Origin of the sequence: Burkholderia sp. AU19243 (assembly GCF_018148075.1) — a bacterium.
Taxonomy (GTDB): domain Bacteria; phylum Pseudomonadota; class Gammaproteobacteria; order Burkholderiales; family Burkholderiaceae; genus Burkholderia; species Burkholderia latens_A.
Window position 1 is genome coordinate 1 of sequence record NZ_JAGSTV010000002.1, and the last position, 230,686, is coordinate 230,686.

General features: G+C 66.7%; 198 protein-coding genes and 3 pseudogenes (1 of these 201 cut by a window edge). 99 read left to right on the plus strand and 102 right to left on the minus strand.

Annotated elements, in window-relative coordinates; translation table 11 throughout:
- The 9 genes and pseudogenes from KDW55_RS03475 to KDW55_RS03515 all read left to right on the plus strand — a co-directional run.
- On the plus strand, positions 1-878 hold an 878-nt coding region (locus tag KDW55_RS03475), incomplete at its 5' end, for an AAA-associated domain-containing protein (protein ID WP_212161228.1).
- 830 nt (positions 879-1,708) lie between these two features.
- The gene (locus KDW55_RS03480; RefSeq protein ID WP_249174039.1) at positions 1,709-3,376 is read left to right on the plus strand and encodes a ShlB/FhaC/HecB family hemolysin secretion/activation protein; all 1,668 of its coding nucleotides are present in this window, start codon (positions 1,709-1,711) and stop codon (positions 3,374-3,376) included.
- An 81-nt stretch (positions 3,377-3,457) separates the two neighbouring features.
- Entirely contained in the window at positions 3,458-4,363 is a 906-nt protein-coding gene (locus KDW55_RS03485) for a hypothetical protein (RefSeq protein WP_212161227.1), read from the plus strand.
- Positions 4,364-4,437: 74 nt separating this feature from the next.
- On the plus strand, positions 4,438-13,902 hold the full coding sequence (locus KDW55_RS03490; protein WP_212161225.1) for a hemagglutinin repeat-containing protein: 9,465 nt from the start codon (positions 4,438-4,440) through the stop codon (positions 13,900-13,902).
- Positions 13,899-14,162, plus strand: coding sequence for a hypothetical protein (locus tag KDW55_RS03495; RefSeq protein WP_212161233.1), 264 nt, complete (start codon positions 13,899-13,901; stop codon positions 14,160-14,162). The genes KDW55_RS03490 and KDW55_RS03495 overlap by 4 nt, the downstream gene beginning before the upstream one ends.
- 606 nt (positions 14,163-14,768) lie before the next feature.
- Positions 14,769-15,083 (plus strand): annotated as a pseudogene (locus KDW55_RS03500) (cation:dicarboxylase symporter family transporter); the annotation flags it as partial.
- 61 nt (positions 15,084-15,144) lie between these two features.
- Positions 15,145-15,816: pseudogene (locus tag KDW55_RS03505) on the plus strand (SDR family oxidoreductase); the annotation flags it as partial.
- 294 nt (positions 15,817-16,110) lie between these two features.
- Complete coding sequence (locus tag KDW55_RS03510; RefSeq protein WP_212161223.1) at positions 16,111-17,628, plus strand: cytosine permease; 1,518 nt, start codon at positions 16,111-16,113, stop codon at positions 17,626-17,628.
- A 435-nt stretch (positions 17,629-18,063) separates the two neighbouring features.
- The gene (locus KDW55_RS03515; RefSeq protein WP_212161222.1) at positions 18,064-18,672 is read left to right on the plus strand and encodes a cysteine hydrolase family protein; all 609 of its coding nucleotides are present in this window, start codon (positions 18,064-18,066) and stop codon (positions 18,670-18,672) included.
- A 401-nt stretch (positions 18,673-19,073) separates the two neighbouring features.
- Here KDW55_RS03515 and KDW55_RS03520 read toward each other — a convergent pair whose 3' ends face one another.
- The gene (locus KDW55_RS03520; RefSeq protein ID WP_212161220.1) at positions 19,074-19,451 is read right to left on the minus strand and encodes a YXWGXW repeat-containing protein; all 378 of its coding nucleotides are present in this window, start codon (positions 19,449-19,451) and stop codon (positions 19,074-19,076) included.
- A gap of 611 nt (positions 19,452-20,062) precedes the next feature.
- Between KDW55_RS03520 and KDW55_RS03525 the strand changes: the two genes are divergently transcribed.
- Positions 20,063-21,172, plus strand: coding sequence for a porin (locus KDW55_RS03525; RefSeq protein WP_040140277.1), 1,110 nt, complete (start codon positions 20,063-20,065; stop codon positions 21,170-21,172).
- A gap of 167 nt (positions 21,173-21,339) precedes the next feature.
- On the opposite strand, the gene KDW55_RS03530 is transcribed toward KDW55_RS03525, so the two are convergent.
- Positions 21,340-21,738: a GreA/GreB family elongation factor gene (locus KDW55_RS03530; RefSeq protein ID WP_040140274.1), complete on the minus strand. Its 399-nt coding sequence runs from the start codon at positions 21,736-21,738 to the stop codon at positions 21,340-21,342.
- Between the two features lie 512 nt (positions 21,739-22,250).
- Between KDW55_RS03530 and KDW55_RS03535 the strand changes: the two genes are divergently transcribed.
- Positions 22,251-22,580, plus strand: a complete 330-nt coding sequence (locus tag KDW55_RS03535; RefSeq protein ID WP_040140272.1) for a DUF4148 domain-containing protein — start codon at positions 22,251-22,253, stop codon at positions 22,578-22,580.
- Positions 22,581-22,732: 152 nt separating this feature from the next.
- Here the strand turns inward: KDW55_RS03535 and KDW55_RS03540 are convergent, their stop codons facing one another.
- Positions 22,733-23,194, minus strand: coding sequence for a CBS domain-containing protein (locus tag KDW55_RS03540; RefSeq protein WP_040140269.1), 462 nt, complete (start codon positions 23,192-23,194; stop codon positions 22,733-22,735).
- Between the two features lie 177 nt (positions 23,195-23,371).
- Between KDW55_RS03540 and ribA the strand changes: the two genes are divergently transcribed.
- Together ribA and KDW55_RS03550 are read left to right on the plus strand one after the other, a co-directional pair.
- Positions 23,372-24,022 carry a GTP cyclohydrolase II gene (gene ribA, locus KDW55_RS03545; protein WP_040140267.1) on the plus strand — a complete coding sequence of 217 codons (651 nt, stop codon included), beginning with the start codon at positions 23,372-23,374 and terminating at the stop codon, positions 24,020-24,022.
- Positions 24,023-24,289: 267 nt separating this feature from the next.
- Positions 24,290-24,859 (plus strand): GNAT family N-acetyltransferase, encoded by a 570-nt coding sequence (locus KDW55_RS03550; RefSeq protein ID WP_212161219.1) that lies wholly within the window; start codon positions 24,290-24,292, stop codon positions 24,857-24,859.
- A 539-nt stretch (positions 24,860-25,398) separates the two neighbouring features.
- On the opposite strand, the gene KDW55_RS03555 is transcribed toward KDW55_RS03550, so the two are convergent.
- From KDW55_RS03555 to KDW55_RS03565, 3 genes are all read right to left on the minus strand, one after another.
- Positions 25,399-26,157, minus strand: a complete 759-nt coding sequence (locus KDW55_RS03555; protein ID WP_212161218.1) for a hypothetical protein — start codon at positions 26,155-26,157, stop codon at positions 25,399-25,401.
- A 52-nt stretch (positions 26,158-26,209) separates the two neighbouring features.
- Positions 26,210-26,818, minus strand: a complete 609-nt coding sequence (locus tag KDW55_RS03560; protein ID WP_059547352.1) for an acyl-homoserine-lactone synthase — start codon at positions 26,816-26,818, stop codon at positions 26,210-26,212.
- A 210-nt stretch (positions 26,819-27,028) separates the two neighbouring features.
- On the minus strand, positions 27,029-27,472 hold the full coding sequence (locus KDW55_RS03565) for a DUF4902 domain-containing protein (RefSeq protein ID WP_212161216.1): 444 nt from the start codon (positions 27,470-27,472) through the stop codon (positions 27,029-27,031).
- A 73-nt stretch (positions 27,473-27,545) separates the two neighbouring features.
- Between KDW55_RS03565 and KDW55_RS03570 the strand changes: the two genes are divergently transcribed.
- Positions 27,546-28,265 (plus strand): autoinducer binding domain-containing protein, encoded by a 720-nt coding sequence (locus KDW55_RS03570; RefSeq protein ID WP_212161215.1) that lies wholly within the window; start codon positions 27,546-27,548, stop codon positions 28,263-28,265.
- Positions 28,266-28,303: 38 nt separating this feature from the next.
- On the opposite strand, the gene KDW55_RS03575 is transcribed toward KDW55_RS03570, so the two are convergent.
- From KDW55_RS03575 to KDW55_RS03600, 6 genes are all read right to left on the minus strand, one after another.
- Positions 28,304-29,011: an MgtC/SapB family protein gene (locus KDW55_RS03575; RefSeq protein ID WP_040140256.1), complete on the minus strand. Its 708-nt coding sequence runs from the start codon at positions 29,009-29,011 to the stop codon at positions 28,304-28,306.
- 331 nt (positions 29,012-29,342) lie between these two features.
- Entirely contained in the window at positions 29,343-30,890 is a 1,548-nt protein-coding gene (locus tag KDW55_RS03580) for a TolC family protein (RefSeq protein ID WP_212161214.1), read from the minus strand.
- Positions 30,877-32,946 (minus strand): FUSC family protein, encoded by a 2,070-nt coding sequence (locus tag KDW55_RS03585; protein WP_212161212.1) that lies wholly within the window; start codon positions 32,944-32,946, stop codon positions 30,877-30,879. Before KDW55_RS03585 ends, KDW55_RS03580 begins: the two co-directional genes overlap by 14 nt.
- Positions 32,927-33,976, minus strand: coding sequence for a multidrug transporter subunit MdtN (gene mdtN, locus KDW55_RS03590; protein ID WP_040140251.1), 1,050 nt, complete (start codon positions 33,974-33,976; stop codon positions 32,927-32,929). The genes KDW55_RS03585 and mdtN overlap by 20 nt, the downstream gene beginning before the upstream one ends.
- Positions 33,973-34,266, minus strand: a complete 294-nt coding sequence (locus KDW55_RS03595; RefSeq protein WP_212161211.1) for a hypothetical protein — start codon at positions 34,264-34,266, stop codon at positions 33,973-33,975. Before KDW55_RS03595 ends, mdtN begins: the two co-directional genes overlap by 4 nt.
- Positions 34,267-34,354: 88 nt before the next feature.
- Positions 34,355-34,765, minus strand: coding sequence for a hypothetical protein (locus KDW55_RS03600; RefSeq protein ID WP_156789102.1), 411 nt, complete (start codon positions 34,763-34,765; stop codon positions 34,355-34,357).
- Between KDW55_RS03600 and KDW55_RS03605 the strand changes: the two genes are divergently transcribed.
- Entirely contained in the window at positions 34,764-35,912 is a 1,149-nt protein-coding gene (locus tag KDW55_RS03605; protein ID WP_212161210.1) for a metallophosphoesterase, read from the plus strand. The two genes, KDW55_RS03600 and KDW55_RS03605, sit on opposite strands and share 2 nt — an antisense overlap.
- Positions 35,913-35,918: 6 nt before the next feature.
- On the opposite strand, the gene KDW55_RS03610 is transcribed toward KDW55_RS03605, so the two are convergent.
- Positions 35,919-36,503 (minus strand): malonic semialdehyde reductase, encoded by a 585-nt coding sequence (locus tag KDW55_RS03610; protein ID WP_059774236.1) that lies wholly within the window; start codon positions 36,501-36,503, stop codon positions 35,919-35,921.
- A gap of 261 nt (positions 36,504-36,764) precedes the next feature.
- Between KDW55_RS03610 and KDW55_RS03615 the strand changes: the two genes are divergently transcribed.
- From KDW55_RS03615 to KDW55_RS03635, 6 genes are all read left to right on the plus strand, one after another.
- The gene (locus tag KDW55_RS03615; RefSeq protein ID WP_059547338.1) at positions 36,765-37,370 is read left to right on the plus strand and encodes an alpha-ketoglutarate-dependent dioxygenase AlkB; all 606 of its coding nucleotides are present in this window, start codon (positions 36,765-36,767) and stop codon (positions 37,368-37,370) included.
- 318 nt (positions 37,371-37,688) lie between these two features.
- On the plus strand, positions 37,689-37,895 hold the full coding sequence (locus KDW55_RS03620) for a hypothetical protein (RefSeq protein WP_040140242.1): 207 nt from the start codon (positions 37,689-37,691) through the stop codon (positions 37,893-37,895).
- Between the two features lie 203 nt (positions 37,896-38,098).
- Entirely contained in the window at positions 38,099-38,404 is a 306-nt protein-coding gene (locus tag KDW55_RS03625; RefSeq protein WP_249181309.1) for a prepilin-type N-terminal cleavage/methylation domain-containing protein, read from the plus strand.
- Positions 38,296-38,850 carry a DotU family type IV/VI secretion system protein gene (locus KDW55_RS29700; RefSeq protein ID WP_349252588.1) on the plus strand — a complete coding sequence of 185 codons (555 nt, stop codon included), beginning with the start codon at positions 38,296-38,298 and terminating at the stop codon, positions 38,848-38,850. Before KDW55_RS03625 ends, KDW55_RS29700 begins: the two co-directional genes overlap by 109 nt.
- On the plus strand, positions 38,847-39,053 hold the full coding sequence (locus KDW55_RS29705) for an OmpA family protein (RefSeq protein WP_212161232.1): 207 nt from the start codon (positions 38,847-38,849) through the stop codon (positions 39,051-39,053). Before KDW55_RS29700 ends, KDW55_RS29705 begins: the two co-directional genes overlap by 4 nt.
- A 248-nt stretch (positions 39,054-39,301) precedes the next feature.
- Complete coding sequence (locus KDW55_RS03635) at positions 39,302-40,261, plus strand: IclR family transcriptional regulator (protein WP_040140241.1); 960 nt, start codon at positions 39,302-39,304, stop codon at positions 40,259-40,261.
- A 123-nt stretch (positions 40,262-40,384) separates the two neighbouring features.
- Here KDW55_RS03635 and KDW55_RS03640 read toward each other — a convergent pair whose 3' ends face one another.
- Entirely contained in the window at positions 40,385-41,464 is a 1,080-nt protein-coding gene (locus KDW55_RS03640; protein WP_059547336.1) for a porin, read from the minus strand.
- 447 nt (positions 41,465-41,911) lie between these two features.
- Between KDW55_RS03640 and KDW55_RS03645 the strand changes: the two genes are divergently transcribed.
- The 15 genes from KDW55_RS03645 (at position 41,912) to KDW55_RS03715 (ending at position 55,863) form a co-directional block, all read left to right on the plus strand.
- Positions 41,912-42,229, plus strand: coding sequence for a non-heme iron oxygenase ferredoxin subunit (locus tag KDW55_RS03645; RefSeq protein ID WP_011354710.1), 318 nt, complete (start codon positions 41,912-41,914; stop codon positions 42,227-42,229).
- Between the two features lies 1 nt (position 42,230).
- Positions 42,231-42,542, plus strand: coding sequence for a recombinase-like helix-turn-helix domain-containing protein (locus KDW55_RS03650; RefSeq protein ID WP_059547333.1), 312 nt, complete (start codon positions 42,231-42,233; stop codon positions 42,540-42,542).
- 60 nt (positions 42,543-42,602) lie between these two features.
- Complete coding sequence (locus tag KDW55_RS03655) at positions 42,603-43,673, plus strand: aromatic ring-hydroxylating dioxygenase subunit alpha (RefSeq protein WP_212161208.1); 1,071 nt, start codon at positions 42,603-42,605, stop codon at positions 43,671-43,673.
- Complete coding sequence (locus KDW55_RS03660) at positions 43,666-44,436, plus strand: SDR family oxidoreductase (RefSeq protein WP_040140237.1); 771 nt, start codon at positions 43,666-43,668, stop codon at positions 44,434-44,436. The genes KDW55_RS03655 and KDW55_RS03660 overlap by 8 nt, the downstream gene beginning before the upstream one ends.
- Before the next feature lie 34 nt (positions 44,437-44,470).
- Positions 44,471-44,998 carry a cupin domain-containing protein gene (locus KDW55_RS03665; protein WP_040140236.1) on the plus strand — a complete coding sequence of 176 codons (528 nt, stop codon included), beginning with the start codon at positions 44,471-44,473 and terminating at the stop codon, positions 44,996-44,998.
- Positions 44,999-45,016: 18 nt separating this feature from the next.
- A complete protein-coding gene (locus KDW55_RS03670; protein WP_059547325.1) occupies positions 45,017-45,913 on the plus strand; it encodes an alpha/beta fold hydrolase in 897 nt (298 codons plus the stop codon).
- The gene (locus KDW55_RS03675) at positions 45,910-46,767 is read left to right on the plus strand and encodes an IclR family transcriptional regulator (protein WP_059547322.1); all 858 of its coding nucleotides are present in this window, start codon (positions 45,910-45,912) and stop codon (positions 46,765-46,767) included. The genes KDW55_RS03670 and KDW55_RS03675 overlap by 4 nt, the downstream gene beginning before the upstream one ends.
- Positions 46,764-47,561, plus strand: a complete 798-nt coding sequence (locus KDW55_RS03680) for an SDR family oxidoreductase (RefSeq protein WP_069243121.1) — start codon at positions 46,764-46,766, stop codon at positions 47,559-47,561. The genes KDW55_RS03675 and KDW55_RS03680 overlap by 4 nt, the downstream gene beginning before the upstream one ends.
- Positions 47,554-49,224: a thiamine pyrophosphate-binding protein gene (locus KDW55_RS03685; RefSeq protein ID WP_040140232.1), complete on the plus strand. Its 1,671-nt coding sequence runs from the start codon at positions 47,554-47,556 to the stop codon at positions 49,222-49,224. Before KDW55_RS03680 ends, KDW55_RS03685 begins: the two co-directional genes overlap by 8 nt.
- The gene (locus tag KDW55_RS03690; RefSeq protein ID WP_059547316.1) at positions 49,217-50,056 is read left to right on the plus strand and encodes an aspartate dehydrogenase; all 840 of its coding nucleotides are present in this window, start codon (positions 49,217-49,219) and stop codon (positions 50,054-50,056) included. The genes KDW55_RS03685 and KDW55_RS03690 overlap by 8 nt, the downstream gene beginning before the upstream one ends.
- 81 nt (positions 50,057-50,137) lie before the next feature.
- Positions 50,138-51,628 (plus strand): aldehyde dehydrogenase, encoded by a 1,491-nt coding sequence (locus KDW55_RS03695; protein ID WP_212161207.1) that lies wholly within the window; start codon positions 50,138-50,140, stop codon positions 51,626-51,628.
- A gap of 18 nt (positions 51,629-51,646) precedes the next feature.
- Positions 51,647-52,609: a VOC family protein gene (locus KDW55_RS03700; protein ID WP_212161206.1), complete on the plus strand. Its 963-nt coding sequence runs from the start codon at positions 51,647-51,649 to the stop codon at positions 52,607-52,609.
- A complete protein-coding gene (locus tag KDW55_RS03705; RefSeq protein WP_209822736.1) occupies positions 52,606-53,850 on the plus strand; it encodes an FAD-dependent oxidoreductase in 1,245 nt (414 codons plus the stop codon). The genes KDW55_RS03700 and KDW55_RS03705 overlap by 4 nt, the downstream gene beginning before the upstream one ends.
- 38 nt (positions 53,851-53,888) lie before the next feature.
- Entirely contained in the window at positions 53,889-55,289 is a 1,401-nt protein-coding gene (locus tag KDW55_RS03710; RefSeq protein ID WP_212161205.1) for an MFS transporter, read from the plus strand.
- A 172-nt stretch (positions 55,290-55,461) separates the two neighbouring features.
- Positions 55,462-55,863, plus strand: a complete 402-nt coding sequence (locus tag KDW55_RS03715; protein WP_212161203.1) for a PPC domain-containing DNA-binding protein — start codon at positions 55,462-55,464, stop codon at positions 55,861-55,863.
- 86 nt (positions 55,864-55,949) lie between these two features.
- Here the strand turns inward: KDW55_RS03715 and KDW55_RS03720 are convergent, their stop codons facing one another.
- The 4 genes from KDW55_RS03720 to KDW55_RS03735 all read right to left on the minus strand — a co-directional run bounded on the left by KDW55_RS03720 (position 55,950) and on the right by KDW55_RS03735 (position 60,317).
- Positions 55,950-57,185, minus strand: a complete 1,236-nt coding sequence (locus KDW55_RS03720; RefSeq protein WP_212161202.1) for a DUF2252 family protein — start codon at positions 57,183-57,185, stop codon at positions 55,950-55,952.
- 112 nt (positions 57,186-57,297) lie between these two features.
- Complete coding sequence (locus KDW55_RS03725; protein ID WP_040140218.1) at positions 57,298-58,584, minus strand: Nramp family divalent metal transporter; 1,287 nt, start codon at positions 58,582-58,584, stop codon at positions 57,298-57,300.
- Between the two features lie 428 nt (positions 58,585-59,012).
- Complete coding sequence (locus KDW55_RS03730; protein ID WP_212197892.1) at positions 59,013-59,261, minus strand: adhesin; 249 nt, start codon at positions 59,259-59,261, stop codon at positions 59,013-59,015.
- 621 nt (positions 59,262-59,882) lie between these two features.
- Entirely contained in the window at positions 59,883-60,317 is a 435-nt protein-coding gene (locus tag KDW55_RS03735; protein ID WP_069243114.1) for a universal stress protein, read from the minus strand.
- A 352-nt stretch (positions 60,318-60,669) separates the two neighbouring features.
- On the opposite strand from KDW55_RS03735, the gene KDW55_RS03740 reads away from it, so the two are divergent.
- The 6 genes from KDW55_RS03740 to KDW55_RS03765 all read left to right on the plus strand — a co-directional run bounded on the left by KDW55_RS03740 (position 60,670) and on the right by KDW55_RS03765 (position 65,620).
- Positions 60,670-62,154, plus strand: a complete 1,485-nt coding sequence (locus KDW55_RS03740) for an amidase (RefSeq protein ID WP_059547307.1) — start codon at positions 60,670-60,672, stop codon at positions 62,152-62,154.
- A gap of 243 nt (positions 62,155-62,397) precedes the next feature.
- Positions 62,398-63,090, plus strand: a complete 693-nt coding sequence (locus tag KDW55_RS03745; RefSeq protein ID WP_069243112.1) for a hypothetical protein — start codon at positions 62,398-62,400, stop codon at positions 63,088-63,090.
- A gap of 161 nt (positions 63,091-63,251) precedes the next feature.
- Positions 63,252-64,085: an arylamine N-acetyltransferase gene (locus KDW55_RS03750; protein WP_212161201.1), complete on the plus strand. Its 834-nt coding sequence runs from the start codon at positions 63,252-63,254 to the stop codon at positions 64,083-64,085.
- A 117-nt stretch (positions 64,086-64,202) separates the two neighbouring features.
- A complete protein-coding gene (locus tag KDW55_RS03755) occupies positions 64,203-64,379 on the plus strand; it encodes a ribbon-helix-helix protein, CopG family (RefSeq protein ID WP_151063636.1) in 177 nt (58 codons plus the stop codon).
- 1 nt (position 64,380) lies between these two features.
- Positions 64,381-64,731 (plus strand): VOC family protein, encoded by a 351-nt coding sequence (locus KDW55_RS03760; protein ID WP_212161200.1) that lies wholly within the window; start codon positions 64,381-64,383, stop codon positions 64,729-64,731.
- A gap of 10 nt (positions 64,732-64,741) precedes the next feature.
- Entirely contained in the window at positions 64,742-65,620 is an 879-nt protein-coding gene (locus tag KDW55_RS03765) for a class I SAM-dependent methyltransferase (RefSeq protein WP_212161198.1), read from the plus strand.
- A 52-nt stretch (positions 65,621-65,672) separates the two neighbouring features.
- On the opposite strand, the gene KDW55_RS03770 is transcribed toward KDW55_RS03765, so the two are convergent.
- From KDW55_RS03770 to KDW55_RS03790, 5 genes are all read right to left on the minus strand, one after another.
- Complete coding sequence (locus tag KDW55_RS03770) at positions 65,673-70,514, minus strand: NAD-glutamate dehydrogenase (protein ID WP_212161197.1); 4,842 nt, start codon at positions 70,512-70,514, stop codon at positions 65,673-65,675.
- A gap of 149 nt (positions 70,515-70,663) precedes the next feature.
- Positions 70,664-70,885 (minus strand): hypothetical protein, encoded by a 222-nt coding sequence (locus KDW55_RS03775; RefSeq protein ID WP_212148095.1) that lies wholly within the window; start codon positions 70,883-70,885, stop codon positions 70,664-70,666.
- Between the two features lie 244 nt (positions 70,886-71,129).
- The gene (locus KDW55_RS03780; protein WP_014898956.1) at positions 71,130-71,318 is read right to left on the minus strand and encodes a 4-oxalocrotonate tautomerase; all 189 of its coding nucleotides are present in this window, start codon (positions 71,316-71,318) and stop codon (positions 71,130-71,132) included.
- 52 nt (positions 71,319-71,370) lie between these two features.
- Positions 71,371-72,147, minus strand: a complete 777-nt coding sequence (locus tag KDW55_RS03785) for a class II aldolase/adducin family protein (RefSeq protein ID WP_212161196.1) — start codon at positions 72,145-72,147, stop codon at positions 71,371-71,373.
- Positions 72,122-73,015 carry an urea transporter gene (locus KDW55_RS03790; protein ID WP_212197870.1) on the minus strand — a complete coding sequence of 298 codons (894 nt, stop codon included), beginning with the start codon at positions 73,013-73,015 and terminating at the stop codon, positions 72,122-72,124. Before KDW55_RS03790 ends, KDW55_RS03785 begins: the two co-directional genes overlap by 26 nt.
- 444 nt (positions 73,016-73,459) lie before the next feature.
- Between KDW55_RS03790 and KDW55_RS03795 the strand changes: the two genes are divergently transcribed.
- Entirely contained in the window at positions 73,460-74,014 is a 555-nt protein-coding gene (locus KDW55_RS03795) for a putative glycolipid-binding domain-containing protein (protein ID WP_040140191.1), read from the plus strand.
- Here the strand turns inward: KDW55_RS03795 and KDW55_RS03800 are convergent.
- The 10 genes from KDW55_RS03800 to KDW55_RS03845 form a co-directional block, all read right to left on the minus strand.
- Complete coding sequence (locus tag KDW55_RS03800; protein ID WP_212161195.1) at positions 73,975-74,886, minus strand: alpha/beta fold hydrolase; 912 nt, start codon at positions 74,884-74,886, stop codon at positions 73,975-73,977. The genes KDW55_RS03795 and KDW55_RS03800 overlap by 40 nt on opposite strands.
- Positions 74,887-74,890: 4 nt before the next feature.
- A complete protein-coding gene (locus KDW55_RS03805; protein ID WP_040140189.1) occupies positions 74,891-75,796 on the minus strand; it encodes a metal-dependent hydrolase in 906 nt (301 codons plus the stop codon).
- Positions 75,793-76,728 (minus strand): SDR family oxidoreductase, encoded by a 936-nt coding sequence (locus tag KDW55_RS03810; RefSeq protein ID WP_040140187.1) that lies wholly within the window; start codon positions 76,726-76,728, stop codon positions 75,793-75,795. The genes KDW55_RS03805 and KDW55_RS03810 overlap by 4 nt, the downstream gene beginning before the upstream one ends.
- Positions 76,729-76,749: 21 nt before the next feature.
- Positions 76,750-78,333, minus strand: a complete 1,584-nt coding sequence (locus tag KDW55_RS03815) for an NAD(P)/FAD-dependent oxidoreductase (RefSeq protein ID WP_212161193.1) — start codon at positions 78,331-78,333, stop codon at positions 76,750-76,752.
- A gap of 246 nt (positions 78,334-78,579) precedes the next feature.
- On the minus strand, positions 78,580-79,251 hold the full coding sequence (locus KDW55_RS03820; protein WP_212161192.1) for a lysoplasmalogenase: 672 nt from the start codon (positions 79,249-79,251) through the stop codon (positions 78,580-78,582).
- Positions 79,252-79,430: 179 nt separating this feature from the next.
- A complete protein-coding gene (locus tag KDW55_RS03825) occupies positions 79,431-79,844 on the minus strand; it encodes a VOC family protein (protein WP_209825462.1) in 414 nt (137 codons plus the stop codon).
- Between the two features lie 287 nt (positions 79,845-80,131).
- Entirely contained in the window at positions 80,132-81,112 is a 981-nt protein-coding gene (locus KDW55_RS03830) for a sulfonate ABC transporter substrate-binding protein (protein ID WP_212161191.1), read from the minus strand.
- A gap of 123 nt (positions 81,113-81,235) precedes the next feature.
- The gene (locus KDW55_RS03835) at positions 81,236-82,075 is read right to left on the minus strand and encodes a MerR family transcriptional regulator (protein WP_040140180.1); all 840 of its coding nucleotides are present in this window, start codon (positions 82,073-82,075) and stop codon (positions 81,236-81,238) included.
- A gap of 9 nt (positions 82,076-82,084) precedes the next feature.
- Positions 82,085-82,645 carry a GNAT family N-acetyltransferase gene (locus KDW55_RS03840; protein ID WP_069243100.1) on the minus strand — a complete coding sequence of 187 codons (561 nt, stop codon included), beginning with the start codon at positions 82,643-82,645 and terminating at the stop codon, positions 82,085-82,087.
- A gap of 80 nt (positions 82,646-82,725) precedes the next feature.
- Positions 82,726-83,682, minus strand: a complete 957-nt coding sequence (locus KDW55_RS03845) for a LysR family transcriptional regulator (protein WP_059547282.1) — start codon at positions 83,680-83,682, stop codon at positions 82,726-82,728.
- An 83-nt stretch (positions 83,683-83,765) separates the two neighbouring features.
- Between KDW55_RS03845 and KDW55_RS03850 the strand changes: the two genes are divergently transcribed.
- Positions 83,766-84,764: a quinone oxidoreductase gene (locus KDW55_RS03850; protein ID WP_212161190.1), complete on the plus strand. Its 999-nt coding sequence runs from the start codon at positions 83,766-83,768 to the stop codon at positions 84,762-84,764.
- An 84-nt stretch (positions 84,765-84,848) separates the two neighbouring features.
- Here the strand turns inward: KDW55_RS03850 and KDW55_RS03855 are convergent, their stop codons facing one another.
- Complete coding sequence (locus tag KDW55_RS03855) at positions 84,849-86,363, minus strand: MDR family MFS transporter (RefSeq protein ID WP_059547279.1); 1,515 nt, start codon at positions 86,361-86,363, stop codon at positions 84,849-84,851.
- A gap of 229 nt (positions 86,364-86,592) precedes the next feature.
- Here KDW55_RS03855 and KDW55_RS03860 point away from each other — a divergent pair, with 229 nt between their 5' ends.
- The gene (locus tag KDW55_RS03860) at positions 86,593-88,152 is read left to right on the plus strand and encodes a methyl-accepting chemotaxis protein (protein ID WP_069243097.1); all 1,560 of its coding nucleotides are present in this window, start codon (positions 86,593-86,595) and stop codon (positions 88,150-88,152) included.
- Between the two features lie 60 nt (positions 88,153-88,212).
- Here KDW55_RS03860 and KDW55_RS03865 read toward each other — a convergent pair whose 3' ends face one another.
- Together KDW55_RS03865 and KDW55_RS03870 are read right to left on the minus strand one after the other, a co-directional pair.
- Complete coding sequence (locus tag KDW55_RS03865) at positions 88,213-89,880, minus strand: ATP-dependent helicase (RefSeq protein WP_040140163.1); 1,668 nt, start codon at positions 89,878-89,880, stop codon at positions 88,213-88,215.
- A gap of 117 nt (positions 89,881-89,997) precedes the next feature.
- Entirely contained in the window at positions 89,998-90,852 is an 855-nt protein-coding gene (locus KDW55_RS03870; protein ID WP_040140161.1) for a helix-turn-helix domain-containing protein, read from the minus strand.
- Positions 90,853-91,383: 531 nt separating this feature from the next.
- On the opposite strand from KDW55_RS03870, the gene KDW55_RS29710 reads away from it, so the two are divergent.
- Both KDW55_RS29710 and KDW55_RS03880 read left to right on the plus strand, forming a co-directional pair.
- Complete coding sequence (locus KDW55_RS29710; protein ID WP_034195215.1) at positions 91,384-91,593, plus strand: hypothetical protein; 210 nt, start codon at positions 91,384-91,386, stop codon at positions 91,591-91,593.
- Positions 91,594-91,750: 157 nt separating this feature from the next.
- Positions 91,751-91,993, plus strand: coding sequence for a hypothetical protein (locus tag KDW55_RS03880; RefSeq protein ID WP_212197871.1), 243 nt, complete (start codon positions 91,751-91,753; stop codon positions 91,991-91,993).
- Positions 91,994-92,150: 157 nt separating this feature from the next.
- Here the strand turns inward: KDW55_RS03880 and KDW55_RS03885 are convergent, their stop codons facing one another.
- A complete protein-coding gene (locus KDW55_RS03885; RefSeq protein WP_212148100.1) occupies positions 92,151-92,465 on the minus strand; it encodes a hypothetical protein in 315 nt (104 codons plus the stop codon).
- Positions 92,466-93,100: 635 nt separating this feature from the next.
- Between KDW55_RS03885 and KDW55_RS03890 the strand changes: the two genes are divergently transcribed.
- From KDW55_RS03890 to KDW55_RS03900, 3 genes are all read left to right on the plus strand, one after another.
- A complete protein-coding gene (locus tag KDW55_RS03890) occupies positions 93,101-93,418 on the plus strand; it encodes a co-chaperone GroES (protein ID WP_040141180.1) in 318 nt (105 codons plus the stop codon).
- 80 nt (positions 93,419-93,498) lie between these two features.
- On the plus strand, positions 93,499-95,121 hold the full coding sequence (groL, locus tag KDW55_RS03895) for a chaperonin GroEL (RefSeq protein WP_040140155.1): 1,623 nt from the start codon (positions 93,499-93,501) through the stop codon (positions 95,119-95,121).
- 117 nt (positions 95,122-95,238) lie between these two features.
- Positions 95,239-95,517 carry a hypothetical protein gene (locus tag KDW55_RS03900; protein WP_212161188.1) on the plus strand — a complete coding sequence of 93 codons (279 nt, stop codon included), beginning with the start codon at positions 95,239-95,241 and terminating at the stop codon, positions 95,515-95,517.
- 27 nt (positions 95,518-95,544) lie between these two features.
- On the opposite strand, the gene KDW55_RS03905 is transcribed toward KDW55_RS03900, so the two are convergent.
- Together KDW55_RS03905 and KDW55_RS03910 are read right to left on the minus strand one after the other, a co-directional pair.
- Positions 95,545-96,063: a ferritin-like domain-containing protein gene (locus tag KDW55_RS03905; RefSeq protein ID WP_212197872.1), complete on the minus strand. Its 519-nt coding sequence runs from the start codon at positions 96,061-96,063 to the stop codon at positions 95,545-95,547.
- A gap of 63 nt (positions 96,064-96,126) precedes the next feature.
- Positions 96,127-97,032: a manganese catalase family protein gene (locus KDW55_RS03910; protein ID WP_040140154.1), complete on the minus strand. Its 906-nt coding sequence runs from the start codon at positions 97,030-97,032 to the stop codon at positions 96,127-96,129.
- Positions 97,033-97,284: 252 nt separating this feature from the next.
- On the opposite strand from KDW55_RS03910, the gene KDW55_RS03915 reads away from it, so the two are divergent.
- Positions 97,285-97,785 carry a low affinity iron permease family protein gene (locus tag KDW55_RS03915; protein ID WP_156789100.1) on the plus strand — a complete coding sequence of 167 codons (501 nt, stop codon included), beginning with the start codon at positions 97,285-97,287 and terminating at the stop codon, positions 97,783-97,785.
- 92 nt (positions 97,786-97,877) lie between these two features.
- Positions 97,878-99,161: an Nramp family divalent metal transporter gene (locus KDW55_RS03920; protein WP_212161187.1), complete on the plus strand. Its 1,284-nt coding sequence runs from the start codon at positions 97,878-97,880 to the stop codon at positions 99,159-99,161.
- Positions 99,162-99,334: 173 nt separating this feature from the next.
- Here the strand turns inward: KDW55_RS03920 and KDW55_RS03925 are convergent, their stop codons facing one another.
- Both KDW55_RS03925 and KDW55_RS03930 read right to left on the minus strand, forming a co-directional pair.
- The gene (locus tag KDW55_RS03925) at positions 99,335-99,610 is read right to left on the minus strand and encodes a hypothetical protein (protein WP_040140150.1); all 276 of its coding nucleotides are present in this window, start codon (positions 99,608-99,610) and stop codon (positions 99,335-99,337) included.
- Between the two features lie 398 nt (positions 99,611-100,008).
- Complete coding sequence (locus KDW55_RS03930) at positions 100,009-100,656, minus strand: hypothetical protein (protein ID WP_212161186.1); 648 nt, start codon at positions 100,654-100,656, stop codon at positions 100,009-100,011.
- Positions 100,657-100,887: 231 nt separating this feature from the next.
- On the opposite strand from KDW55_RS03930, the gene KDW55_RS03935 reads away from it, so the two are divergent.
- The 8 genes and pseudogenes from KDW55_RS03935 (at position 100,888) to KDW55_RS03970 (ending at position 107,299) form a co-directional block, all read left to right on the plus strand.
- Positions 100,888-102,222, plus strand: coding sequence for an FAD-binding oxidoreductase (locus KDW55_RS03935; RefSeq protein WP_069243095.1), 1,335 nt, complete (start codon positions 100,888-100,890; stop codon positions 102,220-102,222).
- A 60-nt stretch (positions 102,223-102,282) separates the two neighbouring features.
- Entirely contained in the window at positions 102,283-103,377 is a 1,095-nt protein-coding gene (locus KDW55_RS03940; RefSeq protein ID WP_040140144.1) for a potassium channel family protein, read from the plus strand.
- A 242-nt stretch (positions 103,378-103,619) separates the two neighbouring features.
- Positions 103,620-103,883, plus strand: coding sequence for a hypothetical protein (locus KDW55_RS03945; protein ID WP_209822721.1), 264 nt, complete (start codon positions 103,620-103,622; stop codon positions 103,881-103,883).
- A 3-nt stretch (positions 103,884-103,886) separates the two neighbouring features.
- The gene (locus tag KDW55_RS03950; protein WP_212161184.1) at positions 103,887-104,288 is read left to right on the plus strand and encodes a hypothetical protein; all 402 of its coding nucleotides are present in this window, start codon (positions 103,887-103,889) and stop codon (positions 104,286-104,288) included.
- 40 nt (positions 104,289-104,328) lie between these two features.
- Positions 104,329-104,658: a hypothetical protein gene (locus KDW55_RS03955; protein ID WP_212161230.1), complete on the plus strand. Its 330-nt coding sequence runs from the start codon at positions 104,329-104,331 to the stop codon at positions 104,656-104,658.
- Positions 104,613-105,398: pseudogene (locus KDW55_RS03960) on the plus strand (ShlB/FhaC/HecB family hemolysin secretion/activation protein); the annotation flags it as partial. The gene KDW55_RS03955 and the pseudogene KDW55_RS03960, both read left to right, overlap by 46 nt.
- A 210-nt stretch (positions 105,399-105,608) precedes the next feature.
- Positions 105,609-105,833: a hypothetical protein gene (locus KDW55_RS03965; protein ID WP_212161183.1), complete on the plus strand. Its 225-nt coding sequence runs from the start codon at positions 105,609-105,611 to the stop codon at positions 105,831-105,833.
- Between the two features lie 218 nt (positions 105,834-106,051).
- Positions 106,052-107,299, plus strand: coding sequence for an MFS transporter (locus KDW55_RS03970; RefSeq protein WP_212161182.1), 1,248 nt, complete (start codon positions 106,052-106,054; stop codon positions 107,297-107,299).
- 142 nt (positions 107,300-107,441) lie between these two features.
- Here KDW55_RS03970 and KDW55_RS03975 read toward each other — a convergent pair whose 3' ends face one another.
- Complete coding sequence (locus KDW55_RS03975; protein WP_212161180.1) at positions 107,442-109,517, minus strand: EAL domain-containing protein; 2,076 nt, start codon at positions 109,515-109,517, stop codon at positions 107,442-107,444.
- A 379-nt stretch (positions 109,518-109,896) separates the two neighbouring features.
- Between KDW55_RS03975 and KDW55_RS03980 the strand changes: the two genes are divergently transcribed.
- Together KDW55_RS03980 and KDW55_RS03985 are read left to right on the plus strand one after the other, a co-directional pair.
- Complete coding sequence (locus KDW55_RS03980; RefSeq protein ID WP_069243090.1) at positions 109,897-111,375, plus strand: sensor domain-containing diguanylate cyclase; 1,479 nt, start codon at positions 109,897-109,899, stop codon at positions 111,373-111,375.
- A gap of 349 nt (positions 111,376-111,724) precedes the next feature.
- A complete protein-coding gene (locus KDW55_RS03985) occupies positions 111,725-112,069 on the plus strand; it encodes a cupin domain-containing protein (protein WP_040140128.1) in 345 nt (114 codons plus the stop codon).
- A gap of 5 nt (positions 112,070-112,074) precedes the next feature.
- Here KDW55_RS03985 and KDW55_RS03990 read toward each other — a convergent pair whose 3' ends face one another.
- Both KDW55_RS03990 and KDW55_RS03995 read right to left on the minus strand, forming a co-directional pair.
- Positions 112,075-112,833 carry an SDR family oxidoreductase gene (locus tag KDW55_RS03990; RefSeq protein ID WP_212161179.1) on the minus strand — a complete coding sequence of 253 codons (759 nt, stop codon included), beginning with the start codon at positions 112,831-112,833 and terminating at the stop codon, positions 112,075-112,077.
- A 116-nt stretch (positions 112,834-112,949) separates the two neighbouring features.
- Complete coding sequence (locus KDW55_RS03995; RefSeq protein ID WP_212161178.1) at positions 112,950-113,894, minus strand: LysR family transcriptional regulator; 945 nt, start codon at positions 113,892-113,894, stop codon at positions 112,950-112,952.
- Positions 113,895-114,076: 182 nt separating this feature from the next.
- Between KDW55_RS03995 and KDW55_RS04000 the strand changes: the two genes are divergently transcribed.
- The gene (locus KDW55_RS04000) at positions 114,077-115,291 is read left to right on the plus strand and encodes an FAD-dependent monooxygenase (RefSeq protein ID WP_212161176.1); all 1,215 of its coding nucleotides are present in this window, start codon (positions 114,077-114,079) and stop codon (positions 115,289-115,291) included.
- 243 nt (positions 115,292-115,534) lie between these two features.
- Here the strand turns inward: KDW55_RS04000 and KDW55_RS04005 are convergent, their stop codons facing one another.
- Positions 115,535-116,935 (minus strand): LLM class flavin-dependent oxidoreductase, encoded by a 1,401-nt coding sequence (locus KDW55_RS04005; RefSeq protein ID WP_212161175.1) that lies wholly within the window; start codon positions 116,933-116,935, stop codon positions 115,535-115,537.
- Entirely contained in the window at positions 116,932-118,200 is a 1,269-nt protein-coding gene (locus KDW55_RS04010; RefSeq protein WP_212161174.1) for an acyl-CoA dehydrogenase family protein, read from the minus strand. Before KDW55_RS04010 ends, KDW55_RS04005 begins: the two co-directional genes overlap by 4 nt.
- Before the next feature lie 290 nt (positions 118,201-118,490).
- Here KDW55_RS04010 and KDW55_RS04015 point away from each other — a divergent pair, with 290 nt between their 5' ends.
- On the plus strand, positions 118,491-119,729 hold the full coding sequence (locus tag KDW55_RS04015; protein WP_212161173.1) for an SfnB family sulfur acquisition oxidoreductase: 1,239 nt from the start codon (positions 118,491-118,493) through the stop codon (positions 119,727-119,729).
- A 123-nt stretch (positions 119,730-119,852) separates the two neighbouring features.
- Here the strand turns inward: KDW55_RS04015 and KDW55_RS04020 are convergent, their stop codons facing one another.
- Positions 119,853-120,797, minus strand: a complete 945-nt coding sequence (locus KDW55_RS04020) for an alpha/beta hydrolase-fold protein (RefSeq protein ID WP_212161172.1) — start codon at positions 120,795-120,797, stop codon at positions 119,853-119,855.
- 61 nt (positions 120,798-120,858) lie between these two features.
- The gene (locus tag KDW55_RS04025) at positions 120,859-121,962 is read right to left on the minus strand and encodes an OpgC domain-containing protein (protein WP_212161170.1); all 1,104 of its coding nucleotides are present in this window, start codon (positions 121,960-121,962) and stop codon (positions 120,859-120,861) included.
- 377 nt (positions 121,963-122,339) lie between these two features.
- Here KDW55_RS04025 and KDW55_RS04030 point away from each other — a divergent pair, with 377 nt between their 5' ends.
- Positions 122,340-123,494, plus strand: a complete 1,155-nt coding sequence (locus tag KDW55_RS04030) for a porin (protein ID WP_212161169.1) — start codon at positions 122,340-122,342, stop codon at positions 123,492-123,494.
- 50 nt (positions 123,495-123,544) lie between these two features.
- Here KDW55_RS04030 and KDW55_RS04035 read toward each other — a convergent pair whose 3' ends face one another.
- A complete protein-coding gene (locus tag KDW55_RS04035; protein ID WP_059547234.1) occupies positions 123,545-124,456 on the minus strand; it encodes a LysR family transcriptional regulator in 912 nt (303 codons plus the stop codon).
- 144 nt (positions 124,457-124,600) lie between these two features.
- Here KDW55_RS04035 and KDW55_RS04040 point away from each other — a divergent pair, with 144 nt between their 5' ends.
- Positions 124,601-125,617 (plus strand): aldo/keto reductase, encoded by a 1,017-nt coding sequence (locus tag KDW55_RS04040; RefSeq protein ID WP_212161168.1) that lies wholly within the window; start codon positions 124,601-124,603, stop codon positions 125,615-125,617.
- A 272-nt stretch (positions 125,618-125,889) separates the two neighbouring features.
- Here KDW55_RS04040 and KDW55_RS04045 read toward each other — a convergent pair whose 3' ends face one another.
- The 3 genes from KDW55_RS04045 to KDW55_RS04055 form a co-directional block, all read right to left on the minus strand.
- Positions 125,890-128,049 (minus strand): hypothetical protein, encoded by a 2,160-nt coding sequence (locus KDW55_RS04045; RefSeq protein ID WP_212161167.1) that lies wholly within the window; start codon positions 128,047-128,049, stop codon positions 125,890-125,892.
- 473 nt (positions 128,050-128,522) lie between these two features.
- Positions 128,523-128,909, minus strand: coding sequence for an ester cyclase (locus tag KDW55_RS04050; protein WP_040140102.1), 387 nt, complete (start codon positions 128,907-128,909; stop codon positions 128,523-128,525).
- A gap of 53 nt (positions 128,910-128,962) precedes the next feature.
- Positions 128,963-129,859, minus strand: coding sequence for a LysR substrate-binding domain-containing protein (locus KDW55_RS04055; RefSeq protein WP_212161165.1), 897 nt, complete (start codon positions 129,857-129,859; stop codon positions 128,963-128,965).
- 503 nt (positions 129,860-130,362) lie between these two features.
- On the opposite strand from KDW55_RS04055, the gene KDW55_RS04060 reads away from it, so the two are divergent.
- From KDW55_RS04060 to KDW55_RS04070, 3 genes are all read left to right on the plus strand, one after another.
- Entirely contained in the window at positions 130,363-131,214 is an 852-nt protein-coding gene (locus KDW55_RS04060) for a peptidoglycan DD-metalloendopeptidase family protein (RefSeq protein WP_069243082.1), read from the plus strand.
- A 197-nt stretch (positions 131,215-131,411) separates the two neighbouring features.
- Positions 131,412-132,311, plus strand: a complete 900-nt coding sequence (bla, locus tag KDW55_RS04065; protein ID WP_209822707.1) for a class A beta-lactamase — start codon at positions 131,412-131,414, stop codon at positions 132,309-132,311.
- A 97-nt stretch (positions 132,312-132,408) separates the two neighbouring features.
- Complete coding sequence (locus KDW55_RS04070) at positions 132,409-133,281, plus strand: LysR substrate-binding domain-containing protein (RefSeq protein WP_209822706.1); 873 nt, start codon at positions 132,409-132,411, stop codon at positions 133,279-133,281.
- A gap of 26 nt (positions 133,282-133,307) precedes the next feature.
- Here the strand turns inward: KDW55_RS04070 and KDW55_RS04075 are convergent, their stop codons facing one another.
- The 9 genes from KDW55_RS04075 to KDW55_RS04115 form a co-directional block, all read right to left on the minus strand.
- A complete protein-coding gene (locus KDW55_RS04075; RefSeq protein WP_040140092.1) occupies positions 133,308-133,643 on the minus strand; it encodes a hypothetical protein in 336 nt (111 codons plus the stop codon).
- Positions 133,644-134,005: 362 nt separating this feature from the next.
- On the minus strand, positions 134,006-134,260 hold the full coding sequence (locus tag KDW55_RS04080) for a GlsB/YeaQ/YmgE family stress response membrane protein (protein ID WP_040140091.1): 255 nt from the start codon (positions 134,258-134,260) through the stop codon (positions 134,006-134,008).
- A gap of 138 nt (positions 134,261-134,398) precedes the next feature.
- Positions 134,399-135,160 (minus strand): ABC transporter ATP-binding protein, encoded by a 762-nt coding sequence (locus tag KDW55_RS04085; protein ID WP_040140089.1) that lies wholly within the window; start codon positions 135,158-135,160, stop codon positions 134,399-134,401.
- Complete coding sequence (locus KDW55_RS04090; protein ID WP_212161164.1) at positions 135,157-136,071, minus strand: ABC transporter ATP-binding protein; 915 nt, start codon at positions 136,069-136,071, stop codon at positions 135,157-135,159. The genes KDW55_RS04085 and KDW55_RS04090 overlap by 4 nt, the downstream gene beginning before the upstream one ends.
- Before the next feature lies 1 nt (position 136,072).
- On the minus strand, positions 136,073-136,987 hold the full coding sequence (gene nikC, locus KDW55_RS04095; RefSeq protein WP_212161163.1) for a nickel transporter permease: 915 nt from the start codon (positions 136,985-136,987) through the stop codon (positions 136,073-136,075).
- A gap of 66 nt (positions 136,988-137,053) precedes the next feature.
- Positions 137,054-138,124, minus strand: a complete 1,071-nt coding sequence (locus KDW55_RS04100; RefSeq protein WP_040140085.1) for an ABC transporter permease — start codon at positions 138,122-138,124, stop codon at positions 137,054-137,056.
- Between the two features lie 10 nt (positions 138,125-138,134).
- On the minus strand, positions 138,135-139,736 hold the full coding sequence (locus tag KDW55_RS04105) for an ABC transporter substrate-binding protein (protein ID WP_059547218.1): 1,602 nt from the start codon (positions 139,734-139,736) through the stop codon (positions 138,135-138,137).
- Positions 139,737-139,800: 64 nt separating this feature from the next.
- Positions 139,801-140,364 carry a D-alanyl-D-alanine dipeptidase gene (gene ddpX / locus KDW55_RS04110; protein ID WP_209822702.1) on the minus strand — a complete coding sequence of 188 codons (564 nt, stop codon included), beginning with the start codon at positions 140,362-140,364 and terminating at the stop codon, positions 139,801-139,803.
- 17 nt (positions 140,365-140,381) lie between these two features.
- Positions 140,382-141,269, minus strand: coding sequence for a sap1 transcriptional regulator SapR (locus tag KDW55_RS04115; protein ID WP_040140079.1), 888 nt, complete (start codon positions 141,267-141,269; stop codon positions 140,382-140,384).
- Between the two features lie 334 nt (positions 141,270-141,603).
- Between KDW55_RS04115 and KDW55_RS04120 the strand changes: the two genes are divergently transcribed.
- On the plus strand, positions 141,604-142,860 hold the full coding sequence (locus KDW55_RS04120) for an oxalate decarboxylase family bicupin (RefSeq protein WP_040140077.1): 1,257 nt from the start codon (positions 141,604-141,606) through the stop codon (positions 142,858-142,860).
- A gap of 72 nt (positions 142,861-142,932) precedes the next feature.
- Positions 142,933-144,240 (plus strand): Nramp family divalent metal transporter, encoded by a 1,308-nt coding sequence (locus KDW55_RS04125; protein WP_212161162.1) that lies wholly within the window; start codon positions 142,933-142,935, stop codon positions 144,238-144,240.
- Between the two features lie 76 nt (positions 144,241-144,316).
- Here the strand turns inward: KDW55_RS04125 and KDW55_RS04130 are convergent, their stop codons facing one another.
- From KDW55_RS04130 to KDW55_RS04145, 4 genes are all read right to left on the minus strand, one after another.
- Entirely contained in the window at positions 144,317-145,906 is a 1,590-nt protein-coding gene (locus KDW55_RS04130) for an ABC transporter substrate-binding protein (protein ID WP_212197873.1), read from the minus strand.
- A 136-nt stretch (positions 145,907-146,042) separates the two neighbouring features.
- Positions 146,043-146,375 (minus strand): sugar ABC transporter ATPase, encoded by a 333-nt coding sequence (locus KDW55_RS04135; RefSeq protein WP_040140071.1) that lies wholly within the window; start codon positions 146,373-146,375, stop codon positions 146,043-146,045.
- Between the two features lie 243 nt (positions 146,376-146,618).
- Entirely contained in the window at positions 146,619-146,948 is a 330-nt protein-coding gene (locus tag KDW55_RS04140) for a hypothetical protein (RefSeq protein ID WP_069243074.1), read from the minus strand.
- A gap of 190 nt (positions 146,949-147,138) precedes the next feature.
- Positions 147,139-149,463, minus strand: a complete 2,325-nt coding sequence (locus KDW55_RS04145) for an FdhF/YdeP family oxidoreductase (RefSeq protein WP_212161159.1) — start codon at positions 149,461-149,463, stop codon at positions 147,139-147,141.
- Positions 149,464-149,623: 160 nt separating this feature from the next.
- Between KDW55_RS04145 and KDW55_RS04150 the strand changes: the two genes are divergently transcribed.
- Positions 149,624-151,045: a PLP-dependent aminotransferase family protein gene (locus tag KDW55_RS04150; protein ID WP_059547202.1), complete on the plus strand. Its 1,422-nt coding sequence runs from the start codon at positions 149,624-149,626 to the stop codon at positions 151,043-151,045.
- 125 nt (positions 151,046-151,170) lie between these two features.
- Here the strand turns inward: KDW55_RS04150 and KDW55_RS04155 are convergent, their stop codons facing one another.
- The 6 genes from KDW55_RS04155 to KDW55_RS04180 all read right to left on the minus strand — a co-directional run bounded on the left by KDW55_RS04155 (position 151,171) and on the right by KDW55_RS04180 (position 155,636).
- Positions 151,171-152,592: a DHA2 family efflux MFS transporter permease subunit gene (locus tag KDW55_RS04155; RefSeq protein WP_209822696.1), complete on the minus strand. Its 1,422-nt coding sequence runs from the start codon at positions 152,590-152,592 to the stop codon at positions 151,171-151,173.
- Positions 152,589-153,152, minus strand: coding sequence for an isochorismatase family protein (locus tag KDW55_RS04160; protein ID WP_212197874.1), 564 nt, complete (start codon positions 153,150-153,152; stop codon positions 152,589-152,591). Before KDW55_RS04160 ends, KDW55_RS04155 begins: the two co-directional genes overlap by 4 nt.
- Before the next feature lie 67 nt (positions 153,153-153,219).
- The gene (locus KDW55_RS04165; protein WP_212161158.1) at positions 153,220-153,675 is read right to left on the minus strand and encodes a MarR family transcriptional regulator; all 456 of its coding nucleotides are present in this window, start codon (positions 153,673-153,675) and stop codon (positions 153,220-153,222) included.
- 159 nt (positions 153,676-153,834) lie between these two features.
- A complete protein-coding gene (locus KDW55_RS04170) occupies positions 153,835-154,071 on the minus strand; it encodes a hypothetical protein (RefSeq protein ID WP_040140057.1) in 237 nt (78 codons plus the stop codon).
- Positions 154,072-154,127: 56 nt separating this feature from the next.
- Positions 154,128-155,204: a serine hydrolase gene (locus tag KDW55_RS04175; RefSeq protein ID WP_040140055.1), complete on the minus strand. Its 1,077-nt coding sequence runs from the start codon at positions 155,202-155,204 to the stop codon at positions 154,128-154,130.
- A 195-nt stretch (positions 155,205-155,399) separates the two neighbouring features.
- Positions 155,400-155,636: a hypothetical protein gene (locus tag KDW55_RS04180; RefSeq protein WP_052110979.1), complete on the minus strand. Its 237-nt coding sequence runs from the start codon at positions 155,634-155,636 to the stop codon at positions 155,400-155,402.
- A gap of 93 nt (positions 155,637-155,729) precedes the next feature.
- Between KDW55_RS04180 and KDW55_RS04185 the strand changes: the two genes are divergently transcribed.
- Together KDW55_RS04185 and KDW55_RS04190 are read left to right on the plus strand one after the other, a co-directional pair.
- Positions 155,730-156,605 (plus strand): LysR substrate-binding domain-containing protein, encoded by an 876-nt coding sequence (locus tag KDW55_RS04185; RefSeq protein ID WP_209822694.1) that lies wholly within the window; start codon positions 155,730-155,732, stop codon positions 156,603-156,605.
- 70 nt (positions 156,606-156,675) lie between these two features.
- The gene (locus KDW55_RS04190) at positions 156,676-156,960 is read left to right on the plus strand and encodes a transcriptional regulator (RefSeq protein WP_040141169.1); all 285 of its coding nucleotides are present in this window, start codon (positions 156,676-156,678) and stop codon (positions 156,958-156,960) included.
- A gap of 53 nt (positions 156,961-157,013) precedes the next feature.
- Here the strand turns inward: KDW55_RS04190 and KDW55_RS04195 are convergent, their stop codons facing one another.
- The 3 genes from KDW55_RS04195 to KDW55_RS04205 all read right to left on the minus strand — a co-directional run bounded on the left by KDW55_RS04195 (position 157,014) and on the right by KDW55_RS04205 (position 162,465).
- Positions 157,014-157,241 carry a hypothetical protein gene (locus tag KDW55_RS04195; protein ID WP_059547191.1) on the minus strand — a complete coding sequence of 76 codons (228 nt, stop codon included), beginning with the start codon at positions 157,239-157,241 and terminating at the stop codon, positions 157,014-157,016.
- Positions 157,242-157,318: 77 nt separating this feature from the next.
- Positions 157,319-160,099, minus strand: a complete 2,781-nt coding sequence (gene mgtA, locus KDW55_RS04200) for a magnesium-translocating P-type ATPase (RefSeq protein WP_212161156.1) — start codon at positions 160,097-160,099, stop codon at positions 157,319-157,321.
- Positions 160,100-160,812: 713 nt separating this feature from the next.
- Positions 160,813-162,465: a S8 family peptidase gene (locus tag KDW55_RS04205; RefSeq protein ID WP_069243068.1), complete on the minus strand. Its 1,653-nt coding sequence runs from the start codon at positions 162,463-162,465 to the stop codon at positions 160,813-160,815.
- Positions 162,466-163,094: 629 nt separating this feature from the next.
- On the opposite strand from KDW55_RS04205, the gene KDW55_RS04210 reads away from it, so the two are divergent.
- The gene (locus KDW55_RS04210; protein WP_209822692.1) at positions 163,095-163,991 is read left to right on the plus strand and encodes a glutamate/aspartate ABC transporter substrate-binding protein; all 897 of its coding nucleotides are present in this window, start codon (positions 163,095-163,097) and stop codon (positions 163,989-163,991) included.
- Between the two features lie 99 nt (positions 163,992-164,090).
- On the opposite strand, the gene KDW55_RS04215 is transcribed toward KDW55_RS04210, so the two are convergent.
- Complete coding sequence (locus tag KDW55_RS04215) at positions 164,091-164,630, minus strand: hypothetical protein (RefSeq protein WP_040140047.1); 540 nt, start codon at positions 164,628-164,630, stop codon at positions 164,091-164,093.
- Between the two features lie 351 nt (positions 164,631-164,981).
- On the opposite strand from KDW55_RS04215, the gene KDW55_RS04220 reads away from it, so the two are divergent.
- On the plus strand, positions 164,982-166,229 hold the full coding sequence (locus KDW55_RS04220; RefSeq protein WP_209822691.1) for a multidrug effflux MFS transporter: 1,248 nt from the start codon (positions 164,982-164,984) through the stop codon (positions 166,227-166,229).
- Positions 166,230-166,326: 97 nt separating this feature from the next.
- Here KDW55_RS04220 and KDW55_RS04225 read toward each other — a convergent pair whose 3' ends face one another.
- The 3 genes from KDW55_RS04225 to KDW55_RS04235 all read right to left on the minus strand — a co-directional run bounded on the left by KDW55_RS04225 (position 166,327) and on the right by KDW55_RS04235 (position 175,505).
- On the minus strand, positions 166,327-167,019 hold the full coding sequence (locus tag KDW55_RS04225) for a hypothetical protein (RefSeq protein ID WP_069243064.1): 693 nt from the start codon (positions 167,017-167,019) through the stop codon (positions 166,327-166,329).
- A 187-nt stretch (positions 167,020-167,206) separates the two neighbouring features.
- On the minus strand, positions 167,207-169,459 hold the full coding sequence (gene pbpC / locus KDW55_RS04230) for a penicillin-binding protein 1C (protein WP_209822690.1): 2,253 nt from the start codon (positions 169,457-169,459) through the stop codon (positions 167,207-167,209).
- 10 nt (positions 169,460-169,469) lie between these two features.
- Positions 169,470-175,505, minus strand: a complete 6,036-nt coding sequence (locus tag KDW55_RS04235; protein WP_212161155.1) for an MG2 domain-containing protein — start codon at positions 175,503-175,505, stop codon at positions 169,470-169,472.
- 304 nt (positions 175,506-175,809) lie between these two features.
- On the opposite strand from KDW55_RS04235, the gene KDW55_RS04240 reads away from it, so the two are divergent.
- From KDW55_RS04240 to KDW55_RS04260, 5 genes are all read left to right on the plus strand, one after another.
- Positions 175,810-176,316 (plus strand): sugar dehydrogenase complex small subunit, encoded by a 507-nt coding sequence (locus KDW55_RS04240; RefSeq protein WP_040140039.1) that lies wholly within the window; start codon positions 175,810-175,812, stop codon positions 176,314-176,316.
- A complete protein-coding gene (locus KDW55_RS04245; RefSeq protein WP_040140036.1) occupies positions 176,316-177,935 on the plus strand; it encodes a GMC family oxidoreductase in 1,620 nt (539 codons plus the stop codon). Before KDW55_RS04240 ends, KDW55_RS04245 begins: the two co-directional genes overlap by 1 nt.
- 2 nt (positions 177,936-177,937) lie before the next feature.
- Entirely contained in the window at positions 177,938-179,215 is a 1,278-nt protein-coding gene (locus KDW55_RS04250) for a cytochrome c (RefSeq protein WP_040140035.1), read from the plus strand.
- A gap of 167 nt (positions 179,216-179,382) precedes the next feature.
- Positions 179,383-179,802, plus strand: a complete 420-nt coding sequence (locus KDW55_RS04255) for a DoxX family protein (protein ID WP_069243060.1) — start codon at positions 179,383-179,385, stop codon at positions 179,800-179,802.
- A 63-nt stretch (positions 179,803-179,865) separates the two neighbouring features.
- Positions 179,866-180,969 (plus strand): porin, encoded by a 1,104-nt coding sequence (locus KDW55_RS04260; RefSeq protein ID WP_040140031.1) that lies wholly within the window; start codon positions 179,866-179,868, stop codon positions 180,967-180,969.
- Between the two features lie 248 nt (positions 180,970-181,217).
- On the opposite strand, the gene KDW55_RS04265 is transcribed toward KDW55_RS04260, so the two are convergent.
- The 3 genes from KDW55_RS04265 to KDW55_RS04275 all read right to left on the minus strand — a co-directional run bounded on the left by KDW55_RS04265 (position 181,218) and on the right by KDW55_RS04275 (position 184,549).
- Positions 181,218-181,760, minus strand: coding sequence for a cysteine hydrolase family protein (locus tag KDW55_RS04265; protein ID WP_040140029.1), 543 nt, complete (start codon positions 181,758-181,760; stop codon positions 181,218-181,220).
- Positions 181,761-181,995: 235 nt separating this feature from the next.
- Positions 181,996-183,321 (minus strand): MFS transporter, encoded by a 1,326-nt coding sequence (locus tag KDW55_RS04270; RefSeq protein WP_212160117.1) that lies wholly within the window; start codon positions 183,319-183,321, stop codon positions 181,996-181,998.
- Between the two features lie 43 nt (positions 183,322-183,364).
- The gene (locus KDW55_RS04275) at positions 183,365-184,549 is read right to left on the minus strand and encodes a M20 aminoacylase family protein (RefSeq protein WP_040140025.1); all 1,185 of its coding nucleotides are present in this window, start codon (positions 184,547-184,549) and stop codon (positions 183,365-183,367) included.
- A 191-nt stretch (positions 184,550-184,740) separates the two neighbouring features.
- On the opposite strand from KDW55_RS04275, the gene KDW55_RS04280 reads away from it, so the two are divergent.
- Positions 184,741-185,643, plus strand: coding sequence for a LysR substrate-binding domain-containing protein (locus tag KDW55_RS04280; protein ID WP_040140023.1), 903 nt, complete (start codon positions 184,741-184,743; stop codon positions 185,641-185,643).
- A 198-nt stretch (positions 185,644-185,841) separates the two neighbouring features.
- Entirely contained in the window at positions 185,842-186,162 is a 321-nt protein-coding gene (locus KDW55_RS04285; RefSeq protein ID WP_040140021.1) for a pyrimidine/purine nucleoside phosphorylase, read from the plus strand.
- An 81-nt stretch (positions 186,163-186,243) separates the two neighbouring features.
- On the opposite strand, the gene KDW55_RS04290 is transcribed toward KDW55_RS04285, so the two are convergent.
- The 4 genes from KDW55_RS04290 to KDW55_RS04305 all read right to left on the minus strand — a co-directional run bounded on the left by KDW55_RS04290 (position 186,244) and on the right by KDW55_RS04305 (position 190,596).
- Entirely contained in the window at positions 186,244-186,576 is a 333-nt protein-coding gene (locus KDW55_RS04290) for a hypothetical protein (RefSeq protein ID WP_197416280.1), read from the minus strand.
- A 494-nt stretch (positions 186,577-187,070) separates the two neighbouring features.
- Positions 187,071-188,858, minus strand: a complete 1,788-nt coding sequence (locus KDW55_RS04295; protein WP_212160114.1) for a chloride channel protein — start codon at positions 188,856-188,858, stop codon at positions 187,071-187,073.
- A gap of 31 nt (positions 188,859-188,889) precedes the next feature.
- Positions 188,890-189,303 (minus strand): helix-turn-helix domain-containing protein, encoded by a 414-nt coding sequence (locus KDW55_RS04300; protein WP_040140017.1) that lies wholly within the window; start codon positions 189,301-189,303, stop codon positions 188,890-188,892.
- 117 nt (positions 189,304-189,420) lie between these two features.
- Positions 189,421-190,596, minus strand: coding sequence for an HPP family protein (locus KDW55_RS04305; RefSeq protein WP_059547145.1), 1,176 nt, complete (start codon positions 190,594-190,596; stop codon positions 189,421-189,423).
- 358 nt (positions 190,597-190,954) lie between these two features.
- Between KDW55_RS04305 and KDW55_RS04310 the strand changes: the two genes are divergently transcribed.
- Positions 190,955-191,923, plus strand: coding sequence for a LysR family transcriptional regulator (locus KDW55_RS04310; protein WP_040140014.1), 969 nt, complete (start codon positions 190,955-190,957; stop codon positions 191,921-191,923).
- A gap of 40 nt (positions 191,924-191,963) precedes the next feature.
- On the opposite strand, the gene KDW55_RS04315 is transcribed toward KDW55_RS04310, so the two are convergent.
- Positions 191,964-193,349: an MFS transporter gene (locus KDW55_RS04315; protein ID WP_209825482.1), complete on the minus strand. Its 1,386-nt coding sequence runs from the start codon at positions 193,347-193,349 to the stop codon at positions 191,964-191,966.
- A gap of 70 nt (positions 193,350-193,419) precedes the next feature.
- On the minus strand, positions 193,420-194,358 hold the full coding sequence (locus KDW55_RS04320; protein ID WP_212160113.1) for a 2-hydroxyacid dehydrogenase: 939 nt from the start codon (positions 194,356-194,358) through the stop codon (positions 193,420-193,422).
- A 113-nt stretch (positions 194,359-194,471) separates the two neighbouring features.
- Between KDW55_RS04320 and KDW55_RS04325 the strand changes: the two genes are divergently transcribed.
- Positions 194,472-195,380, plus strand: coding sequence for a LysR substrate-binding domain-containing protein (locus KDW55_RS04325; RefSeq protein ID WP_040140008.1), 909 nt, complete (start codon positions 194,472-194,474; stop codon positions 195,378-195,380).
- Positions 195,381-195,515: 135 nt separating this feature from the next.
- On the opposite strand, the gene KDW55_RS04330 is transcribed toward KDW55_RS04325, so the two are convergent.
- Entirely contained in the window at positions 195,516-196,604 is a 1,089-nt protein-coding gene (locus KDW55_RS04330) for an ionic transporter y4hA (protein WP_040140007.1), read from the minus strand.
- 39 nt (positions 196,605-196,643) lie between these two features.
- Positions 196,644-196,982, minus strand: a complete 339-nt coding sequence (locus KDW55_RS04335; protein WP_209822682.1) for a hypothetical protein — start codon at positions 196,980-196,982, stop codon at positions 196,644-196,646.
- 164 nt (positions 196,983-197,146) lie between these two features.
- Here KDW55_RS04335 and KDW55_RS04340 point away from each other — a divergent pair, with 164 nt between their 5' ends.
- The 4 genes from KDW55_RS04340 (at position 197,147) to KDW55_RS04355 (ending at position 201,730) form a co-directional block, all read left to right on the plus strand.
- A complete protein-coding gene (locus KDW55_RS04340; protein ID WP_209822681.1) occupies positions 197,147-198,703 on the plus strand; it encodes a 3-hydroxyacyl-CoA dehydrogenase in 1,557 nt (518 codons plus the stop codon).
- A 58-nt stretch (positions 198,704-198,761) separates the two neighbouring features.
- Positions 198,762-200,084, plus strand: coding sequence for a phenylacetate--CoA ligase PaaK (paaK, locus tag KDW55_RS04345; RefSeq protein ID WP_212197875.1), 1,323 nt, complete (start codon positions 198,762-198,764; stop codon positions 200,082-200,084).
- 41 nt (positions 200,085-200,125) lie between these two features.
- Entirely contained in the window at positions 200,126-200,926 is an 801-nt protein-coding gene (locus KDW55_RS04350) for an enoyl-CoA hydratase-related protein (RefSeq protein WP_040140002.1), read from the plus strand.
- A gap of 129 nt (positions 200,927-201,055) precedes the next feature.
- Positions 201,056-201,730 carry a MarC family protein gene (locus KDW55_RS04355; RefSeq protein ID WP_040140000.1) on the plus strand — a complete coding sequence of 225 codons (675 nt, stop codon included), beginning with the start codon at positions 201,056-201,058 and terminating at the stop codon, positions 201,728-201,730.
- A 12-nt stretch (positions 201,731-201,742) separates the two neighbouring features.
- Here KDW55_RS04355 and KDW55_RS04360 read toward each other — a convergent pair whose 3' ends face one another.
- From KDW55_RS04360 to KDW55_RS04375, 4 genes are all read right to left on the minus strand, one after another.
- A complete protein-coding gene (locus KDW55_RS04360) occupies positions 201,743-202,609 on the minus strand; it encodes a CPBP family intramembrane glutamic endopeptidase (protein WP_059547130.1) in 867 nt (288 codons plus the stop codon).
- Positions 202,610-202,705: 96 nt separating this feature from the next.
- Positions 202,706-203,362 carry a VC0807 family protein gene (locus KDW55_RS04365; protein ID WP_040139996.1) on the minus strand — a complete coding sequence of 219 codons (657 nt, stop codon included), beginning with the start codon at positions 203,360-203,362 and terminating at the stop codon, positions 202,706-202,708.
- A gap of 204 nt (positions 203,363-203,566) precedes the next feature.
- On the minus strand, positions 203,567-204,631 hold the full coding sequence (locus KDW55_RS04370) for a 2,3-butanediol dehydrogenase (RefSeq protein ID WP_209822790.1): 1,065 nt from the start codon (positions 204,629-204,631) through the stop codon (positions 203,567-203,569).
- A gap of 415 nt (positions 204,632-205,046) precedes the next feature.
- On the minus strand, positions 205,047-206,246 hold the full coding sequence (locus tag KDW55_RS04375; protein WP_212197876.1) for a GNAT family N-acetyltransferase: 1,200 nt from the start codon (positions 206,244-206,246) through the stop codon (positions 205,047-205,049).
- Between the two features lie 163 nt (positions 206,247-206,409).
- Between KDW55_RS04375 and KDW55_RS04380 the strand changes: the two genes are divergently transcribed.
- The gene (locus KDW55_RS04380; RefSeq protein WP_040139989.1) at positions 206,410-207,882 is read left to right on the plus strand and encodes a PLP-dependent aminotransferase family protein; all 1,473 of its coding nucleotides are present in this window, start codon (positions 206,410-206,412) and stop codon (positions 207,880-207,882) included.
- 120 nt (positions 207,883-208,002) lie between these two features.
- On the opposite strand, the gene KDW55_RS04385 is transcribed toward KDW55_RS04380, so the two are convergent.
- Positions 208,003-209,256 carry an MFS transporter gene (locus KDW55_RS04385; protein WP_040139987.1) on the minus strand — a complete coding sequence of 418 codons (1,254 nt, stop codon included), beginning with the start codon at positions 209,254-209,256 and terminating at the stop codon, positions 208,003-208,005.
- A 156-nt stretch (positions 209,257-209,412) separates the two neighbouring features.
- Here KDW55_RS04385 and KDW55_RS04390 point away from each other — a divergent pair, with 156 nt between their 5' ends.
- From KDW55_RS04390 to KDW55_RS04400, 3 genes are all read left to right on the plus strand, one after another.
- Positions 209,413-210,285: a LysR family transcriptional regulator gene (locus tag KDW55_RS04390; protein ID WP_212160109.1), complete on the plus strand. Its 873-nt coding sequence runs from the start codon at positions 209,413-209,415 to the stop codon at positions 210,283-210,285.
- A 245-nt stretch (positions 210,286-210,530) separates the two neighbouring features.
- Positions 210,531-210,770 carry a hypothetical protein gene (locus KDW55_RS04395; RefSeq protein ID WP_069243048.1) on the plus strand — a complete coding sequence of 80 codons (240 nt, stop codon included), beginning with the start codon at positions 210,531-210,533 and terminating at the stop codon, positions 210,768-210,770.
- A gap of 268 nt (positions 210,771-211,038) precedes the next feature.
- The gene (locus KDW55_RS04400) at positions 211,039-212,667 is read left to right on the plus strand and encodes a trypsin-like peptidase domain-containing protein (protein WP_209825489.1); all 1,629 of its coding nucleotides are present in this window, start codon (positions 211,039-211,041) and stop codon (positions 212,665-212,667) included.
- Positions 212,668-212,945: 278 nt separating this feature from the next.
- On the opposite strand, the gene KDW55_RS04405 is transcribed toward KDW55_RS04400, so the two are convergent.
- The 8 genes from KDW55_RS04405 to cobA all read right to left on the minus strand — a co-directional run bounded on the left by KDW55_RS04405 (position 212,946) and on the right by cobA (position 219,059).
- Positions 212,946-213,644 (minus strand): fumarylacetoacetate hydrolase family protein, encoded by a 699-nt coding sequence (locus tag KDW55_RS04405; RefSeq protein WP_212197877.1) that lies wholly within the window; start codon positions 213,642-213,644, stop codon positions 212,946-212,948.
- Positions 213,645-213,773: 129 nt separating this feature from the next.
- Positions 213,774-214,715 carry a helix-turn-helix transcriptional regulator gene (locus tag KDW55_RS04410; RefSeq protein WP_040139982.1) on the minus strand — a complete coding sequence of 314 codons (942 nt, stop codon included), beginning with the start codon at positions 214,713-214,715 and terminating at the stop codon, positions 213,774-213,776.
- 146 nt (positions 214,716-214,861) lie between these two features.
- On the minus strand, positions 214,862-215,653 hold the full coding sequence (locus KDW55_RS04415; protein ID WP_212197878.1) for a YkgJ family cysteine cluster protein: 792 nt from the start codon (positions 215,651-215,653) through the stop codon (positions 214,862-214,864).
- A 30-nt stretch (positions 215,654-215,683) separates the two neighbouring features.
- Positions 215,684-216,283: a uracil-DNA glycosylase family protein gene (locus KDW55_RS04420; protein WP_040139978.1), complete on the minus strand. Its 600-nt coding sequence runs from the start codon at positions 216,281-216,283 to the stop codon at positions 215,684-215,686.
- 142 nt (positions 216,284-216,425) lie between these two features.
- The gene (locus tag KDW55_RS04425; RefSeq protein ID WP_212197879.1) at positions 216,426-217,469 is read right to left on the minus strand and encodes a CmpA/NrtA family ABC transporter substrate-binding protein; all 1,044 of its coding nucleotides are present in this window, start codon (positions 217,467-217,469) and stop codon (positions 216,426-216,428) included.
- 5 nt (positions 217,470-217,474) lie between these two features.
- The gene (locus tag KDW55_RS04430; protein WP_040139974.1) at positions 217,475-218,068 is read right to left on the minus strand and encodes an ANTAR domain-containing protein; all 594 of its coding nucleotides are present in this window, start codon (positions 218,066-218,068) and stop codon (positions 217,475-217,477) included.
- Positions 218,065-218,286 carry a hypothetical protein gene (locus KDW55_RS04435; RefSeq protein WP_212197880.1) on the minus strand — a complete coding sequence of 74 codons (222 nt, stop codon included), beginning with the start codon at positions 218,284-218,286 and terminating at the stop codon, positions 218,065-218,067. The genes KDW55_RS04430 and KDW55_RS04435 overlap by 4 nt, the downstream gene beginning before the upstream one ends.
- An 11-nt stretch (positions 218,287-218,297) precedes the next feature.
- Positions 218,298-219,059, minus strand: a complete 762-nt coding sequence (gene cobA, locus KDW55_RS04440; RefSeq protein WP_059547460.1) for a uroporphyrinogen-III C-methyltransferase — start codon at positions 219,057-219,059, stop codon at positions 218,298-218,300.
- A 675-nt stretch (positions 219,060-219,734) separates the two neighbouring features.
- On the opposite strand from cobA, the gene KDW55_RS04445 reads away from it, so the two are divergent.
- From KDW55_RS04445 to mprF, 6 genes are all read left to right on the plus strand, one after another.
- Positions 219,735-221,060: an MFS transporter gene (locus KDW55_RS04445; protein WP_212197881.1), complete on the plus strand. Its 1,326-nt coding sequence runs from the start codon at positions 219,735-219,737 to the stop codon at positions 221,058-221,060.
- Between the two features lie 21 nt (positions 221,061-221,081).
- A complete protein-coding gene (gene nirB / locus KDW55_RS04450) occupies positions 221,082-223,643 on the plus strand; it encodes a nitrite reductase large subunit NirB (RefSeq protein WP_209822669.1) in 2,562 nt (853 codons plus the stop codon).
- 38 nt (positions 223,644-223,681) lie between these two features.
- Complete coding sequence (nirD, locus tag KDW55_RS04455) at positions 223,682-224,026, plus strand: nitrite reductase small subunit NirD (RefSeq protein WP_040141159.1); 345 nt, start codon at positions 223,682-223,684, stop codon at positions 224,024-224,026.
- A 16-nt stretch (positions 224,027-224,042) separates the two neighbouring features.
- Positions 224,043-228,230 (plus strand): bifunctional nitrate reductase/sulfite reductase flavoprotein subunit alpha, encoded by a 4,188-nt coding sequence (locus KDW55_RS04460; protein ID WP_212160100.1) that lies wholly within the window; start codon positions 224,043-224,045, stop codon positions 228,228-228,230.
- 88 nt (positions 228,231-228,318) lie between these two features.
- Positions 228,319-228,753, plus strand: a complete 435-nt coding sequence (locus KDW55_RS04465; protein WP_040141158.1) for a hypothetical protein — start codon at positions 228,319-228,321, stop codon at positions 228,751-228,753.
- Positions 228,754-229,165: 412 nt separating this feature from the next.
- Positions 229,166-230,686, plus strand: partial view of a bifunctional lysylphosphatidylglycerol flippase/synthetase MprF gene (mprF, locus tag KDW55_RS04470; RefSeq protein WP_040139961.1) — the 5' portion only. Its footprint extends 1,074 nt past the window's final position; the window shows 1,521 of its 2,595 coding nt (coding positions 1-1,521); it begins with the start codon at positions 229,166-229,168; its stop codon lies off the right edge, out of view.

Here is a 230,686-nt window from a genome sequence, read left to right on the forward strand (position 1 = left end):
AACTGTCGGGCGGGATGCGGCAGCGCGTGGGCTTCGCACGCGCGCTCGTCGTCGATCCGACGATCCTGCTGATGGACGAGCCGTTCTCCGCGCTCGACGTGCTGACGGCCGAGACGCTGCGTACCGATCTGCTCGACCTGTGGACGCAAGGCCGGATGCCGATCAAGTCGGTGCTGATTGTCACGCACAACATCGAGGAAGCGGTGTTCATGTGCGACCGGATTCTCGTGCTGTCGTCGAACCCGGGCCGCGTGATCGCCGAGATCAAGGTGCCGTTCAAGCATCCGCGCAACCGGCTGGATCCGGATTTCCGCAAGCTCGTCGACGACATCTACGCGAAGATGACCGCGCGCCAGATCGGCGAGACGACGAAGAAGGGGCTGGAGCTCGGCAGCTGGCTGCCGCAAGTGTCGACGAACCTGATGGCCGGCCTGATCGAGACGCTGGCAATGGCGCCGTACCACGGCCGCGCGGACATGCCGGAAATCGCGCGCACGCTGCATCTGGAAGTGGACGACCTGTTCCCGATCGCGGAAGTGCTGCAGTACCTCGGTTTTGCTGACGTGCGCGAAGGCGACGTGTTCCTGACGCCGTCTGCGCGCGTGTTTGCGGAATTCGGCACGCAGGAACGCAAGCTGATGTTCGCGGATCATTTGCTGAAGCACGTGCCGCTCGCCGCGCGGATCAGGAGGGTGCTGAACGAACGGCCGGGCCATCGCGCGCCGCGCGTGCGGTTCGAGCAGGAGCTGGAAGATTTTCTGTCCGATGACGCGGCGGAGGAAACGCTCGACGCGGTGATCGACTGGGGGCGTTACGGCGAAGTGTTTTCATACAACGACAAGACCGAAGTGTTCAGTCTCGAGGACGTCGAGAGTTGAGATCCGTCGATCGGTGAGAGGCTGGCCGCGGGCTTCGATCCGGACACGCGCGAGGTATCCAGGCCCGAAAGGGTTGCTCCGCATGATGCGCCTGAGCGAATCGCTCAGGCGCACGTCCGCGTGTGCGTTGCTGAACGGTTCATTGAGATGCCCGAGCGCGGGCGGCGTCCGAGCACACGCGGTCTCCGAGGCACCTTTCCTGCCCGGTAGCCCGGTCAGCTATCTCCAATCCGCCCGTTCTCCATCCCCAATCCGTTGTGAACGCACAACACGATGAACGCTGCATCATGTGAAGGCCAATTGCGCGATGCAGGCCCGTAAGGGATTTTGGCAATGTCAACGATGGATGCTTGATCTATTTGTTTCGAATCGTCAACGTGGAATGCCGATGCATCGGGACATCGGCATGCGCGTCGCACAGAATCGGTATTTGATAAAAGTCCGCCAGCGGATCTGGTGCTTAATATTTGTCTGAATAATCAATGGGAAAAACGTAGGATCGGCAGCAGATTGGTACCGGATGCAGATCGAGATCGACGTGCACAGTTTGAAAAATGAAAAAGTGAAAAGCGTCAAGATCCGAGTTTATTAACTAAATGTCCCAGAGTGTTACGCAGTGCGCGGTGATAGCGAGAATGAAAAATTGAGAAATCGTTCTCGCAATAAATGCGTGCCCGAGGCCCGGAGGGAAGGTTCCACGCGTAGCGTGGCGATTTGCAGTTACTGACACTGTGGATTGAAATATTTTTGTAAACTGCGCGGCGAGAGACCAATCATTACGCCGCTAATAAGTGAAGAATCGCGAAACTTCGGCAGCGTGGATTTCGGCGTTGGCGAGCGTTTCCGCGCTGGCACAAGGCATTCCGCCGTCCGAAATCACGCCCGGCCCGCAAATCCAGCGTTTGCAGCAGCAGCAACTTGAAGCCGCCAAGGAGCTGAATCCTCGTCCGAATGTGCTGACGCCGACAGGTGAAAAGCCATCGGCGGCCAATATCAAGCATCTGCCGAGCGACACGCCGTGCTTTCCGATCCGGGAAATTGCGCTGGAAGACAATCCATTTGACTGGCTTGCCACCGTGTTGCAGCCGGTCGTCGGGCAGTGCGTCGGCAAGACCGCACTCAAGCATATTCAGGACGTTGCCAACAATGCATTGATCGCGCGCGGTCACGTGACGTCGCGCGTGCTCGTGCCGACGCAATCGCTGCAATCGGGAACGTTGGCGCTACGCGTCGTGCCCGGCCGTATCAGCGATCTCCGAGCTGACAGGCCGACGATCGGATGGATGCGTACTGCACTTCCGACGTCGCGCGGGGCGCTGCTGAATCAGCGTGACATCGATCAGGGGCTCGAAAACCTGCGGCGCTTGCAATCGCAGTCCGACGCGACATTCGACATCGCGCCCGGCCCGACTCCGGGAGACTCGGAACTCGTTCTGCATCCTGGGACCGGCAAGCGCTGGCATGCCGTCATCGGTGCAGACAACGCCGGTATGGACACCACGGGCAAGTATCAATTGTCCGGCTCGTTTACGTTCGATTCGCCGCTGCACCTGTATGACCAGTTGCAGATTGCCGGCACGACGAACGCGAATGTCGGCGCGTCCGACAAGGGCAATCAGTCAGTTTCCGCGAACTACAGCGTACCTGTCGGGTATGCGTTGCTGACGCTTGGCGCGAGCCGTGCGCGCTACAAGCAGACGGTGGCCGGCTTCGACGCGCCGATCGAATACACAGGTGTCCAGTCGCAGCTACAGGCGGGACTGTCGGGCGTGGTCTATCGCAACGCCCATGCGCGTACCGAACTCCACGGCAACCTGTTCCACAAGATCGGCCGCAACGCCATCGACGGCGTCGACATCCCCGTACAGCACCGCGACATCGTCGGCTACGAGCTGGGCGTGTCCCACCGCCAATACATCGGCGATGCAGTCGTGGACGGCTCGTTTGCGTGGCGGGCATCGTTGCCGGGCCTGTCGAGCAATACGGGCACGGTCGTCGGTTCGCCGGATTTCGACGGCAAGACCCGCGTCGAAGTGGCAAGCGTCAATGCCCGGCTTCCTTTCAGGATCGGCGTTCAGACGTTCTCGTACCAGTTCGGCTGGAACATGCAGAACGCGCGCACGCCGCTGACGCCTTCGGACTACTTCACGATCGGCACGCGCTACGCGGTGCGCGGGTTCGATCAGCAGCTCACGCTTGCAGCGGAGAGCGGTTGGGCCGTGTCGAACGAGCTCGACTGGTACGTGCCGACGCCGATCGGTACGCAGGCCCTTTATGCGGGGATCGATGCCGGGCGCGTACGCGGGGCCGCCGCACAGTACCTGCTTGGCGAAACGCTGGTGGGAGCGGTCGTTGGCGTACGAGGCAATCTCGCGCCGAAGAACGTGCTCGGGGCGGCGCTCAGCTACGAAGTGTCGCTCGGTTTCCCGGTGTCGAAGCCGCAGGGATTCAAGACTGGCTCGCCGACGCTGCTGTTTCAGGCCAGCACATTGTTTTAGTGCGCTGTTGGGTTGGCCCGAGCCGGGATGAGAGCCTCGCCTCGGTGCTTTGATGAACGAGAAGGAAAAGACGGAAAGACTATGCAAAACGTGTACGACAAGCAGACGCGCCGAACCCTGAAAGCCGCGACGGCGGCGTTTGCCGCAGTGGCGGCCCTGGGACTGAGCGGATGCGGCGGCGGTGACGACGGTGATAGCGGCGCAGCCGCATCGGGCAACGTGCCTTCCAACGGAGGACCGGGCGCTAGCGCATCTTTGGGTGCGGCGATTCGGGTTGAAGGCCAGTCGCAGTCGGTTTCGAGCCAGCACTCGACGGTTCGCATTCTGATGCCGCCCGCGTCGTGGAATGGCGGTCAGATGCCGAATGGCAACTACGTGCTCAGAGCGCTGTCCCAGCCCGCCGCCGCGCTGAAAGAGCAGGCGCCGGGGGCCTATGTCGCGATTCCGTACGATTCGTCGGGCACGGTCAAAACCTTGACCAAAGGCACCGTGACGGACCTCGCCGGAAATGGCTCGATCGCGATCGGTCGCTGGGCCGACGGCGCGGATTCGTCGGGCGCTTCGTACAACGCCAACCAGGGGCAGGCATGGGCCGTTGGCGTACCGGTTGCGATCGATGCGAGCGCGCCGGTGCAAATGCAATGTTCGCTGGCCTTCGCGACGCGTCCGACGCCGACCGATGGCAACACGGCACCGGGTTCGCTGAATGGCGCCACGGCGACGCTGACGAGCGGAACGGACACCTTTGGCAATCCGGGCATCAACTACACGTTGAATCTCCAGTACTCGATCGGCAGCGACAGGGACCAGACGTTCGTCGGCACCTCCGCGATCGGGTCGACGGTACTGAGCGCGAAAACCCGATCGTCGCTGATGAGCACGGTCATGGGCCCGGACGCGAAGCAGCCGTATCTCGTCGTGTCGTACGGCATCCCGGCTGCGACGACGGGCAACATCAATGGCTTGGTCGCGCTCAGCTGCAAGTAACGTGCGGGCAAGGCCGGCTGCGTGTCGGAATGCACGCGCAGCCGGCCTGAAACACAATCAAGAATAAAACGATCATGAATTCGGGAATCTTTCGCTTGGTGTTCAGTGCCGTGCGCGGCATGCTGGTGGCCGTTGACGAAAACGCGTCGGTGCATGGAGGAGGGGAGCGCGCTCGAGTGCGGCGGGCGGTTCACCTTGCATCGGCGGATTCCGGAATATCGATCTGGTTCGCTGCCCGCGCAACGGCATTCGCCGCGTTGTGCACGTTCGGCATGCAACCGTTGGCGGTTGAAGCGCAAGCAACGCTGCCCATGACGCCCGACCGCAGCGGACCGACCCACCCGGTCATCGGCGTGTCGGCATCGGGTATCCCGCTCGTCAACATCACGGCACCGCGAAACGGCGTGTCGTTGAACAACTTCACGCAGTACAACGTCGGCACGAAGGGCGCGGTGCTGGTCAACAGCGGGAGAGATTCGCAGTCGCAACTGGCCGGTTGGGTGCAGGGCAACCCGTTCATCGGCAACAACCCTGCGCGCGTGATCGTCAACCAGGTCACGTCCGGCAATCCCAGCCAATTACTTGGGCCGACGGAAATAGCGGGCAGCCGGGCGAATCTCGTGATCGCAAACCCCGCCGGTATCACGTGCTCGGGTTGCGGCTTCCTGAATGTTCCGCGCGTCACGCTGACGACCGGCGTGCCGACCTTCAATACCGACGGCACGCTCGCTGGCTTGAACGTAATCCAAGGACAAATCGGCATTGGCGGCGCGGGGCTCGATGCGCACGGTAGTGCGATCGACCTGATTTCGCGCGCGATGACGATCAACGGCCAAGTGTGGGCAGATTCGATCAATGCGGTCGCCGGTGCGAACCGTGTCGACTACGCAAGCAACGCCATGCAGGTGCAGGCGGGCACGGGCGCGACGCCGGGTGTCGCGATCGACGTCCAGGCGCTGGGCAGCATGTTCGCCAACAGCGTCCGGATGGTCGGAACCGAGGCTGGCGTCGGCGTTCGGGATGCAGGTGCCATTACGTCCCTGACCGGAGACATCCAGGTCTCGAATAATGGCGATGTGACGATTGCGCCCGGCGCGCGCGTTCAATCGGCTGCCAACACGCGCATCGAGGGCGCCAACGTGTCTCAGCAGGGCACGGTGGTCAGTGCTCGAACTACGGAGCTGGATGCGTCCCGGGCGTTGTCGAACGCCGGAACGATTTCGTCAGGCGGCAATACGGACCTGACGGCTGCGACGTCGCTCGACAATGGCGGACACGCGTACGCGGGTGCCGACCCGGCCGGCAATCTGGTCGGCGGCGGCTCCGTCACGGCACGCGCGGCCGACATCACCAGCAGCGGAACGTTGGCGGCGGGCGACAACGTGAACGTCTTCGCCGGCGGCGTCACGCTCGACCATGGAACGGTCGCCGCAGAGAACGCGATCAACGTGACGACAGGCGGCACGCTATCGAACGTTGGCGGCACGATGAGCGGTCAGAACGTGACGCTGAATGCCGGACAGTTGATCAACGACTCCGGCGCCATCGGTTCGAGCAGCCAGGCGAACGTGACGGCGCGAGCGGTTTCCAACCGGGCCGGTACATTGTCGGCCGATGTGTTGTCGCTGAACTCGACGGGGGCGCTCGACAATACGCAAGGGCATATTACGGCGCGCACCGCGCAGATTGCCGCAACCGACTTGACGAACGTCGCGGGAGAGATTGGCACGTCGACGGGCGCGTTGTCGGTGGCGGCAACCGGCAACGTGTCCAACGATAGCGGAAAGATAGCGGGCGGTAGCGGACTCGCGCTGGCGGCGAGCGCGGTTTCCAATGCGCAAGGCCAGATCGGGACCGTGGCAGGCGATACATCGCTCAATGTCGCGCGGTCGCTCGACAATGCGAAAGGCAAGATCGCGTCCGCGCGAGAGCTGACCGTCCAGACTGCGGAACTGAACAACGGTACCGGAACGCTCAGCGCCGGCGCAGCCCATATCCACGCTGCCGACATTGCCAACGCGGGCGGTGAGATCGGCACAGCCGACGCATTGACGATCGCAGCGTCCGGATCGGTCTCGAACCGCGCTGGTGCCATCGTCGGTGGGAACGGCCTGACATTGACCGCCGACGGCGTCGACAATACGTCGGGCAAGCTCGGATCGATGACCGGCGACACGACGCTGCGAGCTACGCAGGCCGTGACCAACACAAGCGGCACCGTGAGTTCGGCCGGCCAGCTCAACATGAATGCCGACACGCTCGTCAACGACAACGGTAGCGTTACCGCGGGTACGAACGCCACGATTCGGACCGCCGGTTTCAGCAATGCCGGCGGCGAGATCGGCTCGACGGCGGGCGTGTTGTCGGTGAGCGCGTCGCGCTTGGCGTCGAATGACGGCGGCAAGCTGGTCGGTGCATCCGGTACTGCAGTCACGGCAAACACCCTGAGCAACCATGCAGGGCAGATCGGTACGTCGTCTGGCGACACCGCGTTGAACGTTGTGCAGACGATCGACAACACGCGCGGCAAGATCACCTCGGCGGGCGCGCTGACTGCGCAAGCCGCCGCGTTCGACAATACGGAGGGGATGGTTTCGGCCAATGCTGCGAAATTCGATATTGCCGCCTCGCTGACGAACGCGGGCGGTACGATCGGCGCGACGCACGAGGCGATCATCGCCGCACAATCGGTATCGAACCGGGGCGGCACGATCGGGTCCGTCTCGGGCGGCTTGTCCGTCACGACGGCCGGCACGACCGACAACGCGGGCGGCAAACTGCTCGCGTCTGGCAACACGACGCTGACGAACGCCGGGCTCTTGAATGCTGGCGGCACGATTACGGGCTCGAACGTTGCTCTGGCATCGGGCCAAAGCGCGATCGACAACACGCTCGGCACCGTGGCGGCGAGTCAATCGCTGATCGGTCGATCGAGAGCGTTTGATAACCGTTCGGGCCTCGTGCAGGCAACCGCTGCGGTCGACATCGACTCGCACGGCCAGACGTTCGATAACGGCGTGTTGCCGGGGCAGACCACAGGCGGTCAGGTGCTCGGCAATGGCGTAACGCTCGCGACCGGCGCATTGAATAATGCCGGCGGCGCGGTGTCGTCGAGCGGCGCAGCGGTCATCCGCTCAACCTCGGTGGTCAACGATGGCGGCGCGCTGGTCGCGGACGGCGCCTTGGCTGTACAAAGCGCGGGTACCGTGTCGAACGCGGCCGGCCAGATCGGTGGCAACAGTGATGTGCGCGTGTCCGGTACGGCCGTCGACAATACGCGCGGGGCGATGCACGCAAGTGGCAAGCTGTCGGTGAATGCCGACACGATCCGGAATGCGCAAACAGCCAATGCGACGTTGCCCGCGACGGCCGGTGTACCGGGCATGGTTGCGGGCATGGAAGGCGCAAGCGTCGTCCTGACTGCGAGCCACACGATCGACAATACGGCCGGCTCCGTTCGGGCGGACGAGGATGCGACGCTGACCGCTCCGACGATCGACAATTCGTCGGGGAGCGTCCAGTCGAAGGGTGCCGCAGTGCTGAGTGCCGCCAATACGCTGATCAACAGCCAAGGCGACATCAACGGCGGTCGGAAGCTGACGATCTCGACGGGCACGCTCGCTAACGACGGCAAGCTTCAATCGGCCGGCGACGTCATTGTGACGGCCCAAGGTGACCTCACGAACAGTGGCCAGATCGTGGCGGGGCATGATCTGACGGCGACTGCCGGCGGCACGCTCGACAACACCGGCACGCTGTCGGCAGGCAACGCTGCCAGCGTCGCTGCCAAATCCGTGCGGAACCGTGCGACCGGCGAGATCGTCGGCGGCAATGTCGCCAACGTTCATGCGAACGAGTCGATCACGAACGAAGGTCTGATCGATGGCGGTGCAACGACGGTGACTGCCGGCGATACCGTGAATAATGCGGGCGGCCGGATATATGGCGATAGTGTCGCGGTCGGTGCGAAGACGGTGATCAACGACCGGAGCGTGAAGGGCGTCGGCGGTGTGATCGCGTCGCGGAGCGACCTCGACATCGGCGCGCAGACATTCAGGAATCTGAACAACGCATTGATCTATGCGAGCAACGATATTCGTGTCGGCGGCGGGCTGGATGCGAACCATCGGGCAACCGGCAGCGCGCAGATCGTGACGAACAACGGTGCGCAAATCGACGCCGGCCGTGACATCACGATCGACACCAATCGCTTCGAAAACCTGAACTCGAATTTCCAGACGTCGACCGTTACGACTACCAGCGGCAATCAGCTGTGGTATCAGGTGCCGGGCTCGACCGAGAAGATCGATCCGTCGACCGTCTATCTGTACCAGAAGAACAACCATGAAATTCGTCCGGGTACAGACTACCAGTGGGCGCTCGACGACGATCAGAAGTTCATTCTGCTGCCCTCCACGAAATATCCGTTCGCCGAGTATGCGAAGTACACGATGAACGGGGTGGCGGGCAAGATCGATAGCACTGCGTATCCCGCAAACAATTTCGGTAGTGAAGGTGTTGCTTCGCAAACTGGTGCGTATCGGACGGTGCCGGCCGATATTTGGGCAACGTTCGGCGTGGCGCCGCCGCCCGATGTAAATCCCGCGTGGACCAAGCAGGGGCCGTTTGCCATGACGGGTCTCCCCGGGCTGTTTGCCGGTCGCAAAGGGGTGGGTAGCGACTGGTTCTCCGTCAAGCCGCCGACCGAAGCTGATGTAACGGGCGAAAAGCCGAATCCCTTCGGTCCGCCGAGTCCATCATGCCTGACCTCGACCCACGCGGCTTGTGCGCCATTCCAGCAGTGGTACAAGGACACCGTCGCCGCCTACCAGAACCTGAACCGGGCGCTCGTTGGCTATAACGGAGACGTGGCGAGCCGCCTCGTTCAGACCTACACCGTCTATACGGCCAACGTGACATCGACCAAGGATGTCGTGACGGCTTCGCAACCCGGCACGATCACGTCTGGTCGTAGTATCACAATCAATACCGCCTCGGGCGTCAACGACAAGAGCCAGATCGTGGCCGGTGACGGCAACAATCCGAAAAACGTACAGAACATCGGTGCGCAAGGCGCGGAAACGTTCACGGGCTCAGGGCAGGCGATCTATACGTGGGTTCAGTCTGGCGGAGCGTTCAGCGGCGACGAGCGTGCGACCAGCTCGACGCCGTTCGTGCCGGCCATTCCGCCGCAGACGATCGATCTGCCTGTCGTATTGACCGATCCAGGCAAGCCGTCGAATCCGATCAAGAGCGTGGCGGTTGCCACGTCCGCGGCGCAGGGGGCGAGCGGAACCGGTGTGGCACCGGTGGCCGGTAAGGATATTGGTGCGCAAGGAATCGCCGGCGTATCCGTGCAGGGTGTCGGCACCGAAATGGTAACGGCGGTGAAGGCCAATGTCGGCGTCGTCGTCGTGCGGACGGTAACGCCGAGCACGCGCCTGCCCAACAATGCGCTGTACCAGGTGACTAGCGACCCGGGCAGCCGTTTCCTGATCGAAACGGATCCGCGCTTTACCGATCGGCGGAAATGGCTGTCGAGCGACACAATGCTCGATGCACTCAAGATCGATCCGAACACGGTCCTCAAGCGGATCGGCGACGGCTTCTACGAGCAACAACTGATCCAGCAGCAGATCATCCAGACGACGGGCCAGCGGTTTATTGGCAACTACACGGACAACGAGAGCGAATACAAGGCGCTGATCGCCAATGGAGTGACGGCGGGGCAGCAGTTCGGCCTGAACGTCGGAACGGCGCTGACCGCAGCGCAGATGGCTGCATTGACCAGCGACATCGTGTGGCTTGTCAATCAGACGGTGACGTTGCCGGACGGTAGCCATCAAACCGTGCTGGTGCCACAGGTGTATCTGCACGCGAACGCGGCGGACGTGACCGGCGAAGGCGCGATCATTTCCGGCAAAAACGTCACCGTCGATGCGGACGGCGCATACAAGAACTCGGGCACGATTGCGAGCCGCAACGTGACGATCATCCATGCGGATTCGATCGACAACCGAGGAACGGTCGCAGGCGGCACCGTTGTGGCGAGCGCCGACAAGGATCTGAACAACCTCGGCGGGTTGATCCAGGGCAATACCGTGGCGTTGTCGGCGGGGCGTGACATCAACCTGACCACGACCACGAGTTCAGCTACCACGAAGACCGGCACTGCAACCGGTATCGATCGCATTTCGACGATCAATGCGGGCACGTTGCACGCGGTGGCTGGGCACGATCTGAATGCAAATGCAGCTGCGATTGCGACCACCGGCGACGCGGTGCTCGCAGCCAACAACGACGTGAACCTGAACGCGGTTCGCCAGAGCAGTCAGGATGCGATCAAGTGGGACGACCGAAATCACGCCGAACATTCGGCCTCGCGTGATATCGGAACGCAGATCGCGACGGGCGGCAATCTGGCGGTCGTCGCCGGCCGCGATGTGAATGCGACGGCGGCTTACGCGAATGCACAGGGCGCAATCGGCGTGAGCGCCGGCCATGACGTTAACTTGAAGGCCGGCGAACAGAGCGCCAGTGCAAAGGATGAACACTATCGCAAGGAAGGCGGCTTCTTGTCGTCGACGTCGACGCATACGATCGATTCAAGCAGCTATACCAATTCAATCGGCACGACGTTGTCGGGCAGCACGGTTGCGGTGCAGGCCGGTAGCGACCTGACGGCGACCGCCGCGACGATCGCAGCGACCAACGACGTGAGCCTTTCTGCGGGCCGAGATCTGACGATCACGACGGCGGATACGGCGTCAAGCGAGTATCACTACAAGGACGTGAAGAAGTCCGGTCTCGGCAGCGCGGGTGCGGGCATCTCGTATGGCACAAACCAGACGATCGATACCAGCCGCGATACGGTGAAGGGTGCGCAGGGCAGCCTGATCGGCAGCACGGACGGCAGCGTGTCGATGGTGGCCGGCAACAAGCTCCATGTGACCGGTTCGGACATCGTCGCCGGCAAGGACGTCACGGGCATCGCGAAGGAAGTGACAATCGATGCGTCGCAGACGGATCGTCGTCACGAAGAAACGCACGAGGTGAAGAGCTCGGGTTTCACGCTGGCGGTGAAGTCGCCGGTGATCGATGCGATCCAGAACGTGAACCAGCAGGCGCAAGGCGTCGGCGGCAGCCAGGATGGACGGGCGGCAGCGCTGCATGCGATTGCGGCGGCGGGCGGCATGGCGGATCTGGTCGGCGCAACGGGCAGCATGACGAAGGCGCTGAACGATCCGAAGGGCAAGGTCGACGCGAAGGTGGAGTTGAGCTTCGGCTCGTCGTACAGCAAGACGACGTTTACCGAGGACAGCACGCAGCACACCGGCAGCAGCGTGAAGGCGGGCGGGACAGCCGCGTTCGTCGCGACGGGTGACAAGAACGCCGGGCAGGGCAACGTGACGATCCAGGGATCGGACGTGAGCGCGAAGGACGTGCTGCTGCAGGCGACGAACAAGGTCAATCTGGTCAACAGCACGGACACCGACAGCACGCGCAGCACGAACGAGTCGAAGAGCGCGAGTGTGGGCGTGTCGTATGGCACGGGTGGTTTCGGTGTGTCGGCGTCGATGTCGCGCGCGCATGGCGATGCGAATTCGGATGCGGCCACGCAGAACAATACGCATATCAACGCGGGCAATACGGCGACGATCGTGAGCGGAGGCGACACCAATATCGTCGGTGCGAACGTCAACGCGAACAAGGTGATTGCCAATGTCGGCGGCGATCTGAATCTAGCGTCGGTGCAGGACACGAGCCGCAGCGCGGCGCACCAGAGCAGTTCGGGCGGCGGGTTCAGCGCCAGCATGGGCGGCGGCAGCGCGAGTTTCAGCGCGCAGAGCGGCCATGCGAGCGGCAACTATGCGGGCGTGAACGAGCAGGCGGGTATCCAGGCTGGAGACGGTGGTTTCGACATCACCGTGAAGGGTAATACCGACCTGAAGGGCGCTTACATTGCGGGCACGGCGACGGCTGAGAAGAATCAGCTGACGACCGGGACGTTGTCGTTCTCGGATATTCAGAACCACTCGGAATACGATGCAAGTAGCTTCGGAGTCAGTGCCGGTGGTGGAGTTGGCAATGGCGGTAACAACTACGCGACTCATGGGCCGACGAGCGGCAAGAATACAGGCGGTGCGTTGCCGCTGTACGTGAGCGAGAGTGGCAGCAGTAGTGCGACGACGAAGAGCGCGATCGGCGACGGCAGCATCACGATCACGGATAAGGCGAACCAGAAGCAGGATGTGGCGACGCTGAATCGTGATACGTCGGACCTGAATGGTACGGTACGCAAGATGCCGGATCTGCAGCAGGTGCTGAGCAATCAATCGGATCTCATCAACGCGGCGCAGGCTGCATCGGAAGCGATCGCGAAGCAGATCGGAAACTATGCGGACAGGAAGGAGCACGCCGCCCGGGATGCTGCTGCGGCGACTGACGATCCGACGCTCAAGGCGCAGTATTTGCAGGACGCGAAGAGCTGGGCCGAAGGCGGCGACAATCGTGTTGCGCTACACGTTGCAGGCGGTGCGCTGACGGGCGGATTGACGGCGGGCGGATCGGGTGCGGTGGGTGGCGCTGCGGGAGCGGGTGTGTCGGCGAAGCTAGCGCCGCAACTGAATGAAATCGCGCAGTTGATCAAGGAGGCGGGGCCGACGAGTAACAAGAACGTGGATGAACTGCTGGGTAACGTCGCGTCGAACCTCCTGGCGGGCGGAGCCGGTGCGCTTGTGGGTGGTGGGACCGGTGCGTTGACGGGCGCTGCGGCCGATCGGTTCAATCGGCAGTTGTACGAGGACGGCAAGGCGAAAGAAAAGACGTTAGCGAAGCAACTGGCGGAAAAAAGCAAAGGCCGATATACGCAGGCGCAGATTGAGGATCAAATGCGGATCATGGGAGGATCAATTGGCGGAGATCGTGAGTCTGGGGCACCTGCAACATTGGTCGGGACGATGCCGACCGACTCCGGTGCGAAATGGCACTATGCGGGGCACACCGATGACGGCAAGCCGATTTGGACTCAGATCACGGTGCGGCCGAATGCTGAATTGCAGAGCTACATACTTGCGAATTCTGCTTCGGCGCAGAACGGAGTGCCGAACATCGTGTATGACCAGACCGGGAAGAAGGGCTCTAGCTTTGAGGTAACGGGGCCGTTCACGAAGTTTGATCGGACGGATGTGAATTACGTGAGAAACACGACAGCGGATACGGCGGCGATGGTTTCGACGAATGCGGGGCGGTTTAGCTCGGCAACTGGGGCTGCTGCAGAGATTCCATCGCCATACGCTCCGGGGTTTGCTAGCGCAACATTAGTTGGAACGGTCCTGGGGTTTGGTGCGGGCATTGTCGAGCAGCTTGCTAGGCCCGACCCTATCGGGTTTAGTGTTGACGGTACAGTCGATGTTCTGTTGTATAGGCCCGCTGAAAAATTTCCGCTTTGGGGACCTGCAATCAATGAGCTTGGGAATGCAATTAAAAACTCAACTTGGCTGAATCAACTGAAAGGGCGAGGTGATCAAAAAAAATGAAGAAAATCCGTGTCATTGATGATGGAAATCTAAGTGGCTGGTTGCGTACGGTGCTTTGCGTGACGGGCGCGGGTATTGTCTATTGGAGCGTCCAACATACACATTCGATGCTGATGATGTCGTTTGGATTATTGCTTGCAGCGATAGGAGGCTACGCTAGTCGTGCTCGTATGCTGAAGATCAAACCATTCGATAACAGCTACAAGAAAGCGCGCAAAAGCTATGAGTCGAAAAAGGATGATGAGGGGGCAAGAAAGTGAATGAAGCATGGTCAAACGAAGATGTAAAAAAGGATCATTTCGCTGTCGCTCAGGTTGCGCTATATATTTTTGCGATTCTGCAAATGGTGATTGTGTTGATGACTCTGACTGGAGGGATCCCGCTTGGTCCCGGTCCCCAGGTGTCGACAATGCAGCGGTTGTCGGCAATCACGAGCACGGTCGTTAACCTCCTTTGCTTCGCAGTAGGTTACGTACTGCTGGCACGGTGTCTGACTCGTTGCACAACACTGGTGTGGCGTATCGCAATCAGCGTTTTCCTGGTCAATAGCTGCGTCACTGCGCTCGCGATAGCGGCACAGCCCAACCCGCTTCCGGTCCTGACTTGCAGCCTTTCCATTGCCGGGGCGATCTCGGTGTGGAACGGGCGAGGCGTGGTCGGAAGGCATGCAAATAAATATTCGGTCGACTGATTGGTTCAATCGGCAGTTGCACGAGGACGGTAAGCTGAAGGAGCATATGCTGGTGAAGAAGCTGGCACGAATGGAACCGGTGACGAGCGAAGGAGGGGTGTGGCCGGCGATGTTCGAATAGCGTCGGCAGAAATTCCGCAGGACGGTACAGAATGGACACGGCATGGTGTGAACGGTGTTGATGCTGACGTCGAAGGGAATGGCGGGCGTGCTGCGCGCCTCGCTCGTCGTGATCGCGGCGACGCTGCATCAGTTCGACGTTCCGGAAGCGGGGCTGCTGCTGATCCTCGGCGTCGACACGTTCCTCGACATGGGCCGCTCGGCCACGAACGCGGTCGGCAACTCGATCGCGAGCGCGGTCGTCGCGAAGTGGGAAGGCGAGTTGATGTCCGAGTCCGAAGCGCGTGCGCATGCCGCGCATCTCGACGCGGAACTGGAGCGCCAGAACGGCGATCCGGCGGACGGCGCCGGCCCGGCGACGTCCGTTTAATTCGCTGCCGCGTCGCCGATGCACGCCGCGACGTCGCGCCCGACGCGTGCTATCTCGTCGCGGTCGCGAGTCCCAGCGCGTCGGCCGCGACCGCGAACGGCTGGACGCGGCGGTCGCGCATCTCGGCGATGCAGCGACCGGCGAGGCGGCCGACCTCGGCGTGCGCCGCGATGCGACGGCGGCCATCGGCGCGATCGTCGCACGATGGCCGCGCATCGACGTGCTGGTCAACAACGCGGGTTCGACCCGACGTGTCGCCGCGGACGCCGACGCCGGCGATGCCGAAACGCAATGGGATGCCGTATTCGACGCGAATCTGAAAAGCACGCTCGTCACGACGCTGGCTGTGTTGCCGCACTTGGCCGAGCGCGCCGCGCGGATCGTCAACATCGGCTCGATTGCCGCGCGCGCCGGGAGTCTGCTGCCCGGCGGTCTTGCGTATGCGGCGGCGAAGGCGGCCGTCGAAGGGTTCACCGTCGCGCTCGCACGCGAGCTCGGGCCGCGCGGCGTCACGGTCAATGCGGTTGCGCCCGGCTACATTGCCGACACACGTTTCTTCGGCGACGCAGGCGTCGCACCGGGCATCGCGGCGGCGATCCGCGACCAGACGCCGCTCGGCCGCCCCGGACATCCGGACGATGTTGCCGACGCGGTTGCATGGCTTGCCGGACCGCGCGCCGGGTTCGTCACCGGTGCGATTATCGCGGTGAACGGCGGCTGGCGAGTCGGCTGAAGCGCAGGGTCGACGCGGCCCCGGCTGCGTGGCAAAAGTGAATCGTCGGCGCTCCAGCTTCGCGGGCGCTGCGTCATGACAGTCGCACCGCCCACGATCGATCCGCGTCGCGCGCGAAGCGCACACCCGTCCGCCGGTTTGCCTGCGGCAAACATTGCTCCCCTTCGTCGTAAACGTCTCGAATGCGTGATATTTGCGCCGCCCGATCCGGTTTAGAGTGGCCGCGAATCAATGACGATGTGTCGTATGGCCGCAGTAGCCGCCGTACCGACGCACCAGAGGAGTTGGAGACAAATGGGTGAAGGCAGAATTACGCAAATCGAATCGTTCGGTTTCGAGCGCATTCCCGACGCATCGCGCCATGCGCGTCCGATCGATCTATTCCGGTTGCTGTTCGGCGGCTGCAATACGTTTTCCACGTCGGTGCTCGGCAGCTTTCCCGTGCTGGTCGGGCTGTCGTTCAAGGCGGGCGTCGCCGCGATCGTGCTCGGCGTGCTGGCGGGCACCTGCATTCTTTCGCCGATGAGCCTGTTCGGTCCGCGCAACGGCACGAGCGACCCCGTATCGTCCGGTGCGCATTTCGGCATTCACGGCCGGATCGTCGGCTCGTTCCTTGCACTGCTCACGTCGATCGCATTCTTCTCGCTCGCGGTGTGGAGTTCCGGAGATGCGCTCGTCGGCGGCGCGCACGACCTGGTCGGCGTGCCGGTCAACGGCTTCACGCTCGGCGCTGCATACCTGGCGTTCGCCGTGCTCGTGCTGATCGTCTGCATCTACGGCTTCAGGTTCATGCTGCTGGTCAACAAGGTCGCCGTGTGGGCCGCGAGCCTGTTGTTCGTCGCAGGCCTGTTCGCGTTCGCCGGGACGTTCGACATGAACTACGCGGGTACGCTGAACCCGGGCAGCGCGGGTTTTTGGGCCGCGTTCGTCGGCGCGGTGCTGGTCGCGTTGAGCAATCCGGTGTCGTTCGCGTCGACGCTCGGCGACTGGGCGCGCTACATTCCGCAGCACACGCCGAAGCGGCGCGTAATGGGCGCCGTGTTCGCTGCGCAGATCGCGACGTTCGTGCCGTTCTTCTTCGGCCTCGCGACCGCGACGATCATCGCATCGAAGGCGCCCGCGTTCATTGCATCGAACGATTACGTCGGCGGGCTGCTCGCGGTGTCGCCGCGCTGGTTCTTGTTGCCGATGTGCCTGATCGCGATCATCGGCGGGATGTCGACCGGCACGACGGCGCTATACGGCACAGGCCTCGACGTGTCGAGCATGTTCCCGCGCTGGCTGAACCGCGTGCGGGCGACGCTGCTGATCGGCACGCTCGCGATCGCGTTCATCTTCATCGGCCGTTTCTGGTTCAACCTCGTCGAAAGCGTCGCAACGTTCTCGACGCTGATCGACACGTTCAGCTGCCCGTGGATGGCGATCATGGTGATCGGCTACGTGACGCGCCGCGGCTTCTATCTTGCCGATGACTTGCAGGTGTTCAACCGCGGGTTGCGCGGCGGCCATTACTGGTTCACGCACGGCTGGAACCTGCGCGCGATGGGGGCATGGCTGCCGGCCGCGTTCCTCGGGCTGTCGTTCGTAAACCTGCCCGGCCAGCTCGTCGGGCCGCTCGGCAATCTCGCCGGCGGACTCGACCTCAGCGTGCCGGTGTCGCTGGTGGTCGGCGGCATGCTGTATTTCGTGCTGCTGAGTGCGTATCCGGAAGCGGATGGCGTATACGGCCCGCGTGGACGCTTTGTCGTGCGCGGCGGCAAGCGGGCGGCGCGCGCGGTCGGTGCGCCGGCGATTCAGCCGAAGGGGTACTGAGCACAGGATGCCGTGGAACACGATGCCGCCGAGCGGGAGAGCCGCCGGCGGCACGGTCGTTTCGGAAGCGCGACGGCTTGCGAACGGGCTCGCGTGAACGTGGTTTCGCGATGCGGCCCGTGAAGAAATACGCGAAACGGGCCGCCGGTGGCGGGGGCGAGGCCGTCCGCCCGGTTTCGTGATGATGGGGTGCTACGGCCGCAGGCGCACATGGACGTACTGTCGCACGCGGGCTGCGTACAGGTTGGCCCGATTCTGTCGGACGTTGTCCTGCGGGCGGCTGTCGCACGGAGCTGCACGGCACGACACTGGCGCCTCGCGGTCGCTGCAGGCCCGTTCCCGAACGGCAATCTGCCACGGGGCCGCGTACGGCGGCATTTGTTGCCGAACCGCCGTTCCGTTCGATGTGCCACAACCTGGAGTAGAGAGCGACTCATGCAACATCCGACCATCCGCACCCTGGCCGGCGCGAGCGCGCCGACGTCGATCGACGCCGCGCGCACCGCGCTACTGGTGATCGATTTCCAGAACGAATATTTCAGCGGCCGGCTGCCGATTCCGGAAGGGCCGCGTGCGTTAGCCAATGCGCAGCGCGTGATCGCGTTCGCCGATCGTGCGGGCATTTCCGTGTTCCACATCCAGCATGCCGGTGCGGCCGACGGCCTGCTTTTCGCCGACGGCAGCGACAGCTTCCGCTTTCATCCAGACCTGCAGCCGGCGCCGTATCATGCGGTCGTGAAGAAGACGTCGGTGAGCGTGTTTCCTACGACCGACCTGGACGAGCGCCTGAAAGCCGCCAGCATCGACACGCTGATCGTCACTGGTTTGATGACGCATGCCTGCGTTGCAGGCGCGGCGCGCGATGCGGTGCCGCTGGGGTACGCAGTGATCGTCGTCGACGACGCGTGCGCGACGCGGGACCTCGACGTCGCCGGCGGCACGGTGCCGCACTGCGATCTCCATCGCGCGACGCTGGCCGCGCTGTCGGATACGTTCGGCGACGTGCTGACGACCGAGCAGGTGCTCGCGCTCGGCGTCGCCTGAACCACGCGTGGCCGGCGCTTGAGCGTCGCTCGCGCGCGACGCGCTCAATCAGCCCGTCACGCGGGGCGTGGATCCTTGCCTCGATCCGCCGCGTCGAGGCGCGGGCGCGGCGACAACATCGTGTTCGCGTTCGCGGTTCTTCCATTGCTGCGTGGGTTACGTCCCGGTGTTCGACGATCATGCCGTCCTTCACGCCGAAGAGATCGACGAGCGCATCGCTGCGCTAGCCCGACCAATCGGTTACATGCGCGGGCAGTTAGACGAGATCGCCCTCGGTCGCACTACGGAGAATTCGCGGGGGGTCCGGGGTCTTTTTGAACGCGCGGACGAACGGCGCGACCGGCCAGCATGAACGTTCCGCCCGTGCCATCGGGCCAGCACGCGCGTGGCGGACTGTTCGCCTATCGCCACGCGCCGTCGACGTAAACCCACACTTGTCCCTGGCGACGCCAGTAGCCGGGCACCCACCTATGCCCCGGGCGCCGCGCGAGCCAGCGTCCGGGCACCCATATATAGTGGCCGCGCTGCCAGCGCCAGTAGCCGTCGGCCCAGACATAGCCGTGCGGCCGCGGCGGCGGCGGCCGGCGATCGCGCCGCGGGGCCGGTGGCGCGAAGCGTGGACGATCGGAATAAGGCGGTCTGCCGGGGCCCCGGCCTGTACCGGGCGGCCGATATCCGGGCGGTGGGACGGGCTGGGCCGAGGCGGCGTGTAGCCAGCTGCCCGTACCGACGACAGCGGCGGTCAGTCCGATCGCGCGCAACCACAAGCGTCGATTCATGCAGATCCTTTTATATAAGTGCTGGAGGCGGCCTTACATTAGCCTTCTGGTCCTGGGGCCGGGTTACGGGCCTCGTTAAGCCTGTTACTGCATGTCACGACGGGGACGCGTCAGTGGCACTCCGGGGGCGATTCCCAACCGCGGGAACCACAGAAAGATTGCGGAAAGCGGCAGCGGCCGAGCGATCCCGTGTTTACTGTTCGTGCCACGGCTTTTAGGCGACCGTACCCGTTATTTGAGATTAAACCAAGTAAAAATTACCGTTTCTCGGCGGCTGCCACGATTCCGTTTGTTGTTTCTATGCAACCGTCAAGACGATGACATGAAAGAATGGTGGGATGAAAGCCTACAAAAAGCGGCCGTCAAGAAGTCAAAAAAATACGTCAAAACAAATACTTATAACTCGTCCCCACTTTCATTATTTCTAGTTCTGGAAAAGCTTATTTCTTTATTTGCAGATCGCTCCCCTAGGGTACACCCCTAAACTCACGGTTCCCAAACGGGCAACTATCCGGGCGCAGCCAGCAGGACCGATGGCGTTTCCGGGCGGTTGCAGACCGTTTATGAACAAGGTCGCGAGACCTGCCTCTTTTTAGAAGGGAGCTCCACGAATGAACAAGACTCTGATCGTTGCAGCAGCTGCAGCATCGTTCGCTACCGTCGCTCACGCGCAAAGCAGCGTCACGCTGTACGGCGTGCTGGACGCAGGCATCACCTACCAAAGCAACGTCCAGCCGGCACTCGGCCAAGCTGGCAAGTCGCGTTGGTCGATGGGTTCGGGCATTGATCAAAGCCGCTTCGGCCTGCGTGGTTCGGAAGACCTCGGTGGCGGCCTGAAGGCAATCTTCACGTTGGAAAGCGGCTTCAATATCGGTAACGGCAAGTTCGCGAACAACAACGGCATGTTCAACCGCCAGGCTTTCGTCGGCCTGTCGAGCCAGTACGGCACGGTTACGCTGGGTAAGCAGTACGACTCCGTCCAGGACTACCTGGCACCGCTGACCGCAACGGGCTCGTGGGGCGGCACGTACTTCGCTCACCCGTTCAACAACGACAACCTGAGCACGAACGGCGGCTACTCGGCTAACAACACGATCAAGTTCGCAAGCGCGAACTACGCTGGCCTGCAATTCGGCGGCACGTACTCGTTCTCGAACAGCACGAACTTCGGCAACAACCGCGCGTACAGCGGCGGCGTGTCGTACCAGTTCCAAGGCCTGAAGCTGGGTGCAGCTTACTCGCAAGCGAACAACCCGAACAACAACACGACGGGCGCAGTTGACTCGTCGTCGGCTCTGTTCAATGGCCAAGGCCGCCTGCGCACGTACGGCGCGGCTGCTGCATACGCATTCGGCCCGGCGCAAGTTGGCGCGGCATGGACGCAATCGCGTATCGACAACCAAGCTAACGGCGCGGCAACGTTCCACGCTGACAACTACGAAGTCAACGCAAAGTACAACCTGACGCCGGCTCTCGGCCTGGGTGCAGCGTACACGTACACGAACGCGAAGGTTGACGGCCAAAGCACGCACTGGAACCAGTTCGGCCTGCAAGCTGACTACTCGCTGTCGAAGCGCACCGACGTCTACGCACAAGCTGTGTACCAGCGTGCAGCGAAGAACGGTGTTGGCGCATCGATCTACAACGGCGACGTCAGCACGCTGCCGAGCTCGTCGATCAACCAAACCGCAGCAACGGTTGGTCTGCGTCACCGCTTCTAAGCGTGACGGCTGGGTAACCAGCTTCGCAGCTCAAAAAGGCGCCTTCGGGCGCCTTTTTTTTCGACTGTGAAATGCGTAGCCGACGATCCGGATCGTGGGGGCGCAAAAAAAGCGAGGCACGGACCTCGCTTTTTCGCATTCGGGGCAGGGTGCGGCTGTGCGGTGAATCAGCGCGTATATTCGCCGTTGGCTTCCGGCTGAAACACGATCTCGGCGACCTTCATGAGCTTTTCGGCGCCGCTCGGCTGCATCACCTTGACCATCTGGCCGCGTTGCGTACCCAGCAGCGCCATGCCGACGGGCGAGAAGACGTTCAGTCGGCCGAGCTCGAGGTTGGCGGCATCGGGATAAACGATCGTCCAGGTGGCCTGTTCCTGGGACGCTTCGTCGAGCAGTGTGATCTGCGAATTCATCGTGACGACGTTCGCCTTGATGGCGTCGGGCTGGACGATATCGGCGCGCTCAAGCAGCGTGTCGAGCATCGCCTGAAAGCGCGGGTTGTGCTCGGCGTGCTTCTCGAGACGAGCGACGTCGAGTTCGGTCAACTGGTAAAGGCGTTGTTTCATGGCAGTTCTCCAAATGATCGGCATGGGGCAGGCGTTGCGTGCCTATGGGGATCGCCCGGAGCCTGTCTGACCTGGCTCCGGAAGGAGGCCGTGCCGTCAGTTCAGGCGCCGGGCAGGGGCGAGCGGTGCCTGGGCCGTGCGTCGAAGGCAGGGGTGCGCCGGATGGCCGGCGCGCGCGCCCGCGCCGGCGAGGCCGGACGGCGAAACCGACGAAAGCGTGAGCGCGTGCATGGTGGACAGAGATCGACAGGCGAATAAAACCTTACGATTCTACAACACAACCTTCCGAATGGGTGATCGGGTTGTCGGCCTTTCGTCAGGCATTGTTCTGAAAATGGTTCAAGTAATAGTGATCTTGCGGGATATCGGCGGGCGATTTTTTCCGAAAACGCAACGCAGTATGTTCAAACCAAGGGTTTCCCCTTGGTATCGCGAGCACTACACTTGATCCATCGCTTCAGACAGTCCCGCCCGAAGCGACGCCAAAAGAGAACATATTTCGGAGGTCCATCATGAAGTCGATCATCTACGCAGCGATCGCTGCATCCGTTCTTGCCACCCCGATCGCATCGTTTGCGCAGTCCGAGCAAGGTTTGACCCGCGACCAGGTGCGCGCGGAACTCGCGCAGCTCGAACAGAACGGCTACAAGCCGCTCGCAAGCGATGCGCAATACCCGCAGAACATCCAGGCTGCAGAACAACGGATCCAGCCGAACCAGCCGACGCTTGCCCAGGCCGACACGAGCGGCTATGGTGCGGTCGCGACGAGCGCAGGCCAGTCGGGCCGCCGCATGACGCGGGAAGCGCCGAACCCCGTGAACTCCGTGTACTTCGGCAACTAAACATCTCCGGGTCTGCCCGAGCACAGTATGTGACCGACCGGACGCGCGCCACCCGCGCGCGTCTGCGTCAGCAGAGCAGAACCTCCGTCGCCGCATTCCGGCGGCTTTACCGCCCAGACGCTCACGCGTTTGGGCCTTTTTTGCTGCGACACTCAGGTGGACGTGACGGCCGGCGTGCCGTGGATATAGTGCTCCAGCTGGCTGATCGTGAATTGCTGATCGGCAATCACGCTTTTCACGAGGTCGCCGATCGAGATCAGGCCGATCAGCTTGCCGCCGTCGAGAACGGGCAGGTGGCGCATCCGGTGTTCGGTCATCAACGCCATGCACTCATCGGTGGATTGCGACGGTTCGACGTAGCGCACCTTCGACGTCATGATTTCATCGACGCGCGTTGCCTTCGACGAGCGCTCCTGCAGTACGATCTTGCGCGCGTAATCGCGCTCGGTGACGATGCCCGCGATTTCATCGCCGTCCATGACCAGCAGCGCACCGATTCCCTTTTCCGCCATCAGCTTGATGGCGTCGTAGACGAAATCGGTTTTCTTGACGGTGTAGATGGTGCGGCCGGAGTCCGGCTTGGCCTTGAGAATTTGCGCGACAGTCGTGCTCATGTGCTTTCTCCGTGTGCTGGACGATGCAGGGAAGGCAGGGCGTGATGCGCGGCACCCGACGGGCCCAGTATAGCCGGGCCGGCGGCGGCAGTCGCGTGACGTTTCCAGATTAGCGGTAAACTCCGGTCACGCACTATCCACACAACTCCTACATTCCTGATCGTTTCCACTGAATTCATGATGTCTTCGCGTCCCCAATCGCCCGCGCAGGGCAATGGCCAGGCCGACGAGTGCGTGACGCTCGTCGCCACCGCGTCGCTGCCCACGCGCTACGGTACGTTCACGTCGTACGCTTTTCGCGTATCGGGCAGCGATGCCGAACATCTCGCGCTCGTGATGGGTGACGTTACCGGAGAGCAGTCCGTGTTGACGCGGCTTCATTCCGAATGCCTGACCGGCGACGTGTTCGGCTCGTACCGCTGCGATTGCGGCGAGCAGCTCGATCTCGCGCTGCGTTACATCGCGGCGGAAGACCGCGGCGTGCTGCTGTATCTGCGCGGTCACGAAGGGCGCGGCATCGGCCTGAGCAACAAGATCCGTGCATATGCGTTGCAGGAGCAAGGGCGCGACACCGTCGAGGCGAATCTCGACCTCGGCTTGCCCGATGACGCGCGCGAATACGACTCGGCCGCAGCGATCCTCCGGATCCTCGGCGTGACGTCGGTGCGACTGATGAGCAACAATCCGAAGAAGTTCGACACGCTCGTGAAGCACGGTATTCCCGTGTGCGAACGCGTGGCGCTTGCGGTGCCCGTGCGCGAGGAAAACGAGCGTTATATCCGGACCAAGCAGGTGAAGTTCGGGCATTACTTCGAGGAAAACGAGTAATAGCGTTCGACGGACTGCCGCCCGACGTGTGCGGGCGTCGGGCGCTCCTTCGACGAACTTGCGGCGGGAAACGAAGCGCCGTGCTTCGTTCAATTTCTGTCGCCCGTTGTTGCGACCACCGATGTTCCCGGCCGGCACTGATGGCGATCGCGATTGACGCGTCCTTTCGCTGCGCGTTCCGCCTTGTTCCTTCGCTGCGAGATTGCGCGCGTACGGCTCCGCGCATCGCGTATCTCCTGCATGTCCCGATCACGGTAGAACTCGCCATTGAAGATCGAAACCGCACGCTTGACGTTGCGTCGCTGGCGACCGGACGATGCCGGTGGGCTGGCTTCGATGCATGCGGATCCCGATGTGACCGCGTGGCTCGCGCGCGGGCCGATGTCCGTCGATGAGGCGGAAGCCGCCATCGCGCGCTTCGAAGCGCATTTCGATGCGAACGGTTTCGGTGTATGGGCGATCGAGCGTCGTGCCGATGGTGCACTGATCGGCCTCTGCGGTTTGTCGCGCGAAGTTCGCGACGAGCACCCGATGGCGCCGTGCATTGAGATCATATGGCGTCTGGCGCGCGCATCGTGGGGGCATGGCTACGCGAGCGAAGCGGCCGCCGCTGCACTGGCCGACGGATTCGACCGGCTCGAGCTCGGCGAGATCTTCGCGTGGACGGCCGCAGCGAATTCGAGATCCCTAAAGGTTGCGCAGCGGCTCGGAATGGCGCGGCAGCCGACGCGCGATTTCGATCATCCCGCGCTGCCGCAGGGACATGCGTTGCGACACCATGTCGTGTTCGTCACGCGCACAACGTGCGTTCATCTCGACGGCCGCGTCAGCACGTAACAGCACGGGCGTGCCCGTCCCCTCAGCGCCACTCCGCGTTCTGCAGGACGATCCCGGCAACGGTCCGCGTCCTTGAACGTCCATCCTGTCACGATTTGATCGATGTCTCGCGCGAGAAGCCCTCCGCGGCGGCGCGTGCGTATGTCGCATCGGATGCTGGGCGATCGGGCGGAGAGCCGATAGGTTGAACGCGTCGCAGCGCATGCATTCGGCTCTGTCGAGATGCGCGACGGGTTGGGGTAATGCCGACACCGGCTGCGCGCGAGCCGTTCGTCGATGAGACATCGCGGGAGCGAGGCCGCCCGTGCGAGGAGCGAAAGACAGCAGGGCTTCGATGCAGCCCTAATTAATCACGCAGGCAAGAAAAAGCCCGCTACTGGAGCGGGCTGAATCCATGTTTGGAGACATGGAGGAGACGGATGTAACTTTAAGGGAAAACCCGAGGGCTGGCAAGCCCTAGTTGTAATTGTGCAACGCAACGCAACCCGCGCCGTACCCGACAAAGGCGGGAACCAACATGCCAGCCGCCGCCGTCGCTTTCACATTCCGCTCGCTCGCGCGTGTGCGGCGAGCGCACCGAACCGCTCCTGCGCGACCGGTACCGCGTACTTGTCGCGCATTTCCGTCTCGATCCACGCGCAGGCCTCGCGCGCGCAGTCGGTGAGCGCGTGCCGCGCCGCGTGTCCGTCGATGTCGTAGACGAAACGCACGCCGACCTCGTCATCGGCCACTTGCCGCTGCAGCTGGTTGAGCTGTAATTGCGGCCCGTGTTGCTGCGACAGTGCGCGCAGCTCGTCGAAGTGATATTCGAGCCAGTCGGCAAAGAACAGCGCATCGCTGTGGCAGCGTAGACGGAACGCCGCACTGCGCGACGGACGCGGCGCGTCGCCGGCAGACGGTTGCGCGCCAGTCGATGCGACGATCGCATCGAATGGCGCGAGCGGCTGACGGATCCGCCGGTACGGCTCGCGTTCGCGCAGCGCGTGCCACAGCAACTCGTCGCCGGCTGCGCCCGACGGCTGCATCGTCAGATCGTGCCGGCCGTCACCTACGGGGGCGACGTCGCGGATCACGAGACGCAGCGAGCAGAGCGGCTCGTCGGCTGCAAGCAGCGTGGCCGCGCGCGGCAGCCCGCACACGAGCGGCGCGGCGCCGGCCGCGCGGAACACGAGCCCGCGGCGATCGAGCCGCACGAGCGGCAGCGGCCGCGGATACAACGGGTACGCAACCGCGATGCGGGCGCCGACGGCGCTCGTCAACCCGGGCATCATCGCGCGAAAGACCTGAGACTGGTCCACGGTATTTCTCCTTCGTTACGATGCCGCCCGGCCGGACTACGCGCGTTCCGGCTCAGGCAGCGATGGCTTCCCGGGAGGCCCGTCCCGGCTCGATTCCAAGTGCAGCAAACGTTTGCGGATCGATGTCGATCCAGCACGCGACCACCAGACGACCGTCCACCTGCTTCGGCGGCCCTGCGCGGTGCGCGTGCACACCGATCCGGCGGAACAGCCGCTCCATGCTCGCGAACGTCACGCCGATCAGCTGCCGCGCACCCAGCTGCGCCGCGCATTCGACGACGGCGGCGAGCATCGGGCGGACGGCCCACTCGGCGTTTCCCGCACCGTTTTCGTCGCCGGTTGCCGCAAACCGCGACAGTTCCCACACGGCAGCCGATTCCGGCAGCGCGACGTCTTCGGCGATCAGATCGGCGAACAGCGACTTCAGCAGATACGGACGCGTGGTCGGCAACAGGCGCGCACACCCGCACATGTCGCCACTGGCGTTTCGTGCGAACACGTAGACGGTATCGTCGCGATCGAACTGATCGCGCTCGAAGCTTTCGTTCGCCGACGGAAGCGCCCACCCGAGCTGTTCGACGAATACACGGCGCCGATAGCGCCCTAGATCCGCTGCAAGTTCGTACGGCAACCGCCCTTCCTCGTGAACGAAGGTCCGCATGGTGTCCTCGGATCGATACTTTGGTATGCACGCATTACATCGCGCGTCCCGAGGCGGCGGTAACTGGTAACTCTTACAGGGTGACGCATCGGTCGATGCGATTTGACCGGTGGTAACGGTTTCTTGATCGGTGGGATTGAAATACGGGCGGGTTTTGCTTATAAAGACCGCCAGTCTTGCGGAAATGTCAGACGAAACTGCGCCCGATTGTCACTGGAGCGTCGGACCGGCATGATAGGCATCGTCGCGGCCCAGAAGCGACGACGCGACTGCCGCCGGCCAGTCCACACAGCCGAGCCGCTCGATGAGCGCGGCAGCGGTGCGGAACATGCCGAGATCGGCGCCCGAGGTGTCGACGGCCATGATGTTGCTGCGGACGTCGCCGCCCGCGATCACGAACGCGCCCGTCGCGCGCTCGAGATACCAGTCCCAGCCGACCGTCACGTATGCGACGCCGGCACTGGCAGGACGGTGCCATTCGGTGTACCCGGCCAGGCGCGCGTCGATGGCGCTGTCGCGCAGTTCCCCGAGCAGCGATGCATCGAGGCCGCTGGCGACATGGTCGAGCGCGAGCGCGGCCAGTGCGCTTTCGGAAAGGCGCACGTAGCCGTCCGGAGACGGGCCGCGGACCGGATGCAACAAAGGTGAAGTCATGCGCGGAATGTATCAGCCCCCAACCGGTGCTGGCACCTGACAGGTATGACAGCGTGACGTTGTCGGAGAAAGAATGGAATTGCGCTGGCAGGATGCCTACCAACAGTTCAGTGCCGCGGAAGACGAGCAGCAGCTCTTCCAGCGGATCGCCGCCTATTCTAAACGCCTGGGCTTCGAATATTGCTGTTACGGTATTCGCGTGCCGCTGCCCGTGTCGAAGCCGGCGGTCGCGATCTTCAATACCTATCCGAACGGCTGGATGGAGCACTATCAGGCGCAGAACTATATCGAGATCGACTCGACGGTTCGCGACGGCGCACTGAGCACCAACATGATCGTCTGGCCGGACGTCGACCGGATCGATCCATGCCCACTGTGGCGGGACGCGCACGACTACGGGCTGTCGGTGGGCGTCGCTCAGTCGAGCTGGGCGGCGCGCGGCGCGTTCGGCTTGCTGAGCATCGCGCGTCATGCCGACCGGCTCACGCCGGCCGAGATCAACATGCTGACGCTGCAGACGAACTGGCTCGCGAACCTGTCGCATTCGCTGATGAGCCGCTTCATGGTGCCGAAGCTGTCGCCCGAGGCGGGCGTCACGCTGACCGCGCGCGAGCGCGAGGTGCTGTGCTGGACGGCCGAAGGAAAGACCGCGTGCGAAATCGGCCAGATCCTCAGCATCTCGGAGCGTACGGTCAACTTCCACGTGAACAACATCCTCGAGAAGCTCGCGGCGACCAACAAGGTGCAGGCGGTGGTCAAGGCGATCTCGGCCGGGCTCATCGACACGCCCTGACGCGCGGCCGGATGCGGCGGGCCGGCCGCCGCCGCCGCTCACTCCATCATCGGCTCGGCTTCCTTGGCGGTCCAGCTCACGCTGGAAATGCTCTTCTCCATGCTCATCCGGCTCGCAATCTGCTCAAGTTTCTGCTGATCCTTCGGATGCAGCTTGAGCGTCGCGGTCACCTTCAGCCGGTCGGGCTGCTCCGGCACGTCCTCGCTCGTCAGGCTTTGGAACGACAACGGTTTCGCGTACATCGAGTTCGACAGCAGCGTGCGGATGTGCACTTCGTCGGCGGCCAGGCAGATCACGGTGATCTGGTATTCGCGCACGAGATCGGCGTTCGACACGGGGGTCGCGTTGATCGCCTGGCTGACGCCGCGCAGCACCGTGTTGGTGAGCAGCACGACGCCCGTGCCGGCGAGCGCCGGCACGTAATGGCCGGACCCGGCCAGCACGCCGACGGCGGCCGAGCACCACAGCGTCGCGGCCGTGTTGATGCCCTGGATCGAGCCCTTGTCGCGCATGATCACGCCGCCGCCCAGAAAGCCCACGCCGGATACGACGTACGCGGCGATCTGCGTGACGCCGGCCACGCCGTTGCCCGTCAGCACGCCGAGCGTGACGAACAGGCACGCGCCGCTTGCGACGAGCGTGATGGTGCGCAAGCCCGCCGTGCGTTGCCGCATCTGGCGTTCGAGGCCGATCGCGACGCCACAGGCGAACGCGGTGAAAAGACGGAGTGCGAAATCGAGAGTCATGGGTGTCCTGCCGTGCAAGGCGCGGATGCCGGCCCGCGTCGCGGCCGCACGAGGTCGCGCGCGGCACGAGGGCCGTCATCGCGCGGTACTGTAGCGCGCGAATGCGTCATTCAGTGTGAAACGGGCGGCGTGCGGGCTCGCGTGACGCGAGCCGCGGCAGGAGAACTGCGGCGGACAGGCGTTCAGGCGGCAAGCGGCGCACGCAACGAAGTGCTGCAACTGTCCACGATGGTTCCTGATAGAAGAATGCGCGGCATTCTAGTAGGCCGCCCGCGCGGGCGTCAACCCATCCGGCGGGCGGCCGCGAACGGCCGGTGCGGCACGGCGAAGGTTACTGCGACGTGCCGATCGTCCCCGTGGCAAGCGCGAGTGCCGCGGCGGCCGACAGCGCGCCCGCGTAGCTGTCGACTTCCGCGTTGCGGGCCGCCAGCAGCTGGCTTTGCGCGATCGTCGCATCGGTCACCGAGCCGACGCCGTTGCGATATGCGGTGAGCGCCGCGTCGTAGCTCGTCTGCGCAGCATCGACGAGCGCCTTCGCCGCGTCGTGCGACGCAAGGCTCGTCTGCACCGCGTTCTGCGCGGCGACGACCTGGCGCACCGCTTCCTCCTTGGTCCGCGTGAGGCGCGCGGACGCGCTCTCCGCATCGTTGCGCGCCTGCATCAGCACGGCCGAGCGCAGGCCGCCGTCGTACAACGGGATCGTCACGCCGACGAACACGCTACTGCCGTAGCGGCTGCCGTTCAGGTTCACGGTCGCCGCCTGGTCGCCGATCGCGGGCAGCGCGGTGATCGCCGTGCCGCCGCTGGCATAGGACGTCGACGCCGACAGGAAAATCTTCGGCATGAACGCGGCTTGCGCGGCCTTGATCTTCGCGCGGTTGGCTTGCTCGAGCGCATACGCGCCCTGCAGGTCCGGGCGGCGCGCGATCGCGTCGGACACGATCGCGTCCACCGATGAAGCGAGCGCAGGCGGCAGCGGGCGCTTGGGCAACTCGGCGATCGACGGCTTCGACAGTGGCGAGATGCCGAGTGCGGAGACGAGCGCGAGGTAGCCGTCGCTTTCCGCGCCGTTCGCTTGCACGAGCGCGAGATTCGCCTGCGCGCGATTCTGCGTCGCCTGCGCGAGTTCGACGACGGTGCCGACGCCTTGCCTGAGCCGAGCGCGAGACGCGGCGAGGATCGCGTCCGCGTTCGCCAGGCCCTGCCGCGCGCTGGCCGCGCGCGAGCGGGCGGCTTCGTACCGGTAATACGCGACGGTCACGTCGTGAATCACCTGCTGGTGCACGGCCGTGAATGCGACATTCGACGCGACCGACGCCTGCTCGGCGGCCTCGACGCGCGCCGCGCGGCCACCGAAATCGAACAGCAGCCATTGCAGCGACAGCGCCGAGATCGTGCCGTGCACGGTCGTGTTGCTCGACGAGTCGCCGAGGATCGTCGACGTGGAGCCGTGCTTCGCCTGATATCCACCCATCGCGGTCGCGGACAGGTTCGGCAGATACGCGGTCTTCGCGATGCCGACCGCGAGCGCCGCGTTGCGCGCGTCGTTCCAGGCGATGCGGGTCAGCGGATTCGTCGATTCGGCGAGATCGATCAGCTCGGGCAGCGTATACGAATGCGTGGCATCGAGTGCGGCGGGCGGCGGCACCGACGCGAGCGCGGGCGAGGCCGGCAACGTGTAGTCGTGCGGCGTGCGCTGCGCGGACGCAAGCGGCGGGGCCGGCACGATGTCGCCGGCGGCCGACGTTTGCGGCTGCCATGGACGGTCGGGCGCCTCGGGCGCGAGGTCGACCGAGGACGTGGCGCAACCGGTCAGCGCGATCGCGGTTGCAAGCGCGGCGGCGGCGATCGGCGCGGCCGGCGTTTCAGGGACGCGCATGAGGGGCAGGCTCCATCGGTGTGGCTTGACGCGCGGCTTCGGCAATGTGCGCGAGCCGCGTGTCGATCAGGTTCAGCAGCGCGTCGCGTGCAGGATCGGCGGAGGTGGCGACCGGCACGGTCGCTGCGCGTTCCGGCGCCGAAGCGGCATCGCCAACGGGGGCGCCTTCGCGCGGTTCGACCACGCGCGCGAGCCGTGCATCGATCGCCGCATCGCCCGGCGTGCGTTCGGCGAGCAGGAACAGCGGGCCTTCGAGCGCGCCGAGTTCCGCAAGTGCGCGCCGCCGGGTCGCGAGCCACGTGGCGGCCGGGCGGACCCACGACGGTTCGTAATGGATCAGCCCGAGTTCCTGCGCGATCGCGCCGTGACGCGCAAAGGCTTCCGCCGCGAGCGTGCGGCGTTCGGCGGGCTGCGCGACCTGCACGATACGGCGCCACTGGTCGCGCAGCGCGGCGAGTGCGACGTCGATCTGCTTGCCGATGCTGACGGGCCAGATGCGTGTGAACACGAGATACACGACGATGTTGCCGAGCAGGATGCCGATTGTGCGATCGCGCGCGAGCGTCAGGTCGAAGCCCGGGCCCGCGCCCTGGATCACGCACAGGAAGAATGCGAATGCGACCTGGAAGCCCGCATACGCGATGCGCGGCGAACCGAATGCAATCCACGCGGACAGCCAGGCGCCGGCGAATACGAGCGCCATCAGCTCGCCGATCGACGACAGTGCCGGCACGACGAACACGAGCGCCGCGGTGCCGATCAGCGCGCCGACGATGCAGCCGGCGATCCGCAGCGTGAGCTTCTCGACCGTCTCGGCCGTCGAGCCGAGCGACACCATGTAGCAGGTGATGAAGCAGGTGTGGATGCCGGACCAGTCGAGCTGCGAATACAGCAGGTAGCAGAACATCGCCGCGACGGTCGTCTTCAGCGCGTAGCGGATGTGGTCGGGATTGGTGCTGGCGTCCGGCAGGAAGAAGCCGCCGCGCGGCGCGGGCGCTGCGGCGGGCGCCTTCGCCGGCGAAGCCGATGCATCGGTCGAGGCCGCGGCCGGTGCAGCCGATGTCGCGGGCAGCGGCAGCGGCGGTGGCGGCTCGGCAAAATGCGTGATGGCCGCGTGCAGATCGGTCGCGACGACGCGCGCGAGCGGCGCCAGCGTATCGGTCGGCGGCAATGCGAGCGTGACGTCGACCGGATAGCCGCCTTGCTCGAAGATGCCGGCCATCTCGTCGAGTGTCGCCGCGGCCGGTTCCGCGAATGCGGCGGGCAGGCGTGCGTCCGGCTCGCGGTCGGCGAGCGCAACCGCCACGAGCAACGCGGTGCTCGATGCGATCGCGTGTCGCAGCGCGGGCGCGCCGGTGGCCGGCGTCGATCCTTCGAGCGTCGACAGCTTCAGCCACGTGAGCATCTGCTTGTCGCCTTCGCGCAGGCTCGCGTCGAAGGCCGCGCGTGCGTCGTCGTCGCCGCGTAGCCGCCGCGCGGCGAGCCGCAGCCGTGTCGCGAGCTGCGCGAGTGCGAGCTTGCGCGGCGACGGCGCGATCAACAGGTTGACGACGATCGCGACGCCGACCGGAATCGCGACCATCAGCCACGCGTAGAGCAGCGCGCGCGTCGCGGCTTCGCCGACCGGCGCGAGGCCGAGCTGGTCGAGCCCGAAGCCGACGATCATCGCGAGGATCGCGCCGATCGGGCGCAGCTTGCTGGCCGACGTCAGATACAGCAGCGCGACCGACAGCACGGCCATGCATGCGACGCGCAGCACCGAGTAGTCGATGCTGAAGATCGCGACGCCGACCACGAGCGCGATCACGAGCGTGACGAGCAGCAGCATCGCGGCCGCCAGCACGACGCTCGTCACGCGATCGGCGCGATTCAGGAAGAACACGACGTAGGCGGAGATCGCGGCTTCCGGCGTGCCGTAGCCGCTCGTCACGAGCACGACGAGCGCGCAGATCAGCGCGACCCGAACGGCCATCGCGGCGCGGCCCCGAAACGGCGCGAGCAGTCGCAGCACTTCGCGCGGGCCGGGCGCGCGGACCTCAGCGGCAGGCTGAGCCATGCCGGACCTCGACGATCGCGCTCGCGCCGACTCGCACGAGCTTGCCGTCGGGTTCGTCGAGCTTCACGCGCACCGGGAAGCGCTGCGCGACGTGCACCCAGTTCACGGAGTTCTGCACGATCGGCAGCGCGCGCGGCAGATTGATGCGCGCGCTGTCCGCGATGCCGGCGCCGATGCCGACGACCTTGCCCGTCAGCGGACGGCTTCGGTCGATCATCGAATAGACCGTCGCGCAGTCGCCGACCGCGATTCGGTTCAACGACGTTTCGCGGAAATTGCCGACGGCGAACCATTCGCTCGCATCGATCAGCGTGAAGATCGACTGGTTCGGCGCGAGCGTCTCGCCCGCGAGCACGGTCAGGCCCGTCACGAGCCCGTCGTGCGGCGCGCGCACGACCGTATCGTCGAGCGCGTGCTGCGCGCGGGCGAGCGCGGCTTCGCGTGCATGGAGCGTGGCGATCGCGTCGGCGTCGTCGCCGATTGTCTGCGCGGATGCGCGCTGCTGTTCCTGCGCCTGCGCGAGCGACACGGCCGCGTCGCGCTGCCGGACCTTCGCCTGGTCGAACTGCTGCGCGCTGACGTAGCCTTGCGCCGCGAGCGGCGCGAGCCGGTTCACGTCGCGCGTCGCGAGGTCATAGTTTTGCGAGGCACGCTTGACCTGCTCGGCGGCCACGGCCGCGTTCGAGCGCTCGCCGATCAGCGACCGGCGGCGCGTGTCGAGCGACGCGCGTGCGAGCTCGAGATCGGCCTGCGCCTGCGCGACCGTCAGCCGGTACGGCACCGGGTCGATTTCATACAGCAAGTCGCCTTTCGCGACGCGCTGGTTTTCGTGGACCGCGAGCCGCACGATGCGTCCGCCGACGGGCGACGCGACGTGCACGACGTCGGCGTCGATCGACGCGTCGTCGGTGGACGGGTAGGCCGTCGTGCGGTGGTATGCGTACGCGAGCGCGGCGATGCCGAGCGCGACGATCGCCAGCGCGATCACGCGGCCTTTCGTGGAGGGGCGGGCGATGCCGGCGGCCTTCATGCGAACGGCCCCGTGCCGGCGAGCCACACGATCACGGCGACCACGAGGCCGATCGCGGTGCAGACGGCGAGCTGGTAGGGGACGGTGGCGGCCCAGCCGGTCGCGACGAACACGCGGTGCGCGACGATCGCGCCGATGATGCCGACGATCGCGCTGACGAGCCAGAGCGGGAAATACGCGCCGAACAGGACGTACGACGGTGCGCCGCGCGACGCGCAGCCTGCGAGCGGCAGGGCTGGCGCCAGTGTGGCGGCGACACGCATGAGCGCGCGCGACGTTGTTTTTCTCATGTGTGACGAGCTCGACGTTGGAGGTGAATGCCGGGCGCGGCGCAATGCGGTCCGTCGCCGCGACGACGATTCCGCGATACGGAGCCGATCATAAAACAGCGCGATGCGGATCGCCAGCGATGCCCCGCGTGCAGGCGGCTCGCATCGGGCGCGCGGCCGGCGCCTCGGGATGGTCGGTGACGATCGCGATTCTGCCAGCGCCTGCGGTCGCAGAGTTGCCGTCTGCATGCAAAAAATCGTCAGATGAAACCGGGTCGACGCCATTTGCGTGCCGACGCAACGGGAATCGGCGAGTCGAATGCCGGATTGCAGCGCAAACGCGGATGAATCCGCATTCCGGCCGCGCAGTGCGTTTGCCGCGGCCGCGATCCGTCGTGCCGCCCGGTATCTGTGTACCATCGTGCGAATAGCGCGACGCGTGACGGAAACTGACGCACGGTTTCGTCCGATGCGCGGCGCGGAAGCGGTAGCGGTACCGCAACGAGGATGAACGTTCCATGCGAAGTTTCTTTGTCCGCTTCATTGCGATCGGCGTGCTGTTCCACTTGTACGTCGGGCTGCGGATCATTCCCGACGCCTTCGCGTCGCCGCTCGCGCGCACGCTCGCGGCGCTCGTGCTGGCGAGCTTCGTCGTGCTGATTCCGGTCGGCATGTTCTCGCGCCGCTTCGACGAAGGCTGGGCCGCGACGCTGGCCGGCTGGGCCGGCTCGCTCGCGATGGGTTTTTTTTCGTCGCTGCTGGTGCTGACGTTCCTGCGCGATCTGGTGCTGCTCGGCGTCGTTGCATGGCGGCATCTGGGGCATGACGGCGCCTGGAGCGGCGCGGCATCCGACACGGCACTCGGTGTGCTGGCGGGCGCGGTGCTGGTCAGCGCGATCGGATTCGTCGGCGCGCGCCGCACGGCGGCGGTCAAGCGCGTGTCGATTCCGGTCGACGGACTGCCGGCCGCGCTCGACGGGCTGACGATCGTGCAACTGTCGGACATTCACGTCGGGCCAACGATCAAGCGGCCTTATATCGAACGGATCGTGCGCACGGTCAACGCGCTCGACGCCGATCTCGTCGTCGTGACGGGCGACGTGGTCGACGGCCCGGTGAAGCGGCTGCGCGAGCACACGGCGCCGCTTGGCCGCATGCAGTCGCGGCACGGCAGCTTCCTCGTGACGGGCAACCACGAGTACTACGCCGGCGCGCATGCATGGATCGACGAGTTCCGGCGGATCGGATTGAAGGTGTTGCTCAACGAGCATGTGCTGATCGAGCACGACGACGCGCGCGCGGTGCTCGCGGGCGTCACGGATTTCACGGCGGGCGGATTCGATCCCGCGCATCGCAGCGACCCCGAGCAGGCGCTGGCGGGCGCGCCGCACGACGTCGCCACGAAGATCCTGCTCGCGCACCAGCCGCGCAGCGCGGAAGCGGCAAGCCGCGCCGGTTTCACGGTCCAGCTGTCCGGCCATACGCACGGCGGCCAGTTTCTGCCGTGGCCGCCGTTCGTGCGCCTGCAACAGCCGGTGATCGGCGGGCTGAGCCGGTTCGGCGCGATGTGGCTCTACACCAGCCGCGGCACCGGCTACTGGGGGCCGCCGAACCGTTTCGGCGTGCCGTCCGAAATCACGCTGATCCGGCTGGCACGCGGCCGCTAGCGCGCGTCAGACGATGCGCGCGATATCGTCGAAATCGAAGCGCGGGCTGCGCGGGAACAGGCCTGCCGGATCGCCGTAGCCGAGATTCACGAGGAAGTTGGTTCGGATCGCGGTGCCCGCGAAGAATTCGGCGTCGACCTTTGCGGCATCGAAGCCCGACATCGGGCCCGCGTCGAGGCCGAGCGCGCGGGCCGCGAGGATCAGGTACGCGCCCTGCAGCGACGAATTGCGGAACGCCGTGGCTTCGATCAGCGCGTCGTTGCCGGCGAACCAGCTGCGTGCGTCGGCGTGCGGGAACAGGCGCGGCAGGTGCTCGTGGAATGCGAAGTCCATGCCCACGATCACGGTGACGGGCGCGGCCATCGTCTTCGCGAGATTGCCTTCGGACAACGCCGGTTTCAGGCGCGCCTTCGCTTCCGGCGACTTGACGAACACGAAGCGCGCGGGGCTCGCGTTCGCCGACGTCGGGCCGAATTTCGTGAGGTCGATCAACCGGTGCAGCAGCGCGTCGTCGACGGGTTTGTCCTGCCATGCGTTGTGGGTGCGTGCGGTGAGGAACAGCTGGTCGAGGGCGGAATCGGAGAGGGTCATGGTGGGTCCGTGAAGAAATCGGCCGGGTCGTGCCAGCCGGCATTGCGGAACAACGCGGCGCCCTGGATAAGGGCGCGTTGCGATACGCCGCGATGATAGCGTGGCGCGCGAAAACGCACCGGCCTCGCGATCGGCGATTCGGGGCGCCCGGGCGCTCGGGCGTGTGACGCGACGGAATGACAGCGCATGGCGGCGCGCGTCGCCGTTGGCTACCATGCAGACATGGTTCATCCGTCTCGTTGACTCTTGCCCGATTCCGACATGTCGACGCCCGATCTTTTCGCCGATACGCCCGCGCCCGACGTGGACTGGTACCCGGGCTGGCTCGCGCCGGCCGAGGCCGATCGTATGCTGGCCGCGCTGATCGACGAGGTTGCGTGGCGGCAGGACACGATCCGAACGCCGCGCGGGCGCATTCCGCTTCCTCGGCTCACAGCGTGGCAAGGCGAGCCGGACGCCGTCTACGTGTATTCGGGAATCCGCAACGTGCCCGCGCCGTGGACGCCGGCCGTGCTCGACCTTAAGCGTGCGGTCGAGGCGACCTGCGACGCGCGTTTCAACAGCGTGCTGCTCAATCGTTATCGCAACGGGCAGGACAGCCTCGGCTGGCATGCGGACAACGAGCCGGAGCTCGGCGACGCGCCGGTGATCGCGTCCGTGAGCCTAGGCGCGATGCGCGTGTTCGACTTGCGTCATCGCGCCACCGGCGTCGTGCACGCGTACCGGTTGACGCACGGCAGCCTGCTGGTGATGCGCGGCCGTACGCAGGCTGAGTGGCAGCACCGCGTGCCCAAGGCGCCGGCGGTGCAGGGCGAGCGGATCAACCTGACTTTTCGGCGAGTAATGACGGGGGAGGCGGCGCGCTAGCCGCGCCGGCCGGGAGGCTCGCCTCTCCCGGTGGCGCGCCCCGTTTTTCATCCGATCCGCTGAAGCGCTCGTCCATGCGGCACGTTGACGCACAGGGCCTGCGCACGCCGGGGGAATCGGCGGCGAGGCCCGCGCCACAAGGGTTTCAGTTGGATTTCATCGACTACCCGGTTCTGATAGGCAGGTGTAAGCCCTGATGGTGCGTCGCAACAACCATTGACTAAACTGTCGAATGGCTGAAACGCGCCGCGAACCGGCGCATCTTTTCGACATGCACGACGCGTTGCCGATGCGACGCGTAGCGCAGGAGCATAATTCTTGACCGTACTGGACTCATCCCTCGAACCCTCGCTGCACGTCTTCGAACAAGACGGCGCATGGCAATGGGCGCTGACGGTGAAGCGGGTGTCCGGCGTCGGTGTGAAAGTCGTCGCATTCAGCACGGACGGCTTCCCCGCCGAAGCCGACGCGCATGCCGCCGGCCAGCTTGCTCGTGCCGAGTATGACGACGCCGTGACGGCCTGACGTCGCGCCGCGCCGACCCCGTGAGCGGATCGGCGTGATCGTCCGTTCCCGGCCGTTTTTCTTCTTCCTTTCCGTTTTTCTCCGTTTCCCCGGCTTCGCGGTCGCGCACTGCGTGATGCACCGGCGTGGCCGCGCCATGCGTCGATCACGACAAATGGTCCGTACCTTCCGAAAGCACTTGCCCTACGCGCAGCTTAACGTGCATGCGCGGCGTCCGCCGTGCCGGCGATGCGCGATGCATCGGGCGGCCGGCGCGCGGCGAACGGCGACGACTCATCGACAAGAGCGCAGGTCATGTGCGACGACAGAATCGACCTTCACCGCGCCGCACCGGCGCCGCTACGGGATTCACGCTGATCGAGGTGCTGATCGCGCTGGCGATTGTCCGAGCGATAGATGCGTGTTCCAGAATATCCTCGATCTCGGTTTCTGCGGCCGATATCGCCATGAAAGCGGCGGCCGACAGCGCTTGCAACACATTCGCGCGTGCGTGCATGACGCGGTGGTGACGGGCGGCCTGTGCTTCGATCCGGTCGCCGAAACGGTACGCACGCGGGCGCGGGCGGTCGATCCGTGGGTGCGGCCGGTACGTGTGCGTCGGTCGCGGCTGCGAATCGTCGGAGGACTCGTCGCTGCGTTGCTGGCGGGGGCCGCCGGCTATGCCGCTGTGGATCATTGGGTCCGCGCGGAGCGCGTCCGTCCGCCGGTGTCGTCGCTCGATCTGCTGGCCACCAGTCTTTCCGCACGCCTTCGCGACGACATCGCGGCCGGCAACGTCGAGTTGATCGGCGGTACCGGCCGACGCGCGTTGACGCTTCGGCTCGGCAGCATGTTCGGGCCCGGCGATGCGGCGGTGGCGCCGTGGGCCGCGTCCATCGTGGCGGCCGTCGGCAGGGAAATAGCAGTGTCGGGCCTGACTCGAACCTCCTCGTCACCGGATACACGGATAGCGTGAAGGCCGGCCCGGCGCGCCCCGGTTTCAATCAGGCGCTTTCTGAAGCGCGCGCCCGGCAAGTTGCGCAAATCCTCGTCGCAGCCGGGGTGCCTGCGCAGCATATCGGTGTGGTGGGAAAGAGCGACGCCGATCCGCTGGCGGACAACGGTACGCCCGACGGACGCGCGAGGAATCGCAGAGTCGAAGTGACCGTCTCGGATTGATACACGACGTCCGGTGCCCGGTGCGCGGCGGCGCGGCATGACGGAGGGCCGTGCCGCAGATGTCGTGGCCGGGCATGTTCCGGTGGGCAGCTCCGTCTATCGCTGCTATCCTTCCAATCGCGCCAGGCTATTCCGTCGGTGCATTGTGCCGGCCACATCCGCCGGATCCTGTTGATCCTGCCCGGTCGAAATTCGATAATCAATCATCGCTGGTACCTCGTGAACGATTTCTTTCCGTCCATGCGCACATGGCCAAGACAACGATGAGCGGCGCATCGAAACCACCGGCGAAGCCGGCAAGTGCGCCGCTCGCGACAGCGGGCGACGACGCCGACCACGACGCGCCGAAGCACGGCGCGGCCGACGACGAATCGTCGGGCGGCGGGTCGTCGTATCTGGTTCCGGGTCTCGAGCGCGGGCTGCGGATCCTCGCCGAATTCTCCGCGCGCGAGCCGGTGCTCGGCGCGCCGGAATTGTCCAAGCGCATCGGCATCCCGCGCACGACCACATTCCGTCTGCTGCAGACGCTCGAGGCGCTCGGCTTTCTCGAGCGCGTAAACGGCGACCGTTATTTCCGGCTCGGCGTCGGCGTGCTGCGGCTCGGTTTCGAATACCTGAACTCGCTCGAACTGACTGACCTCGGCACGCCGGTGCTCGAACGGCTGCGCGACGCGACTGGCCTGTCGACGCATCTGCTGATTCGCGACCAGCGCGATGTCGTGTTCGTCGCAAAGGCGCAGAGCAACACGTCGATGTTCGGCTCGGTGAAGGTGCACGTCGGTACGCGGTTGCCCGCGCATGCGACCGTGCACGGCCACGTGCTGATGGGCGATCTCACGCGTGACGCGCTGCGTCAGCTGTATCCGGAGAAGCGGCTCGAACAGTTCACCGAGCGCACGCCGGGAACGGTCGACGAACTGTACGAGCGCGTGCGTCAGTACGCGCGGCTCGGCTACGCGGTCAGCGAGGCTGCGTTCGAGAGCGGCATCTCGGCCGTGACCGCGCCGGTGCGCGACCATTCGGGCGCGATCGTCGCGGCGATTACCGCGACGGTGCCGCGCTCCGAGATCGGCGAGGCGGGCGAGAAGGAGCGGCTCGTCGAAGCGGTGTGCGGCGCGGCGGTCGACCTGTCGCAACGGCTGAACTACCGGCCGCTCGAAAGCGATCCGACGTTCGCGCACGCGCGGCACCGCGTCGCGATGTTCTGATCGGTCGAACAAGCGGCGTCGCGCGGTTTCGCCAATCGCCTGTAGTCCATCGTCAAAGACAAAAGAGCGGCCCGCGGGCTGCTCTTTTCGTTTCCTGCATCGGATGGGTGCGACCGGCGCCGCTCAGAACGAGTGGTGAATGCCGGTCAGCACGATCACCTGATTCGACGTGCTCGACGTGCCGGCGGTGAAGAACGCGGCTTTCGCGCCGCCCGAACCGTGCTCGTACAGCACGTTCGCATAAAGCTGCGTGCGCTTCGACAGCGCGTAGATGTCGCCCAGCTCGACCTGCGTCCAGCGGCGGCCGGCCAGCGTCGTCGTCGCCGCGCCGCCCGCGATCGTATTGAACGCACTGCTGCGGTAGTTCACGCCCGCGTCGTAGCTCTGGAACGTGTCGGAGAACCCGTTCGACTGCATCTTCACGCGCGTGTACAGGCCATGCACGAGGAAGTCGCCGATCTGGTACGACGCGCCCGCGCCGATGTTCTCGACCTTGTTCGCGAGATAGCCGTTCGCAGTGTTTTGCCCCTGGAACGACGTGATGCCCGTCTGGCCGATCAGGATCGCGCGGTCGTGCTCGTTCGAGTAGACGGCCGCCGCCTTGAACGGTCCGTTCGCATAGTTCAGCGCGACGCCGACCGACTTGCCGGTCGAGAAGTTCGTCGTGTTGCCGAGCGCCATCGTTGCCGCGGCCGAGAAGCCCGCGACATTCGGCGAACGGTACTTGACCGCGTTGTTGTACGGCACGTTTCCGGTCGCGGCGAGCCCGTCGATGTTGCCGGGGTGGAACGCATACCAGCTCAGCGCGAGGTACGCGGTGCTGAGCGGATCGAGGTAGTCGAACGTGAGCGGCGTCTGGCGTCCGAGCGTCAGCGTGCCGTAGCGGTCGGAACTCAGACCGACGTAGGCGGCGCGGTTCCAGATGGTGTTCGCGGTCGCGAACTGGCCGTTGTTCGTATAGAAGCCGTTTTCGAGCTGGAAGATCGCAGACAGGCCGCCGCCGAGATCTTCCTTGCCCTTCAGACCCCACCGGTCGGGCTGTGTATTGCCCTGGATCATCGCCCACTTCGCATGGCCGCCGACGTTGTTCACGTACGCGATGCCGGCATCCAGGCTCCCGTACAGCACCACGCTGCTCTGCGCCCAAGCGCCCGACAGGGCGCCCATTCCGATCACTGCTGCTGCTACCGCTTGCTTGACCATTTGATCTCCTGACTCTCCAAACCTGATGAAAAACGCGTCGTGGCGGCGGGCGCGGGGACGGCCGGCCGTCGCGCGATCTTCACCACCGGCGGGCATTTTTGTGTTCCATATAAGGAACAGTGTGCCTCTGATGGAATGGAGTATAGAGGCGTTGCACCGAGTATCAAAAATAAATTTATCGGGCCGGATGAGGGTTCGGGCAATCCCCGATGCGATACGTGGTATCGCGCAGCGCAGACATAAATGCCCGTCAACAAACAAAAAATTCGACTTGTTGCGGGGCGGGTGCGCAATTGCCGCCCGGGCAGTCGGTGTTTTCCCTAGGACCTGCAGCTTTTTGTTTTACTCGCGGAAAGTCACTCCTATAATCACCATCCATAAACTGCTGTTCCGGATATGGAACAAATCCGGAGCGAACCGAGAGTCGATCAGAAGGAAGGGTGTGAGATGTCTGAACAATGGGTTTGCGCCGGCCATGCCGGCGCGCTGTCGGAAGACACGCCGATCGAGTTCAAGCGGACCGACGGCGTCGAAATCGGGATCTACCGCGTCGGCGACGACGTGTATGCGCTCGAGAACGTGTGTCCGCATGCATACGCGTTGCTGACGCAGGGGTTCGTCGACGAAGGCACGGTCGAATGCCCGCTGCACGAGGCCGTGTTCGACATCAAGACCGGCGAATGCCTGAAGGGCCCGGGCGGGCGTGCGCTGAAGCAGTACGCGGTGCGCCTGGCGGGTGAGGAAATCCAGATCAAGGTGGAGTGACATGAAAGAAGCGACCGTCAATTTCAATCCCTTCCTGAAGCCGTGGGTGGCGCCGCAGCCGAACAACGTTGCGGGCAAGGGGCAGATCGAGATCCCGGGGCAGGTCGAGAACCAGGTGTGGCAGAACCGCAAGGCCGCGCCGACGCAGTATGAGAACGACCTCGGCGACGCGCTCGAACGCGTGTTCGAGAGCGGCGCGACGGAGCTGGACGATGTCGTCGCCGGGCTGAACCGCATTGGCTTTCGCGCGCCGGACGGCAGCGTATGGACCGCCGAGCGTTTCCGCGCCGAAATCGCGTCGCTGGCGGAATGAGCGCAGCGACCGCGCCGCGCGCCTGAGCGCCGACCCGACAACCGCATCCGGAGCACACTGATGACGTCCCCCGCACAACATGAAGTCCCACACGACCCGGTCCGCGACTACCTGGACCGCGGCATCAAGAACTACTGGTATCCCGTCGCGCCGAGCTGGCAGGTGTCGAACGCGCCCGTCGGCCTCACGCGCCTGTCCGAGCAGATCGTGCTGTGGCGCGATCACGAAGGAAAGGTCCATGCGCTGGAAGATCGCTGCCCGCACCGCGGCGCGCGCCTGTCGCTCGGCTGGAATCTCGGCGGCAACATCGCCTGCTGGTATCACGGCATCGAAGTCGACGGCGGCGGCACGGTCAATCGGGTGCCGGCCGTATCGAACTGTCCGCTCGAAGGCACGAAGTGCGTGAAGTCGTATCCGGTCGAAGAGAAGGCCGGCGCGATCTTCCTGTGGTTCGGCGACGAAGCGCACGGCGAGCCGGCTCCGCTGAACCTGCCGGAGGAACTGGTCGCCGACGAATATGCGCACTTCCTGTGCGTGTCGAACTGGAAGTGCAATTACCAGTACGCGATCGACAACGTGATGGACCCGATGCACGGCGCGTATCTGCACGCGACGTCGCACTCGATGGCCGAAGGCGACAAGCAGGCCGAGATGCGCGTGCGCAAGACGGAAACGGGCCTGATGTTCGAGAAGATCGGCCAGCGCGACGTGAACTTCGACTGGGTCGAGCTCGGCGAAACGGGCTGCCTGTGGATGCGTCTCGCGATTCCGTACAAGCAGAAGTTCGGCCCGGGCGGCAACTTCGGGATCATCGGCTTCGCGACGCCGGTCGACGGCGACAACTGCCAGGTCTACTTCTGGCGCACCCGCAAGGTCAGCGGCTGGCAGCGCGACGTATGGCGCTTCATGTACCGCAACCGCCTCGAAGGCCTGCACTGGGACGTGCTCGAGCAGGACCGCTACGTCCTCGAAAGCCTCGCGCCGAACGCGCGCGATCACGAATACCTGTATCAGCACGACGTCGGCATCACGCGCGTGCGCCGGATGCTGCGCCAGCGCGCGCAGGAACATCTGTCCGCACTCGACGTGCACCGTGCGGCGCAAGCCGCGGCGGAGCCCGCGAATGGCTGAGTTCGCGCCGGTCGTTTCGCTGCCGGGGCGCCGTGTGCTCGTCACGGGCGGCGCGCGCGGTCTCGGCGCGGCGTTCGTGAAAGCGCTGGTCGCCGCGGGCGCGCAGGTCGCGTTCGGCGACGTGCTCGCCGACGAGGGCCGTGCGCTGGCCGCGCAGCTCGCGCAAGCCGGCCACACCGCGCACTTCTTCGCGCTCGACCTGGCCGATCCGGCGAGCATCGACGCATTCGTCGCGCAGGGCGCGGCGGCGCTCGGCGGCATCGACGCGCTGATTAACAACGCGGCGATCACGAACTCGGGCGGCAAGTTGTCGACGGAGCTCGACGTGCCGACCTGGGATGCCGTGATGAACGTGAACGTGCGCGGCGTGTGGCTCGTCAGCAATGCGGCGCTGCCGCACCTCGCGAAGTCGGGCCGCGGCGCGATCGTGAACCTCGCATCGGACACCGCGCTGTGGGGCGCCCCGAAGCTGCTCGCGTACGTCGCGAGCAAGGGCGCGGTGATCGCGATGACGCATGCGCAGGCGCGCGAGTTCGGTGCGCACGGCGTGACGGTCAATGCGATTGCGCCGGGGCTCACCGAAGTCGAGGCGACGGCCTACGTGCCGGCGGAGCGTCACGCGTTCTACATGCAGGGGCGGGCGCTCACGCGCGCGCAGGTGCCCGACGACGTGACGGGCCCCGTGCTGTTCCTGCTGTCGGACGGCGCGCGCTTCGTGACGGGTCAACTGCTGCCGGTGAACGGCGGCTTCGTAATGAATTGAATCGAAGTTTTCATTGGGAATGAAGGAGAGAACGATGGCGGACGCAGATCTCGAACGCAAGTCGTGGGACCAGCCGGAAGGCGCAAGCTTCGGCGACTGGATGGAAGGGCGTGTCGCGCGCTACGCGACGCGTCGCTACGACTGGGACGCACTGAAGTTCCAGGCCGACTACGACCCGAAATACCGCCGTGCGCAGATGCGCTACGTCGGCACCGGCGGCACGGGCGTCGCGAAGGACGTCAATACGGTGCCGGCCGGCAACTTCACGTTCTCGACGATGGTGATCCCGGCCGGCAACATCGGCCCGAGCCATATCCACGTCGACGTCGAGGAAATCTTCTTCGTGCTGCGCGGCAAGATGAAGGTGATCTGCGAGCGCGACGGCGAGACCTGGGAAGCCATTCTCGGCGAGCGCGATCTGATCTCGGTGCCGCCGGGCGTGTATCGCACGGAAATCAACATCGGCGAGGAAGACGCGCTGATGTGCGTGATGCTTGGTTCGCCGAAGCCGATCACGCCGACGTATCCGCCGGATTCGCCGCTCGCGAAGATCAAGCGCTGAGACGGGGCGGAGCAAGCGATGAGTGTCATCGACAAACGTGAACGCGACCGCACCGCGGCGTTCGCCGCGCTGCTCGGGCAGTTTCCCGAGCAGCGTTGCGCGGCCGGCGCGACGGGCACGATCGGCTATCGTGAGGCCGGCGCGCAGCACGCAGGCCGCGCGCTGCCCGTCGTGCTGCTGCACGGGATCGGCTCGGGCGCCGCATCGTGGGTGCGCCAGCTCGACACGCTAGGTGCGTCGCGGCGCGTGCTCGCGTGGGATGCGCCCGGCTACGGCGCGTCGACGCCCGTGCACGGCGCGTCGCCGGCGGCGGCCGATTACGCGGCGTCGCTGAACGCGTGGCTCGAGGCACTCGGCATCGAACGCTGCGTGCTGGTCGGGCATTCGCTCGGCGCGATCATCGCGGGCGGGTTGGCACGCGTGATGCCTGCGCGGATCGCCGGCCTGCTGCTGATCTCGCCCGCGGGCGGCTACGGCAGCGCGCCCGCCGAAACGCGCGACACGCGGCGCGATGCGCGTCTCGCGATGCTCGCGGAACTCGGCCCGGCCGGGCTCGCGGAGCAGCGCAGCGGCAACATGCTGTCCGGTTTCGCGGGCGAGGAAGCACGTGCATGGGTGCGCTGGAACATGGCGCGCATCGTGCCGGCCGGCTATGCGCAGGCCACGCATCTGCTCGCGAACGCCGATCTCGCGTCCGACCTCGCCGGTTTTCGCGGCCGCACGGCGGTCGCGGTCGGCGCACACGACGCGATCACGCCGCCCGCTGCATGCGAGCGGATCGCCGCGGCCGCGCACGTGAAGCTGCAGGTGATTCCGCAGGCCGGTCATGCGGGCTACGTCGAAGCGCCGGCCGTTTATTCATCGCTGATCGATGCGTTCTGCCGCCAATGCGATCGTCAACGGGGGCTGGAATGAGCGAACCGCTGGAACGCCAGGACACGGAAAACGCGAAGTCCGAAGCCAGCTACGTGGTGCCGGGCCTCGAACGCGGTTTGCGGATCCTCGCCGAATTCTCGCCGCGCGAGCCGGTGCTCGGCGCGCCGGAACTGTCGAAGCGGCTCGGCATCCCCCGCACGACGGTGTTCCGTCTGCTGCAGACGCTCGAATCGCTCGGCTTTCTCGAGCGCGCCGACAAGGATCGCAACTACAAGCTCGGCATCGCCGTGCTGCGGCTCGGTTTCGAATATCTGAGCTCGCTGGAGCTGACCGATCTCGGGCTGCCGGTGATCGAGAGCCTGCGCGACGCGACCGGCTTCACGACGCACATCGTGATCCGCGACGGGCGCGACGTGGTGTTCGTCGCGAAGGCGCAGAGCCAGGCGCCGGTGTTCAGCTCGATTCGCGTGAACGTCGGCACGCGGCTGCCCGCGCACGCGACGACGCACGGCCACGTGCTGATGGGCGACCTGTCTCTCGCGGAGTTGCGCGCGTTGTATCCGGAAGGCACGCTGAACCAGATGACGAGCGCGACGCCGGCAACGGTCGACGCGCTTTATGAAGCGATTCGCGAAGACGCGCTGCGCGGTTACGGCGTCAGCAATTCGTCGTTCGAACGCGGGATCTCGGTGGTCACGGCGCCGGTGCGCAACGACACCCAGAAGATCGTCGCGTGCATCACGGTGACGGTGCCGCGACCGGAGATCGACGCGGCGCTGATCGCCGACGGTCTGATCGACAAGGTGCAGCGCGCGGCGGCGGAACTGTCGCGGCGGCTCAATTACCGCTCGGATGACGAGCATACGTTTCTGAAGGCATTAGGACTCCGATGATTGAGATCGACTTGACCGGGCAGGTGGCGGTGGTGACGGGCGGTTCGTCCGGCATCGGCCTCGCGACCGCCGAACGGTTTCTGCAGGCCGGCGCGTCGGTCGCGATATGCGGCCGCGATGGCGAACGCCTCGAGCGCGCGCAAGCGCTGCTTGGCGGCAAGTATCCGGGCGCGCAACTGCTGGCCGAGCGCTGCAACGTACTCGACGAAGCCGACGTCGCTGCGTTCGCGCAAGCCGTGTCCGACCGCTTCGGCCGCGCCGACATGCTCATCAACAACGCGGGCCAGGGCCGCGTGTCGACCTTCGCGGAGACGACCGACGACGCGTGGCGCGAAGAGCTCGAACTGAAATACTTCAGCATCATCCGCCCGACGCGCGCGTTCCTGCCGCTGCTGCGCGATGCGGCCGCACCGACGATCACGTGCGTGAACTCGCTGCTCGCGCTGCAACCTGAGCCGCACATGGTCGCGACGTCGTCGGCGCGCGCGGGCGTGCTCAGCCTCGTGAAGTCGCTCGCGACCGAGCTGGCGCCGCAGCGCATCCGCGTGAACTCGATCCTGATCGGCATCGTCGAGTCGGGTCAGTGGCGCCGCCGCTACGAAGCGCAGGCGCAGGCCGGCGAAAGCTGGGAAGACTGGACGGGCGCGCTCGCGCGCAAGAAGAACATTCCGCTGAACCGCTTCGGCAAGCCTGACGAGGCCGCCTGGGCGCTTTTTTATCTCGCAACGCATCTGTCGTCCTACACGACGGGCAGCCATATCGACGTTTCTGGAGGCTTTGCACGCCATGTCTAAAAAAACCACGGTTGGCGAGCTGATTGCCGCCTTTCTCGAGCAGTGCGACGTCAAGACCGCATTCGGTGTCATCTCGATCCACAACATGCCGATCCTCGACGCGATCAACTCGCGCGGCAACATCCGGTATGTCGGCGCGCGCGGTGAAGCAGGCGCGGTGAACATGGCCGACGGGCTGGCGCGCGTATCGGGCGGCCTCGGCGTCGCGTTCACGAGCACGGGCACGGCGGCGGGCAACGCGGCGGGCGCGATGGTCGAGGCGCTGACGGCCGGCACGGCGCTGCTGCACATCACGGGGCAGATCGAGACGCCGTATCTCGATCAGGATCTGGCCTACATCCACGAAGCGCCCGACCAGCTGACGATGCTTGACGCGATTTCGAAAGCCGCGTTCCGCGTGCGCACGGTCGAGACCGTGCTGCCCACGATCCGCGAAGCGGTGCGCATCGCGCAGACCGCGCCGACGGGCCCCGTGTCGGTCGAGATCCCGATCGACATCCAGGCCGCCGAAATCGAATGGCCGGAAGACCTCGCGCCGGCGCACGTCGCGGTGCGCGAGCACGACGAAGCACGCGTGGCGCAGCTCGCCGACGCGCTCGCAGCCAAGCGTCGTCCGCTGCTGTGGCTCGGCGGCGGCGCGCGCCATGCACGCGCGGAAGTCGAACGGCTGGTGAAGCTCGGCTTCGGCGTCGTGACGAGCGTGCAGGGCCGCGGCGTGCTGCCGGAAGATCACCCGGCGACGCTCGGCGCATTCAACGTGCATTCCGCCGTCGAAGCGTTCTACAAGACCTGCGACGCGCTCGTCGTCGTCGGCTCGCGCCTGCGCGGCAACGAAACGCTGAAGTACAAGCTCGCGCTGCCGCAGCCGCTGTTCCGCGTTGACGCCGACGCACTGGCCGACAACCGCGGTTATCGCAACGCGCTGTTCGTGCACGGCGATTCGAAACGCGTACTCGCCGACCTGGCCGATCGCCTCGAAGGCCGCCTGTCGGTCGATCCGCAGTTCGCAGCCGATCTCGCGGCCGCGCGCGAGCAGGCCGTCGCCAGCGTGGCGGAAGGCCTCGGGCCATACAAGAAGCTGGTCGACACGCTGCAGGCAGCGGTTGGCCGCGACTACAACTGGGTGCGCGACGTGACGATCTCGAACAGCACGTGGGGCAACCGCCTGCTGAAGATCTTCGAACCGCGCGCGGGCGTGCACGCGCTGGGCGGCGGCATCGGCCAGGGCATCCAGATGGGGATCGGCGCAGCACTGGCAGGCTCGGCCGCGAAGACGGTGTGCCTCGTCGGCGACGGCGGGCTGATGGTCAACGTCGGCGAACTCGTGACGGCCGTGCAGGAAAACGCGAACGTGATGATCGTGCTGATGAACGACCAATGCTACGGCGTGATCCGCAACATCCAGGACGCGCACTACGGCGGCCGCCGCTGCTTCGTCCAACTGCACCAGCCCGATTTCGCGCAGTTCTGCGCGAGCTTCGGCCTCACGCACTATCGGATCACGTCGCTCGACCAGGCGGAAGCGATCGTGCGCGAAGGAATCGCGAAGGCCGGGCCAGTGATGGTCGAAGTCGACATGCTGTCGGTCGGCTCGTTCGCTTCGGCATTCGCGGGCCCGCCGGTCAAGAAGGAAGAAACGCCGTCGGAGCAGCAATATGCTTGACGGACGCCACCCGTCCCACGCCCGCGCGCACGCGCCCGTCGACGTCGCGATGATCGGCTTCGGCGCGATCGGCGCAGCCGTGTACCGCGCGGTCGAGCACGACGCGTCGCTGCGCGTTGCCCACGTAATCGTGCCCGGGCATCAGCGCGACGCGGTGCAGCGCGAACTCGGCAGCGCGGTGGAGGTCGTGTCGTCGGTCGACGCACTGGGCCGCCGCCCCGAGTTCGCGCTCGAATGCGCGGGCCACAGCGCGCTCGTCGATCACGTCGTGCCGCTTCTGAAGGCCGGCACCGACTGCGCGGTCGCATCGATCGGCGCGCTGTCCGATCTCGCGCTGCTCGACGTGCTGTCGCAGGCTGCCGACGAAGGCGATGCGACGCTGACGCTGCTGTCCGGCGCGATCGGCGGGATCGACGCGCTCGCATCGGCGCAGCAGGGCGGTCTCGACGAGGTGCTGTACGTCGGTCGCAAGCCGCCGCTCGGCTGGCTCGGCACGCCCGCCGAGGAACTGTGCGACCTGCGCACGATGACCGAAGAGAAGGTGATCTTCGAAGGCACCGCGCGCGACGCCGCGCGGCTGTATCCGAAGAACGCGAACGTCGCGGCGACGGTCGCGCTCGCGGGCCTGGGACTGGATGCGACGCGCGTGCGCCTGATCGCCGATCCGGCGGTCGCGCGCAACGTGCATCGGATCACCGCGCGCGGCGCGTTCGGCGAGATGTCGCTCGAAATGAGCGGCAAGCCGCTGCCAGATAACCCGAAGACGTCCGCGTTGACCGCGTACAGCGCGATCCGCGCGCTGCGCAATCGCGCGGCCCGCTGCGTGATCTGAGCGGAAGCCTTCGGACATTGAGCGCCCGCCTGCGCGACCGCGCGGGCGGCCGCGCAGACACAGATTTGTGGGATTTGTGACATGACTCCATTCGATACGAGCCTCGTGCCCAACGGCGACATCCTGATCGGCGGCGAGTGGCGGCGCGGCCGTGGCGCGCCGTACGCGAGCATCTATCCGGCCGACCAGTCGCTGAACATGGAAGTATCGACGGCGAATGCGGAAGACGCGGCCGACGCGATCGTGGCCGCCGACGCCGCATGGCGGCGCGCCGACTGGGCCGGACTCAAGCCGCATCAGCGCGCGCTGGTGCTGTACCGGATCGCCGACCTGATCATGCAGCGTCAAGAGGCGCTCGCGAACCTGCAGCGCCGCGACAATGGCAAGCCGATCGGCGAGACGCGTGTGCTCGTGGCGAGCGCGGCCAACACGTTCCGCTATTTCGCCGCGTGCCTCGAAACGCTCGACGAAGAATTGACGCCGTCGCGCGGCGACTACCTGACGATGAGCGTGTACGAGCCGATCGGCGTGATCGCCGCGATCACGCCGTGGAACTCGCCGATCGCGTCCGACGCGCAGAAGCTCGCGCCCGCGCTCGCCGCCGGCAATGCGGTGGTGCTGAAGCCGGCCGAGGTCACGCCGCTCGTGTCGCTCGCGCTCGCGCGGATCTGCGAGGAGGCCGGCGTACCGAAGGGCGTGCTGAGCGTGCTGCCGGGCAAGGGCTCGGTCATCGGCGACGTGCTGGTGCGTCATCCGCTCGTGAAGAAGGTGTCGTTTACCGGCGGCACCGAAGTCGGTCGCGGCATCGCGCGCATCGCGGCGGAGAAGCTGATGACGGTGTCGCTGGAACTCGGTGGCAAGTCGCCGACGATCGTGTTCGACGACGCCGATCTCGATCACGCGGTGAACGGCGTGCTGTACGGCATCTTCAGTTCGTCGGGCGAGGCATGCATCGCGGGCTCGCGCCTGTTCGTTCAACGCACCGTGTACGACGCATTCATGCAGCGGCTGGTGGCCGGTGCCCGCAAGCTGCGCGTCGGCGATCCGCTGCGCGCCGACACGCAGATGGGCCCGCTGATCACCGCGAAGCATCGCGAGTCGGTGGAGCGCTACGTCGCGCTCGGGCTGGAGGAGGGCGGCCGCCTGCTGTGCGGCGGCGAGCGGCCGTCGGGCGACGGGCGCGACGACGGCTTCTTCTATCAGCCGACGATTCTCGAAGGCCTGTCGAACAGCGCGCGCATCTGCCAGGAAGAAATCTTCGGGCCGGTGCTGGTCGCGATGCCGTTCGACGACGAAGCGTCGCTGATCGCACAGGCGAACGACAGCGTGTTCGGCCTTGCGGCGGGCATCTGGACGCGCGACTACAAGCGCGCGTGGCGCATCGCGCGGGCACTGGAGACAGGCACCGTCTGGATCAACACGTACAAGCTGTTCTCGATTTCCACGCCGTTCTCGGGCTGGAAGGAGAGCGGGATGGGGCGCGAAAAGGGGCGTCTCGGCATCCGCGAGTACATGCAGCAGAAGAGCCTCTACTGGGGCTTGAACGACGCGCCGCTGCCGTGGGCGAACTGAGCGAAGGAGAATGACGCAATGAGCATCTTGGGTATCGAGCAGATCACGTACGGTGTCGACGACCTTCCGACGTGCCGGCGCTTTTTCGCCGACTGGGGCTTGAAGGAAGTCGCGCACGACGATACGCGCGCACGTTTCGAAACGCTGAACGGCTGCACCGTGCTGGTCGTAAAAGCGGACGATCCGTCGCTGCCGCCCGCGTTCGAGGCGGGCCCGACGCTGCGGGAAGTCACGTGGGGCGTCGCGACGCGGCAGGAACTCGATGCGTTGCGCGCGAAGCTCGCCGGCCAGCCCGGCTATTACGCGCAGGACGATGCGCTCGGCTGCATCGATCCGAACGGTATGGCGATCCGGATCGAAGTGACGCGCAAGCGCGCGCTCGACATCACAGGCTCGCCGTCGAACGTGTGGGGCCGCACGGCCCGGGTCGACCAGCCGAGCCCGATCTATGCGCGCGCGGAGCCGGTTGAAGTCGGGCACGTCGTGTTCTTCACGAATTGCCTCGACGCGCAGGAGGCGTTCTATCACGACCTGCTCGGCTTCGAAACGTCGGACCGCTATCCGGGCCGCGGCGCGTTCATGCGCTGCGCGCCGCACGGCGGCCATCACGACCTGTTCCTGCTCGCGCTGCCGAACGGAAAACGCGGCCTGAACCATGTCGCGTTCACCGTCCGCGACATCCACGAAGTGTTCGGCGGCGGCATGCACATCGACCGCTGCGGCTGGGAAACGCAGCTCGGGCCCGGGCGTCATCCGGTGTCGTCCGCGTACTTCTGGTACTTCCAGAACCCGGCCGGCGCGCTGATCGAATACTACGCCGACGAAGACGTGCTGACGCCCGAATGGCAGCCGCGCGAATTCGAGCCGGGCCCGACCGTGTTCGCCGAATGGGCCGTCGACGGCGGGCTCGACGGCAACACGCGCCGGCAGAAAAACGCGAAGGCGCCGGAAGGCAAGTTCATGACGGAGCGCAAATCATGAGCGAAACGAACTCGCAGGAATCGGCCGCGCCGCGCACGGTCGTCGTGATCGGCGGCGGCCAGGCCGCCGGCTGGGTGCTGAAGACGCTGCGCGCGGAAGGCTTCGCGGGCCGTCTCGTGATGATCGCCGACGAGCCGCATTTGCCATACGAGCGTCCGCCGTTGTCGAAGGCCGTACTGGCCGGAGAAGCCGACATCGACACGGTGCGCGTCGTGCGTCCGGACGAATTCCAAGCGCTGAACGTCGAAGCATGGCAGCCGGAACGCGCGGCTTCGATCGACCGCGCGCGCCGTATCGTGAAGACCGAAAGCGGCCGCGAAATCGAATACGACCGCCTCGTGATCGCGACCGGCGGCACGCCGCGCCGTTTGCCCGATGCACTGGTCAGGACCACGAATCTCCATTACCTGCGCACGCTCGACGAAGCGGCGGCGCTCGGCGAGAAACTGCGCGCGAGCCGGCGCGTGCTCGTGATCGGTGGCGGCTGGATCGGCCTCGAAGTCGCGGCCACCGCGCGCAAGCTCGGCGTCGACGCGGTCGTGGTCGAAGGTGCGCCGCGGCTGTGCGGTCGATCGGTACCGCAGATCGTGTCGGACTTCCTGCTCGACCTGCACCGCGCGAACGGCGTCGATGTGCGCGTGGGCGCCGCGCTCGAGTCGCTCGATGCACAGCCGGGCGACGCATCGAAGGTGCGTGCGACGCTCGCCGACGGCACGACGATCGACGCGGATTTCGCGGTGGCCGGCATCGGCCTCGCATTGAACGCATCGCTTGCGAGCGATGCGGGACTCGCGATCGACGACGGCATCGTCGTCGACGAATTCGGCGCGACCAGCGATCCGGCGATCTTCGCGTGCGGCGACGTCGCGAACCATCACAACGGCTGGCTGAAGCGCCGAGTGCGGCTCGAATCGTGGGCGAATGCGCAGAACCAGGCGATCGCGGCCGCGAAGGCCGTGCTCGGCGTGCGCGCGCCGTATGCGGAGATTCCGTGGTTCTGGTCCGATCAGTACGACGTAAACCTGCAGATCCTTGGCGATTTGCCGGCCGATGCGCAGCTCGTCGTGCGCGGCGATCTCGCCGCGCGTCGCGCGACGCTGTTTTTCGTGGGCGATGGGCATGTGAGAGGTGTCGTCGCCATCAACAACGCACGCGAGCTGAAGCTTGCGCGCAAGTGGATGAACCAGGGCCGGGCAGTGGACACGGAAGCCCTGGCAGACACGACCAAATCGCTTGCCTGAACGGCAACCACGCCAAAAGGACCCAGGAGAGACCCCGCATGAGCACTTTCGACAATGTCGTGGCCGGCAGGGCCACGATGGAAGCTGCCGCCTCCACGCCCGGCGCGATCATCGCGCGGCTCGAGCGGCTTCCGGCCAACGCGATGCAGATACGCGCACGCGTGCTGATCGGCGCCGCGACGTTCTTCGACGGCTTCGACGTGATCACGATCGCGGCGACGCTGCCGCTGCTGATCCACAAATGGGGGCTGTCGCCGACGCAGATCGGCATGCTGATCGCGTCCGGCGCCATCGGCCAGCTGATCGGCGCGTTCCTGTTTCCCGCGCTCGCGGAAAAGCACGGCCGTGTGAAGGCGATCGCGTGGAGTTCGGCGGTGATCGGCATCACGAGCATCGCGAGCGGCTTCGCGCCGACGTTCGAGGTGTTCGTGCTGCTGCGGATCTTGCAGGGGCTCGGGCTCGGCGGCGAGTTGCCGGTCGCGGCCACGTACATCAACGAAATCACGCGTGCGCACGGCCGCGGCCGGTTCGTGCTGCTGTACGAGATCGTGTTCCCGATCGGCCTGCTGGTATCGATGGCGCTCGGTGCGTGGCTCGTGCCGCGGTTCGGCTGGGAGATCATGTACTTCGTCGGCGGGCTGCCGCTGATTCTCGCGCTGGTGCTGACGCATCTCGTGCCCGAATCGCCGCGCTGGCTCGCATCGCGCGGCCGGCTCGCGGAAGCCGGGCGTGCGGTGGGCATATTCGAAGCGTCCGTGCGGGGCGAGTTGCCGGCGGTCACGCAGGTGGCCGCCTACGACGAGATGGTGCGCCAGCATCCGAAGCGCCGGATGAGCGACCTGTTCAGTGCCGCGTATCGCAAGCGCACGCTCGCGGTGGCGACGCTGTGGGCGACCTGCGGGTTCATCCAGTACGGACTGTCGACGTGGCTGCCGACCATCTACAAGAACTTCTATCACGCGCCGCTGCAGCTTGCGCTGAACCTCGCGGTGATCGGTTCGGTGATGGGCGTGCTCGGTTCGCTCGTATCCGCGCTGCTCGTCGACAAGCTCGGCCGCAAGCCGGTGATCGTATGGTCGTTCGTGCTCTGCGCGCTGTCGCTGGTGTTGGCGGGCGTCTATCACGCGTCTTCGGTGTATGTCGTCGCGGTCTTCTGCTCGCTGTCGCTGGGGCTGATGGCATCGGGCTTCATCACCGCGTACGTCTATACGCCGGAGCAATATCCGACGAGCATTCGCGCATCCGGCTGCGGGCTCGGCAGCGCATGGCTGAAGATCGCGTCGTTCGCGGCGCCGATGATCGTGCCGCACGCGATCATCGGCGGGAATCTCGCCCCGGCGTTTTACCTGATCGGCATCGTGCCGCTGATTGCGGCGTTGACCGTTCATTTCGTCGGGATCGAGACGAAGGGGAAAGTGCTGGAGGCGCTCGAAGCATAAGCGCGGCTGGCATCCGGGGCGCGCGACTGGTCAGCGAGCCGGTCGCCATCGGATCGGAACGCCGCGTGTTGCGCATGTCGCAGGCGCGGCGTCCAGTCCGCCTGCGGCTTGCCGGATTGCGTCGCCGATCGTACTCTTGCCGATACTCGCCGTCACCAGCAGGTAATCGACCATGCAAGCCCATCCTCTGCGTCTTGTTCCCGGCGACGATCTGCGTGCGTCGATCGAGCAAGCGCTGCATCGGCTCGACGCATCTGCGGGATTTGTCATCCAGGGCATCGGCAGCCTCAGCGTCGCGCAGTTGCGCTTTGCCGGCATCGACGCGCCGAGCGAATTGCGCGCCAACCTCGAAATACTGACGCTGGCCGGCTCGGTCGCGCCGGACGGCGCACATCTGCATATGTCGGTATCGGATGCGCAGGGTCGCGTATGGGGAGGACACGTCGCGAGCGGCTGCGTCGTGCGGACCACCGCCGAGATCCTGCTCGTGCTGTTGCCTGCGCATCGCTTCTCGCGAGAACCGGATGCGGGCACCGGTTTCAACGAGCTGGTGATTCGCCCGGCAGCGGACTGATCGATTGCGGTCCGTACGCCGTACCCGCGCGGTGACGGGTGTGCTGACCGCAACCGCAACGGCGGACGACGAGCGACGGCGACGATTCAGCGAACCGTCTTGCCAAGCGCGTGACGCCGGCAATGTTCGAGGTACGCCTCCTCATGTTCGGCCATCAGTTCGATGATGCTGCGCCACAGCCATGAAGGCGCGTCGACCGTCTTCGGCCGTTGACGACGCAGCTCCGCATGCCACGCGCGTTGCGTCGCGTCGTCCATCTGCGCGGCGTGCGCGTGGCCGACCACCCACGCGAGATAGCGCGCGGCCTCGACCGCATCGGCTTCCGACAGCCGCTCCGCTTCGAGTTTCAGATCCTGCGGCATCAGTTCCCGCATGACGACGGAACGCCCGGCGAGGCGCGCCGCGCACGTCCGGTTCCCCAGCATCGGCGACACGTGTCGTGCGCCTTCGAGCACCCGTTGCGCGGGGTCGCGCGGCATGCGCACGCCGGCCTGTTTCGGCGCCTTTGCGGTCGTCGCCTCCTTGATGTCGATCAGGAAGGGCGGATCCCCGTCGGCACAGGCGTCGTCGATATCGAGCATCACCGCGAACCGGCGGCGTCCGAGCGAACTGCAGCCCTTCACCCAATACGCCGCGTCGAGCACCTTCATCTTCGCGTCGCTGCGTGCGGAGCGGCTGAGCGCTGCGCTGATCGGCGCAACCGGCGACGATTCGAACAGCGCATGAAGGTCGGTCCGCTCGCGCTCAGACAGCGGCCAGAAGCGTTTGCCCAGCGGGATGCGCGGCGTCGCGTTCCGGATCGTCTGCCGGTCGAGTTTGCGCCAGGACCGTTGCAGCGCCGCCTTCATCGCGATCTTCACCGCGCTTGGGCGCTGCATGTGGCCGGTTTCGTGGCGGTGCCGGGTATCGAACGCGCGCTCGTAGCCATCGATCAGCGCTTCCATCATCCGCCACGTGGCGACGCCGGGCAGGTTGGAGCTGCGCGCCGCGGTCGCGAGCGAGAAGCCGAGACGCAGCACGTCGTGGACGGGATTGCCGATCACGCTCTGGTCGAGATCGCGAATCTGCACGGCGACCTCGCCCGTCTTCGCCGCGACGGGGCCGAGATTGCCGAGATGACAGTCGCCGCCGATCCATATCGCCGGACCGTCCGGCAGCGTTTCGGCGCGATGGTTCGCGAGCCACGCGTAGAAGCGCTCGGCCGTGCCGCGCGTATAAGTGTGGATCGAGCGCGCCATCTTGCGGCTGCGCAGCGTTGCAAGAATCCGGGCGCGCTGGTCGCTCGTCGGCAGCCGCGCCGATGCTGCGGTTTTTTTTGCCACGATACCTTCTCCTTCCGTCACGCCGTGAGGCGCCTCCAGTGCGGATGCCGTGCACGCGAGCCCGCTGCTTTGCCGATGCGACGCGGTCGCGCGTCGGTGTAACCGCGTGCGCTCAACCGGGCACGAACACGCCGATCGCCGCGATCGCCATCGCGGCCGTCGCCACCCAGCCGCCCCACGCGAGCATCCCCTTGACGGCGAACTCGCCCATGATGCGCGTGCTTCCAGCCATCAGCATCATCACGATCATGATCGGCACGGCGGCGAGGCCGTTGATCACCGCGCTCCAGTAGAGTGCGCGGATCGGGTCGAAATGCATGAACGTAATCGCGACGCCGCCGACGATCGCGAGCGCGATGACCGCATAGAACTCCGGCGCGACGCCGATGCGCAGCGCGAGGCTGTTGCGCCACCGAAACGTGCCCGCGGCCGCGTATGCGGCCGATCCGGCGAGCACCGGCAACGCCAGCAGGCCGGTGCCTATGATCCCGAGCGCGAACAGCATGTACGCGAAATGCCCTGCGATGGGTTCGAGCGCGCGCGCGGCATCCGCCGACGTCTTCACGTCGATGTGATGCCGGTTGAGCGTGGCCGCCGCCGTCAGCGTGATGAAGAATGCGATCACGTTGGACACGCCCATGCCCACCCACGTGTCGAAATTGATGCGCCGCAATTGCGCGGGCGCCTGATGTGGCATGCGCCGCAGCGGCCGCTGATTCGGCGCCGCGTGCAGCTCCTCGACTTCCTGCGACGCTTGCCAGAAGAACAGGTAAGGGCTGATCGTCGTGCCGAGCACGGCGACGACCGTAGTCAGGTAACCGGCGCTCAATTGGACGTGCGGCAGCACGAGCGCGCGGCCGACGTCGGCCCAATCGACCGGCACGACAAGCGCGACTGCGACATAGGCGAGCAGCACGAGCGCGGTCCACTTGAGCAGGCGGGCATAACGTTCGTAGGGCACGAAAATCTGCAGCACGGCCGATATGCCGCCCAGGCACACGACGTACAACTGCTGCGGGCCGTGCAGCAGCAGATTGACCGCGGCGCCCATCGCCGACAGGTCGGCCGCGATGTTGATCACATTCGCGACGATCAGCAGCACGACAGTGACGTAGAGCAGCCATGCCGGGTAGTGCGCGCGCATGTTCGACGCAAGGCCCTTGCCGGTCACGCGGCCGATTCGTGCGCTGACGAGCTGGATGGCCGTCATCAGCGGATAGGTCAGCAGCAGCGACCAGAGCAGCTCGAACCCGAACTGCGCGCCGGCCTGCGAGTACGTACCGATTCCGGACGGATCGTCGTCAGCCGCGCCGGTGATGAGGCCCGGCCCAAGGCGGCGGAGCCACGTTGCCGCATGCGCACGAGGCGGCGCGGAATCGAGGGACTCGTTGTCGTTCATGATTGCGACCCGTGGGGAGGGGTAATCGAGCCGCAATTGGCGTGCCCGGGCCGCACGAAAGGCGGACGGGCCGTGGGCGGCGGGTTGCCGGAGAGTGTCGCGAGCGGTGCGGCGCCCGCGTCTGCTGTAGCCGGTGCGCAGGAACGGGCGGTGGCTGCCCGCGTACGACGGTCGATTCGAACAGAGTGGGGGCGCAACGGCAGCGACGCTCGAAGTTGCCGCGCGATACTGGCCGGTTGCTACCGCAACGACGCGTTGGCGATGCGGCGTCGCCCGTTCATCGATTGCATCGGGTGCCGGATGGAGCGCGGATGCGCGTGATGGGGGAAACCGCTGCGGGCGGCGCAGTGCGAAGAGCGGGGGAGCCGGTTATGCCGGCTGCGGCTAAAGCGGCGGGTGTCCGGGCACCCCGCCCGGGTCGCCCGACGTCAACGTGCCGCCATCGCGACGTCGCGGTCGCCGCGGCCGGTCACAAGACAGCCGGACATGAACGCCTCGCGCTGGCTGTCGGCGGCCGCGCTGCCGAAACCCCGGCTGAGCGCGTCGAATTTCACCTGTTCGGCTCCCTGCGAACACGCGATCGGGCTCGCATCGCGGCCTTGCGCATGCAGCAGCGCGCGAACGCCGATCAGGTAGGTCAGCAACGCGAAAAAAGCGATGTGTACGACTCGTCTCATGATTCGTCTCCTCGTCGCGCAAGCGTAACGCGGACTCGTTCGTCGAATCACTTGGGGCTTCCCCCGGTAAACGTCTGCTGAAAGACGGTGGCGCAGCCTGATCGTGTCCCGTTTTCGCGGGGCGAATGGCGCATGGGCGTGGCGGCCGGCCGCGATCGCGGTGCGATTGACGCTAGTTTGACGAATGTCAGGATGCGCGCGGGGCAAGGCGATCGCGCGGCCGGTCAGCGCGATAGCATGAATGCATGTTTCAACGGAGCACGATGTGCGGCAGGCGATGGGCACGGCGGTTCCGTACGCAGCAGATACGTGTTCGACATCGCTATCGAAATAGTGAGGAATCCAGATGCTTAATGTTTCTTCCGTGCTGATCAGCATGGCGCCATTGTGGCTGATTTTGCTGGGCGCATCGTCGTTGGCGACTTACCTCGTGTTCTGGCGCAAGGCCATCAAGTAAGCGTTATTCCGCGCGCAACCTTCGCGCGTCGCCTCGAAAGAGAAACGTCGACGCCGTGGGTTTCGATGCCGACGGCATCGGGTTCGAGCGCATCGCCGGTCGCCCGGCAATCAGCCGTCGCGCGTGCCGGCAACCGGCTTCCCACGGCGACGCTGACGCCGCGTTCATTGCACCGCCGTCACCGGCACATTCGAAATACGGACGAGCCGGCTCATCACGCTGCGCGTGAACATCGACAGCAGCCGATGCAACGGGCCGTGTCTCGGCGCGACGACGACAATTTCGTCGCAGCCGGTCTCCGCCGCGACGGCCGCGATCGTATCGGCCACCGGCCCGACCTTCTTCACCACGCTGTACCGCACACCGGCTTCCCGCAAGATTCGTTCGGCCATCGCGAGATCGGCGCACGCAAAGCTGTCTTCGATCGAACGCAATCGAGACAGCGGATGAAACGCCTCGAGCCGCGTTGCCTCGAGCGGCATCTGTACGTTGACGAGCACGACCTCCGACGCGCAGCGCTCGCTATACAGGAACGCCGCATGACGGACCGCGTGAAGCGAGCGCGGCGAATGGCCGACCGGCACCAGCAGCTTGAGCATGAGGAATACCCCAGAGTCGAGATGGTTGCAGCGTAGCTTTCCGCGGGATCGCGAGGTCTAAAGAGTTCGGTCGGCCGCGTAAAAATGTCGTCAATGACGGCCTTGTCGTTGCGCCAATTAGAAATATAAGAAATTTAAGTTTATGCGCATAAACGTTTTCGCCAACCGGCCGCGCGTGACGCAGATTTAGTCGGTTCCTCGATGAATCGCCGCGGAAAATATCGGAGGTCGGCGATCCCGCGTCGCGTAGAGTAGAGCATCGGCGTGCGGCGTGGCGCCGCGCGGCGGCCGCTCCGGCCGCCCTCGGGGCCGTCGCTTGCCCCCATCCGACATCGATCCCAGGAGACTTCGCATGCCGCACAGCGCCCCGCAGCTTCTCGCGCCCGCTTCCATCCCCGTCGACCCGATCGTGCGCCTGTCGGCCGGCGAGCTTGCGTCGGCGATCCGCAGCAAGGCGGTGTCGTGCGTCGAGACGATGCGCGCGTATCTCGATCACGTCGCGCGCGTGAACGGCGCGGTGAACGCGCTGATCTCGCTGCGCGATCGCGATACGCTGCTCGCTGAAGCCGCGGAAAAGGACGCCGCGCTCGCCCGCGGCGAGTATCACGGCTGGCTGCACGGGATGCCGCAGGCGCCGAAGGATCTCGCGATGACGAAAGGGCTGCGGACGACCTACGGGTCGCCGCTTTTTCGCGATAACGTACCGCAAGCCGATTCGGTCGGCGCGGCGCGGATGCGTGCCGCGGGCGCGATCTTCATCGGCAAGACCAATACGCCGGAGTTCGGGCTCGGCTCGCACACGTTCAACGAAGTGCACGGCGCGACGCGCAATCCGTACGACCTGACGAAGAGCGCGGGCGGCAGCAGCGGCGGCACGGCCGCGGCGCTCGCATCGCGGATGCTGCCGGTGGCCGACGGCAGCGACTTCGGCGGCTCTTTGCGCAATCCGGCCGCGTTCTGCAACATCTACGGGTTCCGTCCGTCGCAGGGGCGCGTGCCGCGCTGGCCGGGCGTCGACGTGTACATGCAGCAGCTCGGCACCGAAGGGCCGATGGGCCGCACGGTCGGCGACGTCGCACAGTTGCTCGCGATCCAGGCCGGTTACGATCCGAACGATCCGCTGTCGCTCGCCGAAGATCCCGCCGTGTTTGCGGAGCCGCTCGACAGGGATCTGCGCGGCGAGCGCATCGCGTGGGTCGGCGACTGGAACGGCTATCTCGCGACCGAGCCGGGCGTGCTCGCGCAGTGCGAACAGGGGCTCGCGACGCTGCGCGAGATCGGCTGCGACGTCGATGCGGCGCTGCCGGCATTCGCGCCCGAGCGGATCTGGCGGCTGTGGCTGGCGCATCGGCATCTGTTGTCGGGCGGCGGGCTGCTCGCGCACTATCGCGACCCGGCGCGCCGCGCGCTGCTGAAGCCCGAGGCGATCTACGAGGTCGAAGGGCTGCTCGCGATGCAGGCTGCCGACGCGTTCGACGCGAGCGTCGAGCGCACTGCGTGGCATCAGGCGGTGCTGAGCTTTTTCGATCGCTACGACTTCATCGCGGCGCCGACCGCGCAGGTGTTCCCGTTCGACATCGGGCAGCGCTGGCCGAAGGAAATCGCCGGCCGCGCGATGGATACGTATCACCGCTGGATGGAAACGGTCGTCCCCTGGACGCTGGCCGGATGCCCGGTGATCAGCGTGCCGGTCGGCTTCAACGACGCCGGCTTGCCGATGGGGATGCAGCTGATCGGCCGTCCGCGCGCGGATCTCGCGGTACTGCAGCTCGCGCGCGGCTACGAGCGCGCGGCCGATTGGGTCGGCCGCAGGCTGCCCGACTGGATGGCGGTCTGACGCGCTGCAGCGGCGGTCCCGAAACCGGAGCGCGCGATATTCGCGCGCCACAGGAACGAATTTCGATGCTTGCGTGATCTCGGTCGGCAAACACGATGGAATGCGCGCGGCGGCATGACGCGACGACCGAATTGCAAGCGGCCGCGGCCCGCGATTTCGTTTCGATGTGTTTCAGTCGTTGCGGCCGCGCGCGACGCGCTTCGACAATATCGGCCTCGATATTTCCGGCACGAGGGAACACAGATGAAACACATTCGCGCGACGGGCAAGCAACTCGCATCCGCGAGCCTCGCACTCGGCATCCTGTTGGGCGTACACGGCGCCGCGCATGCGCAGCTCGACCTGCAGTCGATCGGATCGGCGCTGCTCGGCGGCGGCCAGCAGCAGGCCGCTCCGTCGCAGGGCGGCGTCGCGCAACTGATGCAGGCGTACGTCGGCGCGAACCAGCAGGTGCTGGCCGGGCAGTCGTCGCTCGCGTCGGCGATGGGGCTGACCGGCGCGGCCGGCCAGGCGCAGCAGGCCGCGAGCCTGCTCGGCGGCGGCGATGCGCTGACGCCGGCCGCGCTGTCGCAGATGGGCGGCGCGCAGCAGTCGGTGTCGCAGGCGCTCGGCCAGGCCTTCGCGAGCGGCGGCGCATCGCACGGCCCGATCGACAAGCAGGCGTTCAGCAACGGCCTCGCGTCGCTCGGCCAAGGCCTCACGCAGTACTCGCAGTTGCAGCCGGGGCTCGGCAGCCTTGGTTCGGCGAGCGCCGCGTCGCTGCTGCAGGCAGGGCTGAATCCGCAGAACATGCAGGCCGCGTCGTATATCGCGCAAAGTGCGCCGAGCCAGCTGCAGTCACTGGCGTCGACGCTCAGCGAGGCCGTGCAGTTCGCGACTCGCCAGGGCATTTCGGTGCCGCCGGTCGCGTCGTCCGCGCTGAAGCTGCTGCCGTAACGCAGCCGAAGCGGCGCGCGGTGCCGGCGCCGTGCGCGGCGATCCGGGATCAAAGGGGGCGCGGCGCGCGGCCGTTATCCGCACGAACAGACCCCGGGCAACATGGGGATTTCGCTCGATGCTATCGTGGCGTGTTCCCAGTTCCCGGTGCCGGTTCATCCATGACTGACTCGTTCGACCTCCCGCGCTACTTCGCCCGCATCGGCTATGACGGCCCGGTCGAGCCGACGCTCGACGTGCTGCGCCGGCTGCATCTGCTGCATCCGCAGGCGATTCCGTTCGAAAACCTGAATCCGCTGACCGGCGCGCGCGTCGCGCTCGACCTGCCCGCGATCGTCGACAAGGTGATTGCACACCGGCGCGGCGGCTACTGCTTCGAGCTCAACAAACTTTTCCACACCGCACTCACGACGATCGGCTTTCGCGTGACGCCGCTGATCGCGCGCGTGCGCTGGATGCGCCCGCCGGAAGTCGTCACTGCGCAGACGCACATGTTGCTGCGCATCGACGTCGACGGCGCGGCATGGCTCGCGGACATCGGCTTCGGCAGCGCAACGCTGACCGCGCCGCTGCGTTTCGTGCCGGGCGAGCGGCAACCGACGCCGCACGGCGCGTTTCGCGTCGTCGCCGCGCCTGTCGATGGCGAGTTCGACATGCAGTTCGAAATCCCCGACGGCTGGCAGACCACTTACCGGTTTTCGCTGAAACCGGCCGAATGGATCGATTACGAAGCCGCGAACTGGTTCACGTCGACGTATCCCGAATCGATCTTCGTCAACGACCTGATCGCATGCCGCGTGCTGCCCGACGGCCGCGCGGCGCTGTTCAACACCGTGCTGACGCTGCGCGACGCGGCGGGCGCCGGGCGCACGGTCACGTTCGACGACGCGGCCGCGTGGAGCGCCTGCCTGCGCGACACCATCGGCATCGATACGACCGGCTTCGATCTCGACGCGCTGTTCACACGGGTGGCCGCGCGGGCGAACGCGATGTGACGGCGCGGCAAGCGGGGCCGTGGCGGTACCGCGGAGCAGGGAATCTGCACCGTGCGCGCTGCGGTCGCTTGCCGTTTCCTCAGTTGACTTTTGCTATCTTGCTAGCATACTAGCCCCATGACCGACGAAGAAGTGAAGCAATTCAACGTGTACCTGCCGCTGAGTCTGATCCGGCAGGTCAAGCATCGCGCCATCGAGACGGAGCAGTCGCTGTCGGCACTCGTGGCCGACGCATTGCGCGCGTATCTGGCCGCTCCGCCGCCGGCGGCCGGCCCGTCCACCAAGGAGGATTGACATGTCATCCGAGCGAATCGAAGCCGTGTACCTGACGACGCACAACTGGGGCAAGTCGGCGAAGTTCTTCCAGGCGCTGGGTTTCACGCTGGAATTCGAAACCGATCACAACTCGGGCCAGCTGCGAAACGGCGACGGCCCGTTCCTGTTCATCGCCGAAGTGCCGGCAACCGAGACGCCCGGCATGCAGGTGGTGCTGAAGGTGCGCGACGAGCAGGCGGTGCGGTCGCAGCCGATCGTCGAGGTCGTCACGCCGTTCGAGGATACGCACTGGGGCACGCGCGACATGACCGTACGCGATCCCGACGGCCGCGTGTGGCGCCTGCAGGCGCCGGGCACGCCGGGCGCGTGAGGCGATGGCGATGACCGATCACGATCACGAACACGATCACGAACAGGACGCGCCGGACAGCACGGCCGCGCGCGTCGCGCTGTGGCGCGCGCTGCACGTCGAGTGCGATGCGCCGCCGCACGTGCTTGCCGACGAGGTCGGGCTGCGCCTGCTCGCGCCCGCACCCGGCTGGCAGCAGCGCGGCGACATGGATCCGCAGTTTACGCGGCCGTTTCGCGCGTCGATCGTCGCGCGGGCGCGTTTCATCGAGGATCTCGTCGTCGAGCAGGCCGCGCACGGGGTGACCCAGTACGTGATCCTCGGCGCGGGTCTGGACAGCTTTGTGCAGCGCCGGCCCGAGATGGCGTCGCGCGTGACCGTCTTCGAGGTCGACCAGCCGGCGCCGCAGGCGTGGAAACGCAGCCGTCTGAGCGAGCTCGGCTTCGGCGTGCCGGACTGGCTGCGGTTCGTGCCGGTCGATTTCGAGGCGAAGCAGTCGTGGCGGGACGCGCTCGTGCGCGCGGGCTTCGACGCCGGCAAGCCGGCGGTCGTGGTGTCCACCGGCGTAAGCATGTACCTGACGCGCGAAGCGAACACGGCTGCATTGCGCGAAGTCGCGTCGCTCGCGCCGGGCTCGACGTTCGCGATGACGTTCCTTTTGCCGCTCGAACACGCTGATCCGGACGTGCGTCCGGGGCTCGAAATGGCCGCGAAGGGCGCGCGCGCAAGCGGCACGCCGTTCATCAGCTTCTTCATGCCGGCGGAGATCCGCGCGCTCGCGCGGCAAGCGGGCTTCGCGCGCGCCGAGCATGTGTCGGCCGCGGATCTCGCGCGTCACTACTTCGCCGATCGGACCGACGGCCTGCGGCCGCCGAACAACGCGGAAGAGTTGCTGGTCGCGACGGTGTGACGCCGCAGGCAGCCTGCGTGCACGTTGCGTCCGCCGCGACCATCGACGTTCATCACGCGCGTTCGAGCACGGCCATTTCGCGCACGACGACGAGCAGCACCGCGAGGCTCGCGCCACCCGACGCGCGCAGGTCGGCGAGCAGGTGCTCGTAGCGTTGCAGTGCCGCGTCGCGTCGCGCGCGCCATGCATCGACGATCGCGTCCGGCGACGTCGAATCCGCCGATTCGGCGAGTGCGCTGGTCGCGAGCGTGCGTTTGAGCCGCGCGACCTCGGCGAGCGCGGCTGCGCGTGCCAGCATGTCCCAGTGCGTGGGCGTCGGCAGCGTCGCCGCGCGTTCGCCGATCCAGCCATAGTTCAGCAGCGTGCCGAGCGAGAAGTAGACGCCCGCCACCAGTTCGAGACTGCGATCGCAAGTCGCCGCGACTTCGGCGATGTCGAGCAGCGCGGCAGAGATGTCGCCGCTCGCGACACGCGCCGCGAGCGCGCCGTCGACGCCCGCGTCGGTCAGCACGCGTTGCCGCTCGGACAACGCGTCGAGATCGCTCGCCGGCAGCAGCGACGGCAATTGCGGCGCGATGCGCGCGACCGCGTCGCGGCAGCGCGCGATCAGGCCGCCGACGCCGCCGGCGGCCACCGCCCCCGACTGCAGCTGCCGCAGGAACCACAGCGCCGCGCGTTCCAGCAGCCGCGCGACGTCGACGAACATCCGCGCCTGCACGTCGTCGGCAACCCGGTTGTCGAGCGCGTCGATGTCGCGCCACACCGCATCGAGATCGAACACGTCGCGCGCCATGATGCATGCGCGCACGATGTCCCCCGGTTTCGCGTCGGTTTCCTCCATTAGCCGATGCACGAACGCACAGCCGACCCGATTGACGAGCGCATTGGTCAGGTGCGTTGCGAGAATCTCGCGGCGCAGCGGGTGGCGCTGCATCGGTTCGCTGAAGCGCTGTTGCAGCGGCTTCGGGAAATAATCGACCAGCATCGCGGCGACGAGCGGATCCTCGGGCACGTCGGATTCGAGCAGCGCGTCGTACAGCCACATCTTGCTGTACGCGAGCAGCACCGCGCGTTCCGGCGAAGTGAGGCCCTGTTTCGCGGTTTGTCGTTCGGCGATCTCGTCGTCGGTCGGCAGGAATTCGATCACGCGGTTCAGGCGGCCCGCGCGTTCGAGCCAGCGCATCAGGCGCGCCTCCGCATCGAGCAGCTCGACGCTGTAGCGGCCGGCGATCGAAAGCGCCTGCGTCTGGTAGTAATTGTCACGCAGCACGAGCAGCCCGACTTCGTCGGTCATCTCCGCGAGCAGTGCGTTGCGCTGCTTCTCGGTCATCTCGCCGTCGCCGACGACGAGCCCGAGCAGAATCTTGATGTTGACTTCGTGATCCGAACAATCGACGCCTGCCGAGTTGTCGATCGCGTCGGTGTTGATGCGCCCGCCGCGTTGCGCGAACTCGATGCGGCCGAACTGCGTGCAGCCGAGGTTGCCGCCTTCGCCGACGACCTTGCAGCGCAGGTCCGCACCGTTCACGCGCACCGCGTCGTTCGCGCGGTCGCCGACCTGCTGATGGGTTTCGTGCGTCGCCTTCACGTAGGTGCCGATCCCGCCGTTGTAAAGCAGGTCGACCGGCGCCTGCAGGATCGCGCGGATCAGCTCGGTCGGCGGCAGCGCGTGTGCGTCGATGCCGAGCGCGGCCTGCACGGCCGGCGACAGCGGGATCGTCTTCGCGGTGCGCGGATAGACGCCGCCGCCCGCCGAAATCACCGACGTATCGTAGTCGGCCCAGCTCGAACGCTCGAGCGCGAACATTCGCTGGCGTTCGGCGAAGCTCGTCGCCGGGTCGGGGTTCGGATCGAGAAACACGTGCCGGTGATCGAATGCCGCGACGAGCCGGATATGCGGCGACAGCAGCATTCCGTTGCCGAACACGTCGCCGGACATGTCGCCGATGCCGACCACGGTGAAGTCGGTCGTCTGCGTATCGACGCCCATCTCGCGGAAATGCCGCTTCACCGATTCCCACGCGCCGCGTGCGGTGATCGCCATCTTCTTGTGGTCGTAACCGACCGACCCGCCGGACGCGAACGCGTCGTCGAGCCAGAAGCCGTATTCACGCGAGATCGCATTCGCGTAGTCGGAGAAGGTGGCCGTGCCCTTGTCGGCCGCGACGACGAGATACGGATCGTCGGGATCGTGCCGCACCACGTCTGGCGGCGGCACGATCGCGTTGCCGGCGAGATTGTCGGTCAGGTCGAGCAGCCCGCGCAGGAACGTCTGGTAGCACGCGATCCCTTCCCGCATCCACGCTTCGCGATCGCTCGGCGGCGGCGGGTTCTTCACGACGAAGCCGCCTTTCGAGCCGACCGGCACGATCACGACGTTCTTCACCATCTGCGCCTTCATCAGCCCAAGCACCTCGGTGCGGAAATCCTCGCGGCGGTCGGACCAGCGCAGGCCGCCGCGCGCGACGCGCCCGCCGCGCAGGTGCACGCCCTCGACGCGCGGCGAGTACACCCAGATCTCGAACATCGGTTTCGGTTCGGGCAGGCCCGGCACCTTCGCCGGATTGAACTTGAATGACAGGTACGGCTTCGATTCGCCGTTCGCGTCGTGCATGAAATAGTTGGTGCGTTCGGTCGCGTTGATCACGCCGAGGAACTGGCGCAGGATCCGGTCCTCGTCGAGGTTCGGCACCTGGTCGAGCGCCGCCTCGATCGCGTTCAGCAGGCGTTCGGCCTGCACGTCGCGCGTGCTGCCGATCGCCGGGTCGAAGCGCAGCAGGAACAGTTCGACGAGCTGCCGCGCGATCGCCGGGTTGCCGGTCAGCGCACGCTCGATGTAGGCGTCGCTGAACGTCGAGCCGACCTGCCGCAGGTATTTCGCATACGCGCGCACGATTGTCACTTCACGCGCGCTCAGCTGCGCGCGCAGCACGAGGCGGTTGAAATCGTCGTTCTCGATGCGCCCGCTCCAGATCCGGTCGAATGCATCCTCGAACAGCGCCTTCACGCGCTCGATGTCGAACTCTGTGTCGTCGGCAAGCTCGAGGCCAAAATCGTGCACCCACGCGGGCACTGCGTCCTGCGTCTGGATCCGGTACGGCCGCTCCTCGTCGACGCGTACGCCGAGATGTTCGAGCATCGGCAGGCTGCGCGACAGCGCGATCGGCTCGCCCGCGCGATACACCTTGAAGCGGAACGCGCGCGGTCCGGCTTCGATCGGGCGGTACAGGTTCATCGCGAGCTGGCCCGACGCCTTCACGCGTTCGATCAGCTCGATGTCGCGCACGGCCGTGCGCGCCGGATAGTCGTCGCGGTAGCCGGCCGGGAAGGAATCCGCATAGCGCTGCAGCAGGCGGTTGCCTTGCTCTTCGCCGAACGCGTCGAGCAGCGCGTCGGCGAGATCGTCCTGCCAGCGGCGCGCGACTTGCACGAGCCGCGCTTCGAGTTCGCGCGTGTCGACGTCGGGCATCGTGCCCGGCTCCGCGTGGACGACGAAATGAATCCGCGCGATCGCCGATTCCGACAGCAACGGCGTGAATTCGACGTTCACGCCGTTGTACGCATCCACCAGCAACTTCGCGATGCGGCGGCGCAGGTCGGTGTTGTACTTGTCGCGCGGCACGAACACGAGACACGACACGAAGCGGTCGAAGCGGTCGCGCCGCACGAACAGGCGCGTGCGCTGGTGTTCCTGCAGCCGGAGAATGCCGAGCGCGATGTCGTAGAGCTGATCTTCGTCGGCCTGGAACAGCTCGTCGCGCGGATAGGTTTCCAGCACCGTCACGAGCGATTTGCCGAGATGTCCCTTCGGCAGGAAGCCGGCGCGCTGCACGATGTTCGCGCATTTGCGGCGCACGATCGGAATCTCGGTGTATGAGCCGAAATAGGCGGTCGACGTATAGAGCCCGATGAAGCGGCGCTCGCCGACGATCTTGCCGTCGGCGCCGACGAGCTTCACGCCGACGTAGTCGAGATAGCCGGGCCGGTGCACGGTCGCGCGCGAGTTCGCCTTGGTTACGAAGATTGGCCACGGGCCGGTGATGATCTCGGCCGCGGCGGGTGGCAGCGGCGTGACGTCAGGTGCGCCGGGCGCGCGCAGCGCTTCGCGCAGCAGCCCGAAGCCGGAACCTTCGACGCCGCGCAGCCCGAAGCCGGTACCGTCCGATACCAGCGAGTAGTCGCGCTGGCCGAGGAACGTGAAGTGATCGGCGACCATCCATTCGAGGAATGCGCGCGCCTCGATGTCCTCCGCGGTCGATTCCCGCGCTTTCATGTCCTTGATCGTCGCGCGGGCGATGTCGACGATCTTCGGCCAGTCCTCGACGGACGCACGCACGTCGCGCAGCACGTGTGCGATGTCGTCGCGCAGCGTGTCGAGCAGCGCGGCGTCGCCGCAGCGGTCGACTTCGAAATGGATGAACGATGCGAGTTGCGACTGGCCGTCGCCGGGCGTTGCGCCGCCGGCGTCGACGCGCTCGATCCCGCCGCTGTTGCCGCGCCAGATGCGGAACACCGGGTGCAGCGCCGAGTGCAGCGCGAGCCCGAGGCGGTTTACCGCCATCGTCACCGAGTCGACGAGGAACGGCATGTCGTCGTTGACGATCTCGATGACCGTGTGGTCCGAGTGCCAGCCGTGCTGTTCGAGGATCGGGTTGTACACGCGCAGCCGCTCGCTGCCGGGCACGAACTTCTGCGCGGTCTGCCAATGCGCCATCGCGGCGCCGTACAGATCGGCGATGCTGCGATTCTGCAGATCGTCGGCGTCGACGAAATCGTAGTAATGATGCAGGAACGGTTCGACGATCCGGAACGTGGCTTCGGGCAGGCGCTCGCGTGCGAATTCGACGACATCGGAGAGCAGGTGTGCGACGACTTCCTCGTTCTTCGCTTCCATGGCGGTCTCCTGGGCGGGTGGCCATCGGCTGCTGCGTCTGTGCCGCATTATATGCGCCCATTGCGTGACAACGCGATGTGCGGGCGCACAACGCGGCGCAGAGAATGAAAGCCGCGTGCGACGCCGGCGGCCGGCGTCGCGCGGGCGGGTCACGCGAGGTCCGGCGGCTTCAGGTCGGGGTGCCGCGCGTAGAGCGGATTCATGAAATCGAGCAGCATCGTGGTCAGCAGTTGCGACACGAATTCGCGGCAGGCGACGAATTCCGAATCCGGACACGACGCCTTGACGGTCAGCAGCGAGCGATCCAGATCGGCTCCCATGTGCAAGATCATGTCGTTAAGGACACTTGCGATTTGCTTGTCGGCGATCACTTTTTTGCCTCTTTAGCATCCCGCCCACGCGTTACAACTGCTGACGTATTTATATTGAGAAAATGACCGAGCGTGTGTGCGCTTACGAGAGCTAATTGCGGCGACGCCGATCGTCGGCGGCAATATATCAGGATGGCTGCCGGCTTCGGCATATTCGAATTGCCGGCGCCAATTTCGAGATGACAAACTGGCTCCAAGTAGCATGCGTCCAATGGCTGGACGCAAACCGATCCCGGGGAGCTTTTCAGCGCTCGTCGCTCCACAGCTTGCCGGCCGTCGCCCAATTCTCCTTTTTCACGTCGGCGAGAATGATGTCGACCGAACCCGGATCGCAGCCGAGCGTCTCGCACGTGACACGCGTGATGGCTTCGACGAATGCGCGCTTCTGTTCGACCGTGCGGCCTTCGAACAACTGGATATTGAAAGTCGGCATGACTGGGTGCTCCGGTGGTTGAGGTGGGAAAGTTCGTCGGGCCGCGCCTGCATCAATCGCGATACGTCGGATCGATCCGGTCGAGGCGGCGCAGCAGCGCCGGCCATTCCAGTTCGCCCTCGATCGCGCCGCCGTCGCGCAGTTGTTCGGCTGTACGGTCGGCGACCGTCGGTTCGGGCAGCACGAGCGGTCGGCCGCCTGCCTGTGCGCGCACCTGGATGTCGCACGCCTTGATCAGCGTATCCATCAGAACATACGCTTCGGCGACCGTCCGGCCGACCGTCAGCGTGCCGTGGTTGCGCAGCAGCATCGCCGATTTCGCGCCGAGGCTCGCCGTCAGCCGTGCGCCTTCGGCGGGCGAGAACGCGAGCGCCTCGTAGTCGTGATACGCGAGATCGCCGTGAAACCGCAGCGCGTGCTGCGACGCCGGCAGCAGGCCGTCGCGCTGGATCGACACCGCGATGCCGGCCGTATTGTGCAGATGCATCACGCAGACGGCGTCCGGCCGCGCGGCGTGCACGGCCGCATGCAGCGCGAAGCCGGTTACGTTGACCGCGTATTCGCCGTCGCCGATCCGGTTGCCGGCGAGATCGATCTTCACGAGATTCGACGCACGGACCTCGTCGAACGTCAGGCCGAACGGGTTGATCAGGAAATGGCCCGGCTCGCCCGGCACTGTCGCGGACAGATGCGTGTAGATCAGGTCGTCCCAGCCGTTCAGCGCGACGAGGCGATAGGCGGCGGCGAGATCGACGCGCAGCCGGCGCTCGGCGTCCGAGATCGGGCCGCCTGGCTTTACGGTGTCAGGACGGTGTGCGAATGACGACATCGGTTTCTCCGAGGGTAAGGCGGCGCGCGATGGCGACCGTGATCCACGACGCGAGCGCGAACGGCGCGGTGAGCGCGACGATGCCGGCCTGCATGGCGAGCCATTGGATCAGCGCGGCCAGTGCGGCGGCCGCGAGCGCGGCACGCGCGCCGCGCGACATCAGCGCGAGCGCGGCGAGTGCGCCGTTGAAGCCGAGCACGCCGTCGGCGAATGCGCCGCCGCTCGCGCCGAGCGCGATCAGCAATACGGTCGACACGATCGCGCCGCCGAGCGCGAATGCGGCGGCGCGACGCGACGCGATCGCGATGCCCGCCACGATCAGTGCGCCGGCCGACGCGCCTTGCGCGAACGTGGTTTGGGCGACGCCGGATAGTAGCGCTGCGGCGAACGTATCCAGCGAGAAGGTGGCACCCTGACCGCTGCCGGGGGCGTGTTGCACTGCGACAAGCGGCAGCCACAACGCGGTGGCTGCGAGGCACGGGCTCGAATACGGACACTGGCGCCTTTTCGCGAGCGGGGCGCGCATCGCCCGCTGCACCAGTGCGGCGCCCGTCGCGGCGAGCGGCGCCAGCAACAGCGCGGCGAGGGGTGCGCGGGCAAACAGCACCGCCACCAGCGCAGCGAGCGCCCCGTTGAAGCCGTGCAGCCCTTGTTCGACGTCGCGGCGCGCCGCGCCGGTCAGCACCGCGGTGAAATTGGCGGCGGCCGCGCCGATGAGCGCCGCGCACGCGAGCCGCAGATCGGTCACTGCGAGTGCGGCGACCAGCAGCGCGCCGGTGAACGCGTTCGCCTGCAGCACGATCTGGCCGATGCTGCGCAGCAAAGTGCGCAGATCGACGGACGGCGAAGCGGAACGGGCGGTATGCATGGCGGCGGCGGAACGGGATGAGCCGCGAGCATAGGACACTCTGCGATGCACCGGAATAGGGAATTCTGGATAGTCGGGATTTGTGGTTGATGTCGGGAATGGGGCGGCGGCGGTTCAGGAAGCCGTGCAGTTTGATTTGAGCGCGGCACTGAGCGAGTTGCGACTCGAGGAAGTTGTCGAGATGCCGAACCCGGATGCAGGCCGGATCATTCGCTCCGTCAGGGAAAACGGCTGGGCAAATCACGCGCAAGCGCAAACAGCAGTATCCGCAGTTGGAGGATCGGCGCCGGGCGGCGCGAATCGTGGCAGCTATCCGGTCGGCGTTCGACGGGCCGAACATGGACGTCGAAGCCAAATGACACGCGCCGGACTCGACGGTGGCATTTTCGGCAGCCGGAATGTGTGTGACGATGTGCGGAAGCGGGATACCAAGGAGGCCGGACAATGCACGAACTGCGCTGGACGTCGCTCGAAGGCGACGGAATCGAGCATCTGACGTTCGACCGGAGCGAATCCGGCATCGTCGTCGAGAGCGCCGTGGTCGGTCAGCGGTACGGCCGCGCGTACGGGCTCGCGTACCGGGTCGAGTGCGATCCGCAGTGGCGGGCGAAGTACGCGGTGCTCAGGGTGATGGGCGGCGGTACGCTGGAACTGCACGGCGATGGCGCCGGGCGCTGGCGCGACGGCGCTGGCCGTGAACTGCGCGAACTGGACGGCTGCGTCGACATCGACATCGCGGCGACGCCGTTCACGAATTCGCTGCCGATTGGCCGCCTCCGTCTCGCGCGCGGCGAGCGCCGGCCGATCGACGTCGCGTACGTCTCGACGCCCGACCTGACCGTCACGCCGGTCAAGCAGGCGTACACGTGCATCGAGCCCGGCCGCCGCTATCGCTATGAAGGCATCTTCCGGAACTTCACGGCGGAGATGGACATCGACGCAGACGGTCTCGTGATCGACTACGAAACGCTGTTCAAGCGCCTTCCGCCGTTGCGCTGAGCGGCCGGCGGCGGCGCCGCGACCGTGAGCCTTTCATGCGCAGCCGCGAACCGGTCGATCCGCGCCGCGATCAGCTCCGGATTGCGTATCACGACCCAGTGCGCACCGTCGAGCTCCTCGCGTACGTGCTCGCCGAGCCAGCGGTCGAGACCGACCGACATCTCGGGCGTCACGTAGCGATCGCGCACCGGCACCAGAATCTGCACCGGCGCCTGCGCATACCGCTCGCGCGGCTTGCGCGCCCGCGCGATGAAGTTCGCGCGGTAAAGCTGCATCCCGTTCAACGCGTTCTTCAACTGCGCGGGGTCGCGCTCGGGCCGCACGCGTTCGGTCAGTTGCAGCCAGCGCGGCCAGAGCGCGGCGCCGCCCAGCCGCCAGATCAGCGACGGCACGACCGGCAAGTGAAAGAACGCGATGTACCAGGACTTCAGGCTCTGCTTGAGCCGCATCTTCGCGCGGAACACGTGATCGAGGCACGGGCCGGAGATCGACGTATACGACGCGATACGGCCTCGGAACGCAGGATCGGTCACGGCTTCCCAGCACTGGATCGATCCCCAGTCGTGGCCGACCAGATGAAACGGCCGGTTGCCGCAGGTGGCGTCGGCGACGGCCTTCAGATCGTCGGCGAGCCGCGCGAGCGAATAGTCCGCGCGGCGGCGCGGCGCATCGGATGCGCCGGCGCCGCGCACGTCGTATGCGATCACACGGTAACGCTGCGCGAGCCGCGCGCGCACCGGCGCCCACACCGCGGCCGAATCGGGATAGCCATGCACGAGGATCAGCGGCGGCGCGCGCCGCGAGCCGCTGACATAAACGGCGAGTTTCACGTCGCCGGAGCGGACGGTCAGCATCTCGCGGGCACGCGCCATGACGTCACGCCTGTGCAACCGGATGCAGCGGCACGCGCCGCGGGGCGGCTTGCGCGGCATAACGCGCGTTGGTCGCGTCGATGTTCGCGAGCAGCGTGTCGAGCCCCTGCAGGTACCGATGGTTGTCGTGGTCCCACGGATGGAAGCCCGGACGGAAATAGTCGAGCCATTCTCGCGCGATGCTCGGGAACACGCCGGTCCTCGGACTGTACAGATACTTCACGAGGCGCCACATGCCGCCGAACCGGCCATGCTTGCGGCGGTGCGACAGCATCAGCCGCACGTGGAAGTCGAACACGATCGTCCAGAACATCACGGTGGTCAGCAGCATCGTGCCGGTGCGCAGCAGGTAGCTGCCGAGGCCGGGCTTCATCACGACGTTCCATACGTCGTACGACACCGCCTTGTGCTCGGTTTCCTCCATCGCATGCCACATCCACATCTGCTGATAGCCTTCGACCGACCCGTCGATCCGGTGCTCGTGGCCCGACAGCAGTTGGTTCGCGAGAATCGCCGTGTAGTGCTCCAGCGCGATCGTGATCGCGAGCTGCATCGAATGCGGCAGCGTCTTCTTGAAGAAGCCGAGGATCGTCCACAGCCGCTTGTCGAGCTTGTGCGCGGGCAGGCCGGCGGACTGCAGCAGGTCGTTGTACTCGATGTGTTCGCGCGTGTGCATCGCTTCCTGGCCGATGAAGCCGAGCACCTGCTTCTTCAGTTCCGGATCCTCAATGCGGTCGCGGTAGTTGCGCACCGAATCCATGAAGAAACGCTCGCCGGCCGGAAACAGCAGCGACAGCGCGTTCATGAAGTGCGTGACCGGCACGCCCTGCACGTGCCAGTCCTTCGCGCGTTCTGGTGGCAGCGCGAAGCGGATGTCGCGCCGCACGGGCATCATGTGCGGTGTCGTCATGATTGTTCTCCCTGATTGCCTGCGTTGTTGTACGTTGCTTGCAGCGGCGCCGCCGGCGGCGCGCCGTAGCGGGCGGCCGCGCGGCGGGCCTTTGCGGCCTCGCGGCGCGTTGCCAGCACGACGAGCGCCTGGTATGCGGCCGGCAGCACGCGCGCCATCCAGTCGGCGGCCTTCGCATCGCGGCCGATCAGCACGCGGCGCTTGTTCCTGCGCACGCCGGCGAGAATCGTGCGCGCGGCGTCGTCCGCGGTCGTGATGAAGAACTTCTCGAAGCTGTCCTTGCCTTGCTGCTCGCTCTCGACGATGAAGCCGACCATGTTCTTCGCGACGCGGCTCGACTGCGCGATGTTCGTGCGGATGCCGCCCGGGTGCACGCACGTGGCCGATACGCCGCACTTCATCATGTCGAGTTCCTGGCGCAGCGATTCGGTGAAGCCGCGCACCGCGAACTTGGTCGCGTTGTAGCCGCTCATCCCGGGCTGCGCGAAGATCCCGAAGATGCTCGACGTGTTGATCACGTGGCCTTCGCCCGACGCCTTCAGATGCGGCAGGAACGCCTTCGTGCCGTGCACGACGCCCCAGAAGTTGATGTTCACGATCCACTCGAGATCGCCGTAGTCCATTCCTTCGATCGTGCTCGACAGCGCGACGCCCGCGTTGTTGAAGATCAGATTGACCTTGCCGTGTTCTTTCGCGGTGTCGTCGGCCCACGCGAACATCGCGTCGCGATCGCCGACGTCGAGCACGCGTGTCGATACGCGCACCTTTGGCGCGATCGCGCGCACGATCCGTTCGGTTTCGGCGAGGCCGACGCCGTTCTTGTCGGCGAGCGACACGTGGCAGCCGGCCTGCGCGAGCTGTACCGCGAGCGCGCGGCCCATGCCCGAGCCTGCGCCCGTGATCGCGGCGACCTTGTTGGCGAAATCTCTCATGTCGATGGCTCCTTGTGTGGCTCAGGCCGCTTCGGCGGAACGGGTCGGGGAAGCGGCAGGCGTGCTGGCGGGCCGTGCGGTCGTGTCGTGGCGCGGTGCGCGATACGCGTGGTAGTCGGCGATCGAGAAGTGCGCGGTCGCCTGGCGGAAGCGCCACGTGAAGCCCGGCCACAGCGTCGTGTTCTTGCCGGTGCGCGGATCGAGATACCAGCTCTTGCAGCCGCCCGTCGACCAGATCGCCTTCTTCAGCTTGCGCTGCAGGTCGTTGTTGTACTGCGCCTCGACGAGCGGGCGCACCTCGATCGCATCCGCGCGTTCGCGATGCATCGCCTGCAGCGCGCCGAGGATGTATTCGATCTGCGACTCGATCATGAACACCATCGAGTTGTGGCCCAGCCCCGTGTTCGGGCCGACGATCATGAAGAAGTTCGGATAGCCGGGCAGCGTCGTGCCGAGATACGCATGCGCGCCGTCGCGCCACGCATCGACGATGTCAAGCCCGCCGCGGCCGACGATGGCGCCGCGCGGATACGGATCGGCGACCTGGAAGCCGGTGCCGTATATCAGGCAATCGACTTCATGGCGCCTGCCGTCGGTTGTCACGACCGCGTCGGCTTCGATACGGTCGATGCCGGTCGTGATCACGTCGACGTTCTTGCGCGACAGCGCCGGGTAATAGTCGTTCGAGATCAGCACACGTTTGCAGCCGAGCGTGTAGTTCGGCGTGACGACCTTGCGCAGCTCCGGATCGGGAATCTGCTTGCGGATATGGCGCAGTGCGAGCTTCTGCACGTTCTTCATCAGCGACGGATGGATCGCGAAGCCGAGCACGCGCGATTCGAGCATCCAGTAGATGCCGCCGCGCACCGCCTTCTGCGTGAACGGCAGCGTGCGGAACAGCCATTTCTCGAAGCGCGTGAGGTTGCGGTCGGGCTTCGGCATGATCCACGGCGGCGTGCGCTGGAACAGCGCGAGCGACTTCACGCGCGGCGCGATCTGCGGCACGAACTGGATCGCGCTCGCGCCGGTGCCGATCACCGCAACGCGCTTGCCCTCAAGCGGATAGTCGTGATCCCACTGCTGCGAATGGAACGCGCGGCCCTTGAACGTCTCGACGCCGGAAATCGCCGGCAGCGCGGCGCGTGACAGGCCGCCCATTCCCGACACCAGCACGCGCGCCGACAGCCGCTTGCCGTTCGCGAACGAGAGGCGCCAGCGCTGTGCGGCCTCGTCGTATTCGGCACGCTGCAGTTCATGATTCAGGCGCAGGTGCGGCCCGATGCCGAAGCGTTGCACGCAGTCTTCCAGATACGCGCGGATTTCCGGCTGCGGTGCGAACATGCGCGTCCAGCGCGGGTTCGGCGCGAACGAGAACGAATAGACGTGCGATTGCACGTCGCATGCACACCCGGGGTAATGATTGTCGCGCCACGTGCCGCCGACCGACGCGGCCTTCTCGAGGACGACGAAGTCGGTGACGCCTGTCTGTCGCAGGCGGATGGCCATCCCGAGCCCGGCGAAGCCGGTGCCGATGATGGCGATGTCGATGGCTTTGTCCGGGCCGTCATGGTCGGGCGGGCCGAAAGGCAACGTGCGAGCATTCATCCGGGTGTCTCCGATTTGGCTCATTTTTGAATGTTACATTGTTCGATGTAACGATAGTAGGTGAACCCGGAAATCGCAAGAGCCTAGAAGCGGCGCTCTAAGGGCCGGAAGCCGCGCGGGAAAAGGCGGAGCGGGGTTTGGAACGGCATGGTTTCCGCATTGCGGAATGCCCGGAAAGCCGCGTCGGCAGGGCGTCGAGGAATAGGGATCCGACCGCCGGCGCGCGGCCGCCCGTTTGAAACACAATCAGGGACCGATTGAACGGGCCGCCGTCTCATGGAAAACCCCGGCGACGATCGTGACCTGCGCGAGCGCGTACAGGGCCCAGATCAGATAGTCGATGCCGGGCAAGGCGCCGAGAAATCGGCCGACGCCGATCAGCGTGTCGGAGCCGACGAAGACCAGGCTGCCGGCGGCTATCAGCGGGCTGCGCGTGCGGGCGGCGAGCGCGAAGCTGGCCATGGCGCACAACACGAGCATGTAGACCGCGACGGGCACGAGCAACTCGCCGAGGTGCGGAAGGAATGCCGCGTAGAACGCCGGTGCGGCGATCCACAGGCCGATCAGCGCGACGATGCGCCAGCCATGCGGACGCGCGCGCCAGCGGACAAAGATCGCGCAGTAGCACAGGTGCGTGAGCAGGAATGCACCGAGACCCAGCACAAACGACAGCGGCCAGTCTGGCAGCGCGAGCAGCACGTCGCCGAGCACGGCCGCAGCGAGCGCCGCGCACAGCCACGCGCGTTCGCGCGGGGCCGCGCAGGTGCTGCAGGCCGCGAGCAGCAGGACGCCCATCGCGGCCTTCGCGGCGGCCTGGCCGGGATAGGGCGCAGCGACGAGCGACAGTCCGTACAGCAGCGCGGCCGCGACGGCGAGCGGCCAGAGCCGGCGATAGGTGGCGGGAAGCGTGACGATCAACGCGAGGGTCTCCTGATTGTTTTTCTGTGCAATGGACGGCGCGCCGGCGACGGCGCGGGTGCAGGCCATTATCCGGAAGAACGGGCGCCCGAAAACCGGCGAATCCTTCTAGTCGGCGGCGGAGACGATGCCGCCGCGCGTGAATGCTCGCGCGCGACGCATGCGCGGTGCAGGTGCGCTCAACCGTGCGGCGGGGCGGCCTCGGGATCCATCCACATCACTTCCCAGATGTGTCCGTCCGGATCCTCGAAGCCGCGGCCGTACATGAAGCCGAAGTCCTGTACGGGTGTGGGGTCCGCGCGGCCGCCCGCGCCGCTCGCGCGGTCGACGAGTGTCGACACTTCGTTGCGGCTGTCGGCCGACAGGCACAGCAGCACCTGCGCGTCCGCATGCGCATCGACGATCCGCTTGCCGGTGAACTGGCGCCACTTGTCGTGCGTGAGCAGCATCGCGAAGATCGTCTCGGAGAACACCATGCACGCGGCGGTGTGGTCGCTGAAGGCGGGATTGTTGACCGCGCCGACTGCCTCGTAGAACGCTTTCGAACGCTTCAGATCGGTTACCGGCAGGTTGACGAAGATCTTCTTGCTCATCGTTTTGTCCTTTGCGTGTCGCGGCAGCACGATTGCCGCCACTATTCCTGTCGACGGATGAACACGGACAAAATCGACAAGCGCGGCAAATTTTTTTTCAGCGAGCCGGCGGGAGGGGATTCGGCGGCGCGCATTCGCACGCGCGCGTCGAAGCTGCCGACCGCGGGCGCACGTTGCGGCGAACGGTGCCCGTTCATTTCGCGTTTCCTGCCATTCCCGCGGCAACGAAAAGGCCGACGAGCAGCGCGCCCGTCGGCCTTTTCCTTTCAGCACGTGCGCGACCGCCGTTACTTCGCGGCCAGCGCGCTCGCGACGCTTTTGTCGGTCCACGCGTTCTCCGCGACGTTCAGCTTGCGCGGAATCAGATTCGCGGCGTAAAACGCATCGGCGACGCCTTGCTGAACTGCGACGATTTTCTCGTCGACCGGCACCGCGCCGAACGGCACGCGTTTGATCCACGTTTCGACCAGCGGCAGCGGCAAGCCGACCTTCGGTGCGATCAGCGCGGCCGTTTCGGCCGGATGCCCGTTGACCCACAGGCCCGTCTCGCGCAACTGCTTTACGATCGCGCCGACCACGTCGGCATGATGCTCGGCGAACGCGCGCGTCGCCTCGTAGAAGTTGTTGGCGGGCGTGAGCCCCGTGTAGTCGGACAGCGTGCGGATTTTCAGCGAATTCTGGGCGGCCGCGTAATACGGATCCCAGACGGCCCACGCGTCGACGTTGCCGCTCTCGAACGCGGCGCGCGCGTCCGCGGGCGGCAGGTAGACGGGCCGGATCTCGTCGTAGCGCACTCCCGCCTTCTTCAGCGCTTCGAGCAGCAGGTAGTTCGCGCTCGAACCCTTCTGCAACACGACCTTCTTGCCGCGCAGGTCCGCAAGCGAGCGGATCGGCGAATCGGCCTTCACGAAGATGGCTTCGTTGTGCGGCGACGGCGGCTCCGCGGCGACGTACACGAAGCGCACGCCGGCCGCCTGCGCGAACACCGGCGGCGGCGCGCCCGTGTAGCCGAAATCGATGCTGTTCGCGTTCAGCGCCTCGAGCAGTTGCGGGCCCGCCGGGAATTCGAACCACTGGACGTCGTAGCCGAGCGGCTTGAGCCGCGCCTCCAGCGCGCCTTGCGTCTTGACGACCGCCAGCAGGCCGGCTTTCTGGTAGCCGATGCGTACGAGCTTGTCGGGGCTGCCCTGCGCGAACGCCGACGTGGCGGTGGCGGCGACGAGCGCTGTCGCGGCAAGGCGGGTAATCCAGCGGGCGAAACGAATCATCGAACGGACTCCATGCGAAATGTCTTCGGAGAACGGCAGACGCCGCTCGGTTGGAAGAATCGTCGCATGGGCGCTCAGGCCCGCAAACGAAGCATTGCCGATATGAATATGACGGCGGCGATCCTATCGTTCGTCGCCGTTGCGGTGTGTGTCCGGCGCACCGGCCTGCCGCGCCGCTTCGTCACTGAGCTTCTTGTCGAGGATCGTCGCGACGCGGCCGCCCAGATACGCGCTCGCCGCATTCTCCAGCGCGCGGTTCGTCTCGCCTTCGACGAACACGGCCGCGAGCGGGCGCAGGCGCCAGATCGCGTCAACGAGCGCCGGCACGTCGGTCACCGGCGGCAGCGTGCCTTCGTCGTAACGGTCGAGCCGCTTCACGACGAGATCGACGAGCAGCCGCGCGATCGCGTCGAAGTGCGGCCGTGCGAGGCTGATCACGTCGAGCAGTTCGCGCGGCGGAATGCCTTCCTTCGTCATCGCGGCCGCCGCTTCGAGCAGCGCGGGGCTTTTCGCGACGAACGACAGACCGTGCCGCTCCAGCAGCCCCAGCTCGGTGACACGCGACAGTTGCGACGCGGTCTGCGGCCCGAACATTTGCGCGAGCGCCGCGAGCGAATAGGTCTTCGGCAGTTCGTGCGACCAGCGGCCGCCGATCGCGGTTTCCAGCCCGAGGATCGAGCGCAGGTCATGGCCTTCGTCGATCGCCTTGATCAGGTCCTGGATGTTCGACAGCGTGTAGCCGCGTGCGAGCAGGTGATTGATCAGCTTCAGGCGCGCGACGTGCGTGTCGTCGTAGATGCCGACGCGCCCGCGCTTTTCGGGCGGCGCCAGCAGCCCGCGGTCCTGGTACGCGCGGACGTTGCGCACGGTCGTGTCGGACACGCGCGCGAGTTCGTCGACCGTGTACTCGTTGCGGGATTCCGCTGCGGCCTCGTCAGGCATGGTTCGAGTCTGTTTTGACATGCGGCCATTCTAGCGCGACGCGACAGGCTCGGGCGACGCGGGGAGCGTGCGTGCGCCGTCGCCGAGCGCGCGCTGCATCAGCGCGGTATCGATCCAGCGGCCGTGCTTGAAACCGACCGCTTTCAGCATGCCGGCCGGTTCGAACCCGAACGCGCGATGCAGCGACGTTGACCCGCCGGTGCCGCCGTCGGCGATCACCGCGACCATCTGCCGCCACGGGCCGGCGTCGCACCGTGCGATCAGCGCCGCGAGCAGCGCGCGGCCGATGCCGCGGCCGCGCTGCGCATCGTCGATGTAGATCGAATCCTCGATCGTGTGGCGGTACGCGCTGCGGGTGCGATACGGCGTGGCATAGGCGTACCCGGCCACGCGGCCGTCGCACTCGGCGACCAGATAAGGCAGCCCGTCGCGCAGCACCGCGGCGCGGCGCGCGCGCAGTTCGTCGACGTCGGGCGGTATCTCCTCGAACGACGCGACGCTGTGGCGCACATGGTGCGCGTAGATCGCGTGAATGGCGTCGAGATCGGCGTCGGTGGCGTCGCGGACGACGCAGTCGGGGGTGGCAGGCATGGCAGCGGAGCGGGTGAAGGAAATCGCTACTATGCCGGGCGCGGGGCGGCGCGGTAAAGACGTGTGCGGCGCCGGCTGGCTTACAGATGGCCGTCCGCGTCGCGTACCGCGTCAGCGATCGCATCGGCGACGCGCTGCACGCGCGGCGAGCGCCGCACGTCCGGGTGGACGACGAGCCAGATCTCCCGCTCGATGTCGCAACGCGGCACCGACGTCAGTTCGACGAGCCCGGCGGCGGCCGCAACCGCCGCACCGGCAGGAGCGGGCGTATCCGAGCCCAGGGACGTTGCCGGAACGTCGACGAGAAAGCGCGGCAGCAGCGCGATTCCCGCACCGGCGACGCATGCACGATGCAGCGCGGCCAGATCGTTCGCGATGAACGCAAAGCGACGGCCGGCCGCGAAGCGTTCTAGCCACTGCTGTTGCGGCATTTGCGCGAGCGCGTCGTCGTAGCCGACGAACGCCCACGTGTCGGGCGGCGCGGCGGCCCAGTCGGGCGACGCGCACAGCGCGAAGCGCATCGTGCCGAGCCGGCGTGCGGCGAGCCCCGCTTCGCTCGGCCGCGACAGCCGCACCGCGAGATCGGCTTCGCGCGCGTACAGATTGGCCGCGTGCATCTCGCCCAGCAGGTCGATCCGCAGCGTGGGCCACGCGCGTTGCGCGCGGGCGAGCCGCGGCGCGAGGAAGTGGCTCGCGAATACCGGCGACGCCGACACGCGCACGACGCCGTCGAGCGTCGCCGCTCCCTGCGCGGCGCGCGCGAACGCATGCACGTCCGCTTCGACGCGGCCTGCATGCTCGGCGAGATGCAGCCCTTCGTCGGTCGGCGGCCAGCCGCGCGGCAGCCGGTCGAACAGCCGGATGCCAAGCGCCGATTCGAGCGCGTCGATGCGCCGGGCGACTGTCGAATGCTGAACCTGCAGCGCGCGCGCCGCCGCCGACAGGCTGCCGCCGCGCATCACGGCGAGGAAATAGCGGAGATCGTCCCAGCTCGCCGGTTGACCCGAGCCAGGCGTCGAATCGGTCGAAATTTGCACAGTAGATGGGCGCGTAACGGGAATTCCGATCGATTATGCACGATGGGATGATCGTGTCACTTCATTCGATTGCGAGGAACGTCATGCCCCAACCCGCTACCGCCATCCGCATCGGAATCGACCGCTACGGCGAGGCCGGCGTGCTGCGCCGGATCGACGCGCCCGTCGCGCCGCCCGGCGCCGGCGAGGTGCTGATTCGGCAAACCGCCGTCGGCGTGAATTTCGTCGACATCTATTTCCGTACCGGCGCGCATCCGTTGCCGGCGCTGCCCGATACGCTCGGTGTGGAGGCGGTCGGCGTGGTGGAGGCCGTCGGCGCCGGCGTGACGGCGCTTATGGCCGGGCAGCGCGTCGCGTATGCGGGACTGCCGACCGGCAGCTACGCGAGCGTCCGCGCGGTGCCCGCGGAACGCGTGGTGCCCGTGCCCGACGGCGTCGGCGACGACGTGGCCGCTGCCGGGCTGCTCAAGGGCATCACGGTTTTCATGCTGATGCACCGCGTGCGTCAGGTCAGCGCCGGCGATACCGTGCTCGTGCATGCGGCGGCCGGCGGTGTCGGGTTACTGGCAACGCAGTGGGCGCGCGCGCTCGGTGCGCGCGTGATCGGTACGGTCGGCTCGGCCGCGAAGGCCGCGCTGGTGCGCACGCATGGCGCAGAAGCGGTGGTCGATTACCGGGAGGCGGATTTCGTGGCGGCGGCGCGCGCGTTCGGCGGCGGCGCCGGCGTCGATTACGCGATCGACGGCATCGGCGGCGACGTGCTGATGCGCACGCTGGGCGCGGTCCGGCCGTTCGGGACGGTCGCGAGCATCGGTCAGGTGGCCGCGATCGGCACTCGTCAGACGATCGATCTCGACGAACTGGGGCCGGCACGCTCGATCGCGCTGGCGCGCCCGAGCGTGCTCGGCTTCATCGCGCGCGACGTCGACGGTTACCGGGAGGCGGCGCGCGCGACGCTCGAACGGCTGGCGGGCGGTATGCACGTCGAAATCGGTGCGCGGCTGCCGCTCGAACGGGCGGCCGATGCGCATCGGCTGCTGGAATCGCGGCAGACGACGGGCGCGGTGGTGCTGGTGCCGTGACGATGGCGCGCGCGACGGCCGCCCACGCGGTATCGGAGTGCGGACGGCGCCACGACGCGCCGATGCCGGCCCGCCGGCAGACGGTCAGCGCCGGTTGCGCAACGGCGCGCTCTCGACGAACCACGCAAGCACGAACGCGATCGCGATCACGCCGGCCGCCGCCAGGTACACCACATGCAGCGACCCGGAGAACGCGCGCAGATACGCGTCGCGAACCGCATCCGGCAACTGGTGCACGGCAGCGGGCCCCAGCGCGGGCGGCAAATCCGTGCCGGCCGCGAGCGCCGGCGCGAGCCGCGACTGCAGCCCGTGCGAGAACAGCGCGCCGAACGCGGCGACGCCGAGCGAGCCGCCGATCGAGCGGAACAGCGTCGCGCCCGACGTCGCGACGCCCATGTGCCGGAATTCCACCGTGTTCTGCACCGCGAGCGTCAGCACCGGCATCACCATGCCGAGTCCGATCCCGAGCAGTGCCATGTACGCATAAATCGTGTGCAGCGGCGTGTCGAGCGACAGCGTGGCCAGCAGCGCCATCGCGACGCCGCCGATGGCCGTGCCTGCGATCGGGAACGGCCGATACGTGCCGAGCCGCGAAATCAGCCGGCCGCTTGCGACCGACATCGCGAGCATCCCGCCCATCATCGGCAGCAGCTGGATTCCGGCTTGCGACGGCGTCGATCCCTTCACGACCTGCAGATAGAGCGGAATGAACGTGACCGATCCGAACAACGCGATGCCGACGACGAAGCCGATCAGGCTCATCAGCACGAACGTGCGCTGCCGGAACAGCGTGAGCGGCATGATGGGCTCGGCCGCGAGCCGTTCCTCATAGATGAAACCGCCCACCGCGACCACGCCGAGCACCAGCGTCATCCAAAGCTGCGGCGACGACCACGGCAGCAGCGACCCGCCTTCGCTGGTGAACAGGATCACGCAGGTGAGGGCGGTCGCCAGGAACGCGGCGCCCATGTAGTCGATCCGGTGCTTCACGTGCGCGGCATGCGGTCGGAACGCGATGCCGATCACCGCGAGCGCGACGAAGCCGAGCGGCAGGTTGATCGTGAAAATCCAGCGCCACGACAGATGTTCGACCAGGAAGCCGCCGAGCAGCGGCCCGACGATCGTCGCGAGGCCGTATACGCCGCCGAACATGCCTTGATAGCGTGCACGGCGATCGGGCGGCACGAGATCGCCGATCGCGGCCATCGTGACGACCATCAGTCCGCCGCCGCCGAGCCCTTGCAGCGCACGCAGCACGATCAGCTGCGTCATGTCCTGCGCGATGCCGCACAGCGCGGAGCCGGCGAGAAACAGCACGATCGCGGCTTGCAGCACGACCTTGCGGCCGTACAGATCGCCGAGCTTGCCGTACAGCGGCAGCACGACGGTCGACGATAAAAGGTACGCGGTGACGACCCACGACAGCCGGTCGAGGCCGCCGAGTTCGCCGACGATGGTCGGCAGCGCCGTAGACACGATCGTCTGGTCGAGCGCGGACAACAGCATCACGAGCAGCAGCGCGGCGACGATCAGGCCGGCTGGCGCGTCGCGACGGGCCGCGTCAGCCGCGGCCGGCACAAGGAGGGGATCGGTTCGCATTAAAGTATCTGCCATGGCAGGGAATTGCTGGAAATATAGGCGCGAATGATTGTCTGGTCAATTTCTGTCTGGCCTCTAATTGTTGCAGCGGTAACGGAAGATTGCCGCGAGGAAACATTGATCGCGATCAGCCAAAGGAGCGGACGGGCTCAAGTTTTTTGCAGGCAAACCGTAATCCAGAATGCCGCGGATCGATTGCCGCGGCACTTTTCATCGCTCACGTGCCGTCATGAACCTGAACGCCCTGTTTTCCCGTTTCTCGATCCGTACGCGGATTTTCTCCACGCTCGGTCTCGTCGCCGTGCTGCTCGTCGTATCGGGCCTGATCGGCCTTGCCGGCATGCAGAGCTCGAACCGTGCGCTCGACGAGGCGTATACGCGCCAGCTGGCCGCAAAGACGGCGCTGTCCGCCGCGAGTCTGAACCTGACGATCGTGCGCACGACGCTCGACCGCGCGATGCTGCATCCGGAGGCGCCCGACGTGCCGGATCTCGTCAAGAAAGCCGAGGGTTATCTCGCGAAGGCCGACGCCGCGTGGCGCACCTATGCGGCGATGCCGCACGACGGCGACGAAGGCCCGCTTGCGACGCGCCTGGACGCGGCGCGCCAGGCGCTGATCGGCCAGGGGCTGAAGCCGATGATCGACGCGATCCGCACCGGCCGCCGCGACGACGCTGACCGGCTGCTGATGACGGTCGCTCCGCCGCTGTCGGTCGCGCTCACGCAGGCCACCGATGCACTCGATGCATACCAGGCGGGGCGCGGCAAGGACGTGTACGACACCGCGCAGACGTATTACGGCTGGATGCGGGCGGGCGCGATCGCCGGCATCGCGTTCGGGCTTGCCGCGTGCCTCGGCTGCGCGATCGGCCTGCATTTCGCGATCACGCAACCGGTGAATCGGCTGCTGTCGCATTTCCGCCGTCTGTCGGACGGCGATCTCACGTCGGAAGTGCGCTGGTCGTCGCGCGACGAGATGGCCGAACTGGTCAAGGGCGTGACCGGCATGCAGCGCAGCCTCGCCGATACGGTGCGCCAGGTCAGCCAGGGCTCGGAAGCGATCTCGACCGCGACGCATCAGATTGCGGCCGGCAACACGGACCTGTCGCAACGCACGGAGGAGCAGGCGGCCGCGTTGCAGCAGACCGCCGCGAGCATGGAGCAGCTGACGGCGACCGTGAAGCAGAACGCCGATCATGCGGTCGAGGCGCAGGCATGCGCGGACACCGCGAGCGAGATCGCGACGCGCGGCGCGACGGTCGTCGGCGAAGTGATCGGCACGATGAACGAGATCGACCAGAGTTCGCAGAAGGTGGCCGATATCATCGGCACGATCGAAGGCATCGCATTCCAGACCAACATCCTCGCGCTCAATGCGGCGGTCGAGGCCGCGCGCGCGGGCGAGCAGGGACGCGGCTTCGCGGTCGTCGCGGGCGAGGTGCGCACGCTCGCGCAGCGGTCGGCGTCGGCCGCGAAGGAAATCCGTACGCTGATCGGCGAATCGGTCGAGCGCGTGGCGACCGGCTCGCGGCTCGTCAGCGTGGCCGGCGCGACGATGCAGGACATCCAGCAGGCGATCGGCCGCGTGACCGGCATCATGACCGAGATCGCAGCCGCGTCCAACGAGCAGCGCGACGGGATCGAGCAGGTAAACCGCGCGGTGTCGCAGATGGATCAGGTGTCGCAGCAGAACGCGGCGCTGGTCGAACAGGCTGCGGCGGCTGCCGCATCGCTCGAAGAGCAGGCGGAAGGGCTGCGCCGGGCGGTTGGCGCGTTCCGCGTGGCTTGACCGGAGCGGGGCGGGCCGCGGGCGGGGACTGCCGCGTGACGGAACGGTCGCCCCGCCGCGTCAGCCGGCCGTGAGCTGCGCGGCCGCGCGCGCCGACGCAACGAGCAGCAGCTTCATCGTCGCACGCGTCGCGCCGACGAACAGCTTGCGGGCCGCGCGCGCATCGAGCGTGTCGAAGTCGACTTCGGTGAGGATCACGCACGGCGCCGATTGCCCTTTGAACCGGTAGATCGAATCGAGCAGCACGTCGCCTTCCCGATATTCAGGGTTGCCGAACAGGTCATACTTGCCGGTGAAGCGCTTGACGCGGTGCGGCCCGAGCTGGTCGAGCGGCGCAAGTACCGAGCTTTCGCGGCCGCGATACGACAGCACCGCGATGTCCTGCTTGCGAAAGCCGAGCGACAACGCGTGCGTGATCGCGCGCTTCGTCGCATCGATGCAGGCTTGCGCGAGCGCGTCACCCGATGCGCCATCTTCTCCATATGACGACACCGACGGATCCGAACCGTCGAACGGGCTGCCCGAGCGCAGTTCGGCCGCGAGCGGCTCGACACGGCCGACGACGTCGCGCACGAATTCGAGCAAATCGCGCGGGCTGCGGTAGTTCGTCAACGCCTTCAGCGTGACCCAGCCCGGCAGCGCGACGGGCTCGCGCAGATAGAGGTTCTGCAGCGGATCCTCGAGCCACCACCATGCGCCGTCTGGCGCGAGCAGGCGCTCCAGCGCGGCCGCCCATGGCGCATGGAAATCCTGGCCTTCGTCGACGATCAGCACGTCGAACTTCCAGCGTTGCGTCACCGGCGTTTCCGCGAAGCGCGCCTCGAGCCGCTCGAATGCGCCGGGCGTATCGAAGTCGGGCGTATAGCCGCCGTCGCGCGCCACCCAGTCGCACAGCTGGTGGTAGTTCGCGATCTTCGCGCCGGGCGGCGCGATCCGCGCGATGTAATCGGCGAGCGGCCGGTTGAAGCACACGTACAGCACGCGCTTGCCGGCCGCGACCGCGTCGCGCATCGCCTGCACCGCGAGCTGCGTCTTGCCCGAGCCGGCGGTGCCCGTCACGCGCAGCCGGAACGGCGTGAACTCGAGCTGGCGCGCCCATGCGGCGAGCCCGCCCGACAGCCGCGTGACCAGCGTGCCGGCCTGGCCGACGAGCGCGCTCGTGTCCGGCGTGAGCGCGAGTTCGTCGGCGAGAAAATGATGCAATTTCGCCGCGTTCGGCAGCGGTTCTTCGTGCTCCGGCAGGATCTGCCGGATCACGTCCGCAAGCTGCGCCTTGCGCGACGCGTCGACGATGCGGTCGGCCGCGACGCCGGCGATTGCCGCGTCGCGGATCGAGTAGTCGGGGCAGTACAGCAGCGCATCGACGCCGTAGACGCCTGCGCCGAGCGCGGCCGTCAGGCGGCGGTGCAGCGTTTCCTGCGTGCGCGCGAGCTGGATCGCGACGTTGCGTTCCTTCTGCAGGTAGACCTTCACGAGCCCTTTCGGCGTCTCGCGCAGGAAGCCGGCCTTCTGCTCGATCAGCAGCACGCGGCCGGCCGCGCTCACGACGACGAACGCCGCTTCGCCGAACACCGAGTAGCCTTCGTCGGCGCGCGTCCAGTGCACGCCGTGATAGACGGTGTAGGTGTCCGGCAGCGCGTGTTCGAGCGCGGCGAGCGTCTCGCGCTCGCGTTCGGCCGCACCGGTGGCGGCAAGGCTTTTCCAGTCGTCGGGAATCAGGCGGGCCATGAAGTCGGGCGGCGGATGCCGGTCGTGAACGGTCCGGCTATTGTACTGACGAACCCGTGCACGACCGCCGCGCGGCGCGCAGGCCGGCCGTCCGCCGGTGATGCCGGCGGACGCAGCTTAGCCGCGTGCGAGCCGTTTCGCGAGATCGGCGCTCAGGATCGCCATGCGCGCGGGCTTCTCATAGCAGACGACGTCGAATGCGCGGATCACTTCGCTGATGTCCGCTTCGCTCGCGCGGCCGGTGAGCAGGTCGCCCGTCAGCACGAAGATCGGCGCGCCCGGATTGTCGGATGTGCGCACTGCCTTGATCGCGGTGGCGGCCGTGCTGTCGTCGAACAGCCATTCGGTGACGACCGCATCGAACGCCTGACCCTGCAGCGCATCGACGAACGGCGCGAGGCCGTCGAACGCGGCCGTCGCGAAACCCTGCCGTTCGAGATAGCGGCACAGCTCGGTCGAGCTGACACGATCGGGATCGATCACCGCGACGACCAGCTTGTCGCTCTCCGCGCGGCGCGGATAGATCTCGATCTTGTGCACGTCGTACGCGTTCTGATACAGCACGCCGGTATGGCGCAGCACGCGCCAGCGGCCGTTCTGTTCGTACGCGACGAACTCGGGGCGTGCGCCGGCTTCGAGCGGCGCGCCGATCCATGCGGTGCACGGAATCTCGGCGACGCCGGCATAAAGCACGGCCTCCTGGGAATAGGCGCCGACCATGCCGGGGTCGAGCGTCTGCGCGCCGAACAATTGAGCGGCGGGTTCGCCGTACGCTTCGGCAACTTTCTTGATCTGCGCGAGCGTCCAGGGACTGCTGCCGCGCAGTTTGCGGTGACCCTGCGAAAAGCTCAGGTCGAGGATGCGACACAGCTCGGTGGTCTGCTGGCGCTTGCCGATGCCGTTGCGGGTCATCAGCTCGCGCACGCGCTCGGCAACCGCGAGTGAATCCGTGGTGATTGCTTCAGTGGTCATGCTGCGGGAACGGATCGTGACGTTCAGAGCGACGCCTTGCGGCAGTCTCGGCGGACAGTCTTGACGACGTCCAGGGGCGAGCCGACCGGCCACGCGCGGAAAAGATAACTTTACCGCAAAACGGCTGTCATTCCATGTCGCGAAAAGTGCGTTTCTGTGAAAGGTGTGTCACGAAGTTACGTCGGCGACGGCGGCCGACGGCAGGGCGGTGGCCCGTTCGCAACCGTCCGGCGCTTATCGCCAGGAAACGGCAGCCGATTGCTCGCGGGGCGGCGCGCAATCCGGGCGGGCGTCCGCGCGAATGCACCAAGGCAGGGCGCACCGACGGGTTTGCCGCCGGCGCATCGTCCGCCCGCGCACGCGACAAATTTTTACATGCCGCTGCGCGCGGGCCCGGGCGGTGCCGCATCTTATACGCGGATCGGCCGACGGTTTACTCTAATCGCCGATGACGCCGGCCGCCCTCCGGCGGCTGTGAAAGCCACGGGGGCCCATGCTACGATTTCGCCGTCTCAAAAATGCGTTGAAGCGATGCAGAAGAAATTTGTGATGCGCGGGTACGAGATGAACTGCGAACCGCGCGTGACGGAAAACGGCAAATACGCGGCCCAGGTCGAGGTCACGAAGCTGGGTTTCAGCCGCGAGGCGGCGTTCCGCAAGCTGGGCGAATTCGATACCGAGGCCGAGGCCGTCGCCTATGCGAAGAAATTTTCCGAAGAGTGGTTGAGCCGCTACGCGTAGTGCGTGTTCCGCCCGTGCAACGCGGGCGCCGGCCGACCGGCACATCAACGGACGGCGACGAGCGGCGCGGTTCCACGTCCACGAATCGTTCCGGTGACGAAAGAAGCGCGCCCGGCGCGGTAGCACGCCTGCTGCTTCGGGGGGCGATCGATTCGTATTGATCCTTGCCGGTTGCGAAGACTGGTGGAAGAGTCGTAGCACCCGAATCGACATCGTCGATGACGAAGCGGGCAGTCACCCGCGTCGCACGATCAGCATCGAACCGTATCTGAACGCGGGCATGGCGGGTCACGTGATCGCCCGGCATGCCCGCGAAGTCGTATCGATGTCGATCGAGCAGTTGGCACGGCTTCGGCCGTTCGATCGCGCGGCCGGCAGCCGCGCCCGCCACACCCGCTGATTCCGCTCTGGTCGGGGGCAGTCCGGCGGCGGCGCACCGACTTTCCTCGTTCCGAAGCGGCTTGCTGGCCGGCAGGCCGTCGTCCGTTTCTACCCGCCGCGTGTCGCGTGTGTGCTTGTCGCGCGCGGCGCCGCATTGCGCGCGGATTGCCGACGCGTCAGGTTTGAGGCTGCGCGTCGCGCATCGTGTCCGCCGCCGCGACCACGGGCGGGGACTCAGCCTGCGCATAGCCGGCGTCGTGACTGCGCTCGCGCGCCCTGACGCGCGTGCCGCCGTGGCTGCCGGAGCCGAACACATCGAGCAACGCGCGTCCTCTCGGCGTCAGATGCACGCGGCGGTGTCCGTGGGCGCGATGTTCGAGCATGATCAATTGCCGCTCGAGCAGCGCGTCGATTTCGGCACGGGTTGTATCGAGCTGATCCGGCGCATGACGGATCAGCATCAATGTCGCGAATTCGTGTGGACTCAGCATGGTCGTCTCTCATGGTCAATGCATTGGGCACACGGCAACACCACGCGCGACGAACCGGTGCGCGATCGTGCCGCAGCCTGCGTGGGCGATAACGCATCGAAACACGCAGCGCGCGACGCGCGACTGCGTTGAGCGACACCTAAAGTAGAACAGGCGATGCAAATTTCAAGGGGCCGTTCGAGACATCGCGAATGGAGACGTCGCCGCACTTTCGACATCGCGAAAGAGCAGACGTCGGCCGCGGCCCGCATCGCGAAGAACTCATCCAGCTGCCGGCGCGCAACGCGTATGCGAGGGGGCTGTTTCGCCCGTCCAGGCCGGACTCCGGAGCGGGCTCGACAAGCCCGTCGACACACTCGACGCCGTGCCGCCCGGAGCCGCCGTGTCCGTTGCTTTGCCGCTTCGGGCGCGACGCCGTTCGCGCCGCACGCCGTATCGTCTGCGCACGCTTCCCCGCACCCCGTTTCGCTGAAACATTTTGTTACATACGCGTCTCCATCTGCCCCTTGAAGCGCGCGGCGCCGCCACTATTTCGCCTTTCGCCAAACGATGGCACGGCCGCGCAGCGTCGTTTCGCACGTGCATGCGCCGCCGGATTCCCTTATTCAGGTGATCTCATCGCTCAGGAGATGAAAATGCAGATTCGTCCCCTCTACGACCGGGTTATCGTCAAGCGAATCGAACAGCAGCGGACGACAGCCTCCGGCATCGTCATTCCGGACTCCGCTGCGGAAAAGCCCGAACAGGGCGAAGTTGTCGCGGTCGGCAGCGGCCGGCTGCTCCAGGACGGCTCGCAGCGCCCGCTGCAGCTCAAGGTCGGCGACCAGGTTCTCTTCGGCAAGTATGCAGGCCAGACCGTCAAGGTGAACGGCGAGGAACTGCTCGTGATGCGTGAAGAGGATGTCATGGGCGTACTCGAACCCGAATCGCAGCCCGCGCGGAAAGCGGCCTGACGTCGATTCGGCCGCGCGGCGCCGGCGTGCGCCCGGTGTGCGCGGCATTCCGTTCAACGACTTTATCCGGAGCAATCAAAATGGCTGCAAAAGACGTGAAATTCAGCGACGGCGCGCGAAGCCGGATCGTCAAGGGCGTGAACGTCCTGGCCGATGCCGTCAAAGTGACGCTCGGGCCGAAGGGGCGCAACGTGGTGATCGAGCGCAGCTTCGGCGCGCCGGTGATCACCAAGGACGGCGTATCGGTCGCGAAGGAAATCGAGCTGAAGGACCGCTTCGAGAACATGGGCGCGCAGATCGTCAAGCAGGTTGCGTCGAAAACCGCCGACGTGGCCGGCGACGGCACGACCACCGCCACCGTGCTCGCTCAGGCGATCGTGCAGGAAGGCATGAAGCATGTGGCGGCCGGCATGAATCCGATGGATCTGAAGCGCGGCATCGACAAGGCCGTCGGCGCGGTGCTCGACGAACTGCGCAAGCTGTCGCGGCCGATCTCGACCCACAAGGAAATCGCGCAAGTCGGCGCCATCTCCGCGAACTCCGACGAGGCGATCGGCAAGATCATCGCCGACGCGATGGAGAAGGTCGGCAAGGAAGGCGTGATCACGGTCGAGGACGGCAAGTCGCTCGACAACGAACTCGACGTGGTCGAAGGCATGCAGTTCGATCGCGGCTACGTCAGCCCGTATTTCATCAACGATCCCGACAAGCAGGCCGCGTACCTCGACGACGCGCTGATCCTGCTGCACGACAAGAAGATCTCGAGCATTCGCGATCTGCTGCCGATTCTCGAAGCGGCGTCGAAGGCCGGCAAGCCGCTGCTGATCGTCGCGGAAGATGTGGAGGCCGAAGCGCTCGCGACGCTCGTCGTGAATGCGATGCGCGGGATTCTGAAGGTCGCCGCCGTCAAGGCGCCGGGCTTCGGCGACCGGCGCAAGGCGATGCTCGAGGACATCGCGATCCTGACCGGCGCGACGGTGATTTCCGAAGAAACCGGCAAGCAGCTCGACAAGGCCACGCTCGACGATCTCGGCCGTGCGAAGCGCGTCGAGGTGCGCAAGGACGAGACGATCATCATCGACGGCGCGGGCGACGCGGCGCGCATCGACGCGCGCGTGAAGTCGATCCGGGTGCAGATCGACGAGGCGACGAGCGACTATGATCGCGAGAAGCTGCAGGAGCGTGTCGCGAAGCTCGCGGGCGGGGTCGCGGTGATCAAGGTCGGCGCGGTGACGGAAGTCGAAATGAAGGAAAAGAAGGACCGTGTCGACGACGCGCTCCACGCGACGCGTGCGGCGGTCGACGAAGGGATCGTGCCCGGCGGCGGGGTCGCGTTGCTGCGTGCACGCACGGCACTGTCGGACCTCAAGGGGGCGAACGCCGACCAGGACGCCGGCATCCGGATCGTGCTGCGCGCGCTGGAGGCCCCGCTGCGCGTGATCGTGGCGAACGCAGGCGAGGAGCCGTCCGTCGTGATCTCGAAGGTGCTCGAAGGCAACGGCAACTTCGGCTACAACGCGGCGACGGGCGAGTACGGCGATCTCGTCGAAGCCGGCGTGGTCGACCCGACCAAGGTCACGCGCACCGCGCTGCAGAATGCCGCGTCGATCGCCGGCCTCGTGCTGACGACGGATGCGACCGTCGCCGAAGCGCCGAAGGAAGAAAGCGCCGCGCCGGCGGCGTCGCCGGAACTCGGCTATTGATCCGCACCGCAGGCAACGCCTGCGGTGATCGATCCGCCGCTGGCCGGAGCGGCACTGTTCGGCGCGCGCGACAATGGGGCGCGCGCGCCGTTTTTTTCGTTGTTGGCGACACCGATCATGAAACTCGAACTGCTGATCGATTCCAGGCCGCTCCCGATCGAGATCGACGACGTGGTGGCCGGGCTGCTCGTGGCTCGGCTCGGGCTTGCGCCGGACGGCGATCATCGCGACGCGATCGCGCGTTACCTCGGCGAAGCAGCCGGGCCGTGGACGCTCGACGACGACCATATGCGCAAGCGCGTGATGCGCCGGCTGATTCTCGATGTTGCCGATCCGACGCTCGTGATCCAGTATCTGATGGCCGACCAGCCCGATTCCGGCGCTGCGGGCGCCTGACGCTTGCCCGTCGCGCCGGAAGTTCGGCTATCGCTTCGCCGGCGCGTCCGCCTGATCCCGCGCGAGATAGGTGCGCACCACGCCTGCCATGTTGTGCTCCAGCCAGGCGGCCATCGCCTGTTCCTCGGGCAGGATCCGTTCGCAGATCTCCATCGTCTCGCGGTCGCCGACGAATCGTGCGGCCTCGATCAGGTTGCGATATGCGGCGATTTCGAAGTGTTCGAACGTGTAGCTGGCCATCCCGCCCTTGGCTATCTCGTCGGTCGCGAACATGCCGGCCAGGCCCTGCACCCATGCCATCGTCTTCGCGCCGACGTCCTTCATCGTCGACACCGAGCCGCCGCGCCGCTCGATGCACGTGCGCAGCAGTCGCGCCTGTTCGCGCGTTTCCTCGATGTGCTGCTCGATGCGCCGCTTCAGATCCGGATAGTGATCGATCCGGCCGGCCATCGACGTGAGCATCGTCTCGGCCTGTTCTTCCATGGCGTGCGCGTCGCGCAGCCAGTCCATCAGATGTTCATCGCCTGCAGTCGTGTCGCTGGTCATTGCGTTCTCCATTTGGGGACGAAGAGGCGCCCGTCTCGACGAGCAGGCGCCCGACGTTGACGTTCATGCGCCGTCCGGCTTGCCGGCGGCGCCGTTCTGCGGAATCGGCGCACCGGCGCCGAGTTCGGCGCCGGTTGTCGGATCGCTGTCCGGATCCGATGCGAGCCGCTGGGCCATCGCTTCGATCGCGTCCGCCTGCCGTTGCTCCAGCATGCCTTCCGGAATGCCGGTGCCGCCGTCGACGGCCGGTTCGGCCGGGCGGATCTCGAGGTCGCCGCCGTGGTTCCACGGACCGACCAGCGGCTGCGCGTCCGGCTGCATCCGGAAATACACGCGGTCATACGGCTCGACCGGCGGCAGCTTGCCCGGCGGGAAGTTCGCGGTGATCGCGTACAGCGCCTTCTCGAACGACTTCTGGTGCGACACCTCGCGCGTCATCAGGAAGCCGAGCGCGTCGCGGATGCCCGGATCGTCGGTCACGTTGATCAGCCGCTCGTAGATGATCTTCGCGCGCGCTTCGGCCGCGATGTTCGAGCGCAGGTCGGCCGTCGGTTCGCCGATCGTGTCGATGTACGCCGCCGACCACGGCACGCCGCCCGAATTCGTCAGCGGCGAACCGGCGCCGTACAGCAGTTGTGTCACGTGGCTGTCGTTGCCTGCACCGTGCAGCTTGCGGTACAGCTCGGCCTGTTCGTCGACCGCCTCGGCGAGTTCACCCTTCGCGCCGCGGTTCAGCATCGCGACCAGCGAGCCGATCACCTCGAGGTGGCTCAATTCCTCGGTCGCGATGTCGAACAGCATGTCCTTGCGGCCCGGATCCTCTTCGGTGATTGCCTGCGTGAAGTAGCGCATCGCGGCGGCGAGTTCGCCCTGCGGTCCGCCGAACTGTTCGAGCAGCAGGTTCGCGAGCCCGGGGTTCGGTGCGTCGACACGCACCGTGTACTGAAGCCGTGTGTTGTGAATGAACATGGAATCTCCATAAAAGAGGTTGCGCGAAGTTCGCGGTGTCGAAACAGCACGACGCGATCAGCACGAAGCGGTCCCGCGCGCGAAGAACGGCGCGGTACGCGAATCGCGCGCCGCAGGCACGCGCGATGCTCGGCGCTCCGGGCGGCACGTGCGGGCGACACCGTAGGGTTTGCTTCGTCCTGTCGCGCAAGACGCGTGCGTCGGCGCACCACGGGCGCCGCGACGACTTTCGATTCCGGAGACGACATGCAAATGGACAACGAATCACGCGGCGGGGAGCCGAACCAGCAAGGTGCCGGCGGGACCGATGCGCGCGCAGCCGGGAATCCGGTGACGCGCGCATTCGAGCGCTTCGCGACTGGCGTGACCGCATGGGCCGGCTCGCCCGTCGCGTTCGGCTCGGCGGTGGCGATCACGGTCGTGTGGCTCGCATGCGGGCCGATCTTTCATTACTCGGATGCGTGGCAGCTCGTGATCAATACCGGCACGACGATCATCACGTTCCTGATGGTGTTTTTGCTGCAGCGTAATCAAAACCGCGACAGCGTCGCGCTTCATCTGAAACTCGACGAACTCGTCGCGGCAACGCGCTCAGCGAGCGATCAGCTGATCGGGATCGAGAATGCGTCGGAGGAAGAGTTGCGCCGTCTGGCGAACGCATATCTGGAACTCGCGAAGCGCGCAGCCGTCGACGGCCGCGCGGCGGCATGCGACGCACCCGATGCGGCGCACGAGCCTAGCGGCGTGTCGTGACCGGCGACACACGCTGCCGGGCTTACAAGCGGTTGTCATTTGGATTGCATCGGCCATGCCGCGGGCGACGCCGATTTCTCGACGGAGGGCGGATGACGACGCTCGACAGGAACGCGCTGACCGAGCGCACCGCGACGGGCATGCGCGAAGTGTTCGCGGGCAGACGACGCGGGCCGGGTGCCGCGCTGCTGTTCGCCGGGCCGGCGGTCGTCGCGTCGGTCGCGTACATGGATCCCGGCAATTTCGCGACCAACATCCGCGCCGGTGCGCAGTTCGGTTACGCGCTGCTCTGGGTCGTGTTGCTGGCGAACGTCATCGCGATGCTGTTCCAGGCGCTGTCGGCGAAACTCGGCATCGCGACCGGCCGCAACCTGGCTGAACTTTGCCGCACGCATTTCCCGCGGCCGGTGGTCGCCGGGATGTGGGTCGCGAGCGAGCTGGCCGCGATGGCGACCGAACTCGCGGAATTTCTCGGTGGTGCGATTGCGCTCGCGCTGCTGTTCAAGCTGCCGACGCTTGCCGGGATGGGCGTAATGGCCGTCGCGACTTACGGCATTTTGCTCGCCGACCGCAACGGCTTCCGGCCGATCGAGATCGCGGTCGGCGTGCTCGTCGGCGTAATCGGCCTGTGCTATCTCGCCGAGATGTTCATCGCGCCCGTCGCATGGGCCGAGGTCGGGCTACACGCGGTCGTGCCGGAGTGGCCGCGCGGCGAGGCGCTGACGATCTCCGTCGGCATCGTCGGCGCGACGATCATGCCGCATGCGCTGTATCTGCATTCCGGGCTCACACAGCGGCGCGTGGCGGGACTCGACACGGAGCAGCGCCGGATGATGGTGCGTTTTTCCAATTGGGAAGTCGTCGTTGCATTGTCCGTTGCCGGCGCCGTCAACATGGCGATGGTCGTGATGGCGAGCGCGGCGTTTCACGCGGGCTATCGCGACGTCGCCGAAATCGGCACCGCGTACCGGACGCTGACGCCATTGCTCGGAGCGGCTGCGGCAACGTGCTTTCTCGTGTCGTTGATGAGCTCCGGCATATCGAGCTCCGTCGTCGGCACGATGGCCGGGCAGATGATCATGCAGGGGTTCGTCGGCTTCCGGATTCCGGTGTGGCTGCGCCGGCTCGTCACGATGGCGCCGGCATTCGTCGTCGTCGGGTTTGGCGTCGATTCGATGCAGGCGCTCGTGATCAGCCAGGTCGTGTTGTCGTTCGTATTGCCGGTGCCGATGCTTGCGCTCGTGTACTTCACCGGCCGCCGCGACATCATGGGCACGTTCGCGAACGGACGCGCGACGCGCTGGGCCGCCATCGGCGCGATGCTCGTCATTGGTATGCTGAATATCGTTTTGCTCACGCGCGAACTGTCGCAGTGATGTTGTCGCAGCGACGGGGTATTTTCTCGAAAATCGAATAACGATTCGCGAGCCATTTGAATAAGCGGGCGGGCGGAAAATATTGCATGCCGGCAACGAGGCGACATGTCTTTTTTGCCGCGGCCTATGAAAAAGAAGGGAGCAGGCCCGCGTGGGGCGGCGGGCCCGGGCGCTTAGCGCGCTTTCAACATTTCGTCCGCGAGGCGATACGCGCCGAGCGCGCGCTTGGATTCGTAGTCGGCGATTGCCGAGACGTTGCGGCCGGCGTCTCGCGACAGCAGCCCCTGCAGCGCTGCCGCAGCGAAGAAATCGCGCAGGCCGGGTAGCGGCTGCTCCGATTCCGGCGCGGCCGGGACCACAGGATCGGGCTTCCAGAACACCGGCGACGGCGGAGGTGCCTTGTGTACGGAGGCAGTTTTTTTGGTGCTCACATCCTGGGACAACGACATCTTTCTTCCCCTTCGATCAGGTGTCAGTTGGCGAAGCTACATGAGGTCCTCGTTTACATGGCCGGCATATTTTTTGTGTTTTGAGAAGTACTAACGACAGATCGACGCGAATATTGGCCGGTAACATTTAATTCGTCAAAGGAAAAAATTGGTTCCAGCCGCTTGTGCTTATTGAGCACGATTTGTTCCCGGCACAATGAAAAGCAATGCTTGACGAGTAAAACGATATCGATGGTATGCCCGCGCAGGTGACGTTGTAATGACGCGCGCAATGTGTGATGGCGCACTGAAGGCTTGTCCGTTTTTGGTATGGACCAGCAGCGGCAATTGAATGGGATACCGAAGTATTACGCTCGCATTACCGAGACCATTCATTCGTCGCGGCGGACTCGCTCGCGTTACGCGGGCTTGTACGTAAAGGGTTCGCCGTCCTCACGCTCGACGGACAGCAGACGCTTCAGCTGATCGAGCGCGAACAGCTGGTTGCCGTCGGCCGCCGCCTCGGCGATCGCGGCGTCGACGAGCTTCCTAGCTCGCGCGAGGATCACCGATCGCTGACGCACGATCTCGAGCACCATGCGCTGTTCGATGCTCTGCCGGTTCGATTGCCTGTCGCTCAAGTGACGCCAGCGATCGCGAAGCTCCGCCCAGGTCACGCGTTGAAATTCCGGAATCGTGCCCGGCAGCGTGCCCGCGCCGGCCGGATCGGGCTGGGCGCGCAATTCGCAGCGCAGTGCGTTGCGCGCGCGCCATTCGTCAGAAAACGGCGCATAGACGTCGCGCGGGCGGCCGATCGGATTGGCGCGTTCGATTTCCTTTTCGAGCAGGTAGCTGAGCCGCCGAAGCGCGGAACCATGCGCGAGCATGTCCGGATCGAGCACGCGGATTCGCCGCGCAGCATCGGCGACGTGCGCACGCAATTCCCACAGCGTCAGTCGCAGGTGCTGCACTTCGAGGATCAGCCGCTGCACGTCTGCATAGGTGCACTTCGTCCACCATTCGGTGAGGTCGTTCAGCTTCGGAGGATCGAATGGGGGGAGAATCATTTTTGCTGCGCAGGTACTGTATGGATATACAGTTTATCGCGCGGTAACATAGCGCCGTCAAGCCGAAAAAATGGGGACGGCCGCGACGCACGATTGGCCGGTTGCGGCGCCGTGCAGCGCCCGTTTCCGTTCCCATTCGGCCGTATCCGGAACCTGACAGCCCAGATCGGGCGCCCGTCATCGCGCACGCCGACGGCGGCGTCCGACGTATCGCGACGCCAACAGAGAACAATGACGACAACTTATCCGCTGCATCATGCATTGACCGACGCCGGTACGGCGTTCCCGGCCGAAGCCGACATCGTGATCGCCGGCGCCGGCATCATGGGCTGCGCAGCCGCGTACTATCTCGGCCTGCGCGGCCTGAAAGCCGTCGTCCTCGACAAGTCGCGCATTGCCGGCCAGCAGTCCACGCGCGCATGGGGCTTCGTGCGCCAGCAGGGCCGCGAATCCGCCGAAGTGCCGTTGATGATGGCAGGCATGCGGATCTGGGAAGGGCTCGAGCAGGCGCTCGGCTTCGATCTCGAATGGCGGCAGGGCGGCTGCCTCTACATGGCGGACAACGAAGACGACTGGGCGTCGTTCCAGGCGTGGCTCGCCGTCGCGCGCGAGCACGGCCTCGATACACGTACGCTGTCGCGCGCCGAGATCGACGAGCGCGTGCGCGGCTTGTCCACGAGTGCGCGCACGTTCGGCGGGCTGTATACCGCGACCGACGGGCAGGCCGAACCGCGTCGTGTGGCCGCTGCGTTCGCCGCCCGCGCGGTCGAAGCGGGCGCACGTTTCTTCGAAGGCTGCGGCGTGACCGCGATCGAAACGGCCGGCGGTGCGGTCGCCGGCGTCGTGACCGAACGCGGCACCATCCGCACGCGACGCGTGATCTGTGCGGCCGGCGCGACGAGCTTCCGGCTGCTCGACGGCGTCGGCATCCGCTTGCCGCAACAGGCGGTGCGCGGCACCTGCATGCGTACCAACGTGCTGCCCGAAGTGTCGGCGGCGACGATCTGGGGGCACGGCCTCGGTATCCGTCAACGCAAGAACGGCGCAATCAATCTCGCGGACGACATGCAAGTCGACGTCGAGCTGACGCTCGGCCATTTGCGCGGCCTGAGCCTGTTCTGGCCGGAGTTCTGGTCGCAGCGCGAAAAATTCCGCCTGCGTCTGAATGGGGCCGCGTGGCGCGATGCGTGCATGCGCATCGGCGGCGGCATCGGGCCGATCGAGCCGCGCGATCCGCAGCCGCAGCCGAATCGGGCGCATGCGCCGCGGGCGCTCGCGAAGCTCAAGGCGATTTTTCCCACACTGAAGGACGCGCAGATCGTCGAGGCGTGGGCGGGCCTGATCGACGTGCTGCCCGACGGGATCCCGGTGATCGACGCGCCCGGCACGCCATCCGGGCTCGCGATCGCGACCGGATTCTGCGGACACGGGTTCGCGATGGGGCCGATCGTCGGCCGGTTGCTGGCCGAATGGGTCGATACGGGCGCGCCGTCGCTCGATCTGTCGGCGTTCCGCGCGCGGCGTTTCGTCGACGGGACGATGGTGCGGCCGCGCAGCATGCTGTAGCGCACGCGCGGCTGTGTTCGCGCCGTAGAATCGAGCCCGCATTCGTCAGGAGAATTTCCGTTGGCCACGCCTTCCGCCAAGCGCCGCTCGTTGCGCTTACGTCTACGCCGTGCGCGCGATCCTTGGCAGGCGCCGCGTGCACGCACGCTGTTCACACGGCCCGCGACGTCGCCGCGGCGCACGTTGTTGTTTCGCCTCGGCGTAGTCGTGCTGCTGTGCATGCTCGCGTTTCTGGTGTTGTATCTCGACCGCGACGGCCTGCGCGATTCGACCAAGAGCACGCCGATGAGCGTCGCCGATCTCGTGTACTTCACGATGGTTACGGTCGCGACGGTCGGCTACGGCGACATCGTGCCCGTTACCGCGCGGGCGCGCCTGATCGATGCCTTCTTCATCGTGCCGATCCGCATCGGCATCTGGTTCATCTTCCTGGGCACGGCGTATCAGTTCGTGATCCAGCGCGTCATCGAGGAATTCCGCATGAAACGCCTGCAGAAGCAACTGTCCGATCACATCGTCGTGTGCGGCTACGGGCTGTCGGGGTCGATCGCCGTGCGCGAGCTGCTCGAGAGCGGTGTCGATCCGTCGACGATCATCGTGATCGATGCGCAGCAGCAGGCGCTCGAAGCCGCGACGTCGCTCGGCGTGACCGGGCTGCTCGGCGATCCCGCGCACGAGGATCTGCTGCAGCAGGCGCAGGTGCGCGCCGCAAAGGCCGTGATCATTTCGGTGACCGACGATCCGACCGCGATCCTGCTGACGCTGTCGGTGCGCAGCATCGCGCCCGACACGAAAATCGTCGTGCGGATCCAGGAGAACCTGTATCAGCGGCAGTTGCGCCAGGCCGGCGCGGACGTGATCGTGTCGTCGACGAAGATCGGCGCGCTGCTGCTGGCCGATGCGGTGCATAGTCGCTACATCGTGCCGTTCGTCAACGACATGCTGTCGACGCGCGGACGCGCGACGCTGCTGGAGCGCGAGGCGCTGCCGCACGAAATCGGCTGCATGACGAACGTCGTGCCGGGGGCGATCGTCGTCGGGCTCGATCGCTGCGGAAAGATTCATTCGTTCTATGAGGATCCGCCGTGCCGGATCGAGGCGGGGGATACGCTTGTCGTGATTCAGTCCGCGAGGATTCCGGATGCGGATGTTTGATGATGCGTATGTTTGAACGAATAACTACGGCTGTCGTCGGCGCGCGCGATGCAGTAAGCAAGTGTGGGACGAATGAATTGCTGTCGTATGGAGGATGTTTCAGACGCGTCTGATAGCTGATCTATTTTGAATGTAATTTCGATGGAAATTTCGGTCGATCACGGGCCTCGCGCGAATTTGATCTCGAAATTGTGCCGGCGAATTTCGAGATGACGGATGAGGTAATATTCGGCCGATTGGAGATGCAATACACCTACACCAATGCTTCCGGGAAAGTGGTGACCGGCTCAAAAACTGTGTACGACCCTGCGGTGTACAGCGATCAAGCTATTTTGAATATGGCTCAAAACGCTGGTCAGCGTGGGTATGCGTTATATCTGAAGGATACGTCGCAGAGGATATTTGATGTGAGCCAAAACGGTGTAAATTTTCGAGTATACATCAATACCGATCCGAAGACGGGGCCGTCATTCGTGGGTAATGTGCATATCCAATTAAGTGAGTGAAAAATGGATTATTTTAATGAGGCGTTTGGCGGGTTTGATCCAGAAAGTGATAAGGACGCAGCGCTAAAATTTAGTCTCTGTGTGTTGGTGCTCGATAGCAGGATGCAGGAGCTGCTTCAGTTAATCGAAGGAGCTAATGATATTGGTGGTGTTGAGGGCGATCCGGGGTGGATTATTGAGCGCCGAGAGGGTGATGATGTTGTCGGGTATGAAGAGTGGCCAAATGGAGTTGAATTTAGAGCTTTCGTCGATCCAAATGAGTATTCGCTTTCTCATCCAGAGTTTTTCGTTGATCGGCGGACATTTATTCGGTACGTTGTTGCGCTGATGAAAGTTTATAGACGTCGTCACCATGACGAAACAGATGTGGTGCGTCGCATCGCGGAGGTGATTGGAATATCTTGACGCATCGCGGTGACGGACACGAAGTTCAGTGGACTGATGGATGACCATTTATCGCGATGGTGCCCGGATTGGCACCGGGAGTACTGCTAGTACTGCTGATGCGGTTTGCTATGAAGCCGCGACAGGGAGTCCGGTTGGTGGTGTTTTCCACACTCAGAAAGCGCAAGATTATTCAACGGCACTGCAAAAGTGGTTAGACTCAAATCCCAGTGCTTCATTCAGCGATCGTTTCGGCAACTCAGAACGTACTGAAGGATCTCCAGAATGCATTGAAAGGAAAGTGATGAACACATGGAAAGATTTTGTGGCCGATTTGATGAAAATAGAATCTCTTCGGTCGGCTAGACGTTCGTTGCCAGCGGCAACATGAAGACGGTCGACTTCAAGCTCAACCGCGTGTTGTCACGCAGCCGAAACGATGTGTTCGGTGCGCAGGTTCGCCTAACGCGCCGCTTCGGCGACAGCTACATCGAAGGTACGACGATACCGTCGTCGCACCAGAACGCGACCTTTCTCGAATTCGGGCTGAACGACCGGCACTATTTCGGCTCGTCGCAATTCGACGGTTCGCTTGCCTATCGCCAAGGGCTCGGATGGCTTGGTTCAACCGACAGCATGTTCGCGGCGGAGGGTGGACAGACTTACAGGTTCAAGATGGTCGTGCTCGATGCGAATCTGTCGACACCGTTCGTCATCGGTACACAGCCGTTCAAATATGTGACGACGTTTCATGGTCAGTACACCGGCAATACGGTTTCATACCTCGATAGCGTCACGATCGGCAGTCGTTATACCGTGCGGGGATTCGACGGTGAAACGCTACTGGCAGGATCGCGTGGATTCTACTGGCGCAACGAATTGCAGGTTCCCATCGCGCAGACCGGGCTATCGGCCTATGCTGGTCTCGACTACGGTCGGGTCTGGGGGCCAGAGCCGGTTGCCTTGGTTGGCACGCAACTCGCCGGTGCAGTGATTGGCGTCAAGGGCAGTGTCACGACTCGGTTCGGCGGATACGGCTACGATCTTTTCGCGGGCACCCCCGTGTATAAAACTTCCGGATTTGAGATCGCGCGCGTCACACTCGGATTTCAGCTTACCGCGCAGTTCTAAGGGCGCGTGTAACAGTCAATCAACGCTCGTGCGCTGCGCCGTCAGGCATATGGATCGGCCGGCCGAAATTCGTTAGCGGAGGCGATGCAACACGCAGCGCAGGTGAGTCAGTAATTGCTGTCGTGGAGATTTCAATGCTGAAGAATGCATTGGCCGGAACCGAGGCTCTCTGAGGTCTGGTGGGGACTGGGTATTCCCACTGGAGTGGCCATGATGTTGATTAACGTCTGTGTCAGATACGTCGTTCGCCTGCAGACGCCGAATTTCTACATAATGCTGCTGCTCGGTGCGCAGATGGTATTGATCGCCGCGTGGGTGCGCACGGCCTGGATTTGTGCTCCGAATCTGAAGCACCGTTTATGGATGTATCTTGTGCGAATCTGGCTTGTGATCTGGCTGCTTGCACTTGTTCAACAAGCGTTGCGGCATGGGTAAGCGCTTGCCCGGCGCCATAGCGGAATTTGCCCACGCTCGTCGATCACGCACGCGAGACCATGCCGACTCCGTCGCACCGGATAAGCGGCGGGCGTAACGCGCGCTGCGAACCGTTCCGCAAGACCGTTCGACCAACCGAGCGCCAACGTGGCGACGCGTGAGAAGCGGCGTCGCTTCGCAAGCGCGGTAGCCGGTACACCACTTGATCCCGTTCCACGATGATTGATCGCACCGACAGCGCACCGAAGGACACGGCTTCCGTATCGCCCGACCCGGCGAGAAGCCGCTGGATGCTCGTTCGCTGGGTCATCTCGTCCGCCACGCTGAACGTTCCGCAAGCCGCGGGCCCCATCGCCTTTTCGTTGCTCGCACTGAGCATGACCGGAAAGGCGAGCGGCGGCGCGGCGATGATCCTTGCGATGACGCTCGCTCAAGTCGCAGGCGTCATTCCTCTCACACGGTTCGGTGCGCAACGGCCGGCCGCAGCGTTTCTCAGAGTCCTGGTCGGCGCCCGCTCGCTCGCGTTGCTGTCGATTGCAGTCGGCGCGTGGTGTCGCGTTCCATTTTCGGTGGCCATCGGTCTCGCAGCGTGCGCCGGGCTGGTCAACGGTGCGGCGCACGGCTACGTGCGTGTGGTGCTCAATCAACTGGGACCGTCGATCAAGCTTCCGCGAGCATTGGGTATCGCGGCCACGCTCAATGAAGTGACGTTCGGATTGGCGCCGGTTGCTGCGTCAGGCCTCGGCCTCGTGTCGCCGTCGTTCGCGATCGTGGTGATCGCGATGTTGGGGGCGATACCGGCGTTGATGATCCCCGACACGGGTCTCCATCATGCGCGAAGCGCGAACGCCGCGACGAGAGGCAACGTGCTGACGATGTCGATCGCGTTATGGCTCATCTGCTCGACAGCGGGAGCGTCGGCCGTGGCCGCGGTCGAAATCGGTGCCGTGGCGCTTGCATTGAGATTCGGCCACCAGCCGGCGTTTGCGGTGTTTTTTACCGTCCCGCTTTGTATCGCGTCAGTGGCGGGCGGGGTATGGGTCAGCATTCGGAACCGCATGTCGACGCGGAATACGGTCGTCGTGCAATTGTCGGTGATGATGACGGGTTCGTTTCTGACGGCGCTCGGTATATCGGCCTGGACTACGGTGCTGGGCGCCGTGCTGATCGGTTCCGTCGTCGCGCCGTTGGGCACGCATTATTCGCTCGCCCTGGACGCATTGGCGCCGCCGCAGCGCAGGGCGGAGGTGTTTGCGTGGCTGCGCACGGCCAATGCGACGGGCGTCATATTCACCAGCGCGGTGTTGACGACGGTCCCGTTGTCGACGGCATTGGTTGCGGTGACCAGCCTGGTGATGGCGACCGTCGCCGTGGTGGCGTGCGTTTCAATCAGCGAACGGCTTCGACACGGGCTCGGAATACAACCGGCGAACGCTACGCGTGCTTCGCGTACCGAGCCCGAGTGACACGAGGTGCGAACGCATGATGCGCGTCGGGGCGCGAACGGTGGAGGAGGCGACGCACATGCCTGCTGTTCAATGGCTTTACACGCGGCGCATCGTATGGGCCGTACCGAGGTGCTGACACCGATCAACCGCTGCCGATCGATCAAGCGGTCTGTACGTGCGCGCCGTTTCGCAGCAGCCTGCCGAACGCATCCGGCTCAAGCGGATGGCCGAGCAGGAATCCTTGTACCTCGTCGCACATCAATATCCTGAGTTGGGCAAGCTGCGCCGCAGTTTCGACGCCCTCGGCGACCACATCCATTTTCAGCGTGTGCGCCAACGCAATGATGGCCCGAACGATCGCATTCCCTTCGGGATTGTGCTTGTCGAGCCCTTGAGTGAAAAAGCGGTCGATCTTCAGCTGCTTGGCCCGAAACCGTTGCAGATAGCTCAGGCTGGAATAACCGGTGCCGAAGTCGTCGATCGCGACCTCGAAGCCATTGGCCTGGAATTCGTGAATCATGGCCGTCGTGTGCGCGGCGTCATGCATCGCGACGCTTTCCGTAATCTCGAACATGAGTTGCGCGGGCCTTACACGCTCGGCGCCCAGGATCCCGAGAAAATTCGAAACGAGGCCCGCCTCCGCGATCTGCCGCGGCGACAGGTTGATCGCGACCTGCAGAGCCGGCAATCCGTCTGCGTGCCAGCGATTCAACTGGCGGCACGTTTCCCGGACGACCCAGTAGCCGATTTGCACGATCTGCCCGGTGCGCTCCGCGATGGGGATGAACTCCCCGGGCATCAACGTGCCGAGTTCCGGATGGTTCAACCGCAATAGCGCTTCAGCCCCGGTAATCGCGCCGCTGCGACCGTGGAATTTCGGTTGAAAATGCAGTTCGAAGTAGCCCGCGACGACAGCGTCGTGCAACGCACGCTGAATCTGCAGCGTGCGGTTCACCGCCACGTTCATGTCGCCCCGGAAGAAGCGGTAGGTGCTGCGTCCGGCGCGCTTTGCTTCGTACATCGCAACGTCCGCATGCTTGAGCAGCACTTCGACGGTATCGCCGTCACGCGGGTAGAGCGCAATGCCGATGCTCGGCGTGACCTGCAGCGGCTGTGCGTCGTTCCACAGGCCCTCGCGCATTCGATTCAATACGTGTTCTGCCGCACGCTCGACGTCGTCGATCGACGAGACGCTTTCCAGCAGCACCACGAATTCGTCGCCGCCCAGGCGCGCGACGGTGTCCGTGGCGCGCACGCATTGCTGCAATCGGCGCGCGAACGCCTTCAGTACCTCATCGCCCGCTGTGTGTCCAAGCGAGTCGTTGATCGTCTTGAAGCCATCGAGATCCATGAACAGCACGGCAAACTTCGTTTCGGACTGCCGCTCCGTATGGATCGCGGCCTCGATTCGCTCCATCAGCGTGCGGCGATTCGGGAGGTCGGTCAGTTCGTCGAACCGCGCCATGCGAACGATCTCGCCGTTAAGCCGCGATATCACGCTCGCGAGCAACGACGTTCGCGCGCCGGAGCGGCTGAGTACGAGCGTCACGATCAGGATCGTCAGCGTGGATAGCGTCACGGCCGTGGCGAGCAACGGCGTCGCGATCTGTTGCGCTGCGCCGCAGACCGAACCCGGCAGGAACGTGGCCGCGGCATTCGCCGTGTAGTGCATGCCGGTTATCGCGATGCCCATCACGCAAGCGCCGGCGATGCGTTTGGCGTTCAACTGGCGTTGATTCGCGGCGTTGAGAAACTGCGTAATCCATAGCGCGGCACCGGACGCGACGATCGCAATTCCGATCGATGCGGCTACCAGCAGCGGATCGTAAATGATCGCCGGCTGCATCTTCATCGCGGCGTCTCCGGTGTAGTGCATGCCGGCAATGCCCAGTCCCATCAGGACAGCGCTGGTGACGACGTGCACCGGGGATAGAGACGCGCGGGAGATGACGTACAGCGCAAACCAGGACACTCCGATCGCGATGGCGAGCGACGCGCTTGTAATCGCGAAGTCGTAGCCCAGCGGAATGGGCAGCGAAAACGACAGCACGCCGATGAAGTGCATCGACCAGATGCCGATACCCATCGCCATGCCGCCGCCGGCAATCCACGCCTGGCGCACCCGGCCCTGGCTCAGCAACGCAATTCGGCCGGAGAGATCAAGCGCCGTGTAGGCCGCGAGTGTCGCGACGGCCAGAGACAATGCAGCAAGCCATGGGTTATAGGTGCCGTGCACGATGAATCTCCCCGTTTTCCGCTACCGATGACATGCGCGCTACCCGAGCCTGGATTTTGATTTGCCACGCATTATACGGGCCGTTGATTCGTGTTATCCGACCGGAATTTGCTTTCTTTCAGTTGCGTGACGATGCGGCCTCCGAACGGCTTTTCGCGCAGTGGGCCGTTGCGTCGTTCGAACCGACCGCGCGCCGTTCGACGAAGCTCGTCGTGCCCTCGCGATCCGGCTACTGCGACTCACGCGGATCGCGATGCGTCGCCCAATCGTCTGACATAATTGCATTCGACACGCCCATGTCGCGCCGTGGTCGACGCTACACCCGCTTGCCGTGCCGCCGCGCGTTTGTATCACGTCATCGAGGTCACTGAGGAGACACATGAAAAACAGGTCGGCGGCTCCGTACACCATCGTCGCGATCGGCATCGTCGTCGCGTGCGCACTGATGGGCCTCTGCGTGCTACAGCTGTTGCAGAGCCGCCATGACGCGCTGGAGCGGGCGAGCGAAACGTCGCGCAATCTCGGCCTGATCGCCGAGCGCGACATCGAACGCAATTTCGAACTCTACGATTTGTCGTTGCAGGCGGTGATCGAAGGCCTCAAACGTCAGGACGTAATGAATGCGCCACCGAGCCTGCGGCGCGCGGTACTGTTCGACAACGCGATGACCGCGCAATTTCTCGGCTCGGTGCTGGTGCTCGATGCCGGCGGCAACATCGTGCTCGACTCCGGCAACGACGTGCCGCGTCACGGCAATTTCGCCGATCGCAAGTACTTCACGGTCCACCGCGACGATCCGAACGTCGGGCTCTACATCAGCGATCCGTTCGCGTCGCGCCTGCGCGGCGGCACGCCGAGCATCGGGCTTACGCGGCGGATCTCGAACCCGGACGGTTCGTTCGCCGGCGTCGTGCTCATTGCGGTGAATCTCGAGTACTTTCACCAGCTGTTCGCCGGACTGTCGCTCGGGCAGCACGGTTCGATCTCGCTGATCGGCAACGACGGCTTGATGGTGATGCGTCAGCCGTACGACGTACACACGATCGGCCGCGACATCAGCCACGCGGCGACCTTCAAGCGATTCCAGGCCGCGAAGGAGGGCGTGTTTTCGGAAACCTCGTCGCTCGACGGCGTGCGTCGTCTTTACTATTTCCGGCATTTGCCGAAGCTGCCGCTGATCATCATGGTCGCGGAAGCGGAGCAGGACATCTATGCGGCATGGCGGCATCGGGCCATGACGATCGGTGCGCTGGTGGCGACGTTCGGCGCCGCGTTCATCGCGGTGTCGGTGATGCTCGGCACGCAGCTGCGGCGGCGGATGCGCGCCGAGTCCGAACTCGTATTGCTCGCGCGCACCGACGGTCTCACGGGCCTGAACAATCGCCGCAGTTTCGCTGAAGTGCTGGACCGCGAATGGCGGCGTGCACGGCGCGCGCGATCCGTGTTCTCGCTGCTGTTCGTCGACGTCGACCGCTTCAAGGCTTACAACGACACATACGGCCACCAGGCCGGCGACGACGCGCTCGCGGCGGTCGCGCGTTGCATCGGCGACAACATCCGCCGGCCGCTCGACACCGCGGCGCGCTACGGCGGGGAGGAGTTCGTCGTACTGTTGCCCGATACCTCGCAGACCGGCGCCGCGCAGATCGCCGAGCGTATTCGCGCGGCGATCGATCAGCTGGCGCTCGAGCATGCGGGCAGCGAATACGGGCACGTCACGGCCAGCATCGGCCTCGCGAGCTGGGTGCCGAAGGACGACGAAGAGGCCGGCACCGTGATCAAGGCCGCAGACGAGGCGCTGTACTACGCGAAGGCGACCGGCCGGAACAAGGTTGCCGCTTTTCAGCCTCCGGCGTGACGCGTGACGCGTGACGCGTGACGCGTGACGCGAAATGCGCCCGCGCCGCTCCATGTGCCGCGAGCTATCGGCCGTTGCGGCAGCGGACGTGCGCGATCGTCACGCACGATCGCGGCGCGGCAACTTCGTGACGTACGTCGAATAATTTGTCGGGTTGTATCGTTCGGGATCCGATGGACCGTGCCGTCGGACACGCGTGGGCCGGCTGCGCGCGATAGCGACGACGGGCCGGCCGCCGCGTGAACGGGAGTTCAGCGGGACCAGGCAACGCGTTCGCCGCACATGGCGGTCTTCGCGCTACAGTGTGCGTCAATCGCCTTCGACCGAAGGCGGACGCGAGGGTCGAACCATGCAACTGCAAACCGGCAACCTGTTCAATGTCGAACGCACGCGCGGCCGCGACGAACGGATCGACGTGCTCGTCACGGGCGCCCGTCTGAACGTCGAGCGGATCGTATCGATGGGGCACACGAGCCCCGACGGCTTCTGGTATGACGATCCGCGCGCCGAATGGGTCGCGCTGCTGTCGGGCGCGGCGGTGCTCGAGTTCGAGGCGGATGCGACATTGCACGACATGCGCCCGGGCGACTACGTGCTGATCGAACCGCATTGCCGGCATCGCGTCGCGTGGACGCATCCTGACGAACCGTCGGTCTGGCTCGCGATCTACCACGATGCCGAACCGCGAGCTTGACCGCGTTATCCGCGTCCGACGAACGGCATCGTGGTCGCCATGATCGTCATGGTCAGGATGTTCGTATCCAGCGGAAGGCTCGCCATCTGAACGACCGCGTTCGCGACGTGCGCGACGTCCATCCGCGCCTCGGGCGCCATGCGCCCGTCGGCCTGCAATACGCCTTCCGTCATCCGGTCGGTGAGCGACGTCGCCGCGTTGCCGATATCAATCTGGCTGCAAGCGATGTTGTACGCGCGGCCGTCGAGCGCGAGCGACTTGGTGATGCCGGCCACCGCATGCTTGGTTGCCGTGTATGCGATCGTGTTCGGGCGCGGCGTATACGCGGAGATCGAACCGTTGTTGATGATCCGGCCGCCCTGTGGCGTTTGCGCCTTCATCAGACGCCACGCGGCGCGCGCACACAGAAAGACGCCCGTCAGGTTGGTCGCGACTACGTCGTTCCACACGTCGAGCTCGTATTCGTCAAGCAGCACGGCCGGCGCGTTGCGGCCGGCGTTGTTGAAGAGCACGTCGAGCCGTCCGAACTGCCGTGCGATCTGCGTGAACGCATGGTCGACGGACGCTTCGTCGGTGACGTCGGCCCGCAACACGTGCGCCTCCCCGCCGGCGGCCGCGATCGTGTCCTTCGTTTCTTGCAGCGATGCTTCGTGGCGCCCGATCAGCGCGACGGTGAAACCGGCGTGCGCGAGTGCGACTGCCGCGGCGCGGCCGATGCCGGATCCGGCGCCCGTGACCGCGGCGAACTTCTTCGTGACTGACATGGCTTGATTTCCTGCGGATAGAAGTGAGGAAAGCGGCGACGATCGCCGGCGCTACGCGACGTGCGCGTGGCGAAACGCCATGCTACCGCGCACGCCCGCACTCGCGACGAAAGCGCCTACTTCCGGCGCGCAGGCGCGGTCTTTCGGCCGCGTGTGCCGGCATCCGAAAACAGCGCGACCACGACATCGCGCAGCCACCGGTTCCCTTCGTCCTGGTTCACACGCGCATGCCACAGCATGTGGATCGGCGCGCCCGGCAGCGTGACCGGCAACGCCCGCCAGCCGAGCGAGAACGGCGCGGCGAGCTGCAGCGCGAGATGCTCGGGCACGGTCGCGATCAGGTCGGTGCGCTGCAGGATGTAGCCGACGCTCATGAAATGCGGCACCGTCAGCCGCACGCGACGTTTTACGCGGCGCCGCTTCAGCCATTCGTCCACCTGCCCGTGGCCGGTGCCGGCCGACACGACGACCAGATGCTCGGCGTCCCGCCATGCGTCGACGGTCAGCGGCGCGTCCTCGAGCGGATGGCCGCGCCGGAACAGACACACGTACCGCTGATCGAACAGCCGGCGCTGATAGAACCCGCCCTGCAGTTGCGGCAGCAGGCCGATCGCGAGATCGACGCGGCCGTCGGCCATCTCGTCGGCGAGATTGACGCTCGTGTTGCGCACCGTATTGAGCGCGATGCCCGGCGCCGTACGCGACAGATGTTCGAGCAACGCCGGCAGGAATACGACCTCGCCGATATCGGTCATCCCGATCGTCATCGTGCGCGACGCACGCAGCGGATCGAAGCCGGTCTCGGGATTAAGCGCCGCATGCAGCGTCGACAGCGCGTGCGCGACAGGCTCGGCCAGGCGCAGCGCGAACGGCGTCGGAACCACGCCGCCGGGGCCGCGCACGAACAGCGGATCGCCAAGCAGGCGGCGCAGCTTCGCGAGCGCGTTGCTGACGCCCGGCTGGCTCATGTTCATCTGCTCGGCGACGGTCGAAACGCGCCGCTCCTGCATCAGCCGCTGGAACAGCAACAGCAGGCTCAAGTCGATCTCGCTGAGTTCCATGATTTCCCGGCGTCTCCCGTCATTCTTTTCAGTGATGAAGCAGATTCCCTGCATTTTATTGTGGGATGACAGGGCGCTGCTGACAATACCGTCACGGCGCCTGCCTTCGACCGGCGCGCTGGCAGGGCCCGCGCTGCGGTGCGTCGGACCATCACCATCTGAATATCGGAGACACGTTCATCATGCAGACGAATCTGAAGATCGCGATCGTCGGTGCCGGCATCGGCGGACTGACGCTGGCGCTTGCGTTGCGCGAGCAGGGCATCGACGCGCAGCTTTACGAGCAGACCGACGTGTTGCGCGAGGTCGGTGCGGCCGTCGCGCTGTCGGCCAATGCGACGCGTTTCTACGAACGGATGGGATTACGTCCTGCTTTCGACGCGGTGTGCGCGGAAATCTCCGGCCTCGTCTATCGCGACGGACGCAGCGGCGCGGTGATCGGCCATCATCGCGGCGAGCCCGACTATCGACGGCAGTTCGGCGGCTCGTACTGGGGCGTGCATCGCGCGGACCTGCAGGCGATCCTGTCGAAGGCGGTCGGCGCCGCGCAGATTCATCTTGGCCACCGGCTCGTCGATCTCGCGCAGCATCCCGATCGTGTGACGCTGAGCTTCGCCAACGGCGAACGCGTCGATGCCGATCTCGTGATCGGCGCGGACGGCGCGCGCTCGATCACGCGGCGCTGGATGCTCGGCTACGACGACGTGCTGTATTCCGGGTGCTCGGGTTTTCGCGGCGTGGTGCCGGCCGGGCGGCTGAGCCTGCTGCCGGATCCCGAAACGATCCAGTTCTGGATCGGGCCGCACGGGCATCTGCTGCACTATCCGATCGGCGACGACGGCGACCAGAACTTCCTGCTGGTCGAACGCCATCCGTCGCCGTGGCCGTCGCGCGACTGGGTGATGCCGGCGCGGGAAGGCGAACAACTGCGGCTGTTCGGGGACTGGCATCCGGCCGTCGTGCAGATGATCACTGCGGTGCCGATCAGCCAGCGCTGGGGGCTGTTCCACCGGCCGCCGCTCGGTTGCTGGAGCCGCGGGCGCGTGACGCTGATCGGCGATGCCGCGCATGCGCTGGTGCCGCATCACGGGCAGGGCGCGAACCAGTCGATCGAGGATGCGATGGTGCTGGCCGCGCAACTGGCGAAGGCCGGGCCGGGCAACTGGCACGAAGCGCAGAAAGCGTACGAGCGGCTGCGGCGCGGCCGCACGCGCAAGGTGCAGTACGCGTCGATCTCGGCGGCCGACGTGTTGCATCTGCCCGATGGGCCGGACGCGCAGGCGCGCAATGCGCGGCTTGCCGAGCGCGACAGCGTGCTGCGTCACCTGGACTGGATTCACGATTTCGACGCGCTCGCCGATGAACCGAACGAGCGGCAGGGCGGCACGTGGCTTTGAGCGGTGGACGGGCGCAGCCATTGGTCGCCGTTTGAATGAAACTGACCATCGTCGCGCGTTCGGTCCCCGCCGACAGGTCGATCGTGCGGCCCGAATGCCGCCCGAGTGCCGCCTGCGGCGACGTGCATCGCGCGCGTGCGGCCGACGCGCTTCGCGTGTCGTGCCGGATGACGCGCGCGGCGCCTGCGCTTGCCTGCGCGGCAGCCCGCCGGCCAGCACGCAAGCCAGCCACCCGCATCGCCGTCACGCGTAGTCGGCCACGCGTTGCGCGTCGCGCTTGACCTGCTCGATGTCGCGAAACCGTGCGGCAGGATGCGTGTCCGGCAACTTCGCCGAGCCGCCGAACAGCTTCTCGCGCAGCGTGCCGGGCGCGTATTCGGTCGGATACACGCCGCGCCTCTGCAACTCCGGCACGAGGTAGCGCACGATGTCCTCGAAGGTTTCGTGCGCAACGGCATACGCGAGATTGAAGCCGTCGACGTCGGTCGCGGCGACCCATTCCTGCAGGATGTCCGCGACGGTCTGCGCGGAGCCGACGAACACCGGCCCCATCCCGCCGATGCCGCCCCATGCGGCCAGTTCCTCGATCGTCCACGCGGTATCGCCGCCGGCCAGATGCTCGACAGCCGACACGATCGCATTCGTCTCGACGCGCCTGACGGGGTCGGTCGGCGCGTACTGGCCGAAATCGATGCCGGTCCAGCCGGACATGAAAACGAGCGACCCGTCGTACGACACGTAGCGGCGGTACTCGTCGAACTTCGCGTGCGCTTTCTCGTCGGTTTCGTCGACGATCACCGTGACGAGGTTGTAGATCAGCACGTCGTGCGGGTCGCGGCCTGCGGCGGCCGCCTGCGCGCGCACGTCGGCGACGTAGCGTGCGAGCTGCGTCCGCGTCGGCGCGGCGACGAACACGCATTCGGCGTGCTGCGCGGCGAACGCCTTGCCGGGCCCGGATGCGCCGGCCTGGAACAGCACCGGCGTGCGCTGCGGCGACGGTTCGCACAGGTGATAGCCGGGCACGTCGAAGAAGCGCCCGTTGTGGCCGATCTCGTGCACTTTCTCCGGATGCGTGAACACGCGGCCGTCGCGATCGCGCACGACCGCGCCGTCTTCCCAACTGCCCTCGAACAGCTTGTACAGCACCTCGACGTATTCGGCCGCCACCGCGTAGCGGTCGTCGTGCGTGCGCAAGCCGCGGTCGCCGATATTCTTCGCGCCGCTTTCCAGATATGACGTGACGATATTCCATGCGAGCCGGCCCTTCGTGTGATGGTCGGCGGTCGACAGCCGGCGCGCGAACGTGTACGGATGCTCGAACGTCGTCGACGCGGTGATGCCGATCCCGAGATGCTCGGTCGCCATCGCGATCGGCGCGGCGAGCTGCAGCGGATCGTTGACCGGGATCTGCGCGGCCTGGTGCAGCGCGTGATAGTTGCTGCCCTTGTACACGTCGTAGTAGCCGATCACATCCGCGATGAAGATCGCGTCGAAGATTCCGCGCTCGAGCACGCGCGCGAGGTCGGTCCAGTAATCGAGATCCTTGTACTGCCACGAACGGTCGCGCGGATGCGCCCACAGGCCGGGCGACTGGTGGCCGACGCAGTTCATCTCGAACGCGTTGAAGCGAATGGTCTTGCTCATCGCGCAGCCTCCGTCGCCGTGGCGTCGGAATCGGCAGCGGTGCCATTGCCGACGCGCCACACGAATGGCAGTGTGCGTCCGTTGATGACCCAGTCGCCGACGATCCGCGCCTTGTAGACGAGCGGATTGTGCGACGACACCGTGCGCGCGTTGCGCCAGTGACGATCGAGCGCGGTCGTGCTGCGCGTCGCGGACGCGCCGAGCGCATCGAACAGGCGCGTCGCCGCGCGCAGCACGAGTTCCGACACGACGAGCTGGCTCTGTGCGGACTCGATTTCGGCGGCGACGTTCGCCGCGCGTTCGGCTTCGTCGTCGTTGCCGAAGCGCGCGAGATAAGCCTGCTGCAGCGGCTGCGCGGCACGCAGCGCGAGCGCATCGGCTGCGTACGCCCACGATGCGATCTCGCCGATCACCTGCTGAAGCTGCGCATCGTCGCCCGCACGCGCGGCGTTGCCGTGGCTGTACACGCGCGTGCGGTTGCGTACCAGTTCGCCCGCATCGCGCACGATCGCATGGCCGATGCCGGCCAGCGTCGCGACGTGGAATAGCTGGTAGAACGCGGTCTGATACTTGAAGCGGCGTGCGAAGTCGATCACGTTATCCGTGTCGACCGCTGCATCCTCGAAGCGCGTCGTGCCGCTGCCGGTCGTGCGCTGCCCGAAGCCGTCCCAGTCGTCTTCGAGTATCACGCCGGGCTGTGCGGTTGCGACCGCGACGATCACGTCGCTGCCGTCGCGTTCGCGCTGCGCGAACACGTCGATCCAGTCCGCGAACAGGCTGCCCGTGCTGTAGAACTTCCGGCCGTTCAGCACGAGCCGGCCGTTCTTTTCCGATACCTTGGTGATGGTCTGGCCGAGCGGGACGTCGCCGGCTTCCGACCACGCATTGCCGACGAGCTGGCCGCTCGCGAAGCGGTCGAGCCACGTCGTGCGCTGCGGCCCGGGCGGTGCGTTGAGCCAGTCCTCGACGAACGCGAAGTGGCCGCGCAACGCCTGCGGCAGATTGGAATCGGCCGTCGCGAGCTCGGTGAGCAGCCGGAACAGCTGCGGCAGCGATGCGCCCGCACCGCCGTCGCGAACCGGCAGCCGGACCGCGCCGAAGCCGGCGGCCTTCAGCCAGCCGATCGCTTCGTGCGGCAGTTCGCGGCGGTGTTCGCGTTCCGCGGTGCCGGCGGCGATCCGGTCGAACAGCGGGCGAAACCGGCTCGCGAGCGCGTCGTAGTCGGTACCGGTGGAGAGAGCGTGATCTGCGTGCGACGAAGTCATGCGATGGTCCTCGAAGGGGGCATTTGCACCGGGAGACCAGTATAGGAAGCGCGACCGATGCGTTCCAATAACGGATTCGCAGATCGTTATCGTCGCTGCGCATTACGGAAACGGGCGAGCAGAAGCGGCGACGCTCGTGCATCGGTTGCGCTGCGCGAGTGCAGCGTCGAGCGGCTTGCCGTGTCAAGTCGTTTGCTATCCGAAGGAATATCGTTACGAGAATCGCTCGGTTTGCCGGCCCGCCGCGCGCTGCTAGATTGAATGCTTTCGTCATTCGACAGGAGAGCCCGATGTCAGATACGAGTGCGACGATTCAGGAGCGGCCGGCCGATGCGAGGCCGCGGGCGGCCCGCGTGATTACCGACGACGCCCAGGCGATCGCGGCCGCGCATGCGCTCGCGCAGCGGCTCGCGGAGGGCGCGTCCGAGCGCGATCGCGCGCGTCGCTTGCCGCGCGACGAGATCGAGTGGTTCTCGCAATCGGGGCTGTGGGCGATCACGGTGCCGAAGGCCTACGGCGGCGCGGGCGTATCGAACCTGACGCTCGTCGAGGTGATCAAGATCGTCGCGGCGGCCGATGCGTCGCTCGGCCAGTTGCCGCAGAACCACTTCGGGCTCGTCGACGTGATCGCGCTGATCGGCACCGACGCGCAAAAACGCCATTTCTTCGCGGAGGTCTTGAGCGGCAAGCGCTTCGGCAACGGTTTCTCGGAGAAGGGCACGAAGCACGTGCTCGACCTGAAGACGCGCGTGCGGCGCGATGGCGACGATTACGTCGTCGACGGCACGAAGTTCTATTCGACCGGGGCGCTGTTCGCGCACTACGTGCCGGTGCTCGGCCTCGACGATGCGCAGCAGGCATGGCTCGCGTATGTCCCGCAGCCGACGCCGGGACTCAGCGTGATCGACGATTGGTCGGGCTTCGGACAGCGCACGACCGCCAGCGGCACGGTCGTGCTCGACGGTGTGCGCGTGCCGGCGTCGCATGTGTTGCATGCGCAGCGCGTGTCGGACGAGCCGACGCTCAACGGTCCGCTGTCGCAGATCATCCAGGCGGCGATCGACGCGGGCATCGCGAAGGCGGCCATCGCCGACACGGAGGCGTTCGTGCGCACCCGGACGCGGCCGTGGGTCGACAGCGGCGTGGCGCGGGCGACCGACGATCCGTTGATCGTCCGCGAGATCGGCCGGCTGCATATCCAGCTGCATGCGGCCGAAGCGCTGCTCGAACGTGCGGGGCGCACGCTCGACGAGATCGGTGCGCGCGGCGCGGTGACCGACGACGATGTCGCGCGCGCATCGGTGGCAGTCGGCGAGGCGAAGGTGCTGACGACCGAGATCGCGCTGTTGGCCGGCGAGAAGCTGTTCGAACTGGCCGGCACGCAATCGACGCTCGCCGAACACAATCTCGACCGGCACTGGCGCAATGCGCGCACGCACACGCTGCACGATCCGGTGCGGTGGAAGTACCACCTCGTCGGCAACTACTATCTGAACGGCGTGCGTCCGGCGCGCCATGCGTGGAATTGAATCGAATCGCGCGCGTTTCCGGTGCGGGCGCCGACGTATGCGTCGCGCCGGGAACGGCGGATTGATCGAGCGCGAATCGTCAGGCAGCCGGCGCGCGGCTGCCGGCAGCGCGACGCAGGTGGGTTACTTCACGCACTCCAGCGTGTACTTCAACCCGTACCCGAGCAAGCCCCGCCACACGTCCCACGTATGGCCGCCATCGACGATTCGCAGTTCTGCCGGATTCTGCGCGCGGCGCAGTTGCGTATACAGCAGGCTCGATTCGGCCTGGATCGTGAGATCGTCGTCGCCGGCCGCGATGAACATCGGCACGCGCCACGTGCGTGCGAAATAGCCACGCATCAGCGCCGGGTAATTGAGCTCGTGCCATACGCGCGGGTCGAACTGCCGGTCGCCGAACACACCGACGTAGCGCGCCGCGGAATTGAGCGGCGGCTCGTTCGCATAGATCGCGGGGCTCAGCAGCATCGCGCCGCAGAACAGGCCAGGCTCGAGCAGCGAGAAGCGCAGCGCGCCGAAGCCGCCCATCGATACGCCGCCGATCGCGCGCCCCGCGCGCTGGTTCGACACCGCGAAATGCGCTTCGACTTCCGGCAGCAGGTCGTTCAGGAACGCGCTCTGCATCTTCTCCTTGCGATCGACGTACCAGTCGGTGCCGCCTTGCGGCATCACGATCACGACGGGCGGAATCTCGTGGCGCTCGATCAGCGTGTCGGCGGTTGCCTGCAGCCGGCCCTGCGTGATCCAGTCGTTCGCGTTGCCGGCGTTGCCGTGCAGCAGGTACAGCACCGGATAGCGCGCGCCCTCCGGGTTGTAGCCGGGCGGCAGATACACCGTGTATGACCAGTCGCGCTTCAGCGATGCCGACCGGAACGAACGCAGCACGATGCTGCTGCCCGGATTGACCGACGGCTCCTGCGCGGCAGGCGCGGCCGTTGCGGGCGGCGCGATCGCGGCTGCGGGGGCGGAGCCGGCCGGCGACAGCGCGGACCCGCCCGGCGCGGCATGGGCGGTGGCGAGGAAGCCGGCGAGCAGCGCGGCGGCGAACGGAAGGGCGAGTCGGCGCATGGCGAAGCGTTTCAGGGGTGGCGGCCGCTATCGTAGCAGCGGCGCATGACCGCGCGGCGCATCATCGCCGCGCGCGGAACGGGAACGGCAGCCGCGACACCAGCGGCGCGTAGAGCTTCGCGACGAGATACAGCAGCCCCATCGCGACGACGTCGGCGGTCAGGCCGAGCGGCACGTCCAGGTAGCCTTCGGTCGCCTGGTAAAGCAGCGAGTCCACCGCGAGCGAGATGCCTGTGCCGGCGACGAAGCAGAGCAGTCCCTGGCGTCCGATCGTACCGATCCATGGCATCGCATGCGCGACCTTCTTCATCCATCCGAGGTGTACGAGCTTGGCCGCGAGCCACGCGATCGCGAGGAAGTTCGCGAGCCGCAGCGCGCCGAGATTCTGCTTGATCGACGGATCGGTGGGGAACGGCTCGACGCGCAGCCGGTAATACGCGCCGGCCGCGACGATCGCGAGCGCCGCGGCCGTCAGCAGCCAGCCTTGCGGCTTCGGCGCGAGCGTCTGGTAGACGGGCTGGCAGCGCGCGATCACGCCGAGCACGAACAGGAACTGCCACGCGAACGGATTGAAGTCCCACGGCGCGCCTTCGACGGTCGGCAGGAAGCGCGCGGCGTGCGGCGCCGCGTACCACAGCGACGCACTGAACGCGAGCATCAGCCACGGCTGCGTGCGCGCGAGCGGCAGCGCGAGCGGCGCGAGCAGCGCGAAGAACGCATACATCGGCAGCACCGACGCGAGATACGGCTGGCGGCGGAACAGCAGGATGTCGCGCAGCGCGGCGAGCGGCTTGTGCAGCAGGCCGTCGAGGTCGTTGGTCGGCATGTTCGGGCCGTCGATCGCGAACGCGTTCAGCACGGCGGTGATCAGCAGCATCAGGCCGGCCGTCACGAGAAACGCACGGTAGATCTCGAACGCGCGCCGGATAAAGCGCTGGCGCGCGGCGGCCTCGTCGTGGCGTTCGGCGAGCGAGTTGTACGCGATGGCGGTCGCGAAACCGCCGAGGAACACGAACACTTCGGCCGCGTCGCACAGCGCGTACGCATGCAGCGTGACGCGCGACAGGATGCTGCCGCCGATATGGTCGACGACGATCACGAGCAGCACCAGGCCGCGGAAGAAATCGAGCTCGGCGTAGCGGCCGGCCCGGGCTGCGGCGGTCATCGGGCCGCCTCCCTGCGCGTGTCGCGGGCGCGGCCGGCACGTGCCGCGGGTGAGTCGGGGTGAAGCATGACTTCGTGAAAAAATGACGAACGGATGCGCATTGTGCCACCGATGCGACGCTACCCGGGTTTACGCGGATGGCTAGCCGGGAGGCCGCGTCCGGCAAGGCTGCCCGGACGGCGATGCGGCCCCCAGTTGGAGCGGCGCAACGCTTTGCACGGCTCGCCCACGTGCCGATGGACGAGCGATTTGCGACGTGACACCATTTTGTCCTCGCGGCCGCACACCGCGTTGTCCGCCCTGCGGGCCACCGACATAAACAGACCAACGATCGCCGGGCGAATGACATGCCCGGCCCCCGGCTCCGGAGATTCGTCATGAAGCAGCACGTCATTTTTGCCGCCGCGCTGGCCGCCGTCGCCGCGCCGGCGTTCGCGCAGGATAGCGTCACGCTGTACGGCTTGATCGACGAAGGCTTCAACTACACGAACAACGTGAACGTAAATGGGGTCGGAAAAACCGACTACCAGCTCGCAAGCGGCTATGCGCAGGGCAGCCGTTGGGGCCTGAAGGGCAGCGAGGATCTCGGCGGCGGGCTGAAGGCCGTCTTTACGCTGGAAAACGGCTTCGACGTGAACAACGGCCGGCTCAACCAGGGCGGCCGCATGTTCGGCCGCCAGGCATTCGTCGGGCTGAGCGCGTCGCGCTTCGGTACGCTGAGCTTCGGCCGCCAGTACGACGCCGTCGTCGATTACCTTGCGCCGCTGACCGCGAACGGCAACTGGGGCGGCACGCTGTTCTCGCATCCGTTCGACAACGACAACACGGACAACTCGTTCCGCGTCAACAATACGGTCAAGTACGCGAGCGCCGACTGGAACGGGCTGTCGTTCGGCGGCACCTACAGCTTCAGCAACAGCACCGGCTTCTCGGCCAATCGGCAGTACAGCATGGGCGCGCAATATTCGCTCGCCGGGCTGCAGGTCGCCGCGGCGTACCTGCAGGCGAACAGTCCGGGCGTCGGCAACGCGGGCGCGATCGCGGCCGACGACGCGAATTTCGTCGCCGACCGGCTGCGCATCTTCGGCGGCGGGATCAACTACACGTTCGGCCCGGCGACGGTCGGTTTCGTCTACACGAAGACCGACGTGAAGAACCCGGTGTCGACCGTTTATCTGCCGGCGTCGACGTTCTCGGGCCTCGGGCTGAGCGCGACCAAGTTCCAGAACTTCGAGATCAACGGCAAGTATCAGCTCACGCCCGATTTTTACCTGGGTGCGCAGTACGTGTACACGGACGGCAAGTTCGACGCCGCGGCCGGGTCGTTCAAGCCCAAGTACCACACGGTCGGGCTGATGGCCGACTACAGCCTGTCGAAGCGGACCGACGTCTATCTGCAGGGCGCATGGCAGAAGGTCGGCGGCGACAAGACGGGCACCGCGGCCGACGGCGGCTACGTGGTCGGCACGGACGGCCCGTCGTCATCGTCGAATCAGTTCGCGGTGCGCGCCGCAATTCGCCACAAGTTCTGATGTTTTGACCAGCCGGCGCGGCGCGACGGATCGCGCGGCGCCGGCGGCCGTCATCCCGCCCGGCCCGGATCGCCGAGCGTGTCCGCAAGCCAGTCGACGAAAATCCGCACGCGCGGCGCCAGATGCCGGCCGTGCGGAAACACGACCGATACCGGCAACGGCGGCGCCTGCCATTCCGGGAGCACCTCGACCAGCGAGCCGCCGTCGAGCAGCGGCGCGAGTCCTTCGCGCGGCGCCTGGATCAGCCCGAGGCCCGCGACACAGCACGCGAGATACGCCTGCGAACTGTTGACCGCGACGACACTGCGCATCTTCACCGTCTGCAGCGCGCCCGTATCCATGTCCGTATATTCCCACTCCAGTTCGCGGCCCGTGCGGCTCGAGAAATAGCCGATGGCGACGTGGTCCGGCAGATCGTCCGGCGAGCGGGGCGTGCCGTGCCGCGCGAGATACTCGGGCGACGCGCAGTTGATCTGCGCGAGCTCGCCGATGCGGCGCGCGACCAGCGACGTGTCGGACAGCACGCCGACTCGCACCGCGCAGTCGATGCCGTCGGCGACGAGATCGACGAAGCGGTCCGTCGTGCCGAGCATGACGCGCAGGTCGGGATAGCGCGCGTGGAAATCCGGCAGCGCCGGAATCACCTGGTTCAGCGCGAAGCGCTCGGGCAGATCGACGCGAATCACGCCGCGCGGCGATGCGCCCGCGTCGTCGAACAGCGTCTCGGCATCGTCGAGATCGGCCAGCAGCCGCGTGCAGCGTTCGTAGTAGGTCGCGCCTTCGGCGGTCAGCGCAACGCGCCGCGTGGTCCGTTGCAGCAGGCGCACCTTCAGGTGCTTTTCCAGATACTGGACGGCGTTGCTGACCGTCGGACGCGGCAATTGCAGTTGCTCGGCCGCTTTCGTGAAACTGCCGAGATGGGCGACGCGCGCGAAGATGCGCATTGCATGCAGATGGTCCATGCGGGGGCGGGAGCGTGGCGGATTGGAACAGGCTCCATTGTTAATCAGCGTCGAATGAATTGGTTGAGGGTTTCGCGTTTATTGCGCGCCACGATGCGTCCAGAATCCGGTTCATTCAGTTACCACCCCAAGGACACGGACATCATGGACAAGCGTCAACTGGGCCGCACGGGCCCGCAGGTTTCGGCGATCGGGCTCGGCTGCATGGGGATGTCGGATCTGTACGGGCCGGCGGATCGGGACGAAAGCATCGCGACGCTGCACGCGGCGCTCGACAGCGGGATCACGCTGCTCGATACGGGCGACTTCTACGGAATGGGCGACAACGAGATGCTGATCCGCGACGCGCTGCGCGGCCGTACGCGCGACCAGGTGCTGATCAGCGTGAAGTTCGGCGCGCTGCGCGATCCTGCCGGCGCGTTCGTCGGCTACGACGCGCGGCCGCAGGCAATCCGGAACTTCGTCGCGTATTCGCTGAAGCGGCTCGGCGCCGACCATATCGACATCTACCGGCCGGCCCGGGTCGATCCGGCCGTGCCGATCGAGGAGACGGTCGGCGCGATCGCAGATCTCGTGAAGGCCGGCTACGTGCGGCACATCGGGCTGTCGGAAGTGGGCGCCGACACGATTCGCCGCGCAGCCGCCGTCGCGCCGATCGCCGATCTGCAGATCGAATACTCGCTGCTGTCGCGCGGGATCGAGGCGGATATTCTGCCCGCGTGCCGCGAACTGGGGATCGGCGTGACCGCGTACGGCGTGCTGTCGCGGGGGCTGCTCGGCGGCGGCTGGAGCGCGGCGCGACAGGGCGCACGCGATTTCCGTGCGGCCAGCCCGCGTTTCCAGGGCGAGAACCTCGTGCACAACCTCGCGCTGGTCGATGCGCTGCGCGCGATCGCGGACGACAAAGGCAGCAATCCCGCGCAGATCGCGATCGCGTGGGCGCTGTCGCGCGGCGACGACATCGTGCCGCTGATCGGCGCGCGCAAGCGCACCCAGCTTCAGGACGCGTTGTCGGCGTCCAAGTTGCAACTAACGGTCAATGATCTGGCTCGCATCGAAACGGCGGTTCCCGCCGGGGCGGCCGCAGGCGAACGTTATCCGGCAGCGCAGATGGCTCACCTCGACAGCGAGCAGGAACGGGGGCCGGCGCCGCGTGCGTGAGCGGTGAAGGCTGGGGCGCGTCCACCCCGGCTGATGCACGTCGCGAAATGGTTCATTGACGCTCGGGATCGGGTTGGAAGTGAACGCAGGTGGGGCTGAATGATCCCGAAGCCGGTTTCGGCAACCGGCTTCGGGAACCGTCCACGGGACCGCGATTACCATGCTCACGGCGCTTACGGCGCTTACGGCGCTTACGGCGCTTACGGCGCTTACGGCGCTTACGGCGCTTACGGCGCTCACGGCGCTCACGGCGCTCACGGCGCTTACGCCGCTTACGCGGGGTCTGCGTACTTCAGCGTCCAGCCGACCGTGCGGGTCGCGCCCGCGCCGAGCGCGAACGGCTTCGTCGTGCACGCGAAGTTCGAATGCAGCTGCCCGATCGGTGTCGTCGACAGCGGATTTGTCGTGCCGTTTGCCGTGTCGAAGGCGGACAGCGCGCAGTTGTCGAAGCCGGATGCCGCATAGCCCGTCGCGGCGCCGTTCGCGTACGTCACCGACACGCCGTCGCCATTGACCTGCGTCGACGCGAAATCCGCGAACGACGTGAAGTCCGTCTCGACCGCGAGATTGCCGGCGAGCGTGCCCGAACTCAACGTATCGCTGCGCGAAATCGTGCCGTGCGCGAACGTCAGCACCGTGTGTACCTGAAGGTCGAGATCCGTCGTGTACGCGGCATTCTTCGACGCGAGCCGGAACTTTGTCGTATCGAACGACACGATCACCTGGCCGTTGCTTTGCTGCACGTTCAGGTTCTTGTAGTACGTGACGGGAATGTAGGTCTTCGCGTTGTAGGTCACCTGCGGCACCAGCAGCGCATAGCCGAGGTCGGTCGTGCCGTAGATCAGCTTGTCGGAGAACGGCACGGGGTAATACGGCGTGTACGAGTTGTAGTCCGGCGCCTGGCTCAGGTTCAGGTTGATCACGCGCCGGCCGTCGCGCACCGTGAGCAGCGCGGCGCTGTACGGATGCGCGGCGTCGCCCGGCTGGTTGTACCAGGTGAGCGTGTAGCGCGGCAGTGCGTCGAGCCACGCGCGGTAGTCCGCGTCGGGCATCGGCGCTTTTCCGCCGAAGCCGAGCTTGTTCCACCACGCGTTCACGTACAGGTACTGGTGCAGCAGGCTGAAGTTTTCGCCCATCACACGGGGCTTGCCGCGATACGTGTCGGTGCCGCGGCCCTTGACCCACATGTTCACGGACGGCGTCGGCAGCGACGGGTCATACCAGTACGTGTCGAACCGGCGCGCGGCCTGGTAGATGAACGCATACGCAACCTGCTTCTCCCGCTCGGTCAGCACGCCGGCATTGGCCGCGGCCGTCAGCACTTCCATGAACGCGGAATCGCCGTACGGGCCGATCGACCGGCCGTAGTTGAAGCCCTGGCCGTCCGTGTTCAGCTGCGGCAGGATCAAGTCGACCGACTTGCGAAGATAGCCCTTCAGCTCCGGCGTGAGATTCGCTTCGTTGCCCATCTCGAACGTACGCTCGACCACCTCGCCGATCAGCAGCGTACTGTAGCGGTCGAAGCGCGCCTGGTCGTAGTAGGTCGTGTGCGTGTTCGATGCTTCGTCGGAGAATCCGCCGGACGAGTCGTTGTGGATGTGGTTCGTCAGCGTGTACAGCAGCGCGTCGCGTGCGCCCATCGTCGCGACCGCCGGATCGGTCTTGGAGGCGAACGACGGATTGCTCCAGCCGAGCTTTTGGCGCAGCCCGGCGATTCCATAGGACACCGCATAGTAGTTCTGCGCGGTGTTGAGCGACGCGATATCGATCGGCGTGCCGGCGGCCGGGCAGGTATTGGTCTTGCCGCTCGCATCGGGGCCGAACATGTCGCAGAAGGTGAGCCGCTGCTGTAGCGTCGCGAGCATCGCATCGCTGAACACTTCGTTCAGCATCCCGTGCGCCTTGAGGTTGTTCAACGCGACGAGGTAGTAGTACTCGCCCCACGACGTGTTCGCATACGCATAGTTGGTGCCGGACTGCGCCATCATCGCGGTCGTGATCGTCTGGTATGTCGCAAGGTAACTCGCGTATTGCGGGTCGTTCTTCGACTTCATGTCGATCAGGATGTACGACAGGCCGAGCGCGAGCTTGCCGGGCAGGAATTTGTCGCCGGTGTTCGTATCGAGCACGTGGACGGGCGTGCCGTCGCCGAGGTCCATCACGACCTGCGTGAAGTCGGGCGATTTCCGGATCAGGTCGAACAGCGCGCGCATCTGGCCCATCATCGTGACCGGAATGCTCGCGCCGGCCGGCACGCTGGTGTCGGGTGCGCCGTAGACCAGCGCCTGCAGCGAATTCGACGCAAGTGCGGGCGATGACGAGGGGGGCGTTGACGGCGTGTCGGTCACGTCGTTGCCGCCGCAGGCGCTGACGAACAGGACCGAAAGAGCGCTGAGCGCGGCGCCGAGCGCGAATCTGCTGCGCGGATGCATGGTGTCTCCAGTTTCGAATAATGGTGAAGGACGGGCGGGTTTGGCCGAGGCCGCGCGGTGCCCGTAACAGGTTTCCGCCTTGCCGATGCTTGAGGACGGACGACCTGAATCACGAATCGAGCGAGCGAACGAACGTTCCCCTGCGCGGCCATGACGGGCGCCGTGCTCATGCATTGGAAAACGTTTTCTTAATTTAAGCAGCGGTCGGCGCGATGTCAATGAACTTTCACATCCGATGCGGCGGTGGAAACCCGAATGCGGTGACGGAGGAGCGTGGAGGCGTAACGAAGATTATGCGAAATTCCGGCGTATTTTATTCTGTTGGCCGTGCGAGAGGACGGCTCGAAGCGATGCACGAGTGGACGGCACCGAAGCAATTTCAGGATGCCGGTCAAGAGAAAACGTTATCCCTATGAATCGCGGCGCATTGCGCGGCCGGCCGCCGCGTGCCATAACGCGCCGTTTCGACGACGCTACAGCTGCTTCTCGATCGCCGCCTTGTCGATCACCGACCAGACTTGCCGGATCTTGCCGTCGTGAAATTCATAGAACACGTTCTCGGCGAACGTGACCCGGCGGCCTTCGACGTCGAGCCCCATGAACGTGCCCTTCGGCGAACACGCAAAGCGAAGACGGCATGCGACACGCGGCGGCTCGCACACCAGCAGACGGATCTCGAAGCGGAGATCCGGAATGTCGCGGAAATCCTGTTCCAGCATCGCGCGATAGCCGGCAAGGCCGAGCGGGCGGTCGTTGTGGATCACGTTGTCGGCGACGTACTCGCCGAGCGACGCCCAATCCTGCCGGTTCAGACAGTCGATGTATGCGCGGTAGCGGATCGCGAGGTCGGATTCGGTCATGACTGCGGTGCCTCCTCGGTTCGTGCCCGGTCGTTCCGGACGATATGCGTTGTTCAGCGCGGCGGCGTGCCGCCCGACAGGTACGCCACGAACGCCTGCGTGTACTTCGGCAGCGCGTCGAACGAGCGCGCACACAGCGTCAGCCTGCGGTGGCTCCACGCATCGGACAGTTCGACGAGCCGTACATTCATCGTCCGCATCGCGCGCTCTGCCGCATGGCGCGACACGATGCCGATCCCCACACCGCTTTCGATCACGCGGCAGATCGCGTCGAAGCTCTTCAGCTGCACACGGTATCGGATCCGCTTGCCGAGCGCGCGCGCCTGATCGGCGAGATGAACCTGCAGCGCGCTGCCGTCGGTGAGGCCGATGAAGTCCGCGTCGACGATTTCGTCGAATGCGACCTTGTCGCGCGCGGCGAGCGCGTGCGCGGCCGGCACGACCGCGATCAGCCAGTCCTCGCGAAACGGCTTCTGTTCGAGCCCGGCAAGCCCGACCGAATCGGCAACGATGCCGACCTCCGCCGTCTTGTTGCGGATCGCATGCACGATCTCCTGGCTCGAACGCTCCTCGACGCTGATCGACAGATTCGGGTGATGCGGCAAATACGCGGCGAGCGCATCGGGCAGATACTCGCTCAGCGATGCCGTATTGCACAGCAGCCGGATATGCCCGCGCAGCCCTTGGCCGTACTGCTGGAGCTCGCCGCGCATGTGGTCGATCTGCTGCAGCACCGTACGTGCGTGGTGCTCGAGCGCGCGGCCGGCGTCGGTCACCTGCGCGCCGGACTTCGTCCGGTGCAACAGCGGCACGCCGAGTTCGTCCTCCATCCCGCGGATGCGCTCGCTCGCGGCCTGCAACGTGATGTGGGTGCGCTCGGCGCCGCCGGTAATCGTGCCGGCCTCGCAAATGTTCAGGAAGAGCCGCAAATCGGTCAAATCGAAGCGCATGGCGGGCGCATGGACGCGGAAATTGGTATGGCCGATACGTTAGCAGGAACGGCCGCGCAGGTCTCAGGCGCAGCCTGAGACGCCGTTCGCCAGTTCCGCATTTTCGGGGCGCGATCGATGCCGGAAGATGCCTGCATTTGGGACGGGGGAGACTGTCATGCGTATCGATTCGTCATGGGGCGTGTCGTTCAAGATCGCGCTGCACGTGTTGTTCCTGTGCATCGGCATCGCGTGGGCGTGCGCCGAACTCGCCGACTGGCTGCGGTGAGCGCGACCGCGCCCGCACATTGAAAGCCGTTCGAAATATTGGCCCGCACCGGAATTATTTGCGCGATGCGCGCCGCAAACCGTCAAGTTTTTCCGGATTCGACCGTATTACCGGTAGCAAGTGTCCGCCGGCGCCCCGTTCGTGATCGTTTGTCATCAATGTTTGCATCCGGTTACACGGCGGCCGTCCCGTTTTTGAGATGCTTGAAAGATTGTCAAACCGGAGTCGATCGTCCATGAAACAGCGCGAGATTTACCGCCATGCGGCCTGGCTGTCCGGCCTGGCCGCCGTGCTCGTCATGGCCGGTTGTGCAAGCACGGAGTCCGCTCCGCCGAGCGACACGCTCGCGGGATCGCCGGCCGTCCAGCCTGCCGCCGCGCCGTCGGGCACGACCGCGGTACCGCAGCCGGCCCCCATACTCGTCGCGCAGAAATACGTGGTGAAGCGCGGCGATACGTTGTCGGGCATCGCGTCCGCGAACGGCTGCAGCGTCGCCGATCTGCGCACGTGGAACAAACTGGGCGCGCGCGGCCGGCTCCGCATGGGGCAGGTGCTGCGCATCGTTCGGCCGCAGCCGCTGCAGGCGGCAGGTGCGAGCGGCAACACGCAGGTAGCCGCACCGGCCGCCGTGGGCAATGCGGCGGGCGGCGCGCAAGCGAGCGCGCCGACGGCAAGCGACCGGCAGGTCGTGCAGGAAACGAAGCGGCATGCGAGCGCGGTATCGCTCACCTGGCCCGCGCGCGGCAAGATCGTCGACGGGTTCCGGCCCGGCCAGAATCGCGGCATCCAGATCGCCGGCCGGCCCGGCGACCCGGTCCGCGCGGCGGCCGACGGTCGCGTGATGTACGCGGGCACCGGCCTGAACGATTACGGCAGTCTGATCATCGTCCAGCACAACGCGGATTTCCTGACCGCGTATGCGCACAACCGCAAGCTGCTCGTGAAGACCGGCGACATCGTGCGCCGGGGCGATGCGATTGCCGAGATGGGCGATCTCGACAACTCGCGGGTCGCATTGCTGTTCGAGGTGCGGCGCGACGGCAAGCCTGTCAATCCGATGCCGTACCTGCCTTCATCGCAGGGCTGACGCATACGGCGCGGCTGGAACGCGGCCGCGCTCGCTGCTACGCTACGGTCTGTTCATGCGAGTCCCGCTGCGTGCGCGGCCGACGGTGTCTCCGGGAATGCGCGGCGCAGGCCGTCGCAAGCCGTTCGTCGGCGTGAACGTGCGCATCGTGGATGCGTTGCTTCGTCCCACCGATTCCGACAGAACGCCATTCATCCATGGAACATTCTTCGACACGCCGTTCGCTGTTGCTCGCTGCCGTCGCCGCCCCGTTCGTCGCCGCATGCTCGTCGGCACCCGTCGCGGACCAGGGGCGCGCCCATGTCGCGCAGGCCGAACTCGCCGCGCTCGAAAAGGCATCGAACGGCCGGCTCGGCGTCGCCGCGCTCGATACGTCGAGCGGCACCCGCATCGCGCATCATGCGCGCGAACGCTTCCCGTTGTGCGGCACCTACGCCGTCGTCGCGGCCGCCGCGATCCTCGCACGCGGCTCGCTCGATGCGTCGCTGCTGCCGCGCCGCGTCCTGTATCGCCGCTACGAAGTCGTGGCCGGCTCGCCCGTGACGGAAAGCCATGTCGACACCGGGATGACGATCGCGCAGCTTTGCGCGGCGATGCTGCAGGCGGGCGACAAGGGCGCGGGCAACCTGGTGATGGGCGTGCTCGGCGGTCCGCAGGCCGTCACGTCGTTCGCGCACGAGAGCGGCGACACCACGTTCCGGCTCGATCGCTGGGAACCGGAACTGAACCGGGCCGCGCCCGGCGACGAGCGCGATACGTCGACCCCGCTCGCGATGGTCGACACGCTGCAGCGGCTGCTGCTTGGCGACACGCTGCGCGAGCCGCAGCGCGCGCAACTCACCGAATGGATGACGGGCGGCGCGCGCGGCGCGACCGGGATCGCGGCCGCCGTGCCGCCGGGCTGGCGCATCGCCGACAAGGCAGGCTCCGGCGGCCACGGCACGACGACCGACGTCGCGGTGCTGTGGCCGCCGTCGCGCGCGCCGATCGTGCTGGCCGTGTCGTTCACGCAGCCGGCTGCCGACGCGGCGGCCCGCGCGGACGTCGTCGCGTCGGCAGCACGCATCGTCACGGGCGCGCTTACCGCGACCGCCTGAGAAGCCGGCGCAACTCGCGCAAAGCCGGCGTTTGGCTTATCGTGTCGGTCAGCGTGCGCCGTCGACGGCGCACGATGTTCCGTTTACCCGCTCCGTCATGCGCCGACTTCCGCCCCTGCACGCGCTGCAGATTTTCTCGACCGTGGCCCGCCACCGCAGCTTCACGCGCGCGGCCGAGCAGCTGTGCCTCACGCAGGGCGCGGTGAGCCGGCAAATCCAGACGCTCGAAGCGCATTACGGTTTCCCGCTGTTCAAGCGGCATGCGAAGGGCCTCACGTTGACCGCCGAGGGCGAGCAGTTGCTGCCGGTCGTCAACGAGAGCTTCGCGCGGATCGAGGACATCTCGATGAAGCTCACGCGGCAGCGCACCGATCTCGCGTTGAAGGTGCCGACTTGCGTGATGCGCTGGATGCTGCCGCGCATCATGCGCTTTCAGGGCGAGCATCCCGATCTCCATGTGCAGATCACGACCGCGTGGCAGCACGTCGTCGATTTCTCGACCGAACCGTTCGACGCGGCGGTCGTCTACGGGACGTCGCCGGGGCCGGGCGTGGTCGCGCTGCCGCTGTTCGACGAGCGGCTGACCCCCGTCTGCGCACCCGAGCTACGACACGCGGCGCCGCTCGACGCGGTCGGCGATCTCGCGCGCCATACGCTGCTGCACCCGACGCGCGACCATCGCGACTGGCGTGCGTGGCTCGATCACGCTGGTGTACGCGCGGTGGACGCGGAGCGCGGGCCGACCTTCGACACGCTCGATCTCGCGACGAACGCGGCAATGCAGGGCTTCGGCGTCGCGATCGGCGACGTGACGCTCGTCGACGACGACGTTGCCGCGCGGCGGCTCGAACGGCCGTTCGACATCGTGCTCGAGACCGGCGCGCGCTATTTCTTCGTCTATCCCGAAACCGTCGGCAGCCAGCAGAAGATCCGCGCGTTCAGCGACTGGATCGCGCGCCATCGCGACTGATGCGCGAACGCCCGCCGCAACGCGGGTTACCGGTAGGTCACGACGGCGATCATCCGCGTGCCCGTGTTGTCCGGGCGATCCGGTAAAACGATTGCGGGCGAAGCCTGCGTAAAGGTCGTGGTCTTGATCGTGCGCAGGCTCGCCGCGTCGACGAACGCGACCTGCCCGCTGGCCGGCCGCGGGCAGTCGGGGCGCACGCGCAGATGCGCGGCGTCCGCCGTGTCGAGCGTGAACGAGCACGGCGGCTCGACGATCATGCCGGTGAAGTGGATGATGCCGGACACATCGGCGGCAAACGAAGAAGACGAGGCCAGAAGCGAGGCAGCCAGGGCAAACGACGCGGCAAACGAGCGATGCTTCATGACAGGCTCCAGAGAGGAAGCGCATCGCAGCGAGGCCGCTCGAATGGCAGTCCGTCAACGCTGCGGTGCTGTATGCGTAAACGGCAATTTCATCGGACCTCTTAAGGAAAACAGCCGAAATACCGGCCATTGGCAAATCAGGCCGTACTCGTTAAATCAATTTATCTCAAATTTGTGCGCGCGCAAGTCAGGGTATTGCCGGTGGTGTACGCGCGTCCCGCGCGCGTCAGTGCACGCCGCGTTTGCCGGTAAATCGTTGAGGACTCAACGAATCGGCGCGCCCGCGAACCGGTTCGCCAAAAGAAAACGGCCGCTCGTGCATGACGAGCGGCCGTGCGGCATTGAGGCGCGCGATGCGGCGGTCAGCTTGCGCGCTTGCGCACCGCGCCGACGATCACGAGCAGCACGATCGCGCCGATGATCGACGCGATCCAGCCGGCGCCCTGGCCCGGTGCATACCAGCCGGCGGCGCGGCCGACGTAGCCGGCGATCAGCGAGCCGACGACGCCGAGCACGACGGTCATCACGATGCCCATCTTGTCGTCGCCGGGCTTCAGTGCACGGGCGAGGAGGCCGACGATGAGCCCGACTACCAGGGTTTCGATGAATTGCAGCATGGATGCCTCCCTGTTGCTGTTGAGTTGTTGACGAAACGACATGGACCCGCGCAGCGCGCCAGGGTTCCATTGCTCGGCACCCCGACACACCGGCGTGCAAGCGTGCCGAGTATCGCACGCCCGCGCGTCGTGTACGTGTCAGGCGACCGGGTCGAGCCGGCGATAGCCTTCGGTCGCGCGCAGCAGCGTGCGCGTGTAGTCGCGCGCGACCTGTCCGGCACGCACGTCCTCGATGCGAAGCTGTTCGACGATCTCGCCATGCTGCATCACCGCGACGCGCTGGCACAGAAAGCCGATCACCGCAAGGTTGTGGCTCACGAGGATCATCGTCAGGTTGCGTTCGCGATGCAGCCGGCGCAGCAGGTTCAGGATTTCCGCCTGCACCGACACATCGAGCGCGGACGTCGGCTCGTCCAGCAGCAGCACGCGCGGCTCGACGATCAGCGCGCGCGCGATCGCGACGCGTTGGCGCTGGCCGCCCGACAACTGGTGCGGATAACGGAAGCGGAACGATGGACCAAGCCCGACTTCGGACAGTGCGCGCGCGATGCGCGCGTCGGCATCGTCGATTGCATGGATCGACAGCGGCTCGCGCAGCGTCTGGTCGACGGTGAAGCGTGGATGCAGCGACGCGTACGGATCCTGAAACACCATCTGCACGTGCCGCCGGAACGCACGCTCGGGTGTGCCGCCGGCGGGCCGGCCGTCGATCGACAGGCTGCCGCCCGCGATGGGCACGAGGCCCGTCAGCGCGCGCAGCAGCGTCGACTTGCCGGAGCCCGATTCGCCGACGAGACCGAACACCTCGCCGTCGCGCACCGCGAAGCTCGCGTCGCGCACGGCGTCGACATGACCCGTGCGGGTCGGAAAACGAATCGAGACGTGATCGACGTCGATCATCGTGCGGCCTCCTGGGATACGCGGGACGCCGGTGCGGGCGCAGCGGCGTCGAGCCACGCCGGATCGCGCCGCAGCACCGGCAGTTCGTCGGGCGGGTTCGCAAGCGGCGGGTTCGCCGCGAGCAGCCCGCGCGTGTAGGGATGCGTCGCGTTGCGCAGGTCGCGTGCGGCGCAGATTTCGACCACGCGGCCCGCATACATCACCGCGACGCGATCGCAGAACGACATCACGAGCGGCAGGTCGTGGCTGATGAACATCAGGCCCGTGTCGTGCCGCGCGATCATTGCGTCGAGCACCGCGAGCACCTGCATCGACACCGCGACGTCGAGCGCGGACGTCGGCTCGTCGGCGATCAGCAGGCGAGGGCCCGTCGACACCATCATCGCGATCATCACGCGCTGGCCCATGCCGCCCGACAGCTCGTGCGGATACGCATCGGCGACGCGCGCCGGATCGCGGATCTGCACGGCCGCGAGCGCGTCGACGATCCGCTCGCGCAGCGCGCGGCCGCGCAAGCCCGGCTCGTGCCGCCGGAACGCTTCACCCATCTGCTTTGCGACGGTCATCACCGGATTCAGCGAATACTTCGGGTCCTGCAGGATCATCCCCATCTGGCTGCCGCACAGTCGCCGGCGTTCGCCTGCGGACATCGCGAGCAGGTCCTGGCCCGCGAAGCGCATCGTGCGGGCGGTCCAGCGCGCGGCTTCGGGCAGCAGGCCGAGCAACGCGCGGCCCGTCAGCGACTTGCCGGAGCCCGATTCGCCGACGATGCCGAGCCGTTCGCCGGGCGCGAGCGTCAGCGACAGGTCGCGCACCGCGTCGGTGACGACACCGTCGTGCCCGCGAAAGCCGATCTTCAGGCCGTTGATCTCGCACAGCGGCGCGGCGGCGTGGGAGGAATTCAATGACATGTCATGCTCCATGACGCGGATCGAAGACGTCGCGCAGCCCGTCGCCGAGCAGGTTGAACGCGAGGCTGACGAGCAGGATCGCCGCGCCGGGCAGCGTCGCGACCCACCATGCGTCGAGCAGCACGTTGCGGCCGGACGCGACCATGAAGCCCCATTCCGGGCTTGGCGGCTGCGCGCCCAGCCCGAGGAAGCCGAGGCCCGCGACGGTGAGAATGATGCCGGCCATGTCGAGCGTCGCGCGCACGATCACCGACGACATGCACAGCGGCACGATGTAGCGCAGCAGGATCCGCGGGCCCGATGCGCCTTGCAGCCGGGCCGCGTGGATGTAGTCGGCCTGCGCGATGCGGATCGTCTCGGCGCGAGCAAGCCGCGCATAGGCCGGCCACGCGGTGATCGAGATCGCGACCACCGCATTGACCACGCCGGGGCCGAGCGCGGCCGCGAACGCGAGCGCGAGCACGATCTTCGGGAACGCGAGCGCAATATCGGTGATGCGCATCAACACGCTGTCGACGAAGCCGCCGCAATAGCCGGCGGTCGTACCGATCAGCAGGCCGATCGGCACGACGATCACGACGACGAGCAATGCGATGCCGAGCGTGAGGCGCGAGCCGCCGATCAGCCGCGACACGATGTCCCGGCCGAGCTGGTCGGTGCCGAGCCAGTGCGATGCGGAACCGGGCGGCAGCAGGCGGTCGGACAGCACCTGGCGCAGCGGGTCGTGCGGCATGATCAGCGGGCCGACGATCGCGACGACGATCAGCGCTGCCAGGATCGCAAGCCCGAACAGGTTCAGAGGATTGGTCGCGAAACGGCGCCAGCGGCGGTATGCGAGGCCGAACGCGGCTTGCGAGCGCGATGCGGGCGCATCGGAAAGCAGCCACGCGCGCAGTGTGAGACGTTCGGCGTTCATGGTCGGGCGGCCTCAGGCATGGGTGTAACGAGATGCAGGGTGGAAACGGTCATGTCGAAGCGGCCCTCAGCGCGCACGCGGATCGAACACGCGGTACAGCGCGTCGGTCAGCAGGTTGACGGTGATGAACATCACGCCGATCACGAGCGTCGCGCCGAGCACGGCATTCATGTCGGCGTTCAGGAGTGCGCCGGTCAGGTACGAGCCCAGCCCCGGCCATGCGAACACGATCTCGGTCAGCACCGAACCTTCGAGCAGGTTGCTGTACGTGAGCGCGATCACGGTGAGCAGCGGCACCGCGATGTTGCCGAACGCATGCCGCCAGATCACCCGCCGCTCGGACAGGCCCTTCGCGCGCGCAGTGACGATGTATTCCTGGCTCAGCTGGTCGAGCATGAACGAGCGGGTCATCCGGCTCAGGTACGCGACCGAGTAGTAACCGAGGATCGCGGCCGGCAGCGCAATGTGCGACAGCGCATTACGGAACACGTCCCACTCGCCGGCAAGCGCCGCGTCGAGCAGCAAGCTGCCCGTACGCGGATCGACCATCCCGTCGTAGACGGGATCGAGCCGGCCCGGGCCGCCGACCCAATGCAGTCGCGCATAGAACAGCAGCAGCCCCATCAGCCCGAGCCAGAACACCGGCACCGAATTGCCGATCAGGCCGACGAAGCGGGCGATGTGGTCGATCGGCCGGTTGTGCTTTACCGCCGCGGCGACGCCGAGCGGCACGCCGATCGCGATCCCGATCAGCGTCGCGATCGTCGCGAGTTCGAGCGTAGCCGGAAACACGCGTCTGATGTCGTCGAGCACGGGGTTCGACGTCAGCAGCGACATGCCGAGATTGCCGTGGAGGACGTCGCGCGCGTAGATCAGGAACTGCGTGACGAGCGGCTTGTCGAGGCCGAGTGCGATGCGCTCGGCCGCATACGCTTCGGCCGATGCGCGATCGCCGAGGATCGCGAGCACGGGGTCGATCGGCACCTTGCGGCCGATCACGAACGTCAGCGCGAGCAGCCCGGCGAACGTGACGGCGAGCGTGAGCGCCCAGCGCAGCACGCGCAGCATCCAGCGTACGGCCGGGCTCCGCGCGGGCAGCGTGCGCAGCGTTTCGAGGGAGGAGGCGGGAGTCGACATGCGGGGAACGTTATTGCTTCTTCAGGTTACGGTACGACACGAGATCGTTGATCGGCCCGACTTCGAGCCCGCTCACGCCGGGACGCGTCGCGACCTGCGCGACCTTCTCGAACATGATTACGAACGGCGAGCGCGCGAGCATCTCCTTCTGCATCGCCTGGTAGCGCTGCGCGCGCTGCGCGGCAGTCGGTTCGGCGAGCGCGGCGTCGGTTTCCTTCGTCAGTCGAGGAATGTCCCAGCTGTTGCGCCAGGCCAGCATCTTGTAGCTGGACTTGTCGGAATTGTCGGGATTCCATGCGAAGCCCTGCGCGTTGCTGTGCGGATCGATGTAGTCTGCCGACCATTCGCCGATGTAGATGTCGTGCTGACGCGCGCGGTATTTCGCGAGCGTCTGCTTGTTGTCGCCAGGGATCAACTGCACCTTGACACCCGCCTGGGCGAAGTTCGCCTGCACGGCCTGCGCGATCTCGGTGTACGGATAGTCATTGCGCACGTCCATCGTCACCGAGAAGCCGTTCGGCACGCCGGCTTTCGCGAGCAGCGCCTTCGCCTTTGCGACGTCGAGCTTGTACGGATTCGAATTCAGCGTGCCGAGGAAGCCTTCGGGCAGGAACGTCTGGTGCACCTTGTAGGTCGTCTTCACGACGTTGGCCTGGATTCCCGCGTAGTCGACCAGCCACTTCAGCGCTTCCTGCACGTCGGGTTTCGCGAGCGTCGGGTTCTTCGTGTTCAGGCCGAGATACAGCAGCGTCGCCTGCGGCGAGGCCGCGACCTTCGCCTTGCCGGATTTGACGACCGATGCGAGATCGTCGGGGCTCAGGTCGCGCGCCGCGTCGACGTCGCCGTTTTCCAGCAGCAGCCGCTGGCTTGCCGCCTCCGGCACGTGGCGCAGCACGATGCGCTTCATCGCGAGCGGCAGCCGGTAGCCGTCGAAGCGCTGCAGCACGATGCTGTCGCTGGGCGACCACTTGACGAGCTTGTACGCGCCGGAGCCGGCTTCGTTGGTCTTCAGCCATGCGTTGCCGAAGTCGTTGCCCTGCTGGTGCGACAGCAGCAATTTCTTGTCGACCACCGACGCGGGCCACGAGCCGAGCACGTTCAGCACGAAGGTCGGCGCGTACTTGTGGTCGGTCGTGATCGACACTGTCTGGTCGTCGAGCTTTTTGACGTTCGCCGTGACGTTGGCCTTCGTGAGCCCGATGCCGGTCAGCACCGCGGCCGGGCCCTTGTCGAGCAGCACCGCGCGCTGGATCGACCATGCGACGTCGTCGGCCGTCAGCGGGTTGCCGGAGTGGAACTTGAGGCCCTGGCGCAGCTTGAACGTATAGGTCAGCCCGTCGGCGCTCACCGTCCACGACTGAGCGACGTCGCCGTTGAATTTCGACGGGTCGCGCAGATCGACGCGCACGAGCCGGTCGTACGTGTTCGCGACGTATTCCTCCGGCACGAGCTCGTAGATCTCGCCGGGGTCGAGCGTCGTGAACTCGTCGAGCAGCGCGGCCATCACGAACATGTCCTTCGGGGTTTCCGCGCGGGCGGCGCAAAGCGGAACGGCGGCGAGCACCGATGCGGCGGCCAGCGCCGCGATGAGCCGGGTGGTCGTTGATTTCATGGGCGCTTCTCCATCTGTCGTTTGAGTCGTTGAACGTGCAGGAAAAAGGGGGCGTGCAGCGTCGTCACATCAGCTGCCACGGGCCGCTGGCCGTGTTGTCGATCGGCGGCAGCGCGCGCGAACCGGGCAGCTCGTAGTGCCACCACTCGCTGTCGATATGCGCGAAGCCGGCCGCATGCATCACGCCGAGCAACAGCAGCCGGTTGCGTTGCACGGGTTCCGGCAACCCCGCGTGAAAGTGGCCGGAAGCGGCCACCATCTCGTCAAAGCCCGTGCCCATGTCGAGCGGGTCGCCGTTCGCGTCGACGAGCGTCAGGTCGATCGCGGTGCCGCGGCTGTGGTTCGACCCGCGGCCGAGATCGGCGACGAAGTTCGGATCCGGCAGGAAATCCCACAGCACCTGCTGCGCCTGCGGCGGCCGGTACGCGTCGTAGATGCGCAGCACGAAGCCGGCTTGCCCGGCGATGTCGACCGCGCGGCGCAGCGCCGCTTCGGCCGGCTCGAGTAGCAGACAGTGTGCGTTGCGGTAGATCGGCTTGCCGGTCAGGTTGCGCTCGGTCGCGTAGACGAGATCGATCTCGACGCGATGCGTGGCGGGCGTGATTTCAACGAGGTGGTGACGGTTCATCGGTGGTCCGGGTTCACTCAGGATTCGAATTGGTCGAACGTGCGCTGCAGCTCGCGGTTGCGCGCGACGCGCCGGTCGATCGCGGGACCGAGGCGGTCGACCACGGCGGTGATCAGCAGGTTGAACAGGCAGGTGAGCGGCGCGAGCGAATCCCAGAACTGGCCGACGTCGGTCTTCACCTGCAGCAGGTCGGCCGGCCATTCGCGCGCCCACGGGCAATACAGATCGGTGACGAGCGCGAACGGCTGGCCGCGTTCGGCAGCGGCCTCGCAATAGCGGCGCGCGGTGCGCGAATAGGCGCGCGTGTCCGTGACGATGCAGTACGGCCGTTCGAACTCGGAATTCAGCGAATCGACGTACGAGCCCGACTGGCCGTCCGAATAGAACACACGCGGGCGCAGGTATTCGAGATAGCTGCTGAACGCGTTGCTGATCCCGCGGGTCGACTGGATGCCGAGGATGAACACGGCATCGGCCTGCGCGATCCGGTCCGCGACCTGCGCGAACACCGGACCTTCGGCGAGCCGGTACACGTGCCGAATCGCGTCGAGTTCGCGATCGAGCGACGACGCGAGCGTGCCGCTGCTGCGATCGCTGTCGCGCGCGCCGGCCGTCGTTTGCGTGGCGGCGGCGCGGCGGTACTCGTCGAGGCGGTCGGTGATCATCCACGGGCGATCGCTGCTCCCGCGCAGTTCGCGTTTCAGATCGTCGAGATTTCGGTAACCGACGCTCCGCAGGAAGCGCCCGACCGAAATGCCGCTGGTGCCGGTCTGCTGCGCGATCTGGTCGGCGGTTTCGAGACCGAGCCGATCGAGGTTCGCGAGCATGTAGCTGGCGATCCGCTTCGCGGTCGGCGTCAGCTCGGCAAAGCGTGATTCGACGGTATGGGCGAACGCGCAGGTCATCGGATGTTAGATCGTTGTCATTGGATGGTTAGATGACATGTATCTAACAAAGCCAAAATCAGCGGCGCCAGCGAATAAAAACTATGGACTTGTGCGGAGCGATAGGGGGGGCGACCCCGCTTCTGTTGTTCTCGCTGCGAGCGCCGCTGCCCTCGCAATCATTACAAAACGCCGACCGGATCAGATTAAATCATTAATTCAGGTTAATAATTCATTTAATTTTTAAGTCGACTTGTATTTAACTTGCGTCACGGTCTGCCGCTTTTCGATAAATGGGAAAGTGGTGAATGTCCGGAGTGAATATTCGATTATTTGAAATGATGAAGAGGGAATCATGACGAATCTTTCTCGACGCAAGATGTTGACGAGTACGGCCGGTGCGATTGCTGCCGCGGGTATTGCCGTCACGGCGAAAGCCGCTTCGTTCGGCAACCCGGACAGCCCGCCGGAAGGCGCGATAAACGCGCGCAACAAGCAGGGATTGACCGATCCGGGGCCGCAAAATCCCGCATTGGCGAATCAATTTCCGTCTTTTCAGGATCCGCCGGCTACCGATATAAACGGCATGCCGTTATTCTGGGCGTCGTTCAATAATGCCCATAAACGCATTCAAAATGGCGGATGGGCGCGCGAAGTCACGCAGGACGATTTCGCGATTTCGGAAACGATATCCGGCGTCAACATGCGGCTGACGCGTGGCGGCATTCGCGAGATGCACTGGCACCAGCAGGCCGAGTGGGCCATCATGCTCGACGGCCGCTGCCGGATTACCGTACTCGACGAGCTGGGGCGGCCGTCGGTGCAGGACGTGAAAACCGGCGATCTCTGGTATTTCCCGCCGGGCCTGCCGCATTCGCTGCAAGGCATCGGCACCGACGGCGCCGAATTCCTGCTCGCTTTCGACAACGGCCGCGCATCGGAATTCAACACGCTGCTGTTGACCGACTGGGTCGCGCATACGCCGCCCGACGTGCTCGCGCTCAATTTCGGCGTGCCGGCCGACGCATTCAGGAACATTCCGCTCGACAACCTGTGGATCTTCCAGGGCGACGAACCGGGGCCGCTCGCGGACGCGCAGCGCGCATCGGCGTCGTCGGCCGGCGTGCCGCCGCACCCGTTCATCTTTTCGCTCGGCGCAATGAAGCCGTTCAAGAAGACGCGCGGCGGCGAAGTGCGGATCGCCGACAGCACGAACTTCAACGTATCGCAGACGATCGCGGCGGCACTCGTCACCGTGCATCCCGGCGGCATGCGCGAACTGCACTGGCACCCGAATGCCGACGAATGGCAGTACTACCTGCAGGGCGAAGCACGGATGACGGTGTTCGACACGGGGCCGAAGGCGCAAACGGCCGACTTTCGAGCGGGCGACGTCGGTTACGTGAAGAAGAGCCTCGGGCACTACGTGCAGAACACCGGCCATACCGATCTCGTGTTCCTCGAAATCTTCAAGACCGACCGCTATGCGGAGGTGTCGCTGTCCGACTGGCTCGCGCACACGCCGCCGAAGCTGGTCGAGGCGCATCTGAACATTGCACCCGACGTGCTCGCGCGGTTTCCGCGCAACCGTCCGGACGTCGTACCGCTGTAACGCCGCAGCGACAGGCCGGCCGCCGAGGGCCGCTCCGCGGCCGGCCATTCCCATTTCAACGGAAACCCGACCATGATTCCCGTCCCGAGCAAAACCGGCAGCGGCTATGCGCTGCCCGATCTCTCCACCGAGCGCGCCGGCGGCGCGGCGCGCGCCGCGCTGGAAGGGCGCCGCACCGGCATCGCCGCGCTGCTGCCGTTCGTCGGCCCGGCCGTGATCGCCTCGATCGGCTACATGGACCCCGGCAACTTTGCGACCAACATTCAGGCAGGCGCCGCGTACGGGTACCGGCTGCTGTGGGTCGTGCTCGTCGCGAACGCGATCGCGATGCTGTTCCAGGCGATGTCGGCGAAGCTCGGCATCGTGACCGGCCGCAACCTCGCGCAACTGTGCCGCGATCATTTTCCCGCGCCGCTGGTGTGGGCCATGTGGATCGCATCGGAGATCGCCGCGATGGCGACCGATCTCGCCGAATTTCTCGGCGGCGCGCTCGCGTTCGGGTTGCTATGTCACCTGTCGCTATTCGCGGGGATGATCGCGACGGCGCTGGCGACCTGCGCGATCCTCGCACTCGAGAAACGTGGTTTCCGGCCGCTGGAAGCGGCGATCGCGGCGCTGGTCGGCGTGATTGGCGCGTGCTATGTCGGCGAATTGGCGATCTCGCCGCAGGACTGGCATGCAGCCGCATTCCATTTGCTGGTTCCACAGATTCCCGATCATGCGGCACTGGCGATCGCGGTCGGGATCGCCGGCGCGACCATCATGCCGCATACGCTGTACCTGCACTCCGGTCTCACGCAGGATCGCATCGCACCGCGCGACGACACGGAGCGGCGCCGGCTCATGCGGTTCTCGAACCGGGAGGTCATCGTTGCGCTGGGCCTCGCCGGGTTCGTGAACATCGCGATGGTGATGATGGCCGCGTCGGCGTTCCATGCAAGTGCGCCGGGCATGACGGATATCGGCGACGCGTACCACACGCTGATCCCCGTGCTCGGGCCGGCGGCCGGTGTACTGTTTCTCGTCGCGCTGCTGACGTCGGGCGTGTCGAGCTCGGTAGTCGGCACGATGGCCGGGCAGGTCGTGATGCAGGGTTTCATCCGGCGTCGCATGTCGCTCTGGATCCGGCGTGCGGTGACGATCGCACCGGCGTTCGCAGTGGTCGCGTGCGACTGCGACGTCACGCGCGCGATGGTGGCGAGCCAGGTCGTGCTGAGTTTCGTGCTGCCGATGCCGATGATCGCGCTGCTCGTTCTGTCGGCGCGGGCGGACGTGATGGGGCGCTACGCGATGCGGATGCCGCTGCGGATCGTCGCCGGTGCAGCCACGATCGTGATCGTCGGACTGAACGCGTATCTGGTGTGGGCGGCGTTCAACTGAACGGCCGGCGCGGCGCAGGCGGTGTCGTACGACCCGCGCGGCAAGCCGGAGCCGCCGCGCGGGCAGGGTCGCGAGCTTACTTCTTCAGCGTCCGGTACGACACGAGGTCGTTGATCGGCCCGATTTCCGGCCCCGTCGTGCCGGGGCGCGTCGCGACCTGCACGACCTTCTCGAACATGATGATGAACGGGGAGTTCGCAAGCACGGCCTTCTGCAGAGCCTCGTAGCGCTGCGCGCGCTTCGCGGGCGACGGCTCGACCAGCGCGGCCTCGGTGTCGTTCGTCATCTGCGGGACGTCCCAGCTGTTGCGCCACGCGAGCATCTTCGTCTTCGACTGGTCGGAATTGTCCGGATTCCACGCGAAGCCGCGCGCGTTGCTGTTCGGATCCATGTAGTCGGGCGACCATTCGCCGATGAAGATGTCGTGCTGGCGCGCGCGGTACTTGCCGATCGCCTGCTTCGCATCGCCTGCGATCAGTTTCACGCGGATGCCGCCTTGCGCGAAGTTCGCCTGCAGCGCCTGCGCGATCTCGACATACGGATAGTCGTTCGGCATGTCCATCGTCACGTCGAAGCCGTTGGCCAATCCGGCCTTCGCGAGCAGGGCCTTCGCCTTCGCGACGTTCTGCTTGTACGGATTCGAATTGAGCGTGCCGAGGAAGCCTTCCGGCAGGAAGGTTTCATGCACCTTGTAGGTCGTGCTGACGATATTGCGCTGGATGCCAGCGTAATCGACGAGCCACTTCATCGCCTGCTGCACGTCCGGCTTCGCGAGATTCGGGTTCTTCGTGTTCAGGCTCAGGTACAGCAGCGCGGACACCGGCCACGACGCGACCTTGATCTTGCCTGCCTTGGTCAGCGCGGCGAGGCTGTCGGGGCTCAGGTTGCGCGCGGCATCGACGTCGCCGTTTTCCAGCAGCAGCCGCTGCGCAGATGCCTCGGGCACGTGGCGCAGTACGACGCGCTTCATCGGATACGGCGCGCGGTACTTGTCGAAACGCTGCAGCACGATGCTTTCGTTCGGCGTCCACTTGACGAGCTGGTACGGGCCCGAACCGGCGTCGTTGGTCTTCAGCCAGCCGCTGCCGAAATCGTTGCCCTGCTGGTGCGACGTCAGCAGCTTCTTGTCGAGGACGGATGCCGGGCACGCGCTCAAGACGTTGAGCACGAAGCTCGGGGCGTACTTGCGGTCGGTTTCGAGCACGAAGGTTTGCGGATCGACCGCACGCACCTTCTGCATCACGTTCGCCTTCGTGAGACCGAGATCCGCGAGCACGCCGGCCGGACCCTTGTCGAGCAGCACGGTGCGCTGCAGCGACCACGCGACGTCGTCCGCGGTGACCGGGTTGCCCGAATGGAACGACTGGCCGGCGCGCAGCTTGAACGTGTAGGTGATGCCGTCGGCGCCGACGGTCCACGATTGCGCGATCTGCCCGTCGAAGCGCGTCGGGTCCTTCAGGTCGACCCGCACGAGCCGTTCGTAGGTGTTCGCGACGTACTCGGACGGCACGAGTTCGTAGATTTCGCTTGGATCGAGCGTCGTGAATTCGCCGAGCTGCGTGGCGACGACGAAAATGCCGGGCGGCGTCGCGGCCTGCGCCGGCAGCGCCGGAACGAGTGCGACGAGCGCGGCGCTGACGAACAGCCGGGACAGCAGATGCTTCATGCGGGCTCCGTGGAAAAGGAATCGTGGTGCGATTCTCTCATCGACGGCAGCCCGGATGAAAATATTCGACCGGCGCGCAGCGTAGCGCCCGCGCCGATACTGTTTCGCGGCGCCGGGCGCCCGGCGCCGCGAAAAATCAGATCACGCAGCGCGCGATCGCGAAGCGCATCGCTTCCTCGGCCGGCTCGCTGCCGGAGCCGCGCACGACCTTGACGACGGAGCCGCTGCCCGACGGCGTGAGCGTGACGAAGTACGAGCGCGAGCCGACGGTGATGTCGGTCACGCCGTTGTGCTGCGACTGCTCGGTGCCGGACAGACGGCTGTCGAGACAGTTCGCGATTGCATGCGCGGGGCGCGTCGACGACACGTAGATCATCGGCGCCGAGCCGGACGCGGCCGAGTCGGACGAGGGCGCGGAACCGCAGGCAGCGAGCAGGGCGGCGGGAAGGAGCAGCAGGAATCGTTTCATGATCGGAGTCGTCGTGTGTGTCGTGTCGACGCTGTGGCGCGGGTATGCGAAACGCGGCGCTTCGCGACGAAACCGCCGGCATCGCGCCGTTTGCTGACGGCCGATGCGGGAGGCGGCTGACGTCGAAGTATACCTGCGGCCTCCGGCGCACGCGGCGCGCTGAAACGATTCGATACAACAAGCGCCCGCTGTCGCCGTGCGGCAGCGGGCGTTTCAACGATGGCGAATCGACGCTTGCCGGCGTTACGGGCCGATCTTGTGGCTGACCGCGTTTTCCTGCTGGTTCAGCACGTGCTTTTCGCTCTGCGTGATGTGGCCGTGATCCTGCGCGGCCATGTCCCGCTCTTCCCGGCGGATTCTGCGGTCGTCACGGTGCAGGCGCGCGGCCTGCGCGTGCGACATCTCGCCTTCCTTCACTTCGTGACGGATCCGGCGATTTTGAGCGGCGAGGCGCTGGTTCACCTCCTCGCGGCGCGGATGCGCGTGTTGCCACGGCGTGTCGGCGAACGCGGCGCCGGTCAGCACCGACATCAGCATGGCGGCGACTGCGACTTGTCGGGTAACGGCTCGCATGATGTTTTCTCCTGTCGTTGCGCGCCGCGAATCGGGGCGCTTGTCGAAAAAACGCCGTGCCCCGCCCGGATGTTGACGTTTCCGGCCGTATCGATTGCAAGTCTTTATTACGTTCGGGGTTGCGCGCGGGCTGGTGCAAGATTGGGCGTTCAATGCGCGCCCGCGGCCGAACGACGGTCGCGGCGCGCCGTTACGCCGCCGCCGATGCACGCGCGGGCGCGCGGTGCAGCAGCACCGGCACCGACTTCGACGTCGGTGTATTGCACACGTCGCCGACGCTGTCGAGCGGCACCAGCGGATTCGTTTCCGGGTAGTACGCGCCGATGCAGCCGCGAGGGATGTCGTATTCGACGAGCAGGAAACCATCTGCGCGCCGCTCGATGCCGTCGTGCCACACCGTTTCCATGTCGACCCATTCGCCGGCCTGCAGCCCGAGCATCGCGAGGTCGTCGCGATTGATGAACACGACGCGGCGCTGGCCGTACACGCCGCGATAGCGGTCGTCGAGCCCGTAGACGGTCGTGTTGTACTGGTCGTGCGAGCGCGTCGTCATCAGCGTCATCAGCCGCTTGCCGTGCAGCGCGCGGGCACGCTGGATCGGCGTGTCGGCCGGCAGCGCATGCGCGATGAAGTTCGCCTTGCCTGTCGGCGTCAGCCATTCGCGGTCGCGCGATGCGACCCGCAGATGGAAACCGCCGGGCCGCGCGATGCGCGCGTTGTAGTCGTAGAAGCCGTCGAACGTCGCCTCGATCGCGTCGCGGATCTTCGCGTAGTCGCGCTTGTACGCGAGCCAGTCGATCTTGCCGCTGCCGAACAGCGCATGGCCGATGTGCGCGACGATCGCGGGCTCCGACATCAGGTTCGCGGACGCCGGCTTGTTCATTCCGTACGACACGTGGACCATGCTCATCGAGTCTTCGACGGTCACGCCTTGCGCGACGTTGTCCTGCAGATCGATCTCGGTGCGCCCGAGAGTCGGCAGGATCAGCGCGTCGCGGCCGTGGATCAGGTGGCTGCGGTTCAGCTTGGTCGTGATGTGCACCGACAGATCGCAGCGACGCATGCCTTCCCACGTGCGCGGCGTATCGGGCGTCGCCATCGCGAAGTTGCCGCCGAGGCCGATCAACACCTTCACGCGGCCCTCCAGCATCGCTTCGATCGTTTCGACGACGTCGTAGCCGTGGTGGCGCGGCGGCTCGAAGTCGAACACGCGGCCAAGCCGGTCGAGAAACGCCTGCGACGGCTTTTCCTCGATGCCGACCGTGCGATTGCCCTGCACGTTGGAGTGGCCGCGCACCGGACACAGGCCGGCGCCGGGGCGGCCGATGTTGCCGCGCATCAGCATCAGGTTGGTGAGCATCTGCACGGTCGCGACCGAATGCTTGTGCTGCGTAATGCCCATTCCCCACGTCGCGATCACGCGCTCGCTGCGCGCATACAGTCGCGCCAGGCCGTCGATCTGCTCGTACGGCACGCCGCTTTCGGCGGTCAGCGCGGACCAGCTTTCGTTGCGCAGATCGTCGGCGAACGCGTCGAAGCCGGCCGTGTGCGCGTCGATGAAAGCGGTATCGAGCACGCGCGGCGCGCCGGCGGCGCGTGCTGCATCGTCGAGTTCGAGCACGCGTTTCGCCATGCCCTTGATCAGCGCGAAATCGCCGCCGATCGTCGGCTGGATGAACGTCGATGCGATGTTCGTGCCCGACATCGTCAGCATCTCGAGCGGGCTTTGCGGATCGGCAAAACGCTCGAGCCCGCGCTCCTTCAGCGGATTGATCGACACGATCGTCGCGCCGCGCTTCGCGCATTCGCGCAACTCGCCCATCATTCGCGGATGATTGGTCGCGGGGTTCTGGCCGAAGATCAGCAGCGTGTCCGCGTGCTCGAAGTCGTCGAGCGTGACGGTGCCCTTGCCCACGCCGACCGACGCCGGCAGCCCGCGGCTCGTCGCCTCGTGGCACATGTTCGAGCAGTCGGGGAAGTTGTTCGTGCCGTACAGCCGCACCAGCAGCTGATACAGGAACGCCGCCTCGTTGCTCGCGCGGCCGGACGTGTAGAACGCGGCCTGGTTCGGGTCCGGCAGCGCGCGCAGGTGGCGCGCGATCAGCTCGAATGCGTCGTCCCACGCGATCGGCACGTAGCGGTCGGTTTCCGCGTCGTACACCATCGGGTCGGTCAGCCGGCCGTGCTGTTCGAGTTCGAAATCGGTCTGCCCGAGTAGTTCGCTAACCGTGTGCGCGGCGAAGAACGCCGGCGTCACGCGCTTGCTCGTCGCTTCGGCGGCCACGGCTTTCACGCCGTTCTCGCAGAATTCGAACGTCGACGCGTGCTGGCGGTCCGGCCACGCGCAGCCGGGGCAGTCGAAGCCGTCCGGCTGGTTTTGCCGCAGCAGCGTCCGGTAGTTGCCGCCTGCGACCTTTTCCTTGATCAGGTTGATCGTGACGGCTTTCAGCGCGCCCCAGCCCGCGGCCGGGTGGGTGTACGGTTCGATGCGCGCGGCGGCGGATTTCTTTTTCATGATGCTGCGATGCAGGTGTCGGGAGCGATGCACGCAGCGTACGCGCGGCGAGGCGCCCGCTGTGTGTACACCTTTTGTCTTGAAAAAAGAGTACAGTTTCGGCCAGTCAGGTCGTGCGGAGCGCAACTGTGTTGTTGAAGGGACGTTGAAAGGGAGGCGCGTGAAGCGTTACGAACAACTGGCCGACGATCTGCAGACGCAGATTGAACGCGGGGTGTACCGGCCCGGCGAGCGGATTCCGTCGGTGCGGCAGGCGAGCCGGCAGCAGCAGCTCAGCGTGACGACGGTGCTGCGCGCGTATCTCGTCCTGGAGAGCCGCGGGCTGATCGAGAGCCGGCCGCAGTCCGGCTATTTCGTGCGCGCACGGGCTGCGGCGCCCGTCGAGGCCGAGCTGAACATATCGGCGCCGGCCGCCGAGCCGTCGGCGGTGGATGTGAGCCGGCTCGTGCTGTCGACGCTGCGCTCGATCTCGCGCGACGATGCGGTGCCGCTCGGCTCGCCGTATCCCGACGCGTCGCAGTTCCCGGTACAGCGCCTCGCGCGCCATGCGCAGGCGATCGGCCGGCGCCGCACGCGCTGGGGCGTGATCGACGATCTGCCTCCCGGCAACCAGGAGCTGATCCGCCAGATCGCGCGGCGTTACGCGGAGCGCGGAATCGCGGTCGAGCCGGCCGAGATCGTCGTGACGATCGGCGCGACCGAGGCGATCAACCTGTGCCTGCAGGCGGTCGCGAAACCGGGCGACACGATCGCCGTCGAATCGCCGACGTTCTACGCGATGCTGCACGCGATCGAGCGGATGGGCATGCGCGCGCTGGAGATCGCCACGCACCCGGGCGACGGCATCGATGTCGACGCGCTCGAGCGGATCCTAAAGCGCGAGCGGATCGCCGCGTGCATGGTGATGCCCAATTTCCAGAATCCGCTTGGCTTCCGGATGCCCGATGCGCGCAAGCGCGCGTTGGTCGAGCTGCTCGCGAAGCACGGTGTGCCGGCGATCGAGAACGACGTCTATCACGAACTGCATTTCGGCGACGCGACGCCGAGCGCGTTGAAGTCGTACGACCGCGATGGGCTCGTGCTGCATTGCGCGTCGTTCACGAAGAGCCTGTCGCCGCGCTACCGGATCGGCTGGGCGATGCCGGGCCGCTACCGCGACCAGGTCGAGAAGCTGAAATTCCTGAACACGCTCGCGACGCCGGCGATCGAGCAACTCGCGATTGCCGAATACCTGAAGTACGACGGTTACGATTTTCATCTGCGGCGGATGCGCAAGCTCTATGCGCAGCAGGCGAACCTGATGAGCGCGATGGTGCGGCGCTTTTTCCCGGAAGGCACGCGGCTGTCGCAGCCGCAGGGCGGCTACGTGCTGTGGGTGGAATTGCCGCGCCAGGTCGATGCGATGAAACTGTATGCGCTTGCGCTCGCGCAGCGGATCACGGTCGGGCCCGGCCACATGTTTTCGGCGACGAACGACTACCGGCATTTCATCCGGCTCAACTACAGCTATCCGTGGTCGCGGCAGATCGAGGAGGCGCTGAAGGTGCTGGGGCGGCTCGCGGCCGAGTGCGCGAGGCGCTGAAAGGGCGCGTGGCGTTGGCGCGAACGATCGTCTGTTCGCGGCGCAAGTGATGGCGAGTTTGTCGACGCGTGCGCGGTGCCGGCGCGCTGGTTCATCGCCGACCCATGCGCGATCACCCGTCCCGACTACCCGTTCGCCACGCTCGACCACCGCGGCAGCCGCAGCGCCGTCACGAAACTTGCCGCGTGCAGCGCGCACAGCAGACCGAACGCCGCTGCGTACGCGGCCCCGCGTGTGCCGCCCGCCGGCATCGATTCAGCCTGCAGCCGCCACGCAAGAAACAGCGTGCACATCGTCGTGAACGTCGGACCGCCGAGGCGCTGGACGATATTGAGCGACGTCGTTGCCATCGGCAGGCTACGGCGCTCGACCGACGCATACGCGGCCGAAATCGACGGCGCGCCGATCGCGCTCTGGCCCATTCCGCGCAGAAACAGCGCGGGTACGAGCACGTACGGATCGTACCCGGCGAATGCAAGATACGCGAACGGCAGCGTTGCCGCGAGCGCGAGCAGTGCGCCGGCGGCAGCCAGCCTGCGCACGCCGAACCGGCTCGTCAGCGCGCCCATCGATGGATAGGTCACCAGCATGCCGAGGCCGAGCGGTGCGAGCAGCCAGCCCATTTCGCCAGGCGAACGTCCGCATGACTGGATCAGAAACACCGGGATCAGCATCTGGCCCGCGTAGATCGCGCCATTCGACAGGAACTGCGTGGCGGCCGCCGCGCCGAACGCGCGCGAGCGAAACAGCGCGAGATCGATCAGCGCACGCTCGCCGTGGCGCTGCTCGACGCGCAGGAACGCCGCGAGCAGCAGCGCCGACACCGCGATCGCGGCGATGCCGGGCGCCGCGGCGACCCGCTCCGCGCCATACAGGAACAGCACGAGCGCCGGCGACAGCAGCGCAAGGCCGATCCAGTCGAGTTCACGCCGCTGCGTGTCGTCGCGATCGCCGGGCAGGAACCACACGGCCAGCGCGAGCGCGAGCGCGCCGATCGGCAGGTTCACGAGAAACAGCCAGCGCCACGACGCGTGCTGCAGAATCGCACCGGCGACGACCGGCCCGAGGATCGGCGCGATCAGCACCGGCACCGCCGCATAACCGATCACGCGCGCCATCTGCTGGCCGGCGACGCGTGCGATCATCATCTGCGCCATCGGCGCGAGCAGCCCGCCGCTCACACCTTGCAGCACGCGGAACGCGATCAGCGACGGCGCGGACCACGCGAGTCCGCACAACGCTGACGTCAGCGTGAACGCGGAGAAGCACCACAGATACAGCGCCTTCGCACCGATGCGATCGACCAGCCAGCCGTTCAGCGGCAGCACGAGCGTGAGCGCGAGCAGATAGCCGCTCGTCACCCACTGGATCGTCGCCAGGCTGGCGTGCAGATCGGTTGCGAGACTCGACAGCGACACGTTGACGATTGTCGCGTCGAGCTGCGACAGCAGCGAGCCGAGCGTCGCGACCGCGCTGACTTTCCAGATCGACGGATCGAGCCGGCTCGCCGCGCGGCCCCGCGTCGGCGGGATGCGTTTGTCGTTCACGCGCCGCGCCGGTCGAGCAGCGCGAGGATCTCCTGCGTCAAACCCGTCTCGCCGAGGCGCGGAAACAGCCGCTCGACGCTATTCGTGTGCGCGTGCGCATTGAGATCGGTCATCGCATCGACCGCGAGCGTCACGTTGTAGCCGAGTTCGTGCGCCTGCCGCGCGGTCGATTCGACGCCGATGCTCGTCGCGACGCCGGTCAGCACGATTTGCGTGACGCCGGCCGACTGCAGGTATGCGTGAAGATCGGTGCCGGTAAACGCGCCCCAGGTCTTCTTCGTCACCGTGTGGTCGTTCGGCTGGCGGTTCAGTTCGGGCACGAGTTCGGCCCAGTCGGCGGGAAGCTGCGCGGTGCGCGGCGGTTGCTCGGTGCGGCCTGGTGCGACTCCCGCGACGTTGACCAGCACGACCGGCAAGCCGCGGCTGCGGAATGCATCGAGCAGTTCGCGGGTGCGCGCGATCACCGGTGCGATCGGGTATGCGGTCGGCAGTGCGACGATGCCTTTTTGGAGATCGATGACGACGAGTGCGGTGTTCGTGTCGAGACGGGTCGTGCTCATGATGCGGATGCTCCGTGAAGGGCAGGGGGGACGCGTGCGCGCGGAAGCCGCGCGGCACGCGGGCGGCTTACTGCTCGCCGATGCGGCGGATCAGCGGGATTGCCGCGGCGAGCGTGGCGATGTCTTGCGGATCGAGTTTCCCGATCGCGGCGCCCAGCCACTCGTGTTTCGCGGCGTGCCGCTTGCGTCGTGCGTCGAGGCCGGCGGCGGTGAGTTTGAACAGAATCTGGCGGCCGTCGGTCGGATGCGGCTCGCGCTCGACGAGCGCGTCTTCCTCGAGGCTCGCGAGAATCGCCTTCATCGACTGCGGTTTCATCGCTTCGGCGCGTGCGAGCTCGGCGGTCGTCATCGGACCCTGTCGCTCGAGTCGCGCGAGCGCGCTCGTCTGCGACATGCCGAGCCCTTCGGAGTCGATTTCGGAACGCAGGCGACGAATCAGCTGGCCGACCGCGAGGGTCAGGTCAACTGCGACTGTGTCGGCAGAAACGCCGGATTTGCGTGGCGGTGTCATGCGGCGAATCATAGAACAAAACAGGCAAACTTGCAAGTTTGACTGTTTAAATGATTGGCGCGACACGGCGCGCGGGTACCGGTGCAACCGGGCGGCAGGGGCAATGATCGCGCGTGCCTGCGGCGAATCTGCGGGATGCGGCGGGCAGCGAACGGCGCCCGGGCGCTGGCGTTACACGCGGCGCGGCAGCGGGACCGGTACGACGCCGCTGCACTTCGGCGACGCGTTCTCGTGCAGGAGGTCGCCGAGATATTGCGCGAGCTCGTCCGCGGCCAGCGCGGGTGGAATGTGCAGATTCGCCGGCCGCCGCTTGCCGTCGGTGCCGAGGTCGAACACGTTCCAGCGGCCATTCGATCGTACGACCGCGAGCAGGCGGCCGAACGCATTGAAACGGTATTCGTGCAGCATCGCTTCACTCCGCCGTGGATGAATGGGGCCGCCGCACGCGTCGTGAGCCGGCGTGGTTACTGGATCGAGCAGCTCAACCAGCGATGGATCTTCAGTGCATCGCTCGACACGCCGGCGCGCGTCGGTGCACCGAGCAGCACGATCGTTTCGCGGCGGCCCTTCACGCGCATGCGCATCACGACGCCATGCCCGGATTCGTTGATGAACCCCGTCTTTTGCAGCCGGATCGGCAGGCGACCATAGCGCACCAGCGGATCGGAGTTCACGTACAGCAGCTCGTCGTCGCCGGCCTGCACGGTAGTCGACGTGTCCGTCGAGAAATAGCGGATCAGCGGATCTTGAGCGGCGGCGCCGACGAGCCGCGCGAGATCCTCGGCGGTCGACACGTTGTGCGGCGACAGGCCGGTCGCCTCGCGAAAATGCGTATGACGCATCCCGAGCTGGCGCGCTTTGCGGTTCATCGCCTTCACGAATGCCGTGCGGCCGCCCGGATAGTCGCGGCTCAACGCGGCCGCCGCGCGGTTTTCCGACGACATCAGCGCGATATGGAACATCTGGCGGCGCGACAGTTCGGCGCCGATCGGCAGCCGCGAACCGGTGAACTTGATCGTGTCGCGATCGTGTGCGGTGACGCGCAGCACGCCGTTCAGCGGGCGGTCCGCGTCGCGCGCGACGACCGCCGTCATCAGCTTCGAGATCGACGCGATCGGCCGCACGGTGCGCGCGTTGCGGGCGAGCAGCGGCGTGCCGGAGTCGACGTCGAGCACGTACGCCGCGCGCGAATTCAGCGAACGAAGCGCGCGCGGCGTGTAGCCGCAACTCGCCAGGAGCCGCGGTTTCGGGGCAGCGCGCGAGCGGACCGCGGTCGTATGTTTGGCGCGCCGGTGCGGCGCGGGCGCCGCGTGGCGCTTGACCGCATGATGCTTCACGCGCGGGCGGCGGTGCTTGACGGCCTTTTTCTTGCGATGAGCGGGTTTTTTCTTGACGACTTTTGCATGCGCTTGCGGCGCCGCCGTGCGATGCGGCTGCGTGTGCTGCGCGGACGCGTTCGTTGCGAACGCAAGTGTCAGGAAGGACAGGGCGATGATCAGGATGGTCCTGGCGCGCGGCAGACGCGCGATGAAGCCGGTCAAGCGAAAGTCTCCTTTTCACGCGCGTTGCAGCGGCGCGAAATGCGTGGGCGGGCAGCGGGTGCGGGAAATTATACGGTCGTTCGAGGTGCGATGGCGTTGGATGCGCACGCGATGATGTGCGATACCGGCCGGTTCGCGGGGCTTATTCGGATGATCGACGGCGGTCTCGCGATGGTGCGCGCGTGACGCACGGGGTCAGCGCGGCCAGTTCCGCCTCGACACGACCGCGAAGCTGATCGCGATCGAACCGGTGACGGCGCGCGGCGGCGCGTCGTCGAGCGCGTCGCCGAAGCGAAAGCGGCGGCTGCGTCCGTCGGCGCGTGCGGCGCGCGGTTCGGTCACCGGCAGGGCGGCCGCGGCGCGGCGTTCGTCGGCGGCAACCGTGTCGGACGGAACAGCGGCCACGCACGCGGCCTCGAGATCGACGGACATGACAGTGAATTCCGGGAGGGGGATGTCCGTATTGAACGCCGCGCCGTTCGATCAGTAAAATGAATGTTTCGATCGATATGATTCCTTTGAAGAATGGAATTGAAACTGCTGCGCACGTTTCTGACCGTCACCGAGCTCAGTCATTTCAGCCGCGCGGCCGACGCGCTGCATATGAGCCAGCCGGCGCTGAGCAAGCAGATCGGCGCGCTGGAGGCGAGTCTCGGCGGCAAGCTGTTCGAGCGCGGCCGGCACGGCGCGGAGCTGACGCCGTTCGGTGAACGTTTTTTGCCCGATGCGCAGGCGCTCGTCCGCGATGCCGACGAGATCCTGGCGCGGGCGCGCGAGGCGACCAGCGGGCAGCGCGGGCATCTGCGGCTCGGCATCTGCCTGTCCGTGCTGACGCTCGTCCCGAAACTGATCGCCGAATTCCGCCGGCGCAATCCGGGTGTCGCGGTGACGCTGAGCGACCTGTCGTCGGCCGAGCAGACGCGCCGCTTGCGCGCCGGCAAGCTCGACGCCGGTTTTCTGCGGCTGCCTTCCGAAGAAGGTTTGTCGTCGTTCAAGGTGATCGACGAGGGGCTCGCACTCGCGGTGCCGCCGCACCTGGGTTTCAAGCGCGTGCCGGCCGATCTCGACATGCTGAACGAGATCGGCTTCATCGCGCTGCAGCGCGCGCGCGGCCCCGGTCTCGCCGCGCAGATCGACCGATGGTGCGTCGAGCGGCGTTTCGTGCCGCATGTGACGCAGCAGGCGGAAGACGTGCAATCGGTGCTCACGTCGGTCGCGGCCGGGGTCGGCGTCGCGTTCATTCCGTCGCGCGCGCAGTATCTGCTGCGCGATGCGACCGTCCTGCCGCTCGCCGGCCGCGACGCGAAATGGCGCGTCGGCCTCGCGTGGCTGGCCGGTCGCGACGATCCCGTGACGACGCGTTTCGTGTCGTTCATGCGCGCGGCGATCAACGGCGCGTGACGCGCGTATAGTGTTTGCGTCCGCATCCCCGACGAATGCCGGCTTCCGCGCCGGCTCACTGCCTGAACCGATGACTTCAGAATCCGATGATTCCCCGCTCGATCCTGCGATCGTGGCCGCGCTCGCGACGCTGAACGAAGCCGCGATCGATCCGTCCGGCAAGACGTGGTCGCTGCCGAAGATCGCGAAGCGATCGCAATTGCCGATGAGCACGCTGCGCCGTGTGCTGACGCAGCTCGATGCCGCCGGCTTGAGCGCGACGACGCTGAACGACGACGGCACAGGCAGCGCGGCATTGACGCAAGAAGGGCGCGCGGTCTGTGCGGAGCTCTTCGGCGCGAACGACGGCGGTTGAAAAAAACGGGCCGCCCGAAGGCGGCCCGTGCCCGTGCGGTTCGACAGGCGGCGTCACCACCGCGCCGTCGCGCCGCCCATCACGGAGTGACGGTCGCTCTGTTCGTGCCGCCCGTGTCGATCGCCGACGTCGAGATCGAGCCAGCGCGTCGGCGAACAGATCGCACTCGCGATCACGAACGTCGGGTTTGCGCCCGCCGTGCTTTCGGCACTGCGCGACATGCCGACGTCGGCCACGCGTTGCAGCTTGTCCGTCGCCTTGTAAAGCGCCGCGGCAGACACCGCCGATACCGGGCTGGCCCGTATTGTGTTGAAGGCGTCCGGTCCGTGCGGACCGGCACGCCAACGTTCGAAGGCGTTCAGAACCACTGCTTGTAGCGACGCACGTAGATCGTCTTCACGATCTGCGCGAGCACGATGTAGCCGGCCATCGTCGCCGCGAGCCACAGCCAGTAGGTGCCCGGTAGTTGCATGAAGCCGAGCGAATCGGCGAACGGCGAGAACGGCAGCCAGCAGCCGATCGCGATCGCGGTAAACGTTGACAGCAGCACCGGCAGCGCGGCCGTGCTCTGCAGGAACGGAATCTTCTGCGTGCGCAGCAGGTGCACGACCAGCGTCTGCGATACGAGGCTCTCGATGAACCAGCCGGAGTTCATCACGATCTGTCCGCCGGATCCGCCGTGCAGCTGATACATCGCTCCGGCGCCGAACACGGTCCACAGCAGCACGTAGGTCGTGATGTCGAACACCGACGACGTCGGCCCGACCCACAGCATGAAGCGCCCGATGTTGCCGGCTTCCCACTTGCGCGGTTTCTTCAGGAACTCGGGATCCATCCGGTCCCACGGCAGCAGCATCTGCGACGTGTCGTAGATCAGGTTCAACACGAGCAGCTGCGTCGCGAGCATCGGCTCCCATGGCAGGAACGCGCTCGCGACGAGCACCGAGAACACGTTGCCGAAGTTCGAGCTGGCCGTCATGTTCAGGTACTTCAGAATGTTGCCGAACGTTTCGCGCCCCTTGATTACGCCTTCCTCGAGCACCATCAGGCTCTTTTCGAGCAGGATGATGTCGGCCGTTTCCTTCGCGATGTCGGCGCCGCTGTCGACGGAGATGCCGACGTCGGCATCGCGCAGCGCGGGGGCGTCGTTGATACCGTCGCCGAGGAAGCCGACCGTGTGGCCATTCGCCTGCAACGCCTTCACGATGCGCGCCTTCTGCAGCGGCGTGAGCTTCGCGAACACCGTCGTGCGTTCGACGGCTTGCGCAAGCGTTGCGTCGTCGAGTGTTTCGATCTCGGCGCCGAGCATCGGCTTGCCCGGTTCGAGCCCGACCTGCCGGCAGACCTTCATCGTGACCGTCGGGTTGTCGCCTGTGAGCACCTTCACGGTGACGCCGTTTTCGCGAAGTGCGGCGAGCGCCGGCGCGGCCGATTCCTTCGGCGGATCGAGGAAGGTCAGGAAGCCGCGCACGACGAGGTCGCGCTCGTCGGCGGTGCGGTATTGCCCGCGTTCGTCGCCGCGCGGAATCAGGCGCGTCGCGAGCACCAGCACGCGGAAACCGTCCTCGTTGTACGCGTTCGCCTGTTCGAGCAGCCGCTTGCGCGCGACGAAATCGAGCGGACGCACGCCGTCTTCGTGCTGAACGTGAGTCGACACGGCGAGCATTTCCTCGACCGCACCCTTGCAGATCAGCATGTGCGCGCCGTGGGTGTCCTCGACGACCACCGACAGGCGGCGGCGCACGAAGTCGAACGGCAGCTCGTCGATCTTCTTGTAGCCCTGCGGCTTCACGCGATCGCCGATCGCATCGGCGCGTGCGACGATCGCGATGTCGATCAGGTTCTTTTGACCGCTCTGATGAAAGCTGTTCAGCCAGCCGAGGCGGAGAATGTCCTCGTTCTTATGACCGGACAAGTCCAGGTGGTGTTCCAGGATGATCTTGTCTTGCGTGAGCGTGCCGGTCTTGTCGGTGCACAGCACGTCCATTGCGCCGAAGTTCTGCACGGAGTTGAGCCGTTTCACGACGACCTTGCGGCGCGCCATCGCGACCGCGCCGCGTGCGAGATTCGCGCTGACGATCATCGGCAGCATCTCGGGCGTCAGGCCGACGGCCACTGCGAGCGCGAACGTGAGCGCGCTCAGCCAGTCGCCCTTGGTCAGTCCGTTGATCATGAACACGATCGGCACCATCACGAACATGAACTTGATCAGCAGCCAGCTCACGCTCGCAACGCCACGGTCGAAGCTCGTCTCGATACGCTTGTGGCTCACGACGTTGCGCGCGAGCGAACCAAAATAGGTGTCCTCGCCGGTCGCGACGACAACGGCCGTCGCCGTGCCGCTCACCACGTTGGTGCCCATGAAGCAGACGTTCTCGAGATCGAGCAGCGACGTCGATGCACCGTTCGCCGCGCGGCGTGCGCCCGACCCGTCCGCCATGCTGGTGCCGGCCGACTTGCCCGCGACTGCGCCAAGCGTGTCGTACTTCTCGACCGGCAGCGCTTCGCCGGTCAGCACGGCCTGGCTGATGAACAGGTCGCGCGACGCGAGCAGCCGCACGTCGGCGGGGATCATGTCGCCGGCCGACAGATGCACGATGTCGCCGACCACCACTTCGCGCATCGGCACCTCGCGGCGTGCGGGCTCCGACGTGTCGGTGACCGCGCGCTGCACGGTCGCCGTCGTGCGGACCATTGCCTTGAGCTTCTCGGCCGCGCGCAGCGACCGGAATTCTTGTACGAAGCGCAGCAACGCGCTGATCGTGACCATCGTCAGCAGGATCGTCATGCCGACGTAGTCGCGATCGTCGGGCGCCGCGAAGTAGACGTCGGTGAAGAAGCTGATCGCGGCGAGCACCAGCAGCACGTAAACGAACGGGTTGTGGAACGCGTGCAGCAGCTGGCGCGTCCAGTGCGGCGGCTTGTCGTGCGCGATTTCGTTCGGACCGTGGTGCTGCAGCCTGTCGGCGGCCTCGGCGCAGGTGAGGCCGCGCGCGGTGGTGCGCAGCGACTTGAAGGTGTCCTCGAGCGGGCGGGCTGCCTCCTGCGCAGCCCGCATGACATGTGGTTCGTTCTGCTGACCGGGGCCGGCGTTGATGAAGCCGCGCTGCTTCTTCTGCGATGTGTTTTGTTGTGCCATGAGTCGCTCCTTGCGCACGATGCGGGTGGCGGGGAGCGAGCGTGACGTTATCGACGCACGAGCGCTCCCGGCCGCGTCGCGTCGGGCGCGATCGGCTGTGGATCGGTGGTGGGGGGAACGCTCGCCGGCGCGTGGCGCATGGGCCGACTGTTGGCGCGCGGCATCGCACCGGCGAGCGGTAATCGACTACTGTCGTCCGGGTTCATCTGCACTCCTGTCGGTTGCGGGTGGGCGGCACGGGCGATCACGGCTGCGCACGCACGACGGCGCGCGGCCGGACGGCACGCGAACGGAGTATGCATGCAGCTCGCGCTGCGCGCAGCGCGAATGCACGCACGCGGCAGCGTGCGGCTGCACGGCGCGGGCATTCGGCGATATCGAAAAATCGGCGGGGGATTCTGGCCGGTCAGGCCGGAAGGGCGCCGCATCCTGCTTCCCGGGATGCGGCAGAAGACGAGGCTCTGCGCGGTTTCCTCAGGCAGCAGTCAAGTTGGTCGAGGACCAACTACAACTCGCATCGGTGTTCACAGAACACTCCATGTAATCAGACGGGGGCGATGGTAATGGGTCGTCGTGCGAAGCGTCAACCCTTTTGCGGCCCTTCTTCGCACATTGCTTGCCGAGCGATGGTGCTTCGACACTCGAACGGTGCTTGAGAAACCGCGCGCATGCCCGATGAGCATGCGCGCGGTTGCCGCGGTGGAATGTGACCGCTACTGCGCGGCTGCCGCGACGGCAGCACCCGCATCCGCAATGCCGGATCCCGCCGGCAATGCGGTGCACGACGTGCTGGCCGGCAGCATTGCCGCACGCGCCCCACCTTGCAGTTTCTGCTGGATCTGCGCGGGTGTCAGATTGCCGTTCACCGACAACATCAACCCGACGATGCCCGACACTTGCGGTGTCGCGAGGCTCGTGCCGCTCGCGGTGGCATACGTGTCCGCGCCCGGCGTCGTCGTGCCGCTGTTGGCCGTCGACAGGATGCTCACGCCCGGCGCGCTCAGCGCAACGTCGGCGCCGAAGTTGCTGAACGATGCGCGGCGGCCGGTCGCGTCCGTCGCGCCGACGCTGATCACGCCGCGGCAGTTCGCGGGCTGATCGAGCCCGGTCGACAGCCCGTCGTTGCCGGCCGCGACCACGACGGTTACGCCCTTCGCATTCACGTCGTCGATGGCCTGCTGGAACGTCGTGCTGCACGCACCGACGCCGCCGAGGCTCAGGTTGATGATCTTCGCCGGATTCGGGTTCGTCGGCGCGCCGTTGACGGGAATGCCGGCCGCCCACCGCATTGCGTCTGCGATGTCGCTCGTCGTGCCGCCGCACTTGCCGAGCACGCGCACCGGCAGGATGCGGCCGAGCCACGACACGCCGGCCACGCCGATGCCGTTGTTCGCGGTCGCGCCGATCACGCCCATCACGCGCGTGCCGTGCCAGCTGCTGTCGCTCGGTTCGCTCGCGCAGTGATAGAACGGGCCGCTGGCGTTGTCGAGTTCCTGCTGCGTGACCCAGTCGCCCGGATCGGTCGCGTCGCTGCTGCGCGTCTGGCCGTTGTTGCTGGTGCTGGCGTTCGAGATGAAGTTGTAGCCGGGCAGCAGGTTGCCGACGAGATCGGGGTGCGGCCGGTAGCCGGTGTCGAGTACAGCCGTGACGACGGTCGGCGCCCCCTTGGTCCGCGTCCACGCGGGCGGCGCGTTGATGCCGACGCTCGCGTCGGACAGGTACCACTGCTGGCTGTACGACGGATCGCTCGGCGTGTCGCGAATCCGCATCGGGTGATCCGGTTCGGCATAGTCGACGTCGGCGTCGGCGGCGAACGTCTGCGCGAGCGCGGCCGCGTCATCCGACGCGATGCGCTGGCCGATCGACAGCACGGCGGCGCCGTCCGACAGCGTTCGCTCGACCTGCACGTTCAATGGCGCCTGCGACGTCGTCGCGGCCGCATACGCGCGGGCGGCGCCCGCTGCGGTCGGGGCCGTCCAGCGGGTCATCGAACGCTGGATCACCGCGTCGAGCCGGGTGCCGGTGTCGAGGGCCGCCATCGCGCGCGCGCCCGCCGGCGTCTTCAGCTTGACGATCAGGTGATCGACCGGCGGCTCGGTCGACGCAGTGGTCTGAGCCGCCATCTGCACGGCGGCCTGCTGCGTCGCGCACGCGTTGCTGCCGTTGGTCGGGGCCGGCGTCGTCGGCGCGGGAGCCGGGGCGGGCGCAGGGGCCGGCGCTGCGTTGGAAGAAGACGGATTGCTGCCGTCGCCGCCACCGCCGCCGCAGCCTGCGAGCGGAAGCAGCGCGGCGGCAGACAGCATGCCGGCGAGCATGCGCACATGAGCGGGGCGTGCCAGCGGGAAGTTCGAACGTTTGGCTCTCATGGTGAAACTCGATCCTCGAAGATGGCCGTCGTGCCGGCGTCGTGCTCGGTCCGGCGAACACCGGACCTGCTCGTTTTCGTCTGACGGTCGACCCAACGGGGTTGCGACGCGCCATGCACTGGGTAACGGCCGAAGAGGCGGCTTCTTGAATGTGTTTTGTATGAAGAAAACGAGAAACGCAAACGATTGCAATGTCGCAATGCAGCATCGCGGCCGGTTGGAGCGATTGGTGGGATTGGTGCGGTTGGTGCGAGCGTGCGATGCGGGGCGCGACGCGATCGATCAATAGGCGCATGCGGCGCCCGTGCCTTTGCGCGCTGCGGCGATCGGCCCCGCCGACCGGGCGCGGCGGACGTCGGTTGCTTATCCGAATTCATTCATTCCGCGTCTGCGGACGTGTTGCTGTCGTTCAGCCTCTGCACCGGCGCCGTTCGATCAAGTCGTACCAACGAAGCCACGCTGCCTGCCGAGCCGGCGACGAGCGACGCGCAACGATCGCTACGGCCGATCCCCGTTCTTGCATTCCGGCCAGGCGGCCAGCGACGAAGCGATGCTGATTCATATGCTTTAATGCAGGCCACACCGCGAACATCAGCGGACCCTCATCCCTGTTTCGTCAGGAGAAAAGCATGGATCGCCGCTTCCGTTGGCTGGCCGTTGCGCTGACTTGCGCGCTGGCCGGCACCGCGCACGCGCAGGCTCTTACCGGCACGCTGAAGAAGATCAAGGACACGGGTGTCGTGTCGCTGGGTATCCGCGAATCGTCGGTACCGTTCTCGTACTCGGACAACCAGCAGAAGAACATCGGTTATTCGCGCGACATCGCGGCGCGCGTCATCGATCAGTTGAAGGCCGAACTGAAGATGTCGAACCTGACGGTGAAGGAGATCCCGATCACGTCGCAGAACCGGATTCCGCTGCTGCAGAACGGCACGATCGACTTCGAGTGCGGGTCGACGACCAATACGCTGGAGCGGCAGAAGCAGGCCGCGTTCTCGAACAGCATCTTTCTTTACGGCATTCGCTTCAGCACGCGCAAGGACTCGGGCGTGAAGGACTTTCCGGACCTGGCCGGCAAGACCGTCGCGACGACGGCCGGCACGTCGGACGAGCGCCTGCTGCGCAAGCTGAACGAGGAGAAGGGGATGAACATGACGATTATCAGCGCGAAGGACCACGCCGAAGCGTTCATGAACGTCACGACGGGCCGCGCGGTGGCGTTCGTGATGGACGAGCCGCTGCTTTACGGCGAGATCGCGAAAGACCGCAACCCGGGCGCATATACGGTGACGGGCACGCCGCTCGTCCACGAAAACTACGCATGCATGATGCGCAAGGACGACCCGGCGTTCAAGCACGTGGTCGATGGCGTGATCGCGAAGATGCAGACCTCGGGGGCGGCCGAGAAGCTCTACGATCAATGGTTCATGCAGCCCATTCCGCCGAAGGGCGTGAGCCTCAACTATCCGCTGTCGCCGGAAATGAAGCAGCTGTTCAGGAATCCGACGGATCAGGCGCAGTACTGAGCGCTGCGCCGTAGCGGTGTTGCGTTGCAAACAAAAACCGCCGGCATGTGCCGGCGGTTTGACTTTGCAGCCCGGGCGCTCGTGCGCCGGATTGACGCGTCAGGCCTTGATTTCCGGCCCGCGCGCGGCCGGCCGGGCCGGTGCCGACGGTGCCGGCGCCACCGCACGCGCGGCCGGCTGCGCCGGCACGAGCACGACGACCGGTTCCGGCATCGCCCACATCGGCGTCGCGAACGCGACGGGTTGCGGCATCGGCATCGCGAACGCGTTGGCGAGCGCGACGTGCTGCAGCGCGATCATCTGCTGCTGCAGCGCGACCATTTGCGCATGGGCCGCCTGCATCTGATACTGCGCGGCTTGCAACTGCCGCAGCGCAGTGGCCGGCGGCATGCCGCCCGACGACGACGTCTGCATTTCGAAGCTCGCACCGCCTTGCGGGCTTTGCCAGCTCCACGTGCTGACCTTCATCGGGCCGAGCGCCGTCTGGACGACGCGCGTTTCGGCTTTGACGGGCACGGCCTGCCCGTTGACGTTGACGAACATTGGTTGCGCGGACGGGGGCGTGTCGGCTTGCCCGGCCATCGCGAGCACGGGCATCAGCGCCAGCGCGCCCGCCGCCATATACGAACGGAATCGCATATTCGTATCTCCATCAAACGAAGACTGATCCAATCGACAATGAATGAAGCGTGCGGCTCACGGAATGAGCCACCCGCCACTATGCGAGCGCTGGCTTAAAGCAGGATTAAAACGCGGCGAGCCTACGGGGACGAGGCTGCGGCCGAATCTCGAAGCCGGGGTGCGACCGGCGCCGGCGGCCATCCTGGCGCGTTTCCGAAGGGCCTCCGATCGGCATTCAACCGCGCGCGCGCCAGGGGCTTCCAGTCGGATAACGCAACAACAGGCACAATACGGCTTCGCCGCGCACCGCTGTTCGTCAATCGAACATGCTGGCGCGTGCCGCCGCCGTCCGAATCCTTCCCGGTTGTCATGAACGCCTCGCTCACTGCCGCGCGCGAATCGAATTCGCCGCGTTTCCTGTTGTTCCTGATCTGCCTGTTCGCGTCCGCCGGCCAGCTCGCGATCGACATCTACGTGCCCGCGCTGCCCGACATGGCGCGCTCGTTCGCGACCACGCCGCAGGCGATCCAGTCGAGCGTGTCCGGCTATATGGCCGCCTATGCGCTGGGGCAACTGATCTTCGGGCCGGTCGCCGATGCGTACGGGCGCAAGCGCGTGCTTGCGTTCGGGCTGGTGATCTATACGATCGGCTGCCTGCTTTCGCTCGGCGCGCCGAACCTCGAGACGTTCGTGCTCGCGCGCTGCCTGCAGGGCTTCGGGATCGCGACGACGAACCTGCTCGCGAAGGCGATCATCACCGATTCGTTCTCGGGCCAGGCGCTGCTGCATGCGTTCACCTACATGTCGATCGCATGGGGGCTCGCGCCGATCATCGCGCCGGTGATCGGCGCGCACTTGCAGGAATGGTTCGGCTGGCGCGCGTGCCTCGTGTTCCTGCTCGTGTATTCGCTCGTGATGTGGGCGCTGCTGTGGCGCTACCGCGAGACCTTGCCGAAACCGGTCCATCTCGAGCCGCGCACGCTGATGACGAACGCGGGCAAGGTGCTCGCGAGCCCGGTGTTCCAGAGCTGTTTCCTCGCGCAGGGGCTGTGCTACAGCATCCTGCTCGTGTTCAACATCGTCGGGCCGTTCATGGTGCAGACCACGCTGCACAAGCCGCCGACCTTCTTCGGTTACCTGGCGCTCGGGATCGGGCTGATGTATTTCCTCGGCGGGTTGTCGAACCGGATCCACGGACGCGGGCTGCCGAGCGCCGAGCAGCGGCTGCGCATCGGCGCGCGCGTGATGGCCGGCGCGGCGGTCGTGATGCTTGCGCTGGCGCTGACCATCGGCCTGCGCGTATGGACGCTCGCGACGCCGGTGCTCGTGATGGGCTTCTGCGCGGGCGCGATGTATCCGACGCTGATGGCCAAGGGCAATTCGCTGTTTCCGCATATCGCGGGGCTGACGAGCGCGATTCTCGGGTGTGCGCTGCTGCTCGTGTCGTCCGCGATGATGGGCCTTGCCGGTTTCGTGTCGATTCACGTGCTGACGCCGCTCGCGGTGTTCTTCGTCGCGCTGTCGTTCATCGTCGTGTGGATGGTGACGAAGCTGCTGAGGTATCTGACGCAGCAGCAGGCCGCGCGTGTCGCGTGCGGGAGCGGGGAGGCGGCGTAAGCGCCGTGCACGGGACGGGCTGCCGGCCGGTATCGATACCGTTGCGGGAAGCGGCGCGGACTGCCGGTGTTCGCTGGGTTCAGGGCGACACGCGCTGCTAGAGCGGGTGCGCCGCGCCCGCCTGCGTCAGCAGGGAAACCGCTGACGGATCCGGCATCCCGTTCGAATCGATTGCGCCGGCCTTTGCGAGCGCGTCGAGATCGGCGTCCACGCCCGGCTGCCCGACGACGAACGGCGTGGTGAGGAACGCGGGCGCGGTCAGTGTCACCGAATAGCGCTGTTGCAGATTCGTCACCACTGCCGATTGCGCGGCCTGTACCGTGCCCAGGCTCCCCATTGCCTGCTGGAAGCGTGCGCTGCCCTGAAAAGTGCCGATCAGCCCGGCCGTGTTCGTGCCGAGTTGCGCGGCGAGGTAGGCGAGCAGCAGCTCGGTCTGCGGCGTCGTATTGAATGTGCCGCCTCCGTAAGCGAGCGAATGCAGGCTCGTGCCGCCCGATGCGACGGTGATCACGCAAGGCAGCGCGGCATTGACCGTCACGCGGTAATTGCCGCCGCCGTCGGTCAGCGTGGTTGCCGAGCCCTGCGCGCAACTGACCGTGACCGACGCGCTCGCGAGCGCGCGGCCCGTGGCCGCCGTGCCGGACAGCGCGACCGGCTGCGTGTTGTTGTCGTTGAAACAGACATCTACGCCGAAACACGCGTCGCCGTTGCAGCCGGCAAGCGACGCGAGCGCGGCGACGCAGAGCGTGCGCAGTGCGGGGCGGATCAGGCGAGGATGGCGAATGTTCATGGTCGCGGGCAATCGAAAGTGGAGACAACCGCCGTGCGCCGCATGCGGGGCGCCGCTCTTATTCTAGGTCTCGAATCGGTGCGTTGCTTGGCCGTTTTCCGGTGAAGCGCGGAGCGTGCTGCCGATGGCGCGGTTTGCGCTGCGCAGCCCGCGAGTGCGGGCGCAGCGACCCAGTAAGCTGCGGCGCTCAGGGTTTGCGCGCCGCCGGCTTCGCGAACGCGCCGCGCACTTCGAAGCCGATCGCGTCCGCAACGTTGCCGCGCGCGTCGACGAGCTCCAGCCGGTGCCGGCCCGGCCAAGGCATCCACGCGATGCGGTCGCCGTGCCCGATCACCTTGTCGTCGAGCCGCCACGCGAACCGCGCCGCGTGCCCCGACGATCGCTCGAACCAGATCCGCTGATTCTTCGGCGGAATGTCCGGATCGATCGCGAAGATCGTGCCGTCGGTCGGCGCGCCGATCGTCAGCGGCGCGCGTGCGCCGTCATTGCCCGGCGCGACGGGCGCCGCGAGCCGGATCGTGTCGAGCGCCGTGCCCGCGATGAACCACTCGTTGCGTGACGGCTCGACGTCGCGCTCGAACGCGATCCGGCGCGTTTCGACGCCGACGGGCGGGCGCGGCGCGCGGCTCGGCGCGTCGCGATGCAGGTAGCCGACGACGGCCGACCACACCGGCGACGCACCCGTGACCCCCGACACGTCCCACATCGGCGAGCCGTCGGCATTGCCGACCCACACGCCGACCGTATAGCGCGACGTGAAGCCTATCGTCCAGTTGTCGCGCATATCCTTGCTCGTGCCGGTCTTCACTGCGGAGAAGAAGCGCGTCGCGAGCGGGTTGTCGAAGCCGAACGTGCGCACGCGCGCGTTGTTGTCGGACAGGATGTCGGTGACGACGAAGCTGGCCGCTTCGCTGAACACACGCGTGCCGTCGTCCGCGCGAGTCGATCCCGACGATGCGCCGGAAGCGGGCACCGCCGCGGGCCGATCGACGACGTTGCGCACGACGCCGCCGTTCGCGAGCGCGCGATACGCATTGGTCAGCGACAGCAGCGTGACGTCCGCGCTGCCCAGCGCGAGGCTGAATCCGTAGTAATCGCCTTCCTGCGCGAGCGGCAACCCGAGCGCCGTCAGCGTGCGCGCGAAGCGATGCGGCGTGACGAGCACGAGCGTGCGCACCGCGGGCACGTTCAGCGAGCCGCCGAGCGCGCTGCGCACGCTCACCCAGCCCTTGAAGTCCTTGTCGTAGTTCTGCGGAATGTAGAGGCCGCCGCCGGCCGCGAGGTTGATCGGCGCGTCGTCGAGCAGCGACGCGGCCGTCAGCCGCTTCTCGTCGATCGCCTGCGCATAGAGGAACGGCTTGAGCGTCGAGCCGGCCTGGCGCGGCGCGAGCACGGCGTCGACGTCGCGTGCGCTCGACAACGCGCCCGACGAACCGACCCACGCGCGAATTTCGCCGCTCGCGTTGTCGATCACGACGACCGCGCCGTCCTGCACGTTGCGCCGGTGCGCGGGCGCGTTGAGCTCGGTCAGCGCGCGCGTGAGCGTGTCGCGCGCGAAGCGCTGCAGCGGCGCGTCGAGTGTCGTGCGCACCTGTGCGCCGGCTGCCGGCTTGACCTCGGCCGCGATTCGGCGCGCGAAGTGCGGGGCGAGGGCGGCGCCGTCCGCCGCGACGTCGTTACGCACGACGGTGGCCGGCCGCGCGATCACGAGCTGCACGTAGCCGTCGAGCGACGCGCACGCGTGCTCCGCACGCATGTCGCGCAGGATCCGGCACGCACGCTCGGCGACCTTCGCGGGCGCCGCATTGGGCGCACGCACGAGTGCCGCCGCGATCGCGGCCTCGCGCGCGTCGAGGCCGGACGGCGCCTTGCCGAACAGCACCTGCGACAACGCGCCGAGCCCAACCGTCTCGCCGCGGAACGGCACGAGGTTCAGATACGCCTCGAGAATCTGATCCTTGCGCCAGCCGCGTTCGAGCAACAGCGCGTTCATCGCCTGCGTCGCCTTTTGCGGCAACGAGCGCTGGCCGGAGCGTCGCGGCGAATCGCTGAGCAGCCCGGCGAGCTGCATCGTCACGGTAGACGCGCCGCGCGTGCGCTCGTTCCACAGGTTGCCCCACGCCGCGCCTGCAATGCCGCGCCAGTCGACGCCGCTGTGCTCGTAGAAGCGCTTGTCCTCCGACACGACGATCGCTTCGCGGAACGCGGGCGACACGTCGGCGAGCGACACCCAGTCGCCGCGCCGCTCGGTGAGGTCGACGCGCATGCGCTGCAGCGGCGTGCCGTCGCGCGCGAGCAGCACCCAGTCCGAGCTGCGCCAGCTGCGGCGCACGTCGTCGTAGCCGGGCAGCGCATGCGCGACGAGCGGCGCGGCGAGCACGGCGGCGACGAAGATGCGGCCGGCGTAGCGCGTCGGCCGCCGCAATACACGATCGATCATCACATACCCGTTACTTGCCCGCGTCGGCCGGTTTCACGGTCATCGGCGGGTTCGGCCACAGCCCGTACACGGACGGTGCATACAACGCCTCGACGCGCGTCGGTGGCAGCCCGAACGTGCCGACGTTGTTCAGCCGCACCGTGTACTCGACCGAGAATTTGCCCTTCGGCAGATAGTCGTAATACGCGCGGTAGCCGTCGAAATCGCGCTCGATGAACGCCGGCCATGCACCGTCCGGCGATTTCTCGCCCTGCGTCGCGGCCTCGGAGTCGCGGCCGAGGCCCGAGCCGAGGATCGTCGCGCCGGACGGAATCGGATCGTTGACGACGACCCACGTCATGTCGCTCTGCGCATCGATGTCGAGACGCACGCGCACGACGTCGCCGCGCGTCAACACACCGCCGACCGCAGGCGACACGGGCGTGACGGTTTTCGCGATCCGGTAGCCGGCCGCGAACGGCGCGCGCAGCGGCACGGCGGCGAGGCTTTCGACGGTCGCCCACGGGCGGCCCGTGCCGTCCTGCGTGACGGACAGCGTCGCCGCCGCTTGCGCCGCGCGCGGCCACGGCATCAGCACACTGCGCGCGGCGGCGGTGCGGGTCGCGGCGGTGGCCGACGCGGGCGTGTCGGCGGCCGCAGCAGGGGCTTGCGACCACGAGATCGCGCGCTCGTTGCTGCCGAGCGCGACCTTCGTCGTGCCGGCGACGGGCGTGCTCTCGTAAGTGCGCGAGAATCGCTCGATCGCGAGCTGGGCGAGTGCATTCGACGTCGTCGTCTGCCATGCGCCCTGGCGTTGCAGCGCGAGCAGACCGGTCGCGACGCGCGGCATCTCGTCCTTCCACGCCGGGTCGCCGGCGAACTCCAGCGCGAGACGCGCGGCGTTGGTTTCGTTGCTCGTCATCAACCACCACAGGTCGTCGTCGCGCGCGGTCGAGAACACCAGTTGCGTGCCCTGGTATGTGAGGCGCGCACGCAGGATCTGCTCGACCTGCGCGCGCTTCTCGTCGCGCTGCGGGATGTCCTTCACGCGCGAGAGAATCGCGTGATAGTCGATGACCGCCGACGTCGGCCACTGGTTCGGCGCGATCTCGATCGAGCCGAGCATCCGGCCTTGCGCGGCGCCGTAACGCGACAGCGCCTCGATCGCGGCGAGCTTGCGCAGATCGCGGTCCTGGCGCGGCGCCCATGCGTTGCGCTCGATGCGGCCGTCGATGAAGCGCGCGAGCCCCGCTTCGAGCTGCGTGCGCACGTCTTCCGGCAGCGCGAAACGCGGGTCGAGCCGGCTCGCTTCGTCCGATACGACGAGCAGATACGACGACAGTGTCGGGCTGCCGTAGTGCGCATCATCGGACGACGGCGGGAAGTAGTTCGCGAGGCCGTCGCTGTCGAGATACACGGGCATGCGGGCGACCAGCGCCTGCCATTGCGCGGCATCGTGCAGGCCGATCGCGCGCGACGTCTGCTGTTCGAGGCAGCGGTACGGATAGCGCTCGAACCAGCGCCGCACGCCGGGCAGCCCCTCCGCGAGCTTCGACTGCAGCGACACGGCAATCCCGCCGCGCGGCATCCCCTGCGCGTTGTTGACGGCGCCGGCCGGCGCGGCGACGGGCACCGTAAGCGTGCCGTCAACCTGGGCGAGCGTCGCCTGCTGCACGGTCACCGGCAGCGCGGGCACGACCTTTTGCGTGACGGCCAGTGCGTCGGACGCGCGCTTGCCGCCTTGCTCGGCCGCGTCGATGCGCCAGTTCAGCGCGCCGCCCGCGTCGAGCGCCTGCTCGGGCACGGTGATCGTCCATGCGACCTCGGCCGCCGCATTGGCTGCGAGCGACACGGATTGCGGCGCGACGTCGACGCCCGTTACGTGTGGCGTCACGACGACCTGCATCGCACGCTCGGTCGTGTTGCGCAGGGTGACCTGCGCGCGGAACGCGTCGCCTTCGCGCACGAGCGGCGGCAGGCCGGAGATCAGCTGCAGATCCTGCGTGCTGCGGATCGACGTGCTGCCCGTGCCGAAGCGGTCGGCGCCCACCGCCGCGATCGCGACAATCCGGAAGCGCGTGAGCGCGTCGTTCAGCGGCACCTCGACGGTCGCGCTGCCGTTCGCGTCGAGCGTCACGCGCGGGTTCCACAGCAGCAGCGTGTCAAACAGCTCGCGCGTCGGCGCGCTGCCGCCGCCGCCGCCCGCCGGCACGGCCTTGCGGCCGAAGTGGCGGCGGCCGACGATTTCCATCTGCGCGGTGGCCGTCTCGACGCCGTACGCGCGCCGCTGCAGCATGGCGTCGAGCAGGTCCCAGCTGTTGTTCGGCATGAGTTCGAGCAGCGCCTCGTCGACGGCCGCGACCGCGATCTGCGTGCCAGCGGGGGCGGGCTGCCCGTTCGGCAGCGTGACCTTGACGTGCGCCTGCGCCTTGCTGCGCACCGTGTAGCGCGTCGCGTCGGTCGTTACGGTCACGCCGAGACGGTGCACGCCGGTGCCGACCTTGATCTCGCCCAGTCCGTAGCGGAACGCGGGCTTGGACAGGTCGACGAACGCGGTCGGCGCTTCGTAGTGGCGGCCTTCGCGCCAGAACGCGCGCGCCCATTCGACCGGCGCCTTCCATCCCCACGTGAAGAACGAATACCACGGCACTTCGCGAATACGGCCGCGCAGCGCGAGCACCGACACGTATACGTTCGGCCCCCACGATTCGCCGACTTTCAGGTCGACGGTCGGGTTCTTGCCGTTCAGTTGCACCACGTGCGTTTCCATCACGCCGCCGCGCTCGACCGCGACGAGCGCGGTCGCGTAGCGGAACGGCATGCGCACCTGGAAGCGGGCCGTCTCGCCCGGTTCGTAGGACGTCTTCTCCGGAATCACGTCGATCCGGTCGGTGTTGTCGCCGCCGAACCAGAGTTCGTCCTCGCGCGTAACCCATACCGACGTCGACGCGTTCGACGTGCGGCCGTCGCCGTCCTTCGCGACCGCGATCAGCTGTACGTTGCCGGCCTGTTCGAGCGTCGCGTCGCACGCCATGCGGCCCGTGTCGTCGGTCTTGCCCGAGCACAGCACGCCGAGGTCGCGCGTGTCGCTCTTGTTGTCGTACGCGTAGAAGCCGCCGACCATCCGCTTGCGCGACGACGTCGTGATATGCGCGACGCCCTTGATCTCGATCGCGACCGATGCGCGCGGCTTGCCCTGCAGGTCGAGCGCGAGCGCCTGCACCGGCACGCGCTGGCCGACCGAGACCCAGCGGCCGGCCTTGATGCCCGCGACCACCGCGGCCGGCCACAGGATCGTGTCGCCGCGAATCGTCTGTACTTCGCCGTTCGGGTCGGCGAACGTCGCCTCGAGCGCGATGCGTTTCGGCGCGTCGACGTCGGGCAGGCCCTTGAGCGTGACCGAACCCGCGCCGTTGCGGTCGAGCGTCAGCGGCAGCTTGTCAGCGATCAACTTCGTCGCGTCCGGATCGTTGTTCGCGGCCGACGCGTTGTCGCCGTCCTGCGCATCGTCGTCGGCGTTTCCGTCGCTGCGCTCGGGACGATACGGCGTGAAGCTGAAGTCCTCGAAGCGATCCGCAAACGGCGGCGACGCCCACTTCATCAGCGCCGATACCTGCACCGGCAGATTCGACGCGCCGCCGCCCGACACGTAGTCGATCTGCACCGCGAGCGGCGCTTCCTTGACCGCGACAAGCGGGCTCTTCTGCGCGTCGCGCGCGCTGATCGTCCCCTTGAGCACCGGCAGGCGGAACGCTTCGACGCGGAAGCTGCCGCTGTAGTAACTCGCGGTCGGCGCATCGTCCGGGCCGCCTTCGAGCGTGACGCTGTATTCGCCGAGCCTGGCCGCCGGCGGCAGCGTGAACTGCGTATCCGCGCTGTGGTCGGCGGACCACGCGAGCGGCAGCTTGTACGTCTGGTCGGAGCCGAGATGACGGATCGTCACGCGCGCCGGATATTGCGCGGGGAACGCGAGGCTCTGCAGCGTCTCGGTGCGCAGGAAGTGCTTCATCGACACGGTTTCGCCGGCGCGCAGCAGCGTGCGGTCGAATACGGTGTGTGCCCGCACGGTCGGTGCGCTGTCGGTGTCGGTCGGCACGTTGAAGCGCCACGACTCGATCCCGCGGTTCCAGTTCGAACTGACGAACGCCATGTCCGGGCCCGTCTTCGGATCGTCCACGCGCGCCGACACGAAATAGTCGCCGAAGCGCTCCGTCTGGCTGCATTCGTGCTTCGGCTCGAAGGGCCCGTCGATGGTGAGCAGCCCCTGCGCGTCGGTCTTGCCGGACGCAATTTCATCGCCGTTGCAATCGGACACGCGGATCTGCGCATTCGGCACCGGCTTGCCCTTGTCGAGCGTCGTGACCCACACGAGGTTGTTCTCGCGCCCCTGCTTCAGGTGCACGCCGAGGTTCGTGACGAGCACGGCGGTGCGCACGTACATGTTCGACGGTTTCGCGAGCAGCGAGCGGCCGAGCGCGGGCGACGCGAGTTCGAGCACGTAGAAGCCGGGCTTGTCGATCGGCACACCGACGACCTCGAATGGGCGCAGGCCCTTCGGGTCGGCTTTCGGTAGCGTCAGCGCCTGCACACCGGGTTCGCCGGTCAGCAGCGACAGCGAGCGCACGTCGATGCGGCGGTTCTGCGGCGCCGGCATCTTCTCGCCGGCTTCGAGCGGCACGTAGACCGGATGCTGGCCTTTGCGTTGCAGCAGGCCCGGAATGCGCTCATCGATCGTGCCGGCCGTCATCGACCAGTTGTCGAAACGCTCGACGGTTCGCATCCATTGACGGATCGCAGTGTCGTTCTCGACCTTCAGGTTCGAAAATTGCGCGCCGCCCGCGTTCAGGCCTGCAATGTGCAGATCGGCTTCGACGTTGCGCAACGTGACCGGCACGAGCGCCGGTGTATCGGGTTCGGCGAAGCGCTCGACGATCCCGAACGTGCCGGACGAGAACTTTGCAAGCGGCGGCATCGGCGCGGTGCGCGTCGCGAGCGGGAACAGGTCGGCGTTCGACAGCGAGCGGTCGGTCACGTCGCGCAGGCCCGACGGCAGTTCGATCGTCAGATTCGCCTGTGCGGGCAGCGGCGCATCGAACTTGACGGTCGTCACTTCGTCGCTGTGGTCGTCGGCCGCGAATGCCGGCGAAAGCGAACCGTCGGGGCCGCGCAGCTTGATCGCTTCGGCGTTCTTGCGCGAGATCGGCGCATTGAACGACAGCGTCAGCGGGCGCAGCGGCGTGCACGGCGCCTTCGCGTTCTCGCGCTCGCACGAGAAACTCGCGGCGAACGGCGCGCGCACGGTGAAGTCGAAGCGGCGCTCGGTGTCGTTCGCGATGCCGCTCGGGCTCGCGACGCCCTTGCCGTACACGAGCTGCATCTTCGCGCTTGCAGGAAGAGCCTGCGCGCACGACAGCGTCAGCACGCGCGCGGCGTCCTTCTTCAGCCCGAAGTGATCGAGCAGCGCGTTGCGCGTCGCGTCGTCGGCGGCGGTGACCGGGATGCGGTTGCCAATCCCGGCCGCCTCGCACCAGATGTTCGCGAGCGCCGAACGCGGCTCGGCCGGGCCGTTCAGCTTCAGCACGAAAACCTGGCGTTCCTCGATCTCGCGCGAGCCGGGACGCACCGTGACCGGGAACGGGCCGCCAGTCTGAAACGTGAAGCGGCGCGGGCCGCTGACCGCATTGCCGGCGACCGAGCGCAGCGTGTCGTTGAGCGCGACCGAGCAACGCACGCCCGGCGGCAGGTCGTTCTCGAAGTCGTACACCCACGTCTTGTCGTCGAGCCAGTGCCCTTGGCCGCGTGCGGCAGCGGAATCGTTGCAGGTCAGACGCGCCGGGTTCGGCGCGGATGCCGACCCGAATGCGATCATTGCCTCGTCGAATTTGACGACGCTCTGCCGGACTTCGGTGACGGTGCCTTGCGGCGACACGCTCACGGTGCGCGCCGCGCCCGCGTGCAGCGACAGCGCGGTGGCGGCCCCGAGCGCGGCCACCGCGCCGATGCGCAAGAGCAGCCGTGTGGTGTGGTGGATTGAACGCGTGTTGTTGTGTTTGTCGTGCTGCTTCATCGCTCGATGCCCTCGGAGGGAAGCTTTCTGTTTGATTGCACGCGATTCTAACCGACGCGCATGCGAGCGAATGGCCGAAGGTTGCGTGTCGTCGGGTTGCGACACACCGGCATCCCGTTGCAGAATTGTCGCGTCGACGACACAAAGATGAAGCGAAATGTCGATTGTCTCGGATTGCGGAACATTTAATGGACTATAAAAGCATTGTCCGATCCGGTTTGTGCGCGTACATTGCAGGGCCGCGCGATAGTTTGAGAAATATCAAGCGTGGTTTTCCCGAATCCGGTGTTCGAGAGAAGGAAACATGCACAACGACAACACCCCCCACTCGCGTCGCGATAGCGACGCAGCCGCAACAGGCATCACGCGGCGTCAATGGCTGCAGGGCGCACTGGCGCTGACGGCGGCGAGTCTCACCGGCTCGCTGGCGTTGCGGGCCCTGGCCGACAGCCCCGGCACCGCGCCGATCGACGCGTTCATGACGCTCTCCGAAGCACTGACAGGCAAGAAAGGGCTGAGCCGCGTGCTCGGCGAACGCTACCTGCAAGCGTTGCAGAAGGGCTCGTTCAAAACCGCCGACGCGCTGTCGCAACTTGCGGGCGCGCTTGCGTCCGGCTCGTTGACGCCCGATCAGGAAGCCGCCGCGCTGTCGACACTCGGCGCGTGGTATCTCGGCATCGTCGACAACGTCGTGATTGCCTACGAAGAAGCATTAATGTTCAGCGTCGTGTCCGATACGCTCGTGATTCCGTCGTATTGCCCGAACAAACCCGGCTTCTGGGCCGAAAAACCGATCGAGAGGCAAGCCTGATGGCCGATACCGATACGCAAAAAGCCGACGTCGTGGTCGTCGGGTCCGGTGTCGCAGGCGCGATCGTTGCGCACCAGCTGGCGATGGCCGGCAAGTCGGTGATCCTGCTGGAGGCCGGCCCGCGCATGCCGCGCGGCGAAATTGTCGAGCGCTTTCGCAATCAGCCCGACAAGACGGACTTCATGGCGCCGTACCCGTCGAGCCCGTGGGCGCCGCATCCGGAATACGGCCCGCCGAACGACTACCTGATCCTGAAGGGCGAGCACAAGTTCAACTCGCAGTACATCCGCGCGGTGGGCGGCACGACGTGGCACTGGGCCGCGTCTGCGTGGCGCTTCATCCCGAACGACTTCAAGATGAAGACCGTGTACGGCGTCGGCCGCGACTGGCCGATCCAGTACGACGACCTCGAGCATTACTACCAGCGCGCCGAGGAAGAGCTCGGCGTGTGGGGGCCGGGTCCCGAAGAGGATCTGTACTCGCCGCGCAAGCAGCCTTACCCGATGCCGCCGCTGCCGCTGTCGTTCAACGAGCAGACGATCAAGAGCGCGCTCAACGGCTATGACCCGAAGTTCCACGTGGTGACCGAGCCGGTCGCGCGCAACAGCCGTCCGTATGACGGACGGCCGACCTGTTGCGGGAACAACAATTGCATGCCGATCTGCCCGATCGGCGCGATGTACAACGGCATCGTGCACGTGCAGAAGGCCGAGCAGGCGGGCGCGAAACTGATCGACAGCGCGGTCGTCTACAAGCTCGAGACAGGGCCGGACAAGCGGATCGTCGCCGCGATCTACAAGGACAAGACGGGCGCAGACCACCGGGTCGAAGGCAAGTATTTTGTGGTGGCGGCGAACGGCATCGAGACGCCGAAGATCCTGCTGATGTCCGCGAATCGCGATTTCCCGAACGGCGTCGCGAACAGCTCCGACATGGTCGGGCGCAACCTGATGGATCACCCGGGCACGGGCGTGTCGTTCTACGCGAGCGAGAAGCTGTGGCCGGGCCGCGGCCCGCAGGAAATGACGTCGCTGATCGGCTTTCGCGACGGGCCGTTCCGCGCGACCGAAGCGGCGAAGAAAATCCACCTGTCGAACATGTCGCGCATCAACCAGGAGACGCAGAAGATCTTCAAGGCCGGCAAGCTGATGAAGCCGGAGGAGCTCGACGCACAGATCCGCGACCGCTCCGCGCGCTACGTGCAGTTCGACTGCTTCCACGAGATCCTGCCGCAACCCGAAAACCGCATCGTGCCGAGCAAGACGGCCACCGACGCGATCGGCATTCCGCGCCCGGAAATCACGTATGCGATCGACGACTACGTCAAACGCGGCGCGGTGCATACGCGCGAGGTCTACGCGACCGCTGCGAAGGTGCTGGGCGGCACTGACGTGGTGTTCAACGACGAGTTCGCGCCGAACAACCACATCACGGGCTCGACGATCATGGGCGCGGATGCGCGCGACTCCGTCGTCGACAAGGACTGCCGCACGTTCGACCATCCAAACCTGTTCATCTCGAGCAGCTCGACGATGCCGACCGTCGGTACGGTAAACGTGACGCTGACGATCGCGGCGCTCGCGCTGCGGATGTCAGACACGCTGAAGAAGGAAGTCTGACCGTGCGGAAATCTACTCTCACCTTCCTCCTCGCGGGCTGTGTCGCGCTGCCGGGCCTCGTGCGCGCGGCCGATTCCGCCGATCCCGCGCAGATCAAGCGCGGCGAATATCTCGCGGTCGCCGGCGACTGCATGGCTTGCCACACCGCGAAGGGCGGCAAACCGTTCGCGGGCGGTCTCGCGATGCCGGTGCCGAAACTCGGCAAGATCTATACGAGCAACATCACGCCGGATCCGGATACCGGTATCGGCAAGTGGACGTTCGAGGACTTCGAACGCGCCGTGCGTCACGGGGTGTCGAAGAACGGCGACAACCTGTATCCGGCGATGCCGTACGTGTCGTACGCGAAGATCAACGACGACGACGTGCAGGCGTTGTACGCGTACTTCATGCATGGCGTCGAGCCGGTGAAGCAGGCGCCGCCGAAGAACGAGATTCCGGCGCTGCTGAGCATGCGCTGGCCGCTGAAGATCTGGAACTGGCTGTTCCTGAAAGACGGCGCGTACCAGCCTAAACCGTCGCAGAGCGCCGAGTGGAATCGTGGCGCGTACCTGGTGCAGGGCCTCGCGCACTGCAGCACGTGCCACACGCCGCGCGGTATCGCGATGCAGGAGAAGTCGCTCGACGAGACGGGCGGCAGCTTCCTGTCCGGCTCGGTGCTGGCGGGCTGGGACGGCTACAACATCACGTCGGACCCGAACGCGGGGATCGGCGGCTGGACGCAGCAGCAGCTCGTCCAGTACCTGCGTACCGGCAGCGTGCCGGGCGTCGCGCAGGCGGCCGGCCCGATGGCCGAAGCGGTCGAGCACAGCTTCTCGAAGATGACCGACGCCGATATCGGCGCGATCGCGACGTACATCCGCACGGTGCCAGCCGTCGCCAACGGCGATGCGAAGCAGTCGCGTTCGTCGTGGGGCAAGCCCGCGGAAGACGGGCTGAAGCTGCGCGGCGTGCCGCTCGCGTCGTCGGGCATCGACCCGGCCCGGCTGTACCTCGGCAACTGCGCGACGTGCCACCAGATGCAAGGCAAGGGCACGCCGGACGGCTACTATCCGTCGCTATTCCACAATTCGACGGTCGGTGCGCCGAATCCGACGAACCTCGTGCAGGTGATCCTGAACGGGGTCGAGCGTAAAGCCGGCAGCGAAGACGTCGGGATGCCCGCGTTCCGCAACGAGCTGACGGATGCGCAGATCGCCGCGCTGGCGAACTACGTGACGGGGCAGTTCGGCAATCCGGCCGCGAAGGTGACCGAGCAGGACGTCGCGAAGGCGCGTTGACGCGTGCGCAGTCGCCGCAGCACTGACAGGAGGAGCACAGCACATCGGTTGGCCCCGATGCCGGTTGTTGCAGAGCGGGGCGGGCGGCCCTGAAGGCCGCCCGTCCTGGTTCATTGGCAATCCGGTGCGTGCGGTTGCTTGCGCGCATCGCTTTCGTTGATCACACCATGACACCGAATCAACCGTTTCTCGCGTCCCAGCGCGATGTGCTGCTGCTGTTGTCCCGAATCCTGCTCGTGATCCTGTTTGTGATGTTCGGCTGGAAGAAGATCGTCGACTTCTCCGGTACGATCGCGTTCATGGGAAGCGAGGGTGCGCCGGCGCCGATCGTTTCGGCGGCGATCTCCGTCGTGATGGAGTTGTTCGTCGGCATCGCGCTGCTCGTCGGCTTTCAGACGCGGCCGCTCGCGCTGCTGCTTGCGCTGTACACGATCGGCACCGCGGTCATCGGCCACCACTACTGGACGATGGCCGGCGGCGAGCAGATCAACAACATGATTCATTTCTACAAGAACATCGCGATCTCGGGCGGCTTGCTCGCGCTGTGCGCGGCGGGCCCCGGACGTTTTTCGGTCGATCGCGGGTGAACGGACTGCCGGCCCGTGCACAGCGCGCGGGTCGGACGGTCGAGACTCCGAGGGGGCATCATTTTGCGACTCAAATACTTCGCATGGCTGATTGCGGCCGCCACGCCGGCGGCTGCGTTTGCACAGACGAGCGTCACGCTGTACGGCCGGATCGACGGCGGCATCGAATACCTGAACCACATCGCGACCCCGAACGGCAGTTCGACGCGCTGGAGCGCGGAAGGCGGCGACTGGGGCACGAGCATGTTCGGGCTGAAGGGTTTCGAGGATCTCGGCGGCGGGATGTCGACGGTCTTCAACCTGGAGACCGCGTTCCAGGTGATGAACGGCACGACGGGCGGCGGACGCATGTGGTCGCGCCGCGCGTATGTCGGGTTGAAGAGCGATACGTGGGGGCAGCTGCAGGCCGGCCGCAACCTGTTCATCGATAGTGACGGCGTGTGGGAATTCGACCCGTTCGTGCAACAGGCGTTTTCGTCCGCGTCGCTCGTGCGCGGCCGCAACTGGCAGCAGAGCAGCAACAACATCGAATATCACAGCCCGGTGATCGGCGGCTTCGACGTGCAGGCGCAATATGCGTTCGGCAATCAGTCGCGCGGTTTCAACTACGGCGCGGCCGACGACTTCGGCCGCTCGGACGGGATCATGATCTCGTACCATTCGCCGGTGCTCGACGTGCGCGGCATCTACGACGAGCTGCGCGACAACAACGGCAAGTTCAGCAACATTTTCACGGCTTCGCGAGAGTATTTCGTCGGCGCGAACGTGAAGGTGTCGAAGTTCAAGATCCAGGGCGCGTATACGCACTACCAGGCGCCGGACAGTCCAGCCGGCGTGGCCGATCGCGCGGATCATTACTGGCTCGGTGCGACTTATACGGCTACACCGCAGTGGGCCGTGACGGGCGGCGGGTATTACGTGAAGGTCGGCGACGGCGGCGGCGATGCGTCGCACGATCCGTCGGGGCACGCGATCATGTACGTGCTGGGGACGACGTACAACCTGTCGAAGCGCACGTTCCTGTATGGGACCGTCGCGTACGTGCGCAACGGCGGGAATTCGAACTTCTCGCTGCTCGCGTCGCCGCGGGATGCGACGTCGGGCACGAGTCCGATGACGGGCGAGTCGCAGACGGGTGCGTATGTCGGGATGATGCATACGTTCTGAGTGCGGGCTTGGTGCAGGCAACGCACGGTGAGGGCGGCCCGTGCCTTTCCCGCTTGCGGGGTTTGCGGATCGTCGCGGTATCCACGCGGCTCGGCGAATTCCTGTCGGCAGACACAATGCCTTCGATGACGATCGTTTCAGTCCGCGGCGCATCGTCAAGCATCGAAGCAATACACGCGGCCGCTCTTTGCTGACGAAGCGATCGCAACGTGCGCCCTCATGCATCGTGGTCCGGCCAGCGTCGTGCATCAGAACCCGCACGCGTCGGTCGTCGTCAACGTCGCAAAGGGTCCGCCAAGCGTCGCATTGTGATGCGCGATGATCCTCCCGGCCGGAAGGTCGGGCGTATCCATGCAGGTGTGCGCATCGGCGACGAGCACTGCGCGAAAGCCGAGATCGGCCGCCGCACGGCAGGTCGTGTCGATGCAGTACTGCGTCTTCATTCCCGTAATCGCGATTTCGCCGATCCCGGCCGCGTGCAGCCATTCCGCAAGCCGCGTGCCGGCGAAGCAGCTCGGCCGAGTCTTGTTGAACACGATATCGCGTGCCGTATCGATCGCGAGGTCCGGCAGCAACGCGGCCAGCGGCGCATCGGGCGCGATCGGCGAGCCGGCCGGGCCGGTGTGACGCACGGCAAACACCGGAGCACCGGCGTCATGCGCGCGGCGAATCAGCCGGTTGATCCTGGCCAGCACGCGTTCGCCGTCATGTGGACGATCGGGGCCGTCGAACAGACCGACCTGCATGTCGATGACGAGCAGCGCACGTTTCGGGGAAGGGGCTTCGGACATTGCGTTTCTCCTGAAGGACTGGCACGGACGGAGAAACGACGAGACCCCGTCCGGAACCGGCGGGGCCCGTGGGAATCGGGACGCTACGACCTTGCGCGCGATCGCGACACCGGCCCGCCGAAGGCGGTCGTGCGCGTGGTCGTCGGAAGAGGCGTCGTTGCGTTGTGCATGGGACGATCATGCCCGATGCGCGTTTGGCGCGTCAACGACTGCCGCACAGCGCATCGCGCGCCAGTCAATCGAGCGCCTTCCCGGCCTTCTCGTCCATGCACCGAATCGCGAGCAGCGTCAGCGCGCCACAGCCGATCGCATACCACGCAGGCGCATTCGGATTGCCTGTCGCCGCGATCAGCCAGGTGACGAAGAACTGCGCGAAGCCGCCGAAGATCGCGACGCCCACGCTATACACCAGCGCACCGCCCGTCGCCCGCACAGCACGCGGAAACAGCTCTCCGAGCATCGCGCCCGTCGCCCCGATGTTGATTGCATGCACGATCGACAGCGCGGCGATGATCGAGAGCAGCGATGCAGCACCCGGCCACCGGTTCAGCGCGATGAACGACGGATAGATCGCGACCATTAGCACGATGCGCGTCCACCATACGATCCGGTTGCGGCCGAACACATCGGACAGATGCCCGCCGATCGGCGTCACGAGCATCAAAATCGCACCGGCGACGCAGCCGGCCGTCATTGACAGCCAGGTCGGCAGATGCAGCACCTGCACGCCGTAGATCGCCATGTAGAACACGATGATGTAGTGGATCGACGTGCCGCCGATCGTCACGCCGAGGCCGGCGAACACGGCCTTGCCGTGATGCCGCAGCACGTCGGCGAGCGGCAGCGAAGCGATTTTCTCGCCGGATGCGCGAGCGGCAGCGGGCGCGACGGCCGGCACTTCCTCGACGGTGCGGCGCAACCAGTAACCGAGCGGCACGAACAGCGTGCCGATGACGAACGGCACGCGCCAGCCCCAGCTTTCGAGCTGCGCGGCATTGAGCGTCGACGTCAGCGCGACGCCGGTAAGCGCCCCCGCGAGCGCCGCGAGCCCCTGGCTCGAGAACTGGAACGACGCGTAGAAACCGCGGCGATGCTGCGGCGCCTGTTCGAGCAGCAGCGTCGTCGACGCGCCCACTTCGCCGCCCGATGCGAACCCTTGCACCAGGCGTGCAAGCACGAGCAGCAGCGGCGCGGCGATGCCGATCTGCGCGAAGGTCGGCGCGACCGCGATCGTCGCGGTGCCGAGCGCCATCAGCAGCAGCGTGAGAATCATCGCTTTCTTGCGGCCCGCACGATCCGCGTACATGCCGATCACGAGGCCGCCGAGCGGGCGCGTGACGAAGCCGACGCCGAAGCTCGCGACCGCCAGCATCAACTGACCGAACGACGAATGCACCGGAAAGAACAGCTTGCCGATCAGGATCGCGAAGAAGCTGTAGACCGTGAAGTCGTAGAACTCGAGCGCGTTGCCGACGGCGGCCGCCGCGATCAGGCGGCGTTTCTTCGCGGCGGCGCGGGCATCGGCCGGCGAGCCGGACAACGGAAGGGCGGACGTTTCCATGAGGTTCCCCTGCTGAGGCGCGGAACTGCGTGATGAAGGGCCGTCAGGCCGCGAGCCAGGCTTCGGCGACGCGGACCCAGTAGCTCGCGCCGATCGCGAGAATGTCGTCGTTGAAGTCGTAGCCAGGGTTGTGCACCATGCAGCCGCCCTTGCTGCCGATCCCGTTGCCGATGAACGCATAGCAGCCGGGGCGCGCTTCGAGCATGAACGCAAAGTCCTCGCTGCCCATCAGCGGCGCGGCGTCGGTCTCGACGCGCTCGGCGCCGAGCATCTGGCGCGCGATGTCGGCGGCGAACGCGGTCGGCTCGGGATGGTTCACGAGGACCGGGTAGCCGTAGTCGTAATCCACTTCGGCCGTGACGCCGAAGCTTTCCGCCTGGCCTTTCGCAAGCGCTTCGATGCGGCGTGCGAGCAGCGTGCGCACGTCGGCATTCAGCGCGCGCACCGACAGCTTCATCACGACGGATTCGGGAATGATGTTGAAGGTTTCGCCGGCCTGCACGCTGCCGACCGTAATCACGGCCGCATGCTGCGCGTCGACCTCGCGCGCGACGATCGTCTGCAGTGCGACCATGATGCTGCCCGCGGCCGACATCGGATCGCGCGCGAAGTGCGGCATCGCGCCGTGACCACCGACGCCGCGCAGCGTGATCGTCACGCGGTCGGCCGACGCCATTGCGGCGCCGCTGCGGAACGCCATGTCGCCGGCGGCGCGGCCCGGCATGTTGTGGATCGCGAAAATCGCGTCGCACGGAAAGCGGTCGAACAGGCCGTCGTCCATCATCGACTTCGCACCGCCGAAATTTTCCTCGGCCGGCTGGAAGATCAGGTTCAGCGTGCCCGAGAACTGGCGCGTCGCCGCGAGATGGCGCGCCGCGCACAGCAGCATTGCCGTGTGACCGTCGTGGCCGCACGCGTGCATCTTGTTCGCGTGGCGGCTCGCGTAAGGCAGGCCGGTGGTTTCGGCGAGCGGCAGCGCGTCCATGTCGGCGCGCAGCCCGACGGTGCGTGCGCTCTGGCCTTCGCGCAGCACGCCGACGACGCCGGTCTTGCCGATGCCGCGATGCACTTCGTAGCCCCAGCCGGCGAGCAGCTCGGCGACGAGATTGCTCGTCAGCGTTTCCTCGAACGCGAGTTCGGGATGCGCGTGGATGCGGCGGCGCACTTCGATCAGGTCGGGGGCGATCGCGGCGATGCCGGGGATCACGGGGTTCACGGCTTGCAGCATGGTGTCTCCAGTGGGGCGGGTGTGGCTGGATGGACGTTTGACGCGGATATGACGGCCAAGCATATAAATTTCTGTCGGGTACCAGAAGCTGCTAAATTGCTTTGGTGCTCACCACCGGTTGCCGCTCGGGAATACCCTGAGCCGCCGCGTCTGGCCGGGCGTCGCGTTTCCACGATTCCAGGCATGCGGTCATGAAATACCATCAGCTGAAAGCGTTCGTCACCGTCGCGGAAGAAGGGAGCATCCGCGCGGCCGCGCGTCGCCTGAACGTGTCGCCGGCGGCGCTGACGAAAGCCGTCAAGGAACTGGAGATCGCGCTCGGCGTGTCGCTCGTGGTGCGCACCGCGCGCGGCGTGCAGCTTACGGCGTTCGGCCAGCAACTGCAGGTGCGGGCGCGGTTGATCGTCGCGGAAATGCAGCGCGCGCGTGACGACATCGAACAGGCGCAGGGCGCGATGACGGGCTCGGTCGCCGCGGCCATCACACCGGCCGCTGCGGTGACGATCCTGCCCGACGCATTCCGCGCGTTCCGGCGGCGCTTTCCGGTCGCGCGCGTCAATCTGATCGAAGGGTTCCCCGGCGTCGCGCTGCCGCGGCTGCACGACGGCTCGCTCGATTTCGCGGTGGCCGTCGTCGTGCCCGAGCTGCTCGCGGCCGAGTTCGATCATGCAGAACTCTATGCGAGCCGGTCGCTGATCGTCGCGCGCAAAGGGCATCCGCTCGCATCGGCCACGTCGCTGGCCGATCTCGTCGAAGCCGACTGGCTGATGAATCCGTCGCCGGAAAGCTCGACGCAGGTGCTGTTCAATTCGTTCGTTGCGTATGGGTTGCCGGTGCCGCAACGGGTCGTCGAATGTCCGAGCTTCGGGCTCGCGCATAGTCTGATGACGGGCGCCGACCTGATCGCATCGATGCCCGAGCAACTGCTGCAAGGCGAGTGGGCGCGCGACAAGCTCGCCGTGCTGCCGATCCGCGAGCGGCTGCCGGCCGTATCGGTGCAGGTGATTACGCGCCGCGACAGTCCGCTCACGCCGGCCGCTGCGATGCTGCTCGACTGCCTGCGCGATTCCGCGCGCCGCAAAGGGCTGGGATGAGCCGGAGCAGGTGTGCCCCGCTGGTGGATCGAATCGCAATCCTGATTATCTGGCGAGCGCCTTCCGCGGGGATTGCGCGCGGCAAGCAATTGCGGCGCGCTCGCCGCGAGCCGGTATCATAACGGCCGGCCTGCCGCCCTGGCCGGCCGCCGACAACACGCCATCCGGCATCCCGCATCCAGCAATCAGAGGCATCACATGACCAGTGCAACCCAATTCGACAACGTATCGGTCGTCAAGCGCGCGAACGTCTATTTCGACGGCAAGTGCGTGTCGCATACCGTGCTCTTCCCGGACGGCACGCGCAAGACGCTCGGCGTGATCCTGCCGTGCGCGCTCAACTTCGGCACGGACGCACCCGAATTGATGGAAGTGCAAGCCGGCAAGTGTCGCGTGAAGCTCGACGGCAGCAGCGAATGGCAGACTTACGGCGCCGGCGAATCGTTCTCGGTGCCGGGCAAGAGCCGGTTCGACATCGAAGTGATCGAGACGCTCGACTACGTCTGCAGCTATCTGTAAGCGCGGCGCGTCGACCAGTAAAAAGCCCCGCCGAAGCGGGGCTCGTCGCATGCGGACGGCGCAATGCCGTCCGGCGCAGGCTTACAGGCAGGCGTTGATGTCGCCGGCTGCAGCCGCGTCCCCGCGCACGCCGACCCACGTCTTCGCGTCCGGCTTCCACGACGGGCGAACCATCGCGGCCGCGCCATTGGGCGGTTGCTGGCCCGGTGCGTACACGTCGGTCGCGAGGCCGTTGGCGAGCACGTTTTGCGAAATCACCTGTTGCTGCGACTTGTCGGCCCAGGTCTTCGCGATGCAGGCCGAGACGTCCTGAGCGGATTTCTGGCTTTGTCCCACGTTCTGCACGGCCGGATCGGCAGCATGCGCAGAAATTGCCACGGTCAATGCGATGAGCGGTAAGTATTTCACGTTCACGTTTTATCTCCCTCGAGTCGTGATTGATTGAGTGGGATGCGCAGCAGAAAGCTGCGTGTCTGTGAGATCGCATCCGCCAAATGCGGTTCCGGCAATTCCGAAACAAGTTGTTAACGCGCTTGCCAAACGCCGATGCGGATGCATGCCGTTCTGCTGCATGGCAGCATGATCGAGTGGCGCGACCGCACGAGGTCGTTCGCCGAGTGGCCGACGCACTTGTCCGTGGGTGTGGTGGATTGCCGGCCGCGGCGTACTGCATGTGTCTGCATGTCGCGCCGCGACGCTCGTTGTTGGTTGTCGCGCTGGAATGGCTGAATGGTGGCCCCGTCGCATGAGAACCATGATGACAAACTTTCGTCCGGTCGACTGTCAACCAAGTTTAAACGCCGGATGCGGCGGAATGCGCAACGGCGCGCAGCGCGCGCACCGCTTCGCGACGTGACGGGTGCGACGCGAGATGGTGCGTGCGCTGCGCGCCGCGCACGCGGTAACGGTCAGCCGGCCTTGCGGTCGGCGGCGGCGCGAAAATTCACCGGCACGATCGGGCGGAAGCGCTCGCGCTTCTGTTCGTCGTCGAAGTGCTGGAGCGCGGGCTTGATCAGGTCGCTGCGCGACACGATGCCGATGAGGCGCAGCGATTGCGGATCGTCGACGACGGGCAGGCGCTCGAGGCCGAGCATCGCGAGCCGCGATGCGACCACGCGGCAGGTTTCGTGAGCCTGTGCGACGGCCGGCGCGCGATCGGCGAATGCGCTCGCGAACGTCGCGCCGGAGCCGGCCTGAGCGCGATGCGCGTCGAGCGTCGCACGATCGACGAGACCGAGCAGGCGGCCGTCGTGCACGACCGGATACGCACGGTGCGTCTGCTTTGCGCCGAAGTATTGCGACTCGACCGCATCGAGCGTCATGGCGCCGTCGATCGCGACGAGCGCGTCGGCCGCCGTCATCACTTCGGCAACGTCATGCCGCTCTAGCGGATCGACGCCGTATTCGCGGTAGATGTGATAACCACGACGCGCGATCTTTTCGGTCATGATCGAGCGCTTCATCGCGATCGTCGCGAACCCGTGCGCGACGAGCGTCGCGGCAAGCAGCGGCAGCAGCGCGTTCGCGTCATGCGTGAGGCCGAACGCGAACACGATCGCGGTCAGCGGCGCACCGAGCGTCGCGCCGAGCGTGGCGGCCATGCAGACGAGCGGCCACAGTGCCGGGTCGCCGCCGGGCAGTACCGGCGACAGCACGGTGCCGAGGCCCGCGCCGAGCATTAGCAGCGGGGCGAGCACGCCGCCCGACGTGCCGGAGCCGAGCGCGATCACCCACATCACGGCCTTCACGATCAGCAGCGCGAGCGCGATTTTCAGCGCGATATGCTGATGCAGCAAGTCGCCGATCACGTCATAGCCGACACCGAGCGCACGCGGTTCGACCCAGCCGCCGACGCCGATCACGATCGCGCCGAGCGCCGGCCACCACATCCAGTGCACCGGCAGCTTCGCGAAGCCGTCCTCGATGCGATACAGCGCTGCCGACAGGCCGCATGCGAGCCCACCGGACAGCAGGCCCGCGACGATGCACGACAGCAGCGCGACCGGTGTCGGCGACGCGGTGGTGAGCGGGAACAGCGGCTCGACGCCGAAGAACACCGCACGCGCGAACCCGGCCACCGCGCATGCGAGTGCGACCGGCAGGAAACTGCGCGGGCGCCATTCGAACAACAGCAGTTCGACCGCGAGCAGCACCGCGGCGACCGGCGTGCCGAACACGGCGGTCATGCCGGCGGCCGCGCCTGCGACGAGCAGCGTCTTGCGCTCGGCGGCGGTCACGTGCACGCACTGCGCGATCAGCGAGCCGAGCGCGCCGCCGGTCATGATGATCGGGCCTTCGGCGCCGAACGGGCCGCCGCTGCCGATCACGACACCGGACGACAGCGGCTTGAGCACCGCGACCTTCGGCGACATCCGGCTCTTGCCGAACAGGATCGCCTCGATCGCTTCCGGAATGCCGTGGCCGCGGATCTTCTCCGAGCCGAAGCGCGCCATCAGCCCGACGATCAAGCCACCGATCACCGGCACGACGATGACCCACGCGCCTAGCGTGTTGTCGGCGGGCGAGCGGTCGACGAACGAGAACTGCTGGAAGAAGAACAGGTTCGTGAACAGGTGAATCAGGCTCAACAGCACGAACGCCGCCAGCGTGCCGAGCAGCCCAATGACGGCAGCCAGCAACGCGATCCTGGGCAGGCGTTCGTTGGTCGAGAAATCGCGTTTATGTGGAGCGTTCATCGGTGTGAGGGAAAGGTTGAAAAAGCGAGGGTCAGTAATCGATCTGCGGAACCTGGAACGTGCCTTTCAACGATTTCAGTTCCGCGCGATGCATGGCCGCAAGGCGCGCGAGCAGCGTTTCGCCGGCCTCTTCGAGATGCACTTCGACCTGGCGGCGATCCGCTTCGCTCGTCTTGCGCTTCACGAGCCCGAGCGCCTCGCAGCGCGTCACCAGCGCGACCACACCGTGGTGCTGTGCCTGCAGGCGTTCCGCCAGTTCGCCGATCGTGGCCCACTCGCGGTGCGGGTAGCCCTTGATGTGCAGCAGCAGCAGGTATTGCAGCGGCGTCACGCCTTCGCTTTGCGCAGCGCGTTCGGAGAAGCGCTCGAAGCGGCGCATCTGGTAGCGGAACTCGGACAGTTGCTGGAAATCGCTTTTGTTGAGCGCGCGGCGGGTATCGGTCATTGCGGTCGGTCGGATAGTCGGTTTCGGTAGCGAAAAATATATCACAACATGATATAAAAGAGCGATTTTACGAGAAAAATCTGCATTTCGCTATCCGTTACACGGCATGCGCCCGCGTTATGCGGCCTGGAGCATCTGCGTTTGCCGATACAGGCCCGTGACGAGATCCGTCTGCGTGATGATGCCGACCAGACGGTGCGACGCATCGACGACCGGAATGTGGTGATGGCCCGAATGCGTAAACAGCGGCACGAGCGCGGTGATCGGCATCGTTTGCTGCACGCATGCGACGTCGCGCGTCATCACGGTGGCGACGCTGGCGGGCTGGCCACCGAGCGACTGCGGCAGCCGCGCGGACAGCCGCTGCCACAGCGGAGTCGGCCGGCGCAGCTGGCGCGTGAGGTCCGCGCGGGTGACGATGCCGATCAGGCGATCGTCGCCGTCGACGACGGGCAGCGCCTTCACGCGATGGCGGTCGAGCAGCGTCAATGCGCCCGTCACCGGCGTCGACGGCGCGACCTCGATCGCATTCTTCGTCATCAGGTCCGCGCACGTGAGCTGGCCGAACGTGCGCGTATACGCCTGCATTTCGGTTTCGCGCAGCAGCATCTCGAGGTCATCCGGATCGACGTCGAGCCATTCGCCGCGACGCTTCAGCACCGCGTCGAGATCGGCGCGCGTGAAGCCGCCGCGCGCGGGCGCTGCGCTGCCGCCTTGCGGCTTTGCGTCCGGGCGCACGCCGCCGTGCGGATAGCGGTGGCCGGTCAGTGCATGGTATGCGAGCGCGGCCGAGAGCAGGATCGCCGATTGCAGCGCAATCGGCTCGACCACGAAACCGAAGCCGAGCGCATGGATCGCCGGCCCGCCGAGCACCGCCGTCAGCGCGACGGCACCCGACGGCGGGTGAACGCAGCGCAGCGCGAACATGCCGCCGATCGCAAGTGCGACGGCGACCGCGGCGGCCGTGATCGGATCGGCGATCCATTGCGCACATGCGACGCCAACGGTCGCCGCCACCAGGTTGCCGCCGATGATCGACCACGGCTGCGCGAGCGGACTCGCCGGCACCGCGAACAGCAGCACGGCCGATGCGCCCATCGGCGCGACGAGCAGCGGCACGAGACCCGGTACGCCGGGCATCAGCCGCATCGTCACGCCGACCGTCGCGATGCCGACGAGGGCCCCCATGCACGAGCGCATGCGCTCGCGCCAGCCTAGCGTCATCGGATGGGGAACGAAGCTGTGCAGCCATTGCCGGAAGGTGCGGCGCGACGGGGAGGAGCCTGACGACATGAAGGTAAGCGCAAAAAATGGCAACGCGGACGAGGCCGCGCAAGAAAGCCGGAATTATATCGTGTTGTGATACAAATTGTCGCGCTGCATCAACGTTTTGCACGCGCGCGATGCACTTGTCTTGCAAGAACCTTTCGTCGGATGAAAGCCTGGGAGCCCTGCAGCGCGCATATTTGTCTGCGGCGGCGTACAATTCGGCCACCCAATTCCCCCGATATGCCACGACCACGCACGCGATGCCCGCTCTCCCGCCTGTTCCCCGGCAAGGTTATCGCCCGCGTGTGGCTCGCGCGCCCGCCCCGGTTCCCGTCTGAAGCGAGCGCCGCCGACGTTTCCCCATACTCCCGAAGCCAATCCAATGGACATGCTCGAAAACATGCGCCTGTTCGTGCGCGTTGTCGAAGCCGGCAGTTTTACCGCGGTCGCGAAAGAAATCGACGCGACCACCGCGCAGGTGTCGCGCGCGGTATCGAATCTCGAAGCGCACGTACAGACGCGGCTGCTGCATCGCACGACGCGCCACCTCGGTCTCACCGAAAGCGGCGAACGCTACTTCGAGCGCGCGAAATCGATTCTTGCCGAGATCGACTACGCGAACGCCGAAGCGCGCAACGCGCTGCTGCGGCCTAGCGGCAAGATGCGCATCCACGCGATGACGGGGCTCGGGCAGAGTCATGTCGTATCGTCGATCGTGCGCTATCAGGAAGACAATCCGGACGTGTCGGTCGAACTGACGCTCGCGCAGCGCATGCCGAACCTCGTCGAAGAAGGTTATGACGTGTCGATCGTGACCGCGTCGCAGCTGCCCGATTCCGGATACGTCGCGCAGACCTGCGGCACGAGCTGCAGCGTGCTGGTCGCGTCGCGCGAGTACCTGGCGCGCCACGGCACGCCCAAGACGCCGGACGACCTGCCGAACCACGTGTGCCTGCGCCTCGACACGCCGGCGTCGCCGGCAAGCGAATGGCGGCTCGAGCGCGGCGACGGCGAGGAAACGGTCTACGAGCTGCAGCCGGCGCCGTTCCAGGTCAACGTGCCGGATGCGCTGTGCGTGGCGGTGCGCGCCGGGCGCGGGATCGCGTGCGTCGCGCTGTACACGGTGCTCGACGACATCCGCGAAGGGCGGCTGATCCGCGTGCTGCCCGAGTACCGGCTGCAGACTGTCAGCGTGTATGCGGTCTATGCGACGCGACGCTATCTCGACGCGAAGATCCGCACGTTTCTCGACCATTTGCGTACGACGCTCACGCCCGCGCTGGAGAACGACCTGCGCGAACTCGACCGGCTCGCGGTCGAGCAGCCGCCGGCGAGTCGCCAGCGCGCGTGATGAGGGCCGACGCTCGCGCGTCCGGCGAGCACCCCGCGCGTTACGCGCGCCGCGTGACGCGAATCCGCTCGAAGCGGCCGGCCAGCCACGCGTAGGCGGCGATGCCGATCAGCCCGTGCGCGGCCACGAACCACAGCGCACCGGCGAACGAACCGGTGTGCGCGACGAAGTAGCCGATTGCGAGCGGCGTGACGATCCCCGCGATATTGCCGAGCCCGTTGAACACGCCGCCGCTCAGGCCGACCATCCCTTCCGGCGCGGTGTCGGCGAGTACGGCCCAGCCGACCGCCGCGAGCCCCTTGCCGAAGAACGCAATGGTCATCAGCGCGATCACGACCGCGTTCGACGACGCGCCGTTGGCGAGCACGAGCAGCGTCGCCATCGCCATCCCGACAATGAAAGGCGTCTTGCGTGCGCGCGACGGATGCACGCCGCGCCGGATTAGCCAGTCCGACAGCACGCCGCCGAGCACGCCGCCCGTGAAGCCGCAGAGCGCCGGCAGCGCGGCGACCCAGCCGGCTTCCATGATCGTCATCCCGCGCCCCTTGATCAGGTAGATCGGGAACCACGTGATGAAGAAGTAGGTGAGCGCGGTGATGCAGTACTGGCCGATATAGATCGCCCACAGGTTGCGGTGGCGGAACAGGTGTGACGCGTCGTGCCACGACACGCGCGAGCGCTGCCCGATCCGGTTCGCCTCGAGATCGACGAGCGCACCGTGCGCGCGCAGATGGTCGCGTTCGGCGTCGGTCACGCGCGGATGGCCATGCGGCTCGCGATACCACGCGAACCAGAACACCGACAGCGCGATGCCGAGCATCCCCATCCACAGGAACACGTGTTCCCAGCCGAGCGCATGCGTGAGCCACGCCATCGCCGGCGTGAACAGCACGACGGCCATGTACTGCGCCGAATTGAACAGCGCCGACGCGGTGCCGCGCTCGGCAGTCGGGAACCAGCACGCGACGATTCGCGAATTGGCCGGGAACGCCGGCGATTCGACGAGGCCAAGCATGAAGCGCATCGCGAACAGCGTGAGCGTCGCGGTCGCACCGGACGCGGCGAACCAGCCGACCGTGCCTTGCAGCATCGTGAACACCGACCACAGCAGCAGGCTCAGCCCGTACACGCGGCGCGCGCCGAAGCGGTCGAGCAGCCAGCCGCCCGGGATCTGGCCGATCGCATAGGCCCACGCGAACGCGGAAAAGACGATGCCGAGCTGTACGGGCGTGAGCCCCAGATCATGCGCGACGCCGGTGCCGGCAATCGACATCGTCGCGCGATCTGCATAGTTGACGACGGTGACGGCGAAGATCAGCGCCAGTACCGAAAAACGGACGCGGCCGAGCGTGCGAGACGCGGTGGAGGAACCGGACGCGGCGGGCGCGGTGGCGACGGCGGCGCTGCCGCTGGATCGATGGGGCATGTTTGTCTCCTGGCCTCCGTCGTGCGGAGGCTTGTCGTTTGATGTCGTAAAGAGGCGGCGGCCGCGGCGCTCAGCCGGTGACCGTGGTCGGCGGGCGTTGGCCGGCGAAGCATGCGGCGAGGTTCGCGAGCACGATCCGTCCCATGGCGTCGCGTGTCTCGTGCGTGGCGCTCGCGCGGTGCGGCTGCACCACCACGCGGTCGAGCTCGAACAGTTCGCGCGGCACGTGCGGCTCGTCGACGAACACGTCGAGTCCGGCGCCGGCGATCGTGCCGTCCGCGAGCGCGCGAACGAGTGCGGTTTCGTCGACGAGTTTGCCGCGCGCGACGTTGATCAGGAATCCTTTGCTGCCGAGCGCCGCGAGCACGTCGGCGGTCACGAGAACGTTGCCGTGGTCGGCCGATGCCGCGAGCACGAGCACGTCGCTGTCGCGTGCGAGCGCGACGAGGTCGCTGACGTAGCGATAGCCGCTGTCGCGGTGCTCGCGGGGGCCGAAATAGCTGACGGGCATCCGGAACGCCTGCGCGCGCTGCGCGATCGCGAGACCGACACGGCCGAGCCCGACGATCCCGAGCCGCTTGCCCGTCACCTGCGTCGCGAGCGGCTGCGCGGTCTTCCCCCAGCGTCCGGCGCGGACGATACGTTCGCCGGCGCCGAGGTCGCGCAGCGTCATCAGGATCAGGCCCATCGCCATGTCGGCGACGTCGTCGGTCAGCACGTCGGGCGTCGTCGTCACGTGGATGCCGCGCGCACGCGCGCGCTCGAGATCGACGGCGTCGGTGCCGATGCCGCTGATCGCGATGATTTCGAGCGCACTCAACCGGTCCATCAACGCGGTCGGCAGCCCGGTCGCGCCGCCGGTGACGACGCCGCGGATGCGTGGCGCCACGCGCTCGAGCAGCGCATCGGGGTGGTCGGCCGCATACAGGCGATGCACCGCGTAGCGGTCGGTCAGTTCGGCGTCGATGGTGTCCGGAAGCGGCTGGGTGAGGAGGATGTCGATGGGCATGAAGGTCTCGGTCGTTGCGTGCGGCGCGGGCCGCGCATCAGGTGAAACCGAGTATAGGAATCGGATCGATATGCGTCTAACATCAAAAGACTATTGATTGATCCAAAAATTGAATGATTGAATTGAACCAGCTGCGCTGCTTCGTCGCGGTGGCCGAGGAATTGCATTTCGGTCGCGCGGCGAAGCGGCTCTTCATGACGCAACCGCCGCTGAGCAGGCAGATCCAGTTGCTCGAACATGCGCTCGGCATTGCACTGCTCGAGCGCAGCAGCCGGCAAGTGCGGCTGACCGCGGCTGGCGAGCGCTTCCTGCGCGATGCACGGCACATTCTCGAGTTTTCCGCACGAGCGGAGCAGGCCGCGCAACGTGTCGCGCACGGCGGGGCGGGGCGCATCACGCTCGGCTTCACGGCCGTCAGTGCATACCGGATGATTCCGGTGCTGCTTGCGCATGCGGCGCATGCGCTGCCTGACGTCGATGTCGAGCTGCGCGAAATGGTGTCGACCGTGCAGATCGATGCGCTTGCGTCGCGCATGCTCGACGCGGGCTTCGTGCGCCAGCGCGCCGCGCGGCATCCGCTCGAGTACCGGCTCGTGCAGCGCGAGCCGATGCTCGTCGCGGTCGCACAGGGCGCACCGCTTGCCGCGTACGAACGGATCGGACCGGACGAGCTCGACCGGCAGCCGTTCATCGCGTATTCGCCGAACGAGGGGAAGTACTTCCACGACATGATCTCGGGCATGTTCGCGAGCGCCGGGCGGCTGCCGAACTACCTGCATTACGTCGGGCAGACGCACACGATTCTCGGCCTCGTGCGCGCGGGGCTCGGTGCGGCGCTGGTGCCCGCGTCGGCCCGCGAGCTGCATGTGGACGGCGTCGTGTTTCGGCCGCTCGCCGGTGTCGACGTGGCCGCCGAGTTGTACCTCGCATGGCGCGCGGACAACGACAACCCGGCGTTGCCGGTGTTCAACGCGATGGTCGAACGGTTTTTGACGGAAGGGGCGGACGGCGCGGTTGTTTAAGGCGCGGCGCGCACCGGCCGTAGTCGCCGGTGGGCGCGCCTGTGCGCATGCCGTTCCGAACGATTGTGGCGCGTGCGCGCTTTCACCGGCGCGGGGCGTCGCGCAGCGGAGCCGCCATGCCCGCGCCCGTGCGCATCAATGCGTGACAGACAGGAACAGATAAGCCGCGAACAGCGCGAGATGCACGACGCCATGCAGCACCGTCGTGCGCCCCTGGCTGAGCGTCAGCGTGCTGACGAGCAGCGTCAGCGCGAGGAGTACGGTTTCCATCGGGCCGATGCCGAGCGTGAGCGGCTGGCCGATCCAGATGAACACCGCCGCGACGGTCGGGATCGTGAGCCCGATGCTCGCGAGCGCCGAGCCGAGCGCGAGGTTCATGCTGGTCTGCAGGCGATTCGCGCGCGCCGCGGTGACGGCGGCAAGCCCTTCGGGCAGCAGCACCAGCGCGGCGATCACGATGCCGACGGCGGCCTCGGGCGCGCCGAGCTTCATCACCGCGTGCTCGACGGCCGGTGACAGCAGCTTCGCGAGCAGCACGACCGATACGAGGCTCGCGAACAGCAGGATCATGCTGATGGCCGCGGTGCGGTTGCTCGGCGCCGCCGCGTGGACCGTTTCGTTCGCGCTGTCGTGCTCGGCGAGGAAGTAATCGCGATGGCGCACCGTCTGCACGAACACGAATGCGCCGTACAGCACGAGCGAGGCGACGCCGGCGAACGCGAGCTGCGATTTCGAAAAGAACGGGCCGGGTGCTGCGCTCAGGTAGTTCGGCATCACGAGCGACAGCACCGACAGCGACGCGAGCACCGCGAGCGCCTTGCTTGCGCCGCGCCCCTGGAAGTCCTGCTCGCCGTGCTTCCACGCACCGACGAGCAGGCACAGGCCGACGATCCCGTTGCAGATGATCATCACGGCCGCGAATACGGTGTCGCGCGCGAGGCCCGATTTTTCGGGGCCCGCGCCGAGCATGACCGACACGATCAGCGCGACCTCGATGACGGTCACGGCGACTGCGAGCACGAGCGTGCCGAATGGTTCGCCGACGCGGTGCGCGACGACTTCGGCATGGTGGACGGCGGCGAACACGGCGCCGGCGAGGGCGGCGGCGAACAGCGCGATGACGACGCCTTCGGCCGGCACGACGCGCGACAGCGCGAGTACCAGCCACGCGGCAAGCGGGGCCCAGAGGGTCCAGCGCGGGAGCTGGTTGGACGAGATCGGCATGGACGGTTTCCTATGCGAGTGGCGGCGCGCAGCGCGCCGTCACGGGTTGACGAAGCCCGGCCGGATATTCCGAACGAGGACGATGATACTGACGGGCGGCGGCGGGAAACCGTGCTGCCCGGGGGCGCCGCCGCGAGGCGACGGCGGGCGCGGGCGGACCGATGCCTGCCGCGCGATGAAACGGTTCGATGTGACGGGGTGCGGAAAAAAGCACGTTGCCGCATGGCGATGGCCAGCCCGGGCGATTCCAGACGGCCCCGACAGCGTTGCGGACGGTGCGCGGCAGCGGCGCGGCACGCGGTTCCCCTTGAAATCCGGCAATTTGTCGAATTTTATCAGGCGATCCGGGGTCACTATCTCATATTCGAACCCTTTCATGGACCTTTCGGTTTACAAAAAGTGCCCCAATCTTTCGATTTTTGTTCTTTGCAGTTCTCGTAACGGTCTCTTGCACGACAAATTCGGGCTCGCCCTGACATAAATCTACCGACCGGTCGGTTTATAATCGCTCGCACCTCCACTTTCATGACGGATCGCAAGCGATGGCTGTTTCTTCTGCACATTCGGTGAACTCGGGCGCATTGGCGCCGTCGGCGGTCGTCGGCGTGATCGGCGCAGGCGCGATGGGCGCCGGTATCGCGCAGGTCGCGGCGGCGGCCGGCCATACGGTGCTGCTTCACGACCTGAACGAAGCCGCGTGCGACAAGGCGCTGGCGGGTATCCGTGCGCAGTTCGCGCGGCTCGCGGAGAAAGGCCGGATGGACCCGGTTCAGGCGGACGCCGCGGGCAGCCGGATTCGCGCGGTGCGCGCGCTGGCCGATTTCGCAGGCGCTGCGTTGATCGTCGAAGCGGCTGCCGAGCGGCTCGACGTGAAGCGCGAAATCTTCGCGACGCTCGAACGCCATGTCGACGATAGCTGCGTGCTGGCGACCAACACGTCGTCGATCTCGATCACGTCGATCGCGGCCGGGCTGCGCGCGCCGCAACGCGTCGCCGGCCTGCATTTCTTCAATCCGGCGCCGCTGATGGCGCTCGTCGAGGTGGTCAGCGGGCTTGCGACCGCCCCGGAAGTCGCGCAGACGCTGTACGACACGGCCGCCGCGTGGGGCAAGCGCCCGGTGATGGCGAAATCGACGCCGGGGTTCATCGTGAACCGCGTCGCGCGGCCATATTACGCGGAGGCGCTGCGCGTGCTGAACGAGCAGGCCGGCACGCCCGCGTCGATCGACGCGGTGATGCGCGACGCCGGCGGCTTCCGGATGGGGCCGTTCGAGCTGATGGATCTGATCGGTCACGACGTGAATTTCGCGGTGACCGAATCGGTGTTCCGTGCGTACTTCAACGACCCGCGCTACACGCCGTCGCTGATCCAGCAGGAACTCGTGAACGCGGGCTTCCTCGGGCGCAAGTCCGGGCGCGGCTTCTATTCGTATGCGGACGGTGCGGCACCGCCCGCGCCGGAACTCGAGGCGCCGTGCGGCGCGCCGGCCGACGTCGCACTGTTCGCGCACGACGGCCCGGCCGCCGCGCTGCATGCGCGCTTCGTCGAACGCATCGCGAACGCGCGGCAGAACGGCGCGCATGCGGACGGACTGATCGCCGTGGCCGGACGCGCGTCGATCGCGCTGACCGACGGCCGCACCGCGACGGTACGTGCCGCACAAACCGGCGTGGCCGACCTCGTACTCGTCGACCTCGCGCGCGATTACGCGCAGGCCGGGCTGGTCGCGCTGACGCGCGCACTCCAGTGCAGCGACGCCGCGTATGCGGACGCGGTTGGCCTGTTCCAGCAAGCGGGTTTGCGCGTCGTCGGCATCGCCGACGTGCCGGGCATGATCGCGATGCGCACCGTCGCGATGCTCGCGAACGAGGCAGCCGACACCGTGAACCAGGGCGTGTGCTCGGCCGCCGATCTCGATCTCGCGATGGAGAAGGGCGTGAATTACCCGTGCGGCCCGCTCGCGTGGGCGGATGCGATCGGCATCGGCTACGTGCATCGCGTGCTGTCGAACCTCGCGGCGAGCTACGGCGAGGACCGCTATCGCGTGTCGCCGCGCATCGCCGCGCTGCACGCGGCCGGCCGCACGTTTCGTTCGTAGCCGCCGCCGCATTACTTCGAATACGACAACGACATCACTCCACTGGAGGAGCACCCCGATGACTCACCCGACGCATCCTGCTGCCGCCCTCGACCCGATCGAGACCGCCAGCCGCGACGAACTGCAGGCGCTGCAGCTCGAGCGCCTCAAGTGGTCGCTGCGCCACGCGTACGACAACGTGCCGCACTATCGCCGCACGTTCGACTCGGCGGGCGTGCATCCGGACGACCTGAAGTCGCTCGCCGATCTCGCGAAATTCCCGTTCTCGACCAAGAACGACTTGCGCGACAACTACCCGTTCGGCCTCTTCGCCGTACCGCGCGAGCAGGTCGTGCGCGTGCACGCGTCGAGCGGCACGACCGGCAAGCCGACGGTGGTCGGCTACACGGCACGCGACATCGACACGTGGGCGAACGTGACCGCGCGCTCGATCCGCGCGGCCGGCGGCCGCCCGGGCGACACGCTGCACAACGCGTTCGGCTACGGACTCTTCACCGGCGGGCTCGGGATTCATTACGGCGCGGAGCGGCTCGGCTGCATGGTGGTGCCGATGTCGGGCGGGCAGACGGAAAAGCAGGTGCAGCTGATTCGCGATTTCGAACCGAAGATCATCCTCGTCACGCCGTCGTACATGCTGAACCTGATCGACGAGATGGTGCGGCAGGGGATGGACCCGGCGGAGTCGTCGCTGAAGATCGGCATTTTCGGCGCGGAGCCGTGGACGCAGGCATTGCGCGAGGAAGTCGAGACGCGCGTTGGAATCGACGCGCTCGACATCTACGGGCTGTCGGAGGTGATGGGCCCGGGCGTCGCGTGCGAATGCGTCGAGACGAAGGACGGCCCGGTGATCTGGGAAGACCATTTCTATCCGGAGATCATCGATCCGGTGACCGGCGAAGTGCTGCCGGACGGCAGCGAGGGCGAACTCGTGTTCACGTCGCTGACGAAGGAGGCGATGCCGGTGATCCGCTACCGCACGCGCGACCTCACCGCGCTGCTGCCGCCGACCGCGCGCGCGATGCGCCGGCTCGCGAAGATCACCGGCCGCTCGGACGACATGCTGATCGTGCGCGGCGTCAACGTATTCCCGAGCCAGATCGAGGAAATCGTCGTCGCGCAGACGAAGCTGTCGGGCCTGTTCCAGATCACGCTCTCCCGCGACGGCCACATGGACCGGCTCGACCTCGCGGTCGAGCTGCGCTCCGAAGCCGCGGCGGGGATCACCGACGGCGATCGCGCGGCGATCGCGCGCGAGCTGCAACACCGGATCAAGACGATGGTCGGCGTGTCGGCCGGCGTGACCGTGCTGCCCGCGGGCGGCATTCCGGCGAGCGCGACCGGCAAGGCCCGGCGCGTGATCGATCGCCGGCAGGCGGCCTGAGCGGCGCCGTTGCCGTTCTACTTTTCGAGGAAACCTTTTCGATGGATGAATTGAAGACCCTGGCCGTCGCCGTCGACGCGCGCGGCATCGCGACCGTCGCGCTGCAGCGCGGCGACGTGCTCAACGCGTTCGACGAGACGATGATCGCCGAGCTGACCGACGCATTCACGACGCTTGGACGGCGCGATGACGTGCGCGCGATCGTGTTGCGCTCGGACGGCCGCGCGTTCTGCGCGGGCGCGGACCTGCAGTGGATGCAGCGCGCGAGCGCGAACGACGCGGCCGCGAACCTGCGCGACGCCGAGCGGTTCGCCGCGATGATGCGCGCGATCCGGCAGTGCCCGAAGCCGACGGTCGCGCGCGTGCAGGGCCACGCGTTCGGCGGCGGCGTCGGCCTGTGCGCGGCATGCGACATCGTGATCGCGAGCGATCATGCGCGTTTTGCGGTCAGCGAAGCGCGGTTCGGGATTCTGCCGGCGGTGATCGGCCCGTATCTGGTCGAAGCGGTGGGCCAGCGCCAGGCGCGCCGGCTCGCGCTGACCGCGACGCAGCTCGCGGCCGCCGAAGCCGTCGCGATCGGGCTGATCCACCAGGCCGTGCCGCTCGATGCGCTCGATGCCGCACTCGACAAGACGCTCGCCGAGCTGAGCCGCAACGGCCCGAATGCGCTGATGGAGATCAAGCGCTTCTTCGACGCGATCGGCGAGTATCCGCCGTCGGACGAACGCGCGGCGTTCACCGCACAGACGATCTCGCGCGTGCGCGCGACGCCCGAAGCGAAGGAGGGCTTCGCGGCGTTCTTCGCGAAGCGGCCGCCGGCATGGGAGCCGGCCGCCGAATAAGGCGGTGGCGCGGCCCGCCGGGCGCGGGCCGCGATTTGCGTCGCGGGCGACGGCGCTTGCTCTACAATGCGTGACCCCCGGCCCGACCCCGAGCGTGGCCGGCCCAGCTCCGACCGTCTCTTCGCCCCGATGATCGTCAACCGTCTAATCTCCGAGATCCTGTTCGGCTTCACCGGCCTGATCGGCATCATCAACCCGATCGGCATCGCGTTCCTGTTCCTCGAACGCACGGAGGCGCTGACCGAGCACGAGCGCGACCTGCTCGCGAAGAAGGTCGCGTTCAACGCGTTCGTCGTGTTGCTTGTCGCGTTCTTCGCCGGCACGCCGGTGCTGCATTTCTTCGGGATCTCGATGGAAGCGCTGCGGATCGGCGGCGGTTTCGCAGTGGCCGTCGCGGGCTGGCAGATGCTCAACGAGCCGGACGGGCCGGCGGCCGGCGGCGATACGCCGATCAAGCCAATCGATGCGAACGCGATCATGACCCGCGCATTCTTCCCGCTGACCGTGCCGCTGACGGTCGGCCCCGGGTCGATCGCGACCGCGATCGCGCTGAACGCGAACCGCACGCACAAGCTGTCGGAGTTCATGCTGTCGAGCATCGTGTCGATTTCGGTATCGGCACTCGTTGCGGTCGTGATCTGGCTGACCTACAGCCGTGCCGCACTGCTGTCGCGCTATCTTGGCACCGAAGGCACGAAGGTCGCGAAGCGCGTGTCCGCGTTCCTGCTGCTGTGCATCGGCGTGCAGATCATGTTGACCGGCTTCTCCGAATTCCTGCAGCCGCTTGCCGACGGGATCAAGTAAGCCATTGCGCGTTCAGCGCGCGGCCGCGAGCATCGGGTACGTGAACAGTCCGAAGTGCACGAGGTTCAGTCCCGCGTGCGCGAGCGCGGCCGCGAGCAGCCCGCCGCGCCGCCACGCAAGCCCGTAACCGATGCCGGCCGCCGTCCCGAGCACGATCCACTGCCAGCCGCCGGATGCGTGCGCGGCGCCGAACAGTACCGCGCCGATCGCGAGCGCGGCCCACGGCCCCCAGCCGAACCGGCCGAGCACGCGCGTGAGCCCGCCCTGCACGTAGCCGCGGAACAGCGCTTCCTCGGCGAGCGTCACGAGCAGTACGTTGTTGACGAGCCAGATCCACCCCGACGCCGGCCATTTCGGCGCCCAGCCGACCATCCCGAACGCGAGCGCGCCGGCCAGGCACGCGGCGGCCGTCGCGGCCGCCGCCACGGCGCCGGTGCGCAGCGCCCGCGCCAGCGGGACGTCGGGCGCGACCCACGGCAACGCCCACAGCAGCCACAGGCCAACCAGCGGCTTGTCGAAATTCAGATACATCGTGAACGGCACGGCGTCCGGCGTGAAACGCGTCGGCTCGATCACGCGCGGATTATGGAAACCGGGAAGCAGATGCAGGCTGAGCGCGATCGCGAGCGCCGCGAATACGACATGCGACGCGATCCGCACCACGAGCGGGCGGCCGGGCGCGACGCCCCAGGCGGCAGCCGCTAGCAGCGCGAACGGAGCGAGCACGATCGGTTCGAGCTTGCCGAACGCGAGCGCGCCGGCATAGCCGAGCGTGGCGGCGGCGATGCTCAGGCCGTGCAGCGGGCGCTGCCATGCGAATGCGGCGGCCGCGAACAGCGCGAGCCAGATCGTGGCGCACGGAAGAAGCGAAAGAGACATGGACGATGCATCGGACAAACGAAACGCCGCGCATCATACCGCAGCGGCCGCGACACGGTGCCGACGCCGGCGGTGCAGGATGGACGGGCCGACCGGTCAGCGGCCGGCGGTTTCGGTGACGCCGTCGCGGGTCGGGATGTCGACGCTGTTGCGCTCGCGCATGCGACGCCGGTACCAGAACGTCCAGACCATCAGCGTGCCGAATACCGTGTAGCCCATGATCGGCGACACGACGAGCACGCGCTCGACGGGCCACGTGACGACCATCCACAGGCGCACGAGCATCTCGAGCGTCATGCACGCGCCCCACACGAACGTCATCAGCCGCAGCATCTGGCGCAGCCCCGGCTGCTCCGCCCACACTGTCTCGAAACGCGCGGCGCCGCCCGTCATTTCGCGGGCGACCGTCGCTCGGGCGAGATAGAAGATCAGCGGACGATCGAGGAACAGCGACAGCAGGAACAACACGCCGATCGTGCCGGACGCGAGCGATTCGCGCATCAGCAGTGTGCGTGTGCTGCCGCCGAGCGCCATGCCGGCGATCGACAGCGCGATGCCGAGCAGCACGACGGCGGCGACGGCATCGACGCGGCGCGAGCGGATGAATTCGACGACCGACCAGACGATCGGCGGCACCGCGGACGCGTACAGCGCGCCGGTTTCGCCGAAATACGGGTGCGCGACCCGATACGCGACCCAGGGCAGCAGCAGGTTGACGACGAGTTCGAGGATCAGGCCGGCTCGTGGTTTCACGGAAGCGGGCGCGCGGGCGGCGCGCGGCGGTAATGTCGCTACGAGTATATCCAAGTCCGACCCCGCGCGTCGCGGGCTGCGTCGTTGTACGCGCATCGAAAAAGGCCGGCACGCGTGCCGGCTTTTGGGGGCCGCGTGCCGGGGCGCGCCGGGCCGCGCCGGGCCGCGCGGCCGGCCCCCGAGCTGCGCGTTACCTGGCCGTGGTCACGCGGCTGCCGGCTGGACGATGATCTTCACGTTCCGGTCCTTGTGGTTGACCAGCTCCTCGAATCCGTGCGTGACGATGTCGCCGAGCGCAATGCGTCCGGTGATCAGCGGCTGCACGTCGATGCGGCCGTCCGCGATGAAACGGATCACGTCCGCGAATTCGCCGTTGTATGCGAGCGAGCCGATCACTTCCTTCTCGGTCGACACGATGTCGAAGAAATTGAACGACGTCGGCTCCTCGAAGATGCCGACCATCACCGACTTGCCCGCCTTGCGGATGACGTCGATCGCGAGTTGCGCGGTGGCCGTGTGCCCGATGCATTCGAACGACACGTCGGCACCGTAGCCGCCCGTCAGCGCCTTGACTTCCGCGATCGCGTCGGACGCCTTCGGGTCGATCACGGCCGTCGCGCCGACCTCCAGCGCCTTCTGTTTGCGCGCGGCCGACATTTCCAGCGCGATCACGCGGCCGGCGCCCGCGGCCTTCGCGCACATGATGGTGCACAGGCCGATCGTGCCGGCGCCGACCACGACGACGGTCTGCCCGACGATGTTGCCGGCCTTCTTCACCGCATGCAGCCCGACCGCGAGCGGCTCGATCAGCGCGCCGGCCTCGGTCGGGAAGTCGTCGGGCAGCTTGTACAGCAGCTCGGCAGGCACGTTCACGTATTCGGCGAATGCGCCGTTGTTCATCAGCCCGGTGAACGCGAGGTTCTCGCAGATGTTGTACAGCCCGTGCCGGCAGTACCAGCAGGTGCCGCAATGCTGGCACGCGTCGGCCGTCACGCGATCGCCGAGCGCGAAGCCCGTCACGCCGGCGCCGAGCGCCGCGATTTCGCCGCTGAACTCGTGGCCGAGGATGCACTGGCCTTTCAGGCCCGTCAACGGATGCGGCGCGTCGACCGGGATGAACACGGGGCCGGCGACGTATTCGTGCAGGTCCGAGCCGCAAATGCCGCACCAGTGCACGCGAATCTGGACCCAGCCTGCCGGCGGTTGCGCCGGAACGGGAACCTGTTCGACGCGGATGTCGTTGCGGCCGTGCCAGACGGCGGCCTTCATGCTCAGAGCGGTGTTCGGTGCCGGTGTACTCACGTTGCTGTCTCCGTCAGGTTGTCGTCGGGCGCACGGCAGGAGCCGTCGAGCCCGTCGCGCGAATGCGCGACCGACCGATATGCAGGAACGGGGCCAGCCCGGATGCGCGATCGGGCAGCGACGAAGACGCGCACGCGGCGTGCGGTGCAGCAGGCCGCGTGGCATTGGAGGCGGAGGAGAGGGGCGCATGCGGCGCGCCGAAATTGCTGCGATTGCGCCAATCGATCGGGATGAGACGCCGGGACATTCGTCTCACGGTATTGAGACGGAAAGCGAGACGCATCGCGACGGCGCGGGGTTCGGTCCCCTGCGCCGTCGCGCGTCGGCCGCGCGCGCGGGCCATCGCGGCGATCGGCGTCGCTCGCCCGACCGGGTCGCCGCGTTACTTGAGGTCCTTCCGGTACTGGATGAACCCCGCGTTGTTCGCGAGCTTGTCGTACAGCGCGCGTGCGGTCGTATTGGTTTCGTGCGTGAGCCAGTACACGCGGCTCGCGCCGGCTTCGCGGGCCCGCTCGTACACGGCCTCGATCAGCGCGCCGCCCGCGCCCTGGCCGCGCGCGTCGGCCGCCGTGAACAGGTCCTGCAGATAGCAGTAAGGCCCTTCGGTCCAGCATGAGCGGTGATAGATCGCGTGCACGATGCCAATCAGCGTACCCGACGCGTCGAACGCGCCGAGCGCGAACATCGGTTCGTCGGGATCCGTCAGCCGCGCCCATGTCGTCGCGAACACCGCGTCGCTCAGCGCGGTCTCGTAGAACTTCTGATAGTCCCGCCACAGCGGGCGCCATGCTGCTTCGTCCGCTGGCGTGAGCGCGCGGACCGTGACGCGCGTCGCGTCGTTCGCCGGGCTGGCCGCGCGGCGCGCTTGCGACTGCGCATTGCGAATCGCGACGAGCGATTCGCGCTGCGCGCCATTCGCGTCGAAGTTCTCCGGCGCGAGCCATGCTTCGAACGCCGCACGCACGTCCGGCCATTCGACGTCGACGATCGAGAACCATGCGGTGTCGCGGTTGCGGCCCTTGTAGACGATCGCCTGCCGGAACGTGCCTTCGTAACGGAAGCCGAGCCGCGCGGCCGCCTTGCGCGACGGTCCGTTCAGATCGTCGCACTTCCATTCGTAGCGCCGGTAGCCGAGCGTGTCGAACGCATATTTCATCAGCAGGTACTGCGCTTCCGTCGAGACCGGCGTGCGCTTGAGCAGCGGCGAGAACGTGACCGAACCGACCTCGATCACGCCGTTGGCCGGATCGATGCGCATCAGCGCGAGCGTGCCGACGGCGCGGTTTGTCGCGCGGTCGATCACCGTGTAGTGCAGCGGATCGGCGCTCGCCGCCGCAGCGCGTGCGTAGTCGCGGTAACTCGACTCGTCGGCATAAGGGCCGTGCGCGAGATAGGTCCAGTCGCTGCCGTCGGGCGCAAGCGCGTACGCGGCGTACAGATCGGCCGCGTGGCGGTCGGCGTCGAGCGGTTCGAGGCGGCAGTAGCGGCCTTCGAGCACGATGCGCTCGGGGCGCGGGCGTGCGGACCAGTCTGGAACGGGGCGGCCGATCGGCTGCCGGAAGTCGTTGGTGAGCGTGGACAAGGTCGATCTCGCTTCGGTTGGCGGCCGGCGACATGCCGGCATGCAGACGATCGTAGTCCCGGCGAGGTACCATGAGAAGTGCCAGAGTACTGAATATTCATGGTGCCACGCGCGTGCTGCGCCGGGGCGCCCCCGTGTCCAGATTCCATGCCGTGACGACCCGATGACGACTGCCATTTCCCCCGGCGCTGCGCCGCCGCTGCCGCTCGATGCGCCGCTCGCACGCTCGGCCGGTGCGCCATCGCTGCAGCGGCAGCTGCTGCGCCGCGTGCGCGATGCGATTCTGGGCGGCGCGATGCCGGCCGGCACACGGTTGCCCGGCACGCGCGCGCTGGCCGAGACGCTGGGCGTGTCGCGCAACACGACGGCAGCCGTCTACGAGCAGCTCGTCGCCGAGGGGTTCCTGCAATCGGATCGTCGCGGCACGCGGGTAGTCGGCCTGTCGCGGCCGGCCGCGCCGCGCCGGCGGGCCGCGCCGCCGGCTGTCGCGCAGCGGCTCGGCCGGATTCGTCCGAGCCTGATCGGCACCGGCGAATCGGAAGGTTTCCGGCCGGGCGTGCCCGCGCTGTCGCATTTTCCGGTGGATGCGTGGCGGCACGCGATCGACCGTGCGCTGCGCCGCGCGGGCCGCGACCTGCTCGGGTACGGCGATCCGCTCGGCGAACGTGCGCTGCGCGAGTCGATCGCCCGCCATCTGGCCGTGACGCGTGGCGTGCGGTGCGAGCCCGAACAGATCGTGATCACCGAAGGCGCGCAGGGCGCGATCGCGCTGTGCGCGCAGTTGCTGACGAACCCGGGCGATACGGTATGGGTCGAGGAGCCCGGCTATCGTGGCGCCCGCAGCGCGATGCAGGCGGCCGATCTCGACGTCGTGCCGATGCCGGTCGATGCGGAGGGGCTGCGCGCGCACGAGGCGGACTGGCGCGAACGCACGCCGCGGCTCGTCTATACGACGCCGTCGAACCAGTTTCCGACCGGCGCGGTGCTGTCGATCTCGCGCCGGCTCGCGCTGCTCGATGCCGCACGCCGGCATCGCGCGTGGATCATCGAGGACGACTACGACAGCGAATTCCGTCACACCGGCGAGCCGATCGGCGCGCTGCACGGGCTCGCCGCCGATTCGCCGGTCGTCTATCTCGGCTCGTTCAGCAAGACGATGTTTCCGGCGCTGCGAATCGGGTTTCTGGTGCTGCCGGACGCGTTGCTGGCCGCGGTGCGGCCGGCGTTGCCGGAAATGCTGCGCGGCGGCACGCGCCACGTGCAGCTTGCGCTGGCCGATTTCATCGAGACCGGGGAGTACGGACGGCATCTCGGACGGATGCGCCGGCTGTATCGCGACCGGCGGCGATTGCTGCTCGCGGCGCTCGACGACGCGTTCACCGTGCCGCACCGGGTCGAGGGCGGCCCGTGCGGATTGCATCTGGCGTTGCGGCTGCCGGCGCGCTATCGCGACCGCGCGATTGTCGAAGCGGCGCGCGAGCACGGTATCGGACCGTTTCCGCTGTCGGGGTTTTCGATCCATCCGGCGTCCCCGACGAACGGGCTCGTGCTCGGGTTCGGCAATACGTCGGCCGATGCGTTCGCGCCGATGCTGCGCACATTGTCGGCGATCGCGCGGCGTGTCGCCGGCGATTGAATGGTGTGGCGCTCGCCCGATATGCCGCCCGGCACGCGGCGAACCGCTGCAGCGATCAGTGCAGCGCGGCAGCAACGCGGATGGCTGCTTGCGCGCCGATGCGATGCATCGTGACCGGCTTTACTGCACGCGTTCCGCGCGCATGATCGTACGCGCCGCCGCGAGACAGAGCGCGAGCAATACCGCCACGTATGCGACCACCGCGCCCCACGCGCCGTGCTGCCAGAACGTGCCGCCGACCGAGCCGAGCACGCTCGATCCGACGTAATACGCGAGCAGATAGAGCGACGCCGCATGCCCCTTCGCGGAACCGGCGAGTTGTCCGACCCAGCCGCTCGCGACTGCATGGGCGATGAAGAAGCCGATCGTGATCAGCACGATTCCGACGATGATCGCGACGAGCGAATGCGACAGCGTCAGCGCGAGGCCGGCCGCGAACACGAGAATGCCGCTGACGAGCACGGGCGCGCGCCCGAGCCGATCCGCCAGCGCGCCCGCGCTGGAAGACGACACCATCCCGAACAGATACGCGCCGAAGATCAGTCCGCACGCGGTCGCGCTCAGATTGAACGGCGCGGCGGTCAGGCGGAAGCCGGCGTAGTTGTAGACGGTCACGAACGCGCCCATCACGAGGAAGCCGATCGCGAACACGAACGGCAGCCGAGCGTGCCGCAGTTGCGCATTCCACAGCCGCAGGTGGTGGCGCAGCGTCAGGTCGGTCCGCTTCACGAAGCGTCGCGACGGCGGCAGCAGCATCACGAACGCGATTGCCGCGACGAGGTCGACGACGCCGATCGTCAACATCGCGGTGCGCCACGAGAAATACTCTTCGAGCGCGCTCATCCCGATCCGCCCGATCATCCCGCCGAACGCGGTGCCACCGACGTAGAGCCCCATCGACAGCCCGAGTCCGTCGGCGGCGATCTCCTCGGCCAGATAGGCCATCGCAACCGCCGGGACGCCGCCGAGCGCGAAGCCTTCGAGTGCGCGCCACACCAGAAGCCCGTTCCAGTTCGGCGAAATCGCGGCCAGCAGGTTGAACAGCGCGGCCAGCGTCATGGACGCGAACATGAGTCCGCGTCGGCCGACGCGTTCGGACAGCGCGCCGGCGCACAGGATCGACACCGCGAGCATTCCGGTCGACAACGACAGCGACAGCGAACTCGACGCCGCGCCGATACCGAATTCGCGCGCGAACGCAGGCAGCAGCGGCTGCACGCAGTACAGCAGCGAAAAGGTGGCAAAACCGGCGAGGAACAGCGCGAGCGCGATGCGCTTGTACGCAGCCGAGCGCGGCGACACGCCGGCGGGCAGCGCATCGGCGGCGCCGCCGCCGGTGCGGGTCTCGGCGGATGACATCGCAGGAGAAGACATGGCATGCACCCGTTGGGCAGGAGAATGTCCAAATTCTTGCGCACGCTCAAACATATGTCCAATATATGAAAAGAACCGTGGCGATATGTTTTGCCACTGGCCTGCGGCGGGCGCCGCAGCCATCCATCCCGCATCAAAGAGAGATCCCTGTCGCGCATGGAACTCCGGCATCTCCGATACTTTCTGGCCGTTGCCGCCACATTGAACTTCACGAAAGCCGCGGAAACGCTCGGCATCGGGCAGCCGCCATTGAGCCAGCAGATCAAGGCGCTGGAGAACGAACTCGGCGTGGAACTGTTCAAGCGAACCGCCCGCGGCGCCGAGCTGACGGTGGCGGGCCAGGTGTTCGCTGACGAGGCGCGACGCGTGCTCGACGACGCGCAACGTGCGGCGCGAGCCGCGATGCGGGCCGCGCGCGGCGAAATCGGCCAGCTCCGCGTCGGCTTTACGGGCACGGCGGCTTTCAATTCGAAGGTCGCCGATCTGATCCGCCGGTTTCGCGAAGCGTTTCCCGATACGGAACTGACGTTGCAGGAGGCGACTTCCGGTGTGCTGCTCGAGGCGCTGGAGTCCGGGCGTCTCGATGTCGCGATCGTGCGCCCGGAGCGCCGGATCGCCGATACGCTCGTGGCGGCCGACTGGGACGAAGAGCCGATGTTCGTCGCGGTGCCTATCGCGCATCCGCTCGCGCAGCGACGGCGGATCGACCTCGCCGCGCTCGCCGACGAGGCGTTCGTGCAGGTGCCGCGCGAAGCGGGGAGCGCGTTGTTCGACGATATCGTCGCGGCGTGCAATGCCGCCGGCTTCGAGCCGCGGATGGCGCAGCCCGCGCCGCAGATCGCGTCGGCGGTGATGCTGGTCGCAGCCGGGCTCGGCGTGTCGATCGTGCCGAAGGCGATCACGCAGGTGCAGGTCGCGGGCGTCGCGTATCGGCCGGTTGCCGGCGACGGACTGCGCGCGAAGCTCGCGATCGCGTCGCGGCGCGACGATCCGTCGGCGGTGGTGCGCAATTTCCTGTTGTTGGCGTAGTCCTGCGCATGCGGTGTCCGCGGAAGTCGCGCGGGTCGTGGTCGCATTGCGTTGCCGATGACGGCGTCACGGTTGCCGGCGGCAAACGCGACTTGCTCGACATACCGGCCGATGCAAGCAAGTCGAAAAGTACGCGGCAACGTTCGATTTACCGACAGGACCTCCAAAAGTGCGCGCTTATAAGTGAATTACGCCCGCCGTACCCGCGCATACTGAGTTCATTACTCAATGATCGGAGACGCACGATGGGCTCTTTGAGCATGTGCAGGGTCGTCGGCACGCGAACGGTCCAGATATTTTTGCCGGGAGGCGCGGATACGGCCAAGATCTACATCGTCGACGACGAATGCGGGTCCCGCCAGCCCCGGTCGGTGAACGTGCGCGCATATCTGGATTCCGGGATGACGGAAGAAGAAGTCGTGCGCCACGTGCTGAACGTCGTCTCGGCGTCGCTCGAGCAGGTCGTGCAACTGAATGCACATTGATTTGAACAAGCGTGAGGTTTGCGCGCAGCGGGCATGAACATCGGCACCTGAATCCGCCGTGCAGTGGATGTTCGGATTGACGAACCGCGTACTTTGTCCGAAAGGCGCATGGTCGCGGTTCGGCCGCCGCGTGGTTGTGCCGCGTCCGGGTTTCGGTTCGTATTTTCCCCACGCGGCGTGGTCTATAAATGGAGAGGTGTACCAGTGCTTGTCGGGCGTCCGCGCGTGTTGCGCCGGTTGACGCGTCGACTGCCCAGGGAGGTGCGCCGTGGTTCGCCAGACGCTTGCTCGCGCCGTGCTTCGCACCGCGCTGATCGGGGGCGTGTTTGCGGTCTTTTGGTCGGCGCCGCCGCCTGCCGTTGCCGCGACCGCCGCAACCGCCGCGCCATCCGCCGCATCGCCGGTCGCCAAGGAGCGGCCGGTCGCGCCACGTTACTCGATGCCGGTCGACTTCCCGGCGATCGTCGAGCGCTACGGCCCGGCGGTCGTGACCATCATGACCGCCGCGCCCGATCAGCAGGCCGGCGGCCCGTCCTTCGCAATTCTCGATCCCGACGATCCGCTCGCCGCATTCTTCCGGCGCGGCGCGCCGCTGCCGACGATGCAGAGCTCGCCGGCGCCGGCGCCCGATACGTCGCCGCGCGCGATCGCGGGCAGCGGCTCAGGCTTCATCGTCAGCGCGGACGGGCTGATCCTCACATCCGCGCACGTCGTCGCCGATGCAACCGACGTGACCGTGCGGCTGGCCGATCGTCGTGATTTGAAGGCGACCGTGCTGGCCGTCGATCCGCAGAGCGACGTCGCCGTGCTGCACGTCGATGCGACGAGGCTGCCGGTCGTGCGCATCGGCGATTCGTCGCGCGTGCGCGCCGGCGAACCGGTGATGACGCTCGGCGCGCCGGACGGGTCGGGCAACACGGTCACGGCCGGTATCGTCAGCGCGACCGCCCATGCGTTGCCGGACGGCAGCGCGTTTCCGTTCTTCCAGACCGACATCGCGGTCAATCCCGACAACTCCGGCGGCCCGGTGTTCAATCGCGCGGGCGACGTGATCGGCATCGCGATGCAGGTCTACACCGGCGCCGAACGCTACGCGAGCACGACGTTCGCGATTCCGATCGCGCTCGCGATGAAGGTGCGTGCGCAGGCGCAGGCGCAGATGCGGGCCAATGCGCAGGCGCAGCGCGCGTCGTCAGGCAACGTATTGGGCGTCGACGTGCAGGATGTCGGCGCGGGGCTGGCCGCAGCGTTCGGCCTGCGGCGCCCGGCCGGCGCGCTCGTCAACGGCGTCGACCCCGGCTCGCCCGCCGCCGCGGCCGGCGTGAAAGCCGGCGACGTGATCGTGAAGTTCGGTGACAGGCCGATCGGCCGGTCGGCCGAGCTGAATGATCTGGCCGCCGCGCTGCCGGCCGGCGCGAAGGCGCCGCTGCGGCTGATCCGCAATCGCACGCCGATGGTGCTGACCGTCACCGGGGCCGGAACCGGCGATGCAACCGGCGACGCAATCGACAACGCAGCCGTCGCGGGCGCTGCGGGCGGCATCGGTAGCGTCGACGGCGTTGGCGCGGCCGGCGCGGTCGGCAACGCTGCTGCCGCCGGCGTCGCGATGGCCGCCACGCGACCGGTCGACACCGGCGACCGGCTCGGGCTGACGATGCACGCGCTGAGCGACACCGAACGACGCTCGACGGGCCTGGCGGTCGGGATGATGGTCGATGCGGTGCACGGGCCGGCCGCGAAGGCAGGTATCCGGCCGGGCGACGTCGTTCTCGAGCTCAACGACACGCTGCTCGAAACGCCGGACGACGTGCCGATGCTCGAAGCGAAAGGCGGTGTGATCGCGGTGCTGATCCAGCGCGACAACGCGCGCAAGTTCGTGTCGGTGCGGGCGCGGTAGTGCGACGACGGGGCGCTGCCGATTGTTCGCGCAATCAGCTCGTGCGCGGCAAGCCGTGATGATGTTGCCGACGCTCGTCCGGTTGGCAGCCACGTGCGGGCGAGGTTCGATGCGCGCGAGCATGACGCTCGATCGACCGGTTCGGAAGCACAGCCGCGGTACACGCGCGCAGCGTTCGGCGTGGCAACCGGCGGGGGGCAGCTGCAACCGGCGCCAATCGACACGACGCGACGCGGCCGCCGAATGAACGTCCCGCCGCGCGTGCGTGCACAACCGCCTTACGGCTTGGCCCCCACCACGAACTCGAACGCGGCCACGCCATCGACGCCGCCCGTCACGCGATCGCCCGGTTGCAGCGCGCCGACACCGGCCGGCGTGCCGGTGAAGATCAGGTCGCCTGCCTTCAGCTCGACCGAGCGCGACACATACGCGATCACGTCGGGCACCGGCCAGATCATGTCGGCGAGATCGCCTTGCTGGCGCGTGTCGCCGTTGACGGCCAGCCAGATCCGGCCGCTCGCCGGACGACCGGTCGCGCTGGCGGCGCGCAGCGCGGTCACGGGGCCCGACGCGTCGAAACCTTTCGCCCAGTCCCACGGGCGGCTCAGCTTCTTTGCTTCCGCCTGCAAGTCGCGGCGCGTAAGATCGACGCCGACGCCGTAACCCCACACGTGCGTCAGCGCGTCGGCCGGATCGATCGACCGGCCGTCCTTGCCGATCGCGACGACGAGCTCGATTTCATGATGGAGATCGCCGGTCAGCGGCGGGTACGGGACGGTGCCGGCGGCCGGCACGATCGCATCGGCCGGCTTCATGAAGAAGAACGGCGGTTCGCGGTCGGGATCGGCGCCCATTTCGCGCGCGTGGTCGGCGTAGTTGCGGCCGACGCAGAATACGCGGCGCACCGGAAAGCGCGCGGACGACTGCTCGACTTCAATGGAAGGACGCTCGGCGGCGTCGATCACGTATGCGGACATCGGATGGCCTCGTTCGACAAGTGGACGGATGCCGGCGCCCGCGCAACGCGCCGCGGGCCGGCATGGATGGAACGATATCCGACGCGCGTGCGCAGGAATGCGACGAAACTGCGTTTTAACGGGACAAAACTACGCGTCGTCGACGGCCGGCGTTTCCGGCGGCGCCGGCAGCGCGGCGTTGGCGTCCCGGTACGCCTTCGGCGACACGCCGACCCGCGCGCGGAAGCGTCGCGCGAAATACCCTTCGTCGCGAAAGCCGACGGAGCGCGCGATGTCCGCGATGCGCCGGCTCGTATGCGCGAGCAGCGACTGCGCGAGCGCGATGCGGCGCTCGGTCACGAGATCGGTGAAGGTGCTGCCGGTTTCCTTGCGCACCAAGTGCGCAAGGTAGTTCGGCGACAGGAACGCGGCCTCCGCGGTTGCCGCGAGCGTCAGATCCTCGCGGGTCAGGTTCGCACGCACGTGGCGCAGCACGCGCGCGAGCGCGTCGCGCCTGCCCGCGCGCTGGGCGCCGCGCTGCGCGAGCTTGTCGAGCGCACCGGCGTATTGCGTGCAGACGAGCCCGATCAACTGCAACAGGTAGCCGCGCAGCAGCGTGGTAGAGCCGAACGTGCGCACGCGGTCGGCGTCGAGCATGCACAGCGCGAGGCGGCGCGCCTCGTCGAACGCATCGCCGGTCAGGATGAAGTCGAGATGCTCCTGGAAGCGGAACGGCGTCAGCTCGGGAAAGCGGTGAGCGGGCACATCCTCGAGATCGAGCGGATCGACGTCGAGATCGGCGCGCAGGAACGCCTGGCTGAAGTTGATCACGATGAAGTGCGCGCCCGCAGGATGCGGAATCAGATGCTCGCGATGCGGCAGCACGAACGCGAGCGCGCCGCGCGGAAACGGCCGCGTGACGCCGCCGATGCGCTGCTCGGTGTCGCCGCCGAGGTTGAACTGGATCTGGAAATACGCGTGCCGGTGCGGCTCGGTGATCGCCTGGCGCGACGCCTGGTCGCGAATGTAGAAGTCGAGCCGGTCGCTGCGTTCGGGCATCCCGTACAGGCGCGGCGGGGCGGTGGAGGGCATGAAGGATTCTGCTGGTCGTGACGCGGTTGAGCCGCGATGGTACAGCGAACCGCGCGTGGCCGGAATCCGCCCCGCAATGCGCGGATGCCGGCCGCGGCGGCCAGCGATCCGCGCCGTCAGTGCGCGCAGGGCGGCCGACCGGGCAATCAGGCGGCCGGATGGAAACCCAGATAGCGGCCGCGCGCGCCGGCTTCGTCGGACGCGAGCCGGCTTGCCGCGCCGACCGATCGCAGCGTGTCGGCGGTCACGGTGCGATTCGTCAGCAGCGTCCACCCTGTCGGCGCGGGCTCGGGCTCGGCGGCCGCCGCCGCGTCACTGCCCGCGCCAAGCGCGTGCAGCGCGGCCAGCAGCGCGTCGGCCGGCGGCGCGTGAATCGCGAAGCCTTCGTTCGCAACGGCCGCCGTATCGATTCCGAGCGCCGCGGCAAGTCGTGCGCGCAATGGCGTTTCGGCCTCGCTCGCGGCTCTTGCGCGCGCGACGTTCTCGCGTGTAAGCGCATCGACGATCGTGCCGCCTCGCATCAGCGGCGCATGCTGCCACGCGCCGGACGGGCACGCCTTGCCGTCCGGCGTCAACGGCACGAACGGATTGACTTCGGCCGGATAGATCCGGCACACCAGCGGCCGTTCGTCGTAGATCCCGCAGCGCAGGTCGCCGAGCAGGTTCGGGCATGGCCCCGCATGCGACGCGGTGATGACGACGGTGACGCGTATCGGCAGCGTGCCGCTGACCGCCGGCGACGAACGCGCGCGCTTGTACGCGGCGAATGCATCGTCCGGCGCGGGCTCGACAGGCCATGGCATCGCGTCGCACAGCAGTTCGACGCGGCCGCCGCGCTGCACCCATGCCGTGGCCTCGGTCACCGTGAGCGGAATACGCAGGTCATGGCAGCATCGGCCGCAGCCGGTGCAGGCGAAATCGATGTCGTTTCGGGTCATTCGCGTGGGGAGTGCGCGCGATCGCGCTCGTCAGCGTGCGACCAGCGGCGCGACGCGCCGGCGCAGTTCGGGCACGACCTCGGCATCGAACCACGGATGATGTTTGAACCATGCCTGGTTGCGCGGAGACGGATGCGGCAGCGGCAGCACGCCGGGGCCGTAGTCGCGCCACGCGCCGACCGTGTCGGTCAGCGTGGCCTTGCGCGAGTCGCGCAGGAAGTACCGTTGCGCGTACTGGCCGATCAGCAGCGTGAGCCGGAGCGACGGCAGTTCGGCGAGCAGCCGCGCGTTCCACCGCGGTGCGCATTCGGGGCGCGGCGGGTTGTCGCCGCCCGCGCCGCGGCCCGGGTAGCAAAACCCCATCGGCACGATCGCGAAGCGCGTATCGTCGTAGAACGTGTCGGCGTCGACGCCGAGCCAGTCGCGCAGCCGCTTGCCGCTCGCATCGTCCCACGGGATGCCGCTCGCGTGGACGCGGGCGCCGGGCGCTTGGCCGACGATCAGGATGCGTGCGTCGCGATGCGCGCGCACGACAGGGCGCGGACCGAGTGGCAGGTCGGCTTCGCATGCGCGGCAAGCGCGGATTTCGGTGAGCAGCACGTCGAGTGGCGTGCGCGGTGGTTTCGGCATCGAATCTGATCGGGAACGGAGTGGCCGCACGACACGCAATGGCGTCGATGCGGCGCGGCGCGCCGGTGCGGGCCGCGGCGTGTCGGTGCCGCCCGCCGCGCCGGACGGGTGCTGCGTTGCGGGACCGGCCCGAGGGGCGGGATCACATGGCCGCAGCGCCGCCTTCGGCGACCGCAGCATCATACAACGCCGTTTGCGCGATTGCCGCGGCGATCGCCGCGTCGTCATGCGCGGCGTCGAGCATGCCCCAGCGCCGGTATTGCGACAGGAACCACATGCCGTCGCGCGGATCGGGCCGGTTCACGGCGCCGCCATCGTGGAACCGGATCGGCAGCGGCGGCTGCACGAACGGCCCCGCGCCGTAGTCGCCGAGCAGGCGCGGCGCGATCAGCCGCGCCGGTACGCCGAGCGCATCCGGCGACGCGAGCCAGCCGGCGGCTTCACGGCGATGGGCGTCGTCGTCGAGCCATGCGCATGCATCGACGAGCGTGCGGATCAATGCGCGCGCGGTGGCCGGATAGAGCGCGACGAATTCGCGTCGCGCGGCGAGCACCTTCTCCGGATGATCGGGCCAGATCTCGCTCGTGACGGCGACGGTCCGGCCAGCGCCGCACGCGTCGGCGACCGCGTGCCACGGCTCGCCCGCACAGAAGCCGTCGAGTTCGCCGCTCGCGAGCGCCGCAACCATCTCCGGCGGCGGGATCACGACGCTGCGCACGTCGCGCAGCGGATCGATGCCGTGCGATGCGAGCCAGTAGTTGAGCCACATTGCATGCGTGCCGGTCGGAAAGGTCTGCGCGAGCAGCGGTTTGCGGCCGAGCGTCGCGAACGCCGCGCGTGCGTCGCCGCTCGCGCGATAGGCGTCGGCTAGCCCGCGCGCGAACGTGATCGCCTGGCCGTTGCGGTTGAGGACCATCAGCGCGGCCATGTCGGTCTGCGGGCCGCCGATGCCGAGCTGCAATCCGCATACGAGCCCGTACAGCGCGTGCGCGGCGTCGAGCTCGCCGGTCAGCAGCTTGTCGCGCACGGCGGCCCAGGACGGCTGGCGGCTCAACGCGAGCGTCAGGCCGTGGCGCGCGCCGAGGTTCAGCCGCTGCGCGACGATCAGCGGGGCCGCGTCGCTCAGCGCGACGAACCCGAGGCGAAGATGCGCGCGTTCCGGCGCGGCGGGAAATGAAGTATTCATGGCGGTCAATGAGGTGACGCGTCGACCAGTTGCCGCGCGACGTCGACGATGCGCAGCCCCTGGTCCATTGCGCGCTTGCGCAGCAGCGCATACGCATCGTGTTCGGACAGCCTGCGCCGATCCATCAGCAGGCGCTTCGCGCGATCGATCAGCTTGCGTTCGGCGAGTTCGCGCTCGACGTCGGCGAGGCGGCGGCGCAATGCATCGTCGTGCGAGAAGCGCGCGAGCGCGACTTCGAGGATCGGCGCGAGACGCTCGGCCGACAGCCCTTCGACGAGATACGCGCTCACGCCCGCGCCGACGGCCGCGTGAATCAGCGCCTGGTCCGCATCGTGGCTGAACATCAGCACGGGGCGCGGCGCGGTCGCGTGCATCACGGCCAGTTGCTCGAGCGTGTCGCGCGACGGCGAATCGGTATCGATGATCACGACGTCGGGACGCTGCTCCTCGACGGCGGCGGGCAGGCGCGCGGGCGTCGCGACGTCGTTCAGCATTTCGTAGCCGAGGCGCGCGAGCGCATCGCCGAGCTCGCCGATCGGCTTGTCGGTATCCGTGACGAGCAGCACGCGCAGGCGTGCGGACGGGGCGGACGAACTCATGACGCGAACGCGGACGGACGGGCTTCGGGGCAGCGGGTGAGCGACGCGAGCACGGCGCGGCCGGATGTCGGCGCACGCCGGGGAGCGCGTCCGGCTTGCTGGTAGCCCGAGCGAGCGCCGCTGCGGCGAACGGTGCGGGCGTGCGGCGGGTACGGCACGGCGTCGCGCATGACGTGCTGCATCGCGTTCGGCATGACCTTCGGCATGACGTTCTGCATGACGTTTGGCATTACGCGGCCCGCGACAGCATCGCGAGCGCGGCAGCATCGGTCTGCTGCACGGACGCTTCGCCGATCGCCGCGCCGACGAGCATCACGGCCGGGCTGCCGAGTCCGGCCGCGGCGACACCGTGCGCGAGACCGCCGAGCGTGCCGGTCCAGCGGCGCTCGCGCGGCGTGCCGGCCCATTGCACGGCGGCGGCGGGTGTCGCGGCGGGCAGCGCGGCGAGCAGGCCGGCCGCGATGTTGTCGACGCGGCTCATGCCCATGTAGATCGCGAGCGTGGTGCCGGTCGCGGCAAGCGCCGCCCAGTCCGGCTCGCCGTGATCCTGGCGGTGCGCGGTGACGAACGTCACGCCCTGGCAGTGCTCGCGGTGCGTGAGCGAGATGCCGAGGCTCGCGGCAGCCGCGAAGCCCGACGAGATGCCGTTGACGATGTCGACCGGAATCGCGGCGGCGCGCAGCGTCGCAAGTTCTTCGCCGGCGCGGCCGAACAGCAGTGCGTCGCCGCCTTTCACGCGCACGACGTGCGCGCCGCGCAGCGCGTAGCGGCGCATCAGCTTCTCGATGAACGCCTGGGGCGTGGAGCGGCAGCCGCCGCGCTTGCCGACGCGGATCACGCGTGCGTGCGGTGCGAGTTCGACGATGCCGGGCGCGACGAGATCGTCGAGCAGCAACACGTCGGCTGCTGCCAGCGCCTTCGCGGCTTTCAGCGTCAGGAGATCGGGGTCGCCGGGCCCGGCGCCCAGCAGCGTGACTTTGCCTGTCGTCATGTCGTGTTCCAGTGCCGCCTGCATGGGGCGGTCGATTGCGTGTCGCTGCGCGGCGGCGGGCGGTCGCGGGGGACCACGGCATCCGGCCGTGCATGCACGGGAGGACGTCGTTGTCCTGATTGCGGATTGGCTGCGCCCACCTGCGACGGCGGGCCTGCATCTGCGGGGACTGCCCACCGGCGCCGTTGCCGGTGTGTGCACCGAATTCAGCAATATCCGGGCCAACTCGGCCGACCGGCGAGCGCGCGGCCTGCGGCGTGACGCGCCGGCGCGGCGGCGTCGGCCGTCGACACGCATGCAGCGGTGGCGCCGCCGCGCACGCAATGCCGCATCGCTGTGCATCGGGTCCCGTGAGCGCGCACCGCGAAGTCGCACGCCGGTAGTGCTGCAGCGCACCACATCTGTGCCTCGATGCATCGCGACGGATAGCGCGCGACGCAGCACTGCGGCGCGCCCGATGCGCGGTGCGCCTTGTACGGCGCGGCTCGCGGCGCGATGGACGCCGACATGGCACGTCGCTTGCGTTAGGTCGTTCGGGCGGGTCAATGGCGATCCGTCCGCAGTACCGAATACCGACGCGCCCGGCAACGGGCTTCATGGGCAACGGCGTCCTACGCATCGGGTCTCTCGACGAGACCGGGTGCGCAGGACGCCGTTTTTCGTTTGGCGGATGACATGACCGACAAAGCAACCCGTATCGATCTCTTCAGCTTCCGCACCGCGCCGATGCGCGCGTTCCACATGACGTGGATGGCATTCTTCGTGTGCTTCTTCGCGTGGTTCGCGTGCGCGCCGCTGATGCCGCTGATTTCACGCGAATTCCATCTCACCGCCGCGCAGGTCGCGAACATCAACATCGCCGCGGTGGCCGCGACGATCGCGGTGCGGCTGCTGGTCGGCCCGATGTGCGACCGCTTCGGCCCGCGCCGCGTGTATGCGGGCCTGCTCCTGATGGGCGCGATCCCCGTGTTCGCGGTGTCGTTCACGCACGACTACCTGTCGTTCCTGATCTGCCGCCTCGGCATCGGCGCGATCGGCGCGGGCTTCGTGATCACGCAGTACCACACGTCGGTGATGTTCGCGCCGAACGTGGTCGGCACCGCGAACGCGACGACGGCCGGCTGGGGCAATGCGGGCGCGGGCGCGACGCAGGCGATGATGCCGCTGCTCGTTGCCGCCGGCGTGATGCTCGGCTTCGGCGACGACGCGTCGTGGCGTGTCGCGCTGATCGTGCCGGGAATCGCGATGCTGGCGATGGCCTGGGCGTACTGGCGCTTCACGCAGGATTGCCCGCAAGGCGATTTCGTCGCGCTGCGCAAGCAGGGCGTGACGGTCGACAGCGGCAAGAAGGGCGGCTGGGGGAGCTTCTTCACCGCATGCGGCAACTATCGCGTGTGGATGCTGTTCGTCACATACGGCGCATGCTTCGGCGTCGAAGTGTTCATCCACAACATTGCCGCGCTGTACTACGTCGATCACTTCAAGCTGTCGCTGAAGGATGCCGGTTTCGCGGTCGGGCTGTTCGGCCTGCTCGCGCTGTTCGCGCGCGCGCTCGGCGGCTGGCTGTCCGACCGCGTCGCCGCGCGCCTCAGCCTCGACGTGCGCGCGATGCTGCTGTGCGCGCTGATCGTCGGCGAAGGGCTCGGACTCATCTGGTTCTCGCATGCACAGGGGATCGGCATGGCGCTCGTCGCGATGCTCACGTTCGGCCTGTTCACGCACATGGCGTGCGGCGCGACCTACGCACTCGTGCCTTTCATCGATCGCAACGCGCTCGGCGGCGTCGCGGGGATCGTCGGCGCGGGCGGTAACGTCGGCGCGGTAGCCGCGTCCTTCCTGCTGAAGGGCATGGGCGACGTGCAGTACACGCTGAGCATGCTCGGCCTGATCGTCACAGCGACCGCGCTGTGCGCGATGGCCGTGCGCTTCAGCGAAGAACACAAGGCACGCGAGGCCGCGCTGCGCGATCGCGCGCTGGCTGCCGCCAACGCCGCGAACTGATCGACCGAGGGAGACGTCACCATGAAACTCATCGTCATCGGCCACGGGATGGTCGGCCACAAGCTCCTCGAATGCGTGGCGACGCATGCAGGCGCGGCCGACCCGCTGCAGGTCACCGTGCTCGGCGAAGAGCCGCGCCCGGCATACGACCGCGTACATCTGTCCGAATTCTTCGCGGGCAAGTCGGCGGAAGATCTGTCGCTCGTCGAGCCGGGCTTCTTCGACACGCATCCGCAGTTCGATCTGCGCCTGAACACGCGCGTCGCATCGATCGATCGCGCCGCGCACACCGTCACGCTCGCATCCGGCGAAACGCTTGCCTACGACAAGCTGGTGCTCGCGACCGGCTCGCGCCCGTTCGTGCCGCCGGTGCCGGGCCACGACCGCACGGGCTGCTTCGTGTACCGGACCATCGAGGATCTCGAAGCGATGCAGGCCGCAGGCGCGCAGGCGAAGCGCGGCGTGGTGATCGGCGGCGGGCTGCTGGGCCTCGAGTGCGCGAAAGCGCTGCGCGACATGGGGCTCGATACGCACGTGGTGGAATTCGCGCCGCGGCTGATGGCCGTGCAGGTCGACGACGGCGGCGGCCGGATGCTGCGCGCGAAGATCGAGGCGCTCGGCGTGACCGTGCACACAGGCAAGAACACGCTCGAGATCGTCGACGGCGAAGACGGCGCGCACCGGATGGCGTTCGCGGACGGGTCGCATCTGGACGCCGACATGATCGTGTTCTCGGCGGGCATCCGCGCGCGCGACGAACTGGCCCGCGCGTGCGGGCTCGACATCGGCCCGCGCGGCGGCGTCGCGATCGACGACGCATGCCGTACGAGCGACGCGGACATCTACGCGATCGGCGAATGCGCGGCATGGAACGGGATGGTGTATGGCCTCGTCGCGCCGGGCTACGACATGGCGCGTGTGGTCGCGAAGCACCTCGCGGGCGACGCCGGCGCCGTGTTCGCCGGCGCCGACATGAGCACCAAGCTGAAGCTGATGGGCGTCGACGTCGCGAGCATCGGCGACGCGCACGGCGCGACGGCCGGCAGCCGCACGTACCAGTACGCGGACGAGCGCCGCCAGGTCTACAAGAAGCTGGTGGTGTCGGACTGCGGCAAGTTCCTGCATGGTGCGGTAATGGTCGGCGACGCCTCCGAATACGGGACGCTGCTGCAGATGATGCTGAACCGCATCGAGCTGCCCGAGCAGCCCGAATTCCTGATTTTGCCGTCGTCGGACGGCGCGGCGAAGCCTGCGCTCGGCGTCGACGCGCTGCCGGAAGGCGCACAAATCTGCTCGTGCAACAACGTGTCGAAGTCGCAGATCTGCACGGCGGTGGCTGACGGCGCGACGAGCCTCGGCGCGCTGAAGTCGTGCACGGGTGCGGGCACGTCGTGCGGTGGCTGCGTGCCGCTCGTCACGCAGATCATGAAGGCCGAGATGAAGAAGCAGGGCCTGGCCGTCAACAACCATCTGTGCGAGCACTTCGCGCATTCGCGGCAGGAGCTGTTCCATCTGATCCGCGTCGAGCGGATCACGACGTTCGACGACCTGCTGCGCAAGCACGGCCGCGGCCTCGGCTGCGACGTGTGCAAGCCGGCCGTCGCCGGCATCCTCGCATCGTGCTTCAACGAATTCGTGCTGAAGAAGGAGCATGCGGGGCTGCAGGATTCGAACGACTACTACCTCGCGAACATCCAGCGCGACGGCACGTATTCGGTCGTGCCGCGGATGCCGGGCGGCGAAGTGACGCCGGAAGGATTGATCGCAGTCGGCCAGGTCGCGAAGAAGTACGGGCTCTACACGAAGATCACCGGCGGCCAGCGCGTCGACCTGTTCGGCGCGCGCGTCGAGCAACTGCCGTCGATCTGGGAAGAGCTGATCGCGGCCGGCTTCGAATCGGGCCACGCATACGGCAAGGCGGTGCGCACCGTGAAGTCGTGCGTCGGCTCGACGTGGTGCCGCTACGGCGTCGACGATTCGGTCGGCCTCGCGATCGACATCGAACACCGCTACAAGGGGCTGCGCGCGCCGCACAAGATCAAGTTCGGCGTGTCGGGCTGCACGCGCGAGTGCGCGGAAGCCCAGGGCAAGGACGTCGGCATCATCGCGACCGAGAAGGGCTGGAACCTGTACGTGTGCGGCAACGGCGGGATGAAGCCGCGCCACGCGGAACTGATCGCGTCCGACCTCGATCGCGACACGCTGATCCGCTACATCGACCGCTTCCTGATGTTCTACGTGCGCACGGCCGACCGGCTGCAGCGCACGAGCGTGTGGCGCGACAACCTCGAAGGCGGGCTCGACTACCTGATCGACGTCGTCGTGCACGACAAGCTCGGGATCGCGGCCGAACTCGAAGCCGACATGCAGCATGTGGTCGACACGTACGAATGCGAATGGAAGAAGGCCGTCACCGATCCGGACACGCGCAAGCGCTTCCGCCACTTCGTGAACAGCGACGCGCCCGACACGACCATCGCGTTCGTCGAGACCCGCGGGCAGATTCGTCCCGCGACGCCCGACGAGCGCGTGCGCGGCAAGCCTGTCGCGATTCCGGTCGTCGCCGAACCCGCAACCGTTTGATCCCGACCGATACGAGCAACTTTGCGAAGGAGCCCATCATGAACGACCGTCTTCCGCTGTCCTGGATCCGCGTGTGCCCGCTCGACGACATCGTGCCGAACACCGGCGTATGCGCGCTCGTCAACGGCGAGCAGGTCGCGGTGTTTCATGTCGCGCATCCCGAAGGCGGGGTGTTCGCGATCGACAACGTCGATCCTGTGTCGCAGGCGGCCGTGATGTCTCGCGGGCTGATCGGCAGCGTCGGCGAGCGCATCGTCGTCGCATCGCCGCTGTACAAGCAGCATTTCGATCTGCGAACCGGCGAATGTCTCGAATCGCCCGAGCAATCGGTGAGCGCGTATCCGTCACGCGTCGAGGACGGTTTCGTGTGGGTGGCGGCGTGACCGTCGAGGAACGCGCATGACCGCCACTTCCGTCAAGAGCGTGTGCCCGTACTGCGGCGTCGGCTGCGGGATGGTGCTGCACGTCGAGGATGGCGAGGTCGTCAAGGTGTCCGGCGACTCCGACCATCCGGCCAACTTCGGACGGCTGTGCACGAAAGGCTCGTCCGCGCACGTCGCGCTGCGCCGCTCGGGCCGGCTCGAGCGCGCGTTCGTGCGGCATGCGCGCGAGGACGACCTCGTGCCGCTGCCGGTTCGCGACGCGATCACGCAGACCGCGCGCCGGCTGCGCGCGGTGCTCGACACGCACGGGCCGGATGCGCTGTCGTTCTATGTATCGGGGCAGATGTCGATCGAGGCGCAGTATCTCGTGAACAAGCTCGCGAAGGGCTTCGTCGGCACCAACAACATCGAGTCGAACTCTCGGCTGTGCATGGCGAGCGCGAGCACCGGCTACAAGCAGTCGCTCGGCGCCGATGGCCCACCCGGGTCGTATCAGGATTTCGACCGCGCGAACCTGTTCTTCGTGATCGGCGCGAACATGGCCGACTGCCACCCGATCCTGTTCCTGCGGATGATGGACCGCGTGAAGGCCGGCGCGAAGCTGATCGTCGTCGACCCGCGCCGCACCGCCACCGCCGACAAGGCCGACCTGTTCCTGCAGATCCGGCCGGGCACGGATCTCGCGCTGACGAACGGACTCCTGCACCTGCTGCACGCGAACGGGCGCACCGATGCCGCGTTCATCGACGCGTACACGGAAGGCTGGGACGCGATGCCGGCGTTCCTCGCCGATTACACGCCCGAACGCGTCGCCGAGATCACGGGCCTCGAACAGGCCGACATCCTGACGGCCGCGCAATGGATCGGCGACGCGCAGGAATGGACGAGTTGCTGGACGATGGGGCTGAACCAGAGCACGCACGGCGTGTGGAACACCAATGCGATCTGCAACCTGCATCTCGCGACCGGCAAGATCTGCCGCCCGGGCAGCGGGCCGTTCTCGCTGACCGGCCAGCCGAATGCGATGGGCGGGCGCGAGATGGGTTACATGGGCGCGGGCTTGCCGGGCCAGCGCTCGGTGGCGTCCGACGAAGACCGGCGCTTCGTCGAGAACCTGTGGCGCGTGCCGGCCGGCACGCTGCGCCGGGAAACCGGCAACGGTACGGTCGACCTGTTCGAGCGGATGGCCGCCGGCGACGTCAAGGCGTGCTGGATCGTCTGCACGAACCCGGTTGCAACCGTGCCGAACCGGCAGAAGGTGATCGCAGGGCTGCAGGCCGCCGAGGTCGTGATCGCGCAGGACGCGTTTCTCGACACCGAGACGAACCGCTACGCGGACATCCTGCTGCCCGGCGCGCTGTGGGCCGAGGGCGACGGCGTGATGATCAATTCCGAACGCAACATGACGCTGATGCGCGCCGCGATCGCGCCGCCCGGCGACGCGCTGCCGGACTGGCGCATCGTCGCGGAAGTCGCGCGCGCGATGGGCTTCGGCGATGCGTTCGACTATGCGTCGGCGGCCGACGTATTTGATGAAATCGTGCGCTTTTCGAATCCGGCGACCGGCTACGACCTGCGCGGCGCGAGCCATGCGGCGCTGCGCGACGGCCCGGTGCAATGGCCGGTCGCGCCGGGCGCCGCGCGCGAGCGGCACCCGATCCGCTACCTGAACGACGGCGTGAGCCAGACGCCGCGCGCGGCGGCCGACGGGCACGACGCGCCGCGCGTCGCGTTCCCGACGCCGTCGGGCAAGGCGCGCTTCTTCGCACGGCCGCACGTCGCGCCGGCCGAGCTGCCGGACGATACGTTCCCGATCGTGCTGAACACCGGGCGGCTGCAGCATCAATGGCACACGATGACGAAGACAGGCAAGGTCGGGATTCTGAACAAGCTCAATCCGCGCCCGTTCGTCGAACTGCATCCGGATGACGCGAGCGCGCTCGGCATCGCGACGAAAGACAGTGTCGAGATCCGCTCGGCACGCGGGCGCGCGGTGCTGCCGGCCGTCGTCACCGAGCGCGTGCGGCGCGGCAACTGCTTCGCGCCGATGCACTGGAACGACGTGTACGGCGACGATCTGTGCATCAACGCGGTGACCCACGATGCGATAGACCCTGAATCGCAGCAACCCGAACTCAAATATTGCGCGGTCGCGCTGACCCGCGTCGACACGGATGCGTTTGCGTCCGCGGACCACACAGCCGCGCGACCCGATGCGTCCGCGGCCGGCGCGCCGCTCGTGCCCGCGACGGTGTCGAGTGCGGCATCACAGGAAACCGACATGGCAGACCTCGACACTTTCGCGGCCGCGCTCGGCGTGGCCGATTTTGCGCCGCCGCCGCTGTCCGACGCAGAGCGTCTGTACGTGGCCGGCTTCGTCAGCGGGCTGAAGGCGAGCGCCGGGGGCCGCGAAGGCGGCGTACCGGTGCTGCCGGCCGGCGCGCCGCTTGCGCCGCCGGTGCGGCTCTGGCTCGACGGGATGCTCGCGGGGCTGTTCAGCCGTGCGGTGCCGGCGCACGCCGCGGATGGCGCGGCGCCTGCGCTGCCTGGCGACGCCGCCGCGTCCGGCGGCGTACGCATCGTGCGCGCGCGGCCGAAGGTCACGCTGCTGTGGGCGTCGCAGACGGGCAACATCGAATCGTTGACCGAGGATTACGCGACGCAGTTGATGAACGCGGGCTTCGAGATTCGTACCGCGTGCATGTCCGACTATCCGGTCGCGTCGCTGGCCGGTGCGCAGTACGTGCTGCTGATGACGAGCACGTTCGGCGACGGCGATCCCCCTGACAACGGCAGCGAGTTCTGGGACGCGCTGCAGGCCGGCAGCGCCGCGCGCCTCGACGGTGTGCACTTCGCGGTGCTCGCGTTCGGCGATCGCAACTACGACCAGTTTTGCGGACACGGCCGCCGGCTCGATGCGCGGCTGGCCGAACTCGGTGCGGCGCGGCTGTGTGCGCGCGTCGATTGCGACGTCGAATTCCAGCGCGACGCGGACCAATGGCTCGAACGCGTCGTCGCGCGGATCAAGGAGGCGGATGCGGCGCTGCACGCGGTGCCGGCCACCGGCTTGAGCGCGTCCGGACTGTTGCCGACCAAAGCGCACCCGGCGCCGTCGAGACTCGTCGCGAACCTGCGGCTGAATCGCCCGGGCGCCGCGAAGGACACGCGTTACGTGTCGCTGTCGACCGAAGGCGCGAACCTTGAATACGAAGCCGGCGACGCGCTCGGCGTGTGGCCGACCAACTGCCCGGAACTGGTCGACGAGTTGCTGTCGGTCACCGCGCTGAAGGCCGACGCGCCTGTCTCGGTCGCGGGAGTCGGCGACATGCGCCTCGCCGACGCCCTTGCACGCCACTTCGACATCACGCGCCCGCACCCGGATACGCTTGCGTTCATCGCGTCGCGCAGCGCAAACGGCGCACTGAACGCGTTACTCGCCGACGACCGCAAGGCCGACCTGAAGCAATGGTTGTGGGGACAACAGCTTGCGGACGTGCTGCATGAATTCCCGGTCGAGTTGTCGGGCGCGGAATTGGTCGGGATGCTGAAGCGGTTGCAGCCGCGCCTGTATTCGATCGCATCGAGCCCCAGCGCGCATCGCGGCGAAATTCATCTGACGGTGTCGGCCGTGCGCTATCACAACGGTCGTCGTGCGCGCAAAGGCGTCGCATCGACGTTCCTCGCCGATCGCGCGGACGATGGCCGCGTGCCGGTGTTCGTGCAGAAGTCCGCGCATTTCCGGCCGCCGGTGAACGGCGACGTGCCGGTCGTGATGGTCGGGCCGGGCACCGGCGTCGCGCCGTTCCGCGGCTTCCTGCACGAGCGGCAGGCACGCGGCGCGCGCGGGCGCAACTGGCTGTTCTTCGGCGAGCAGCACGCGCAGACCGACTTCTACTACGGCGACGAACTCACGGCGATGCGCGACAGCGGGTTGCTCACGCGGCTCGATCTCGCGTTCTCGCGCGATCAGGCCGACAAGATCTACGTGCAGGACCGGATGCGCGAGCAGGGCGCCGAGCTGTACAGGTGGCTGGAAGAGGGCGCGCACTTCTACGTGTGCGGCGACGCCGCGCGGATGGCGAAGGACGTCGACACAGCGCTGAAGGCGATCGTGGCCGAGCACGGCGGGATGTCCGACGAAGCCGCGAACGACTACGTCGCGCGGCTCGCGAAGGCGCGCCGGTACATGCGCGACGTGTATTGAGCGCGTGCCCGCATCGGCCGGTTCGCTGCAACGATCGATCCGGTAGCGCATGATGGCGGCTTCCGCCACCAAGCAATGGAGTCGCGCGATGATCCTGTTCCCGAATTTTCCGATTCGAACGCTCGTGATGGTCGCCGCGCTGGCCGCCGCCGCGATTCCCGGCGCACCGGCCATCGGCGAGACATCGACGGTGCCGGCCGGCTCGGCTGTCGCGACGCCCGACAACGCGGTACTGCTCACCGTGTTCCTGAAACACGACGAGTCGCGCCCGCTCGCGGAGCTGAACGCGCAGCTGGCGAAACAGGGGTTCTACAAGGCGTTTCCGCCGCCGGGCGTCGAGGTGGTGAGCTGGACGGTAACGATGGGAATCGGGCAAATCGTCGTGCTGCGGCTGCCGGCGTCGCGGTTGCGCGAGGTCAATCGCGTGCTCGAGGATACGGCCTGGGGCGTGTACCGGACGGAGTTCTACCCGACTTACGACTACAAAACGATCGGGTTGGGGGAGCATGAGCGCGCGAAGTGACGCGTAGTGACGTCCGTCCGCGTCGGCGGGCCCATCGAATCGACCCGTCCCCATTCCGAAACGCGCGGCGCCATCGTGTTTTCCTCCTCGTTCCACGGGCGCGGCCCGGCAGATTTCTCCCAAATGCATCACAAGTCATTCATCTGATGAAAAAACCGCCCGCGTTCCCGGTATGATGCGCACCGTGCGTCCGTGGACGCCCTTTCTTTATGCGATTTTGATACGCACGACATCACAAATCCGCACAAAGCGAATGTGAAACATTCTGTAATATAAAGTCCGTATACTTGTAATTTCTGATCCAGGCGTCGCCTGCCTCTGCTTTCGGGCGACCGCCCACGCAGAACAACCCGATTCGTCGCCGCCCGGCCGTCCCGCGCCGCGACATGCTATGCACCTGCACGAATAACCTATGTCTTCCCGTCGCCCTGGTCCGCCCGGCCGTGCCGCGTCGGCGATCGCCCGTGTTTCGGCGCTGATCCGCCACGAGCGCGTGCTGTCGCCGCTGCTCGCACTCGGCATCGGCTTGCTGCTGATCGTGGTTTTCCAGCACTTGTCCGAATCCGTCGACTACCGGTCGGTGATCCGTCAGCTTCGCCACATGACCGTCGGCGAGTGGGGCGCGTCGCTCGCCGCGACTGCGCTGAGCTATCTCGCGCTCGTCGCTCGCGATGCGGTCGGCCTGCGCTACGTCGGCGCGAAAGTACCGCGCGCCGCGCTGTGGATCGGCGCGATCGCCGGCTCGGCGCTCGGCAACGCGACCGGGTTCGGCGCGCTTACGGGCGGCGCCGTGCGCGCGCGCGTGTACGGCGTGTCGGGCGTCACGCCTGCGCAGATCGGGCGGATGACGGTGTTCACGAGCGGCACGCTCGCGCTCGCAATGGTGTTGATGACCGCGATCGGCATGGTTTGCGTGCCGCAGACGCTTGCTGCAATGCTGCACGTCGCGCCCGGCGTGCTCACGTGGGGCGGCGCCGCACTGCTCGTCGTGCTGGCCGGCATGGTCGCGCTGTGCGGCCACACCGCGCGCCCGGTCGTTACGCGCTTCAAATGGCTCGCATTCGACGTGCCGGCGCGGCGCGATCTCGTTGCGCAGGTCGTCTACGCGGTGCTCGACGTCGTGGCCGCCGGCCTCACGTTGTGGGTGCTGTTGCCGGCCGCGCCGGTCGGCTTCCCGACCTTCATCACCGTGTACGCGGCTGCACTGCTGCTCGGGATGATCGGCCATACGCCGGGCGGGATCGGCGTGTTCGAAGCTGCGATGGTGTTCACGCTGGGCCGCGAGGTGCCCGCGCACGCGATGGTCGCCGCGCTGATCGCGTATCGCGCAATCTACTTCGGCGTGCCGCTCGTGCTGTCGGCCGGCCTGCTGGCTGCCTTCGAAGGGCGCGCGCTGCGGCGCCGGCTCGTGTCGCGGCAGGCTGCGCGCGTGTCGCAACTGGCGCCGCTGTTCCTGAGCCTCGTGACGTTCGCGGTCGGCGGGATGCTGGTGATTTCGAGCGCAACGCCCGCGTTCTGGCACCGGATCGCGATCCTGCGCAACATCGTGCCGCTGTGGGTGCTCGAAGGCTCGCAGGTGATCTGCAGCGTGCTGGGCGTCGCGCTGCTGTTCGTCGCGCGCGGGCTGCTGCGGCGCCTCGACGGCGCATGGTGGATGACCTTCGCGCTGACGCTCGCGAGTCTCGCGCTGTCGCTCGCGAAGGGGCTTGCGTTCGTCGAGGCTGGCGTGCTCGGCACGCTGCTGGTGCTGCTGCTCGTCAGCCGGCGCCGCTTCAACCGTCATTCGTCGCTGCTCGCCGAGCGCTTCACCGTGAGCTGGTTCGTGTCGGTGACGCTCGTGCTGATCCTCGCGGTGTGGGTGCTGTGCTTCGCGTTCCGCGACGTGCCGTACACGCGCGATCTGTGGTCGCATTTCTCGTTCGACGCACGTGCG

Bases quoted from the DNA above. Each gene is read 5' to 3' on its own strand.
- KDW55_RS03485 (WP_212161227.1), top strand. From the start codon at position 3,458: ATGCAAAACGTGTACGACAAGCAGACGCGCCGAACCCTGAAAGCCGCG.
- KDW55_RS03490 (WP_212161225.1), top strand. From the start codon at position 4,438: ATGAATTCGGGAATCTTTCGCTTGGTGTTCAGTGCCGTGCGCGGCATG.
- KDW55_RS03495 (WP_212161233.1), top strand. From the start codon at position 13,899: ATGAAGAAAATCCGTGTCATTGATGATGGAAATCTAAGTGGCTGGTTG.
- KDW55_RS03510 (WP_212161223.1), top strand. From the start codon at position 16,111: ATGGGTGAAGGCAGAATTACGCAAATCGAATCGTTCGGTTTCGAGCGC.
- KDW55_RS03515 (WP_212161222.1), top strand. From the start codon at position 18,064: ATGCAACATCCGACCATCCGCACCCTGGCCGGCGCGAGCGCGCCGACG.
- KDW55_RS03520 (WP_212161220.1), bottom strand. From the start codon at position 19,451: ATGAATCGACGCTTGTGGTTGCGCGCGATCGGACTGACCGCCGCTGTC.
- KDW55_RS03525 (WP_040140277.1), top strand. From the start codon at position 20,063: ATGAACAAGACTCTGATCGTTGCAGCAGCTGCAGCATCGTTCGCTACC.
- KDW55_RS03530 (WP_040140274.1), bottom strand. From the start codon at position 21,738: ATGAAACAACGCCTTTACCAGTTGACCGAACTCGACGTCGCTCGTCTC.
- KDW55_RS03535 (WP_040140272.1), top strand. From the start codon at position 22,251: ATGAAGTCGATCATCTACGCAGCGATCGCTGCATCCGTTCTTGCCACC.
- KDW55_RS03540 (WP_040140269.1), bottom strand. From the start codon at position 23,194: ATGAGCACGACTGTCGCGCAAATTCTCAAGGCCAAGCCGGACTCCGGC.
- ribA (WP_040140267.1), top strand. From the start codon at position 23,372: ATGATGTCTTCGCGTCCCCAATCGCCCGCGCAGGGCAATGGCCAGGCC.
- KDW55_RS03560 (WP_059547352.1), bottom strand. From the start codon at position 26,818: ATGCGGACCTTCGTTCACGAGGAAGGGCGGTTGCCGTACGAACTTGCA.
- KDW55_RS03565 (WP_212161216.1), bottom strand. From the start codon at position 27,472: ATGACTTCACCTTTGTTGCATCCGGTCCGCGGCCCGTCTCCGGACGGC.
- KDW55_RS03570 (WP_212161215.1), top strand. From the start codon at position 27,546: ATGGAATTGCGCTGGCAGGATGCCTACCAACAGTTCAGTGCCGCGGAA.
- KDW55_RS03575 (WP_040140256.1), bottom strand. From the start codon at position 29,011: ATGACTCTCGATTTCGCACTCCGTCTTTTCACCGCGTTCGCCTGTGGC.
- KDW55_RS03580 (WP_212161214.1), bottom strand. From the start codon at position 30,890: ATGCGCGTCCCTGAAACGCCGGCCGCGCCGATCGCCGCCGCCGCGCTT.
- KDW55_RS03585 (WP_212161212.1), bottom strand. From the start codon at position 32,946: ATGGCTCAGCCTGCCGCTGAGGTCCGCGCGCCCGGCCCGCGCGAAGTG.
- mdtN (WP_040140251.1), bottom strand. From the start codon at position 33,976: ATGAAGGCCGCCGGCATCGCCCGCCCCTCCACGAAAGGCCGCGTGATC.
- KDW55_RS03595 (WP_212161211.1), bottom strand. From the start codon at position 34,266: ATGAGAAAAACAACGTCGCGCGCGCTCATGCGTGTCGCCGCCACACTG.
- KDW55_RS03605 (WP_212161210.1), top strand. From the start codon at position 34,764: ATGCGAAGTTTCTTTGTCCGCTTCATTGCGATCGGCGTGCTGTTCCAC.
- KDW55_RS03600 (WP_156789102.1), bottom strand. From the start codon at position 34,765: ATGGAACGTTCATCCTCGTTGCGGTACCGCTACCGCTTCCGCGCCGCG.
- KDW55_RS03610 (WP_059774236.1), bottom strand. From the start codon at position 36,503: ATGACCCTCTCCGATTCCGCCCTCGACCAGCTGTTCCTCACCGCACGC.
- KDW55_RS03615 (WP_059547338.1), top strand. From the start codon at position 36,765: ATGTCGACGCCCGATCTTTTCGCCGATACGCCCGCGCCCGACGTGGAC.
- KDW55_RS03625 (WP_249181309.1), top strand. From the start codon at position 38,099: ATGCGCGGCGTCCGCCGTGCCGGCGATGCGCGATGCATCGGGCGGCCG.
- KDW55_RS03635 (WP_040140241.1), top strand. From the start codon at position 39,302: ATGGCCAAGACAACGATGAGCGGCGCATCGAAACCACCGGCGAAGCCG.
- KDW55_RS03640 (WP_059547336.1), bottom strand. From the start codon at position 41,464: ATGGTCAAGCAAGCGGTAGCAGCAGCAGTGATCGGAATGGGCGCCCTG.
- KDW55_RS03645 (WP_011354710.1), top strand. From the start codon at position 41,912: ATGTCTGAACAATGGGTTTGCGCCGGCCATGCCGGCGCGCTGTCGGAA.
- KDW55_RS03650 (WP_059547333.1), top strand. From the start codon at position 42,231: ATGAAAGAAGCGACCGTCAATTTCAATCCCTTCCTGAAGCCGTGGGTG.
- KDW55_RS03655 (WP_212161208.1), top strand. From the start codon at position 42,603: ATGACGTCCCCCGCACAACATGAAGTCCCACACGACCCGGTCCGCGAC.
- KDW55_RS03660 (WP_040140237.1), top strand. From the start codon at position 43,666: ATGGCTGAGTTCGCGCCGGTCGTTTCGCTGCCGGGGCGCCGTGTGCTC.
- KDW55_RS03665 (WP_040140236.1), top strand. From the start codon at position 44,471: ATGGCGGACGCAGATCTCGAACGCAAGTCGTGGGACCAGCCGGAAGGC.
- KDW55_RS03670 (WP_059547325.1), top strand. From the start codon at position 45,017: ATGAGTGTCATCGACAAACGTGAACGCGACCGCACCGCGGCGTTCGCC.
- KDW55_RS03675 (WP_059547322.1), top strand. From the start codon at position 45,910: ATGAGCGAACCGCTGGAACGCCAGGACACGGAAAACGCGAAGTCCGAA.
- KDW55_RS03680 (WP_069243121.1), top strand. From the start codon at position 46,764: ATGATTGAGATCGACTTGACCGGGCAGGTGGCGGTGGTGACGGGCGGT.
- KDW55_RS03685 (WP_040140232.1), top strand. From the start codon at position 47,554: ATGTCTAAAAAAACCACGGTTGGCGAGCTGATTGCCGCCTTTCTCGAG.
- KDW55_RS03690 (WP_059547316.1), top strand. From the start codon at position 49,217: ATGCTTGACGGACGCCACCCGTCCCACGCCCGCGCGCACGCGCCCGTC.
- KDW55_RS03695 (WP_212161207.1), top strand. From the start codon at position 50,138: ATGACTCCATTCGATACGAGCCTCGTGCCCAACGGCGACATCCTGATC.
- KDW55_RS03700 (WP_212161206.1), top strand. From the start codon at position 51,647: ATGAGCATCTTGGGTATCGAGCAGATCACGTACGGTGTCGACGACCTT.
- KDW55_RS03705 (WP_209822736.1), top strand. From the start codon at position 52,606: ATGAGCGAAACGAACTCGCAGGAATCGGCCGCGCCGCGCACGGTCGTC.
- KDW55_RS03710 (WP_212161205.1), top strand. From the start codon at position 53,889: ATGAGCACTTTCGACAATGTCGTGGCCGGCAGGGCCACGATGGAAGCT.
- KDW55_RS03715 (WP_212161203.1), top strand. From the start codon at position 55,462: ATGCAAGCCCATCCTCTGCGTCTTGTTCCCGGCGACGATCTGCGTGCG.
- KDW55_RS03725 (WP_040140218.1), bottom strand. From the start codon at position 58,584: ATGAACGACAACGAGTCCCTCGATTCCGCGCCGCCTCGTGCGCATGCG.
- KDW55_RS03730 (WP_212197892.1), bottom strand. From the start codon at position 59,261: ATGAGACGAGTCGTACACATCGCTTTTTTCGCGTTGCTGACCTACCTG.
- KDW55_RS03735 (WP_069243114.1), bottom strand. From the start codon at position 60,317: ATGCTCAAGCTGCTGGTGCCGGTCGGCCATTCGCCGCGCTCGCTTCAC.
- KDW55_RS03740 (WP_059547307.1), top strand. From the start codon at position 60,670: ATGCCGCACAGCGCCCCGCAGCTTCTCGCGCCCGCTTCCATCCCCGTC.
- KDW55_RS03745 (WP_069243112.1), top strand. From the start codon at position 62,398: ATGAAACACATTCGCGCGACGGGCAAGCAACTCGCATCCGCGAGCCTC.
- KDW55_RS03750 (WP_212161201.1), top strand. From the start codon at position 63,252: ATGACTGACTCGTTCGACCTCCCGCGCTACTTCGCCCGCATCGGCTAT.
- KDW55_RS03755 (WP_151063636.1), top strand. From the start codon at position 64,203: ATGACCGACGAAGAAGTGAAGCAATTCAACGTGTACCTGCCGCTGAGT.
- KDW55_RS03760 (WP_212161200.1), top strand. From the start codon at position 64,381: ATGTCATCCGAGCGAATCGAAGCCGTGTACCTGACGACGCACAACTGG.
- KDW55_RS03765 (WP_212161198.1), top strand. From the start codon at position 64,742: ATGACCGATCACGATCACGAACACGATCACGAACAGGACGCGCCGGAC.
- KDW55_RS03770 (WP_212161197.1), bottom strand. From the start codon at position 70,514: ATGGAAGCGAAGAACGAGGAAGTCGTCGCACACCTGCTCTCCGATGTC.
- KDW55_RS03780 (WP_014898956.1), bottom strand. From the start codon at position 71,318: ATGCCGACTTTCAATATCCAGTTGTTCGAAGGCCGCACGGTCGAACAG.
- KDW55_RS03785 (WP_212161196.1), bottom strand. From the start codon at position 72,147: ATGTCGTCATTCGCACACCGTCCTGACACCGTAAAGCCAGGCGGCCCG.
- KDW55_RS03790 (WP_212197870.1), bottom strand. From the start codon at position 73,015: ATGCATACCGCCCGTTCCGCTTCGCCGTCCGTCGATCTGCGCACTTTG.
- KDW55_RS03795 (WP_040140191.1), top strand. From the start codon at position 73,460: ATGCACGAACTGCGCTGGACGTCGCTCGAAGGCGACGGAATCGAGCAT.
- KDW55_RS03800 (WP_212161195.1), bottom strand. From the start codon at position 74,886: ATGGCGCGTGCCCGCGAGATGCTGACCGTCCGCTCCGGCGACGTGAAA.
- KDW55_RS03805 (WP_040140189.1), bottom strand. From the start codon at position 75,796: ATGACGACACCGCACATGATGCCCGTGCGGCGCGACATCCGCTTCGCG.
- KDW55_RS03810 (WP_040140187.1), bottom strand. From the start codon at position 76,728: ATGAGAGATTTCGCCAACAAGGTCGCCGCGATCACGGGCGCAGGCTCG.
- KDW55_RS03815 (WP_212161193.1), bottom strand. From the start codon at position 78,333: ATGAATGCTCGCACGTTGCCTTTCGGCCCGCCCGACCATGACGGCCCG.
- KDW55_RS03825 (WP_209825462.1), bottom strand. From the start codon at position 79,844: ATGAGCAAGAAGATCTTCGTCAACCTGCCGGTAACCGATCTGAAGCGT.
- KDW55_RS03830 (WP_212161191.1), bottom strand. From the start codon at position 81,112: ATGATTCGTTTCGCCCGCTGGATTACCCGCCTTGCCGCGACAGCGCTC.
- KDW55_RS03835 (WP_040140180.1), bottom strand. From the start codon at position 82,075: ATGTCAAAACAGACTCGAACCATGCCTGACGAGGCCGCAGCGGAATCC.
- KDW55_RS03840 (WP_069243100.1), bottom strand. From the start codon at position 82,645: ATGCCTGCCACCCCCGACTGCGTCGTCCGCGACGCCACCGACGCCGAT.
- KDW55_RS03850 (WP_212161190.1), top strand. From the start codon at position 83,766: ATGCCCCAACCCGCTACCGCCATCCGCATCGGAATCGACCGCTACGGC.
- KDW55_RS03855 (WP_059547279.1), bottom strand. From the start codon at position 86,363: ATGCGAACCGATCCCCTCCTTGTGCCGGCCGCGGCTGACGCGGCCCGT.
- KDW55_RS03860 (WP_069243097.1), top strand. From the start codon at position 86,593: ATGAACCTGAACGCCCTGTTTTCCCGTTTCTCGATCCGTACGCGGATT.
- KDW55_RS03865 (WP_040140163.1), bottom strand. From the start codon at position 89,880: ATGGCCCGCCTGATTCCCGACGACTGGAAAAGCCTTGCCGCCACCGGT.
- KDW55_RS03870 (WP_040140161.1), bottom strand. From the start codon at position 90,852: ATGACCACTGAAGCAATCACCACGGATTCACTCGCGGTTGCCGAGCGC.
- KDW55_RS29710 (WP_034195215.1), top strand. From the start codon at position 91,384: ATGCAGAAGAAATTTGTGATGCGCGGGTACGAGATGAACTGCGAACCG.
- KDW55_RS03885 (WP_212148100.1), bottom strand. From the start codon at position 92,465: ATGCTGAGTCCACACGAATTCGCGACATTGATGCTGATCCGTCATGCG.
- KDW55_RS03890 (WP_040141180.1), top strand. From the start codon at position 93,101: ATGCAGATTCGTCCCCTCTACGACCGGGTTATCGTCAAGCGAATCGAA.
- groL (WP_040140155.1), top strand. From the start codon at position 93,499: ATGGCTGCAAAAGACGTGAAATTCAGCGACGGCGCGCGAAGCCGGATC.
- KDW55_RS03900 (WP_212161188.1), top strand. From the start codon at position 95,239: ATGAAACTCGAACTGCTGATCGATTCCAGGCCGCTCCCGATCGAGATC.
- KDW55_RS03905 (WP_212197872.1), bottom strand. From the start codon at position 96,063: ATGACCAGCGACACGACTGCAGGCGATGAACATCTGATGGACTGGCTG.
- KDW55_RS03910 (WP_040140154.1), bottom strand. From the start codon at position 97,032: ATGTTCATTCACAACACACGGCTTCAGTACACGGTGCGTGTCGACGCA.
- KDW55_RS03915 (WP_156789100.1), top strand. From the start codon at position 97,285: ATGGACAACGAATCACGCGGCGGGGAGCCGAACCAGCAAGGTGCCGGC.
- KDW55_RS03920 (WP_212161187.1), top strand. From the start codon at position 97,878: ATGACGACGCTCGACAGGAACGCGCTGACCGAGCGCACCGCGACGGGC.
- KDW55_RS03925 (WP_040140150.1), bottom strand. From the start codon at position 99,610: ATGTCGTTGTCCCAGGATGTGAGCACCAAAAAAACTGCCTCCGTACAC.
- KDW55_RS03930 (WP_212161186.1), bottom strand. From the start codon at position 100,656: ATGATTCTCCCCCCATTCGATCCTCCGAAGCTGAACGACCTCACCGAA.
- KDW55_RS03935 (WP_069243095.1), top strand. From the start codon at position 100,888: ATGACGACAACTTATCCGCTGCATCATGCATTGACCGACGCCGGTACG.
- KDW55_RS03945 (WP_209822721.1), top strand. From the start codon at position 103,620: ATGCAATACACCTACACCAATGCTTCCGGGAAAGTGGTGACCGGCTCA.
- KDW55_RS03950 (WP_212161184.1), top strand. From the start codon at position 103,887: ATGGATTATTTTAATGAGGCGTTTGGCGGGTTTGATCCAGAAAGTGAT.
- KDW55_RS03955 (WP_212161230.1), top strand. From the start codon at position 104,329: ATGACCATTTATCGCGATGGTGCCCGGATTGGCACCGGGAGTACTGCT.
- KDW55_RS03965 (WP_212161183.1), top strand. From the start codon at position 105,609: ATGATGTTGATTAACGTCTGTGTCAGATACGTCGTTCGCCTGCAGACG.
- KDW55_RS03970 (WP_212161182.1), top strand. From the start codon at position 106,052: ATGATTGATCGCACCGACAGCGCACCGAAGGACACGGCTTCCGTATCG.
- KDW55_RS03980 (WP_069243090.1), top strand. From the start codon at position 109,897: ATGAAAAACAGGTCGGCGGCTCCGTACACCATCGTCGCGATCGGCATC.
- KDW55_RS03985 (WP_040140128.1), top strand. From the start codon at position 111,725: ATGCAACTGCAAACCGGCAACCTGTTCAATGTCGAACGCACGCGCGGC.
- KDW55_RS03990 (WP_212161179.1), bottom strand. From the start codon at position 112,833: ATGTCAGTCACGAAGAAGTTCGCCGCGGTCACGGGCGCCGGATCCGGC.
- KDW55_RS03995 (WP_212161178.1), bottom strand. From the start codon at position 113,894: ATGGAACTCAGCGAGATCGACTTGAGCCTGCTGTTGCTGTTCCAGCGG.
- KDW55_RS04000 (WP_212161176.1), top strand. From the start codon at position 114,077: ATGCAGACGAATCTGAAGATCGCGATCGTCGGTGCCGGCATCGGCGGA.
- KDW55_RS04005 (WP_212161175.1), bottom strand. From the start codon at position 116,935: ATGAGCAAGACCATTCGCTTCAACGCGTTCGAGATGAACTGCGTCGGC.
- KDW55_RS04010 (WP_212161174.1), bottom strand. From the start codon at position 118,200: ATGACTTCGTCGCACGCAGATCACGCTCTCTCCACCGGTACCGACTAC.
- KDW55_RS04015 (WP_212161173.1), top strand. From the start codon at position 118,491: ATGTCAGATACGAGTGCGACGATTCAGGAGCGGCCGGCCGATGCGAGG.
- KDW55_RS04020 (WP_212161172.1), bottom strand. From the start codon at position 120,797: ATGCGCCGACTCGCCCTTCCGTTCGCCGCCGCGCTGCTCGCCGGCTTC.
- KDW55_RS04025 (WP_212161170.1), bottom strand. From the start codon at position 121,962: ATGACCGCCGCAGCCCGGGCCGGCCGCTACGCCGAGCTCGATTTCTTC.
- KDW55_RS04030 (WP_212161169.1), top strand. From the start codon at position 122,340: ATGAAGCAGCACGTCATTTTTGCCGCCGCGCTGGCCGCCGTCGCCGCG.
- KDW55_RS04035 (WP_059547234.1), bottom strand. From the start codon at position 124,456: ATGGACCATCTGCATGCAATGCGCATCTTCGCGCGCGTCGCCCATCTC.
- KDW55_RS04040 (WP_212161168.1), top strand. From the start codon at position 124,601: ATGGACAAGCGTCAACTGGGCCGCACGGGCCCGCAGGTTTCGGCGATC.
- KDW55_RS04045 (WP_212161167.1), bottom strand. From the start codon at position 128,049: ATGCATCCGCGCAGCAGATTCGCGCTCGGCGCCGCGCTCAGCGCTCTT.
- KDW55_RS04050 (WP_040140102.1), bottom strand. From the start codon at position 128,909: ATGACCGAATCCGACCTCGCGATCCGCTACCGCGCATACATCGACTGT.
- KDW55_RS04055 (WP_212161165.1), bottom strand. From the start codon at position 129,859: ATGCGCTTCGATTTGACCGATTTGCGGCTCTTCCTGAACATTTGCGAG.
- KDW55_RS04060 (WP_069243082.1), top strand. From the start codon at position 130,363: ATGAAACAGCGCGAGATTTACCGCCATGCGGCCTGGCTGTCCGGCCTG.
- bla (WP_209822707.1), top strand. From the start codon at position 131,412: ATGGAACATTCTTCGACACGCCGTTCGCTGTTGCTCGCTGCCGTCGCC.
- KDW55_RS04070 (WP_209822706.1), top strand. From the start codon at position 132,409: ATGCGCCGACTTCCGCCCCTGCACGCGCTGCAGATTTTCTCGACCGTG.
- KDW55_RS04075 (WP_040140092.1), bottom strand. From the start codon at position 133,643: ATGAAGCATCGCTCGTTTGCCGCGTCGTTTGCCCTGGCTGCCTCGCTT.
- KDW55_RS04080 (WP_040140091.1), bottom strand. From the start codon at position 134,260: ATGCTGCAATTCATCGAAACCCTGGTAGTCGGGCTCATCGTCGGCCTC.
- KDW55_RS04085 (WP_040140089.1), bottom strand. From the start codon at position 135,160: ATGATCGACGTCGATCACGTCTCGATTCGTTTTCCGACCCGCACGGGT.
- KDW55_RS04090 (WP_212161164.1), bottom strand. From the start codon at position 136,071: ATGTCATTGAATTCCTCCCACGCCGCCGCGCCGCTGTGCGAGATCAAC.
- nikC (WP_212161163.1), bottom strand. From the start codon at position 136,987: ATGAACGCCGAACGTCTCACACTGCGCGCGTGGCTGCTTTCCGATGCG.
- KDW55_RS04100 (WP_040140085.1), bottom strand. From the start codon at position 138,124: ATGTCGACTCCCGCCTCCTCCCTCGAAACGCTGCGCACGCTGCCCGCG.
- KDW55_RS04105 (WP_059547218.1), bottom strand. From the start codon at position 139,736: ATGAAATCAACGACCACCCGGCTCATCGCGGCGCTGGCCGCCGCATCG.
- ddpX (WP_209822702.1), bottom strand. From the start codon at position 140,364: ATGAACCGTCACCACCTCGTTGAAATCACGCCCGCCACGCATCGCGTC.
- KDW55_RS04115 (WP_040140079.1), bottom strand. From the start codon at position 141,269: ATGACCTGCGCGTTCGCCCATACCGTCGAATCACGCTTTGCCGAGCTG.
- KDW55_RS04120 (WP_040140077.1), top strand. From the start codon at position 141,604: ATGACGAATCTTTCTCGACGCAAGATGTTGACGAGTACGGCCGGTGCG.
- KDW55_RS04125 (WP_212161162.1), top strand. From the start codon at position 142,933: ATGATTCCCGTCCCGAGCAAAACCGGCAGCGGCTATGCGCTGCCCGAT.
- KDW55_RS04130 (WP_212197873.1), bottom strand. From the start codon at position 145,906: ATGAAGCATCTGCTGTCCCGGCTGTTCGTCAGCGCCGCGCTCGTCGCA.
- KDW55_RS04135 (WP_040140071.1), bottom strand. From the start codon at position 146,375: ATGAAACGATTCCTGCTGCTCCTTCCCGCCGCCCTGCTCGCTGCCTGC.
- KDW55_RS04140 (WP_069243074.1), bottom strand. From the start codon at position 146,948: ATGCGAGCCGTTACCCGACAAGTCGCAGTCGCCGCCATGCTGATGTCG.
- KDW55_RS04145 (WP_212161159.1), bottom strand. From the start codon at position 149,463: ATGAAAAAGAAATCCGCCGCCGCGCGCATCGAACCGTACACCCACCCG.
- KDW55_RS04160 (WP_212197874.1), bottom strand. From the start codon at position 153,152: ATGAGCACGACCCGTCTCGACACGAACACCGCACTCGTCGTCATCGAT.
- KDW55_RS04165 (WP_212161158.1), bottom strand. From the start codon at position 153,675: ATGATTCGCCGCATGACACCGCCACGCAAATCCGGCGTTTCTGCCGAC.
- KDW55_RS04170 (WP_040140057.1), bottom strand. From the start codon at position 154,071: ATGCTGCACGAATACCGTTTCAATGCGTTCGGCCGCCTGCTCGCGGTC.
- KDW55_RS04180 (WP_052110979.1), bottom strand. From the start codon at position 155,636: ATGTCCGTCGATCTCGAGGCCGCGTGCGTGGCCGCTGTTCCGTCCGAC.
- KDW55_RS04185 (WP_209822694.1), top strand. From the start codon at position 155,730: ATGGAATTGAAACTGCTGCGCACGTTTCTGACCGTCACCGAGCTCAGT.
- KDW55_RS04190 (WP_040141169.1), top strand. From the start codon at position 156,676: ATGACTTCAGAATCCGATGATTCCCCGCTCGATCCTGCGATCGTGGCC.
- mgtA (WP_212161156.1), bottom strand. From the start codon at position 160,099: ATGGCACAACAAAACACATCGCAGAAGAAGCAGCGCGGCTTCATCAAC.
- KDW55_RS04205 (WP_069243068.1), bottom strand. From the start codon at position 162,465: ATGAGAGCCAAACGTTCGAACTTCCCGCTGGCACGCCCCGCTCATGTG.
- KDW55_RS04210 (WP_209822692.1), top strand. From the start codon at position 163,095: ATGGATCGCCGCTTCCGTTGGCTGGCCGTTGCGCTGACTTGCGCGCTG.
- KDW55_RS04215 (WP_040140047.1), bottom strand. From the start codon at position 164,630: ATGCGATTCCGTTCGTATATGGCGGCGGGCGCGCTGGCGCTGATGCCC.
- KDW55_RS04220 (WP_209822691.1), top strand. From the start codon at position 164,982: ATGAACGCCTCGCTCACTGCCGCGCGCGAATCGAATTCGCCGCGTTTC.
- KDW55_RS04225 (WP_069243064.1), bottom strand. From the start codon at position 167,019: ATGAACATTCGCCATCCTCGCCTGATCCGCCCCGCACTGCGCACGCTC.
- pbpC (WP_209822690.1), bottom strand. From the start codon at position 169,459: ATGATCGATCGTGTATTGCGGCGGCCGACGCGCTACGCCGGCCGCATC.
- KDW55_RS04235 (WP_212161155.1), bottom strand. From the start codon at position 175,505: ATGAAGCAGCACGACAAACACAACAACACGCGTTCAATCCACCACACC.
- KDW55_RS04240 (WP_040140039.1), top strand. From the start codon at position 175,810: ATGCACAACGACAACACCCCCCACTCGCGTCGCGATAGCGACGCAGCC.
- KDW55_RS04245 (WP_040140036.1), top strand. From the start codon at position 176,316: ATGGCCGATACCGATACGCAAAAAGCCGACGTCGTGGTCGTCGGGTCC.
- KDW55_RS04255 (WP_069243060.1), top strand. From the start codon at position 179,383: ATGACACCGAATCAACCGTTTCTCGCGTCCCAGCGCGATGTGCTGCTG.
- KDW55_RS04265 (WP_040140029.1), bottom strand. From the start codon at position 181,760: ATGTCCGAAGCCCCTTCCCCGAAACGTGCGCTGCTCGTCATCGACATG.
- KDW55_RS04270 (WP_212160117.1), bottom strand. From the start codon at position 183,321: ATGGAAACGTCCGCCCTTCCGTTGTCCGGCTCGCCGGCCGATGCCCGC.
- KDW55_RS04275 (WP_040140025.1), bottom strand. From the start codon at position 184,549: ATGCTGCAAGCCGTGAACCCCGTGATCCCCGGCATCGCCGCGATCGCC.
- KDW55_RS04280 (WP_040140023.1), top strand. From the start codon at position 184,741: ATGAAATACCATCAGCTGAAAGCGTTCGTCACCGTCGCGGAAGAAGGG.
- KDW55_RS04285 (WP_040140021.1), top strand. From the start codon at position 185,842: ATGACCAGTGCAACCCAATTCGACAACGTATCGGTCGTCAAGCGCGCG.
- KDW55_RS04295 (WP_212160114.1), bottom strand. From the start codon at position 188,858: ATGAACGCTCCACATAAACGCGATTTCTCGACCAACGAACGCCTGCCC.
- KDW55_RS04300 (WP_040140017.1), bottom strand. From the start codon at position 189,303: ATGACCGATACCCGCCGCGCGCTCAACAAAAGCGATTTCCAGCAACTG.
- KDW55_RS04305 (WP_059547145.1), bottom strand. From the start codon at position 190,596: ATGTCGTCAGGCTCCTCCCCGTCGCGCCGCACCTTCCGGCAATGGCTG.
- KDW55_RS04310 (WP_040140014.1), top strand. From the start codon at position 190,955: ATGGACATGCTCGAAAACATGCGCCTGTTCGTGCGCGTTGTCGAAGCC.
- KDW55_RS04315 (WP_209825482.1), bottom strand. From the start codon at position 193,349: ATGCCCCATCGATCCAGCGGCAGCGCCGCCGTCGCCACCGCGCCCGCC.
- KDW55_RS04320 (WP_212160113.1), bottom strand. From the start codon at position 194,358: ATGCCCATCGACATCCTCCTCACCCAGCCGCTTCCGGACACCATCGAC.
- KDW55_RS04325 (WP_040140008.1), top strand. From the start codon at position 194,472: ATGATTGAATTGAACCAGCTGCGCTGCTTCGTCGCGGTGGCCGAGGAA.
- KDW55_RS04330 (WP_040140007.1), bottom strand. From the start codon at position 196,604: ATGCCGATCTCGTCCAACCAGCTCCCGCGCTGGACCCTCTGGGCCCCG.
- KDW55_RS04335 (WP_209822682.1), bottom strand. From the start codon at position 196,982: ATGAAAGGGTTCGAATATGAGATAGTGACCCCGGATCGCCTGATAAAA.
- KDW55_RS04340 (WP_209822681.1), top strand. From the start codon at position 197,147: ATGGCTGTTTCTTCTGCACATTCGGTGAACTCGGGCGCATTGGCGCCG.
- paaK (WP_212197875.1), top strand. From the start codon at position 198,762: ATGACTCACCCGACGCATCCTGCTGCCGCCCTCGACCCGATCGAGACC.
- KDW55_RS04350 (WP_040140002.1), top strand. From the start codon at position 200,126: ATGGATGAATTGAAGACCCTGGCCGTCGCCGTCGACGCGCGCGGCATC.
- KDW55_RS04355 (WP_040140000.1), top strand. From the start codon at position 201,056: ATGATCGTCAACCGTCTAATCTCCGAGATCCTGTTCGGCTTCACCGGC.
- KDW55_RS04360 (WP_059547130.1), bottom strand. From the start codon at position 202,609: ATGTCTCTTTCGCTTCTTCCGTGCGCCACGATCTGGCTCGCGCTGTTC.
- KDW55_RS04370 (WP_209822790.1), bottom strand. From the start codon at position 204,631: ATGAAGGCCGCCGTCTGGCACGGCCGCAACGACATCCGCGTCGAACAG.
- KDW55_RS04380 (WP_040139989.1), top strand. From the start codon at position 206,410: ATGACGACTGCCATTTCCCCCGGCGCTGCGCCGCCGCTGCCGCTCGAT.
- KDW55_RS04385 (WP_040139987.1), bottom strand. From the start codon at position 209,256: ATGTCTTCTCCTGCGATGTCATCCGCCGAGACCCGCACCGGCGGCGGC.
- KDW55_RS04390 (WP_212160109.1), top strand. From the start codon at position 209,413: ATGGAACTCCGGCATCTCCGATACTTTCTGGCCGTTGCCGCCACATTG.
- KDW55_RS04395 (WP_069243048.1), top strand. From the start codon at position 210,531: ATGGGCTCTTTGAGCATGTGCAGGGTCGTCGGCACGCGAACGGTCCAG.
- KDW55_RS04405 (WP_212197877.1), bottom strand. From the start codon at position 213,644: ATGTCCGCATACGTGATCGACGCCGCCGAGCGTCCTTCCATTGAAGTC.
- KDW55_RS04410 (WP_040139982.1), bottom strand. From the start codon at position 214,715: ATGCCCTCCACCGCCCCGCCGCGCCTGTACGGGATGCCCGAACGCAGC.
- KDW55_RS04415 (WP_212197878.1), bottom strand. From the start codon at position 215,653: ATGACCCGAAACGACATCGATTTCGCCTGCACCGGCTGCGGCCGATGC.
- KDW55_RS04420 (WP_040139978.1), bottom strand. From the start codon at position 216,283: ATGCCGAAACCACCGCGCACGCCACTCGACGTGCTGCTCACCGAAATC.
- KDW55_RS04425 (WP_212197879.1), bottom strand. From the start codon at position 217,469: ATGAATACTTCATTTCCCGCCGCGCCGGAACGCGCGCATCTTCGCCTC.
- KDW55_RS04430 (WP_040139974.1), bottom strand. From the start codon at position 218,068: ATGAGTTCGTCCGCCCCGTCCGCACGCCTGCGCGTGCTGCTCGTCACG.
- KDW55_RS04435 (WP_212197880.1), bottom strand. From the start codon at position 218,286: ATGCAGAACGTCATGCCGAAGGTCATGCCGAACGCGATGCAGCACGTC.
- cobA (WP_059547460.1), bottom strand. From the start codon at position 219,059: ATGACGACAGGCAAAGTCACGCTGCTGGGCGCCGGGCCCGGCGACCCC.
- KDW55_RS04445 (WP_212197881.1), top strand. From the start codon at position 219,735: ATGACCGACAAAGCAACCCGTATCGATCTCTTCAGCTTCCGCACCGCG.
- nirB (WP_209822669.1), top strand. From the start codon at position 221,082: ATGAAACTCATCGTCATCGGCCACGGGATGGTCGGCCACAAGCTCCTC.
- nirD (WP_040141159.1), top strand. From the start codon at position 223,682: ATGAACGACCGTCTTCCGCTGTCCTGGATCCGCGTGTGCCCGCTCGAC.
- KDW55_RS04460 (WP_212160100.1), top strand. From the start codon at position 224,043: ATGACCGCCACTTCCGTCAAGAGCGTGTGCCCGTACTGCGGCGTCGGC.
- KDW55_RS04465 (WP_040141158.1), top strand. From the start codon at position 228,319: ATGATCCTGTTCCCGAATTTTCCGATTCGAACGCTCGTGATGGTCGCC.